The following is a 227,178-nucleotide window of genomic DNA, read 5'->3' on the forward strand; positions in this document are numbered from 1 at the left end:
ATGCTGCGGATCGAGCTTGATCCGGCGGACGTGGCGGGGCGCAACTGGCTGGAGGCGACGGTGAAGGCGGGGGCGCCCGCGCCGCTCGACCGGATCGCCCAGCGCGCGGCGCTACAGGTGCTCTCGGCCCTGCGGCGCGGGGACCGCAAGACGGCGCAGCTGCTGGCGGACCGGCAATTGCCCTTCGGGTGGTTCAAGGGGTGACGGCGGCGCGGTAACGCCGTTTCCGATCCAGGCGACGCCGCGACCACGGCTTCAGCCCACCTCGCTCTTGCGCCGGACACGCCGTATGCGTGGCTCGCGTTCCAGCGCGGCTTTGCGGCGGATCGTCTGGCGCATCTCGTCGCGCTTCTCGTGGATCGAGGCGATCACCGGACCCATCGCCACGCCCAGGTCAACCAACACCGCTTCCGACAATTGCAGCGAGCTTTCCAGCGTCTCGGGCACCGCGTCGGTCACCCCGGCGCGATAGAGTTCGGCGGCATGGGCGGCATCGCGCGCGCGCGCTACGATCGGCAGATCGGGCGCGGTGGCGCGGATGCGGCGGGTCAGCCGCACGGTGAGGACCGGATCGTCCATCGTCAGCACCAGGGCCCGCGCTTGGGGCAACGCCAGCCGGTCGACCAATTCCGCCCGCGCGACATCGCCGAACAGCACCGCATAGCCGTTGCGGCGACCCTCGGTCACCGCGTCGATATCGGCCTCGACCGCGATATAGGCGTGGCCATGCACCGCGAGCAGATCGGCCACCATCTGCCCGACCCGGCCGAAACCGATGATGACAGTGCGCGGGCCGTCCTCGTCCCGGGCCATGTCGCCGGGCAGGTCGCGCGTCTCGATCCGGCGGGAGATGGTGCGGCCGGCGAGCGCGAGCAGCGGCGTTATCGTCAGGCCGATCGCGGTCACCGTCTGCCAGAACGCGGCCGTCGAGGGCTGGATGATCTGCGCCTGCGCGGCGGTGGCGAGCACGATCAGCGTCGTCTCGCTGGGGCTGCCCATCAACAGGCCGGTTTCCGCCGCGACGCCGCGCCGCGCCTGCGAGACGCGCAGCAGCAGATAGGTGACGATGGTCTTCACCGCGACCACGCCCACCACCGCGGCCAATAGCGACGGCCAGTTGGCGGCGATCAGCCGCAGGTCGAGGCTCATGCCCACCGTGATCAGGAACACGCCCAGCGCCAGACCCTTGAACGGCGCCGTGATCACCTCGACCTCGCTATGATATTCGGTCTCGGCGATCAGCAGGCCGGCGAGCAGCGCGCCGACGATCGGCGACAGGCCGGCGGCGGTGGTCGCGACGCTGGCGACAATCACGACCAGCAGCGACGCGGCCAGGAACAGCTCCGGGCTCTTGGTCCGCGCAGCTTGCGCAAACAGGCGCGGCAGCACGAAGCGGCCGCCCAGATACATGACCGCGACGGTGATGCCGCCGCGTAAAGCGACTCCGGCGATGCCGGCCCAGCCCTGGTCGGAGGCAGTCGGGGCCATGGCGCCCAGCGCGAAGATGATCGGCACCAGCGCCAAATCCTCGAACAGCAGCATCGCGAAGGCGCCGCGCCCGACCGGGCTGGTGGTGCCGACCAGCGGCAGGACCAAGGCGGTGGAGGACAGGGCCACCGCCAGGCCGAGGCCGATCGCGCCCGCCCAGGGCTGGCCCATGACGTGGAGCGCGATGCCGATCAGCGCCGCCGATCCGATCAATTCCGCCGCGCCGATCACGAACACCTGTCGCCGAAGCGCCCAGAGGCGTCGGAACGACAGTTCCAGCCCGATCGAAAAGAGCAGCAGCACGATGCCGAACTCGGCGAAGGGCGCGATCGACTCCGGGTCGGAGATGGTGATGTAATAGAGCCAGGGGATGTGCGGCACCAGCGAACCCAGGCCGGCCGGCCCAACCAGCATCCCGACCAGGATGAAGCCGATGACCGGGCTGACCCGGAAGCGCGCGAAGGCGGGGATGACCAGTCCGGCCGCCCCCAGGATGACCAGCGCATCGCTGAACGCGGCATTGTCGATTGCGATCGCCATGGTCGTTACCTGCCCGATCCGATCGCGCTTGTCAGCCGCGTCGCGGCCTTTCCGCTGCTCCGGCGGGTTGCGACCGCGGAACGGCGGGTGTCGGCACGCGTACTGTGCCGATGCACGATACTGATCCATCCAAGCCCGTCCTGCTATGGTTGCGGCAGGACCTGCGGTTGCGCGATCACCCTGCGCTCCTGGCGGCGGTGGACGAGGGTGCGGTCATCCCGGTCTATATCCTGGACGACGACGCGCCCGGCGCATGGCGGATCGGCGGGGCTCAGCGCTGGTGGCTGCATCACAGCCTGGCGCGGCTGGGCGAGGCGTTGGCGGAGAAGGGCAGCCGGCTGATCCTGCGTCGGGGCGATGCGCTTGGCCAATTGCGGTCACTGATGCACGAGACGGGCGCGGCGCGGATCCATGCCAGCACCCAGTACGAGCCCTGGTGGCGGCGGGTCGACACCGCGCTGGGCGATGCGCTCCATCTCCATGAGGGCAATCACCTCTGCCGGGTCGAGGATGTCCGCACCGGCAGCGGCGCGCCGTTCCGCATCTATTCGTCCTTCTGGAAGGCCTTGCAGGCGCATCTGCCGCCGCCCCGGCCTCTGCCCGCGCCCGACGCGATCCCCGCGCCCGGCCAATGGCCGACGACCGAGACGCTGTCGGACTGGGCGCTGCTGCCGACCACGCCCGACTGGTCGACCGGCTTCGATGCCGACTGGACGCCGGGCGAGGCGGAGGCGCAGCGCAAGGTCGAGGCGCTGGGCGCGCTGCTGTCCGGCTATGACGTGCAGCGCAACCTGCCGGCGGAGGACGGCACGACCCGCCTGTCACCGCACCTGCATTTCGGCGAGGTGTCGGCGCGCAGCGTCTGGCACGCGACCGATCGTCACGCCGATGCCACCGGCTTCCGCAAGGAACTGGCCTGGCGGGATTTCACCGACGGCGTGGTGATGGCGCTGCCCGACTATGCGACGGTCAACGGGCGCTCCCGCTATGACGACCTGCCCTGGCGCACGGGACGGGCGGCGAAGGGCGACCTGCAAGCCTGGCAGCGTGGCCGCACCGGCTATCCGATCGTCGATGCCGGGATGCGTCAGCTCTGGCATAGCGGCTGGATGCACAATCGCGTGCGCATGATTACCGCCAGTTTCCTGGTCAAGCACCTGTTGATCGACTGGCGCGAGGGCGAGCGCTGGTTCTGGGACTGCCTGGTCGACGCCGATTACGGCAACAATGCCGTCAACTGGCAATGGGTGGCGGGCACCGGGGTTGACGCCAACATGTTCGGCCGGATCATGGCCCCGCTCGGCCAGTCGGAAAAGTTCGCGGCGGGCGATTACATCCGGCGCTGGGTGCCGGAACTGGCGGATCTCCCCGACCCGGCGATCCACGATCCGGAGGCGGCCGGGTGCCGGCCGGGCGATTATCCGGCCAAGATCATCGGGCACCGCGAGGCCAGGGAGCGCGCACTCGCCGCGGCGGCGACGTTGCGCTAGCGTTGTAGGCCAGACAGAGGATCGTTGCAGAACCCGGCGCACCATCCCGAGGGAGGTTCTGGGTTCGGGGACGTTGGTGTTCGGCCCCGTCATTCCGGGCCGAAACCTCCATCGGTCGTGGGCCGTCGAGGGAGCGCGATGATCGATCGCGCGATGTTGCCGACACCACCAGGGGAGATCGGCCCGCTCAGCTGACCCGCTCGAAATGCCCGACGACGAATCCGTCCACCGCCAGCGTCGCGATCCGTGTCGCCACCGTCTCGGGTGGCTTGACCGAAGCGGGGTCTTCGCCGGGATAGGCCCGCTCGCGCATCTTGGTCCGCGTCGCGCCGGGGTCAACGATGGCGACGCGCACCCGGCTGATCTCCGCCAATTCGTCGCCATAGGCGCCCAGCAGCGTCTCGAACGCCGCCTTCGACGCGCCATAGGCTCCCCAATAGGCGCGCGGGGAACGGCCGACGCTGGAAGTCAGGCCGATCACCTTGCCGGCCTTGGCGCGCCGGAGCAGCGGGTCGAAGGCAGTCAACAGGGCGGCCTGGGCACTGACGTTGAGCGTCAGCACCGCGGCGAGTTCCTTGGGATCGATCGCCGGCACCGCCGCCAGGCTGCCCAAAGTCGCCGCGTTCAGCACCAGGAGGTCGAGCGAGGTCCAGCGCTCGCCGATCGCCTGCGCCAGCCGCGCGATCGAGTCGGTCTGGGTCAGGTCGAGCGGCGCGATCGTGGCCGAACCGCCGGCGTCGAAGATCGCCTGCTCGACCTGCTCCAGCGGCCCGGCCGACCGGGCCGTGAGAACGACGTGCGCGCCCAGTCGCGCCAGCTCGCGCGCGGTCGCCGCGCCGATGCCGCGACTGGCGCCGGTGACCAGCGCCAGTTGCCCGTCCAGCGGACGCCCGTCGGTCGCCGCCTCGCTCAATTCAGCCGCTCGGCCAGCATTGCGAACTGGTCGACATCGGCGCTGTCGTCCTGGTCGGTCAGCGTCGTCGGATAGTCGCCGGTGAAGCAGGCGTCGCAATAGCGCGGCTTGCTGTCGCGCTTCGCCTCGCCCAAGGCCTTGTACAGGCCGTCGATCGAAACGAAGGCCAGGCTGTCGGCATGGATGAAATCGGTCATGCCGCCGAGATCGAGTTTCGCCGCCAGCAGCTTGGCGCGCTCGGGCGTGTCGACGCCGTAGAAGCAGCTATGCCGCGTCGGCGGACTGGCGATGCGCATATGCACCTCCGCCGCGCCGGCATCGCGCATCATCTGCACGATCTTGAGCGACGTGGTGCCGCGCACGATCGAATCGTCGACCAGCACCACGCGCTTGCCCGCGATCAGCGCGCGATTGGCGTTGTGCTTCAGCTTGACGCCCAGATGGCGGACCTTGTCGCCCGGCTGGATGAACGTGCGGCCGACATAATGCGAGCGGATGATGCCCAACTCGAACGGGATGCCCGACGCTTGGGCATAGCCGATCGCCGCCGGCACGCCTGAATCGGGCACGGGTATGACCAGGTCGGCCTCGACCGGCGCCTCGGCGGCCAGCTGCGCGCCGATCTCCTTGCGCACCGAATAGATGCTGTGGTCGCCCGAGATCGAATCGGGCCGGGAGAAATAGACCCATTCGAAGATGCAGGGCCGCGCCGCCACCGCCTCGAACGGTCGGATCGAGCGAATCTCGCCATTCTGGACGATGACCAGCTCGCCGGGTTCCAGCGAGCGCTCGAAGGTCGCCCCGCATACGTCGAGCGCCACCGTCTCCGAGGCGAAGATCACCGCCTTGTCGAGCCGGCCCATGACCAGCGGCCGGATGCCGAGCGGGTCGCGGCAGGCGATCATGCCCTCCGGCGTCATCACGATCAGCGAATAGGCGCCTTCGATCTGCTTCAACGCGTCGATGAAGCGGTCGAGCAGGGTGCGATAGCTGGAGGTGGCGACCAGATGGATGATCGTTTCCGTGTCGGAGGTCGACTGGAAGATCGAACCCCGCCGCACCAGCTCGCGCCGCAGCTTCATCGCGTTGGAGATGTTGCCGTTATGCGCGATCGCGAAGCCGCCCGATTGCAACTCGGCATAAAGTGGTTGCACGTTGCGCAGCGCCGTCTCGCCGGTGGTCGAGTAGCGGACATGACCCGCGGCCGTCCCGCCGGGCAGCGCACGGATCACGTCGTCCCGGTCGAAATTGCCGGCGACATGGCCCATCGCGCGGTGGGTGTGGAAGTGAAGCCCGTCAAAGGAGGTGATCCCCGCCGCTTCCTGCCCGCGATGCTGCAGGGCGTGAAGCCCCAGCGCCGTGAGCGCGGCAGCGCTGTCGCTACCCGAAACGCCAAAGATGCCGCACTCCTCGCGCAGCTTGTCATCGTCAAATGGATTGGTGGTCAGCATCGGGCCCGCTCATGTCGTGCGGCTGCGCATATAGGGGGGGCGGAACGCTTTGTCGCCTGTTTGTCATGCGCGACGGAGCATAAGTTCGAAATGGGTGTTGTGGCGGCCGGATAGGGAGGACGCTCATGGCCCGCGATCACGGACCGCAGATCAAGGACGACGCGTTGTTCGAGGCGCTGGTGGCGCAAGGAAATTCCACGGAGAAGGCAGCACGGATCGCCAATGCCAAGGCCAGGGGTTCGCTGTCGCACAATAGCGTCCATCTCGAAGATCGCACCAAGCCCGCGCTATTGGAACAGGCGAGGCGCATCGGCATCGCCGGCCGGTCGCGGATGACGAAGGCGGAACTCGTCGCGGCGATCCGCGATCATGGCTGAGATGGCGGAAATGCGGCATGATGCGGCGACTTCAAGGCCAATCGGACCGCTTGCCCCGGTCTTGCCGCAGTTGGTTCATTTTCGTGACAGGAAGCGTGGCAAAATCGTCACAGCCCGATGGTTCCGACGATAAAGAGCAGAATGCGCTGCAACAAAGCGGTGGTTCGCGGCTTCTGCTGGACCTGGAACGGGCTCGCCCGATGCCAAAGGTTCAACTTCAAGGTACAATGCCATGCGTAAGCTTCTCCTCGCCACCGTCGCCGCCGCCGCGGCCGTCACCGCCGCCGCGCCGGCTTTCGCGCAGGACGCGGTCGCGCAGGATACGGTCGACACCACCGCCAACGAGGGGCCGCGCGCGCCCGACGGCACGAAGGCGTTCGGCATCGAGCCCTATGTCGGCGTGATGGGCGGCTGGGAGGAATTCGACCGCCAAGCCGGTCACGGCATCCCCAACACGCCGATCGGCACCGGCAAGCTGAATGGCGGCCTGGTGCAGGGCGTGGTCGGCGTGAACGTGCCGCTGGGCCCGGTGTTCGTCGGTGCCGAGGGCAACGCGACCAAGGGCTTCAAGGGCGATATCGACTGGGAATATGGCGTCGCCGGCCGCTTCGGCTTCCGCGCGGGTGACAGCGGCCTGTTCTATGGCAAGGTCGGCTACCAGTGGGTGAACTTCGACAAGTTCGGCGACAACAGCCCGGACTATGGCGCCGTCAGCTACGGCATCGGCGCCGAGGTCGGCCCGAAGGACATCGGCCTGTCGGGCATCACCGGCAATGCGGGCGTGCGCCTGCGCGTCGAGGCGTCGACCTTCGGCAGCGCGAAGAGCTTCCGTCCGATGGCGGGCGTGATCGCGCACTTCTGATCCTGGCGATCACCGGCGTGAAAAGCGGGGCGGGGGCGACAATGGTCGCCTCCGCCCTTCTTTTTTGCGTGGGCGTTCAGGCCCATATGCCGTGAATGACGGGTCGGGTGAAACGACAGGCGGGCCTGGCGGAGGCGGCGGCGCTGGCCGAGCGACGCGATGCGCCGCCGCCCGCCTGCGTGTTATGCGGCCGGCCGTTGGGCCGCCGTATCGAATGGCATCATCTCGTACCCAAGAGCGAAGGTGGCCGGATCACCGCGCCGATCCACCCGATCTGCCACCGGACCATCCATGCCAGCTTCGGCAATACGGACCTGGCCCGGCGCTTTGCCGATCCGGAGGTGCTGCGCGTGCAGCCGGCGATCGCGCGGTTCCTGCGCTGGATCGCCGACAAGCCGGCCGATTTTCACGCGCCGGTGCGGACGCGGCGATGACCGACCTGGGGAGCGATCTGCGCCCCCGCGCGAACAGGCTATAGCGCCCGGCCGCCCTTCCACAGGCGCAGCGCCTTGCCTTCCACCGGCAAGCCGTCGAACGGCGTGTTGCCAGCCGAGGCGAAGGCGTCGCCGGCGATCCGCACCGGCGCGCGGTCGTCGAACAGCAGCAGGTCGGCGGGCAGGCCGACCGCGAGTCGGCCCGTGTCCAGCCCCAGGGCGCGGGCCGGGTTGACGGCGAGCAGCTGGAACAAGCGGTCCAGCGAGCAATGGCCGTCGCGCACCAGCATCAGCGCCAGTGGCAGCAACGTTTCCGCCCCCGCCATGCCGGCCGACGAATCAGCGAAGGGCAGGCGCTTTTCCTCCGGTCCATGCGGATCATGGCCCGACGACAGGATGTCGATCGTGCCGTCGGCGATGGCGGCCAGACAGGCCCGTCGATCGGCGTCGTCGCGAAGCGGCGGCGAGAGATGCGCGAAGGTGCGGAAATCGCTTACCGCGATGTCCGACAGGTGGAGATGCGCGGGCGTGATCCCGCAGGTGACCGCGACGCCGCGCCGCTTCGCCGCCCGCACCAGGTCGAGCGCCGCGGCGGTGGTGACCTGGCGCAGATGCAACCGCGCGCCGCTGGCCTCCGCCAGTTGCAGGTCGCGCGCTACCGCCAGCGCCTCGGCGACGGCCGGGGCGGAAGGCAGGCCGAGTCGCGTCGCCGTCTCGCCATCGGTCGCGACCGCCCCGTGGGTCAGGCCGTCATCCTCGGCATGGGTGACGACGGTCAGGCCCAGGTCGCCGGCATAGGCGAACAGCTTGGCCATCACGCCCGAATCGGCGATCCAGCGGCGGCCGGTGCCGACCGCGCGCGCGCCCGCCTCGACGCAGAAGGCCATCTCCGCCAGGTCCTGACCCATCAGTCCGCGCGTCGCGGCGGCGATGGGGTGGATCCACAGATCGGGCCGGCCGACCAGCGCCGCGCGCTGCACCACGCCGGGATCGTCCAGCACCGGTCGCTGGTCGGGCATCAACGCGACCCGTACGATGCCACCGCGCCGGCACGCCTCGCGGTCGACCGAGAAGACGCCGAAATCGACGATGCCGGGGGCGAGCAGCTTGCCGCCGCAATCGAACCTATCCGCGTCGGCCGGCACATCGACCGCGCCCACGCCAGCGATGACGCCGTCGCGGACCAGCAGCGCGCCCGGCTCGACACGGTCGGCGAGCACCAGGCGGGCGTTGGTGAAGGCGATGTTCTGTGCCTGGCTCATGCCCAGCCCTCCACGCCGCGCGCGCGTCGGGTCAGGACATCCAGACACGCCATCCGCACCGCCACCCCCATCGCCACCTGCTCGGTGATCGCCGATTGCGGTCCGTCCGCGACTGCCGAGTCGATCTCGATGCCCCGGTTCATCGGGCCGGGGTGCATGACCAGCGCATCGGCCTTGGCGCGCTTCAGCCGCTCGGGCGTCAGGCCGTAGCGCAGTCGGAATTCGCGCGGCGAGGGGACATAGCCGCCGTCCATCCGCTCGTTCTGCAAGCGCAGCATCATCACCACGTCCGCCCCCTCCAGCGCCGCGTCGAAATCGGTGAAGCGGGTCACGCCCATCCGCTCGACCGCCGGCGGCATCAGCGTGGACGGCGCGCAGACCCGCACCTCGGCCGCCAGCGCGGTCAGCGCCAGGATGTTGGAGCGCGCGACCCGGCTGTGCAGCAGGTCGCCGCAGATCACCACGCGCTGCCCCTCGATCCGCCCGCGCCGCCGGCGGATGGTCAGCGCGTCGAGCAGCGCCTGGGTCGGATGCTCGTGCCGGCCGTCGCCGGCGTTCAGCACGGCGCAATCGACCTTGTCGGCGATTAGCTTCACCGCGCCCGAACTCATATGGCGGATGACCAATATGTCGGCGCGCATCGCGTTCAGCGTCTGCGCGGTGTCGATCAGCGTCTCGCCCTTCTTCACCGAGCTTTGCGCGGCATGCATGTTGACCACGTCCGCGCCCAGGCGCTTGCCTGCGATCTCGAAGCTCAAGAGCGTGCGCGTGCTGTTCTCGAAGAAAGCGTTGATCTGGGTGAGGCCGGCCAGCCGCGCCCAGTCGCGATCCTGTCCGCGATCATGCTGGCGGTTCGCCTCCACCCAGTGCTCGGCCTCGTCGAGCAGGAAGGCGATCTCGTGCGGCTCCAGTCCCTCGATCCCGGTCAGGTGGCGATGGGGGAACACGGCCCCCCCGGCGATCATGGCGGATGGGCGGTGGTTCGAGCGTGACATCGGCTGCCGCGGTTAGCGCCCGGACCCGAGTCGGGCAAGCCGGGGATACGGCCGGCATCGGAGCAAGAGCCCGCCAGAGCGAGGCGGATTGATGGTTAAAACGGCCAGCGGAGGCCATGTGACGTTGTAACCTTCTATTGGTGCGCCTATAAAGGCAGGCGAAATGACCGTTGCGACGCAAACTTCCTGGTGGCCCAAGCTGGATCGGTTCGCGATCGGGCTATCGGGGCTATGCGCGGTGCATTGCGTCGCCACGACCGCGCTGCTTGCCCTGGCGTCGACGGCGGGCGGGATGCTGCTCGACCCGCTGATCCACGAGGTCGGGCTCACGATGGCGATCCTGCTCGGGGCGCTCGCCTTGGGCAAGGGCATCCTGCATCATGGCCAGGCGCTGCCGGCGGCCGTCGGCGCATTCGGCCTGGGCGTGATGGCCGGGGCGATGACGCTGCCGCACGACAGCGGCAGTCACGAGGCCTTGTGGACGATCGTCGGCGTCTCGCTGCTTGCGCTGGGGCATGAGCTCAATCGTCGCGCACATCGCTGGTCGCCCCTGACCCATTAGGGTCCCGACCGAAGCGCTCGCTTGCTGGAGAGGGCGGCATTCCCTATCTCGCGGCGATGGCGACCGGGCACAATCATCACGAACCAGAGGGCGACGCCCTGAACGACGCGGCGCGTACGGCGCTGGAGCAGGCGGGCGAGCAATGGACGGTGATGCGCGCAACGGTGTTCGACGTGCTCGCCGGCTTCGACAAGCCCGCTTCCGCCTATGACATCGCCGAGGCAGTGTCGCAGCGCGAGGGGCGGCGGGTGGCGGCCAACAGCGTCTACCGGATTCTCGACCTGTTCGTCGGCGCCAATCTGGCCCGGCGGGTCGAAAGCGCGAACGCCTATGTCGCCAACACCCATCCCGGCTGCCTTCACGATTGTATCTTCCTCGTGTGCGATTCGTGTGGACAAACGACGCATCTCGACGACGACCGGATCACGCGTGGCTTGCGCGACGCGGCGCAAGTTTCTGGTTTTAAACCGGAAAGATCGGTTATCGAGCTGCGCGGCCGGTGTTCGTCCTGCGAAGCCGCGGCGTAATCCTCCTCGCGCCGTAGCAATCGACACCATCGGTCCGACAGGGTAAGCCCCGGACATGGTTGATCTTCCCGCCACCCCTTTGCTCGACACCGTCCGCACGCCAGAAGAGCTGCGTCGGCTCAAGCCCGAACAGCTCCGCCAGCTGGCCGACGAACTGCGCGCCGAGACGATCTCCGCGGTCGGGTCGACCGGTGGTCATCTCGGTTCCGGTCTGGGCGTCGTCGAACTGACCACCGCGCTCCATTATGTCTTCGACACGCCGCGCGACCGGCTGGTCTGGGACGTTGGCCACCAATGCTATCCGCACAAAATCCTGACCGGCCGGCGTGATCGCATCCGCACGCTACGCCAGGGCGGCGGACTGAGCGGCTTCACCAAGCGATCGGAGAGCGAATACGACCCGTTCGGCGCGGCGCATTCCTCCACCTCCATCTCGGCGGCGCTCGGCTTTGCGGTGGCCAACAAGCTGGCGGGGACGCCGGGGCGGGGCATCGCGGTGATCGGCGACGGTTCGATGTCGGCGGGCATGGCCTATGAGGCGATGAACAACGCGGAACAGGCGGGCAACCGGCTGGTCGTGATCCTGAACGATAACGACATGTCGATCGCGCCGCCGGTCGGCGGCCTGTCCGCCTATCTGTCACGCATGGTGTCGAGTCAGAAGTTCCTGGGTGCGCGCGACATCCTGAAGCGCGTCGCGCGTCGCCTGCCGCGCCCGATCCACGCCGCCGCGCGCAAGACGGACGAATTCGCGCGCGGCATGACGATGGGCGGCACCCTGTTCGAGGAACTGGGCTTCTATTATGTCGGGCCGATCGACGGTCATAATCTCGACCATCTGATCCCGGTGCTGGAGAATGTTCGCGACGCCGAGGAGGGGCCGATCCTGGTCCATGTCGTCACCAAGAAGGGCAAGGGCTATGCACCCGCCGAGGCGGCGGCGGACAAATATCACGGCGTCCAGAAGTTCGACGTGATCACCGGCGCCCAGGCCAAGGCGCCGCCCGGACCGCCGCAATATCAGAACGTCTTCGGCGACCAGCTGGTCAAGGAGGGCGAGCGCGATCCGACCATCGTCGCGATCACCGCCGCCATGCCGTCGGGCACCGGCGTCGACCGCTTCGCCAAGGCGTTCCCGGATCGCAGTTTCGATGTCGGCATCGCGGAGCAGCATGCCGTTACGTTCGCGGCCGGGCTGGCGGCGCAGGGCATGCGGCCGTTCTGCGCGATCTATTCCACCTTCCTCCAGCGCGCCTATGACCAGGTCGTGCATGACGTCGCGATCCAGAACCTGCCGGTCCGCTTCGCTATCGACCGCGCCGGGCTGGTCGGTGCCGACGGCGCGACCCATGCCGGATCGTTCGACGTCGCCTATCTGGCGACGCTGCCCAACATGGTGGTGATGGCCGCCGCCGACGAGGCGGAGCTGGTGCACATGACCCATACCTGCGCCGTGCACGACAGCGGCCCGATCGCGGTCCGCTATCCGCGGGGCAGCGGCACCGGCGTGCCCCTGCCCGCGGTGGCGGAGCGGCTGGAGATCGGCAAGGGCCGGGTGGTGCGCGAGGGCAAGACCGTCGCGATCCTGTCGCTCGGCACCCGCCTGACCGAGGCGCTGAAGGCGGCCGAGGTGCTGGAGGCCAAGGGTCTGTCGACCACGGTCGCCGATCTGCGTTTCGCCAAGCCGCTGGACGAGGCGCTGATCCGCCGCCTGCTGTCCAGCCACGAGGTCGCGGTGACGATCGAGGAGGGCGCGGTCGGCGGCTTCGGCGCGCATGTGCTGACGCTGGCGTCGGACGCCGGGCTGATCGACCACGGCCTGAAGCTGCGGACGATGCGCCTGCCCGACCTCTTCCAGGACCAGGACAAGCCCGAGGCGCAGTACGCCGCCGCCGGCCTGGATGCGGAGGGGATCGTCACCACCGTGCTGACCGCGCTGCGCCACAACAGCACGGGGATCGCCGAAGCCCGCGCATGACCGGCCTGACCAAGGCGATGCTGATCATCGCCATCGTCTTCGCGGGCGTGATCTGGCTGAACGTGGTCATGTGGCGACGCATGCGCCGGGCGCTCCATGCACTGGAGGCGCGTACGGAGAGGGAGGACCTGGCGGATGATGGCTCCACTGGGGGTGGAGAGGGATCACCAGTCGACCGATCGCCTTCCACGCCGTCGGTCTTCCACCCCGGCGAGGGCCGGGGGCCGGTCACGGAGCGATAAGGGTCTATCGTGAGCGTCCCGCGATTCGATCCCCGACTGCGCCGGGATGGTGTGAGGGGGTTGATGCGGGGATGCGGGCACCGGCTAGGATTGTCTTGGGCCCAGGGATCGCAGTAGGGCCTCGGCGGGTTCTGCGCTGACGCAACGCCCGGAGGGGACACGGCAACCATGGCGCGACCGCCGCAACGGGATCTCACCACTGGGCCGATCGGGCGCACGCTCCTGCTGTTCGCGCTGCCGACTTTGGGCTCCAGCATCCTCCAGTCGCTCAACGGGTCGATCAACGCGATCTGGATCGGCCAGTTCCTGGGCGAGCGGGCGCTGGCGGCGACGACCAACGCCAATATCATCATGTTCCTGCTGATCGCGGCCGTGTTTGGCTTCGGCATGGCGGCGACGATCCTGATCGGGCAGGCGATGGGCCGGCGCGACGTGGAGGCGGTGCGGCGGACCTTGGGCACGGCGCTGGGTCTGTTCAGCGGGCTATCGGTCGCGACGGTGATCGTCGGATTGCTGGCCGCGCCGGCCATATTGCGCCTGCTGGCGACGCCGGTCGAGGTCTATCCGCTGGCGCTCGACTATCTGCGGATCATCTTCATTGCGATGGTGCCGGGTTTCCTCACCGTGCTGCTGACCATGGCGCTCCGCGGCACCGGCGACTCGATCACGCCGCTGAAGTTCATGGCGCTGGGGTCGGTGGTCGATGTCGGCCTGAACCCGCTGCTGATCCGCGGCGTCGGGCCGATCCCGGCCATGGGCATCGGCGGCTCGGCGACCGCGACGCTGATCGCCAACCTCGTGTCGCTGATCGCGCTGCTGATCTATATCTACAGGCGCGACCTGCCCATCCGGCTGCGCGGGGCGGAGCTCGGCTACGTCCGACCCGACCGCACGCTGTTGCGGACCATCCTGGTCAAGGGCGTGCCGATGGGCTTGCAGATGCTGGTCGTCTCCACCTCGGCCCTGGCGATGATCGGGCTGGTCAATCGCTACGGCACCTCGACCACGGCGGCGTACGGCGCGGCGAACCAGCTCTGGACCTATATCCAGATGCCGGCGATGGCCGTCGGCGCGGCGGTCAGCGCGATGGCGGCGCAGAATATCGGCGCGGGCGCCTGGGAGCGGGTCGGGCGGATCACCCGGGTCGGCATCCTCACCAACCTGGCGCTGACCGGCGGACTGGTCGTGCTGCTGACCCTGCTCGACCGGCATGTGCTGTGGCTGTTCCTGGGCCGCGATCCCGGCGCGATCGACATCGCCGTCCGGATCAACTGGATCGCAGGATGGAGCTTCATGCTCTTTGGAGTCTCGATGGTGCTGTCGGCGACGGTGCGCGCCAACGGCGCGGTGGTCGGCCCGCTGGTGATCCTGGCGGTGGCGATGTTCCCGCTGCGGCTTGGCCTGGCGATGGGGCTGGAGGGCCGGTTCGGGTCGGATGCGATCTGGTGGAGCTTCCCGGCCGGCTCGGTGGGGTCGATGCTGATGATGATCGGCTTCTACCTGCATGGCGGCTGGCGCCGCACCCGGATGCCGGCAGCGCCCCAGGCCTGCGAGGAGACGGCGCTGGCCGAGGGGCAGCCGACCGGCAAGGCGATGCCGGTCGGATAGGATCCGGGGTTACGCCGCTGGCGGCGTTGGCGCCGGCGGGGCCATGACCTCGATGACGCCGGCGGCGATCTTCGCGGTCACCGGCGTTTCCGCCAGAAGCTCCCCGTCGATCGAGATCGGCAGGCGCGGCTCGGTATCGATGCGGATCGCCTTGCCGGAGAAGCTGATGGTGTCGTGATGCCGTTCCTTCATGCCCAGGAAGCTGGTCGCCCAGTTGCGGATCAGCGTCCGCTTGTAATGGCCGCGCACCGCCTGCACGACGATCTCGCCCGAATTGACCGAGGCTTCGTCGACCAGCCAGGTGCCGCCATGATAGGGGCCGTTGGAGATACGCACCTCGACCACCCGCATCTTGCGCTTGGTGGTGCCGTCGTCGACGTGGAGCGTGAACGGCTTGAACCGGGTAAACTGGAAGCCGGCCCAGCCGAGATAGCCGATCCGCCCGAACAGCTTCTTCAGCCCGTGCGGCACCGTCTCCGCGATCTGCGGGCTGAGGCCCATCGCCGCGCAATTGGCGAAATAATCGCCGTCGATCATGCCCAGGTCGATGCGACGGCGATGGCCGGCGCGGATCACCTCCACCGCGCCCTCGACGGTCAACGGGATGCCGAGCGTGCGCGCGAAGCTGTTGGCGGTGCCGAGCGGCAGCACCCCCAGCACCACGTCACGCCCGACCAGCAGGTCGACCAGCCCGCTGATCGTACCGTCGCCGCCGCCCAGGATGACCAGGTCCGGATCGCCGCGCAACACGTCGCGGACGACCGCCTCGAGCTTGTCGGGATCCTCAACTGCGCGCGCGTCGACCTGATAGGGCAAGCCCGCCATGGCCTTGCAGGCCCGTTTGAAAAGCTTCTGTCCTTTCCGGGACTTGGCATTGATGACCATGGCGGCGGAGCGGATGTCCCGCATATCGATACACCCTCGCAATGAACGCGCCTAACGCTTGCCGGGGCGGTCGCGATCCCCCAAAGCGACAATATGTCCGCCTATCCCGCGCTCCGCCTCCGCCGCACCCGCGCCACCGCCTGGAGTCGCCGCCTCCATGCAGAGACGGTGCTGACGCCCGCCGACCTGATCTGGCCGCTGTTCATCGCGGAAGGGGACGGGGTGGAGGAGCCGATCGCAGCGCTGCCCGGCGTGTCGCGCTGGTCGGTGGCGGGCATCGTGGCGCGCGGGCGCGAGGCGCGCGACCTGGGCATCCCCTGCGTGGCCCTGTTCCCCAACACGCCGCATCACCTGCGCAGCGACGACGGGGCCGAGGCGCTGAACCCCGACAATCTGATGTGCCGCGCGATCCGGGCGCTGAAGGATGCAGTGCCGGAGGTCGGGGTGCTGACCGATGTCGCGCTCGATCCCTATACGACGCATGGCCATGACGGGCTGGTCGACGCGGCGGGCTATGTGGTCAACGACCGGACCGCCGACGCGCTGGTGCGGCAGGCGCTGAACCAGGCGCGTGCCGGGTCGGACATCGTCGCCCCTTCCGACATGATGGACGGTCGCATCGGCCTGATCCGGACCGCGCTGGAGGGAGAGGGGCATGTCAACGTGCAGATCATGAGCTATGCCGCCAAATATGCCTCCGCCTTCTACGGCCCGTTCCGCGACGCGGTCGGCAGCCGCGGGCTGCTGAAGGGCGACAAGAAGAGCTACCAGATGGACAGCGCCAATGCCGAGGAGGCGCTGCGCGAGGTGGCGCTCGACTTGGACGAGGGGGCGGACACGGTGATGGTGAAGCCGGGCCTGCCCTATCTCGACATCATCCAGCGGGTGAAGGCGCGGTTCGGGGTGCCGGTGTTCGCCTATCAGGTGTCGGGCGAATATGCGATGATCGAGGCAGCGGTGGCGGCCGGGGCCGGGGAGCGCGACGCGCTGGTGCTGGAGACACTGATGGCGTTCAAGCGCGCCGGCTGTTCGGGCGTGCTGACCTATCACGCCGCCCATGCCGCGCGGCTGCTGGGCGCGTGATCGAAACCGAACGGCTGCTGCTGCGCGGCTGGCGCGAGGCGGATCTCGCGCCCTTCCACGCCATGGGTCAGGATGCGGAGGCGATGCGCTATCTGGGCCCGCCGACCAGCCGCGACGAGACGCGCTGGACGCTTAACCGCGCGCAGGCCTGCCAGGCCGAGCATGGCCATTGCCAATGGGCGATCGAGCGCAAGTCCGATGGCGCGTTCCTGGGGTATTGCGGGTTGAAGCCGGGTGACGCGCCGATGCGCGGCGAGATCGAGATCGGTTGGCAGCTCGACCGGCGGGTCTGGGGTCACGGCTATGCGCGCGAGGCGGCGGCAGCGAGCATCGCCTGGGGTTGGCGCAACCTGGCGGTGCCGAGCATCGCCGCCGTCACCGTGCCCGCGAACCGGCGGAGCTGGGGGCTGATGGAGCGGCTAGGCATGATCCGCTTTCCCGAGGAGGATTTCCGCTATCCCGACCTGACGCCGGGCGAGCCGCCGCGCGCGCACATCCTCTATCGCATCGCCCGGCCCGGCCTGTGGAAACGCGCCGCATGACGACGGAGCCGCGCGGCCGACTGGGTCGCTGGCTGTTCGTGCTGACGATCCTGACCGGATCGTTCCTGCTGTTCCTGGTCCAGCCGATGGTCGCGCGCATGGCGCTGCCCCGGCTGGGCGGCGCGCCGGCGGTGTGGAACTCGGCGATGCTGGTCTATCAGGCGCTGCTGCTCGGCGGCTATGCCTATGCCCATGCGCTGGCCCATGCGCGGCCGCGGATGCAGGCGGCGATCCATCTGGGGCTGTTGCTGGTCGCCGCTTTGTGGCTGCCGATCGGCCTCGCCGCGATCCAGATCCCGGCGGACGGGCAGCCGGCGCTCTGGGCGCCCTGGCTGCTGCTCGCCTCGATCGGGCCGCTGTTCTTCGCGGTCGCCGCGCAAGCGCCGCTGGTGCAGCGCTGGTTCAGCCTGGCGAGCGGCGGGCGCGACCCCTATGCGCTTTATGCGGCGTCCAATCTCGGCAGCTTCGCCGGGCTGATCGCCTATCCGCTGCTGGTCGAGCCGCTGATGGCGGTGCACCGGCAGAGTCTGTTGTGGAGCGCGGGCTATGCGCTCCTGATCCTGCTGGTCGCGGCCTGCGCGACGCTGCTGCCGCGCAGGGCGGGTGCAGGTCCGGGTTCGGGGGCGGGGGGCGCGACGGTGCAGCCGGTCGGCCGGCCCGCCGCCGGCCGGACGATCGCCTGTTGGATCGCGCTCAGCTTCGTGCCGTCGGGGCTGATGCTGGCGACCTCCACTTATATCACGACCGACATCGTCGCGATGCCGCTGCTCTGGGTGCTGCCGCTCGGCCTCTATCTGCTCAGCTTCAGCGTCGCCTTCGCCACCGACCGGTCGGCCGCGGACCTGCTCACCCGCATCGCGCCGATGACGATCCTGGTGTTCGGCGGCGTGATGATGGGCGGCTACCAGGCGCGCGCCGGCGTCAACCTGCTGGTCGCGCTGGTGCTGCTGTTCATGGCCTCGGTGGCGTTGCACACTGCGCTCTACCGTGCCCGGCCCGCGCCCGACCGGTTGACCGGCTTCTATCTGGCGATGGCGTTCGGCGGCGCGCTGGGTGGCGTATTCGCCGGTTTGGTCGCGCCCGTGCTGTTCGACTGGACCTATGAATATCCGCTGCTGATCCTTGCGGCCGGCGCGCTGGCCCCCTCGCTCTACCTGACCGGGTCGCTGCGCGGCATCTGGACCGGGCCGGCGCGGATCGCCGCCTATGCCACGGTCGTGGCGGCGATGCTGCTGCTGGTCCTGCTCCACGCCTATGGTCCGGACGGGCTGGTCGACCAGGAGCATCGCGGCGTCACCTTCGTCGTGATCGCGGCGGTGGGGCTCGCGGCGATGGGGCGGCGGCTGGCGTACGGCGTCGTGCTGGCGACCGCATTGATGCTGTTCGGCGGCTTCCGCTCGCTCGAACTCTCGGCGCAGCTGGGCGCGCGCACGCGCAGCTATTTCGGCGTGTATACGGTGCGCGGCACGCCCCGCATCCGCGAACTGGACCATGGCACCACCGTCCATGGCATCCAGCTGATTGGCACCGCGGCGCGCGAACGGACGCCGACCACCTATTACGCGCCCGGCTCCGGGGTGGGACAGGCGATGACCGCGCTGCCTGACCTTTATGGCCCGCACGCACGGGTGGGGGTGGTCGGGCTCGGCACCGGCACGCTCGCCTGCTATGCGCGGGCCGGGCAGGACTGGCGCTTCTACGAGATCGATCCCGCCGTGGTCCGGATCGCGCGCGACACCGGGCAGTTCACCTATCTGCGCCGTTGCCTGCCAGCGCCCGACATCCGCCTGGGCGATGCCCGCATCGCCATCGCGCGCGAGGGCAGCGCCGCGCTCGACCTGCTGGCGCTCGACGCCTTCTCGTCGGACTCGGTGCCGGCGCATCTGATGACGCGGGAGGCGTTCGCCAGCTATGCCCGCGTGCTCGCCCCGCGCGGTCTGCTGCTGGTCCACATCTCTAACCGCTATCTCGACCTGGAGCCGGTGGTCGCGGCGGTCGCGGATGCCGGCGGCTGGCGCGGCGCGGTGATGGACTATCATCCGTCGCCACTCGATCCGGAAGCCAGCGCCTCGCTGTGGGTGGCGCTGTCACGCGATCCGGCGACGCTGGCGGCGCTGCGGACCCGCCATTCCGAGTGGCGACCGCTGCGCCGGCGGGCGGGCTTGTCTGCCTGGACCGACGATTATTCGACGATCCTGCCGCTGCTCAAGGGTTTCTGACCGCCTCGGTTACCGGTCTTCGTGGACCATGTGGAGCGCCACCAGCCGGGCGAGCAGGGTCGCCGGGAAGAGCTGTCCGATCACCGCCTCCAGATTGGCAAGGCTGCGCGTCAGCGGCTCGGCCGGCACGATGTCGCCATAGCCGGTCGTGGTCAGCGTCGTCAGGCTGAAATAGGTGAAGGCGGCGGATAGGCCGTCGCCGCCATGATGGTGCAGGTCGGTGCCGGTGAAGGCGCCGGGCGCATACATGGCGATCGCACCATAGGCGATGGCGAACAGCGCCGCGATGTTGAGGTAGAGCAGCACCGCGCCGCGGATACGATGCATGGTGACCCGCCGCCCCGCCGCGAAGACGTGATGCGCCACCACGCCGGTCACCGCGCCGTTGAACACGAAGGAGACGAGCGCGATCGCCTCATGCTGCTGCACGGAGTCGAGCCGCAGCGAGGCGGAGACCAGATGCCCGGCCAGCGGCCAGGCGGTGAGCAGCGCCAGGCAGAGGAGCGTCACCATCTGCAGGAGCCGGTGGCGGGTCAGCACCGTCACGCACAGGATGGCGAAGGCGAGATGGCAGATGTCGAGCAACGTCCGCCCCAACCCGCCGCGCTGCGCCAGCGGGATCACCAGGAACAGCGTCAGGCATTGCAAAACGAGCAGGGCGGAGAGGCAATGGTCGACGCGCTGGTCGCGATCCATGATCCAATGCATGAATATCGGTCCGCTGACGATGAGGTCGGGCCCCTAGGCCCGACTTGCTGAACGATCAATGACCGACAAGAGAAAGGGCCGGCCTCGCGGCCGACCCTTTCGATCTTCGTCGATGACGCGCAATGCGCGTCAGAAGCGACCGCGGATGCCGACCAGCAGGGTGCGGCCCGGCTGATACTGGTTGAAGGTCGCATTCGGGAACTGGAAGTAGCTCGACTGCGCTTCCTTGGTGATGTTGATCACGTTGACGACCAGCGTCGGCATGTAGCTGTTGCCGAACACCTTGCCGAGATCGAGATTGCCCGAGAAGTCCAGCTGGCCATAGTCGCGGCCGAAGATCGCGGCATTGGGGATGCCGTTCTGGTTGAGGCCCGACGCCTGCGACCCCTCGTTGAACGTATAGGTCAGGCGCGCCGACAGGCCGTGCCCTTCATAATAGCCGGTCGCGGTATAGGTCGTCGGCGCGACGCCGAGCGCGATGGCCGGCGCACCGGTGCCTTCGCCCTTTTGATCGATCAGCGTCAGATTGCCCTGCACGCCGAAGCCGGTGACGCCGATATACTGGGTCAGGAAGTCGAGCGGCTGGGTGACTTGGAATTCTAGGCCGTTGACCTTGAGCTTGCCATTGGCGTTCACCTGCTGCTGCACCTGGACGAGCACCTGTTCCGGCGGGGTGCCGGCGGGCGCACGCGAGGCGAGGGCGAGCTGCTGCGCCTGGGTCAGCGTGGCGAACGTGATGCCATATTGCTCCAACGTCGAGAAGGGCACGGTGGTCAGGCCGTTGACAGTGAAGCCGGTGATCGACTTGCGGAACGCCGCGAACGCGATCACGCCCTCGCCGCCGGTGTAATATTCGAAGCCCAGGTCGATATTGTTCGAGATATAGGGGTTCAGCGCGTTGTTGCCGAGATTGCCGACATCCGCCGAGGGCGAGGTGAAGGACGCGCCGGGCAGCAGCTGGTTCGGGTCGGGCCGGGTCATGGTGCGCGAGATCGAACCGCGCGCCACCGCCTTGTTGCCGAAGCTATAGGCCAGGCTCGCCGAGGGCAGGAAGTTGGAATAGAGCCGGTTGGTCTCGGCAAAGGCGACGGTCACGGGATAGCAGGAGCCGTCCAGCGCGAAGTTGTTGGCGGTGGAGCCCGGGCAGGTCACGCCGTTCCGGGTGTTGCGCGGGTCGGGGATGCTGGTGCGGCCGCCGACGATCTGCTGCGTGCGGACGTAGCGGACGCCCGCATTCAGACGCAGCGTGTCCGTGTCGTTGACCTCGATGATGCCGTTGCCCTCGATGAAGGTGCCGGTCACCTTCTCGCGGATCAGGCCGCCATTGGCGCCGCTGGTCCCCGAGCCGGTCTCGGTCGCGCCGGCGAGCAATGTGTCATAGCCGGTCGCCGCCTTCACCTTGTTCCAGTCGACGGTGATGAAGCCATTGTCGCCGGGCAACAGGAAGGAGGGGACGAGCGCAGTCGGGATGATCGAGCCGGCATAGACGATCGGCTGGCCGCCAACCGTATAGCCGGTGCCATAGGCCGGGTAGGTCGGATAGCCGGCGGGCGGCACCGTGCCGGGCTGGTTGGCGCCGTCGCACAGCGGCTGGCGGTTCGGGCCAGGCAGCAGGACATTGGGGTTGTTGCCGCAGATCGCCGCGGACCAGGCATTGCTGTTGTCGAACGGGCTGATCCGGCGCGACGTGTCGTCATAGGCCGCGCCGACGCGGATGCTGAACCGCTTCTCGTCGCCGAACAACAGGCTGCCGCGTACGCCCTTGGTCTCGGTCCGGCGCTCCTCGCCCGACAGCTGGACGCGGCCGCCGCCCGCCCAGCCGAAATTGGCCGGGTTGTTCAGGTCGACATTGCTGGTGATCGTCGGGATGCCGCCATTGTTCTGGTAGGTGACGGTGGTGCCGCTGCTGGTCGGGGTAATGACCAGGAAGGTCGGGCTCTCGCGGCGGAAGTTGCTGCGCGTGTAATTGGCCTGCAGGTCGCCCTTGATATGGTCGTTGATGATGAACTCGGCGCCGGGATTGACGCCCCAATAGTCCTGGGTGTCCTTGTACGGCCGATATTCTAGGAAGAACTGCGAATTGGCATAGGTGCCGCCAGTGACGGTGCAGCCCGACGAGCAATCCGTCTTGTCATAGGTGGTGTTGAGCGGGATGGCCGCGCCGTTGCGCACCGCCCAGTTCATCGCGTTGCGCGAGAATTCGGTGTCGCGCTTGGCGTACATGCCGTCGATGTAGAAGTGGAACGCGTCGCTTGGCCGCCATTCGGCCGAGACCAGCCCGTTATAGCGGGTACGCTCGCCGATCTCGGTGCGTGGGCGTCCCAGGCGTGGCAGCAGGCCATTGTCGATCTGCTCGATCGTCGCGCCCGGATTGTTGCGCAGCAGGAAGGCCTGGTCGATGACCGTGCCCGGCGTCAGGCCGTTGCCGGCATTGACGGGCACCGTGCCGGGGATGGTGAAGTTGCCACCGCCGGTCGAGTTGCGGGTCGATGCGCTGTTCTGCGAGGCGGTCAGGTTCGGATTGGTCCAGCCGATCGTCTCGAAGCCGTCGACGCGGAAGCGGTTCTTGACCGCCGCCCCGCCGACGAGCAGGCCGAAATCGCCCGAGGTGATGCTGGCAAGCGCATAGCCGCGATATCCCCATTTGTCGGCGCTGCTGACCTTCGACCCCTGCAGGCCATAGCTGATATAGGGCTTCGGATTGTCGAACGGGCGGGCCGAGCGGAGGTTGACGGTGCCGGCCGCGCCGCCCTCGATCTGGCTGGCGGTGGGCGACTTGCTGACGGTCAGCTGGGTGAACAGCTCGGTCGGGATCAGGTCGAGATCGACTTCGCGGTTGGTGCTCTGCGCGTCGAAACGGACCGAGGCGATCGCGACCGGCGCGCCGTTCAGCAGGACGCGGGTGAAGTTGGTGCCCAGGCCGCGGATCGCGACGTTGGACCCTTCGCCCGTCACTTCGCGGCTGATCGTCACGCCCGGGATGCGGTTGACCGATTCGGCGATGTTGGTGTCAGGGAACTTGCCGATATCCTCGGCGAAGATCGTGTCGGTGAAGCCGATCGAATTCTTCTTGGCGTTGGTCTGGCTTTGCAGCGATGCGCGGTAGCCGGTGACGATGATGTCTTGGTTGCCGGTCGCGGAGGGATCGGCCGGCGCCTGGTCGGTCGAATCGATCTGGGTCGGCTGGGTGTTGCCGGCGCCGTCCTGGGTCTGCGCATTGGGCTCGGTCGTCGCGCTGCTGTTCGAGGAGGCGGTCGGGGCACCGGGCGTCGGCGCGACCTGCGCCAGGGCGGGCCAGGCCGATGTGCACAGCAACAGCGCCAGCGGCGTGTTGAGGCGACGCATTGGTGACGCGAGCTTCATGTCATTCCCCTCCTGAAGGCGGCCGTTCCATCCGACCTGCCATTTCTTCGATGACGATCATGTTAGCGATAACTGGCCTGACAGGTCAATCACTGTTGCCCGGCCAATATCTTTTATGAGACACACAGCACCGCAGCGACCGGGACGACCATGGCGCTTTACGGGCAGGAGAGGCGGACGACATGACTCGCAAGGTGACGACGACACTGGCCCTGATCGCCCTGGCGACGACGGGCGCGCTGGCCGCGCCGCCCGAGCTTCGGCGGCAGGGCGATGCGACGCAATTGGTCGTGCAGGGCCGGCCGATGCTGATCCTGGGCGGCGAGCTGGGCAACAGCTCGGCCTCCAGCGCCGCCTATATGGCCCCGCATTGGGCGCGGTTGCGGGCGATGCACCTCAATACGGTGTTGGCCCCCGTCGCCTGGGAGGCGATCGAGCCGCGCGAGGGGGTCTATGACTGGTCTTCGGTCGATGCGCTGCTGCGCGATGCGCGCGCGCACGACCTCAAGCTGGTCGTGCTGTGGTTCGGGGCGTGGAAGAACAGCATGTCCACCTATGCGCCCGCCTGGGTGAAGCGCGACCCGGCCCGCTTCCCACGCGCGCAGTTGCCGGACGGGCGCGGGGTCGACATCCTATCGGCCTTCGCGCCGGAGACGCTGGCGGCTGACTCCCGCGCCTATTCAGCGCTGCTCGCGCATCTGCGCGCGGTCGATGCGCGGCAGGAGACCGTGGTGATGGTGCAGGTCGAGAATGAGATCGGCATGTTGCCGGTCGCGCGCGACCATGGCCCGCTGGCGGACGCCGCGTTCCGTGCGCCGGTGCCGGCAGAACTCCTGTCTTATCTGACCGCGCATCGCACCACCCTGGTTCCCGAGATGCAGCATATGTGGGTCGAGCGCGGCGCGAAGACGGCGGGAAGCTGGGAGGAGGTGTTCGGGCGCGGCGATGCAGCAGCCGAGGTCTTCACCGCCTGGCACTATGCCCGCTTCGCCGATCGCCTCGCGGCGGCGGGCAAAGCCCGGTATCCCCTGCCCATGTATGTCAATGTCGCGCTCAACCGGCCGGGACGCGCGCCGGGCGAATATCCCAGCGGCGGCCCGCTCCCGCATCTGATCGACGTGTGGAAGGCAGGGGCGCCGACGCTCGACCTGCTGGCGCCCGACATCTATTTCGCCAACTTCGTCGAATTGGTCGACCGCTACAAACGGCCCGACAACCCGTTGTTCATCCCCGAGGCGAACAATGCCGACAGCCCCAGCGGGCCGGCAAATGCATTCTACGCGATCGGCGCCCATGACGCGATCGGCTACAGTCCCTTTTCGATCGAGTCGATCGACGAAGCGCCAGGCGCGCTGGCGCAAGCCTATGACGTGCTGTCGCAACTCACGCCGCATATCCTGGCGGCGCAGGGATCGGGACGGATGGCGGGGTTCAAGCCGGCCGAACTCTATGACGGCACGATCCTCTACGCGCCGCAGACCCGCGACATCGGCGGCTATCGCTTCACCATCGCCTATGCGGATGTGCAGCGCCCGGTGCTGGCCCCGACCACGGCGGCGGCGGGCGGACTGATCATCCAGATCGCGCCGGAGGAGTATCTGGTCGCGGGCCAGGGGATCACCGTCACCATGGCCCCGATGGGGCCGGGGCCGGGTCAGGCGGGGCTGGACAGCGTGTGGGAGGGGCGGTTCGATGCCGCCGGCCGCTGGCAGCCGGGCCGGCAGCTGAACGGCGACCAGACCCATCAGGGCCGCCACGTCCGGCTGGCGGCCGGCGAATGGCAGATCCAGCGGGTGAAGCTTTACCGCTACGACTGATCCGCGGCCAGGCGCGCCGGGTCGACCGGCGCGTAGTCCGGCACGAGCAGGTGGATGACGCCGAGCGCAAGGAAATAGGCGCAGCCGGCGACCGCGAAGATCGGGCCATAGCCGCCGATGCCAGCCAGGATCGTGCCGGCGAACTTCGCCATCGCCATGCCGCCGACTGCGCCGGCCAGCCCGCCCAGACCGATCACCGACCCGCCCATGCCGCGCGGGAACAGGTCGCCGGGGATGGCGAAGACGTTGGCGGAGAAGCCCTGGTGGCAGGCGCAGGCCAGGCCGATCGCCAGCACCGCCCACCACATGGAGGGGGCTTGGGCGGCGACGATGATCGGCAGTGCGAACAGCGCGCAGGTCGCCATTGCGGTCTTGCGCGCGCGATTGGCGCTCCAGCCGCGCCCCAGCAGCCGCGACGAATACCAGCCGCCCGCGATCGAGCCGATATCCGCCAGCACATAGACCGCGACCAGCGGCGGCCCGAAATCCAGCATCTTCACGCCATATTGCCGATTGAAGAAATCGGGCAGCCAGAACAGGAAGGTCCACCAGATCGGATCGATCAGGAAACGGCCGGCCATATAGGCCCAGGTCTGGCGCAGCCGCAGCAGCGTCCGCCAGCGCACCGGCCGGGCAGGCGGCGTCGGGTCCGCCTCGATCCAGGCCAGTTCCGCCGCCGACACGCGGGGGTGCCGGCGCGGGCTGCGGTAGAAGCCGAGCCAGGCGACCAGCCACAGCAATGTCAGCGCGCCGGTCGCGATGAACGCCATTCGCCAGCCGAACGCGATCGCGATCGCCGGCACGACCAGCGGCGTCAGGATCGCGCCGACATTGGAGCCGGCGTTGAAGATGCCGATCGCCAGCGCCCGCTCGCGCTGCGGAAACCATTCGGACGTGGCGGCGAGCGCGGCGGGAAAGGCGCCCGCCTCGCCGGCCGCCAGCGGCAGCCGCGCCCAGATCATCCCGCCCGCGCTGGTGAACAGCGCATGGGCGACATGGCCGATCGTCCACAGCGTGACCGCGACCGCATAGCCGATCCGTGCGCCGACCCGGTCGACGAACCGCCCGAACAGCACATAGGCGATGCCATAGGCGGCCTGGAAGGCGATGGCGAGATCGGCATAGCCCTGCTCGCTCCAGCCATAGCGCGCCTGAAGCTCGGGCTTCAGCGTCGGCAGCACCAGCCGGTCGATATAACTGAGCGCCACTGCCGCGAAGAGCAGGGCGCAGACGATCCAGCGCACCCGTCCGCGCGGTTTCTCGACCGGGGCGGGGGCAGGGGGCACGGTCTCGGTCATCCTGTCACCAGCTCCACAGCGTGCCGTCTTCCAGGCGGTTCACCGGCAGATAGGCGCGCTTGTATTCGTAGCCGGCGGCCAGGTCCTCGTCGATGTCGACGCCCAGACCCGGTGCCTCGCCCGGATGCATCGTGCCGCGGTCGAAGGAATAGGCGTGGGGGAAAACCGCGTCGGTCTCGGGCGTATGGCGCATATATTCCTGGATGCCGAAATTGGGCACCGACAGGTCGAAATGCAGCGCCGCCGCCATCGCCACCGGCGACAGGTCGGTCGCGCCGTGGCAGCCGGTGCGGACCTGGTAGAGGTCGGCGAGCGCGGCGATCCGCCGCAAATGGGTGATGCCGCCGGCATGGGTCACGGTGGCGCGGACATAATCGATCAACTGGTTCTCGATCAGCGCCTTCGCGTCCCAGATCGAATTAAAGATTTCGCCTACCGCCAGCGGCGCGGTGGTATGCTGCCGGATCAGGCGGAACGCGTCCTGGTTCTCGGCGGGCGTCGCATCCTCCAGCCAGAACGGGCGATAGGGCTCCAGGTCGCGGCCCAGCCGTCCCGCCTCGATCGGGGTCAGGCGGTGGTGGATATCGTGGAGCAGATGCACGTCCCAGCCCAGCGCCTGCCGTGCGGCGGCGAACAGTTCGGGCACGATGCGGAGATATTTGCTGGTCGACCAGACCGCCTCGGTCGGCAGGTCCGAGTCGGCTGGTTCGTAGAATTCCGGGTCCTTGCTGACGCCGTAGGTCGCGGCCATGCCGGGCACGCCGCATTGCAGGCGGATCGCCTTGTATCCCTCGTCTCGGTAGCGGATCGCGGCCGCGATCGTGTCCTCGATCGAAACGCCGTTGGCATGGCCATAGACCATCACGCTGTCGCGCGCCGCGCCGCCCAGCAACTGATAGACGGGCAGGCCGGCGATCTTCCCCTTGATGTCCCAGAGCGCCATATCGACCGCCGCGATCGCCGTCATCGTCACCGGGCCGCGCCGCCAATAGGCGCCCTTGTAGAGATACTGCCAGAGATCCTCGATCCGGTGCGCGTCGCGGCCGATCAGGCAGGGGACGACATGCTCGGATAGATAGCTGGCGACACTGAGTTCCCGGCCGTTCAGCGTCGCGTCGCCGACGCCGCTCGTGCCGTCGTCGCAGACGATCTTGAGCGTGACGAAATTGCGCCCCGGACAAGTGATGATGACGCGGGCATCGACGATCTTGGGCATGGCGCTTCGGTCCTGGCGGCAGGGATGACGGTGCGCCGCCACGAGGCGAGCGACGCAGGCAATGATTTTCGGGGAGACAGGCCGCGACCATGCGCCGGCCGCCGGCATGGCGGTCGCATCCTCTCCCTCGAATGCTGTCATACAGCGCGTTCGGCATTGGCCTGTCAACATGGACTCGACAGATTCCGCGCGGCCAGCGATGCTGGACCATTGCGCGACCCCACGCCTGGGATACAGATCGATCATGGAAAAGTCCGACAAGCTCTACCGACGCGTGACCGACGGCATCCTCCAGCGGCTCGCCGGCGGCGAGTTCCCGGTCGGCAGCCGCCTGCCGACCGAACGCGAACTGGCGGAGACTTATACGATCAGCCGCACCACGGTGCGCGAGGCGATGGTCGCGCTGGAGATGATGGGCGTCGTCGAGATGCGCAAGGGATCGGGCATCTATGTCGCCTCGCTGCGGATGCCGGGCGAGGGGGCGGAGACGCTGGATGTCGGCGCATTCGAATTGCTGGAGGCGCGGCGCAGCGTCGAGGCGGAGGTGGCGGCGCTCGCGGCCCTGCGTATCGACGACGAACGGCTGGGCGAACTCGACGCGCTGGTCGCGACCATGGCCGATGCGGATGCCGATATCGTGGCGAGCGAGCGGGCTGACCGCGACTTCCACCTCGCCATCGCCGGCGCGACCGGCAATGGCGCGTTCGTCGCGGTGGTGACCGACCTGTGGGCGATGCGCGACCGCTGCGATCTGGCGCGGACGATCCATCAGCGCGCGCGGGGCGGCGGCGAGATGCTGCGCGTCGCCGAGCATCGCGCGATCATCGCGGCGCTTCGCGCCCGCGACGCGGAGGCGGCGAGGCTGGCGATGCGCCAGCACCTGGACGCGGTGCTCGAGCATCTGCTCGCCCGCACCGAGAGTGAGGAGATCGAGGCGGTGCGCCAGCGCAACGCCAATCTGCGCGAGCGGATCTTCGCGCGCACCCATGCCGCCTGACAATTGTTGTTTCGGTTAGTCTGACAAGGGTTCAACGGACTGGACGAGCCCATTAAGGCGACAGGGATAGGCAAGTGATCCTAAAGCGTTGCTTGCCGATGCCTGGCTGAGGAAGCAGTGCGACGATGACGGTGGTGGATCAGGAACGGCAAGGCGCCAACCAGGCAGACCGCGAGCCGCCGACCGATCCCGCCCGATGGATCGCCGACCATGACTGGGCGGCCACGCCGTTGGGGCCGATGGTGCACTGGCCGGCAGCGCTGCGGTCGCTGGTCGATATGATGCTGCGCTCGCCCACCCCGATGGTCCTGCTGTGGGGCGAGGACGGCATCATGCTCTACAACCGGCCCTATGCGGAGTTCGCGGGTGGGCGGCACCCGCATCTGCTGGGCAACAAGGTGCGCGAGGGTTGGCCCGAGGTCGCCGACTTCAACGACCATGTGATGCGCACCGTGCTGGCCGGGCATGTCTTGTCCTATCGCGACCAAGAACTGACGTTGCACCGCAACGGTCGACCCGAACAGGTCTGGATGAACCTCGACTATTCGCCGATCGTCGACGATGCCGGCCGGCCGGTCGGCGTGATCTGCATCCTGGGCGAGACGACGGAGGGCATCGCTGCGGATCGCAAGCGTCGCCAGGTGGAGGAACAGGTCCGCGCCAGCGAGGAACGCTTCCGCCTGATGGCCGACGCGGTGCCGCAGATCGTCTGGATCACCGATGCCGAGGGGCGGGCGGAGTTCTTCAACCGGCAATGGTCGAATTATACCGGCGAGCCCTATCGCCCGACCACCGCGGCCGAGATCGCCGCCGATCACGTCCATCCCGACGATCGCGCCGAGACGATGACGGCGTTCGACGCGGCGCGCGCCAGCGGCGGCACCTTCCTGGTCGAGCATCGCATCCGCTCCGCCCGTGGGGAGTATCGCTGGTTCCTGGTGCGCGGCGAGCCGTATCGCGATCCGCTAACCGGCCGGATCGTGCGCTGGTTCGGCGCGTCGGTCGACATTCACGATCGCCGCATGGCGGAGGCATCGCTGCAGGAGAGCGAGGCCCTGCTCCGCCGATTCAACGACTCGCTGGAACGACTGGTCGACGAACGCACCGCCGAGCGCGACCGTATGTGGGAGGCGTCGCCCGACCTGTTGCTGGTGATCGATTTCGACGGCGTGTTCCGTCGCGTCAATCCGGCCTGGACGACGCTGCTCGGCTACACCGCCGACGAGCTGGTCGGGCATCACGCCAACGAGTTCGTGATCGAAGAGGATCACCGCGCCACGATCGACGCCTATCAGGCCACCGCGGCCGGCCGGCCAGCGCAGGTGGAGAACAGCATTCGCCACAAGGACGGCTCGCTGCGCCGCATCTCCTGGGTGGGGGTGCCAGCGGGCGAGATGACCTATGCCTCGGGCCGCGACATCACGGCGGAACGGGCGATGGCGGCCAAGCTTCGCGACGAACAGGATTTCGCCCGGCTCGCTTTGTCGGCGGTGGGGGGCGTCGGCGTCTGGACCTATGACATGGCCGCCGATCGCTATGTCTGCGACGCGGCGATCGTGGCGCTCTATGCCCTCGATCCCGCGCAGGTCGGTCAGGCGATCACGCGCGAGCAGTTCTTCGCCAATGTCCATCCCGACGACCGGGCGGCGCTGGCGCAGATCCTGGCGGAGGGGCGGGTCCGCGCCGGCGAGCTGGAGATCGAATATCGGCTGGTCCATCCCGACGGCTCGATCCGCTGGGTGCTGTCGCGCGGCCACACCTATGTCGATGCCGAGGGTCGGCCGGTTCGCCGCACGGGCATCGGCGTCGACCTGACCAGCCAGCGCCAGGTCGAGGAGCAGCTTCGCCAGTCGCAAAAGATGGAGGCGCTGGGGCAATTGACCGGCGGCATCGCGCACGACTTCAACAACCTGCTGACCGTGATTCGCGGCTCGGCCGAGCTGCTGCGCCGCCCTGACCTGTCGAGTGAACGACGCGAACGCTATGCCAAGGCGATCGCCGACACCGCCGATCGCGCGACCAAGCTGACGCATCAGTTGCTGTCCTTTGCACGGCGTCAGGCGCTGACCCCGGAGGTGTTCGATGTCGCCGCCAGCGTGCGGGGCATCGGCGACATGCTGGCGACGCTGACCGGATCGCGGATCGCCATCGACCTGGATCTGGGCGATTGCCCCTGCCATGTGAACGCCGACCGCACCCAGTTCGACACCGCGATCGTCAACATGACCGTCAATGCGCGCGATGCGATGGAAGGCGAGGGGCGGCTGTCGATCGCGGTTCGCGCCGCCGATCACATCCCGGCGGTGCGCGCGCATCCGATGATCCCCGGCGCGTTCGTGGCCGTGACCCTGACCGATACCGGCCCCGGCATCGCCGCGGACCGGCTGGACCAGATCTTCGAGCCCTTCTTCACCACCAAGGACGTCGGCCATGGCACGGGCCTCGGCCTGTCCCAGGTCTTCGGTTTTGCCAAACAGTCGGGCGGCGAGGTGGTGGCCGGCAACGCGCCGGCCGGCGGCGCGCAGATCACGCTCTACCTGCCGCTGGTCGAGACGGCGGCGACGCCGCGCGACGCTCGCGGGGACCCGACTGCACCGATCCCCTCGGGCGACGATCTGTATGTGCTGGTCGTCGAAGACAATCTGGAGGTGGGCGAGTTCGCGATCCAGGCGCTGGCCGAGCTCGGCTATCGCACGCGCTGGGTGGTGAGCGGCCGCGAGGCGCTCGCCGAACTGGCGGCCGGCGAAGCGGTCGACCTGGTGTTCACCGATGTGGTGATGCCCGGCATGAGCGGCATCGAGCTGGGCCGCGAGATTGCGCGCCTCTATCCCGGCCTGCCCGTGGTCCTGACCAGCGGCTATAGCGACGCGATCGTCCATTCGGGGGCCAGCGGCTTTCCGCTGTTGCAGAAGCCCTATTCGATCGGCGGTCTCGCCCGCATCCTCCAGCAGGGGATACGCAGCAGTGCCTGACGGGGGCACCCCCGCCTGGTTGCCGCAGGACAGTCCGATGGCGCGCTGGGTCTGCGAGCGGGACTGGACGGAAACGCCGCTCGGGCCGATCGAGCGCTGGTCCGCCAGCCTGCGCGGGGCGGTGTCGATGCTGCTCGACCAGGTGCGTCCCGCCTTGCTGCTGGTCGGGGCGGAGCGCACCGCGTTGTGCAACGATGCGTGGCACGACTGGCGCATCGGCGCGGCGGGGCGATGGAGCGAGCGCCCGCCCGCCGGCTTGGTCGCCGGCCTGGCGCCGGCCTGGGCCGGCGAGCCGCTTCGCGTCGTCGTGGACGGGACGGCGTGGAGCGGCGCGCCGATCCGCGATGCCGACGGGGCGGTGGTCGCGGTGCTGGCGACGGCGATGATCGCCGCGCGGGACGACGCCGATGCGGCGCGCGACGGCGAGGACCGGTTGCACCTAAAGCGGCAGATCCGTGACCGGACCGCCGAGCTGAAGCAGAGCCGCGACTTGCTTCAGGCGACGATGGATTGCTCGCAGGACATGATCCAGGTCTTCAACGCGATCCGCGACGACCAGGGGCGGATCGTCGATTTCTGCTGGGTGCTCAACAACCACACGTCCGAATATCATTATGGCGAGGTCCGGGGAGAAAGCCTTCTCCAGCGCAATCCCGGCGTGGTCGAAGCCGGCATCTTCGACACCTTTTGCCGCGTCACCGAGACGGGCGTGCCTGAACAGACCGAACGCCACTACGTCCATGAGCAGTTCGACGGCTGGTTCTACCAGTCGGTGGTGAAGCTGGGCGACGGCATCGCCACCACCACCAAGGACATCACCGCTTGGAAGGAGGCGCAGGCCGAGGTGCAGCGATTGCGCGACGCGATGGCGCAGGCGCGGATCGACGAGAGCAACGCCCGGTTGGCGGCGGTGTTCGAGGCTCTGCCGATGGGCGTACTGGTCACGGATGCCGCGGGACGGACCGTGATGACGAATGCCGAGCTCTCCCGCTTCCTGCCGAACGGGCTGATCCCGTCGCGCGATCCCGACGCCGCGCGGCGCTGGCGCGCCTGGGATGCGGATGGCCGGCCGGTGGCGGTGGCCGATTATCCGGGAGCAAGAGCGTTGCGCGGCGAGCGGGTGACGCCGGGTGTCGAGATGCTTCACACCGACGAGTCCGGACGCGAAATCTGGACGCAAGTAACGTCCGTGCCGATACGGGGCAAGGATGGCGAGGTAACCGGCCAAGCCGGCGTCATAACGGATATCGATACGCTCAAGCGCAATACCGAGGCGCTGCGTGCCAGCGAGGAACGCCTGCGACAGTTCGGCGACGCCTCGCAGGACATATTGTCAATTCGCGACGCGGTTTCGCTGAAGTGGCAGTATCTGACCCCCGCCTTCGAAACGATCCATGGCCTGTCGCGGGAGCGGGCGCTCGGCGGCGGCCATTTCCGTACTTGGCTGGCGCTGGTCCTCTCCGAGGATCGCCGAGCCGTGATTGCGGCGCTGCGCCGGGTGCGCGCCGGCGAGCAGGCGAGCTTCGACTATCGCGTGCGCCGGCCGGCTGACGGCGCGGTCCGCTGGCTGCGCGAAACTGGTTTCCCGATTCGCGGCGGTGACGGCGGTGTCGCGATGATCGGCGGGATCGGCAAGGACGTCACCCAGGCCAAGGCCGCGCAACAAGCCCTGGAGAAGCACGAGGCGTTCCTGACCAGCGCGATCGAGGTGGGCCGGCTGGGGCTGTGGGACTGGGACATGCGATCCGACCGAGTGCTGTGGTCCGACGAGCATTTTCGCCTGGAGGGTTACAGGGTCGGGGAGGTGCAGCCGAGCTACCAGGCCTGGGCCGCTCGGCTTCATCCCGAGGATCGCGACGGGGCGGAGGCGGACCTGCGCGCCGCGATGGCTGAGAAGCGCGAGTATATCCGCGAGTTCCGCGTCGTCCATCCCGATGGCAGCGTCCACTGGTTGCATGGCCGTGGGCGCTTCTTCTACGACGAACATGGTACGGCGACCCGGATGATCGGCGCGGTGGTTGACGTCACCGGGCGGCGCGAATGGGAGGAGCGGCAAAAGGCGCTGGTCAACGAGCTGCAGCATCGCACCCGCAACCTGATCGGCGTGGTCCGCTCCGTATCTGACAAGACGGCGCGCGCCAGTCGCGACCTGGCCGACTTCCGCTTGCGCTATCGCGACAGGCTCGACGCCCTCGCTCGGGTCCAGACGCTCCTGTCCCGCCTGGAGGATCAGGATCGGGTGACGTTTGACACCCTGATCGCGACTGAATTGGCGGCGATGACCGACCATCCCGACCGCGTGACTCTGGACGGGCCGGAGGGGATCAGGCTGCGATCCTCGACCGTGCAGACTCTGGCCATGGCGATTCACGAACTGGCGACCAACGCCGTCAAATATGGCGCGCTGGCGCAGGCAGACGGTCGGTTGACGATACGCTGGCGGTTTGAGCCCGCTCAGGGCGCTGGCCAGCCCTGGCTGCATGTCGACTGGCGCGAGTCGAATGTTACGATGCCAAATCCCACCGGAGCAGGCCATGGCGGGGGGACGCCCATCGGGACCGGGCAGGGCCGCGAGCTGATCGAGCGCGCCTTGCCGTACCAGCTTCGCGCCAGAACCTCATTCAGGTTGGAGCCGGACGGCGTGCATTGCACTATCTCCCTGCCGGTGTCGGCAAGCACGGGGGAAATGCGACATCATGGTGGACCGAACGCTTAGCGCCTGCCGCATCTTGGTTGTCGAGGATGAGTTCATGCTCGCCGACGAGCTGCACATGGTGCTGGAGGCGGCGGGGGCACTGGTGCTGGGGCCGGCGGGATCCGTGGCGGAGGCGATGCGCTGCATCGCGACGGCGACCACGATCGATGGCGCGATCCTAGATGTGAACCTGGCCGGCGAGCTGGTCTTTCCAGTCGCCGATCACCTGGCGGCGCTGGGCGTGCCGTTCCTGTTCACCACCGGTTATGACCGCTCGATCTTCCCCGCCCGCTTCATGGCGGCGCCGCATTGCGAGAAGCCGGTGCCTATTCATCAGGTGACGCGCGCGATCGGGCGGGTCATCCACGCCTGACGCGGGCGGGGGGTCACGCGACGACCCGGCCGAGTTCCTCCACGATCCGCGCCATCAGCCGGTCCGGCGTACCGAGCAGCACGGCCTTGTCGAGCACCGGAATATCGGCATAGATGTCGGGGATGGCGCTGTGGCTGTATCCGGTCAGAAAGGCGATTGGTACCGTGGCCGCGCGCAATCGTGCGACCAGGTCGAAGATCAGGCTGCCGCCCAGATTGATGTCGAGCAGGGCGAAATCAACCGCTGCGCCTCGGTCCAGCCATTCCGCCGCGTGCGCGACCGCCGCGAACGGCCCCGCCACGCGTGCGCCCGCCTGGCTCAGCATGGCGCGCAAATCATCGGCGAGCAGATATTCGTCCTCCACCACCAGGATGTCTAAGCCCGACAAGGCGGGGTCAATCATGGTTCAGCTCCACCTGCACGTCGATCATCTCCATCGAAAGGCCGCAAGATATGAAAGCGGTGTTAAAAAGCAATTCATTTACAGTTGTTTAGTCCGTTCGATATATCAGGGTTGACGGCGGCTCGAACGGAAGGCGTGGAGACGATGAAGTCGATGACGGCCGACCACGGACCCGACCAGCAGGCGGGGGACACGGCTGCAGCGGCGCCGGCCGATGCCGCCGGGGCGTCGAACCAAGACGGCTATACGCGTCACCGGTTGATGAACCTGATCGCGATTATTCGGTCGATCTTGCGGCGCACGCACGACAACAGCCATTCGGTCGACGATTTCGCCGCGCATTTCGAAGGCCGTTTCGCCGCGATCGCCCGCTACCAAGGCGTGATGTCGCATGGCGGCGAGCGATTGGTCGACTTGGAGGAGATCGTCCGCGACGAACTGGTCACCAGCCAGTGCCTCGACACCAGCCGCTGCGTCATCACCGGGCCGCTCTGCTATATCCGCGACGACAGTATCGAGGTGGTGGCGCTGGCGGTGCACGAGCTGGCGACCAACGCGATCAAATATGGCGCGCTTAGTCAATCGCGCGGATCGCTCCGACTCGTCTGGTCGCTGGCAGGGGACGGTGCGCTCCACTTCGCCTGGAGCGAAGGGGGCGTGTCGATGGTGGCCGGCGCGCAGCAGCTCCGCGGCTTCGGCCGCCAATATGTCGAGGAGGCGCTCCCCTATCAGCTCGGCGCGTCTACCAAATTTGCCTATCGGCCGGGCGGCATCCTCTGCGAGATGCGTCTGCCCACGCCCTGTTTCCGAATCGGGCAGGGTGCCGAGCCTGGGGACGATGATCCGGACTGAGGCGGACCGACCACGGGGCACCACCAAGCGTCCGGACGAATCCGCCGGAAAACCGCCGCCGGGTGTTGGCTTCCGCGCCGCGCTTTGATAGCGGAGAAGCCATGCCGGTTTAGCTCAGTTGGTAGAGCAATGCTTTTGTAAAGCGGAGGTCGCGGGTTCGAGTCCTGCAACCGGCACCAGCAACGCTCAGTCCGGCCTGCCTATCCCGTCGTTGACCTCGGCCCCGCGGCGGCGCAACGGGGGCGGGGAGGGGTGTCATGACCATATCGACTTCGCCGTCGCACCGCCGCGTGCTCGCCGCCAGTTTCGTCGGCACCACCATCGAATTCTACGACTTCTACGTCTATGCCACCGCCGCCGCCCTGGTGTTCGGCGAGCTGTTCTTCCCTAAAGGCGCACCTGGTACGCAGCAACTTGCCGCCTTCGCCACCCTGGCCGTCGCCTTTTTCGCGCGGCCGATCGGCAGCCTGGTGTTCGGTCATTTCGGCGACCGGGTGGGGCGCAAGTCCACGCTCGTCGCCTCGCTCTTGACGATGGGCGTCTCGACCACGTTGGTCGCGCTCCTGCCGACCTATGCGACCGCCGGCTGGCTCGCGCCGCTGGCGCTGTGCATGCTGCGCTTCGGGCAGGGCTTCGGTCTTGGCGGCGAGTGGGGCGGCGCGGCGCTGCTTGCGGTGGAACATGCGCCGCCGGGCTGGCGCGCCCGCTATGGCAGCGCGCCGCAGCTCGGGGCGCCGGCTGGCTTCATCGCCGCCAACGGCCTGTTCCTCCTGATAGGGCTGTGGCTTACCCCGACGGAGTTTCGCGACTGGGGCTGGCGCATCCCCTTCGTCATCAGCGCCGCGCTGGTCGCGGTCGGCTTGTGGATCCGGCTGAAACTGACCGAGACGCCGGAATTCGCCGCCTCGCTGGAGGCCGCGCCGCCGCCGGCGGTGCCGATCGCGGAACTGCTGCGACGCCATGGCGGGGCGACGCTGGCGGGCACCGTAGGGGCGATCGCCTGTTTCGCCGCCTATTATGTCGGCACCGCCTTCCTGTTGGGCTATGGCACCAAAACGCTCGGCTTTCCGATGCAGCAATTCCTGCTGATGCAGCTTGGCGCGATCCTGTTCATGGCTGCCGGCATCTACCTGGCGGCCTGGCTGGCCGACAATAAATGGGACGAGCGGCGGGTGCTGGCCGGCGGGTGCGTCGCGACGGTGCTGATCGGCTTCACCATCCAGCCGCTGATGGACGGATCGGCGGCGGGGGCCTTCGCCTTCCTGGCGCTGACCTTGTTCGCGATGGGCTTCGTCTATGGTCCGCTCGGCGCGTGGCTGCCCGGCCTGTTCCCAGCGCGGGTGCGCTATACGGGCGCGTCGATGGCGTTCAACGTCGCTGGGGTGATCGGCGGCGGGCTGACTCCGCTGGTGGCGCAGGGTTTGGCGATGGAGCGCGGCCTGTGGGCGGTCGGCCTGTATCTCAGCGCGGCGGCGGGGCTGAGCCTGATCGCGCTGGTCGCGATCCGGCCCGCCCCGGTTCCTCCCCGCGCCGGGCGGCGCCGTCAGGCCTGACGCAGGAGGGTCAGCCGGGCCTTGCCATGGACCCGGCTGGCATCGACCGCGAAGCCGCCGACCTCGACCACTTCGTCGCGCGCGGTTTCGATGCTGACCCAGGTGGCGGGGCCGACCCAGCCGAGCCGCGCCAGTTTGTCGAGCGCGACGCTGCCCGCGCCGGTGCCATAGGGCGGGTCCATCATCATAAGGTCGAGCGGCGCGCGCGCCGGTCCCAGCGACATCACCGATCCGGCCCGCACGTCGCCGCGGGCACCAAGCTTCTGGAGATTGGCCTTGAGCGTGTCGAGCGCCGTTCGATCCTGCTCGACGAACAGGCAGGTAGCGGCGCCGCGCGACAGCGCCTCGATGCCGAGCGCACCCGAGCCGGCGAACAGGTCGGCGACGGCCAGCCCCTCGAAACTGCCCAAACGACTGGTCAGCATCGAGAACAAGGCCTCGCGCGTGCGGTCGGCGGTGGGCCGCGTCGCCTCACCCTGAGGCGCGGCGAGCGGGCGGCCGCGCCAGTGTCCGGCAATGACCCGCATGGCTCAGCGCTTTCCCTTGGGCGCGCGCGGCGGATGGCCGCGTCCGCCGGACGGGCCCTTGCCGGGGCGCGACGCGTCTCCGGACGAGCCTCTGCCGGGGCGCGGCGCGCCGTCGGACGAGCCCTTGCCGAGGCGCCGCGGGTTGGTGGCACCGGGCGTGCGCGCGGCGGCGCTGGGCGCGCGTGTGCCGGGGGCGTTGGGGGAGAATCTGCCACGCGAGGGCGATCGCCCCTGCGCCGGACCCGCGTCGCGACCCTCGCCGCGTGGCGCGGCGCGGTCGGTCGCGAAGCGGTCGCGACCGCGTTCGCCGTCGCCACGCGGGGGACGAGCGGCGGCATCCGACCGGTGGGAGGCGGCGCGATCGCCCTCGTCGCGGCGCGGCCGGCGATCGTGGGCGAAGCGATCGGTGCCGGTGCGACGGCCTTGCGCGCCGCGCTCGGTCCGGGCCGGACGCTCGCTTCCATCCCGGGCGGTGCGACGATCGCCGGGGCGTTCGCTGCCGAAGCGCTGGTTGCCGCCGGTCCGGTCCTCCCGCGCCGGCCGCTGGCCCTCGCCGGAGCGCGTGGTGCGCGGCCGCTCCGCGCCAAGACCGAAGGTGCGGGCGGAGCGGTCGTCACGCTCGCGCTGCGGCTCGGCCGGTCGGCTTGGCCGCGCGCGCGATCCCCAGCCGCCGCTCCCCGCCTGCGCGCGCGGGGCGGGCGAGATGCGGCGGCGCCCCTCCGGCTCGCGCCGGGGGGCGGGGGGTGCCTCGGGTTCCGGCTCCACGGGCGGGGCGATCTTGGGCGCGGGCCGCGCCTCGACCGTGACCAGCGTCGCCAGGTCGGCGCCCTTGCCGCGCCGGGGGCCGTTCAGCGTCTTGGTGAAGGCGACCAGGTCATGCTGCTTGACCTCGCCGACCGCGCCTGGTGGCAGGTCGCCGAGCACGAAGGGGCCGTAGCGGGTGCGGATCAGTCGCCCGACCTGGAGGCCGAGATGCTCCAGCACGCGCCGCACCTCGCGGTTCTTGCCCTCGGTCAGCGTCATCTCGATCCAGACGTTCGCGCCCGTGCGCCGCTCCAGATTGGCGTCGATCGAGCCATAGCGGACGCCGTCGATTTCGATGCCGTGGATCAGTTCTTCCAGCATGGCCTGGGTCACGTCGCCGTACGCGCGCGCGCGATAGGTGCGCTCGACCCCGGTCGCGGGCAGTTCCAGCAGCCGCTTCAACCCGCCGTCGGTGGTCAGCAGCAGCAGCCCTTCGGTATTGAGGTCGAGTCGCCCGACCGGCATGGTGCGCGGCAGGTCGCCGGGCAGCTTGTCATAGATGGTCGGCCGGCCGACCGGGTCCCATTCGGTCACCAACAGCCCGACCGGCTTGTGATAGAGGAACAGCCGCGCCGCCTCGGGCGGGGCGACGGGCTCGCCGTCCACGGTCACGCCCTTCAGGCTGGTCAGGATGGTGGCGGGCGTGTCGAGCAGCGTGCCGTTCAGGGCGATCCGCCCCTCGGCGATCATCTTCTCGATATCGCGGCGCGAGGCGATGCCGGCGCGGGCGAGCAGCTTGGCGATGCGGTCGCCCTTGGGGCGATCGCCGCCGGACGTCGTGTCTTCGGTCATGCCGCGCCGAATACATGCGAATGACGGTCGGCGCGAAAAAAACTTTGCGACTTGGACGCCACGGACGCGTTATGATCCCGAAGCGAAACGAATGGGCGACCTGATGCTGTTCGGGAGGAAGAAAAGGCAGATCGTCAAGCTGTTGGTCGTCGAGGACGAACCGCTGGTAGCGTTCGATGCCGAGCATGTGCTGTCGGAAGCCGATTACGAGATCGTCGCCACCGTCGACCGCGTCGCGGATGCGGTTGCGGTGCTGTCGGATGGAGTCGAGATCGATCTGGTCCTGGTCGACGTCAACCTCGCGGACGGGTCGGGCGTCGATGTCGCCCGCGCCGCACAGGCGCGCGAGGTGCCGGTGCTGTTCGTTACCGGGGCCTGCCCGCCGGAGGCGATCGAGCTTGCCGCCGGTTGCCTGTCCAAACCCTATGCCCAACGCGACCTCTTGGGCGCGATCACCGCGATCGAGGATGGGATGCAGGGCAAGCCGCCGCGTCGTCTGCCGCCCGGATTTCGCCTGTTCGTGCAGGCCGCCTGATCTTCCTTCCGCCCGATTAGCCTCTATGATCACGCGCTTTCATATGGCCCGGCGCGTCGGGGCCGGGGAGCGTGGATGACGGATCGGGTGCAGGATCGCGTAGGGGGCGGCTGGTGGCAGGGCATACGCCCCTATTGTGAGCGGGAGCCGATCGCCGCTTTCGCGCTCGGCATATCCTCCGGCTTTCCCTACGCAATGATCGGCGCGACGCTGACGACGCGACTGGCGCAGGACGGGATCGACAAGGCGACGATCACCGCTTTCACGCTCGGCTTCCTAGTCTACAACCTCAAGCCCTTCTGGGCGTGGGTGGTGGACGGTGTGCGGTTGCCGCTGATCGGCGGGCTCGGCCAGCGCGTCTCGTGGCTGGTGTTCGCGGGCGTGCTGGTGATGGCGGCGGTCGCCAATCTCGCCTTTGTCGATCCCCGACAGTCGGTCGGCGCGACGGTGGTCGCGGCGGTGCTGGTCGGTTTCGCCGGCGCCACCTTCGACATCGTGATCGACGCGTACCGGATCGAGACGCTGAAGCCCTACCAGCTCGGCGTCGGATCGGGGATGACGCAATATGGCTGGCGGATCGGATCGGTGCTGGCGGGATCGCTGGCGCTGGTGCTGGCGGCGCGGATCGGGTGGAGCGGGGCTTATCTGGCCTGTGCGGTCTTCGCGCTGCCGGCGATGCTGACCGGGCTGCTGCTGGGCGAGCCGGAGCGGCACCGCGAGCCGACCGCCCGGCGCGGGATGGGCGAGGTCGTCGCCTCGATCGTCGGACCGTTCGCGGAGTTCTTCCGCCGCCAAGGGGCGGTGGTGATCCTGGCCTTCATCCTGATCCACAAGATCGGCGACACGCTGGGGCAGCTGGTGCTGCGGCTGCTGCTGAACGACCTGGGCTTCTCGAACGACGAGATCGCGATCTACGATATCGGCGTCGGCTTCTGGGCGTATCTGATCGGCATCTTCATCGGCGGAGCCATGTATGCGCGGCTCGGCCTCAAGCGCTCGGTGCTGATCAGCCTCGTGCTGATGGCGGTATCGAACGCCAGCTTCGCGCTGCTCGCCGCCAGTGGACATAGCAACTGGGGCCTGGCTGGCGCGATCGGGTTCGAGAACATCGCCAGCGGCATCGGTGGCGTGACCGTGATCGCCTATTTCTCGGCATTGTGCGACCTGCGCTTCACCGCTTCGCAATATGCGCTGATCTCGGCCGCGGCGAGCATTGTCGGGCGGTTGCTTACCGCCACCACGGCGGGCGGGCTGGTCGAGCGGATCGGCTATGTCGACTTCTACCTGCTGACCACCGTCATCGCGCTGCCCGGCGTCGCGTTGTTCTGGTGGATGAGCCGCAGCGGCCTGATCGACCGGTCGATCGGGTCCGCCGGCACCGCCGGGCCGGGCGATGCGCGGCGCGAGGGCAAGGGCGACGTCATCGACGTGTGATGGAGAGAGGCGTCGTGTTCCGGCGAATGGCGGAACCCAGGGTCGAGCAGGGTGACGATCCGTCGGATGATCTCACCCTGGGGTGCGGCTTCCGCCGAAGCCCGGAAGGAGGTTCACCCCAACCGTAACCGCGCCCGCGCCGCGTCATATTCGCGCTTCAGCCGGGCGATGCGGTCGCCCGCCGGCTCGACCCGGTCGACCGCGCCGATGCCCTGGCCCGAGCCCCAGATGTCCTTCCACGCCTTGGCCTTGGCGCCGTCGCCGCCGCCGAAGTTCATGGTCTTGAAGTCGCCTTCCGGCAGCGCATCCGGGTCCAGCCCGGCGGCGACGATCGACTGGCGCAGGTAGTTGCCGTGCACCCCGGTGAACAGGTTCGAATAGACGATGTCGCGCGCCCGGCCGTCGACGATGCCCTGCTTGTAGGCGGGATCGGCGTTCGCCTCGGTGGTGGCGATGAAGGGCGAGCCGATATAGCCGAAATCGGCGCCCATCGCCTGCGCCGCCAGCACCGCGCCGCCGGTGGCGATCGCGCCCGACAGGGCGAGCGGCCCGTCGAACCACTGACGGATCTCGGCGATCAGGGCGAACGGGGACAGGCGCCCGGCATGGCCACCGGCGCCCGTGGCCACCGCGATCAGCCCGTCCGCGCCCTTGTCGACCGCCTTGTGCGCGAAGGTGTCGTCGATCACGTCATGCAGCGTGATCCCGCCCCAGCCATGGACCGCGGTATTCAGGTCCTCGCGCGCGCCGAGCGAGGTGATGACGATCGGCACCTTCCATTTGGCGCAGGTCTCCAGATCCGCCTCCAGCCGGTCGTTGGAACGGTGGACGATCTGGTTGACCGCGAAGGGCGCGGACGGCGCATCGGGATGGTCGCGGTCATGCGCGGCCAGCTCCTCGGTGATGCGGTGCAGCCATTCGTCCAGCATCGCCTGCGGCCGGGCGTTCAATGCCGGAAAGGAGCCGACGATCCCCGCCTTGCACTGGGCGATGACCAGTTCGGGTCCGGAAATGATGAACATGGGCGAGGCGATCACCGGCAGCCGCAGCCGGTCGAAGAGGGCGGGATGGGTCATGGGGCGGGAGCCTAACGACGCCAAGGCGGCTGTCCAGCGCTTGCGAAGCCCGGTTCGTCGCCGCATAGGTCAGCCGTCCTGTCGTCCGGAGTTCCCGATGAAGCTTGCCGTAGCGTTGCTGCTGTCCCTGACCGTCTCCGCGCCCGCCATGGCGGCGGGACAATTGTCCAAGAATGTCGTGCCCTTGCTCTATGACATCGACGTTCGGCCCGATGCGAAGGCGATGACCTTCTCGGGCAGCGAATCGGTGACGGTCGATGTGAAGGAGGCGACCAGGACGCTGACCCTCAACGCCGCCGAGATCCAGGTGACCCGTGCGACGTTCGACGGCAAGCCGGTGACGGTCGCCGCCGACCCCCAGGCGCAGACGCTCACCATCACGCTGCCCCAGGCCGCCAGCGTTGGCCAGCACCGGCTGACCTTCGCCTGGACCGGCAAGATCAACAGCTCGGCCGCCGGCCTTTTCGCGATCGATTACAGCAACCCGGACGGCAGCCAGTCGCGGATGCTGGCGACCCAGTTCGAGGCGCCCGACGCGCGCCGCTTCGCGCCGATGTGGGATGAGCCGGCGTTCAAGGCCAAGTTCCGCCTGACCACCAGCGCGCCGGCGGGACAGACCGCCTTCTCCAACATGCCCGCCGCGTCGGTGACCAAGCAGGCGGACGGCAGCCAGCTCTATCGCTTCGGCGAGACGCCGGTGATGTCCAGTTACCTGCTATTTCTGGGTTTGGGCGACGTCGAACGCAAGACGGTCCAGTCGGGCAATACCCAGATCGGCGTGATCACCCGTCGCGGCGTCGTCGACCAGGGCGATTACGCGCTGGCCTCCGCCACCCGGCTGCTGACCTATTACAACGATTATTTCGGCCAGCTCTATCCGCTCCCGAAGATGGACATGATCGCAGGGCCGGGCTCCAGCCAGTTCTTCGGCGCGATGGAGAATTGGGGCGCGATCTTCTATTTCGAGCCCGAACTGCTGTTCGACCCGGCGCGCACCACGGAGAGCGGCCGCCAGCGCATCCACACCGTCGTCGCGCACGAGATGGCGCACCAATGGTTCGGCGACCTCGTCACCATGGCCTGGTGGGACGATCTGTGGCTGAACGAGGGCTTCGCCTCCTGGATGGAGGGCAAGGCGACCAACGACCTCAACCCGAGCTGGAAGGCGGCGGACGCGGCCATCGCCTTCGACCGGGAGAGCGCGATGGCGATCGACGCCACCCAGGCGACGCATCCTATCATCCGCCATGTCGAGACGGTCGACCAGATCAGCGACGCGTTCGACGGCATCACCTATGCCAAGGGGCAGGCGGTGATCGGGATGCTGGAAAGCTGGCTGGGCGAGGGGCCTTTCCGCGACGGCATCCGCCGCTACATGGCCAAGTACAAATATGGCAACACCGTCACCGACCAGCTCTGGGCCGAGCTGTCGGCCGCGACCGGCAAGAATGTCGCCGAAGTGGCGCGCGACTTCACGCTGCAGGGGGGCGTGCCGCTGGTGACGATGACCGGCGCGCGTTGCACCGGCGGCGACACGGTGGTCACGCTGGCGCAGACGCGCTTCGGCCTGGACGAGGCGTCGCGCAAACCGCAGACCTGGCACGTGCCGATCAAGCTCGCGACGCTGGGCGGCGGCGCGAGCGACGCGATCGTGACCGGCGCAGCGCCGACCTCGGTGACGGTCAAGGGCTGCGGCACGCTGGTGCTGAACCAGGGCAAGGGCTCCTATACCCGCGTCCAATATGACGATGCCGGCCATGCCGCGATCGTGCGCGACTATACCCGCCTGGCGCTCGGCGATCGACTGGGCACGCTGGGCGACGATTATGCCCTAGCGGCCGGCGGTTATCAGGACCTGTCGCGCTATTTCGCGGTGCAGGACCGGGTGGGCGTGACCGCCGATCCGCTCGAATGGTCGATGGTCGCGGCGAAGCTCGGCGCGCTGACCGGCCTCTATCAGGACACGCCGCTCGAGGCGAAGCTGCGGACCCGCCAGGCCGCGCTGTTCGCGCCGGTGCTGGCGCGGATCGGATTCGAGGCCAAGCCCGGCGAGTCGGCGCTGGTGACCAACCTGCGCGAGACGCTGATCGGCCGGTTGGGCTATCTGGGCGATGCGCAGGTCGCGGCGCGCGCGCGGGCCTATGTCGGGCAGCTCGCCGCCAATCCGACCGCGATCCCGCCCGCGATCCGCAATCCGATCCTCTCGACCTACGCCACCAATGCGACGCCGGCCGAGTGGGACCAGCTGTTCGCGCTGATGCAGGCCGAGCGCTCGCCCGTCGCCAAGAACCGCTTCGTGTCGCTGCTCGGCGCGGCGCGGGACGAGGCGCTCGCCAAGCGCGCACTGGAACTGCTGAAGGGCAAGGACCTTACCGATCCACAAAAGGCCAGCCTGCTGCGCGCGATCGCTGGCGCGCACCCCGACCTGGCGTTCGACTGGGCGGTGGCGAACCGCGACCTGGTCAACGGCTTTGTCGAGCAGAGCTCGCAGGCGCGCTACATCCCTTCGCTGGGCGGCGGGTCGAACGACCCGGCGATGCCAGGCAAGATCAGGGCCTATGCCTCGCAATTCCTGCCCGAGTCCGCGCGCAACGTGGCGGACCAGACCGTGTCGCTGATCGCGGTGCGCAAGGCGGTGGCCGACCGCCTGCGCCCGGCGACCGAGCGCTGGCTGGCAGGCCGCTGATCCCGCCGCGAGCCGCTGGTCCGGGTCAGTCGATCCGGACCAGCGCCTCGGCATAGTGGCGCCCGCGCGCCGCATAATGTTCGGCGGAGCGGCGCAGCCCCGCCAGCGCGGCATCGTCCAGCGTCCGCACGGCGCGCGCCGGGCTGCCGATGATCAGGCTGCGCGGCGGAAAGCTCTTGCCCTCCGTCACCAGCGCACCCGCGCCGACCAGGCAATCCTCGCCGATCGCGGCATGGTTCAGGATCGTCGCGCCCATGCCGACCAGCACCCGCGCGCCGATCGTGCAGCCATGCAGAATGGCGTGGTGGCCGATCGTGCAGTCCTCCGCGACGGTCAGCGGCGCGCCGGGATCGGAATGGAGCATCGCCCCGTCCTGCACATTGCTGCGCGCGCCGATCGCGATCGTGGTGTTGTCGGCACGGATGACTGCGCCGAACCAGACGCTAGCCGCCTCGCCGAGCACCACGTCGCCGATCAGATCGGCGGAGGGCGCGATCCAGGCGGTCGGCGAAAGGACGGGGCGACGATCGCCAAGGGCATAGAGGGGCATGACGCCAGCGTGACATGGCGGCGACCGGCCTGTCGAGCGCCATGTGCGGCCGGTCGTCGCGTCTCCTGTTTTCCGTCGGGAAAGGCGCGATAACGCCTTGCCGCCTCGGGCGCCTGCGATCAGGCTGCGGCGATGGCCTTTGTCAGCATCACCCGCCTGCGCATCCGGCGCTATCGATTCATGCCGGGCTTCGCGATGCACACGCTGCGGTCGCTGCATCAGGTGCGGCGTGCGGAGGGGCTGGTCGGCGGGGCGGTGCTGGCCGATGCGCGCTTGGCGTTCTGGACCATGACCGTCTGGTCCGACCAGGCTGCGATGCGCCGCTACATGATGGACGGCGCTCACCGGAAGGCGATGCCGCACCTGCTCCACTGGTGCGACGAAGCGAGTATCGTCCATTGGACGGCAGACGGCCCCGGCATCCCTTCGTGGACCGAGGCCGAGCGGCGGATGCGGAGTGACGGTCGTCCCTCCCGCGTTCGGCATCCCAGTGCCGATCACTCCGATCTCCGCTTCGCTCCGCCCCGGCAGCGTGCGGGCGGACCGATCCGTCCGGTTCGGGGCTGAATGCCGGGAGGGCGCATGCCCCCGGACGCCGTGCGGCCGCGGCGGAGCGACCGTACGGGCCCGGGTCGCGTGATCAGGCGGCCGGGGGCAGCGTCGCCATGTCGATGACGAAGCGGTACTTCACGTCACTCTTCACCATCCGGTCATAGGCGGTGTTGATGTCGGCCATGTCGATCATCTCGACATCGGCGGTCAGGCCATGCTCGAGGCAGAAATCGAGCATCTCCTGCGTCTCGGCGATGCCGCCGATCAGCGAGCCGGCGATGGCGCGGCGCTTGAATACCAGGTCGCCGACCGATGGCGAGGGGTGGGGCGTCTCCGGCACGCCAACCAGCGTCATGGTGCCGTCGCGCTTCAGCAAGCGCAGGAACTGGTCGAGATCGTGCGCGGCGGCGACCGTGTTGAGGATGAAGTCGAAGCTGTTGGCATGAGTCGCCATCGCATCGGCATCCTTCGACACGATCAGGTCGGTGGCGCCCAGCCGCTTGGCGTCGTCGCGCTTGTTCGGCGAGGTGGAGAAAACATGGACCTCCGCGCCCATCGCCGCCGCGATCTTGACACCCATATGGCCCAGACCACCCAGGCCGACGATGCCGACCTTCTGGCCCGGCCCGACCTTCCAATGCTTGAGCGGCGAATAGGTGGTGATGCCGGCGCACAGCAGCGGCGCGACCGCGGCCAGGTCTGACTCGGCATGGCCGATCCGCAGCACGAAATCCTGGTCGACGACGATATGGTCGGAATAGCCGCCGAAGGTATGGCCGCCCATCACCGGCTCGGGTCCGTTATAGGTGCCGACGAAGCCGGTCGTCTCGCAATATTGCTCCTCACCCTCGCGGCAGGACGGGCACTCACCACAGCTGTCGACCATGCAGCCGACGCCGACCGTGTCGCCAACCTGGAAGCGGGTGACGTCGGCGCCGACCGCCGTCACCGTGCCGACGATCTCATGGCCAGGTACGCAAGGGTAGAGCGTGCCGGCCCATTCGCCGCGCGCGGTGTGCAGGTCGGAATGGCAGACGCCGCAATAGCGGATGGCGATCGCCACGTCGTTCGGCTGCGGGTCGCGCCGTTCGAACGAGAAGGGGGCAAGGGGCGTGTCGCCGGACTGGGCGGCATAGCCATGGGCAGGGCTGGTCATCACAAACCTCGGTCAACGAATAGAAAAGGGGCGGCGCCCGCAACCGGGTGCCGCCCCTTCATGAACGCGCGAATGTCAGGCGAGGGTCAGGCCGACATCGACATTATCGCGGGTCGCGTTGGAATAGGGGCAGATCTGATGCGCTGCCTCGACCAGCTTTTCCGCCTGGTCGCGGTCGACGCCCGGCAGATCGACGCGCAGGTCGGCGGTGATGCCGAAGCCGCCGGCCGCGCGCGGGCCGATGCCAACGGTCGCGGTCACGCTGGTGTCGTCAGGCACCTTCACCTTCAACTGCTGGCCAGCGACCTTCAGCGCGCCGATGAAGCAGGCCGAATAGCCGGCGGCGAACAGCTGTTCCGGATTGGTGCCGTCGCCGCCCGCGCCGCCCAGTTCCTTGGGCGTCGACAGCCGGGCCTCGAACCGGCCATCCTCGCTCCGAGCTGAGCCCTCGCGGCCGCCCGTGGCCGTGGCCGTGGTGCTGTATTTTACATCGATCGACGACATCGTCGTTCCTTTTTGCTGCAACAATTATCGCGATATAGGTACAGGAACGGCAATCGTCCAGACGCATTTGAGTATCATCGGCAAAAAGGTGTAACACACTCGGATGACCGCTCGATTGTCGCACCCCGTGCCGCTGGACGACCAGCTCTGCTTCGCGCTTTACGGCGCTTCGATGGCGATGACGCGGGCGTACAAGCCTCTGCTCGACAAGCTGGGCATCACCTATCCGCAATATCTGGTGCTGCATGCGCTGTGGGAGGAAGATGGCCGGACCATCGGGCAGCTTGCCGAGCGACTGGCGCTCGAATCGAGCACGATCACGCCGCTGGTCAAGCGGCTGGAGGCGGCCGGCATCGTCACCCGGTCGCGCGACCCCAAGGACGAGCGACACGTGCATGTCCTGCTCGCGCCACCGGGCGAGGCGCTGAAGGCGGACGCCGAATGCCTGGCGGAAACGATCTTCGCACGCACCGGCCTGTCGCTGGAGGAGATGCAGGGGCTCAATCGTCAGATCCAGATCCTGCAACGCGCCCTGTCCACGCCGGAGCAGGCCGACGCCTGACGTATGGTCCACTGGTGCTCCGCGGCAGCTTCGCTGGATCAGGCTCTAGCGGAAATTGTCCGCATAGCTTTGCAGCAGCAGCTTGCGCGGCGGCTCGGCCTGGACGACGAAGGTGAAGCCCTGGCGCTCGCAATAGTCGATCGCCGTCTCCAGGCTAGGAAAGCGCATCTGGACATAGGCCTGCGGGTCGCTGCCGCCAGCCCAGCCGGTCAGCGGATCGGCATGGGGCGGCCGGTCCGACGCCCATTCGACCACCCAGCCGGGCCGGCCTTTTTGCAGCACCGGGCTGCCCAGGCCCGGATTGCGGAAGATTCGCGCGGTCGCCATGTCAGCGGTCGACCTCGCCAAACACGATGTCGATCGATCCCAGGATCGCGGTGACATCGGCGAGCATATGACCCCGGCTCATGAAGTCCATTGCCTGGAGGTGGCTGAACCCGGTCGGACGGATCTTGCAGCGATAGGCGCGGTTGCCGCCCTCCGACACCAGGAACACGCCGAATTCGCCCTTGGGGCTCTCGGTCGCGACATAGACCTGGCCGGCGGGGACGTGGAAGCCTTCGGTATAGAGCTTGAAGTGGTGGATCAGCGCCTCCATCGACAGTTTCATCTCGGCGCGGGCGGGTGGCTTCACCTTGGGATCATCGGTGGCGACCGCGCCCTCCGGCATGTCGCGCAGGCATTGCTTCATGATCCGGGCGGACTGGCGCACCTCCTCGACCCGCACCATGAACCGGTCGTAGCAGTCGCCGCTGGTGCCGACCGGCACGTCAAAGTCCATCTCCGCATAGACGTCGTAGGGTTGCGACTTGCGCAGGTCCCAAGGAATGCCGGACCCGCGCAACACCGGGCCCGAAAAGCCCCAAGCGATCGCATCCTCGCGGCTAACGACGCCGATGTCGACGTTGCGTTGCTTGAAGATCGGGTTCTCGGCGACCAGCGCGACCGCATCCTCGAACAGGCGCGGCAGGCGCGTGTCGAGCCAGTCGCCGATATCGGCGAGCAGCTTCAGCGGCACGTCCTGCCGGACGCCGCCGGGCCGGAAATAATTGGCATGCATCCGCGAGCCCGACGCCCGCTCGTAGAAGTTGAACGTATCCTCGCGCAACTCGAAGAACCACAGATTGGGCGTCATCGCGCCGACGTCCATCACATGGCTGCCCAGGTTGAGCAGGTGGTTCATGATCCGCGTCAGTTCGGCGAAGAAGACTCGAAGATATTGCGCGCGACGCGGCACCTCCAGGTCGAGCAGCTTCTCGATCGCCAGGACGTAGCTGTGCTCCATGCACATGGGCGAACAATAGTCGAGCCGGTCGAAATAGGGGATGGTCTGGAGATAGGGCTTGTGCTCGATGAACTTCTCGGTTCCGCGGTGCAGGAAGCCGACATGGGGGTCGACGCGCTCGATGACCTCGCCGTCCAGTTCCAGCACCAGACGCAGCACGCCATGCGCGGCCGGATGCTGGGGCCCGAAATTGACCGTATAGTTATGGATCGCCACCTCCTTGTCCGGCATCGGCGCGGGGGCGCCCGCGACGTCGCCGGGACGGGGATCGTCGGCCGGCGTCCGGCCGACGGGTGCGGCGGGGAAGACGGATGAAGTCACGCGGTCGATCTCCTGCACTGGCCCGGGGATGGCATCATGCATGATGGGCGCTTGATCCGTGGGCTTCCCTGATCTGCGACAGCGAAATGGGCGTTTTGGGTCGAGAATGTACTGGTATGGGACAGTCAACCGGATCAGCGATCCCCATCAACCCTGCCGAAAACCCCAGAAGCTGATGCTATTGTAGATGATGATCGCCAAGATGATGAAGGTGAGCAGGCCCAGTCCGAATTTCAGGGCGCCGCGATTGCGTTCGGACGGCTTCGACATGATCATGATCCTCTAAAAGTCGATTGACCGGCCGAGGACGCTCCGGCGAACGATTGGATGCAAGTATCGTTGCCGTCCTGATCTGCTTAAGGAAAGCTATAGACCCTGGCGACGATCGGCATCAACTGCATCAAGATGGCGGAACGGCGGCCGTGGAGCCACCGTTGCCGGGCGATCGACACCTGGGAGGATCGTTTGTCCGAGATCATGTTTGCCGAGCCGGTCCGGCGCGCGATGCAAGCCGCGCCCTGGTACGACCAGGCCCGCCGCGCCGCCTTGTCCGAGCTGCTCGCCCGACTGGCGGCGGAGGGCTATGACTTCGTCGCGCCGACTCCCGCCACGCAGCGGCGCGTGCTGGCGCGGCCCGGCTGGAGCGAAGGGCGGACGCTGCGCGACCTGCTCGGGTGGAGCCTGCCGGTCGCGAGCGGCCTGCTCGCCCCCGACATGGAAGCCGCGCTGGTCGCGGCGGGGGCGGTGTCGGTCGCGGCGGACGGGACGCTGCGACCGCAACTGCGCGCGTCGCGGGTGGAGGATGTGCTGTTCTGGCATTCCGCCTATCCGACAACCGCCGAGGATTCGGTGTTCCTGGGGCCGGACAGCCATCGCTTCGCCGGCTGGATCCTGGCCCGGATGGACTCGGGCGCCCGGACGATCCTGGATTACGGCGCGGGCGCGGGAGTCGGCGGGATCATCGCCGCGCGCCGCGCCCGGTCCGCGCACCTGACCATCGCCGATCTCAACCCCAAGGCGCTGTTCCTGGCGTCGATCAATGCCGAGCGGGCCGGAGTCGCGCACGACGTCGCGCGCGTGGAGCGGCCGAGCGACCTGGCCGGGCCCTTCGACCTGATCGTCACCCACCCGCCCTTCATGATCGACGCGCAGGCGCGCGCCTATCGCGACGGCGGCGACCTGTATGGCGCACGGCTGTCGCTTGACTGGATGGTGCAGGGGGTGGACCTGCTGGCCCCTGGCGGGCGGCTGATCCTGCATACCGGCGTATCGATCGTCGACGGGCGCGACGTGCTCCGCGCCGCGCTGGAGCCGGCGCTCCCGGCCCAGGGCGTCGCGCTGACCTATCGCGAGCTGGATACCGACATCTTCGGCGAGGACCTGTCCGAGCCCGGCTACCGGGCGGTCGAGCGGATCGCCGCGATCGGCACGGTGCTGGAGCGGACCGGCTGAGCCCTCACCCCTCGGCGAGCAGGCGGTAGCCGACCCCCAATTCGTTGGCGATCAGCGAGCCGACCGGACCGGGCGCCTCCAGCTTCTGGCGCAGGTTGCGCACGACGATGCGGAGATATTCGATCCGCGCTTCCTCCTCGCCCCGCCATGCGGCGGCGAGGATGCGGTCGTGCATCACGACCCGGCCCGCATGATGGGCGAGCAGCGCCAGAACGTCATATTCCTTGCGGGTCAGGTGCACCTCCGCGCCGTCGCGGGTGACGATGCGGCGGTCGAGATCGATCGTCACCGCGCCGCAGCGCACCAGCTTCGCGGCGACGGGATCGCGGTGGCGCAACGCGACGCGGAGCCGGGCGAGCAGTTCCTCGCTGTCGAACGGCTTGGTGACATAGTCGGCCGCGCCCAGATCGAGCGCGGCGACCTTCTGGTCGGTCGCGTCGCGGGCGGAGACGACCAGGACCGCCGCCTCGCCCGACCGGCGCAGCAGCGGCACCAGTTCCAGACCGTCGCGATCGGGCAGGCCGAGGTCGAGCAGCACCGCGCCGGGCATCTCGCCACGGAACAGGTCGAGCGCCTCGCGCCCGTTGCGCGCCTCGACCACGCGGTAGCCGGCGCGTTCCAGCGTGTTGCGGAGCAGGCGGCGGATCGGCTGGTCGTCATCGACCACGAGGATGGTGGCAGGCATATCGGCTTTCAGATGGCGGTGGGCGGCGTCCGCACCACCAGGGTGGGCGGGAACGACAGGCTGAACCGCGCGCCGCCGCCGTCCGTGCGGTTGGCGGCCTCTATGCCGATCCCCATCGCCTCGGCAAAGGCCTTGACGATCGCCAGTCCCAAGCCCGTGCCGCCGATCGCGCGGTCGCCGCCCTCGAAGCGGCGGAACGTCTCGAACACCTCCGCCTCGCGGCCGGGCGGCAGGCCGGGACCCTGGTCGAGGATCGACAGGCAGAGCCGACCGAACCGGTGCGTCCCTTCGATCACGATCGGCGTGCCGGGGTCGCCATAGCGGCCGGCATTGTCGAGCAGGTTGAGCAGGCAATGATGGAGCAGATGCGGGTCGGCGCGGACCAGCGGCAGGTCGGGCGGCACGTCGAGCCGCAGGGCATGGCCCTCCAGCGCGCGGCGGGCGTCATGGGCCGCGCCCGCCACCGCGTCGCCGAGGTCGATCGCGTCGATCTGGAGCTTCAGCGCACCCGCCTCCACCCGCGCCATGTCGAGCAGGTTGGCGACGAACCGGTTGAGGCGCAGCGCCTCGCTCTCGACGGTCGCGAGCAGGGGATCGTCATGGCGGTGGCGCAGTTCGGCGGTGGCGGCCAGCACCGCGGTGAGCGGCGTGCGCAGATCGTGGCTGACCGAGGAGAGCAGCGCGCCGCGCAGCCGGTCGCGGGTACGGATCGCCTCCAGCTCCCGCATCTCGCCCTCCAGCCTGTAACGTTCGAGGACCAGGGCGGCCTGGTCGAGCAGGCTGACCAGAAGCGGCATCCGGTCCGGCCGGACGGGCACGCCCGCCTGCGGGTCGGACAGCCCCAGCACCGCCAGCACCCGTTCGCCCGCGACCAGGGGCAGGAACAGCCATTCGGAGGCGGCGAGCGTGCCCGATCCCTTGCCGGCGGCGGCGCGCGTGTCATGCGCCCAGGTGGCGGCGGCCAGGTCCATCGTGTCGAGCCGGTAGTCGCTGTCGCTCGCGGCCTGCACGACCATGCCGCGTCCGTCGGCCGGCGCGAGCAGCACGGTGCGCCCGTCGAAGAGCCGCGCGATTTCCGCGCAGATCGCCCGCCGCACCGGCTCGACCGCGCCGAGCGCGGTCAGCTCGCGCAGGAAGCCGGCCAGTGTCGCATTGGCGTTGGCGCTGGCGGCGGCCAGATCGGCCTGGGCGCGAACGCGCGCGGTCAACTGGCTGGTGACGATGGCGACGCCCATCAGCACCAGCACGGAGACGACATTCTCCGGATTGCTGATCGACAGCGTGCCGGTCGGGGGCAGGAAGAAGAAGTTGTAGGCCAGGCACGAGGCGAGCCCGGCATATAGGCCGGTGCGCAAACCGAACAGGCTCGCCGCCGCCATCACCGGCAGCAGGTAGAGCAGGGCGATGTTGCCGAGCGCCAGCACCTGGAACAGCAGCGTGCCCAGCGCGGTGACGGCGGCCACCATCAGCGTCGCCCAGCCATAGCCTGCGCGCGAGCCCCATGACCCGGTCCACCCGCCCCGCACCGGACGGGGCCCGCGCGGCGTCTCGGGAAGCGGCAGCACATGGACGGCCACGCCGGGCAGCTCCCGCACGAGCCGGTCGACCACCGATCCGTGCAGCAGCTCGAACCAGCGGCTGCGCACCGACTTGCCGACGATCAATTGGGTGGCGTGCGCCTCGACCAGATGCGCCTTCAACCCCTCCACGACCTGCACGGCCGGCACGGTGGCGATCCGCCCGCCCAGGCGGGTGGCGAGATTGAGCGTCGCGGCGAGGCGGCGGTGATCCTCCGCGCTGAACGCCTGCTGGCGCGGCGTTTCGATGAACAGGGCGGTCCAGGGCGCGTGGAGCGCATCGGCAAGCCGCTTGGCGGAGCGGACCAGCCCTTCGGCTCCGGGCAGCTCGTTGATCGCCGCCACGATCCGCTCGCTGCCGGCCCAGGTGCCGCCGACGCCAAGCGCGCGGACATGGTCCAGCATCTGCGCGTCGACCGCCTGCGCGGCGCGGCGCAGCGCCAGTTCGCGCAAGGCCGACAGGTTGGACTTGGAGAAGAAATGGCCGAGTGCGCGGGTCGCCTCTTCGGGCAGATAGACCTTGCCGGCCTTCAGCCGCTCGATCAGTTCGTCGGGCGGGATGTCGACCACCTCGATCTCGGCCGCCTCCAGCACCCGGTCGGGCACCGTCTCGCGGACGCGGACGCGGGTGAAGCTGGCGACGACGTCGTTGAGGCTCTCGACATGCTGGATGTTGACGGTCGAATAGACGTCGATCCCGGCGGCCAGCATTTCCTCGACATCCTGGTAGCGTTTGGGATGGCGGCTGCCGGGCGCATTGGTGTGCGCCAGCTCGTCGACCAGCACCAGCCGGGGATGGCGAGCAAGGATTGCGTCCAGGTCCATCTCGTGCAGCATGTGCGCATCATGCGCGACCGCGCGGCGGGGCACGATCTCCTGGCCCCGGGTCAGCGCCTCGGTCTCGGCGCGGCCATGCGTCTCGACGACGCCGATCACCACGTCGACGCCGTCGCGCCGCCGGGCCGCGCCTTCCGACAGCATCTCAAACGTCTTGCCGACGCCGGGGGCCGCGCCCAGGAAAATCTTCAGCCGGCCGCGCCCCTCCGCCTGGGCCTGGCGGAGGAGCGCGTCGGGATCGGGGCGGGCGGGGGCGCCGTCCGGCATCCGCTCAGCGGCGGCCCGTGGCGTCGAGCGCGCGGTTGAGCGCCAGCACGTTGACGCGCGGATCGCCGAGTAGCGGCCGCACCGTGATCGACGCCACCAGCGCCTGGACTCGGTCGAGCGGCAATCCGCGCAGGCGCGCGATACGCGGCGCCTGGGCCAGCGCCGCCGTCGGCGACAGATCGGGGTCAAGGCCGGAGCCGCTCGCCGTCACCAGGTCGGCGGGCAGGGGCCCGCTGATCCCGGCGGCGCGAGCGGCGGCGACATCCGCCGTCACCCGGTCCGCCAGGACCCGCGAGGTCGGGCCCAGATTGGAGCCGGACGAGGCCATGCCGTCATAGCCCTTGCCCGCCGCCGAGGGGCGGGTGCGGAAGTAGCGTTCGCCGGTGAAAGCCTGTCCGACCACGGTCGAGCCGATCGCCTGGCCGGACGCATCGCGCACCAGGCTGCCATTGGCCTGGACGGGGAACAGCAGTTGGCCGAGGCCCGTCATCGCCAGCGGATAGGCGATGCCGAGCAAAGCGGCGAACAGCAGCGCCAGCACGATCGCCGGCCGGAGTGCGGAGGTGAAATCCTTGCCCATCAGATGTGTCCTTACGCGAGGCCGAGGCCGCCGACCACGAGGTCGATGAGTTTGATGCCGACGAACGGCGCGATCAGCCCACCCAGGCCATAGACCGCCAGGTTGCGGGCGAGCAGCGGCCCCGCCGCCATCGGCCGATAGGTGACGCCCTTCAAGGCCAGCGGCACGAGCAGCGGGATGATCAGCGCGTTGAAGATGATCGCGGACAGGATCGCCGATTGCGGCGTCGCCAGACCCATGACGTTGAGCACGCCTAGTCCCGGATAGAGCGCGACGAACATCGCCGGGATGATCGCGAAATATTTCGCCACGTCGTTGGCGACCGAGAAGGTGGTGAGGGCCCCGCGCGTCATCAGCAACTGCTTGCCGAGGCCGACGACCTCGATCAGCTTGGTCGGGTCGCTGTCCAGGTCGACCATGTTGCCGGCCTCGCGCGCGGCCTGGGTGCCGGTGTTCATCGCCACGCCGACATCGGCCTGGGCGAGCGCGGGCGCGTCGTTGGTGCCGTCGCCGCACATCGCGACGAGCCGGCCGCCGGTCTGTTCCTGGCGGATCAGCGCCAGCTTGTCCTCCGGCGTCGCCTGCGCCAGGAAATCGTCGACCCCGGCCTCGGCGGCGATGGCGGCAGCGGTCAGCGGATTGTCGCCGGTGATCATCACCGTGCGGATGCCCATCTGGCGCAGCTCGCCGAAGCGTTCGCGGATGCCGGCCTTCACCACGTCCTTCAGGAAAATCGCGCCGAGCAGCCGGCCGTCCTGCGCCACCGCCAGCGGCGTGCCGCCGGCCCGTGCGATCGCGTCGGTGATGCGGCGCAGCTCGGTGGCGGCCGCCGTTTCACCCAGGCCAGGATGCGCACGCAGGATCGAATCGACCGCGCCCTTCTGGATCAGCGTGTCGCCGATCCGGACGCCGGAGGTGCGGGTCTGCGCGGTGAAGGGGATGACTTCCGCCCCCGCCGGCAGCGTGGTGGTGGTGACGCCGAAATCCTGTCGGGCGAGGGTGACGATCGAGCGGCCCTCGGGCGTTTCGTCGGCCAGGCTGGCGAGCAGCGCCGCCTCCGCCAGGTCCTGCGCTGCGGTGCCGCCGACCGTGCGGAACTCGCTCGCCTGACGGTCGCCGATGGTGATCGTGCCGGTCTTGTCGAGCAGCAGCACGTCGACATCGCCCGCCGCCTCGACCGCCCGGCCGGATTTGGCGAGCACGTTGAAGCGGACCAGCCGGTCCATGCCGGCGATGCCGATCGCCGACAGCAAGGCGGCGATCGTGGTCGGGATCAGCGTGATCAGCAGCGCCGCCAGGATCGCCACCGGGATCGATCCGCCGGCATAGGTGGCGAAGCCCGGAATGGTGCCGACCGCGATCAGGAAGATGATGGTCAGCCCGACCAGCAGCAGCGTCAGCGCGATCTCGTTCGGCGTCTTCTGCCGCTCGGCGCCCTCGACCAGCGCGATCATCCGGTCGAGAAAGCCCTTGCCCGGCTCCACCGTCACCTTGACCCGGATCTCGTCGGAGATGACGCGGGTGCCCGCCGTCACCGCCGACCGGTCGCCGCCCGCCTCGCGGATCACGGGCGCGCTCTCGCCGGTGATCGCCGCCTCGTTGACCGAGGCGACGCCGGCGACGACCTCGCCGTCCGAGGGGATCAGGTCGTTCGTCTCGACCAGCACCACGTCGCCGATGCGCAGCTGGCTGGCGGGGACATCGTCCCAGACGCGGCCATCGCCCTTCAGCCGCTTGGCGGTCAGCTCGGCCTTCGCGGCGCGCAAGCTGGCCGCCTGCGCCTTGCCGCGCCCTTCGGCCAAAGCCTCGGCGAAGGTGCCGAACAGCACGGTCAGCCACAGCCAGACGACCAGTTGCAGCTTGAAGCCGAGGGTCAGTCCGTCATGGCCGATGACCAGCAGCACGGTCATGAGGGCCGCGACCACGGCGGTCACGAACATGACCGGATTGCGGATCAGGTCGCGGGGAGAGAGTTTCAGGAACGACGCCTGGAGCGCGGGCACGACGAGGTCGGCCGTGAACAGGCTCTTTGCTTGGGATTTCGCCACTTTGGGCCCCCTGGTCAGAAGATATGCCCGCCGAGCATCGCGAGATGGTCGGCGATGGGACCGAGCGCGAGGCTCGGCAGGAAGGTGAGGCCGCCCAGGATCAGGATGATCCCGACCAGCAAGCCCACCCACAGCCCGCCCGTGGTCGGGAAGGAGCCGGCGCTTTCCGGCACCTGACGCTTGGCGGCGAGCGACCCGGCGATCGCCAGCATCGGCACGATCACGAAGAAGCGGCCGATCCACATCGCCACCCCCAGCAGCCCGTCGTAGAAGGGCGTGCTCGCGGTCAGCCCGGCGAATGCGGAACCGTTGTTGGCCACCGCCGAGGTGAAGGCATAGAGGATTTCCGAGAACCCGTGCGGCCCCTTGTTGAGCGGCCCGGCCAACCCGGCGGGCAGGACCGAGGCGAGAGCGGTCATACCCAGGATGACGAGCGGCAGCACGGCGATCGCCAGCACCGCCAGCTTCACCTCGCGCGCCTCGATCTTCTTGCCGACATATTCGGGCGTGCGGCCGACCATCAGCCCGGCGACGAACACCGCAAGGATCGCGAACAGCAGGAAGCCGTAGATGCCGGCTCCCACGCCGCCGATCACGACCTCGCCGAGTTGCATGTTGAACAGCGGGACCAGGCCGCCCAGCGCGGTGAAGCTGTCGTGCATCGCATTGACCGCGCCGCAGGAGGCGGCGGTGGTGACGGCGGCGAACAGCGCCGACCCGGCGATGCCGAAGCGGACCTCCTTGCCCTCCATATTGCCGCCCGCGACGCCGAGCTGGTGCAGGATCGGATTGCCAGCGGCTTCCGCCCCGTAGGCGACGGCCGTGCCGACCAGGAACAGGATCAGCATCGCCGCCAGGATCGCCCAGCCCTGGCGCGGATTGCCCACCGCCTTGCCGAAGGTCCAGGTCAGGCCGGTGCCGATCAGGAAGATCGACAGCATCTGCAGCAGGTTGGTCAGCGCGGTCGGGTTCTCGAACGGGTGCGCGCTGTTGGCGTTGAAGAAGCCGCCACCATTGGTGCCGAGCATCTTGATGGCCTCCTGGCTGGCGACCGGGCCGAGCGCCAGCGTCTGGCGCGCGCCCTCCAGCGTCTGCACCGACACGCTGCCGGCCAGCGTCTGCGGCACGCCCTGCGCGATCAGCACCAGCGTGTAGACGATGCAGATCGGCAGCAGCAGATAGAGGGTGATGCGGGTAATGTCGGCCCAGAAATTGCCGACCGTCTTCGCCTGCGCCCGGCCGAAGCCGCGGAACAGCGCGAAGGCGAGGGCGATGCCGGTCGCCGCCGACAGGAAGTTGTGGATGGTCAACGCCAGCATCTGGCTGAGGTTCGACATGGTCGACTCGCCGGCATAGCTTTGCCAGTTGGTGTTGGCGGTGAAGCTGATCGCGGTGTTGAAGGCCAGATGCTCGCCCACCGCCGGCAGGCCGGTCGGGTTGAGCGGCAGCACCGCCTGCAATCGCAGCAGCGCATAGGTCAGGATCATCAGCACCGCGTTGAAGATCAGCATATGCACCGCATAGCGGCGCCAGCCCTGCTCCTTCGCGGGATCGATGCCGGCGGCGGCATAGAAGCCGCGTTCTACCGGCGCGAGGATCAGGTGGAGCGGCGTACGCCGCCCCTCGTAGAGCGCGAAGAGCCACAGGCCCATCGGCTTGGCGGTCGCGACCAGGATCGCGACGAAGGCCAGGATCAGGAACCAGCCCTGCATGGTCATGGGAACCGCTCCCTTCAGAAGCGTTCGGGGCGGATCAGCACCGCCACCAGATAGAGGAGGAGGCCGAGCGCGGTCAGCGCCGCCAGCCAGAGGTCGAGGGTCATGGCCGCATCGCTCCTCAGGCGTGATCGCACAGGCGGACATAGGCGAGCGTCAGCGCCGCCAGCCCCGCCATGATCGCGACCCAGATCAGGTCCTGCATGGTTGCTCTCCCTTTGAGGTCAGAAGGCGGCGGTCAGCGTGGCGAGCAACGTGCCGCCGGCGATGTTGCCGGTGCCGTCCTGCCCCTTGCTGAAGCTCGGCCGCAGATAGGCCGCGTCCCGGTTCGAGATGTCGGTGCCGACATAGGCGAGACCCAGCGTCAGCCGCCGGACCGCGATGTCCGCGCCCAGCGACCAGTCCCAATAGCGGCCCGTCGGCGAAACGGCGGTGGCATTCGGCCCCAGGCCGTCCTGGCCCCGACTGTGACCGATATGCGCCTTGGCGGTGATCGGCGTGCCGGCGATTGCGACCGCGCCGTCGCCCCAGAGATAGAGATTGTCGGCCTTCGCGCCCGGTCGGCTATAGGTGCCGGCGGCGGCCTCCGCGCCGTTCGCATACCATTTGCCGATCGCCTGCTGGCGCGGCGCATAGGCGACCCCGGCGGTCAGGGTGGCAGGACCGGTGGTGCCAGTCAGCCTGACATAGGGTTCGGCGAAGTCAGTCTTCGGAGCGCCGCCCGGATACATGTACCAAGTCAGGCCGACGTCGAGCGTCGCGTTGCTGGCCAGCGCGGTCTTGAAGCCGCCGATCAGGTCCAGCTCCATGTTCGCGCCGCCGAACGTGCCCCAACCGGCGAGGTTCGATGCCCAGGTGCCGACATAGAGGCCGCTGTCGTGCGTGATCGTCAGCCCCGCCTGCACCGCCATCTGCCGGTCGCTCTGCGATACGCCCCGAAAGCGATAGTCGGACACGATCGCCGCCGACCCGCTGACGCTGATCGCGGGGGGCGGGGCGGTAGTGGGAGCGTCGGTGGTGGTCTGCGCCCCCGCAGCCGTCGCCAGGGTCGCCGCGGCGATCGCCACCGCGCAAGAAAGTCGTTTCATGACAGGCCCCAAAGGGCGACGCGCGGTGCGCCGCCTTCATCAAGGCCGGGCAATTAGGCCCGCTGGGCGTAGCAATGCGAGAGCGATTCCGGGGAAGCGCATAGTGCTGGCATATAGTGCCCGCTTGGTCAGGCGGCGGGCAGCGACGCCGACAAGCGGCGTATCAGCGCGTCCTGCCGCGCCGCCTCCGCCGCCGCGTCGCGCTGCAATCCGGTGAGGGCCGGATAGTCGGGGGCGAGCGTCGCGGCGCGGTCCGCGCCCTGCACCTCCGCCGCGCTGGCGATGGCGGTGGCCTGCGCGCGCCAGTCGTCGAGCTGCGCCAGCGCCGTCTGCGCGTCCAGCCACGCCTCGCTGCCCACGGGGGCCCCGCGCGCGGCGGCGGCGGCGCGCTCGGCCTTCGCGGCGTCGCGATCGAAGCCGGCGCGCACCGTCTGCAACTGCGCCGTCTGGGTCGCGATCATCCGGTCGAGCGCCGGGTCGGCTTGCATCGGCGCGGGCGGCGGCGTGGCCGGCTCCTCGAACCCACGCGTCTCCACCGCGCGCCTGGCGAGCGACGGATAGCCGGCGTCGCGATCGCCAGCGCAGGCGGCGAGCGCCAGGGGCAGGAGGACAGCGGGCAGGGCGGCGGCGCGGGCGAGCGGGTTCATGTCCCAGCCGTAGAAGCGCTGATTTTTTGACGCAACGCCCTTGCGCGCCCGACGAACCCTGCTAAGAGCGCAACTCCAATGCGCGCCCGTAGCTCAGCTGGATAGAGCATCAGACTACGAATCTGAGGGTCGGACGTTCGAATCGTTCCGGGCGCGCCACTTTACCACATCGTTGCAGATCATTTGCTGGTCCGGGTTCGCCGGTCAGCCAGCCACTGGTCGATCGCTGCCGCCAGCGCCACCGCGACGGCATAGGTCAGCACATCCCAGACCGAGAATACCCGGCCGAGCAGCAATGCGCCCAGGCCGGTTCGCCGCGCCGCATCCAGGACGGGTGCGTGATAGAGTTGCGACAGTTCGGTCGCGGTCGTCACGATGGCGGCGACGATACCGCCGCGAACCGGTTTCCACGTCGGAAGCCCGGTGGACACGATCCAGTAGATCATCATCGCCCACAGGACCGAGCCGCCATGTTTCACGATGGCGGGCGGCAAGCCGAGTGGTAGCTTGCGAATGGCGAGACCGGCCGCCAGCGTCCCCGCGACCAGCAGGGCAGACCGCGCCCGCGAACGAGGATGCCGCCTAGCCACAGCGCGACACCGGCAGCGCGATCCGGAAGGTCGCCCCGCCGCCGGCATTGGGCGCGAGCGCGATGGTGCCGCCCTGCGCCTCCAGCAGCGAGCGCGCGATCGGCAGGCCCAGGCCGGTCCCGCCCTCGGTGCGGCGGCTGGTGAAAAAGGGATCGAACACGCGCGCCCGGTCGCCCGGCGGGATGCCCGGGCCGTCGTCGCCGACGGTCAGGATCACCACGTCCCGATTGTCCTCGCCCGTGATCCGCATCCGGGTCGCGCCGGCCTGACGGCTGTTGTCGACCAAGCTCGACAGCACCGCCTCGACCGCTCCCTGCGGCAGTGCGACGCGCGGCAGGTGGTCGGGCATGTCGCTTTCGATGACGATGCCGGCCTGCGCGTCCGCGATCCGCCGCACGGCGTCGTGCAGGTCGGCCGTCACCCCCTCGGCGCTCTCCTCCATATCGGCGCGGGCGAGATCGAGCAGCCGGCTGACCAGCTGTGTCAGTCGCGCGCCATCGGCGGCGATGTTGGCGAGAAAGCGGTCGCGGTCGGCCGGAGGCATGTCGGGATGGTCCTGCAACAGCTCGACCGCGCCACGGATGCCGGCCAGTGGCGTCTTGAACTCGTGGCTCACGGCATGGGCGAAGTCGCGCAGGTAGCGCGAGCGACGCGCGATCGCGGCGGCCATGCTGCCGAAGTCGCGGTAGAGCGCCTGGATCTCGATCGCGGCGGTGGTCGGCGCGTCGGGCACGGTGCCGCCGCCACCGGCGACCGCGCGCGTGGCGACGCCGAGCGCCTCGACCGGCCGGACGATGCCACGCGACAGCAGGCCGCTCAGCACCACCAGCGTGCTGAAGATCAGGACGATACCGAACGCGATCTTGCCCCGGTCGTCGTAGAGCCCCGCGAGCAGCGTGCGAGGGGGATGCGAAAGGAGCAGCGCCCCCACCACCCGGCCATCGGCCACGATCGGGACGGCTAGATCGATGCGCAGGCCGGCGGACCGGCTCAGCCATGCGAAGCCGCTCAGATGTCGATAGGCCGGATCGCGGCGCAGGACGATGCCGGGCTGCCCGCCAAGGGCCGTGCGCACCTCCGCCAGGTCACCGGTCCGGCGCCCCGCCTGCCGCCCGGTGAGCAGCATCCCCTGGCGATCGAGCAGCAGCAGATCGGCTCCGGTCGCGGCGGCGGTGACGCGCAGGATGGGCGCGAGGCGCTTGGCCCAGTCGCGCGTGCCCGCGTCCGGCCGGTGGGCGGTCGCGATGGGGGCGGGGCGAACCGGCAGGATCGGCGTCGCGCGGAGGTCGATCGAGGGTGAACGGACGCGCGGCGCGACGATCGCGCCGCCCTGGTGCCAGGCCAGCGCGGCGGCCCCCGACAGGGCGGCGCCCTGCGCGATCAACTCGGCCTCGGTCTGCCGCACCAGCGCATTCTCGTAGACGCGCAGGAACAGCGCGCCGAATCCCGGCAGCGCGGCGACGAAGGTGAAAGTCAGGAGCAGGATTGTGCGCAGGCGCAACCGGGGCCAGTGCCGCCGGACGACGCGCTTGAACGATTCGATCATGTCGCGCCGCAGGCGCCCAGGCGATAGCCGATGCCGGCGCGCGTCTCGATCACGTCCGCCGCGCCGAGGCGGGCGAACTTGGCGCGCAGGTTGCGGACATGGCTGTCGATCGTGCGGTCGGTGATCGCGAAGCCGGGCCCGTGCAGCCGGTCGATGATCGCATCGCGGCTGAACACCTTGGCCGGCATCGTCGCCAGCGTGCGCAAGATGCCGAACTCGGTCACGGTCAGCGCCACCGGCTGGCCCGCCCAATGCGCCTGCCATCCTTCGGTATCGAGCGACAATCGCCCGCAACGCAACGGGCCGGTGGCGGCCTCCGCGACCAGTGGCGGCCGACCCGCGACGCGGCGCAGGATCGCCATCACCCGCGCCACCACCTCGCGCGGGGAGAAGGGTTTGGTGACATAATCGTCCGCGCCCAATTCGATGCCGAGCACGCGGTCGAGTTCGTCGTCGCGGCTCGACAGGAACAGGATCGGCACGTCGCTGGTCGCGCGCAACCGGCGGCAGACCGCGATCCCGTCCATGCGCGGCATGTTGATGTCGAGGATGATCAGGTCGGGCGCGGACGCCGCCGCCGCCAGCGTCGCCTCGCCATCGCCGGCTTCGATCGTATCGAGCCCGGCCTTAGCGAGCGCGAAGACCAGTAGCTGGCGGATATGGGGGTCGTCATCGGCGACCAGGATCGTGCGCGGCATGGGGCAGGGGATCATCATCCTATCGTGTCCGGTCAAGGCCGTGTCGCGCCAGCGGGCAGGGCGATGGTGCGCCCGATGAGGATCGACCCGCACGCCATGCTCCTTCTGTCGGGAGCCACTCGTCTAGGCGGCCGGCTTGTGCGTGTCGGCTGGCCGGCAGGGCCGTTCGATGGAGTTGCTGTGCAGATCCTGTGCATCGACCGCCATCAGGAAATTTCCCGGAAAAGGTTCGCACTGGAAATCCTTCTTTGGCGGCAGTTGGGGCGGCGGGAGATGCGTCTTCGATCGCTTCCCCGACAGAGATGTTACGAAGACCACAACCCGCGGCAGGAGACATGGCCGTCGATTATCGATAGCAGCGTGATTGCTAAGCGCCTGCACGGTTAGGATGTTTTGGTATGACTCCGCTGTCGCGACCGAGTTTTGGTAACGTGCGTCGACGATGGTTTCCGGCCGGCCTTGCCGCAGTCGCGATGCTTGGCGGCAGTTGTTCGCCCCGGCCGGTGTCCGCTCCCAAGAGCCCGGATCCGGCCCGCGCAATGGCCCGGACCATTGCAATATTGCGATCAGCGACCCCGGAGCATCCACAGGTGCTCAAGATCTTGTTCTATGGTCAGTCGATCAGCACGCCGGATTGGACCGACCGGGCGATGGCGACCTTGCGGGCCGCCTATCCGAATGTCCGCTTCGATTACCGCAATCTGGCCCTTGGCGGGTGGAACGCGGTCATATTGGAGCGAGCGGCGGCGCGGGACGTCGAGGACGTCTATCCCGATCTCATCGTCTTTCACGTCTATGGCGACCACCGGGCCTATGGGCGGATCATACAGACGTTCCGGCGGAAGACCGCAGCGGATATCATCGTCCAGACCGACCATGTCGTGAACCCGGTCGAGCCGCTCTGCGACACGGGCCTGCATCTGCGCTGGTCGCCGCTTCCTGGATGCAAGGGCCATGTATGGTTCAAGCAGAACCAATGGGACGACTATATGTCGGGCCGGCGCCTGCCGGAACTGGCCACCCGGTATAACCTGGCGGTGGAGCCGCGACGGGCGCGGTGGAACGCCTATCTGAGCGCCCATCATCTTGCGCCGCGAGCCTTGCTGGCGGATCAGATCCATCCCAACGAGCGGGGCTGGTCGCTAATGGCCTCGTTGTTCGCGACGTGGTTCGAGAAGATCGTTTCGACCCCCACCTTCGCGAAGCCCGATCCCGTGCAGGTGCGCAGCCTTGCTCCACCTCGACCCGGCATCCCGACCAGCTATGCCTTTGACGGCAACCGGATCGAGCTGCTGGCCGATGGGCCGCTTGACGGACGGATGACGGTGACGGTGGATGGCCGGCCGCCCGAGGCATGGGATGGCTGCTGGCAGAACAGCCGCGTATCCCCGCTGCCCAACATGCCGGACTGGCCGGCGTTGAAGCAGGTCACCGTCGATCCATCCGTTCGCCGGGTCAACCGGTGGCGTCTGCGGGTCAGCGGGTTGAGCCCCGATCAAACCCAATTCGCTTTCGCCCTCACTGACGCGAACGGCCCGGAAGGGACCGGGCGCTCGGATGCGCTGTTCACATCAAACGGCGGCGATGTTCGGATCGATCCGCAGGACTGGATGATCGGCCTTGCTCGACGCATCTTCGGCACCTCGGTTCCGGACGGTGCGACCTTCACCTTCGAACGCCGCTTCGTCTGCGGCGACCAGCCACCCGTTCCGCTGTCCGCCGAATCCGTGGAACAGCGCCACGTGATCACGACCGGGCTGGCCAATGCGCATCATGTGGCGACCATCACCCTTGCCGACGACGCCCCGCCGGTTCGCGAGGTGCGCGCCTATCGCCCATCGCTGTGACGCCCATCCGGAAGCAGGCTGGCCATGGTTGGCGGTGGCCCACCGGCAGGGCGGCGTCCGATCGACATCCGGAGCATATGACCGGCCTTGATACCGCCCGAATGCCGCACGGCGTTTCGAGGCCGGCGACCGCGTCGTCGCGAATTTCCGGTGAAGTGGCTCAAAGGGGAGTTGGCGCTTGACGCGCGACTGGCATCGCCGATCCGACAGTGCGTGGAAGACAGGATGGTGGACGCACTTGGGCTCGAACCAAGGACCCGCTGATTAAGAGTCAGCTGCTCTACCAACTGAGCTATGCGTCCATGCCCTGACGAAGGTCTCGCCGGCGGCGCACCCTGGAAAGGGTGGAGATGGTGGACGCACTTGGGCTCGAACCAAGGACCCGCTGATTAAGAGTCAGCTGCTCTACCAACTGAGCTATGCGTCCATTCCGTAGCGGCTGAGCGGGCGTTGGTGCGCCCCCGCGTCGGGAGTGGCGCTGTTACCATCCGCGCCGCGAAGCGCAAGCCCCTTTTTCGATCAGAAACCGCTTTTCTTGCGGGTCTGGCGATCGATCGACATCAGGATGCCCAAGCACAGGAGCACCGTGAGCTGCGCCGAACTGCCGAAGCTGACCAGCGGCAGGGGGATGCCGACGACCGGGGCCAGTCCCATCACCATCATCAGGTTGATCGCGACATAGAAGAAGATCGTCGTCGCCAGCCCCGCCGCGGTCAGTCGGGCGAAGCGACCCTCCGCGCGCTGCCCGACCTCGATCCCCCAGCGGATCACCAGCAGGAAGGCCAGGATCAGCAGGCAGCCGCCGACCAGCCCCCATTCCTCCGCCATCGTCGCGAAGACGAAGTCGGTATGTCCCTCGGGCAGATAGTCGAGATGGCTCTGCGTGCCCTGGAGGAAGCCCTTGCCCCAGATGCCGCCCGACCCGATCGCGATCTTCGACTGGCTGATATGATAACCGGTGCCCAGCGGATCGCTTTCGGGGTTGAGGAAGATCAGGATGCGGTTGCGCTGGTAGTCGTGGAGCAGGAAGTTGATCGCCAGCGGGATCGTCACCACGGCCGCCAGTCCGCCGCCGACGAACAGGCGGACCGGGATGCCGGACAGGAACATCACCGTCACCCCGCCCATGCAGATCATCAGCCCGGTGCCGAGATCGGGTTGCAGCATGACGAAGGCGGCGGGCAGGCCGATCAGCAGCGCCGCCGGCCAGATCGCGCCGAAGCGCCGGATCTCCGAGGGCGGCAAGATGTCATAGAAGCGCGCGCAGGCCAGTACGATCGCCGGTTTCATGAATTCGGAAGGCTGGAGGCGGATGAAGCCCAGGTCGAGCCAGCGCCGGCTGCCGCCGCTGACCTCGCCCAGCGCCTCGACCGCGATCAGCGCGAGCAGGATGATGCCGTAGGCGGGCAGCGCCGCCGCCTTCCACATCCGCTCGGGGACGCGCGACAACGCCAGCGCGCCGGCCAGCAGTACGAAAAATCGGATGCCCTGCGACCAGGCCCAGGGGCGCAGCGACCCGCCGGCCGCCGAATAGAGCACGACCTGGCCGAACAGGCCGATCGCCACGACCAGCCCCAGGACGCCCCAGGGGACATGGGCCAGCGGCTCGGGAAGCCGGCGCGCGCTCATTCGTCGGTACTCCGTTCGGTGGTGCCGTCCTCGGCGACGCTGGGGCCGGGCGTGTCGGGGGACAAAGCGGCCTGGGTCCGGTTGGCGAGCGCGGTCGCTTCCTCGACCGCCGGCGCGTCGGATGGGACGACCGCATCGGTCTTGGTCGCGGCGGCGGCCGGCGGCGGGCTGTGCGCCGTTCGATACGCGGCTTCCTCGGCGGCCATCCGCGTCGCGATGTCGCCGCCCCATGTCGGCTCCACCTCCGCCAGGGTCGCGAGCGCGCGGTCGCGGTCGAGCAAATAGGTCAGGATGTCTCGACCGATATAAGGGGTGTCGAGCGTGCGGACGGTATGGCCATTATGCTCCAGGACCACGGCGGCGGCATAGCGCGGATTCTCGACCGGCGCGAAGCAGACCAAAAGGGCATGGTCGCGCAGCTTGAAGGGAAGCTGCGCGTTCTTGAGCACGCCGACGCGGCGCTCGGCCATGGTGATGCGGCGGACCTGGGCGGTGCCGGTCTTGCCGGCGAGCGACAGGCCGGGCACCAGCAGCCGCGCCGCCGCGCCGGTGCCGCCGCCATTCACCACCTTCCACATCGCCTCGCGCGCGACCTGGAGATTCTCGGACTGGAAGGGCAGGGCAGGGGCGTCGCGATGGACATGATCGGCCAGGATGCTCGGCACCAGTGCCCGGCCCGACGCGATGCGCGCGACCATCACCGCCAGTTGCAGCGGGTTGGTGAGCACATAGCCCTGTCCGATCGAGGCATTGAGCGAATCGGCGACAGTCCAGGGACGCTTGTACTTGCCCAGCTTCCACGCCGAATCCGGCACGGTGCCGTAGCGCTGGGTGGTGAAGGGCAGTTCGAACTTCTGCCCCAGGCCCAGGTCGCGTGCGATCGGCGCCACCTTGTCATAGCCCAGCCGGCGGATCATCTCGTAGAAATAGATGTCGCAGGACTGGGCGACAGCGTTGCGCATGTCGAGTGGGCCATGGCCGCCGCGCTTGTGACAGTGGAATACGCCGGTGCCGACGCGCAGCGCGCCCGAGCAGAAGACGCGTTCGTCCGGGCTGACGCCATTTTCCATCAAGGCCAGCGCGTGCATCGGCTTGACCGTCGAGCCGGGCGGATAGAGTCCCTGCGTCACCTTGTTCATCAGGGGGACGTGGTCGTTCTTCGACAACATCTCCCACTCCAGATGGCTGATGCCGTCGGAGAAGCTGTTGGGGTCATAAGCCGGCATCGACACCATGCACAGCATCTCGCCCGTGCGGCAGTCGATCACCACCGCCGACCCGCTGTTGGTGCCCAGCCGGCGCGCGGCATATTCCTGCAGGCCGACGTCGATCGTCAGCCGGGCGTTGCGGCCGGGCACGTCGGGCTTGGTGGCAAGCTCGGCGACCAGCTTGCCGCGCGCGGTGACTTCCGCCCGGCGCGCGCCGGGCTTGCCGCGCAGCATCGGCTCCAGCGTCTTCTCCAGCCCGTCCTTGCCCAGCTTGAAGCCGGGGGTGACGAGCAGGGCGTCATGGGTGGCGCGATATTGTTCGGCGGTCGGCGCGCCGACATAGCCGGTCAGATGCGCCACCGCCGCGCCGGCCGGATAATGGCGCGCGAACCCCCGCGTCGGCTGGACCCCCGGCAGTTCGGGCAACCGGACGCTGACCGCCGCGAACCGGTCCCAGTCCAGCTTCTCGGCGATCTGCACCGGCTGGAAGCCGGCGGCGCGGTCCAGATCGATGCGGATCCGCTCCAGATCCTCCGGCGTCAGCTGCAGGAGCTTGGTCAGCAGGGCCAGCACCCTCTCGCGCTCCGGCTTGGGCAGGCGGTCGGGCAGGATGTCGACGCGGAAATCGGTGCGGTTGTTGGCGATCGGCAGGCCGTGCCGGTCGATGATCCAGCCGCGGCGGGGCGGCACCAAGGTGGCGTTGACCCGGTTCGATTCGGACAGGAGGTTGTACTTGGCGTTCTGCGCGACCGACAGCCAGGCCATACGCCCGGCGAGCAGCAGGCCGACCCCCGCCTGCGCGCCGCCGAGCAGCCATGCGCGGCGCGAGAAGCTATAGGCCTGGGTGGCCTCGGTGACGATGCGGCCGGTGCGCTTCATGGCGCGTCCCCTATACCATGCCGCGCTTGCGATCGATCCAGGCGACCAGGCGCGTGGCGATCGGGAACAGCAGCATCGTCGCCGCCGCCTGCGCCATCATCGCGCCATCGACCTGCGCGCCGATCGGCAGCGCCAGCACCCGGCCGATCGCCAGCGCGAACAGGATGGCGCCCCCCGCGATCAGCCAGTCCTGCCAGAAGTCGCGAAACACCAAGCGGCTTTCGATCAGGTCGATCGCCAGGAAGATCGCCGACCAGATCAGCACCGCCGATCCCAGCGGCTGGCCGCTGACCAGGTCGTCGAACAGCCCGAGCGGCGCCGCCGCCCAGGGCCGGAGCGCGAAGCGCGCGAGCAGCCGCCATGCCAGCAGCATCACCAGCCCCAGGGGCGGCAGGATCGGCACCGTCGCGATCAGCGGCAGCGTGGTGCAGGCTGACCCGCCGACGACCGTCAGCCACGGGATCATCCGCGCGCGGCCCGGGGTCAGCTTCGGTTCGAAGGGATTGGCGTCCGCCTGGCTCATCGCGAACGGCTCCATGGCGGCTGCTGCATGAACGAGGGCTTATGGCTGGGGCAGGGCGGCCTGCGCCGGCGGCGCGGGCGGCAACGGCAGGAAGACCCGACTGACGATCGCGAAGTCGAGCCGGTCGGGCTGCGCGAACGGCTGCGCCAGCACCGTGTCCATCCCCGCCCGGGCGACGCGCGCGACCGGGATGCCGGGGACATAGAGCCCGCCGGTGCCCGAGGTGACGAACAGGTCGCCTGCGTGGAAGCGGACGTTGGTGGCGTTGACCGAGCGGATGTCGAGCGCTCCATCGCCGCGCCCGACCGCCAGCGCCGGCAGGCCGTCGCGGGTGCGGCGCACCGGCACGATGCTGGCGGCATCCGCCAGCAGCAGCACGCGCGCGGCATTGGGCCCGGTCTCGACGACGCGGCCGACCAGTCCGTCGGGTGCCCGCACCGGCATTCCCGGACGCACGCCCGAGAGCCGCCCGGCGTCGAGTAGCGCGAAGCGGCGACCGCTGGAGGCCGAGGAGCTGACCAGCCGCGCGGCGGTCACCACCTGCTCGTCGCGGTCGCGCAGCTCCAGCAGGCGGCGCAGTCGGCGATTGTCATAGGCAATGGTGCGCGCACGCATCAGCAGCGGGCGCGCGACCGCCAGCTCCGCCTTCATCCGCTCGTTCTCGGCATGGGCGAAGACCCAGCCGTTGATCGCATCGGGCACGATCGCGACCGCCTCGCGGATCGACATCATCGCCGAGGATGCGGGCACGGTGACGGTCGCCACGCCCATGCGCAGGCCCGCGAACAGCGGCGGGGCGAACTGGCTGGCGACCAGCAGGACGGCGCCCACGACCAATCCGGCCACGGCAAGGACGTAGCCCAGGAATTGGCCATATTGGCGTCGCCGCGAAAATCCCGCGCGGCGATCGCGGACGGGCGCCACCATGCGCCGCTACTCCCCAGGCAGGTCAGTCGGTCGGATTAGCTGTTCTGCAGCACGCCGCGGAACATCGGGTCTTCCAGCGCGCGGCCGGTGCCGAGCGCCACGCAGGTCAACGGGTCCTCGGCCACGGTGACGGGCAGGCCGGTCTCATCGCGCAGCACCTCGTCCAGCCCCTGGAGCAGTGCGCCGCCGCCAGTCAGCACGATGCCCTGGTCGACGATATCCGCCGCCAGCTCGGGCGCGGTGTTTTCCAGCGCGACCCGCACGCCCTCGACGATCGTCGCGACCGGTTCAGACAGCGCTTCGGCGATCTGGCCCTGGTTGATCTGGATCTCCTTGGGCACACCATTGACCAGATCGCGGCCCTTGATGTGGATGATCGTGCCGATGCCGTCGACCGGCGGCTTGGCGCAACCGACCTCCTGCTTGATCCGCTCGGCGGTGGCTTCGCCGATCAGCAGGTTGTGGTTGCGACGAACATAGCTGACGATCGCCTCGTCCATCTTGTCGCCGCCGACCCGAACCGACGTGGTATAGGCCAGGCCGCGCAAGGACAGCACCGCGACCTCGGTCGTGCCGCCGCCGATATCAACGACCATCGAGCCGATCGGCTCGGTCACCGGCATCCCGGCGCCGATCGCGGCGGCCATCGGCTCCTCGATCAGGAAGACCTGGCTGGCTCCGGCATTGGAGGCGGCGTCGCGGATCGCTCGGCGCTCCACCTTGGTCGAACCCGACGGCACGCAGATCACGATCTCCGGCCAGCGCAGCGGTCCGCGGCGGCCCCCATGCACCTTGCGGATGAAATGCTTGATCATCTCCTCGGCCACGTCGATGTCGGCGATCACGCCGTCGCGCAGGGGCCGGATCGCCTCGATCGTGCCAGGGGTCTTGCCCATCATCAGCTTGGCGTCGTCGCCAACCGCCTTTACCTTCTTCACGCCGTTCAGCGTCTCGACCGCCACCACCGACGGCTCGTTCAGCACGATGCCGCGGCCCCGGACATAGACCAGCGTGTTCGCGGTGCCGAGGTCGATGGCCATATCGTGCGACATGAACTTGAAGAGGCGGGGCAAGGGCATCGGGCAAGGTTTCCAGGTCAAACGCGGATATGGTCGTTGGGGCGAACCATCCCGGGCCGCCCCCCATCCCGGACCGCCCATCGCGCCTGACCTAAGGCGAAGGTTCGTCACGTCGTGCGGGGTCGCGGGATGCCGTCGCTTGGGCTACAGCCTTGCGCGTGTCAATACGCCGTCTCCCCTCGCATCTGGTCAATCGTATCGCCGCCGGTGAAGTGGTCGAAAGACCCGCCAGCGCGTTGAAGGAACTCGTCGAGAATGCACTCGACGCGGGCGCGAATCGTATCGCGGTCCGGCTGGGCGAGGGCGGCCTTTCGCGCATCGAGGTGGTTGATGACGGCTGTGGCATGGCTCCCGACGCCATGGCGCTGGCGCTGGAGCGGCACTGCACCTCCAAGCTGCCCGACGAGCGGATCGAGGCGGTCGAGACGCTGGGCTTCCGGGGCGAGGCGCTGCCCTCGATCGCCAGCGTCGCGCGCCTGACGCTGGAGAGCCGGCCCTTGGGCGCGGACGGGTGGCGTCGCGTCATCGACAATGGCGCGCTGGCTGAGGAGGGGCTGGCGGCGCTGCCGCCCGGCACGCGCGTGCTGGTCGAGCAGTTGTTCGCCCGCGTGCCCGCCCGGCGCAAGTTCCTGCGCTCCAGCCGCGCCGAATATGCCGCCTGCCTGGACGTGGTCCGGCGCCTGGCGATGGCGCGGCCGGAGGTCGGCTTCTCGGTCGAGCATGACGGCCGCCGCGTGCTGACCGTCGCCCCGGCCGAGGATCGCCCGACGCGGGTTGCGGCGCTGACCGACCGGCAGCTCGCCGACAATGCGGTGACGATCGACTGGGTGCGCGAGGATCTGGTGCTGGGCGGGGTCGCCGGCCTGCCGACCTTCCACCGGGGCGTCGCCGACCACCAATATCTCTTCGTCAACGGACGCCCGGTGCGCGACCGGCTGCTGATTGGCGCGATCCGCGGCGCCTATGCGGAGATGATGCCGCGCGACCGCCACGCGGTCGTCGCCCTGTTCCTCGACCTGCCGACCGACCAAGTCGATGTGAACGTCCATCCCGCAAAGACCGAGGTGCGGTTCCGCGACCCGGCACTGGTGCGCGGCCTGATCGTGTCGGGCCTGCGCCGGGCGCTAGACGAAGCCGGGCATCGCAGCGTCCAGCGCCCGGCCGAGGCGGCGCTGGGACTGTGGCGGTCCGAACCTGCGCCGTCGCCGATGGTGGCCGAGCATGGCAGCTTCTTCGCGCCCGGCTCCGCCACGGCCCTGCCGATCCCGCTGGGGGTGCGCGATCGCCCCGCCACGTTCAACGCGCCGCCCCAGGCGCGGGCCGAGCCCGCCTGGTCGCCGCCCCCCCAGACCGTGTCGCACCCGCTGGGCGTCGCGCGCGGGCAGATCGCGAAGACCTATGTGGTGGCGGAGGCCGAGGACGGGCTGGTGCTGGTCGACCAGCATGCCGCGCACGAACGACTGGTGCTGGAGCGGATGCGCGCGGCGCTCGCCGGCGGGCGCATCGTCGCCCAGGCCTTGTTGCTGCCGGAGGTGGTGGAGCTGGAGGAGCCGGCCTGTGACCGGCTGGAGGCGCGGATCGACGAACTGGCCGAATTGGGGCTGGAGCTGGAGCGGTTTGGGGCACGGGCGATGCTGGTCCGGGCGACGCCGGCGCTGCTCGGCCAGGCCGACCCGGCCGGACTGATCGCCGACCTGGCCGATGAACTCGCCGCCTATGACGAGGCGCTGTCGCTGCGCGAGCGGCTCGACCATGTCGCGGCGACCATGGCGTGCCACGGATCGGTCCGCGCCGGGCGGATGCTGTCGGTTGCGGAGATGAACGCGCTGCTTCGCGAAATGGAGGCGACGCCGCATAGCGGCCAGTGCAACCATGGCCGCCCGACTTGGGTGAAGCTGCAAATGGCCGATGTCGAAAAGCTCTTCGGGCGAAAGTGAGGCGCGGCCCATCGAGTTGCGGTCCCGTCTTTCCAAGTAGTTGGCGGACACGGGCCGGCTCCGCGCAGCATGATGAAATATTTGTCATGGTTCTGGCCGGCGGCCGGCGAGTGGCGCTAAAAGGGGCAAGGGTGCGTCATCCCATCCAGCCGTCCGGCGGGCTTGGAGGGGCGTCGGTCACCATTGGCCTGGATCGCGCATGACCTTCACCACGACCGATTCTGAAGTCCTGCTGCTGCTTGGCGAACATGCGGGCGTCGGGCTGTGGGACTGCATCATCGCCGATGGCGATCCCTATGCCGCCGCGACGCGGTGGTGCTGGTCTCCGGAGTTCCGCCGCTTGCTGGGCTTCGCCGACCCGCGCGACTTCCCGAACGTGCTGGATGCGCTGCTGCAGCGCTTCCATCCTGACGAGCTTGCCATGGTCCTCGAGGTGTTCGACAGCACCATCGCTGATGCGGCGCCGGTCGCCCATTACGACATGAAGTTCCGCCTTCGCTGCGCCGACGACGGCTATCGCTGGTTTCGCTCGATCGGCAACATCAAGCATGACGCTGAGGGGCGGGCGACCCGCGCCTGCGGCTCGCTGATCGACATCCATGACGGCGAGATGGCCGTCGCCGCGCTGAAACAGCAGTCCGAGCGGGACTATTCGCGCATGGCGGATGCGCATGCCGCCGCACAGCAGCGCTTCTACCAGATCGCCGCCACCTCGGTCGACAGCATCGTCTGCACGGACGAAGACGGCATCGTCACCTTCTGGAACCAGCGCTCCGCCGAGTGGCTCGGCATTCCAGCCGAAGCGATCATCGGCCGCCATCTCGACATGGTCATGCCGGCGCGGTTCCGGGGCCGGGATGATTTCTGCCGCCGTCATCTCTCCTTGGTCGGCAACGTCCGGGAATTCGAGTGCATCGACGCGGCCGGCCGGACGATCCCCGTCGAAGTGTCCGTGTCGACCTGGCTGGAGGGCGGACGCCATTGTTTCGGGCTGATCTCCCGCGACCTTACGAAGCGCAAGGCGCAGGAGGCGATGCTGGTCGAGATGGCGCTGCACGATTCGTTGACGGGCCTGCCGAACCGGCTTGCCTTTGGCGAACGGATGACTGCGCTACTGGCGGAGACCCGGTCCTTCTCGGTCCTGATGATCGACCTGGACGGCTTCAAATCGGTGAATGACAATTTTGGCCATGAGGCCGGCGACCTGGTGCTGCGACAGGCCGCCGCGCGGCTCAGCCAAGCCTTGCCAGAGGGCGGCTTCGTTGCGCGACTGGGCGGGGATGAATTCGCCCTGATCCTCGCCGCCGGGGAGACCGCCGAGACGGTGCGCGCCTTTGGTACGTCCCTGATCGCGATCCTCGAACAGCCGACGCCGCTGGACGGGGGCGTGGTGGCGCGGGTCAGCGCGACTGTCGGCGTGGCCTTCGCACCGCAGGCCGCGGACGATCCGGTGACCCTGCTGCGCCTCGCCGACCTGGCGCTTTATCGTGGCAAGCGGCAGGGGCGGGGGCGGGTCTGCGTCCACGAATAGCGGCGGCGTCGCCGCGCGACGGGCCGCTGCACACTGGCCGGGCGGGCACCGGGCGGCATGGCCCTGCTGGCCCCGGGGGCCTGGCCGTCGGCGACACGTTCAGCGTAGCGCAACTTTTGCGCCATGCGCCGCGTTTCGCCGGCAAGTGCTTATCCTGACGTGGAAGATATCATGAAGATGATCATGCCCCTGGTGCTTGCCCTGGTTCCGCTGGCGGCGGTGATCAGTGCCTGCGTCTCCTGCCCCTGATGCGATCGTCGCCTCGCCGGACATGAAAAAAGGCCGCCCGGAGCTGTTCCGGGCGGCCTTTTCTCTTCAGCCGTGGCGGCAGGGGCCGGATCAGCCCTCGGCCTGCTCCGACTGGACTTCGGCGGTTGCGCCCGGCTCGGCGTTGGGATCGTAATCCTCGGTGAAGCCGGCCTCGTCACGCTCGAACATCGACGCCATGACGTCGACGCCCTGCGCCTGCATCTCCGCCTCTTCGGGCGAACGGGCGACGTTGACCTTGACGGTCACCGACACTTCCGGGTGCAGCGCGACGCGAACCTCGTACAGGCCGATCGCCTTGATCGGCTTGTCGAGCACGACCTGGCTCTTCGACACCTTGTGGCCGTCCGCGTTCAGCGAATCGACCAGGTCGCGCACCGCGACCGAGCCGTAGAGCTGGCCGGTGTTCGAGGCCTGGCGGATCAGCGTGATCTGCGCGTCCTTGAAAGAACCGGCGTCCTTCTCGGCCTCGCCGCGGCGGGCGGCGTTGTCGGATTCGATGCGGGCGCGATTGGCTTCGAAGACCTTGCGGTTGGCTTCGTTGGCGCGCAGCGCCTTCTTGCGCGGCAGCAGGAAGTTACGGGCGAAGCCGTCCTTGACCTTGACCACGTCGCCGATGGCGCCGAGCTTCTCGACGCGTTCCAGCAGAATAACGTCCATGTGGCGGACTCCTTACTTCACGACGTAGGGCAGCAGGCCCAGATGGCGCGCGCGCTTGATCGCCTGGGCGAGTTCGCGCTGCTTCTTGGCGCTCACCGAGGTGATGCGCGACGGGACGATCTTGCCACGCTCGGACACGAAGCCCTGGAGCAGACGGACATCCTTATAGTCGATCCGCGGCGCGTCCTTCGCGGAGAAGGGGCAGCTCTTGCGGCGACGGAAAAACGGGCGAGCCATTATGCGGCCTCCTCTTCACGGTCACGACGGGGACGATCGCCACGATCGCCACGCTCGGCGCGGCGCTCACGGTCGCGCTCCTGCTTGCGCATCATCACCGACGGACCCTGCTCCGCCTCGTCGACCTTGACGGTCATGTAGCGGATGATGTCCTCGTTGATCTGGGTCTGGCGCTCCAGCTCGGCCACGACATGGCCGGGGGCGTCGATCTCGAGCATCACGTAATGCGCCTTGCGGTTCTTGGCGATGCGATACGCCAGGCTGCGCAGGCCCCAGGTCTCGGTCTTGGTGACCTTGCCCTGATTGTCCTCGATGATCTTGGTGGCGGTTTCCGCCAGCGCGTCCACTTGCGCCTGCGCCAGATCCTGGCGCGCAAGGAACACGTGCTCGTACAGAGCCATGTCACTTCCTTTGTTGACCGATCGCTGACGCCGCCCCATGCGGACGCCCCTCCGGCTGTCTTCCAATGCGTATTCGGGCAGCAAGGCCGCGCCTTCCGCCTGAAGCGATCGCGCCTATGACCGAAATACGGGCGCTTGTCGAGAGGGGCCGGCTCGCCTAACCGGCGCGGCTTGCGATCAGCATGAAGAGGTTACGATGCGCGCGTTCATCTTTCCCGGTCAGGGCAGCCAGTCGGTCGGCATGGGCCAGGCGCTCCGCGATGCGAGCCCCGCCGCGCGCGAGGTCTTCGGCGAAGTCGACGAGGCGCTGGGCCAGCATCTGTTCCGCCTGATGGCCGAGGGGCCTTCGGACGAGCTGACGCTGACCGAGAATGCGCAGCCCGCGATCATGACCAACGCCATCGCCACGCTGCGCGTCCTGCAAAAGGAGGGAAATGTCCGCCTGGCCGACAAGGCCGCCTATGTGGCCGGCCATTCGCTCGGCGAATATAGCGCCTTGTGCGCGGCCGAGGCGTTCGACCTCGCCACCACTGCCCGGCTGCTGAAGTTGCGCGGTCAGGCGATGCAGGCGGCGGTGCCGGTGGGCGAGGGGGCGATGGCGGCGCTGCTCGGCGCCGACCTCGACAAGGCGCGCACCATCGCCGGCGCGGCGGTCGATTCGATCCTGGCGGAGGGCGGGCCGACCTATGTCTGCACCGTCGCCAACGACAATGATCCGTCGCAGGTCGTCATCTCCGGCCATCGCCCCGCGATCGAGCGCGCGGTGGCGCTGGCCAAGGAACTGGGCGCCAAGCGGGGCGTGCTGCTGCCGGTGTCCGCTCCCTTCCACTGCCCGCTGATGCAGCCCGCCGCCGAGGCGATGGACGCCGCGTTGGCGGAGGCGCGGATCGCGGCGCCGCTGGTCCCGGTCTTCGCCAATGTCGATGCCGCGGCGATCGCCGATCCCGGCCAGATCCGCGTCGCCCTGGTCGAGCAGGTGACCGGCATGGTGCGCTGGCGCGAATCGGTGCTGGCGATGGTCGCGGCGGGCGTGACTGAGTTCGTCGAGTTCGGCGGCAAGGTGCTCGCCCCCATGGTCAAGCGCATCGCGCCGGATGCGATGGCGGTCAGCGTGGTGACGATGGACGATATCGAAGGCTTGCTGAAGACGCTTTAACGGGTTCACGCGGAGGCGCGGAGACGCGGAGGAAAGATGAGGGATATCGACGCTCTCAGCGGTGACGTTCTGGATCTTGCCCTGCGTATTCACCGCCAGCTTGGGCCTGGGTCGCTGGAAAGCGTGTGTACGAGACGGTGTTGGCTGGTCGCCTGGGTGCGATGGGCTATTTGGTCTGCCGCCAGCATCCCGTGGATATCCGGTTCGACGGGCAGGTCTTTACGGCGGCATTCCGAATCGACCTTCTGGTTGATGGACGGCTCGTGGTGGAAATGAAGTCCGTCGAAAAGCTCTTACCCGTCCACGGCAAGCAGTTGCTGACCTATTTGCGACTTGTCGACCAGCCCGTGGGGCTGCTCATCAATGTCGGGGCCGAGATCTTGAAGGAAGGAGTGCGTCGTGTCGTCAACAACTATCGCACCTCCGCGTCTCCGCGCCTCCGCGTGAACCATATAATGGAGTAGCGAATGTTCGATTTGACAGGCATGACCGCGCTGGTGACCGGCGCTTCGGGGGGGATCGGATCGGCGATCGCGCGGGGGCTGGCGGCGCAGGGCGCGCGGCTGGCCGTGTCCGGGTCGAATGCCGACAAGCTGGAGGCGTTCCGCGCGTCGCTGGGCGGCGATCACCTCGCCTTGCCCTGCGACCTGTCGGACGCCGCCGGTGTCGATGCGCTGGTGCCGCAGGCGGTCGCCGCGCTTGGCAGACTGGACATCCTGGTGAACAATGCCGGCGTCACCCGCGACAATCTGGCGATGCGGATGAAGGACGAGGAATGGGATCAGGTGATCCGCGTCAACCTGGAGGCCGCGTTCCGCCTGATCCGCGCCGCCGCCAAGCCGATGATGAAGGCGCGCTTCGGCCGCGTCGTGTCGATCACCTCGGTCGTCGGGCAGACCGGCAATCCGGGGCAGGCCAACTACGCCGCGTCCAAGGCCGGGCTGGTCGGCATGTCCAAGGCGCTGGCCCAGGAACTGGCCAGCCGCAATATCACGGTCAACTGCGTCGCCCCGGGCTTCATCCGCTCGGCGATGACCGACGGCTTGCCCGAGGCGCAGAAGGCGGCGCTGACCCAGCGCATTCCGGCCGGCGACCTGGGCACCGGGGATGACATCGCCGCCGCGGTCGTCTATCTCGCCAGCCGCGAGGCCGGTTACGTCACCGGCCAGACCCTCCATGTGAATGGCGGTATGGCCATGATCTGACTTGGGTCATGGTCTGACCTGGGCGACGGCGTGAACCGAGATGAATGCACGGCGGACGGGGCCTTGCCACGGCTCCCCCTGCGTTCTACGTGCGTTCAGGAATTCTAAACCCCGTAATCGAAGAGGGACTACCATGAGCGAGACCGCCGACCGCGTGAAGAAGATCGTCGTCGAGCATCTCGGCGTCGAAGCCGACAAGGTGACCGAGCAGGCGAGCTTCATCGACGATCTCGGCGCCGACAGCCTCGACATTGTCGAGCTCGTCATGGCGTTCGAGGAGGAGTTCGGCGTCGAGATCCCGGACGATGCCGCCGAGAAGATCACGACCGTGCAGGACGCGATCACCTATATCGACGAGCACAAGTCCTAATCGGACGCGCCTTTTTCGGCCGGAATTGAGCGGCTCCCCGCACCGGGCTAAGGAGCGGGGAGCCGTTTTCGTCATCACGTGCCGAAAACATCGGGATTAGCAGTGTGGAGAGTGGGATGCGGCGTGTCGTCGTAACCGGATTGGGCCTTGTGACGCCGCTGGGCGGCGATGTCGAAACGACCTGGGCCAACATCATCGCGGGCAAGTCGGGCGCGGGCCCGATCACGATCTTCGATGCTTCGAACCAGAAATGCCGCATCGCCTGCGAGGTGAAGCCGGCCGACCATCCCTACGGCTTCGACCCGAACAAGCGTGTCGACCACAAGGTGCAGCGGCAGGTCGATCCGTTCATCGTCTATGGCATCGACGCCGCCGGCCAGGCGCTGGAGGATGCCGGCCTGCTCGAAATGACCGAGGCGGAGCGGTTCCGCGCCGGCTGTTCGATCGGGTCGGGCATCGGTGGCCTGCCGGGCATCGCCAGCGAATCGCTGGTCTGCGAGAACAAGGGGCCTTCGCGCGTCTCGCCGCACTTCGTGCATGGCCGGCTGATCAACCTCATCTCGGGTCAGGTATCGATCAAATACGGGCTGATGGGTCCCAACCATGCCGTGGTCACGGCGTGTTCGACGGGCGCGCACTCGATCGGCGACGCCGCGCGGATGATCGCGATGGACGATGCCGATGTCATGCTGGCCGGCGGTGCGGAAAGCGCGATCTGCCCGCTTGGCATCGCTGGCTTCGCCCAGGCGCGCGCGCTGTCGATGGGCTTCAACGACACGCCGGAAAAGGCGAGCCGTCCCTACGACGTCGACCGCGACGGCTTCGTGATGGGCGAGGGCGCGGGCGTCGTGGTGCTCGAGGAATATGAGCGGGCCAAGGCGCGCGGCGCGAAGATCTATGCCGAGGTGATCGGCTACGGCCTGTCGGGCGACGCCTATCACGTCACCGCGCCGCATCCCGAAGGTTCGGGCGCGTTCCGCTCGATGGAGATGGCGATGCGCAAGAGCGGTCTGGCGCTGTCGGACATCGACTACATCAACGCGCACGGCACCTCGACCCCGCTCGGCGACGAACTGGAGCTGGGCGCGGTGCGGCGGCTGTTCGGCGACGCGATCGGCGACCTGTCCATGTCGTCGACCAAGTCGGCGATCGGCCATCTGCTGGGTGGCGCGGGCGCCGTCGAGTCGATCTTCTGCATTCTGGCGATGCGCGACCAGATCGTGCCGCCGACGCTCAACCTCGACAATCCCAGCGCGGGTTGCGAGGGCGTCGACCTGGTGCCGCATGTCGCCAAGAAGCGCCCGGTCAAGGCGGTGCTGAACAATTCGTTTGGCTTCGGTGGCACCAACGCATCGCTGGTGATGCGCGCGCTCTAAGCGATCGGGCGGCGGGCCGAGGCCCCTGGGGGAAGTGATGCGGAAACTGGGGTGCCTCGTCCTGCTGGTCGCCGGGCTGGTGATCGGCGCGATTGTCGCGGCGAACATGTGGGCAGGCGCGGGGCCGGCGGCGAAGCCGGTCAGCGTCGTGGTGCCGGCCGGGGCCAGCCTGGCGCGCGCCGCGATCGCGCTGGAGCAGGCCGGTGCGATCCGCTCCGCCCATCGTTTCCGCCTGCTCGCCCGCGTCTTCGGCGGCGGCGGCTCGGTCAAGGCGGGCGAATATGAGATTCCCGCCCATGCCAGCGCCGGGCAGATCCTCGACCTGCTGAAGGAGGGCAAGGTCCGCCAGCGCTTCGTCGTGGTGCCGGAGGGGCTGCCCTCGGTCATGGTCCATGACGCGCTGATGAAGGCGGACGGACTGGCCGGATCGGTGCCGGTCCCCGCGGAAGGCTCGGTCCTGCCCGACGGCTATGCCTATCAGCGCGGCGATACGCGCGCGGCGGTGCTGGCGCGGATGCAGGCGGCGATGCGCGACTATCTCGCGACGGCCTGGGCGAAGCGCTCCAAGGCCAGTGCGGTGACCAGCCCGGAGCAGGCGATCATCCTCGCCTCGATTGTCGAGAAGGAAACGGGCAAGCCGTCCGAGCGGCGCACGGTCGCGGCGGTCTATGGCAACCGGCTGCGGCTGCATATGCCGCTCCAGGCCGATCCGACCGTCATCTACCCGATCACCAAGGGGCGGCCGCTCGGCCGGCGGATCAAGCAGTCGGAGCTACATGCGCGCAACGGCTACAACACCTATGCCAGCGCCGGCCTGCCGATCGGTCCGATCGCCAATCCGGGTCGCGCCTCGATCGATGCAGTGCTCGACCCGGCGGACAGCCAGGCGCTGTATTTCGTCGCCGACGGGACGGGTGGCCACGTCTTCGCCGACACGCTGCCCGAGCATAATGCCAATGTCCGCAAATGGTATGCGATCCGCAAGGTGCGCGGCGAGATGTAGTCACGGTCGACCGCGCCGATTAAAAGCCATTCGATCCATGGCTTGGATGATGGGAATGCGCGATTGGGCAGAGGTGGCGGCGGCCGGGCTGGCCTTGCCGGGCGTGGTTGAGGGGGCGAGCTATGGCCAGCCGGCGCTGCGTTTCCGCGGCGCGACGCTGGCCGGCACCACCGCACCCGATCCGGGCAGCTTCGTTCTTCACGTCTCGCTGGCCGACAAGCCGGTGCTGATCGCCACCGACCCAGACAGCTTCTGGGAGACCGATCACTACCGCAAATGGCCGGCGGTGCTGGTGCGCTACGGCACCGGGGCAGGGGAGCGGATCGCCCGGCTTCTGGCCCGCGCCTGGTGGGATCGCGCCACGGTTGCGCAGCGGCGTGAATATGGCGCGCGGCCATGACGGTCGGCTGAACCGCCGACTCTCTGAGAGCGGGCGAGGTCACCTTGCCGCCCGCACCGCCACCGCCTATCTGCGGCGTATGGCCACGCTCGTTTCCGAGGTCGCATTGACCCCTGCCGCCGCCGCCCGTGTGGCGGCCATCGCCACGCGCCAGAACAAGCCGGCCCTGCTCCGCCTGTCGGTCGAGGGGGGTGGTTGTTCGGGCTTCCAGTACAAGTTCGGGCTGGCCGACGCGCCCGAGGCGGACGACAGCGTCGCCGAGACCGACGGCGTCCGTCTGCTGGTCGACAGCGTCAGCCTGGATCTCGTGCGCGGCTGCACCGTCGATTATGTCGAGTCGCTCGGCGGCGCGGCGTTTCGAGTCGATAATCCGGTGGCGGCGTCGGGATGTGGTTGCGGAACCAGCTTCGCCGTCTAAGACGGGTGGCGTGAAGATCGTCACCTACAACGTCAACGGCATCAAGGCGCGACTGCCGCGCGTGCTGGAATATCTGACCGAAGATCAACCGGATGTGGTCTGCCTCCAAGAGCTGAAATCGGCCGATGAGGGGTTTCCCGCCGCTGAGATCGCGGCGGCAGGATATGGTGCCCTCTGGCACGGGCAGAAGGCGTGGAACGGCGTCGCGGTGCTGGCGCGCGGACAGGAACCGATCCTGCGCCAGCGCGGGCTGGATGGGGAGCCGGAGGACGAGCAGAGCCGCTATCTGGAATGCGACGTCGGCGGGATCGTCATCGCCTCGCTCTATCTGCCCAACGGCAACCCGCAGCCCGGCGCGAAGTTTGACTACAAGCTGCGCTGGATGGAACGGCTGGCGGCGCGCGCCCGCACGCTGCTGGCGGAGGAGCGGCCGGCGGTGCTGGCGGGCGACTATAATGTCATCCCGAACGACGACGATACCTATTCCGTGCCAGCCATGGCCAGCGACGCGCTGATGCAGCCCGAAAGCCGCGCCGCCTATCGCCGCCTGCTGGCGCAGGGCTGGACCGACTCGCTGCGCAGCCGCGCCCCCAAGGGCGGGGTCTGGACCTTCTGGGACTATCAGGCCGGATCGTGGCAGCGCGACGCCGGCTTCCGCATCGATCACCTGCTGCTCAGTCCGCAGGCGGCCGACCGGCTGGTCGATGCGGGCGTCGACAAAAGCTATCGCGGGCGCGACAAGGCGAGCGACCACGCGCCGACCTGGGTACGACTCCGCTGACGCGCCGGCTTTCCGCGCTGGGCGTGGCGCTGATGGCGCTGCCGGCCGCCGCCTGGGGACAGGACGCGCCGCGGTTCTGCCCGACCCGGCCGTCGCTGGAGGGGTCGGCTTGCACGACCGAGCCGGGGCGGGTGCATGTCGAGTTCTCGGTCGCCGACTGGGAGCGGGACGACCAGCCCGACAGCCGCACCGATACCTGGCTGGGGGCGGACTTCATCGCCCGGCTGGGCGTCGGGCCCTCGACCGAGGTGCAACTCGGCTGGTCGCCGGTCGGCTATGTGCGCGAGCGCGACAAGGCCGACGACCGCGTGACGAAACAGGCGCGAGTGGGCGATATCCGGCTGGCGGTGCGGCAGAATCTGCGCAACCCGGACGGCCAAGGCCTGTCCTTCGGCCTGGAGCCGTTCGTGACCCTGCCGGTCGGGCGCTCGCCGGTCGGGGCCGGCACCTGGGGCGCCGGGCTGGTGCTGCCGGTCACCTACGATCTGACTGATACGCTCAATATCGGTGTGACCGGCGAGGCGGATGCACGGCCGGACGAGGAGGGTGGTGGCCGGCATTTCCGGGCCAGCGGCGTCGTCGCGGCCTCGATCGCGGTAACCGAGCGGCTGAATGCGACGATCGAGGCGGAATGGTTGCGCGACCGTGATCCGGCCGATCCCTCGACCCAGGCGCTGGCTGGTCTCGGCCTGCAATGGGAGGTGACGCCGACCCGCGCGCTTTATGGCGAGGCCGTGGCTGGGTTGAACCACCAGTCGCCCGACCTGCATCTCTATATGGGCATGGCCGCGCTGTTTTGACCCGATGGCGGGACGCGCCGACACTTGGCGCGTCCTGCGGTGAAGATGTGGCGGATTGTACGGGCGACCCGATGAAAATGGCGGAAATCCGCCACTCCAGTGTTTGGCATAGGTAATGCACTAACACAGTTGCCGCCGGAAAATGGTCCAGGCGGCAGGGAGACGATACCATGTTCAGCCTGATCCTCGCCGCCGCTGTTGCCGCCGCCGCACCGGCCCCCGCCGCCGCTTTGGCAGAGCCCATGCCCGACATCGCCAATGCCCGCATGTCAGCCCCGGTGCTGCCCGCCTCGAAATGGGCGCAGCCGCGTGACCGCGAAATGGTCGTCAATGCCCTGCGCAAGCCGGTTAGCCAGCAGATGACCGGCGCCAAGGGGCCTTATTATTGCTTCATCGACGATATCAGCAAGAAGGGCGAGACCCGTCGCGTCTGCCGTAAGCGCGCCGACTGGAATCGCCTCGGCCTCGAACCGGTGCTGTGAGGAACCCCGGTGGCGGTCGGCCGGTCCCGACCGCCACGCCGTTTTCAGATGTCAGAGCGTCCGGCCATAGACGTTGTAGACCTTGTTGACGCGGCTCTGGATGGTCTCGGCGATCGAGCGCATCCCCTGATTGTCCTCCAGGATCCACCCGATCTCGCCCCGGCTCGCGCCATAGTGCGTCACCGAGGCGCGGCGGATATATTCGATCATCATGAAGGCGAGCTGGCTCGCCATGCGCGACGATTGCAATTCCTTGACCACGCCCATCAGCGGCACGCGCATCGTCCGTACCTGGGGTTTGCGCAGCCATAGCAGCAGCTTGGCCCAGCCGAACGGCAGCAGCGAGCCGTTCAGCGGCGCGATCGCCTCGTTCAGGTCGGGCAGGGTGATCATGAACGCGACCGGCTTGCCGTCGAGCTCGGCGATGCGGATCAGGTCGTTGAACACGATCGGCTTCAGCTTGACGCCGACATCCTTGATCTCGGGCGGGGTGAGGGGGACGAAGCCCCAATTGTCCGACCATGCATCGTTCAGGATGCCGAGGATGATCGCCGCTTCCTCGTCGAACCTTGACTTGTCGACCTCGCGCACGCGGATGCGGGGATTGGCCTCGCCCGACTTGATGATCCGCTGGACGATCTTCGGAAAGTCCTGGGTGATGTCGAGCTCATAGGTCATGAGCTGCTTGACCAGGGCGTATCCGGCCGCCTCGATCCACTCGCGATATTCGGGGCGGGCATGGCCCATCATGATCGTTGGCGGATGGTCGAACCCTTCGACCAGCAGGCCGGGCTCCTCCCAGATCGATTGCGAGATCGGACCCAGCGCGCGGGTGATGCCCTGGCCGCGCAGCCAGTCCTCCGCCCGGACGATGAGCGCCTGGAAGATGTCCTGGCGCTCCGCCTCCATCAGCCCCCATTGGCCGGTGCCGGGGCCGAAGCCTTGGTCGGCGGGCATGGTCAGCGCCAGCGTGTCGATATGCGCGGAGATGCGGCCGACCACCCGTCCGTTTTCCTCCGCCAGGAACAGCTGCGCCTTGGCGTGGCTGTACCAGCCGTTCTTCGCCGGCGTGATCAGGCCGAGCGCCTCGCCCCTCAGCGGCGGCACCCAGTTGGGGTCGTCGCGATAAAGGCGGAACGGCAGGTCCACGAAGGTCTTGCGGTCGCGCTTGGTCTCGACGGGTCTGATCGTGATCGTCATCAATGGTCCTCCGGCAGCCTGGGCCCGTAAACGGCGGAGCCGATCATGGCGAGTGAGGATTCCGTAATATGCCGTGGCTGGGAAAGCCACGCTGTCGCCATTATCTGAAGCCAATGGATCATGTCATGAACAGCATCACGCTCGATCGTGCCGGCATGCCGAGCCGCGCGAAGACCATCCGCGTCGCCGATGACAAGGCGATGCTGCGCGCCGCCGCTGAGCTGACCCGCACCCATTCGCAGGCGAGGCCCGGCATCTACTGGGCGGACCTGATCGCGTCGGTGGTGATCGGCTATGGCGCGCTGGCGGTGGCGATTCTGACACCCTCGACCGGCGTGACCATCGCGGCGAGTGTGGTGGCCATGCTGGGCCTCTACCGGGCGATGAGCTTCATTCACGAGGTTTCGCACATGAAGCACAGCGCGCTGCCGGGCTTTCGCGCCGGGTGGAATGCGCTGGTCGGCGTGCCGATGCTGATCCCGTCCTTCATGTATGAAGGCGTGCACAACCTCCACCACGCCAAGACCCGCTATGGCACGGTCGAGGACCCCGAATATCTGCCTTTGGCGCTGATGAAGCCGTGGACGCTGCCGCTCTTCATCATCGTCTCGGCGCTGGCCCCGGTCGCCCTGCTGGTGCGGTTCGCCATCCTCTCGCCGCTGTCGATGCTATCGCCGACGCTGCGTCGGATCGTGGTCGAGCGGTACTCGGCGCTGGCGATCAACCCGCAATTCCGCCGCCGCATGCCGGAGGGCGACGCGCTGCGGCTGTGGAACCGGATCGAGAGCGTCGCCAGCCTGTGGGCGATCGGCCTGATCGCGCTGGCGGCGACCGGCGTGCTGTCGCTGCGCAGCTTCGCGATCATCCTGGCGGTGGCGTCCGCGGTCGCGGTCCTCAATCAGGTCCGAACGCTGGTGGCCCACCTCTGGGAAAATGAGGGCGAGCCGATGAGCGTGACCGCGCAATATCTGGACAGCGTCAACGTGCCGCCGCCGGCGTTGCTGCCCGCGCTGTGGGCGCCGGTGGGCCTGCGCTACCATGCGCTGCACCACCTGCTGCCCAGCGTGCCCTATCATGCGCTGGGCGCGGCGCACCGTCAGCTGACCGCGATGGTCGATGCGGACTCGCCCTATCACAAGGCCAGCTACAAGGGCTTGCCGGGGCTGGTGGCCAAGATCGGCCGCAGCACCATGGTCCGCCGCTAGGCCGGACGATGCGCTACCCGGCGTAGCGCGCCTTCAGCACCTGGTAGCAGGCGCGCAGGCCGAAGGCGTCGCCGCCCTTGGGCCGGCCGGGCTTGGACGCCGGCCGCCAGGCGAATACGTCCAGATGCGCCCAGGCCGTGCCCTTCGGCACGAAGCGGCGCAGGAACAGGGCGGCGGTGACCGCGCCGGCAAAGCCGCCATCGGGCGCGTTGACCATGTCGGCCACCTCCGATTTCAGCATCTCGTCATAGCCATCCCATAGCGGCAGCCGCCATAGCGGATCGCCGAGCGCGGTGCCCGCAGCCAGCAGATCGGTTGCCAGCGCCTCGTCATCGCTGAACAGGGGCGGCAGGTCCGGGCCCAGCGCCACTCGCGCCGCGCCAGTCAAAGTCGCGAAGTCGAGGATCAACTCGGGATTCTCCTCGCCGGCGCGGGTCAGGGCGTCCCCCAGGATCAGCCGGCCCTCGGCATCCGTGTTGGTGTTCTCCACCGTCAGCCCGGCGCGGCTGCGCAGCACGTCACCGGGCCGGAAGGCGTCGCCGGACACCGCATTCTCCACCGCCGGGATCAGCAGGTGCAGCCGGACGGGCATGGCGGCAGCCATTATCAGCTCGGCGAGCGCCAGCGCATGGGCCGCCCCGCCCATGTCCTTCTTCATCAGCCGCATCGCCGCCGAGGGCTTGAGGTCCAGGCCGCCGGTGTCGAAGCAGACACCCTTGCCGACGATCGCCAGCCGCGGCGCGTCGGGATCTCCCCATCGTAGCTCGATTAGGCGGGGGGCGCGCTCGCGCGGGGCAGCGCGGCCGACCGCATGGATCATCGGGTAGGCCTGCGTCAGTTCGTCGCCGCGTCGCACCGTCACCGCCGCGCCGTGCCGTTTGCCCAGCGCCTCCGCCTCTGCCTCCAGCTCCGCCGGGCCAAGATCACCGGCCGGCGTGTTGACGAGGTCGCGGACCCAGGCGGTGGCGCTGGCGATGCGCAGCGTTTCCTCAAGCCGGGCCACGTCCCCGGTCAGCAGGACGCGCGGACCCTCGCCCTCGGCCTTGCGATACCGGTCGAAGCGATATTGCCCCAGCAGCCATCCGAGCGGATCGCCCCCGCCCCCGGTCACGCGATAGGTGCCGGCGGGCAGGGTTTCCGCCAGCCGCGCCAGCACCCAAGGGCCACTTTCAGCCGGGGGCACCGCGACCACGCGCCAGGCATCGCTGCCATCGGTAAGGATAGCATGGCTGCCGGGCTTGCCGGCGAAGCGCTGCGCGGCAAGCTGCGCGCGGGCGACGCCGGTCTGGCCACGCAGCCATGCCTCGTTGTCCGTCGCGGCGATCCATTCGATGGCATGCGCGGGTTGGCCTCGGTCAGGCAGGAGCAGGGGGGCGAAGCGGGTCATCCCACCTACCAATCAGAAGCGGCACGATCGCGCAACCGCACGTTCCACCTCCGGAACGTCTCCGCGGTCACATACGTTACCGCATAACTGGGAGTTTCCAACACTTTAGGAGCTAAGCGCCATGTTGTGGACGATTGTCGTCATTCTTGTGATCCTGTGGCTGCTCGGCTTCAGTCTCCATGTCGCCGGTGGGTTGATCCACATCCTGCTGGTCATCGCGCTGGTCGTCGGCCTGATCCAGCTGTTCACCGGCCGTCGCGTCTAGGACCCTTGCGCTGATGGAGCCCCACGCTCCATCAGCATACGGCCGATCAGCATCGCCTGCTCGGCCCCGGAGGCCGGGACGATCTTGGCCGTGCGGTCGGTGATCCGGTCCCAGGCCGCGGCGACACCTTCGGGCGACAACGAATCACCGTGCAGCGCCACGCCGGGGGTCAGCGTGATATGGGCGCTCTGCACCACGCCCGCTCCCGCCCCGACGATCTGATTGGTCGGCGCGTCGCCCGATACGAGAAACAGCGCGGCCGGCACGATCTTTTCCGGTGCGAAGAGGTCGAACAGATCGGCCGGGAACAGGCCTTCGGTCATCCGCGTCCCGGCGGTCGGCGCGATGGTGTTGACACGGATGTCGTGCTTGGCCCCCTCGATCGCCAGCGTGCGCGTTAGCCCGGCGATGCCGAGCTTCGCCGCACCGTAATTGGCCTGACCGAAATTGCCGAACAACCCGCTGGACGACGAGGTCATCAGTACGCGCCCGTAATTCTGTGCGCGGAACAGGTCCCAGCACGCCTTGGTGACGAAGGCGGAGCCGAGGAGGTGAACGCGCACCACGAACTCAAAATCGTCGGTCGTCATCTTGGCGAAGCTCTTGTCGCGCAGCACGCCGGCATTGTTGATGAGGATATGGACGCCGCCCCAGCGCTCGCGGGCGTGATCGACCATCGCGGCCATCTGCTCGGGATCGGCGACGCTGCCGCCATTCGCCATCGCTTCGCCACCCGCTGCGACGATCTCGGCCACCACCGCGGCCGCCGCATCCGATCGGCCGGTGCCATCGGCTTCGCCGCCCAGGTCGTTGACCACCACCTTCGCTCCGCGCCGCGCCAGTTCGAGCGCATAGGCGCGACCGAGGCCTCCGCCGGCCCCCGTGACGATGGCGACCTGATCGTCGAACCGGATGGACATGAAAAAGGGCGCTCCCGCTAGGTGGAGCGCCCTCTCTAGAGATCGGACAACGACGGTGGCAACCGCCGCGCGTCACGCAGTATTAGGTCTTACTTGCCGCCGCGCTGGCGGCACTTGTCGTACTGACCCTTTTTGCAGATCGGATAGCTGGCAAGCGGGGCTGGCGGCGGGAAGGCCTGGGACGGCGATACCGACGGCACGACGCCGCCATTGACCGTCGCACCCGCCGGGGCTGCGGGACCAGTCGGCTGGTAGCCACCGACCGGGTCGCCCGTGCTCATGCCACCGGGCGCGGCGGTCGGCGCGGCGGGGGGCGTCGCGCCCGGATCGGCCGGGGGCGGGGTCTGCTGCTGCATCGCCGGATCGGCGGGCGTGGCCGGGTCGGCCGGCGTCGCCGGCGCGGCGGGGTCCTGCATCGGCGTCTGCGTTTGCGGAGCGGCCTGCATGTCCTGCGCCATCACCGGCGCGGCGATCATCGCCGTGGCGGCGAGAAGAAAGAACTTCATCGGGATTTCTCCTGCGATTGCGAGCGCGGAAAGCGTTCACGCCGCCCCCTAACGTCCCGCTTTGGACTTTGTTTCGCAGGTGAATTTGGAGGGGCGACCGGACATATTGCCGGCCACCCGCCCCGGAACTCAATCGTAGCGGCGCAAGATTCCCGCGAGCTTACCCTGGATACGCACCTGTTGCGGCGCATAGCGCTGAGGATCATAGGCACGGTTGGCGGGGTCGAGCCGCACCATCGCGCCTTCCCGCCGGAAATATTTAAGCGTCGCCTCCGCCTCCTCGATCAGCGCGACGACGATCTCGCCGTCGCGGGCGATCTCCTGCCGGCGGACCAGCGCATAGTCGCCGTCGAGGATGCCAGCCTCGACCATCGAGTCACCCGCCACCTCCAGCGCATAATGGTCCCCGGTGCCGAGCAGCGCCGCCGGCACCGACAACATGGTCGATCCCTCGAATGCCTCGATCGGAACGCCGGCGGCGATCCGGCCGTGCAGCGGGATCTCGACCACGTCGTTGGCGGGCGCGGCGGGCGCCGCCTTGGCGGCGGGGGGAGCGGAGACGACGGGCGCATCGGTCTTTTCGGGCCGCTCCGGCATCCGCAGCACCTCCAGCGCCCGCGCGCGATTGGGAAGGCGCCGGATGAAGTTGCGCTCCTCCAATGCCGAGATCAGCCGGTGGACGCCGGACTTCGACTTGAGGTCGAGGGCATCCTTCATCTCCTCGAACGACGGCGAAACGCCCGTCTCCGCAAGGCGATCGTTGATGAAACAGATCAGTTCGTGCTGCTTGCGCGTGAGCATGGCTCTCTCCGTCCGGAACAGACACGGAACCGATACGGAACAATTTGCTTGCGGTCAAGCGATGACGAGGATTTCCGCCGATTCGCCCGCTTTGGCTGCCGGAGCACCCGCCGGCCGCAGGATCAGGCAGGTCGATCGCGCCAGCGTGAGCAGCATCGAGCTGTCCTGAATGGTCGAGGCATAGGCGCGGCCATCCTCCAGCCGCGCGCGCAGATAATCGGTGCGGCCGCCATTGGCGGGCAGATCCTCGCCGAGCAGGGCGTGCGTGGTCACCGGCAGCGGATCGCGCGCCCCCGCCAGGTGCGCAACCACGGGTCGGACGAACAAAGTCGCGGTGACAAAGGCGGATACGGGGTTGCCCGGCAGCCCCAGCACCAGCGCGCCGCCCAGCCGGCCCGCCATCATCGGCTTGCCGGGGCGAAGCGCGATGCGCCAGAAATCGATCGCGCCCCCGGCCGCCAGCAGCGCCGGCCGCACCAAGTCGTGGTCACCGACCGACGCGCCGCCGGTGGTCACCAGCAGGTCGGCCTCGACCGTCCGGAACGCCTCGGTCAGGACGTCGAGCCGGTCGGGCAGGATGCCAAGGTCGACGATCGCGACCGGCAGGTCGGCGAGCATCGCCGCCAGCATGACGCCGTTCGACTCGGGCAGTTGCGCGCCGCTCACCGGTCCTCCGGCCGGCACCAGCTCGTCGCCGGTCGCCGCCAACGCGACTCGGACGGAGCGGCGGACCGGCAGGGCGCCATGCCCGCCGGTCGCCGCCACCGCGATCCGCGCCGGGGTCAGCCGCTCGCCCGCCGCGATCAGCCGGCTGCCCGCATGGAAGTCCAGCCCGCGCGCGCGGACGTTGCGGCCGCGATGCGCCGGGCCCTCGCCATCGAGCATCAGCCGCTCGGAGTCGCGCGCCGCCTCTTCCTGCACCAGCACGGTGTCAGCGCCAGTCGGCAGGGCGGCGCCGGTGAAGATGCGGACCGCCTCGCCGGCTGCGACCGTTCCGGCAAAGGGACGGCCGGCCGCGCTTTCGCCAATCACCCGCCAGGGGCCGGGCAGGTCGGCGAAGCGGATCGCATAGCCGTCCATCGCCGACAGGTCGGCGACCGGCTGAGTCCGAAGCGCCGTGATGTCGTCGGCGGCCCATCGGCCGGCGGCCTGCCGGATCGGTAGCCTCTCCGTCGCGACCGGCGCGGCCAAGGCGAAGAGACGCGCCTGCGCCTCGGCGACGGGGACCAGCGTCATGCAATCGTCCAGTCGCCGGACTTGCCGCCCGACTTGGCGACAACGCGCAGATCCTCGATGATCATCGCCTTGTCCACCGCCTTCACCATATCATAAACGGTGAGGAGCGCGACCGAAGCGGCGGTCAGCGCCTCCATCTCCACGCCGGTCGGCCCGTGCGTGCGACACGTGGCGCGCACGGTCACGCCGTGGTCGGTCACCGCCAGGTCGATCGCGACACGGCTGAGCGGCAGGGGATGGCAAAGCGGGATCAGATCGGCCGTGCGCTTCGCCGCCATGATCCCGGCGATCCGCGCCACCGCCAGCACGTCGCCCTTCTTCGCCGATGCGTTGCGGACCAGCGCCAGCGCCTCGGGCGACAGGCGGATGCGCCCCGCCGCCACCGCCTCGCGCGCGGTCGCCGGCTTGTCGCCGACATCGACCATGCGCGCGGCGCCCTGGTCGTCGAGATGGGTCAGCCCGGTCATCCGACCAGCGCGCGGGTCGCGGTCTCGACATCGTCCTGCCGCATCAGCGATTCGCCGATCAGGAAGCAGTGGACGCCATGCGCCGCCATCGCGTCGAGGTCGGCGCGGCTGTTCAGGCCGCTCTCGGCGACGAAGGTGCAATCGGCAGGCGCCAGCGCCTTCAGCCGGTAGGATCGGGACACATCGACGGAAAAGTCGCGCAGGTCGCGATTGTTGCAGCCGATCAGCCGCGAGCGGAGGCGCAGCGCGCGCTCCAGTCCAGCCTCGTCATGCACCTCGACCAGGCAGTCCATGCCCAGTTCCAGCGCCGCGGCCTCGATCTCGGCAAGCGGTCCGTCGTCGAGCGCGGCGACGATCAGCAGGATCGCATCCGCGCCGATCGCCCGCGATTCGGCGGCCTGCCAGGGGTCGGCCATGAAGTCCTTGCGGATCACCGGCAACGTCACCGCCGCGCGCGCCGCGACCAGATAGTCGTCGGCGCCTTGGAAAAAATGTTCGTCGGTCAGCACCGACAGGCAGGCGGCGCCTCCCGCCTGATAGGCGCGGGCATGGGCCGGCGGGTCGAAGTCCGGGCGGATCAGTCCCTTGGACGGACTGGCTTTCTTCACCTCGGCGATCAGCGCATGGCCGGCCCTGGCGTCGAGCGCGGCGCGGAAGCCGCGCGGCGCGCCGGCGGCGGCGATGCGAGCGGCGAGGTCGGCATCGCTGGTGCGCGCCTTGCGGGCGGCGACCTCGCCCCGCTTATGGGTCATGATCGTGTCGAGGATGGTCATGAATAGGCGATCCAGGCGGTCAGGAGACGATGCGCCGCGCCGTTGTCGAGCGCTTCGGCGGCGATGGGCACGGCCTCGGCCAGGGTGGCGGCGCGTCCGGCGAGCACCAGGGCGGCGGCGGCGTTGAGCAGCACCGCGTCGCGGTAGGCGCCGACTTCACCTTTCAGAAGGGCGTGCAGCGCCTGCGCATTGCGGCGCGCGTCGCCGCCCCGGATCGAGTCGATCGGATGGCGGGCGAGGCCGGCATCCTCCGGCGTGACCCGGCCGGGCAGGGCCACGCGCCCCACCGGCACGACGATGCTGGCCCCCGCGCCGGACAGTTCGTCCAGCCCCTCCTCGCCCGAGACGACCAGCGCCGCTTCGGTGCCGAGCTGGTTCAGCGCTTCGGCGTAGAGGGTGGCATAGTCGGGCCGGGCGATGCCGATCAGCTGCCGCGCGACATGCGCCGGATTGGCGAGCGGCCCCATCAGGTTGAAGATGGTGCGCCGGCCGATGCGGCGGCGGATCGGGGTGATCCGCGCCATTGCCGGATGATGGTTGGCGGCGAAGAGGAAGCAGATGCCCAAGTCGGCGAGGCTGCGCTCGGCGGTCGCGCCGGCGACGGCCATGTCGAGCCCCAGCGCCTCCAGCGTGTCCGCCGCGCCCGCCTTGGACGAGGCGGCGCGGTTGCCATGCTTGGCGACCGGCACGCCGCACGCCGCCACGACCAGCGCCACCGCCGTCGAGACGTTGAGCGTATGATGGCCGTCGCCGCCGGTGCCGCAGACATCGATCGCGCCGGCGGGCGCGTCGATCGGGATCAGCCGCTGGCGCAGCGCGCGCGCCGCCTCGGCAATCTCGATCGACGTTTCGCCGCGTTCGGCGAGGGCGGTGAGGAAACGGGCGATCGACTCGTCGTCGGCGCGGCCGTCGAGCACATCGGCAAAGGCCAACGCCGCGCTCTCGCGGGCCAGCGGGCTGGCGGGATCGGGCAGCAGGGCGGTGGTGGTCATGCCGTCTTGACCCGATCCTCGTCGACCGCGATTCCGGCGTCGCGCAGGAAATTGGCCAGCATCGCATGACCATGTTCGGTGGCGATGCTCTCGGGATGGAACTGCACGCCGTGGATCGGCAGGTCGCGGTGGCGGAAGCCCATCACCACGCCGTCCTCGGCCCGCGCATTGACCAGCAGCGAATCGGGGATGTCGTTGACGATCAACGAGTGATAGCGCGTGGCCGTGAAGGGGGAGGGGAGCCCCGCGAACAGTCCGCTGCCGTCGTGCAGCACCGGCGAGGTCTTGCCGTGCATCAGCCCGCCGCGCTCCACCCGACCGCCGAAATGCTGGCCGATCGCCTGATGGCCCAGGCAGACGCCCAGCAGCGGCCGGCCCTCGGCGGCGCAGGCCTCGACCAGGTCGAGCGATACGCCTGCCTCGTTGGGCGTGCAGGGGCCGGGCGAGATCAGGAACGCATCCGCTCCCGAGGACAGCGCCTGGCCTGCGGAGATGGCGTCGTTGCGCACCACCTCCACCACCGTCCCCAGCTCTTGGAGATAATGGACCAGGTTCCAGGTGAAGCTGTCGTAATTGTCGACGACGAGGATCATGGCGGCTGCCATAGCGGCCATACACATTCCCGCAAACCCATGGGAGCTATGCGCGCCGGCAATCGTTCTATTCCGGTCTAAAGGAGCCGCGTCGATGTCCCGCCTGAACCCCAGCCTGTTCCTCTCCCTCGCGGCCGGTGCGCTGACGCTGCTACCCGCCGCCGCGCAGGCGCAGGCCGCCCAGGGCAAGCCGCCGCAGCGCGTGCGCAGCGTCACGCTACAGGGCAACCAGGCCTGCCCGACGTCGACCGGGGACGAGATCGTCGTCTGCACGCGCAACGACGAGCCCTATCGTATCCCGAAGAGCCTGCGCGACAGCGGCCCGATCGCCGCACAGAACCAGAGCTGGGTCAACCGCGCCGCGCAGATCGACGAGGTCAGCCGCGTCGCCGGCGGCCTGCCCGATACCTGCTCGCCGGTCGGCACCGGCGGCCAGACCGGCTGCTCGATGATGTGGAACCGGAATTGGGCCGCCGAGCGGCGCGCGATCCAGCAGCAGGAGCAGGCTGGTCGCTGAGAACGGGACGGCCTCGTGACCGTCCTGCCCGGTAAGCCGCGGGGGACGGTGGCGGGAGCGTGAGGGTTGTCGCGTTGACGGTCGGCAGCCCCGGACACCGGACCTCTACAAGCCTTTTTTTCGTCACCTCGCCTGGCCGAGGAGGCGTGCCCGGAGCGTCGCTCACGTGGGCAGGCGCGCTGCCACGAAATCGGTCAACGCGCCGAACGTCTCCAGCATGTCGCCGTCGACCTCGTCATCCTCGATCAGGATGCCGAGCCGGTCCTCCAGTTCGGTCAGCACGCCGGCCACCGCCATCGAGTCGAGTTCGGGCAGTGCGCCGAACAGTGGCGTGTCGGCATCGAACGCGGCCACCCGCTCCGCCGACAGGCCGAGCACCTCGCCCAGCACCTGCCGTACCGCCTGATCGGCCGTCTGCTTCGTCGCCACGCCGCCATTCTCCCCTTCGCAAGCCTCTATGGATGCGGTCGCATTAGGCGGCAGGGGTGAAATCGGCAACGGGCCCGCGCTATGAGGGACCTTGTGACCGACCTCGATCCAATCGCCCGCCCGCTCGACCATCTGCCGGTTCGCGGCGCACCCGATGCGCCTGCCGTGATCGACCGCTTGGGGGCGATGAGTTTCGCCGCGTTGGAGCATGCGGTGGGCGCGCTCGCCGGGTGGCTGGCGGAACGCGCCCGGCATGGCGACCGGGTGGCGAGCTGGCTGCCCAAGACGCGGGTCGCCTGCATCCTGCCGCTGGCGGCGGCGCGGGCGGGGCTGGTGCATGTGCCGGTCAACCCGGCTCTTCGCCGGGCGCAGGTGGCGCATATCCTGGCGGACAGCGGCGCTTCGCTGCTCGTCAGCCAGCCGGCGCGGCTGGCGACCCTGGCCCCCGGCGACCTGGCCCCGGCGATGCGGGTGGCGGTGGAGGCGGACTGCCGGCTGGACGGCCCCGGCCTGCCGGCCTCCCCCGCGGACCCGGCAGCGCTGGCCGCGATCCTCTATACGTCCGGTTCGACTGGTCGGCCAAAGGGCGTGATGCTGTCGCACGCCAATCTGTGGCTGGGCGCGATCTCCGTGGCGCATTATCTGCGCCTGACCCCGGCGGACCGGGTGCTCGCCGTGTTGCCCCTGTCGTTCGATTATGGCCAAAACCAATTGCTGTCGAGCTGGGCGGCGGGTGCAGCGGTCGCGCCGATCGACTATCTGGCGGCGCGCGACGTGGTGAAGGCGGTCGCCCGGTTTGACGCGACGACCCTGGCCGGGGTGCCGCCGCTGTGGGTGCAGCTGCTGGAGGCGGACTGGCCGGCGGCGACGGCGGCCGGGCTGCGGCGACTGACCAATTCGGGTGGGGCGCTAACCCCGCGCATGGTGCGGATGCTGCGCCAGCGTTTTCCCCGGGCCGACCTCTATCCGATGTACGGGCTGACCGAGGCATTCCGATCGACCTATCTCGATCCGGCGCTGGTCGATGCCAATCCCGATTCGATCGGTCGCGCCATTCCCTTCGCCGCGGTGGCCCCGGTACGGGCGGACGGCGGTCGCGCCGCCCCCGGCGAGCCGGGCGAGCTGGTCCATGCCGGCCCCCTGGTCGCGCAGGGCTATTGGCAGGATGCGGCGCGCAGCGCGCAGCGGTTCCGCCCCGCGCCGCCCTGGCTGGGCGAGGGGATGGCGGTCTGGTCCGGCGATACGGTGGTCGAGGATGCGGGCGGCCTGCTGCGCTTCGTCGGCCGCGACGACGAGATGATCAAGGTCGCCGGCAACCGCGTCAGCCCGCAGGAGGTGGAGGAGGCGATCCTGTCCGGCGGCGAGGCCGTGGAGGCGGTGGCAGTCGGCGTCCCCGACGAGCGGCTGGGCCAGGCGATCGTCGCGATGGTGGCGGGCGAGGCGGATCGCGAAGCGGGGTTGCGCGCCCGGCTGCGCGCGGAGCTGCCCAGTTTCCTTCAGCCGCAGCAGTATCGCTGGTTCGCGGAGCTGCCGCGCAACGCCAATGGCAAGCTCGATCGCGCCGCCCTCCGCCGGCTGGCGGTGCAGGCACCGATGGAATCCCCGTCGTGACGACGGGCCGTCGAGGTTCGAAAATCATCGTGGCGAACCGGAATGGACGTGGCATGGGCGCTCCGTCACGCGACCACGGGGCTTTCATGACGCGATCATCCCGATCGCTGAGGGATCGGATATGACCGCCACTACCGCAAAGCCGACCGGGCCGATCCCCGCTGCGTTCGTCGGCCAGACGCCCGAACTCCACATTGCCGGTCGGCGCGCGGCGGATTGGGCGGCGGCGGGCACGCCGGTCTTCGTCTATGATCCCGCGATCGTCGCCGGCCGGGTCGCGCGGTTTCGGACGGCGTTTCCGGACATCGACCTTCATTATGCGATCAAGGCCAATCCGCTGCCCGACTGGCTGGCGGCGATCGCGCCGATGATGGACGGGTTGGACGTCGCCTCCGCCGGGGAGCTCGCCTGCGCTTTGGCGGTCAAGCCGGCCGCCGCGATCAGCTTCGCCGGCCCCGGCAAGCGCGACGACGAGCTCCTGGTGGCGATCGTGGGCGGCGTGACGCTGAATCTGGAGTCGGAGGGCGAGGCCGATCGCGCACTCGCCATCGCCGACACACAGGGGGTGCGCCCGCGCCTGGCGGTGCGGGTCAATCCCGATATCGAGCTGCGCGGATCGGGGATGCGGATGGGCGGTCGTCCGTCCCCCTTCGGCATCGATGCGGCGCGGGTGCCGGCGCTGGTGCGGCGGCTGGTCGCGGCGGGGGCGGACTGGCGCGGCTTCCACGTCTATGCGGGCAGCCAAGCCCTGTCGGCGGAGGCGGTGGCGGAGACGCAGGGCGCGACCGTGGCGCTCGCCGCGCGGCTGGCGGAGGCCGCTGGGGCCGCGCCGCCGCTGGTCAATCTGGGCGGCGGCTTTGGTGTGCCCTATTTCGCCGGGGACGCGCCGCTCGACATCGACGCGGTCGGTGCGCGGCTGGCAGACGCGCTGGCGGCGCGGCCGGCGATCCTGGCCGACAGCCGATTCGCGATCGAACTCGGTCGCTGGCTGGTCGCCGAGGCGGGTGTCTATCTGGCGCGGGTCGTCGACCGTAAGGAAAGCGGTGGCGAGACCTTCCTCATCGTCGACGGCGGCCTCCACCACCAGCTCGCCGCCTCGGGCAATTTCGGCACGGTCGTCCGCCGCAACTATCCGCTGGCGGTCGCCGACCGGGTTGGCGCGGCGGCGGAGGAAGTGGTCAGCGTCGTTGGCCCGCTCTGCACGCCGCTCGACCGACTGGGCGACCGGGTGACGCTGCCCCGCGCCGAGATCGGCGACCTGGTCGCGATCTTCCTCGCCGGGGCTTATGGCGCAACCGCCAGCCCGGCGGCGTTCCTCGGTCATCCGCCGGCCCGCGAAGTCGTGGCGCGCTGAAAAGGACCGGATCGAGCATGAACCCGCTTGCGTCGACCATCATATCGCGCTGAGATGCTGCCAAGACCCCGCAGCGGGGCGATGTTCAACATAGGGGGGATGCCAGATGATCCGTATTGCCGTCGCCAGTGCTATGGCCGGCCTGTGCTTCGCCACGCCCGTGCTGGCGCAGAGCGCGCCGGCTGGGGGCGGGTTGCTCGACAAGGCCGTGAACCAGCCGGGCACGAGCTGGAACTTCTATGGCGAGAAGTACAAGGCCAAGGCGACTCAGGCCCCCGGCATCCCGGGCGACGAGGCCGTGCATGTCGCGGTCGCGGCGAAGGGCGCGAACCCCTGGGACATCGGGGCGACCAGCGCGACGGTGAAGCCGGTCCAGGCGAACGACACGATGCTGCTCGCCGTCTATCTTCGGGCGCCCGATGCCGCCGAGGGGCAGACGATCGACCTGCCGATCGGTATCGGCGAGGCCGCCGCGCCCTACGGCGTCTTGGCGCAGGACGTGGCGAAGGTCGGACCGAGCTGGAAGCTCTATTATGCTGCCGGCCGCGCGGGCAGGGCCTATGCGCCGGGCGCGATCCGCGCCACCGTGCAACTGGCCGGCGCGAAGCAGGTGGTGGAGCTCGGCCCCGTCTTCCTCCTCGACATGGGCGCGGCCCAGGATCCGGCCAAGCTGCCGCACAACTGACAAGCGGGTGGCGTCCCCCTCGCGCTTCGCCTAGTCTCGGCCGCAGGTACGAAGGCGAGGGTGATGGACGATCAGCATTGGGGCCTGACGGCGCGGCCGTTCCAACTCACGCCCGACGCGCGTTTCTGGTTCGAGACCGCGACGCATCGCAAGGCGATGGCCTATCTGGGTTATGGTCTGGCGCAGGGCGAGGGGTTCATCGTCGTGACCGGTGAGGTGGGCGCGGGCAAGACCACGCTGATCGGGCATCTGCTCGGCACGATCGACGAATCGCGGCTCAATCCCATCCACATCGTCTCCACCGCCGTCGCACCCGAGGACCTGCTGCGCACCGTCGCGCTCCACCTCGATGCCGATCCGGTCGGCCTGACCAAGGCGGAGCTGCTGGCGGTGATCGAGCGCGGGCTGCATGCGGTGGCGCGCAGCGGCCGGCGGACCCTGCTGGTCGTCGACGAGGCGCAGGCGCTGCCGATCGAAACGCTGGAGGAGCTGCGCATGCTCTCCAACTTCCAGGCGGGCGGCTATGCGCTGCTCCAAATCCTGCTGCTCGGTCAGCCCGAGTTCCGCGACCGGCTGAACGAGGGCGCCGGGCTGGAGCAACTACGCCAGCGGATCATCGCCAGCCATCATCTGGAGCCGATGGCCCCGCACGAGGTGGCCAGCTATATCGCCCACCGGCTGACCGTGGTCGGGTGGACGGGTCGGCCCGATTTCTCCGAGGACAGTTTCGACGCGCTGCACGCGGCGTCCGACGGCATCCCGCGCCGGCTGAACCAGATCGCGTCGCGGGTGATGCTCCATGCCGCGCTGACCGGCGAGGAGGTGATCGACGCCCATATCGTCGAGACGGTGCTTGCCGACTTGGCGGAGGATCTGCCGGGCGTGGTCCGCTCCGCCATCGCGCGCGTCGGGCAGGCCGCGCCGACCGACCCCACCGCGCGCCTCGCCGCGCTGGAGGCGCGGGTCGAGGAGCAGGAGACGGTGCTGCGCCGGGTGCTGACCATGTTGATCGATTGGGTGGAATCCGATCCGCCCCGCGCGGCCGCACCGGGCGGGACACGCGGCTGGCGCGCCTCCAACGACGCGGCCTGACCGGTCGGTCGAAGTCCGGTGGAGCGTCGGCCCTGACCATGATAACGGCGGCCGGGCATGACCGATCCGACGCTTTGCCCTGTCCCGTTCCGCTCCACCCCTGAGCCGCGATCGCAGCGGGAGCGGCGCTGATGGGCGGCATCGCGGGTCTGTTCCATCCCGCCACGCCCAAGCCGGTCGATCCCGCCCGATTGCGCCGGATGCTTGCCACCCAGGCGCATCGCGGGCCGGGCGGCGAGGGGGTGTGGACCGCACCGGGCGTGGCGCTCGGCAGCAACCGGCCAGCGGGCGTCGCGGCCTTGCGCACCGAGGCGTCGCTGACCGTCGTCCATGACGGCGCGATCCTGAATGCCGCGGCGCTCAGACGCGCCCTGGAGGCGGACGGGGTCGGGTTCGAGAGCGAGGACGATGCCGAACTGCTGCTCGCGGGCTGGCGACGCTGGGGTCCGGCGCTGCCGGAGCATATCGATGGCGAGGTGGCGCTGGCGCTGTACGACGCAGGGCGCGGGCTGCTGTTCCTGTCGCGCGACCGGATCGGCGCGAAGCCGCTCCACCTCGCCGAGCTGTCCGACGGCTCGATCGCCTTCGCCTCCGAGCTGAAGGGCTTGTTGGCGCATCCACTGCTCCGTCGCATGCCGGACATCACCGCGGTCGAGGATTATCTGGCCTATGGCTATGTGCCGGACGACGCCTGCCTGGTGGCGGGCGTGGCCAAGCTGCCGGCCGCGCACCGGCTGACGATCGCGCGCGGGCGGCCGATCGTCGGGCCGGAACGCTGGTGGCGCTGGGAGGGCGGCGCGCGGCTCAAGGGCCCGGCGGCGGAGGTGGCGGGGCAGTGGGGCGACCTGCTGCGGCGCGCGGTGCGCAGCCGGATGATCGGCGCGGACGGCGCGCTGCTGTCCGGCGACGCCGACAGCGCGGCGGTGGTCGCGCTGATGGCGGAGGCCAGTCCGCGGGCGATCCGGACGCTCGGGCTCGGACCGGCGGCGGCGCCGATCGCGCGCCGCTTCGCCACCGACCACAGCGATGCGCCGCGCTTCGACCCGGGGCCCGACGATGCCGAGCTGCTGGCGGTGCTGTTCGACGAACCCTTCGCCGATCCGCGCGCCGTCGCCGATTTCGCCGGCGCCGATGCGGCGCGCGACACGATGGCGGTCGCCCTGCTCGGCACGGGCGGGGCGCTGACGATGGCGGAGGGCGAGCGCCATCGCCGGCTGGTGCGCGGTGAGCGGCTGCGCGCGCTGCTGCATATCCGCGTCCGCCAGCCGCTGTTCACCCGGCTGGGCGCGATCTGGCCCGATGCGGGCGGCCGGTCGCGGCTGGAGGCGCTGGCGCTGGAAGGGGCGGAGGCTTATGCCCGGCATCTGGCGATCACCCCGCGTCTCTGGCGCGAACGGCTGTTCACCCCGGCGGCCCGCCAGGCGCTGAACGGCCACCGGGCCGAGCAACGCTATGTCGATGCGATGGCGGCCGCCCCCGCCAGCCATCCGCTCGACCGCGCGCTTCATGCCGACCTCGCCATCGCGCTGCCCGCCCAGTGGCTGACGCGCGCCGACCGCAGCGCGATGGCGGCGGGGCTGGAGGCGCGGCTGCCGCTGCTCGATCATCGCCTGCTGCAATGTTCGGCGCGGCTGCCGCTGGCGTTGCGGCGCGGTGGCGCGGCCGGGAGCGATGTCATGGGCCGCGCGCTCGCATCCTATCTGCCGGCCGAGGCGTTGCGGCGGCCGGCGGATGATGGCTGGCGCGCGCCGGCCGGTGACCTGGCGGCGGCGCTGGGCGGCGCGACGCTGCTGGCCGAGACGGGTTGGTTCGACCCGGTCGCGCTCACCATGATGGTGGAGGCGCATCGCGGCGGTGCGGCCGATCATGGCGCGACCCTGTGGCAGCTCTTGGTGCTGGAACAGGCGCTGCGCCGGCTGTTCCCATGACGGCATCCGCTTGTGTCGCCCCCGCCGCTCGCATAGGACGGCGGGCAATGGCGGCCAGACCCTTTTCAATCCTGGCTTTTCCGAACTGCGAGATCCGGTAGCCCGATGACCAAGGCCCCTTCCGACCTGCGGGTCACCGCCGTGCTGGTCAATTACCGCACACCCGACCTGACGCTGGAGTGCCTGCGCGCCCTGTCGCGCGAACGCGGCGCCCTGGGCGCGCTCGATGCGATCGTGGTCGATGGCGGCTCGGGCGACGGCTCGGCCGAGGTGCTGGCCGGCGCGCTGTCCGCCCCCGCCTTCGCCAATTGGGTGACGCTCCTGCCGATGGCGTTCAACGGCGGCTTCGGCTGGGCGAACAACCAGGCGATCCGCCATGCGCTCGCCCGGCCGGATGCCCCCGACTTCCTCTATATCGTCAATCCGGACGCGGTGCCGGAGCCGGGCGCGCTGGTCCGGCTGGTGCAGGCGCTGGTCGATGCGCCGGCGGCGGCCGCCGCCGGCAGCCTGCTGGTCGACGAGGAGGGCCGGGCGCTCGGCTCGGCCTTCCGCTTCCCGACCGTGAAGGGCGAGTTCCTGCGCGGAGCGGGGACGCCCGCGCTCGGCCGCCTGTTGCGCGCGCCGATCCCGCTGGTCACGTCGCCCGACGACCGGCCGGTCGAGGCCGATTGGGTGACGGGGGCGAGCGTGTTGATGCGGGCCGAGGCGCTCCGTGCGGTCGGCCTGTTCGACGAAGGGTTCTTCCTCTATTTCGAGGAGGTGGAGCTGATGCATCGCTTCCACCGCGCCGGCTGGCGCGCGTTGCACGTGCCGGCCAGCCGCGTCGTCCATGCCGGCGGCGCATCGACCGGGGTCAAGAACGGCGCCAGCGCCCAACGCGCTCTGCCCGACTACTGGTTCCGTTCGCGCCGCCGCTTCTTCGCGCGCGCCTACGGCCCGACCGCCGCACGGGCGTCCGGACTGGCCTGGATCGCCGGCAAGGCGATTTGGGATTTCCGCTGCCGGATCGGGCTGGGCCGTGCCCATGCGCATGCGCCGGGCGAACGGGAAGCCCTGATCCGCAACGGCCTGTCCGCCGCCGACAGCGATCGACGCTCGGCGGTGGCCGCGTGGGACAGCGCGCCCGGCCGCCTGCCCGCCTGGAAGGAATGGGAATGACCCGCCCGTCCACCGCGCGCTCCGGCGCGCCTTCGATCGCGATCGTCGCAATCGGCCGCAACGAGGGCGAGCGGCTGAAGGCCTGTCTCCGCTCGCTGCCCGCGGATGCGCATCGCATTTATGTCGATTCCGGTTCGACCGATGGCAGCGTCGCCTTTGCCGAAGGGCAGGGCGTCACCGTGGTGACCCTGCCGCCGATGACGCGCTTCACCGCCGCGCTGGCGCGCAATGCCGGGCTGGCCGAGGCGGGCGAGCCGGAGTTCGTGCAGTTCCTGGACGGCGACTGCGCGCTCGATCCCGACTGGCTGGACCAGGCGGTGGCGGCGCTGCGGGCCGACCCGCGACTGGCGGTGGTGTTCGGTCGGCGGCGCGAACGTCATCCGGAGCGCAGCGTCTACAACCGTATGTGCGACGACGAGTGGAACGTGCCGGTCGGCGAGGCGGCGGCCTGTGGCGGCGACGCGCTGTTCCGTCGCGAAGCCATCGCCGGGGTCGGCGGCTACAATCCCGATCTGATCGCCGGCGAGGAGCCGGACCTGTGCCTCCGAATGCGGCAACAGGGATGGCGGGTACGGCGCATCGATGCGGAGATGACGCTGCACGACGCGGCGATGACCCATATCCGCCAATGGTGGCGACGCAGCGAGCGATCCGGCCATGCCTTTGCCGAACATGTCCAGCGGCATGGACCTACGTCGGATCCGGTCTGGCGCCAGCAGGTGCGCAGCATCCTGGCCTGGGGCGTGGCATTGCCGCTGGTGGTCGTGGCGGCGGGACTGGCGATCGGCTGGTGGGCGGCGGGGCTGGTGGCGCTGCTCTACCCGCTCCAGGTGCTGCGCATCGCGCGCCGGATGCAGCGCGGCCGTGGCTATGGGCTTGGCTTCGCGCTGCGCTATGCGCATTTCCTGGTGCTCGGCAAGTTCGCTCAGGCCAAGGGTGTGCTCGGCTATCATCTCAAGCGGCTGACCGGTCGGCAGAGCACACTGATCGAATATAAGGGTGCGGAGCCGGTGGCATGAGCTTGGCCGCGCTGCGCCGCCAGATCGCGGCCGACTGGCGCGCGCATGGGCGCGACTGGACGCGACCGGGATTTCGCACGATCGCGGTCTATCGCTTCGGCGTCTGGCGGATGGGGGTGGGGGCCAGGTTGCTGCGCCTGCCGCTCTCGATGCTCTACAATGCGGCCTTCCGCTATTGCCGCAACATCTACGGCATCGAACTTCCCTATACCGCGACGGTCGGGCAGGGCGTGGTGATCGAGCATCAGGGCGGCATCGTCATCCATGGTTCGACCGTGATCGGCGACCGCTGCATCATTCGCCAGAACTGCACCTTGGGCGTCCGCACGCTCGAGCGGTTGAGCGACGCGCCGATCCTGGGCGACGACGTCCATCTTGGCGCGGGCGCGGTGATATTGGGCCGGGTGCGGATCGGCGCGGGGGCGGCTATCGGCGCTAACGCCGTGGTGCTGAAGGACGTGCCGCCCGGCGCGCTGGCGATCGGCGTGCCGGCGGAGATCCGGCTGCGGGGTTAGGTCCCTTGCAACCAGACGCGTCCGATGCTCCTCAGTCCAGCCGCTCCGCGTGCCAGCGGAGATGGTCGGCCATGAAGCTGCTGATGAAGTAATAGCTGTGGTCGTAGCCGGGTTGCAAGCGCAGCGTCAGGTCAATTCCGGCGTCCGCGCAGGCCTTGGCCAGCCGCTCGGGCTGCAATTGTTCGACCAGGAACTGGTCCGCCGCGCCTTGGTCGACCAACAGCGCCGGGACGCGCGCGCCATCCTCGATCAGCGCCACCGCGTCGTGCCGGCGCCAGGCCGCTGCGTCGTCGCCCAGATAACCGCCCAAGGCCTTCCGACCCCAGGGCACCTGCGATGGCGCGACGATCGGGGCGAAGGCGCTGACCGCGCGGAAGCGATCGGGATGCCGCAGTCCGATGGTCAGCGCGCCGTGGCCGCCCATCGAATGACCCATGATCCCCTGACGGGCCATGTCGACCGGGAAGCGGTCGGCGACCAGCGCCGGCAGTTCCTCGGTCACATAGGTCCACATCCGGTAATGCTGGTCGAACGGGGCGCGCGTCGCGTCGACATAGAAGCCTGCGCCCAGGCCGAAATCATAGGACCCCTCCGGATCGTCGGGCACGCCGTCGCCGCGCGGACTGGTGTCCGGCGCAACCAGCATCAGGCCCAGCTCGGTGCAGGCGCGGCGATACTCGCCCTTGTCGGTGACGTTGGCATGGGTGCAGGTCAGCCCGGACAGATACCAGACGACCGGCAGCTTCGCGCCAGGCTCATGCGGCGGCACAAAGACCGAGAAGGTCATGTCGGTGCCGGTCGCCGTTGAGGCGTGGCTGTACACGCCCTGCGTGCCGCCAAAGGCGCGATTGGTGGAGAGCGTGTCCATGCCGGGTTCCTGTCCTATCCGGGGCCGGGTCAGGCCTGCTTGGGCAGGCGATGGCCGCCGCACAGCTTGTTGCCGTCCGGGTCGCGCAGATAGGCGAGGTAGAGCGCACCGAAAGGCGACGGGCGGACGCCCGGCGGGTTTTCGATCGCGGTGCCGCCATGGGCGACGCCGGCTTCATGCCAGGCATCGACCTGCTCGGGTCCGGTCAGGCCGAATCCGATCGTTCCGCCATTGGCGCCGCACGCCGCCTCGCCGTCGATCGGCGTCGTCACCATGAACATCGCGCCGTTGTGGCGATAGGCCAGCCGGCCCCGGTCGTCGACCATCGCCGGTCCCGCGCCCATCGCCGCGAACAGCGCGTCGTAGAAGACCTTGGACCGGGCGATATCGTTCGATCCGACCATCACATGCGAGAACATCGTCTTTTCCTCCCCTTGTCGTTCAATAGACCACGACGCTGCGGATGCTCTCGCCCGCATGCATCAGGTCGAACCCCTTGTTGATGTCCTCCAGCGACAGGACATGGGTGATCATCGGGTCGATCTCGATCTTGCCGTTCATGTACCAGTCGACGATCTTGGGCACGTCGGTGCGACCCTTGGCCCCCCCGAACGCAGTGCCGCGCCAGTTGCGCCCCGTGACGAGCTGGAAGGGGCGGGTGCTGATCTCCTTGCCCGCCTCGGCCACGCCGATGATGATGCTGGTGCCCCAGCCACGATGGCATGCCTCCAGCGCCTGGCGCATGACGTCGGTGTTGCCGGTGCAGTCGAACGTATAGTCCGCGCCGCCATCGGTCAGCGCAACCAGGTGCTGAACCAGGTCGCCGGACACGTCCCTGGGGTTGACGAAATGGGTCATGCCGAAGCGGCGGCCCCATTCCTCGCGGTCCGGATTGATGTCGACGCCGACGATCATGCCCGCGCCGGCCAGCCGCGCGCCCTGCAGCACGTTGAGGCCGATCCCGCCCAGGCCGAAGACGATGATCGTGTCGCCGACCGCGACCTTGGCGGTGTTGACCACCGCGCCGACGCCCGTGGTGACCCCGCAGCCGACATAGCAGCTGGTCTGGAACGGCGCGTCCTCGCGGATCTTGGCGACCGCGATTTCGGGCAGCACCGTGAAGTTGGAGAAGGTCGAGCAGCCCATATAGTGGAAGATCGGCTGGCCCTTGTAGCTGAAGCGGGTGGTGCCGTCGGGCATCAGCCCCTTGCCCTGGGTGGCGCGGATCGCCGTGCACAGATTGGTCTTGCCCGACAGGCACGACTTACACTGGCGGCATTCGGGCGTGTACAGCGGGATGACATGGTCGCCCGGCGCCACGCTGGTCACGCCGGGTCCGACCTCGCGGACGATGCCGGCGCCCTCATGCCCCAGCACCGAGGGGAACAGCCCCTCCGAGTCCAGCCCGTCGAGCGTATAGGCGTCGGTATGGCAGATGCCGGTCGCCATGATCTCGACCAGCACCTCGCCGGCCCTGGGCCCTTCGAGGTCGAGCTCGACGATCTCGAGCGGTTGCTTGGCGGCGAATGCCACCGCGGCGCGGGTTCTCATACGGGCCTCTCAAGGATTGGGGGCGGGGTCGTGCGGCCCTGTCTAGCGAGGGGGGCTGGCATTTCAACGCCCGCGCGCGGCATCATGCGGCATGAGCCTGCACTATCGCCATCATGATTCGCCGATCGGGCGGCTGACGCTGGTCGCGAGCGACGCGGGGCTGGTGGCGATCCTGTGGCCCGAGGAGCGGCCGGACCGGGTGCGGCTGGGCGAGGTGGCGGCGGCGGCGTCGCACCCGCATCTCGATCGTGCGGCGGCCGAGCTGTCCGCCTATTTCGCCGGGCAGTTGCGGGCGTTCACCGTGCCGCTCGACCCGCGCGGCACCGCATTCCAGCGCGCGGTGTGGCAGGCTCTGGCGACCATCCCCTATGGCGAGACCCGCAGCTATGCCGCGATCGCCAGGCAGATCGGCCGGCCGGCCGCGACCCGCGCGGTGGGGGCGGCGAATGGCCGCAATCCGCTGTCGATCGTCGCACCCTGCCACCGGGTGATCGGCAGCAACGGGGCGCTGACGGGCTTCGCCGGCGGCCTGTCGATCAAGACCTTCCTGCTCGACCATGAGCGGCGCCACGCGGGCTGACGCTCGGGTCAGCTTCGCAGGAGGGCAGCGCCGAGCGCCAGCATCCCCGCCATCGCCACCAGCAGGCAGGCAAGCGCGATCCGGATGATCCAGCGGACGAGGGGACGGTTCTCCATCCCACCGTCCTACACGGGTGGTTGCGGCAGGGACATAGCGAAGGGCAGCGGCCCACGCCGCCGGGCGAGATTGCCTAACCTGCCCAAGGGACCAGGAACGGCGTCGCAGCTGTTCGCATTTCCCTTGCATCATAAGGAGATGGATCATGGCGCAGAAAGGTGCGGGCGGAAATCCCGGCGCGATCACAACCAAGGGCGGCGACGGTGCGCGTGGCAGCCTGGGCACGGGGCGCGGCGGCGGCACGGGCACAGGCGCGAAGAAGACCGCGACCGGCAAGTCCCCCGACAAGACCGACCATTCCGGCGGCGGCGACCAGGAATAGAGAACCGGCGGCGGCCGCCGTGCCATGCGTCCGGCAAGGGGGCGTTGACGACGACGCGGAATTGGGTTGAGGCGGTCCGCTCCGGCCCATCCGTCCCGTCGAAGAGAAACGCATGAGCGACCCCGTTTCCATCCCGCTGCACGTTCTCGCCGTATCCTGTCCCGACCAGCCGGGCATCGTGGCCCGAGTGACCGGCCTGTTGTTCGAGGCGGGTGCGAACATCCGCGAGGCTGCGCAGTTCGAGGATGCGGAGACAGAGCGCTTCTTCATGCGCGTGGTCTTCACCCTGGCCACCAGCCCCGCCGCCGCGCTGCCCGAACAATTCGCCGCGCTGGCCGATGCGTGCGGCATGACCTGGTCGATCCGCCTCGCGGAGTCGCGGCGCAAGGTGCTGCTCCTGGTATCGAGATTCGACCACTGCCTCGCCGACCTGCTCTATCGCTGGCGGATCGGCGAGTTGCCGATGGCGGTGGTGGGGATCGTGTCCAACCATCCCCGCGCGACCTTCGACGGGCTGGACCTGGGCGGCGTGCCCTTCCACCATCTGCCCGTCACCCCGCTGACCAGGGCGGCGCAAGAGGCGCGGATCAAGGCCGTGGTGACGGAGACGGGGGCGGAGCTGGTCGTGCTTGCCCGTTACATGCAAATCCTGTCGGACGACCTGACCGCCTTCCTGTCGGGGCGGTGCATCAACATCCACCACAGCTTCCTGCCTGGTTTCAAGGGCGCCAAGCCGTACCATCAGGCCCATGCGCGCGGCGTGAAGATGATCGGCGCGACCGCGCATTACGTCACCGCCGACCTGGATGAGGGGCCGATCATCGCCCAAGACGTGGAGCCTGTCACCCACGCGGATTCGCCCGAGACGCTGGTGCGCAAGGGCCGGGACATCGAGCGGCGCGTGCTGGCGCGCGCCGTGCGCCAGCATCTGGCGGACCGCGTGCTGCTGAACGGGGAGAAGACGGTCGTCTTCACCGACTGATGCGATAGAAGTTGATTTGCATTTGCAACAACGATAGTCGGCCGCCCTTCGCATCGGGGGGCAGGGGACATGGCGGCACGGGATCGGCGAACGGGCCGCATGGGGCGCTGCCTGGCGGCGATGCTGGCCGGCCTGGCAGCGCCGGCGACGGCCGCGACGCCGGATACGCCGCCCGCCGAGGGCGACGAGATCGTCGTGACCGGACGCGACGCCAATGCCAGCATCATCGGCAGCGACGTATCGCTGCTCCGCTATCCGCAATCGGTGCGCGTGCTGGACCGCGTCGCGCTGGACACCGTAAACGCAAATCGGCTGGGCGACGTACTCGACATGGCCGGGGGCGTGTCGCGGCAGAACGACTTTGGCGGCTTGTGGGACAAGTTCGCGATCCGCGGCTTCGCTGGCGACGAGAATGCCGGACCGGACATCCAGATCAACCGGTTCAGCAGCAATTACGGCTTCAACGCGCCCTATGACCTGGCGACGATTGAACGGGTCGAGGTTCTGAAGGGCGCGACGGCGGCCCTGTCCGGCCGGGGCGAGCCGGGCGGCGCGATCAACCTGGTCACCAAGGCGCCGCTCGACACCGCATCCTTCCGCGCCGATGCCAGCTATGGCAGCTGGAGCTTTCGGCGGCTGACGGCGGACGCGACCGGGCCGGTCGCCAGGGGCCTGAGCCTGCGCCTGATCGGCGTGGTGGAGGATCGCGACAGTTTCCGCGACCATGTCGGCGGATCGCGCCGACTGATCGCCCCGTCGATCGCTTGGGCGCCGCTGTCGACGCTGCGCCTGCTCTACCAGGCGGAATATATGCGCAACGCCACGGTGCTGGACCGCGGCGTGGTCGGCGTGGACGGCGATGCGCGAGCGATGGACCGCCGCACCTTCCTGGGCGAGCCGGGCGACGGCCGCATCCGCCAGACCAGCTTCTGGCAACAGGCGAGCCTGTTCGCCGATCTGGGCGGCGGGATCGGCCTGGAACTGGGCGGCAGCCAGCGCGACGGATCGTTGCGTGGATTCGGCACCATGGTCGATTTCGGCGCGCGCGGGCTGCAGAAGGATGGCCGCACCGCTGGGCGCGATCGCCGCTACCATGATTTCCGCTGGAATGATCTGTCGCTTCGCGGAGAATTGACTGCCAGTGTGGCCTGGCTGGGTCTCGACCATGATCTGCGCCTCGGCGTCGATCGGGTTCGCCACGGCCAGACCTTCATCCTCGACCGAGCGCGGGGCTCCGCCGGTAGGCCGCTCCTGCCCATCGACCTGTTCGATCCCGTCTATGCCAGCCAGCCTTTGCCGGTGCCGCCGCGCTTTGCTGACCGGCGCGCCAATTTCCGTAGCGACAGCCTCTACGCGCAGGACGTGATCCGGTGGAACGCCGTGACGCTGCTGGTCGGCGCGCGGCTGAACCGCTTCGACGAACGCGTAATCAACCGCCGCGCCAACAACCGGTTGCTGGAGACGGTCGACAAGGGGCTGACGCCGCGCCTGGCCCTGAGCTGGCAGGCCGCGCGCGGCTGGTCGCTCTATACCAGCTACGGCCAGTCGCTCCGCCTCAATCCGTCCGACGGCACATCCACCTTCGATGCCGAGCGCAGCCGCTCGTTCGAGGTCGGGACCAAGTTCGGCCTGCTGGACGGCCGGCTGACCGGGCAGGCGGCGCTGTTTGACATGGTCAAGCGCAACGTGCTCAACCCCAACGCCACCGATCCCTTCGTCAAGACCCAGATCGGCCGCCAGCGGTCGCGCGGGGCGGAGTTGGACGCGACGTTGCGCATCCGCCGCGGCCTGTTCGCCAGCGCCACCTATACCTATGTCGACGCGACGGTGGTGAAGGATGTCGACCCGACGCTGATCGGACGGCCGCTCAGCAACGTGCCGCGTCATCAGGCGAACCTGGTTGTGCAGAAGCGGTTCGGTCGCGCGCAGCTTGGCGGCGGCGTCACCTATGTCGGCCATCGGGCGGGCGATCCCTATGGCAGCAGCTATCGCCTGCCTGCCTATACGATCGCGCGCGTCGACCTGGGCTATGCACTGACCGATCATCTGAGCGTCCGGGTCGACGTCGATAATCTGTTCGATACCTACTATATCGCCAGCTCCTATGCGTCGGTGTGGACGATGCCGGGCGCGCCGCGATCGGGCCGGATCACCGCCGCGCTGCGCTTCTGACGCGGATCAGCCCACCAGCGGCAGCGTGATCGTGACGCGCAGGCCCGGCGCGGCATCGCCGAGCGCCAGCGTGCCGCGATGCAGCCGCGCGATCGCCTCGACCAGCGGCAGGCCCAGGCCATGGCCGCGCCGCCCACGGCTGGCATCGAGCCGGCCGAAGCGGCGCAGCGCCAGCGGCCGGTCAGCGGCGGCGATGCCCGGCCCGGTATCGGTCACCTCCAGCCGGGCGAGCGTGTCGCGTCCGGCGGCCAGGCGGATGACGCAGCCGGCGGGCGTGTGCCGCCGGGCGTTCTCGACCAGGTTGATGATCGCCTGTGTCAGCAACTGCCGGTCGCCACTGATCGGCACCGGTCCCCGCGCCTCGACGAGCAGCCGGTGCCCGCTATCCTCGGCCGCCGGGATCATCATCAGCCCCACCGCCTCGGCCAATTCGGCCAGGTCGAGCGGAGCGAAGCCCGCCCGCCGCGCGCCGCCCTCCACCTCGGTGATGCGCAGGATCGCGGCGAACAGCGCGAGCAGCGAGTCGCTGTCGTGGATCGCGGCTTCCAGCCCGGCGCGCATCCCCGCATCATCGGCGTCGGCCGCGAGCAGTGCCAGCCGTCCGCGCAGCCGGGAAAGGGGGGTGCGCAGATCGTGCGCGATATCCGCCGACACCTCCGACAAGCCGCGCATCAGCTCGCCGATCCGGTCGAGCATCTGGTTGAGCGTCGCCGCCTGCGCATCGAACACGCCGCCATCCCCGGCCAGCGGCAGGCGGCGGCGCAGGTCGCCATCGATGATCGCCGCCGCCGCGCTGCGCGTCGCCGCGATGCGCCGTGCGACGATCCAGCCGAACGCCGCCATGCCTGCCGCCACCACCAGCACGATCGATCCGAACCCGAACAGGTAGATGTGCCGGCGCGGACCCCGGAAATGATCGAACGGCTCTGTCTCCGCCACCGCGACCAGCGATCCGCCGCCGGGCAGGTGGCGGACAAGCGCACGGCCGGCGGTCAGGCCGACGATGCCGTCGCGTCGGTGCAGGGTCGACAGCCCCTCGGCCGGAATTGATGGGATGGCGAGATTGCCGGCCAGTCGCTGGCCCGACCGGTCGAGCAGCAACAGGCCGATATCGCCGGTGTCGCGTCGCCGGTTGAGCAGCGCGATCCGCCTGGCCATGAGGGCCGCGTCGGCGCGGCCGTCGTCATCGGTCACCGCATCGGCCGCCGCCTCGATCCGGCGGTCCACCAGCCCCGCGATCGTCGCGCGCGTGGCCGAATGGATGGCGAAGCCGGTTCCCGTCACCGCCACCAGGAATACGGCGAGGAAGATCAGCGTCAGCCCCCGCAGCGACGGCGGCAGGCGAGGAGTTCGCCTCATCCGCCCTTCAGCATGTAGCCGACGCCGCGCATCGTCACGATCGGGTCGCCGCGGCCATCGGCGGTCAGCTTGATGCGCAGGCGGCGGATATAGACGTCGACCAGATTGGTCTCCGGCTCGAAATCATAGCCCCACACTTTCTCGACCAGCATCGCGCGCGTCATCACCGTGTCGGCGTGGCGGACCAGTTCGAGCAGCAATCGCAATTCGAGCTTGACCAAATCGACCGGCTGACCGGCGCGCCAGGCGCGGAAGCGGCTGGGACTGACGGTGATGTCTCCGGCGGTGAGGGTGTCGTCGCCGCCTTGCGCGAAGGCGCGGCCGCGCAGCAGCGCGTGGAGCCGGGCGTTGAGTTCGGCGGCATCCACCGGCTTGACGACATAATCGTCGGCACCCGCCACCAGCCCGCCGACCTTGTCGTCGCTCTGTCCCCGCGCGCTCAGCATGATGACGGGCAGCGTCGCCCGCGCGGCGCGCAGCCGCTCCAGCACCGAGATGCCGTCGACATGCGGCAGCATCCGGTCGAGGATCATCGCGTCAAACGACTCGCACTCCACTGCGGACAGCGCCGCGCGGCCGTCCGGGGCGATCGTCACCCGGTGGTCGAACCGGCGCAGGCCCGTCGCGGTGGCGGCGGCATATTCGGCATCGTCTTCGACCAGCAGCAGGTTCATCGCATCCGTTCCGGCGGGGTGGTGCTTGCCCTATATCAATCGCGTGGCGAGCGGAACCATCGGCGGCGTCCGTCGGGTCCGATCGGCACGACAATGCGAGACGCGCTTTGGCTTTGGCGAACAAGGGTGCTAACGGCCTGTCGCTTCTCCTCTAGCGATCGATAGACCGTGGCCACCGACCTTCAGCGCATCCGAAATTTCTCGATCATCGCCCATATCGACCATGGCAAGTCGACGCTGGCCGATCGTCTCATCCAGCAGACCGGCGGCCTCTCCGAACGCGAGATGTCCGAACAGGTGCTCGACAACATGGAGATCGAGAAGGAACGCGGCATCACCATCAAGGCGCAGACCGTGCGCCTGGCCTACAAGGCGCAGGACGGCGAGACCTATACGCTGAACCTGATGGACACGCCGGGCCATGTCGACTTCGCCTATGAGGTCAGCCGGTCGCTGGCGGCGTGCGAGGGCGCGTTGCTGGTGGTCGACGCGGCGCAGGGCGTCGAGGCGCAGACGCTGGCGAACGTCTATCAGTCGATCGAACACGACCATGAGATCGTGCCCGTCATCAACAAGATCGACCTGCCCGCCGCCGAACCCGAAAAGGTCCGCGCCGAGATCGAGGACGTGATCGGCATCGACGCCTCGGGCGCGGTGCTCGCCAGCGCCAAGTCGGGCATCGGCATCGCCGACATTCTCGAGGCAATCGTCCAGAAGATCCCCGCGCCCAAGGGCGATGCGGACGCGCCGCTGAAGGCGATGCTGGTCGACAGCTGGTACGACCCTTATCTGGGCGTCGTCATCCTCGTTCGCGTGATGGAGGGGGTGCTGAAGAAGGGCCAGCAGATCAAGTTCATGCAGGCCGGAACCACGCACCTGATCGACCGCGTCGGCTGTTTCCGCCCCAAGATCGAGCAGCTGCCCGACCTGGGGCCGGGCGAGATCGGCTTCATCACCGCGCAGATCAAGGACGTGGCGCAGGCGCGCGTCGGCGACACGCTGACCGACGCCAAGCGCCCCGCGGCCGAGCCGCTGGCGGGCTTCAAGGAAGTCCAGCCGGTCGTGTTCTGCGGCCTGTTCCCCGTCGACGCCAACGACTTCGAGAAGCTGCGCGAGAGCATCTCGAAGCTGCGGCTCAACGACGCGTCGTTCAGCTTCGAGATGGAGACGTCGGCGGCGCTGGGCTTCGGCTTCCGCTGCGGGTTCCTGGGCCTCCTCCACCTGGAGATCATCCAGGAGCGGCTGACCCGCGAATATGATCTCGACCTCATCACCACCGCGCCGTCGGTCGTCTATGAGATCGACCTGACGCATGACGGCGGCACGATCGAACTGCACAACCCCGCCGACATGCCCGATCCCAACAAGATCGCGAGCATCTCCGAGCCGTGGATCGAGGCGACCATCTATGTCCCCGACGAATATCTCGGCAGCATCCTGAAGCTCTGCCAGGACCGGCGCGGCATTCAGAAGAACCTGACTTATGTCGGCGGCCGCGCCCAGGCGACCTATGAACTGCCGCTCAACGAAGTCGTGTTCGATTTCTACGACCGGCTAAAGTCGCTGTCCAAGGGTTATGCCAGCTTCGATTATCACCAGATCGGCTATCGCGAGGGCGACCTGGTGAAGATGAGCATTCTGGTCAACGAGGAACCGGTGGATGCGCTGTCGATGATCGTCCATCGCGGCACCGCCGAGGTGCGCGGGCGCGGCATGTGCGAGCGGCTGAAGGAACTGATCCCGCGCCACCTGTTCAAGATCCCGATCCAGGCGGCGATCGGCGGCAAGGTGATCGCGCGCGAGACGATCAGCGCGATGCGCAAGGACGTGACCGCCAAATGCTATGGCGGCGACGCCAGCCGCAAGCGCAAGCTGCTCGACAAGCAGAAGAAGGGCAAGGCGAAGATGCGCGAGTACGGCAGCGTCAGCATCCCGCAGGAAGCCTTCATCGCGGCGCTGCGCATGGGGGACGAGGGCTGAGTGATCCTCCGTTGAAAGCCGGAAGTCGACGCTAACCAGGCATCCCCTTTAACATCCATCCCGGCGACGGTCGGGATCCAGTCGGGGGACACCGTTTCTCTACAACAATGGTTCGTGACTGGACCCCGGCCTGCGCCGGGGTGGAAGGTGAGAGGAGGGGCGCGCCGTTCCGCCGCCCCCCCAATCCGTCAAGCCGCCACGGCTTCGCCGCTCACCGGCAGGCGAATTAGATGGTCGAAGGCTGACAGCGACGCCTTCGAGCCTTCGCCCATCGCGACGATGATCTGCTTGTAGGGCACCGTCGTCACGTCACCCGCCGCGAACACGCCCGCGACCGAGGTTTCGCAGCGGTCGGTGATCTCGATCTCGCCGCGCTGGCTCAGCGCCACCGTGTCGCGCAGCCACTCGGTGTTGGGCACCAGGCCGATCTGCACGAAGATACCCTCCAGCGGCAGCTCGTGGTCGCTGCCATGGTTGCGGTCCTTATAGCGCAGGCCGGTCACCCGCTCGCCGTCGCCGGTCACCTCCGTGGTCAGGGCCGAGGTGACGATGTCGACATTGGGCAGGCTTGCGAGCTTGCGCTGCAGCACCGCGTCGGCGCGCAGGTCAGCCGCATATTCGATCAGGGTGACATGGCCGACCACGCCGGCCAGGTCGATCGCCGCCTCGACACCGGAGTTGCCGCCGCCGATGACCGCCACGCGCTTGCCGCGGAACAGCGGGCCGTCGCAATGCGGACAATAGGTCACGCCCTTGTTGCGATAGGCATCCTCGCCCGGAACGTTCATCTGCCGCCAGCGCGCGCCGGTCGACAGGATCAGCGTGCGGGCGCGCAGCGTCGCGCCGCTTTCCAGATGCAGCTCGTGCAGCCCGCCGGGGCTCTTCGCCGCGACCAGCTTGTCCGCGCGTTGCAGGGTCATCACGTCGACGCCGTACTGGTCGACATGCGCCTCCATCTGCTGGACCATGCGCGGCCCCTCGGTATGCTGGACCGAGATGAAGTTCTCGATCGACATGGTGTCCAGCACCTGTCCGCCGAACCGCTCGGCGACCAGGCCGGTGCGGATGCCCTTGCGCGCGGCATAGATCGCCGCTGCGGCGCCAGCCGGACCGCCGCCGACGACCAGCACGTCGAACGGGTCTTTCGCGTCGATCTTCGCCGCCGCACGCGCGACGCTGCCGGTGTCGAGCTTGGCGAGGATCTGCTCCACGTCCATGCGACCCTGCGCGAACAGCTCGCCGTTCAGGAAGATCGACGGCACTGACAGGATGTTGCGCGCTGACACCTCGTCCTGGAACAGGCCGCCCTCGATCGCGGTGTGGCGGATGCGCGGATTGAGCACGCTCATCAGGTTCAGGGCCTGCACCACGTCGGGGCAGTTCTGGCAGGTCAGCGAGAAATAGGTTTCGAATACATAGTCGCCGTCGAGATCACGGATCTGCGCGATCGTCTCGTCGGACAGCTTGGGCGGATGGCCGCCGACCTGGAGGAGCGCCAGCACCAGCGATGTGAATTCATGGCCGAGCGGGATGCCGGCGAAGCGCACGCCGATCATGGTGCCGGCGCGGCGGATCAGGAAGCTGGGGCGGCGCGCATCGTCGTCGGCGCGGATGACGGAGACCTGCGGATGCAGGTCGGCGATCTCGTTCAGCAACTCCAGCATCTGCGCGGACTTGGCCCCGTCGTCGAGCGAGGCGACGAGTTCCACCGGCTGGCGGAGATGACCGAGATAGGTCTTGAGCTGGGTCTTGAGATTGGCGTCGAGCACGGATGGCCTCCGTTGGATGGTGGTTCGGTTTCATCTCCCGGTGGCGGGAGGAGGGCGGTGGCGATCACCGCCCCGCGTCGGACCGGTCGGACCGGTCGGAAGGCCGGCGGGCGATGCATCACAGGCACCGCCCGCCGGGCTGAAGAAATCCACCACCTCCAGCACCGGGGCGGTCGCCGGGCGCCGGAGGCGAGATCGGGCGTTCAGCCGGTCAGATCTTGCCGACGAGGTCGAGCGACGGAGCGAGCGTCTCTTCGCCCTCTTCCCACTTGGCGGGGCAGACCTCACCCGGATGCGCGGCGATATACTGGGCTGCCTTGATCTTGCGCAGCAGTTCCATCGCGTTGCGGCCGACGCCCTCGGAGGTGACCTCCATGAGCTGGATCGTGCCCTCGGGGTCGACGACGAAGGTGCCGCGATCGGCCAGGCCCTGGCCCTCGCGCATCACGCCGAAGTTGTTGGTCACGACGCCGGCCGGATCCCCCAGCATGGTGAAGCGGATCTTGCCGATCGCCGGCGAGCTGTCGTGCCATGCCTTGTGGCTGAAATGCGTGTCGGTCGAGACGCTGTACACCTCGACGCCCATCTTCGCGAAGGTGTCGTGATTGTCGGCCAGATCCTCCAGCTCCGTCGGGCATACGAAAGTGAAGTCGGCGGGGTAGAAGAAGAACACCGCCCACTTGCCCAGCACGTCGGTGTCCGACACGGTGAGGAACTTGCCCTCCTTATAGGCCTGCGTCGTGAACGGCTTCAGCTTGGTGCCGATGATCGACATGGTGCATCTCCATATGCGTTGCGTATGGTAGGCCTCTACCCTTTTGCAGCGCAGCAGGGAAATCGGTTTCCCCGGTCACCGGCATTGGCGGAATCGATCAGCCTCACGAGGCAGCCGTAGCGTCCAGCCAGTCGGACGGCGGTCGTCGATCGCTCGGGCTGGTGTCCGCATTCATGCTGCTCCGCATGATTTCCAGTGCCCATTCCGTACGTTGTGGGTCTTCGCTGGCCACCGCGTCGGCCGGAATCCAGAGGTCGTAGTCGCGCATATGGGCATCCGCCGCCGTGAACAGCACGCAAATGTCCGCGGCCACGCCGGTCACGATCAGCCGACCGACGCCCAGTTGCGGCAGGATCACGGGCAGGTTGGTGGCGTAGAAGCCCGAGAATTGCGGCTTGATGACGAACAGGTCCCGGTCCCGCGGACGCAGCGATTCGGCGATGGTGCGACCGGCGCAGTCCGGCTCCAGGCAGCGCGCGATCAGGTCCTCGCGGCTGTCGTGCCAGTCGCCATGATTGTCGTTGACGTAGAGGACCGGCACCTCCGCCGCGTCCGCCTGGTCGCGCAAGGACCGGATCGCCCGCGCGGCCGCCTCGGCCGCCGGGCGCAGTCGCTCCGCCCCCGGAAAGGCGAGCGTGTTCATCATGTCGAGGATCAGCAGCGCAGTGCCGCCGGAGACGGAGGGGTCAGCCATGGCCGACGCTTAGGAAGCGCCGGCCGGACTGTCGTTGATGAGCATCATGGCCGCCCCGACGGACGATCAGGCGGGAAGCGGCACCCCGTACAGATCATGCTCGTCCGCATCCTCGATCGCGACCGGCACGATGTCGCCGACCGCGAGATGGCCGGCGTCGCGCAGGAATACCTCGCCATCGATCTCGGGCGCATCGGCTTGCGACCGGCCGGTCGCGCCACCCTCCGAGTCCACCGCGTCGATGATGACGGGCAAGGTGCGGCCGACCTTGGCGGCGAGCTTGGCGGCGGAGATGGCGGCCGTCTTCTCCATGATCCGGGCGTAGCGCTCTTCCTTCACCGCCTCCGGCACCGGATCGGACAGGTCGTTGGCCGCCGCGCCCTCCACGGGCTCGAACCGGAAAGCGCCGACGCGGTCGAGCTGCGCCTCGTCCAGCCAGTCGAGCAGATACTGGAAATCCGCCTCCGTCTCGCCGGGAAAGCCGACCACGAAGGTCGAGCGGATCGCGATATCGGGGCAGATTTCGCGCCAGCGATGGATGCGGCTCAGCACCTTGGCGTCGTTGGCCGGCCGCTTCATCCGCTTCAGCACCGCCGGGGCGGCGTGCTGGAAGGGGATGTCGAGATAGGGCAGCACCAGCCCCTCGGCCATCAGCGGAATGATTTGATCGACATGGGGATAGGGATAGACATAGTGGAGCCGCACCCAAGGCGCGATCCGGCCCAGTTCGCGCGCCAGATCGGTCATGTGCGCGCGCACCTCGCCTCCCGACTTCAGCGGCCAGCTCGCATGGCGCAGGTCGACGCCGTATGCCGAGGTGTCCTGGCTGATGACCAGCAGTTCCTTGGTGCCGGCCGCGACCAGCTTCTCCGCCTCACGCAGGATCGCGTCGGGCCGCCGGCTGGCGAGGTCGCCGCGCAGGCTGGGGATGATGCAGAAGGAGCAACGGTGGTTGCAGCCCTCAGAGATCTTCAGATAGCTGTAATGGCGCGGCGTCAGCTTCAGCCCGGCATCGGGGATCAGGTCGATATAGGGCGACAGGTTGGCGGGCGCGGCCTCGTGCACCGCCTCGACCACCTGCTCATATTGGTGCGCGCCGGTGACGGCTAGCACCTGGGGAAAGCGGGCGCGGATCACCTCCGCCTCCTTGCCCATGCAGCCGGTGACGATCACCCTGCCATTCTCGGCGATCGCCTCGCCAATCGCCTCCAGACTCTCCTCCTTGGCGGAGTCGAGAAAGCCGCAGGTATTGACCAGCACGACGTCCGCGCCGGCATAGTCGGCGGACATCTGATAGCCATCGGCGCGCAGTTGCGTGAGGATGCGCTCGCTGTCGACGAGATTCTTCGGACAGCCAAGCGACACCATGCCGACACGCGGCGGGGAGGGGAGTTTCGTTGCCATGGGACGGTCCGCACATAATGGAGGATGGACGGATTTGCCAGTGGCGCGCATTCATGCGAGCCGGTGCGTCGGCAAGGGGGGATGAAACGATCCATGTTGGCCATCGGACTGATGTCGGGCACCTCGCTCGACGGCATCGACGCGGCGCTGATCGAGACGGATGGCGAGGCGCTGGTCCGGCCGGTCGCGTTTCGCGGCGAGCCCTATTCGGATGCGGCGCGCGCCCAGCTCGCGGCGGCGACCCGCACCGCTCTGACCTATGATCGGCCGCGCGCCAGTCCCGAGCTGGTGGCGGCGGGCGAGTTGATCACGCGGACCCATGCGCTGGCGGTCCACAAGCTGCTGCGCGAGGCGGGCGTGGCGGCGGCCGATGTCGGCGTCATCGGCTTTCACGGCCAGACGGTGGCGCATCGCCCCGATCGCGGCTGGACCTGGCAGATCGGCGACGGCGCGGCGTTGGCGGCGGCCTGCGGCATCGACACGGTGGCCGATTTCCGCTCCGCCGATGTCGCGGCGGGCGGGCAGGGGGCGCCGCTGATCCCGGTCTATCACGCGGCGCTGGTCGCCGGCCTGCACAAGCCGCTCGCCGTCCTCAATCTGGGCGGGGTCGCCAACATCACCTTTGTCGGAGCGGACGGCGCGCTGGTCGCCTTCGACACCGGACCCGCCAATGGCCTGATCGACGATTGGGTGGGCGAGACGATCGGCGCGCGCTTCGATGCCGGCGGGACCTTGGCCGCCGCCGGCCGCGTCGACGAGACGGTGCTGGGCGCGATGCTCGACCACCCATTCTTCGATGCGCCTCCGCCCAAATCGCTGGACCGCAGCGACTTCACCGTCCAGCCCGCGCGCGGCCTGACCGCCGCCGATGGCGCCGCGACGTTGACCGCCTTCACCGCCGAGACGGTGGCGCTGGCCCTGTCGCATCTGCCCGCGCGGCCCGGACGACTGATCGTGGTCGGTGGCGGTCGGCACAACGCGACCATGCTCGCCATGCTGGCGGAGCGCACCGGCCTCGCCGTCGAGCCGGGCGACTCGATCGGTTGGAACGGCGACGGGATCGAGGCGGAGGGGTTCGCCTATATGGCGGTGCGGACCCTGACGGGGCGACCGATCAGTTTCCCCGGCACGACCGGGGTCGCGCAGCCGACCGGCGGCGGTGTCGTTCACCGTGCTCCGGTCACGGACGGTCGATAAATTTGTGTTAACGCTGGACGGATAAGCCCAACCCAAGCAAAGCGAATCCCGTCGAAGCGGAAGGGGTGGCCCCGTGGAATCCGACCTGCGTTACTATGTCCGTCGCCTGACCATGGAGCGTGCCGCCGCCCAGCGCGCGCTGACCGCGGAGGCGCGCGACCGTCGAATGCAACTGGTCGAAAGCTACACGCGCAAGATCGCCGAACTGCGCGGCTGAATCCTCAGCGTTTGCGCGTCAGCTCGCGCATCGCCGCGTCCAGCCCCTCCAGCGTCAGCGGGAACATCCGGTCGTTCATGATCCGCCGGATCATCGCGACCGACTGGCCATAATCCCAATGCTCGCGCGGCAGCGGATTGAGCCAGATGCTCGCCGGATAAGTGGTCGTTAGCCGGTTCAGCCAGACCGCGCCGGCCTCGTCATTATGATGCTCCACCGAGCCGCCGACCTGGCTGATCTCATAGGGGCTCATCGACGCATCGCCGACGAACACGCACTTATAGTCGTGGCCATAGCGGTGCAGCACGTCCCAGGTTGGCGTGCGTTCCTGGAATCGGCGGCGATTGTCCTTCCACACGCCCTCATAGGGGCAGTTGTGGAAGTAGAAGAATTCGAGGTTCTTGAACTCGGCGGTCGCCGCGGAGAAGAGCTCCTCGCATAGCGTGACGAATGGGTCCATCGATCCGCCCACGTCGAGAAAGAGCAGCAGCTTGACCGCATTGCGCCGTTCGGGACGCATCCGCACGTCGAGCCAGCCCTGGCGCGCGGTGCCGTCGATCGTGCCGTCGATATCGAGTTCGCTCGCCGTCCCCTCGCGCGCGAAGCGACGCAGGCGGCGGAGCGCGACCTTGATGTTGCGCGTGCCCAGCTCGCGGCTGTTGTCCAGATTGCGGAAGGCGCGCTGGTCCCAGACCTTGATCGCGCGGCTATGCCGACCTTCCCCGCCGATGCGCACGCCTTCGGGATTGTAGCCGCCGTTGCCGAACGGGCTGGTGCCGCCGGTGCCGATCCATTTGCTGCCGCCCTCGTGACGGCCATGCTGTTCCGCCAGCCGTTGCTTGAGCGCGTCCATGATCGCGTCCCAGCTTCCCAGCGACTCGATGGCCGCGCGCTCCTCGGGCGTCAGGTACTTCTCCGCCACAGCCTTCAGCCAGTCGGCGGGGATGTCGGCATGCTGTTCGGCCGCTGGACTGGTCAGGCCGCGAAACACCTGTCCGAAAACCTGGTCGAACCGGTCGAGCAGCGCCTCGTCCTTCACATAGACGGCGCGCGCGAGATAGTAGAATTGCTCGGGGCTCTGTTCGATCACATCGGCGTCCAGTGCTTCCAGCAGCAGCAGATGCTCCTTCAGCCCGGCCGGAATACCGGCGGCGCGCAAGCTGTCGAGGAAGTGGAGGAACATGCCTGCGTTCCTGCCAGATCGTCGCCTCGGCCCCAAGACGAAAAAGGGCGGCTCCGTTGCCGGAACCGCCCTTCGCAGCCGGGAAGGCCGAGAGACTTAGCGCTTCGAGAACTGGAAGCTGCGACGCGCCTTGGCGCGGCCATACTTCTTGCGCTCGACCGAGCGGCTGTCGCGGGTCAGGAAGCCCGCCGCCTTGACGGGCGCGCGCAGCGCCGGCTCGTACTTGGTGATCGCCTGGCTGATGCCATGCTTCACCGCGCCGGCCTGGCCGGACAGGCCACCACCCTTGACGGTGCAAACGACGTCATACTGGCCCTCGCGCTCGGCGACGCCGAACACCTGGTTGATGACGAGGCGCAGCGTCGGACGCGCGAAATACACTTCCTGATCACGGCCGTTGATCGTGATCTTGCCGGTGCCGGGCTTCAGCCAGACGCGGGCGACGGCATCCTTGCGGCGGCCGGTGGCATAGGCGCGACCCAGCGAATCGATTTCCTGCTCGCGCAGCGGCGCGCGCTGCACTGGCACGTCCTGACCGGCCAGATAGGCGTCGGTCTGGCCGTCCTGCGGAGCGGCGGCGGCGTCCCGCTGCTGCTGGTTCAGCGCGGCGCCGAGATCGGCGAGGGACTGGCGGTTGTCGGACATTATGCGCCCACCTTGTTCTTGCGGCTCATGCCGGCGATGTCGAGGACCTCGGGGTTCTGCGCGGCGTGCGGATGCTCGGTGCCGGCGAAGATGCGCAGGTTGCGCATCTGCTCGCGACCCAGCGGACCGCGCGGGATCATGCGCTCCACGGCCTTTTCCAGGACGCGCTCGGGAAAGCGGCCTTCCAGGACCTTGGCGGCGGTGATGCCCTTGATGCCGCCGGCATAGCCGGTGTGCTTGTAATAGACCTTCTTCGCCGCCTTGTTCGACGTGAAGCGGATCTTGTCGGCGTTGATCACGATGACATTGTCACCGCAGTCGACATGCGGGGTGAACGACGTCTTGTGCTTGCCGCGCAGGACGTTGGCGATGACTACCGCGGCGCGACCGACCACCAGGTCGGTGGCGTCGACGATGTGCCACTTCTTCTCCACCTCGTGCGGCTTGGCCGACTTGGTGGTCTTCATGAGCGCCTTCATGGGCGTGGACCTTTCGAACGAATATCGCGCCACCCCCGGGGGAGCGGCGCGTTGTGCCGGCTCAATGCGCGAAAGGGGGCGGAACGTCAAGCATTCCGCCACTTTGCTGACGGGTATCTAAATACCAGCAACCGTTTGACGCCCGGATCGGGCCGTGCCGACGGCGTGGGCGGCGGCAACGGTGCAGATCAGCAGCAGGGCGGCATTGGCCTGGTGCATCACGGCGACGCCGATCTGCACGCCGGTCAGGAGCGTGGCCACGCCCAGAAAGATCTGGAGCGTCACCAGCCCGGTGACGAGGAAGCCGGCGCGCGATCCGGTGCGCGTCGCGCGCACCGCCAGCCACAGGAGGGCGATGGCGGCGGCGAAGGCGAACCAGCGATGGATGAACTGGACGACGATCGGATTGTCGATCGCATTGGTCCAACCGGGGCTGAGCATCGGCACGCCCTGTGGGAAGACGGCGTCGCCCATCAGCGGCCAGCCGGAAAAGGCATAGCCCGCGTCCAGTCCGGCGGTGAACGCGCCGAACACGATCTGGACGAACAGCATCAGCAGCGCGACCGCGCCGACTCCGGTCAGCCGCGCCGGTGCGGCGAACGGGTCGCGGGCCAGCGCCCCCAGGTCCAGCGCGGTCCACACCGTGCCCGCCAGGATGACGAGCGCGGTGACCAGATGCACCGCCAGGCGGATATGGCTGACATCGGTTCGCACCGAAAGGCCCGACGCGACCATCCACCAGCCGATCGCGCCCTGCAGTCCGCCGAGCGCCAGGATGGCGGCGAGGCGCGGTCCATAGCCCTTGGGGATTTGCCGTCGCAGCGTGAAGACGATCAGCGGCACCGCAAAGGCGAGGCCGATCACCCGACCGAGCAGCCGGTGCAGATACTCCCAGAAGAAAATCGCCTTGAAACCGGCCAGCGTCATGTCGCGGTTGAACGCCTGATACTCCGGGATTTTGCGATAGTTGGCGAATTCGGCCTGCCACTCTGCCTGGGTCAGCGGGGGAATGATGCCGCTGATCGGCTTCCACTGGGTGATAGACAGACCCGACTCGGTCAGCCGGGTGATGCCGCCGATCACGACCATCGCCACGATCAGTGCGGCGACCAGCCACAGCCAGCGGGCGACGGCCCGGGGGCGGGCTTGCGAAAGAAAGGCGGCGCTGGGCTGAAGCATGCATCGCATGTAGCGCTGCGGAGCGGGTGCGCCAAGCGGCGGGCGGTTGGTGGGGGCTGGTTACATCGCCGCCTGGGCGACCGCGGGCATCCGCCGGTCGAGCAGGTCCAGCGCCATCGACAGATGTGCGGCGACGAGATGCTCGTCGAGCGAGTCCAGCAGTTCCAGCGCGTCGGCGATCTTGGCCCGCGCCTCCTTATATGCGTTCATGTTCTTGCCCATTACGTGAGGCCGAACCCCCTACACGATCGCGCGGGCCGCGCAACGAAACCACCTGCCTCGCATCGGGACGGTTGGGACAGGCTGTCCGGTCACGCCAAGTCGACTGCCCGCGACCAAAAAAGGGGGGCGCTAAATAGCGCCCCCCTCTCAGGCGGTTCGTGGATCAGGCGAAGGTCGCCTTCGCCGAACGGCGGCGGTAGCGGGCGGTCGCGCCGACCATCGCGAAGCCGACCAGCATCAGCGCCCAGGTGGCGGGTTCGGGAACGGCGGCGACAGTGCCCGAGTCCTGGGTGAAGAAGCCGACGGTGTGGTTGTCGGACTCGTAACCGCCGACCTGCGGCTTCTCGAAGAAGGTGATCGCATCGAACGTGCCGTCCTGGTCGAAGAAGTTCAGGAAGGCGTAGGGCTGGGTGTTGTTCTTGCCCTTGTACGCGTCGTTCGGGTTGCCGTTATAGGCTGGCATGCTGGCGAACACCTTCGCGATGTCCTCAGCCGAGTAGGTGAAGACGGTCTGGCCGTTCTTCAGGAAAGTGAGCTGGTTGCCATTGTCCAACGCCGACAGCCAGAAGCCGAAATAGTTGATGCCGCGCGCGTCGGTGGTCGCCAGGTTCAGCGTGTAGCCGGTGCCGTTGCTGGTCACGGCATAATTGCCAGTGCCGCCCGCGCCGCCGAACTGATCGGCCTTCGTGACATTCACGCCCGAATAGCTGCCGGTGATCACGCCGTTGGTGCCAAAGTCGGTGGAGAAGGACTGGCTGCCGGTGGGACGGTTGTCGAACGTCTCGACACCCTTGGTCGCGAAGACGGCGGTCGAGTTCTGGACGCCTGCGGCCTCGTACGTCACTTTGAAGTTGGCGGCATTCGCAGCCGTCGGAGCAGCGATCGCGGCAACAGCCGTAGCGATGACAAAGATCGAATTCTTCAAGAGTCTTTCCCCGTTTTGAATGGCGCGTTTCTGTTCGTCGTCCAATTCGGGAGACTTATCTGTGAGCGTCTTCCGATCGGATCGCCGGGGTCGATAGGTTTAACGCCAAATAAACGCATTATAGGACCACGACAGCGTTTGTCTCGAAACGGGACGGTGATGAATAAAATGATGTAAAGTGGGGAAAGATATTCTTAAGAAACGTTGCCAACGTTTTAAAGAAACTTGCTCCAATGTGGAGGCATGTGCCGCGCTATTTGGTGGGTTCTCAACGATAAGTTATTGATTGGGAGGGAAAGTGTGGCGCAACGGGCGCTCCCGTTCGAAGCAGGAGCGCCAAGGCTGAACATCCGCTGCCGGGGCAGCAAGCGTCGCGGCCGAGCGCACTCGGCCTGGTCGCTGATTCGGATGCGCGCCGGTCAGGCGGCGCGGCCGAGTGCGATATAGCGTTGCAGATGCTGGTCCTGATCGCCCATCTGATGGTCGATCATCGTGATCCGCTTGGCATAATGCGACAGCGGCAATTCCCAGGTCATGCCAATGCCGCCATGCAGTTGGATCGCTTCTTCCGCGACGAGCTGCCCCGTAGCGCCGACGGTGTATTTCGCCGCCGACAAGCGCCGGTCGCGGTCCGCGCCCTGGTCGTGATCGAAGGCATCGGCGGCGTTGATGACGGCGGAGCGCGCCTGTTCCACCTCCAGCAGCACGGTGGCGATGCGATGCTGCAGCGCCTGGAACTTGCCGATCGGCACGCCGAACTGCTTGCGGGTGCGCAGATACTCGATCGTCATCGCCTTGGCGACCTCCATCGCCCCCAGTGCCTCCGCCGACAAGGCGAGCAGCGCGGCGGCCTCGGCGGCGGCAAGGGCGGCGCGACCGTCCGCCGCGACGCGGGCGTCAGCGGTCAGCGTGACGCCGGACAGGCGCACCTCGCCGGACCGTCCGCCATCGACATTGGCATAACCCTGGATGGAGACGCCCGCGGCGTCGCTCGGCACCAGGAACAGCGATGCGCCGTCCACGGTCTGCGCCGACACCAGCAGCAGCGCGGCCGCCTCCGCCTGAGCGACGACCGCCTTGGCCCCGTCGATCCGCCAGCCATCGCCATCCGGCGTGGCCCGCGTGGCATAGGGCGCATCGGGACCGCGATCCTGCGGCTCGGCATCGGCCAGCGCCACGATCGACGTCCCGGCGATGATCGGCTCGAGCAGGTCGGCGCGCCGTCCGGCGGCCAGCGCATGGCCGACCGTCAATGCACCGAGGAACGGCTCGACTGAAAGCGCGCGGCCAATCTCTTCGAACACCACCATGATGTCGAAGCCCGATCCGCCGAACCCGCCAGCCGCCTCCGGGAACAGCGCGCCGATCACGCCGAGTTCCGCCAGTCCCTGCCACACCGCCGGGCTGTAGCCGCTGTCGCCGTAGGCGGCGGCGTTGCGGCGGTCGACCGGCGCCTGCTCGGCCAGGAAACGACGGAGCGTGTCGGCGAGCATCCGCCGGTCTTCGCTATGCTGGAAATCCATCAGAGCCCCACGATCATCTTGGAAATGATGTTCTTCTGTACTTCGTTCGATCCGCCGAAGATCGACAGCTTGCGCATGTTGAAATAGGTCGGCGCGGCGGTGTTCGCGTCCTCGGGTCCGACCGGCGCGCCATTATAGCCTTCCTCCAGCGCTTCGGGCACGAAGGGCTGGGCATAGATGCCGAAGGCGCGGCGTTGCAGCGCGGTGATCGCCTGGCGGATCTCGGTGCCCTTGATCTTGAGCATCGAGCTTTCCGCCCCCGGCGCGCCGCCATGCGCCGCCGCCGCGACGACGCGCAGATTGGTGGTGGCCATGTTGGCCAGATCGATCTCGATCCGCGCCAGCCGCGCCGCGAACAGCGGATCGTCGGCCAGGGGGCGGCCGCCGCGGGTCAGCGACGAGGCCGTCGCCCGCAATCGGTCGAACGCCGCCGCGGACGCGCCGACCCCGGCGATGTTGGTGCGCTCATAGGTCAGCAGATATTTGGCGTAGGTCCAGCCCTTGTTCTCCTCGCCGACCAGGTTCTCGACCGGCACACGGACATCGGTGAAGAAGACCTCGTTCACCTCGGCGTCGCCGTCGAGCAGCACGATCGGCCGCACCTCGACGCCGGGGCTCTTCATGTCGATCAGGAGGAAGGAGATGCCTTCCTGCGCCTTGGCGGTCGGATCGGTGCGGACCAGGCAGAAGATCCAGTCGGCATATTGGCCCAGCGTCGTCCAGGTCTTCTGACCATTGACGACATAATGGTTGCCGTCGCGAACCGCGCTGGTCTTGAGGCTGGCGAGGTCGGAGCCCGCGCCCGGCTCCGAATAGCCCTGGCACCACCAGTCGGTGCCGTCGAGGATGCGCGGCAGGTAGTGGCGTCGCTGTTCCTCCGAGCCATATTTGATCAGGACGGGGGCGAGCATCGACAGGCCGAAGGGGACAAGGCGCGGCGCGAAGGCGCGTGCCGCCTCGTCGTCGAAGATCGCGCGCTGGACCACGGACCAACCGGGGCCGCCGTAGCGCTCGGGCCAGTGATTGGCGAGCCAGCCACGCGCATTGAGGATGGCGTGCCATTCCTCCATGTCCGCCTTGGTCAGATGGAGGCCGCGCCGGACCTTGTCGGACAGGCGGGTGGGCAGTTTCTCGACGAGGAACTGGCGTACCTCGTCACGGAAAGCCTCTTCCTCCGGAGTGAAGCGCAGGTCCATCGATCCTCTCCCATACCAGCCGGCGAAGGCTTAGCATGGGTTCGGATTCTAGCAAGCGCAAAACATACCCGATCTTCGATAATCGTCCGCGCTACTCCGCCGCGACGGCCAGGGGCAGGGTCGCGCCCAATTCGCGCGCGAACCAGCGCGCCGTCTGGGGCAGGCCGTCGTCCAGCGCGACCCGGGGCTCCCAGCCGAGCAGGCTCCGGGCGCGGGCGATATCGGGGCGGCGGCGGCGAGGATCGTCCTGCGGCAGGTCGTGGTGCGTCACCCCGCCGTCGCTCGGCACGATCGCGAGCACCTTGGAGAGCAGCTCACCGATCGTGAACTCCTGCGGATTGCCCAGATTGACCGGCTCGGTGCCGTCGATGTCGCTTTCCATCAGGCGGATCAGCCCTTCCACCATGTCGCTGACATAACAGAAGCTGCGCGTCTGGCTGCCGTCGCCATAGATGGTGATCGGCTCGCCGCGAAGGGCCTGGCAGACCAGGTTCGACACGACCCGGCCATCGTCCGGATGCATGTGCGGGCCATAGGTGTTGAAGATGCGCGCCACCCGCACCTCGGCGCGCTTCATCCGCGCATAGTCGAAGGTCATCGCCTCGGCCGCCCGCTTGCCTTCGTCGTAACAGGCGCGTGGGCCGGTGCAGCTCACCCAGCCGCGATAGCCCTCGACCTGCGGATGCACCTCCGGATCGCCATAGACCTCGCTGGTCGAGGTAAGGAGGAAACGGGCGCCGGTCTGTTCGGCAAGGCGCAGCAGGTGATGCGTCCCGACGACGTTGGTGAGCATCGTATGCTCGGGATCGGCCTGATATTGCGGCGGCGAGGCTGCGCAGGCGCAATTGTAGATGCGGGTGATACGGTCCGCCTTGTCCAGCACCGCCTGGGGCAGGGGCGCGACGATGTCCGCCTCGACGAAGCTGTAGCGGGGCAGGTCGGCCAGCGAATCGAGGTTGGAGACGCGTGACGTCTGGAGATTGTCGAGGCAGATCACCTCGAATCCCCGCTCGCTGAGCGCCCGGCACAGATGCGAGCCGATGAAGCCCGCCCCACCGGCGACGAGGGCGATATCCATGGTCATGCCATTCTCTCCTTAGACAAGGGACGCGACCGGCGCGGCGAGGCGCAGGGCGGCGGTCAGGTGGCGTTCGAGCTCCTCGGCCCGGTGCGCGGCGGTATGTTCGGCGAGGATGCGGGCGCGGCCGGCGCGGCCGATCGAGTCGAGGTCGGCGTCGGCCAGCATCGCGGCGACATCGTCCGGTCCATCAGCGAGCAGGATCTCGGCGCCGGGCGCGAGCAGCGCGTCCAGCCCGTCCCAGCGGTCGGAGATGATCGCGGTGCCGCAGGCGCCGGCCTCGAACAAGCGGACCGAGGGCGACCAGCCCGCCGCGATCATGTCGGCGCGGGTCACGTTCAGCGTCGCGCGGCTCGCGGAATAGAAACCGGGATGGTCGGCGGGCGGCAGATGCTCGATCCGCTCGACATTGGCGGGCCAGTCGATGTCGGCGGGATATTGCGGTCCGGCGACGACGAAGCGGCGCTCGGGCGCGGCGCGGGCCGGCTCGATCAGCAGCCGCTCCAGCGTCGGCTGGCGATCGGGGCTGTAGGTGCCGAGATAGGAGAGGTCCCAGCGCTTGCCCGTGTCCAGCGGGCGATAGCGTTCGGCATCGACCGAGCAATAGAGCGGCCGCGCGGCGGGAGAGCCGTAGTGCCGCTCCAGCCGCTCCAGCGTCGGCCCGCCGGTGAACGACAGATAGACGGCATAACCGGGGATCAGCGCCGCCGACAGATAGTCGTACGCGCCGCGGTCCAGGGCGGCGAGCGTCACCGGCGTGTCGATATCGTAGAAGCCGACCGGCCCGCTCGCCCAGCTTTGCGCGAGGTGGCCGACCGCGATGCCGTCGGGCACATAGGAGCCGACGATCACCGCATCGGCCGTGGCGATCTCGTGCCGCCAGCGGCTCAGGTCGTCGAGCCCGTCATAGAATTCGAGCCGGCAGTAGCCGGGCGACGGTTCGTCGCGGTGCTCGGCATACCAGGGCTTGTCCCGTTCCAGAAACAGGATGTCATGCCCGCGCGCAGCGAAGGCGGCGAGCAGCGCGCGGAAGGTGGTGGCATGGCCATTCCCCCAGGAGGAGGAGAGGGTGAGGCCCAGAACAACGAGCTTCATGCCGCCACCCGCCGGGCCAAGACGCGGTCGCGCAGCAGCGCGTCGAGCCGGTCGCCGCGCTGGTCATAGGTATGCTCCGCCAGCACCCGCGCCAGCGCCGCCCGGCCGATCGCCTGGGCACGCTCGGCGTCCAGCATGGCGAGATGCTCGGCCACGTCCTGCCCGTCGCGGGCGACCAGCACCTCCTCGCTCGGCTTCAGGAACAGTTCGATCCCTTCCCAGGCGTCGGTGATCAGGCAGGCGGCGGCGCCGGCCGCCTCGAACACGCGGGTGGCGGGCGAGAAGCCGATATGCGCCATCGAGTCGCGCGCGACGTTCAGCACCGCCCGCGGCGTGCAGTTGAACGCATTGTGCTCGGCGGTGAAGACATGGCCGCGATGGCGGACATTTTCGGGCATTGCCTTGCTGTCCCAGCCATTGCCGCCGATCAGGAACCGGCGATCGGCCAGCAACGCGGCAGGACGCAGGAAGAATTCCTCTACCCGCGCCTCGCGGTCGGGCAGCCGGTTGCCGAGGAATGCCAGGTCGCAGGCGAAGCGCGGGTCGGGCGGCACCGGATGATGGGTGCTGGGATCGAGCGCGTTGTAAACCGGCACGCATTCGGCCGCGCCGAAGCCGCGATAGGCGTCGACCACCGGATCGCCACCGCCATAGGTCAGCACCAGGTCGAGATCGGGCAGCGCGGCGCGCACCGGATGGCCGGGATCGGCGCGCATTTCGTCCAGCGTCGCGGCGGCATCGACGTCCCAGAAGATCTTGAGCGCCTGGCGGTTCGCATGGGCGACGATACCCTCCAGCAGTTCCCGGTCGAACACGCCGACGCCATTGGCCTTGACAACGATATCGGCGTCGCGCGCCTCGGCCAGCACGCCCTGCACCGCCTCGATCGTCGCGGGATAGACGACCGAGCGCGCCCAGGAGGGCGGATCGATGTCGCGATGCTGCTGCCGGTCGAATGCATCGGGTTCGTAGAAGCTGATCTCGTGCCCACGCTCGGCGAGCGCGCGCAGGATGCCGCGATAATAGGTGGCGGCCCCGTTCCAGTAAGACGAGAGCAGGCTGGAGCCGTAAAAGGCGATCTTCACGCGGCGTTCCTTCGATTGGGCAGGGCGTCCAGCGTGGCGAGGATCGCCATCAGCTCGTCGACGCGGTGGGCGCAGGTGTGGCGGGCCAGGATCGTCTCCAGCCCGGCGGCGGCGAGCGACCGGCGCAGATCGGCATCCTCGCGCAAGGCCCGCAGGGTCCGCGTCATCGCGTCGCCGTCGGCGGCGAAGAGGAAGTCGGTGCCTGGGCGGAACAGATGCTCGGCATCCTCCCATGGCGCGGAGGCGAGCGGGATGCCGCAGGCCAGCGCCTCGAACACCCGGATCGTCGGGATGCCGGGCAACAGGCTGGTGTAATAGCGACGCGGCACGTGGACGGTCGCCAGCGCCCGCGCGAAGATCGCGGGTGCCGCCGCATTGGGGGCCCAGCCATGATAGGTCGCGCCCGCCGCCGCCAGCATCGCCCTGGCCTCGTCCGGATAGCGGACGCCGTAGATGTCGAGCGGCAAGCCAGCGGCGCGGGCGGGTTCGAGCAGATAGTCCGCGATCTCTCGCGTGCGCTCGCCATCGCCCCAATTGCCGATCCAGACCAGGCCCGCGCGCACGCCGTCCTCGGCCGGCGGGTGGAAGCGGCGGGGATCGGCGGCCTCGTGCCAGGTCCAGACCCGCTCGCCCCAGCCCCAGCCGCGATAGACGCGGGCAAGCGTCTCGCCGAACGCCAGCACGCCGTCATAGCCGCTGAGGTCGTAGGCGCGCATCTCGTCGGGCGCGCTGACCGCGCGGTGATGCGTGTCGTGGAAGAGCAGCGTGAAGCGCGCGCCCCGCTTGCGTAGCGTGCCGAGCGTCGCGACCAGGTCATGGTCGTTCCATTCATGGACGATGACGAGGTCGGCATCCTCCGCCTGCGCGGCGACGGCCTCGGCGAGCGGCACGCTGCGATCGGCGAGTTCGGGATAGGCGCTGCGATAGGGAGCGAGCGCCGTCTCGCCATGGTCGGCGAGCAGGTTGGTCAGACTCCAGGGCGCGGGCGGCGCGATCGCGGTGACGTCGTGCCCGCGTGCGACCAGCTCGCTCAGCACGCCGCGCACGAAATGCGCATTGCCATGGTTCCAGCAGGATTCGAGGCTGTGGGTGAAGTAGACGATCTTCATGCCGCCACCTGTCCGGCCGCTGGCACCGGTCCGGCGGCCCGGTCGAGCAGCCGGTCGTAGATTGCAATCATCCCCGCCGCCATCGCCGCTGGGGCATAGGAGGCGGCCCGCGCCCGCGCCTGGGCGCCGTTGGCGAGGCGGAGCGGCGCGTCGGCGGCCAGCGTGCCGATCGCGTCGGCGAAGCCATCGACATCGTCCGGATCGACGAACAGCGCCGCGCCGTCCCAGAGTTCGCGAAACGTCGGAATATCGGACAGCACCAGCGCACAGCCGGCCAGCGCCGCCTCCAGCACCGCCAGTCCGAACGGCTCGTAGCGCGTGGCGGAGGCGAACACCGGTCGGGCCGACAGGATGTCGGCGATGGCCCGCTCGCCCAGCGACCCGAGCGGCACCACATGCTCGAACACCACCGTCTCGCCATGCGGGCCGGTGCAGGGGCCGGCCGCCTTGAACGGCACCGCCAGCCGCGCGGCGGCCCGGTCGAGCGTCGCGGCATTCTTGCCCCGGTCCCAGAGCCGGCCGGCGGTGAAGGCGAAGTCCTGGGGCGGGGCGCTGCGTGGGCGCAGGTTGCGGCCGTTATGCACCACCGTCATCCGGCCCGGGGCCAAGCCATGCGCGTGCGCGGTCGCGGCGGCGAAGGCGGCGCTGGGCGCGACCACGGCATCGGCCGCCGCCAGGCCGCGCGCGGTCAGCGCCGCCTGCCAGGCGAGGTCGTCGGGCAGGGGGCCGATCCCGGCCGCCGCCCACCAGGTGGCGACGCAGCTATGCGCCACCGCCACCACCGGCATCGCGAAGGGCGCGGCGGCAAAGGCGGGCTGGTTGAGCTGCACCAGATCGGCCCCGCGCTGTTGGGCCAGCCGGGCAATGGCGGCGCCGGTCGCCGCGACCATGGCCGCATCGCCGGACAGCCAGTCGAGCGCCAGGCCCGTGTCGATCAGCGTCGCACCCACCGCTTGCGCCCGCCGTCGCTGGCCCGCATCGGGGGGCGGCCCGATCACCGCCAGTTCGACCTGATAGCCGCTGCCCGCCAGTCCGGCGGCGAGTTCGGTCGCATATTGCCAGACGCCGCCGACCGTATCGACGGTCATCAGCAGTCGAGCGGTCACGCCGCGACCTCGACGCGGGTCCGCGCGGCGGTGCCCTCGCGGCGCAGCCAGTCGGCCAGGTCGGCGACGCCGTCGCGCCAGCCAATCCGCTCGCCCAGCTCCAGCGCCTGGGTCGCGGCGCGCGTGTCGGCGACGAAATAGCGCTGGTCGCCCGCGCGCCATTCGGCGTGGCGCACCGCGACCGGCCGACCGATCAGGTCGCCGATATGGTCGAGCAACTGACGCAGGCTGACCGCATTGTCCGGCCCGCCGCCCAGGTTGAAGGCGCGGCCCGCCACCCGGTCGATATCGCGCCACGCGGTCAGATAGGCGTCGACCGCATCGCGCACGTCGAGGATGTCGCGCACCTGATGTCCGTCGCCATAGAGGGTAATCGGCTCGCCGCGCAGCGCCCGGATCAGGAAATGCGCGACCCAGCCCTGGTCCTCGGTTCCCATCTGGCGCTGACCATAGATGCAGCTCATCCGCATCACCGCGGTGCGCAGGCCGAAGCTGCGGGCGTAATCCAGCACATATTGGTCGGCCGCCCCCTTGGAACAGCCATAGGGCGTGTGGAAGTCGAGCGGCCGCGCCTCGCCGATGCCATGCGCACGCACGTCGGCGTCGACGGGCCGATAGGCGCCGTCCTCCAGCACGAAGTCGAGATCGGCCAGGTCGCCGTAAACCTTATTGGTAGAGGCGAAGACCATGGGCACGTGCGGCGCGCGGATGCGCAGCGCCTCCAGCAGGTGCATCGTCCCCTGGATGTTGATGCCGAAGTCGGCGACCGGATCGACCAGGCTGGTCGTCACCGCCACCTGCGCGGCGAAGTGGAAGACCGCGCTGGACCCCGCGACCGCGTCGGCCAGCCGGTCGCCGTTGCGGATGTCCGCCTGGTCGAAGCGGATGCGGTCGCCATGCCGATCACGCAGCCAGGCCAGGTTGCGCTCGGTGCCCGGCCGGGCGAGCGAGTCGTAGACCCGTACCGTCTTCCCTTCGCTGGCCAGTCGATCGGCCAGATTGGCGCCGATGAACCCCGCGCCGCCGGTGATCAGGACCGGCAGGTTCATGCCACCAGCCCGCGCTTCTCGAGTTCGGCGCGCGCGGTCGCCACCCGGTCCTCGGCGGTCTGCTCGGCGACCCATTCGGCGAGTTCGGCCAGCCCCTGGCCGAAATCCTGTCGCGCCTCGAAGTCCAGCGTCTCGCGGGCCAGCGTCGCGTCGCAGAAACAATGGCGAATGTCGCCGATCCGCGCCTTGCCGACAATCTCGGGCGCGATGTCGTTCTTGCCCATGGCGCGCGCCAACTCGGTCGCCACCTCGGTGACCGAGCGGTCATGGCCGGACCCGATGTTGAACGTACCGCCCGCCGCCTGGGGCAGCACCAGCGCATCGGCGAAGGCGCGCGCCACGTCGGAGACATGGACGAAGTCGCGCCGCTGCTCGCCATCCTCGAAGATCATCGGCTGCTGCCCGTTGAGCAGGCGCGAGGCGAAGATGGCGAGGACGCCCGTATACGGGTTGGACAGTGCCTGGCCGGGGCCATAGACGTTGAACAGGCGCAGGCACACGCCCTCCATGCCGTAAGGCGCGGCCATGATGTGGGTGGTGCGCTCCTGCACATATTTGTTGAGTGCGTAGATGGAGGACAGCGCCGGTCGCTTCCATTCGGGCGTCGCCACCGGGGTCAACGGGCGGCCCTGCGCATCGACCGGCTCCCAGTTGGAGAGGCCGTCGCGCAGGTTGTGCCGCTCGGCATCCTGCACGATCGCGCCGTCCGCGTCGCGGTACAGCCCCTCGCCATAGATCGACATGGAGGAGGCGGTGACCACGCGGCGCACCGGCCGGTCGATCAGCTTCTCGAACAGCACGGCGGTGCCGACATCGTTGGTCGAGGTGTAGCGCTCCACCTCGTACATCGACTGGCCGACGCCGACCTCGGCCGCCAGATGGATGACGCTGTCCACGCCCTGCAACGCCTTGGCGACGACATCGCCGTTGCGCACGTCCCCCCGGACCAGTTCGACCGCGTCGTTGAGGAGCGGGGGCCGTTCGACATCGCCATGGACCTGTTCGATCAGGCTGTCGAGCACACGCACGCGGTCGCCGCGGCGCAGCAGTTCATCCGCGACGAAGCGGCCAATGAAGCCGGCCCCGCCGGTGATCAGGACCGTCTCACTCACCGCGCCACCTCATTGATCGAGGTCAACGACAAGCGGCAGTCCCTCGTGAAACATGCTGGCACCATCGGTTCCTCCCCATCCGCCCAAAAAATCGCTACGGGGATGAAACAAAGCATCTTCTTCTTTGTTCCTAATGGCTTGAGGTACAAACCTCATGATCCGTATCAAGTCGGTCCGACGGTTCCGCGGGCCCTGGCAAAGGGGAATCCAGCGTTTTGACGGCGACGTTGCTGCTGATCCGCCATGCCGCGCATGGCCATCTCGACCGCCGGCTGTCGGGGCGGATGCCGGGCGTGCCCTTGAGCGCGGCGGGGCGCGACCAGGCGGCGGCGCTGGCGCAGCGTCTCGCGGGCACGCGGATCGACTGGATCGACGCCTCACCGCTCGAGCGCACGCGCGACACGGCGGCGGCTGTCGCCGGACCGCACGGCCTGGTGCCGGCGGAAGCGCCCGACCTGATCGAGATCGACATGGGCGACTGGACCGGCCGCGCCTTCGACACGCTGACCGACGACCCCGACTGGGGGCGCTGGAACCAGGAGCGGGGCGCCGCGCGCATCCCCGGCGGCGAGACGATGGCGGAGGCGCAGGCGCGGATCCTGGCGCATCTCCGCCGCGTCGCGGCCGAGCGGCCGGGCACCACCGGCGCGCTGGTGACGCATAGCGACATGATCCGGGGCGCGGTGGCGGGGGTGCTCGGCCTGTCGCTGGACCATGTGCTACGCTTCGACATCGATCCCGCCTCGGTCACGCGGGTGGTGATGGGTGATTGGGGCGCACGGCTGCTCGCTCTGAACGAGACGGCTGGCTGAGCCGCTCCGGACCACGACGAAATCCCTGAAAGGTTGCACGATGATCGAAGCCGCGATGTTCTGGAACGAACCGAACAACAAGTCGCACTGGGACCCGGAGCTCGATCCCGACTGGTCGATCTTCGCCGACACCGTGACGCGGGCCGGGCAGGCGGTGGCGGCGATCAATCCGGCGATCACCCGCGTGCTGGGCGGCATGTCGCCGATCGACCCGCAATGGGTGCGGCGGATCGAGGCGCATGGCGGGCTGGACGCGGTGGACGTGATCGCGGTGCACGGCTTCCCGCTCGACTGGAACCTGTGGTCGATCCACGACTGGCCGGCCAAGGTCGCCGAGATCGAGGCGGTGACGACCAAGCCGGTCTGGGTGACCGAGGTCGGCGTCGGTTCGTTCGGCGCGGAGGAGGTGCAGGTGTTCGGCGTCAAGCGCACCGCCGAGCTGCTGGTCGGCCGCGTGCCGCGCATCTTCTGGTATTCGCTGTTCGACCTGCCGATGGAATGGGGGGCCACCACCCGCCATCGCGAGGCGGAGGGGTCGAGCTATTACCGCCATTTCTACATGGGACTGATCCGGCCGGACGGCACGCCCAAGCCGGCGCTCGACGAATATGCCAAGGTCGCCGCCGAGATGGGGCTGATGCAGTGGTTCCACTACCAGGACCCGCGGCTGGACGATGCCGTCGCCTGGCTGAAGCGGCTGGGCACGAAGAAGCTGCGCACCGGCTTGTCCTGGGCCGACAGTTTCCGCCCCAACGCGATCGACTGGTTCGACCGGCAGATGGAGGCGCTGCAGGATTTCGACCTGACGGTCACCTTCTGCTTCACGCCCGAGCATCTGGGCGTCCAGCCGCACCACACCAGCCCGGCGCGCGAGCCGCAGGCCTTCGCGGATTTCTGTGCCTGGATGATCGATCGCTATGCACCCGCCCGCGTGGTGGCGCCGCAGCCGCTCGGCGTCCTGGCCTGACTGAGATGAAGGCGCACCGCCGGGACCCGCGCTAGCCGGATGCATGGCACGCGACACAACCGGCAGGACCGGCTTTTTCCGAACGATCGGCACCGGCATCATCACCGGCGCGGCGGACGACGATCCGTCGGCGATCGGCACCTATGCGGCGGCGGGGGCGCGGTTCGGCTTCGGCTTCCTGTGGATCGCGCCGGTGCTGCTGCCGATGATGTTCGTCGTCACCTATCTGTCGGCGAAGCTGGGGCGGGTGTATGGCAAGGGCCTGTTCGCGGCGGTGCGCGACCGTTATCCGCGCTGGTTGCTCTGGCCGCTGATGCTGGGGGCCTTCGCCGGCAACGTCATCGAGGCGGCGGCCAATCTGGGCGGCGTCGGCGCGGCGCTCAACCTGCTCGTGCCGTTGCCGGTGCCGGCGCTGGTGGTGATCGTCGCCCTGCTGGTGATCGGCTTCCAGCTGTTCGGCAGCTACCGTCTGCTCCGGCGCATCTTCCGCTGGCTGACGCTGGCGCTGTTCAGCTACGTCGCCGCCGCGATCCTGGCGCATCCGGACTGGCTGGCGGTGGCGCGGGCGACGCTGGTGCCGCGCGTGCAGTTCGATGCCGCCTTCCTGTCGATGATCGTCGCGTGCATCGGCACGTCGCTGTCCGCCTATGTCTATACCTGGCAGTCGAACCAGGAGGTCGAGGAGCAGATCGACCAGGGGAGGACGACCGCGGCCGCGCGGCGGGGCGCGAGCTCGGCCGAGCTGGCCCGGTCGCGTCGCGACGTGTTCGTCGGCATGATCTTCGCCAACCTCATTCTCTATTTCATCATCCTGTCGACCGCCACGACGCTGCATCCCCAGGGGATACTGCACGTCGACAGCGCGGCGCAGGCGGCGCAGGCGCTCGAACCCCTGGCGGGGTCGGCGGCGAAGCTGCTGTTCGTTCTGGGCGTGGTCGGCGTCGGCTTCCTGGCGGTGCCGGTGATGACGACGGGCGCGGCCTACGATCTGGTGCAGGGGGTGGGGGCCAAGGGCGACCTTCACGCCCGCATCGGCGAGGCCAAGCTGTTCTACGGCGTCATCGCGCTGGTCACCACGGTCGCGGTCGGGCTCAACTTCCTTGGGTTCAACCCGATGAAGGCGCTGGTCTGGTCGGGGATCGTGCAGGGCTTTTCGGTACCGCCGCTCCTCTGCGTCATGCTGCTGATGTGCAACGATCGTGGCATGATGGGCGACCGGGTCAACCGGCGCACCACCAACATCCTGGGCGGGGTGACGACGGCGGCGACCTTCGCCGCGACCGGCAGCCTCGTCTACACATGGTTCAGCTGATCAAGGAACAGGCATGAAAGCAGCGATACTGGTCGGTCCGGCGCGGTTCGAGATCGCCGAGGTCGACCGCCCCGAGCCCGGCCCCGGCGAGGTCCGGGTGCGGCTGGAGGGAACGGGCGTCTGCGCCTCCAATGTCGAGCCATATGAGGGCCAGCCCTGGTCGAGCTTCCCCGGCGCGCCGGGCGGCCTGGGCCATGAAGGTTGGGGCGTGGTCGACGCGCTGGGCGAGGGGGTGACCGCGCCCGCGATCGGCGCGCGCGTCGCCTTGCTGTCGGAACGGGCCTTTGCCGAATATGACGTCGCACCCGCCGAAGCACTGGTCGAATTGCCCGAGGCGCTGGCGGGCCGACCCTTTCCGGGTGAACCGGTGGCCTGCGCGATGAACATCTTCCGCCGCAGCGACATTCACGCCGGCCAGACGGTGGCGATCGTCGGCATCGGCTTCCTGGGCGCGATCCTGACCCGGCTGGCGACGGACGCCGGCGCGCGCGTCATCGCCATCTCGCGCCGGCCGGAGTCGCTGGCGCTGGCGCAGGCGTTCGGCGCGGCGGAGACGATCGCGATGGACGATCACTGGGCGATCATCGAACAGGTGAAGCAACTGACAGGCGAACGCTTCTGCGAGCGGGTCATAGAGGCGGTCGGCAAGCAATGGCCGCTCGACCTCGCCTCCGCCTTGGTCGGCATGGGCGGCAAGCTGGTCGTCGCCGGCTATCACCAAGACGGCCCGCGCCAGGTGAATATGCAGGACTGGAACTGGAAGGGGATCGACGTGGTCAACGCGCACGAGCGTGACCCCGCCGTCCACCGCCAGGGCCTGCGCGAGGCGGTGGCGGCGGTGGCGAGCGGACGGATCGACCTCGACCGGCTGCTCACCCATGTCTATCCGCTCGACCGGCTGGGTGAGGCGATCACCGCGACGCGCGACAAGCCGGACGGGTTCGTCAAGGCGCTGGTGACCTATGCATAAGCCGCGCCTGGGGTTCCTCGGCACCGGCTGGATCGGCCGGCATCGCCTGGGCGCGATCCATGCGGCCGATTGCGCGACGATCGTCGCGGTCGCCGATTCTTCGCCCGAGATGGCGCGGGCGGCGGCGGAGGCGGTCCCCGGCGGGGTGGTGGTCGCCGATCTCGACGCAATGCTGGCGCAAGGATTGGACGGTCTGGTCATTGCCACGCCCAGCGCGCTGCATGCCGGCCAGGCGATCCGCGCGCTGGAGGCTGGCGTCGCGGTGTTCTGCCAGAAGCCGCTGGGTCGCGACGCGGCGGAGACGGCGAGGGTCGTCGCGGCGGCGGAAACGGCGAACCGGCTGCTCGGCGTCGATCTGTCCTATCGCTTCACCCAGGGTATGACGGCGATCGCCGATCTGGTCCGGCGCGGCGAACTGGGCCGGGTGTTCGCGATCGACCTGGTGTTCCACAACGCCTATGGCCCGGACAAGCCGTGGTTCTACGACCGGGCGCAATCGGGCGGCGGCTGCGTCATGGACCTGGGGATCCATCTGGTCGATCTGGCCTTGTGGGCGACCGGGTTCCCGGCGGTGACCCGGACCCAGGCCAGCCTGTTCGCCGGCGGCGCACCGCTGCACGGGCGCGACGCGGTCGAGGATTATGCCGTCGCCACGCTCGACCTGGCGGACGGCGCGGTGGTGCGGCTGGCCTGTTCGTGGCGCGTCCATGCCGGGCGCGACGCGGTGATCGAGGCGAGCTTCTATGGCAGCCAGGGCGGGGCGACGCTCCGCAACGTCGATGGCTCCTTCTACGATTTCGTCGCGGAGCGGCATCGCGGCACCGCGCGCGAGACGTTGGCCGAGCCGCCGGAGGATTGGGGGGGGCGCGCCGCCGTCGACTGGGCCAGGCGCCTGGCGGCGGGCGCGCGTTTCGATCCCGAGGCGCGGCACTTCGTCGCGGCGGCCGAGGCGCTCGACCGGATCTACGCCGCTGCCGGGGCGTGACGCGGTGCCGCTTCCCCGTCAATGGATCGGACTCTAAGGACGGGCAGGGACGAGGGGATAGGGAACGGGCGGCCGATGATGCAAGAATTCGACGTGGTGATCGTGGGCGGCGGCCATGCCGGCGCGCAGGCCGCGATTGCGCTGCGGCAGGAAAAGTTCGGCGGCTCGGTCGCGTTGCTGACTGCCGAGGCCGACGCGCCTTATGAACGGCCGCCTTTGTCCAAGGACTATCTGTCGGGCAACCGGTCGTTCGACCGCATCCTGATCCGCCCCGAAGCCTTTTGGCGCGAACGATCGATCGCGCTGCGCACCGGCACCCGTGTGGCCGCGGTCGACCCGGCGATGCGGTGTGTGCGGACCGAGACGGGCGAGGCTATCGGCTATGGCGAGCTGATCTGGGCGGCGGGCGGCGATGCCCGTCGGATCGCCTGTCCCGGCCACGACCTGGCCGGCGTCCATTCGGTGCGCAGCCGCGCCGATGTCGACCGCTTGGTCGCCGAACTGCCCGCCGTGCGCGAGGTGGTGGTGATCGGCGGCGGCTATATCGGGCTGGAGGCGGCGGCCGTCCTGGCCAAGGCCGGCAAGGCGGTGACGCTGGTCGAGGCGCAGGACCGGGTGCTCGCCCGCGTCGCCGGGCGCGACCTGTCGCGCTTCTACGAGGACGAGCACCGGGCGCACGGCGTCACCGTGCGCCTGAACGAGCGCGTGTCCTGCCTGGAGGGCGAGACCCGGGTCGGCGGCGTGCGGCTGCACGACGGCACGCTGTTGCCGGCGCAGATGGTGATCGTCGGTATCGGCATCGTGCCGGCGGTCGCGCCGTTGCTGGCGGCGGGTGTCGCGGGTGGCCCGGCCGGGGTGGGTGGCGTTCTCGTCGATGCGCAGTGCCGCACCGATGTCGCCGGCATCCGCGCGATCGGGGATTGCGCCGCCCATGCCAATGCCTTTGCCGATGGCGCCGTGATCCGGTTGGAGTCGGTGCAGAACGCCACCGACCAGGCGGCGGTCGCGGCGCGGGCGATCGTCGGGCGCGACGTCGCCTATCATGCCGTGCCGTGGTTCTGGTCGGACCAGTATGACCTGAAGCTGCAAACGGTCGGCCTGTCGGCGGGACATGACGAGACCGTGCGGCGCGGCGATCCGGCGAGCCGCAGCTTTGCCCTTGTCTATCTGCGCCAGGGACGGGTCATCGCGCTCGACTGCGTCAATGCGATGAAGGACTTCGTGCAGGGCCGCGCGCTGGTGACGGCAGGAGCGATCGTCCCGCCCGACGCCCTGGCCGATCCGTCCCTCCCGCTCAAAACCCTCCTGATCTGAGCCAGTCGACCGGGCACCGATGCCGTCGCCATGCGTAGGTGCGGCGCACCGTAACAGGAGGCGGGATGTGAATAGTCCGCAATTATTCCAAGGCCTTGATGTGGGTCCGCTGCGGCTGGACAATCGCATCGTCATCGCACCCATGTGCCAGTATTCGGCCGAGAATGGCTGCATGACCGACTGGCATCTGATCCATCTCGGCCATCTCGCCTTGTCCGGCGCGGCGCTGCTGACGATCGAGGCGACCGCGGTCGTGCCCGAGGGGCGGATCACCTATGCCGATGTCGGGCTGTGGGACGATGCGACCGAGGCGGCGCTGGCGCGAGTGGTGGCGGCGGTGCGGCGGCATTCGCCGATGCCGATCGCGATCCAGCTCGCCCATGCCGGACGCAAGGCGTCGACCGACCTGCCCTGGCGCGGTGGCCGCCAGATTTCCCCAGACGCTCCGAATGGCTGGCAAACGGTCGCGCCCTCCGCCTTGGCGTTCGAAGCGGGGGAGGCTGCGCCCACCGCGCTCGATCGGGACGGCATCGCACGGCTGCGCGACGCTTTTGTCGAGTCCGCCAGGCGCGCGGTGCGGATCGGCATCGATGCGATCCAGCTTCACGGCGCGCATGGCTATCTACTCCACCAGTTCCTGTCGCCGCTCTCCAACCGGCGCGACGACGACTATGGCGGATCGCTGGAGAACCGGATGCGTCTGCCGCTCGAGATCTTCGACGCGGTGCGCGCCGCCGTTCCAGACCGCGTGCCGGTGACGATGCGCGTGTCGGGCACCGACTGGGTCGAGGGCGGTTGGGACATCGAGCAGACCATCGCCTTCGCACAGGCGGTGGAGGCGCGCGGCTGTGCCGCCATGCATGTGTCGAGCGGCGGGCTGGACCCGCGTCAGCAGATACCGGTCGGCCCCAGCTATCAGGTTCCGCTCGCCCGCGCGCTGAAGCAGGCGGTCGCCATTCCCATCGTCGCGGTGGGCCTGATCACAGACTACGAGCAGGCGGAGGCGATCGTCGCGACCGGCGATGCTGACCTGATCGGGCTGGCGCGCACCATTCTCTACGATCCGCGCTGGCCCTGGCATGCCGCGGCGCATCTGGGCGGACGGGTCCGCGCGCCGGACCAGTATCTCCGCTCGCAACCGCACCGGTTCAAGGATCTCTTCGACGTGCCGACCAGCGATACGGGCATGTAGCGAGAGGTTCGCTGAACCCAAACGGCGTCCCGACGAAAAGCGGAACCATCGCGAAGGTCGAGGTTCCAAGTTCACTGCCCTTCACTCCGCCCCGCGCGAGAGCGGTGTGGTGGGCAGTGCAGACAATGGCACTACGGAAAGGGGCGCCCGCTCGCCGCGAACGCCCCTGCCTGTCTCGCCAATCGGCCGGGTCAGATCTTGTCGCCGAGCGCGCCCTTGACCGAACCCTTGACGTCCTGACCGGTGCCCTTGAGCTGCTGGGCTTCACCCTCGGCGCGCAGATGATCGTTATCGGTGGCCTTGCCGACGGCTTCCTTGACCGACCCTGCGATCTTGTTGCCAGCCGCCGCAATCTTGTCGGACATCTCGCCCATCCATCTATCCTTTGTCATGCCGGTCGATACGAACCGGATGCAAGTTAAACGAGATCAAGCAACGACGGTTCCTTACCGGACCGTGCAGCGGCCCGACGGCGCCCCGGACTTTACCTGTCCCCGCACGCTGCTAATAACCCGCCGACCTTCCCGACACAGGGGGCAGGCGAGTGGAGTAGGGCGTGGCGATCATCGAACAATCCCCTGGCGACGACGGCATCACCGCGCCTTCGCCCGGCGAGCTCCAGTATCGCCTGCACCAGCAATCCGTTCTCGCCGACTTTGGGATCGAGGCGCTGCGGGCGCGCGAGCTCGACCCGATGTTGCGCCGCGCCGTCGAACTTTGCGCGCGAGGCATGCGCTCCTCTTTCGCCAAGCTGCTGGAGTACCAGCCCGACAAGGGCACGCTGCTGGTGCGCGAGGGCGTCGGCTGGCGCGACGGCGTGGTCGGCACGGTGGAGATGGCCAGCGATGCGCAATCACCCGCCGGCTTCGCCTATCATTCGGGTGAGGCGGTGATCTCCAACCATCTCGAAAATGAGGAACGCTTCCGCACCCCCGCCTTCATGGCCGAGCACGGCATCTGCCGCGCGATCAACGTCCTGGTCGAGGCGGGCGGGCAGAAATATGGCGTGCTGGAGGTCGACAGCGCCGAGCAGGGCCAGTTCGAGGCCGCCGACCTCGCCTTCATGCAAGGCTTCGCCAATCTGATCGGCGTCGCGATCGAGCGGCAACATGCCGAACACCGGCTTGCCGCCGCGATCGAGCATCAGGAACTGCTGACCCGCGAGGCGAGCCACCGGGTCAAGAACAGCCTGGCGCTGGTGTCGGCCATGCTCAACCTCCAGATGCAGGAGGATGAGGATCCGCGCATCGCCCGGCTGCTCGGCGACGCACAGGCGCGGATCACCGCCATCGCCCAGGCGCACGACCGGCTGTGGCGCGGGCAGCAGGTCGGCATCGTCGCGCTCGACGAACTGGTCTGCGGCATCGTCGCCAATCTGGCCGAGCAGGCCCGTCTCGACACGGTGGCGTGCGACATCTGCGCGGCGGACCTGAACGCCGACATCGCCATCCCGGTCGGCCTGGCGGTGACCGAGCTGGTCACCAACGCGATCAAATATGCTGCCGATGCCGGTCCGATCGCCGTTAAGCTGAAGCAGGAGGCGGCGGAGTTCGTGCTGACCGTCACCGACCGGGGGCCGGGACTGCCGGCGGATTTCGACTTGAAGGCGATGTCGCGCGAGAGCCTGGGGATGCGGATGATCGCCAGCTTGGCGCGGCAGCTGCGTGGGGCCCTCGACTTCGCGGATGCCGGGCCGGGGACGCGCGTGACGTTGCGCTTCCCCGACCCGCGCCACTAAGCGTTCAGGCGGCGGCGGCGCCCAGCTCGCCGCTCGCCCGCGCCCGGCGGCCATAGACCCATTCGAACAAGGGGCTGGCCATCATCGTCGTGACGATCGCCATGAGCACCAGCATCGAGAAGAGCGTCGGGCCGATGATCCCCTTGCTCAGGCCGATATTGATGATGATCAGCTCCATCAGCCCGCGCGAATTCATCAGCGCGCCGATGCCGAGCGCGGTGCGATTGTCCTCGCCGCACGCGCGCGCCGCGAGGTAGCAGGCGCCGAACTTGGCGGCGATCGATGCGGCCAGGATGCCGAGCGCGATCAACAGCAGCGACGCCGAATTGACCATGTCCATCCGCGTGTTCAGCCCCGAATAGGTGAAGAACATCGGCAGCAGCAGCACCACCGCCAGCGGCTCGACCTTGCGCTTCAGCTCGGCGACGAACAGCCCCCGTGGCATGAACACGCCTAGGATGAAGCCGCCGAAGATGCCGTGCACTCCGATCGCGTCCATGATGAAGGACGAGAAGCAGAACAGCATCAGCGTGATCGCCAGCACGTTCATGCTCATCTCGCCCCGCGCCTCGACCGCGCGGCCGAGCGGGGCGAGCAGTCGGCGTCCGAAGGCGAGCAGGAAGCCGACATAAAGGATCGCCCCGCCGATCGCCAGGATCGCGACGCCGCTTCCGCCCCCGAAGGTTGCGAGCACCACCGCCAGCACGCACCAGGAGGCGGCGTCGTCGAACGCGCCCGCGGTCAGCGACAAGGTGCCGAGCGGGCTGTCGGCCAGCCCGCGCTCATTGATGATCCGCGCCAGCATCGGGAAGGCGGTGAGCGCGATGCACGCGCCCAGGAACAGCGTCGCGCTGCCGGTGCCGATATTGGGCGCGAACAGGCCTGGCACGGTCAGCAGCATCGGCGTGATCAGCGCCGCGATCAGGAAAGGCGCGGCGATGCCGGAGGCGGACACCGCCATCGCGCTCTTCGCCTTGGACTGGAAATGATCGAGCCGCAGCGTCAGCCCGACCAGGAACATGTAGATCGCCACGCCGAGCTGCGCGCCGGCATAGAGGATATTCTTGGTTTCCTTGGGAAAGATCGCCGCCTGTAGGTCGGGCGCGAACAGGCCGAGCAAGGACGGGCCGAGCAGCACGCCTGCGATCATCTCGCCCACCACTGGCGGCTGCGCCAGCACGCGCTGCGCGAACCAGCTCACCAGCCGGCAGGTCAGGATGATGATCGCGAGCTGGAGGAAGAAGTGGATGCTGTAGTCGCCGGGCACATAGCTGCTGGCGCTCGCCGGCACCGCCGGCCCGTGCGCGGACAGCATCCCCCCGGCGACGTGCCGGAAACTGTCGATCATGTCGTTCATCGCTCTCCCCGGTCCCCCGGTTTCCGGTGTTCGGTCGGGTTGAAGGCCAAGCGGCTGGCGAGCGCAAGCCATGTTCCCCCACGTTTGCGACGATTTCCGGGAGCGCTACCGGGATTGTGGCTTGGCGGAAACAGCGTAGGTACGTACCTACAGGAAAATCCCCGGACAGGTGCGCGATGAAGATGCTGAGCAGCCGTGCGTTCAACCAGGATGTCAGCCTCGCCAAGCGACTCGCGCGGCTCGAACCGGTGTTCATCACCGATCGCGGTCGGCCGACCCACGTGTTGATCGGCATCGAGGCGTTCCGGCAGATGGCCGGGCAGGGGGACAGCATCGTCGACCTGCTGGCGGCCGAAGGCGAGGCGCTGTCCGAACCACCCCCGGCCGCGCGCTGGATGCGCGGCGGCAGCCGGACGCGCTGATGTACCTGCTCGACACCGTGATCGTCGGCGCGCTGAAACAGGCGCGCAGCGGCGGGGCTGATCCCGGGCTGGCGCTCTGGGCGGGGGGCGTGCCGCGCCAGGAGCTGTTCCTGTCGGTAGTGACCCTGCTCGAGTTGCAGGCCGCAGCGGAGACCGGCTCCCGACGCAAGCCGGGCGGGGAGGGCGGCATGACGCTGGCCGCCTGGATCCGCGACCGGGTGCTGCCGGCGTTCGAGGGGCGCGTCCTGCCGGTCGACCTGGCCGTGGCGAAGCGCGCCGGCGCGCTGGCCTATGCGGAAATGCGGGACGCCCTGCTGGTCGCGACCGCCCTGGAGCACGGCCTGACCCTCGTCACCGCCGATCCGGCCGCCTATAAGGTCGGGCGGCCCAAGCTGTTCTGCCCGCTCGGCTATACGCCGCAGGAGCCGGAGGAGGATTGGCGCGAGGCGGCGCGCGGCGGATCGCAGTGGTTCCGCAACCTGTTCGTGAGGATGTGAGGGGATGACGGACGGGCGCTCGATCCTGATCGTCGGCGGCGGCACCGCCGGCTGGCTGACCGCCGCCTATCTCGCCCGGCATCTGGCGGCGGCGCGGCCGTCCGTTTCGATCGCCCTGCTCGACGCACCGGAGATCGGCCCGATCGGCGTGGGCGAGGGCGCCTTTCCGACGATCCGGGCGACGCTGCGCTATCTGGGGATCGAGGAGGGCGCGTTCCTGCGCGCGGCCGGAGCCAGCTTCAAACAAGGCATCCGCTTCGACGACTGGCTCCATGCACCCGCGGATGGCCGGCGGCATCGCTACGTCCACCCCTTCGAGCCGCCCTATCGATCGGAGGAGGTCGATCTGGTCGCGCACTGGCTGGCGCAGGACCCGGCGACGCGCCCGCCCTTTGCGGAGGCGGTGACGATCCAGCACCGGGTGGCCTCGGCGGGGCGGGGCCCGAAGCAGGCGGCCGAGACGGGCTATGACGGACCGCTCAGCTATGCTTATCATTTCGACGCCATCCGGCTCGGGCGGCTGCTCGCCGAGCGGGCCGGGGCGCTGGGCGTGCGGCGGCTCGACGGGCGGCTGGTGCGCGCGGAGCGGACGGCGGATGGCGCCATTGCTCATCTGGAGACGGAGCCGCACGGGGCTCTGTCCGCCGACCTCTATATCGACTGCACCGGGCAACGGGCCGCCATAATCGGCGAGGGGCTAGGCGAGCCGTTCCTGTCGGTGCGCGACCGGCTGTTCACCAATCGCGCGCTGGTCTGCCGCCTGCCCTATGAACGTGAAGACGCGCCGTTGCCCACGATGACGATCGCCACCGCACATGAGGCGGGTTGGACATGGGACATCGGCACCGCCGAGGCGCGCGGGATCGGCGCGGTCTATTCGGACGATCATATGAGCGGCGACCAGGCCATGATGGTGCTGGCGGCCTATACCGGCGTGGCGCCGGATCGGCTGGACGTCCGCACCCTCGGCTTCGAGCCCGGCTATCGGCGGCGGCCCTGGGTTGGCAATTGCGTCGCGGTCGGCCTGTCGGGTGGTTTCCTGGAGCCGCTGGAATCGACCGGCATCCTGCTGATCGAGGCGGCGGTGGCGATGATCGCCGAACTCTTCCCCCATCATGGTCCGGTGCCAGCTCCCGCCGCGCGGTTCAACGCGCTGATGACCGCGCGCTACGAGGCGATCGCCGATTTCCTGAAGCTGCATTATTGCCTCAGCCGGCGGACCGAGGCGTTCTGGCGGGACAATCGCGCGGTCGGCTCACGTTCCGATCGGCTGTCCGGCCTGCTCGACCAGTGGCGCCACCGGCCGCCCAACCGCTTCGACTTCACGCTGGATGTCGAGAGCTTCGCCTTCTTCAACTACCAATATGTGCTCTACGGCATGGACTGGGCCGGCGACGCCGCGTCGCTGCCGCAAGAGGGTGGCGCGCAGATCCTGCGCAAGCTGCGCCAGTTCGGCGATCACGCCGCCGCTGACCTGCCGGGCCACCGCGAGCTGGTCGCGGCGCTGCGGCGGTGAGGGCGGGCTATCCCTTGTACAGCGCGTCCAGCCGCTCGCCATAGACCTGGCGCAGGATGTGGCGGCGGATCTTCAGGCTGGGGGTGAGCTGCTCGTTCTCGATCGCGAAGGGTGCGTCGGCCAGGATGAAGCGGCGAATCCGCTCGGTCACCGACAGGTCCTGGTTCACCCGCTCCACCGCCTGGCCCAACGCGGTGCGATATTCGCTATTCTCCGCCAATCTGTCGAAGCGGCAGCTGTCGCCGTTCCTGGCGCACCATTCCTGCGTCCATTCCGGATCGGGCACGATCACCGCAACCATGTAGGGACGGCGGTCGCCATGGATCATCGCCTGGGCGATCTCGGGCTGCAGGGTTAGCATCCCCTCGACCTTCTGGGGTGCGACATTCTCGCCCTTGTCGTTGATGATCAGGTCCTTCTTGCGGTCGGTGATGCGGATACGGCCCGCCGCGTCGAACTCGCCGATGTCGCCGGTGTGCAGCCAGCCGTCTTTCAGCACGCGGGCGGTTTCGGCGTCGTTGCGCCAATAGCCGTGCATCACCAGTTCGCCGTGCACCAGGATCTCCCCATCGGCGGCGATCCGCACCTCGGTATTGGCGAGCGGCGGCCCGACGGAATCCATCGTCACCCCCGCCGAGGGGCGGTTGCACGAAATGACCGGCGCCGCCTCGGTCTGGCCATAGCCTTGCAGGAAGGTGACGCCCAACGACTGGAAGAACTCGCCCACCTCCGGCGTCAGCGGCGCGCCGCCGGAGATCATCGCCTTGATCCGGCCGCCGAACTTCTTCGCGATCTTCGGCTTGAACACGGCATCGACCAGCAGCGCCTTGGGACGGTCGACCAGCCGCAGCCCGCCCGTCTTGCGCCGTGCGCCGATCTCCAGAGCGGCGGCGAACAGCCGGGCGGACAGGCCGCCCTGCCTCTCGATCGCTTTGGTGATGCGGGTGCGCAGCACCTCGAACAGGCGGGGGACGACGAACATGATCGTCGGCCTGACCTCCTCGATATTGGCGGCGAGCTTGTCGAGCCCCTCGGAATAGTAGATCTGCCCGCCCATGCCGATCGGGAAATGCTGCCCGCCGGTATGTTCATAGGCGTGGCTGAGCGGCAGGAAGGACAGGAACACCTCGTCGCCCCAGCCGAAATCCTCCGCCACCACCGCGCTGCAGCCGGCGACATTGTGCAGTATCGCACCATGATGCTGCATCACCCCGCGCGGCGCGCCGCCGGTGCCGCTGGTGTAGATGATGCAGGCCAGGTCGTCGCGGCCGAAATCGGCGCGCCGGGCGGCGGTGGCGGGATCGGTCGGATGGTCAGCGATCAGCTTGCGCCAGTCGTGAAAGTCCAGCCCGGCGGCGGGCGCGCGCATCTCGTCGATGCCGATCACGATCTGGCCTTGGTTGGACTTGAGCACCGCCGGCATCAGCACCTTGGCAAGCTTGGCGGTCGATACGATGATCGCGCAGGCGCCGCTATTCTCCAGGATGTGAAGATGGTCGCGTTCGGTATTGGTGACATAGGTCGGCACCGTGACACAGCCGGCCGCCATGATTGCTAGGTCCGACAGGCACCATTCGGGCCGGTTCTCCGCCACTAGCATCACCCGGTCGCCGCGTTTCAGCCCCAGCGCCTGGAGCGCGGTGGCGAGGCTGGCGACTTGGCGCGCCGCCTCGGCCCAGCTGGTCGGCTGCCACGCGCCATCGGCCTTGCGCCAGAGGAAGGGGGCATCGCCCTTCTCCGCGGCGCGGGCGAAGAACATCGCGACCAGATTGGGGAAATGCTCCAGCGTCCGCATCGTCTCTCCTTTCGCGCGTTCGTTGCGAACGTCGCGCGTGCCTTGTCGTGCCGTGATCGTTATTCGGGCAGCGCGGTGCCGACGCTGCGCGGGTCGGCCGCGCCCACCCAGCCGCGCGGCGTCCACTCGACCGCGTTGGCCTTGAGGCCGAGCTTGCCGATCGTCACCCGGTGGCCGAGCTTCTCCAGCGCGGGCTTCATCGCGGCGAGCCAGGTGCCCTGCTCCAGCACCAGACCGTCGGCATTGAAGAAGATCAACGGCGTGCCCAGCGCCTCGCGCGCCGGCATGCCCCAGTCGAGATGCGCGATCAGCGCCTTGGCGACCTGCATGATGATCGTCCGCCCGCCCGCCGCGCCGACCGAGAAGATCGCCTTGCCGCTGCGGTCGTAGACGATGGTCGGGGCCATGGACGACAGCGGCCGCTTGCCTCCCTCCGGCCGGTTGGCGACGGGGGCGCCGTCCTTTTCCGGCGCGAAGGTGAAGTCGGTGAGCTCGTTGTTGAGGACATAGCCATTGGCGATCAACTGGCTGCCGAACGGACCCTCGACGGTCGACGTCATGGTCGCGATGTCGCCGCGTTTGTCGACGGCGATGAAGTGGGTGGTGGCCGGCACCTCCGACGACAGCGCCGCCGTCATCCGGCCCGCTCCCGCCGGATGGCCGGGCGCATAGGTGCCGAGTGCATGGTCGGGCGCGATCAGTGCGGACCGTTGCCGCAGATAGGCGGGCGCAAGCATGCCAGCGATCGGATTGTTCACAAAGGCGGGGTCGCCCAGATAGGTGTCGCGATCGGCATAGGCGAGTTGCATGGCCTCCGCGATCAGGTGCCAGGCGACGGGCGAGTCCTTGCCCAGCTTGCGCAGGTCGAACCGCTCCAGCATCCCGAGGATCTCGAGGACGGTGACGCCGCCCGAGGAGGGCGGGGCCATGCTGCAGATGCGGTATCGGCGATAGGTGCCGCAGACGGGCGCGCGCTCGATCGCGCGATAGCCGGCGAGATCGGCGGCGGTCATGCTGCTCGGCGCGACCCGGCTCTGCGTCGCGACGCGCAGCAGCTCGGTGGCATTGTCGCCGGTGTAGAAGGCGTCCGGTCCCTGTTCGGACAGGGTACGCAGCAAGGCGGCGAGGCGGGGGTTCTTGATCGTCTCGCCGACCTTGGCGTCGCCATAGAGCGCGCGGGCATCGTCGAAATTGGTGTTGGCCCAGATCGGCGAGACGATGCGGACGCCGTTCACCAGCGGCGGCGTCGCGGCATATCCCTGTTCGGCCAGCCGGATCGCGGGCTGGAACAGCGCCTTCCATGGCAGCTTGCCCCAACGCTTGTGCGCCTGCGCCAGCAGCCGGACATTGCCGGGCACGCCGACCGAGCGCCCGCCGGGAAAGGCCTGGGCGAAGGGCAGGGGCTGGCCGTCCGGCCCCAGGAACAGGCGCGCGGTGTCCGCGGCGGGGGCGGTCTCGCGACCGTCGATCGTCTCGACCTTGCCCGTCCGGCCGTCATTATGGACCAGGAAGCCGCCGCCGCCGATGCCGGAGGATTGCGGCTCGACCACGGTCAGCGCCAGCATCATCGCCATCGCCGCGTCGGTCGCGGTCCCGCCCTGGCGCAGGATCGCCTGGCCCGCCTCGGTCGCGCGCGGATCGGCGGAGGTGACGACGCCGCGCGCCGGGGCGACGGATTGTGCGGCGGGCGCCGCCTGAACGGCGGGGGTGGCAAGCGGCGCGGTGAGCGCGGCGGCGAGCAACAGGGTCTTCATTGCATCAAACCCTAGCGTCCGCGTCGGCCCGCGCAACCCGTCAGCCCGCCGCCACGGCGTCTGCCAGCACGGCGAAGCCGTCGCGGGCGAGCAGCGCGTCCAGCTCGCGTGCGATGCGGCCGGGCAGACCGGGGCCTTCGTAGACCATCGCCGAATAGAGCTGGATCAGGCTGGCTCCGGCACGGATACGGGCATAGGCCTCCGCGCCGCTGTCGATCCCACCGACCGAAATCAGCGGAATCGCGCCGCCGCTCGCCGAGCGTGCCTCCGCCAGCTTCGCGCGGGCGAGAGGGGCCAGCGGCGCGCCAGACAGGCCGCCCGTCTCCGTTGCATTGGGCGAGCGCAGCGACGCCGGGCGCGAGACGGTGGTGTTGGACACGATCAGTGCATCGATCCGCCCGTCGATCGCGGCCCGTACGATCGCGTCCAGGTCGGCGCGGTCGAGATCGGGCGCGATCTTCAGGAACAGCGGCCGCTGGCCCGACGCCGCACGCGTCGCGGTCAGCAATTCGCCGAGCAGCGGTTGCGCCTGCAGGTCGCGCAGGCCCGGCGTGTTGGGCGAGCTGATGTTGATGGTCAGGTAATCCGCCAGCGGCGCGGCGGCGGCGACGCCCTTGGCATAGTCGGCGATGCGATCGGTCGAATCCTTGTTCGCGCCGACATTGATGCCGAGCAGCCCGCGTCGCTTGCCGTTCATCGCGGCGACCCGCGCCAGCCCCGCGTCCAGCCCGCCATTGTTGAAGCCGTAGCGGTTCACCACCGCCCGATCCTCGGGCAGGCGGAACAGGCGGGGTTTCGCATTGCCGGGCTGCGGGCGCGGCGTCAGCGTCCCGATCTCCACCGCGCCAAAGCCCAGCCCCAGGAAGCCGGCGATCGCCTCGCCATCCTTGTCGACCCCGGCGGCGAGGCCGACCGGATTGGCGAAGTCAAGGCCGGCGACGGTCGTGCGCAGCCGGGGGAAGCGGTCGGGCGCGGTGCCGAACGGCGTTCCCGCCTTGCCCCAAGCGGCAAGCGAACGGACGGTAAGCATATGTGCGCGCTCGGCGTCGATCGCGAAGAGAGCGGGGTGGTACCAGGCCATGCCGGCCCTTTCGCATTCCCCGCCGCAGCGGTCAAAGCGCCAGCCGGTTTTTCTCCGCGTCCGGCGAGCGCTCCTACCCATATGGGCAGGAAAGCATTGGCCCCGGCCATCGCAACGGGGTAAGGGCGGTGGCCATGGCGTCCTTGTCACGCGCGTTCCGCGTCTCCGTCCTTTCCCTCCTCGTCACCACGGCACCGCTGGTCGCCCAGACCAGCCGGACCAAGGCACGCCCTCCGGCCGCTGCGCCCGCCGCCGCGCCGGCGACCCCGGCGGTCCCGGTCGACACCTCCGCCTGGCTGTACAAGGGCAGCGACATCACACCCGATCCGGCCTGGCGGTTCGGCACCTTGCCCAACGGCCTGCGCTACGCGGTGCGCAAGAACGGCGTGCCGCCTGGCCAGGTGTCGGTGCGCGTCGCGATGGACGTCGGTTCGCTCTACGAGCGCGAGAACGAGCGCGGTTTCGCGCATTTCATCGAGCACCTGTCATTCCGCTCCAGCGCCTATGTCCCCGATGGCGAGGCGAAGCGGGTGTGGCAGCGGCTGGGCGCGACCTTCGGCTCGGACTCGAATGCGCAGACCACGCCGACCCAGACGCTCTACAAGCTCGACCTGCCTTCCGCGTCCGAGGCGGGGCTGGACGAGAGCCTGCACATCCTGTCGGGAATGATGGCCAAGCCGATCCTGTCCGATGCCTCGGTCAATGCCGAGCGACCGATCGTGCTGGCCGAACGGCGCGAGCAGCCGGGCCCGCAGGTCAAGTTCCAAGACGCGCTGCGCGAGACCTTCTTCGCGGGCCAGCCGCTCGCCGACCGCTCGCCGATCGGGACGGAGAAGACGCTGCTGGCGGCCGACGGCGCGAGCGTGAAGGCGTTCCATGACCGCTGGTATCGGCCGTCGCGCGCGGTGGTGATCATCTCGGGCGACATGGACCCCGCGATCTTCTCGCGGCTGATCGTCAAGAATTTCGCCGGCTGGCAGGCGAACGGCCCCGACGTGCCCGCGCCGGATTTCGGCAAGCCCGATCCCGGCAAGCCAGCCACCGCGACGCTGAGCGAGCCCGGCCTGCCGGCGATCGTCGCCACCGCCGTGCTGCGCCCCTGGCAGTTCAACGCGGACACGGTCCTGTTCAACCAGAAGAGGATGGTCGACACCGTCGCCGCGCGGCTGGTCAGCCGCCGGCTGGAACAGCGCGCGCGCGGCGGTGGCAGCTATCTTCAGGCGCAGGTGTCGGTCGATGACGAGTCGCGCTCGGCCAACGGCACCTTCACCACCATCCTGCCGGTCGGCAACCAGTGGGAGGCGGCACTGAAGGATGTGCGCGCGGTGGTGGCCGACGCGATGAAGACGCCGCCCACCCAGGCCGAGATCGACCGTGAGCTGGCCGATTACGACACGATCATGCGGACCATGGTCGAGACGTCGCGCGTCGAGGCCGGGGCCAAGCAGGCCGACGACATGGCCGGCGCGCTCGACATCCGCGAGACGACGACCTCGCCCGAAACCTCCTATCAGATCTTCAAGGATGCGCGCGCCAAGGGGATGTTCACGCCGGACACGGTGCTGGCCTCGACGCGCAAGATATTCGCCGGCCACGCCACCCGCGCGCTGGTCAACACGCCGACCCAGGAGGCGAACGTGCCCACGCGCCTGGCGGCGGCCCTCAAGGCCGATGTCAGCGGGCTGGCCGGCGCACGGCGCGTCCAGGCCGCCGTCGATTTCTCCAAGCTGCCGTCGCTCGGCGCGCCGGGCAAGGTGGTGCAGCGCGAGGCGATGCCCGATATCGGACTGGAAAAAGTGGTCTTCGCCAATGGCGTGCGGCTGCTGGTCTTCTCGAACCCGGCGGAGACGGGCCGCGTCTATGTCCGCGCGCGCTTCGGCGGCGGCTATGGCGAACTGCCGGCGAAGACGAGCACGGCGACCTGGGCGGCGGATACCGCACTGGTCGCCAGCGGCATCGGGACGCTCGACCAGGGCGACCTGGAGTCGCTGTCGGCGGGTCGGCGGATCGGGCTGGATTTCGGCATCGACGAGGATGCGTTCGTGCTGGCGGCGATGACCTCGCCGGCGGATTACCATGACCAGTTGCGGCTGATGGCGGCGAAGCTCGCCGCGCCCGGCTGGGACCCCGCTCCGATCGCCCGCGCCAAGGCGGCGGCGCAGGCGGCGCAATCGGGGATGCGCGCCTCGCCGACCGCAGTGCTGAGCCGCGACCTGGAGGGGCTGCTGCGCGACGGCGACCCGCGCTGGGCCGCCCCAACCAGCCAGGAGATCGCGGCGCTGACCCCCAAGCGCTTCCGCAAGACCTGGGAGCCGGTGCTCGCCTCCGGTCCGGTCGAGGTGATGGTGTTCGGCGACGTCAAGACCGACGAGGCGATCGCCGCTGTCACCGACACGTTCGGCGCGATGGCGCCGCGCCGCAACGAGGCCGGACCACCGCTGACCGTGCGGTTTCCGGCGCATGTCGCGACGCCGGTCGTGCGCACCCATGACGGGCCGGACAGCCAGGCGGCGGCGGTGATCGCCTGGCCGACCGGCGGCGGCATCGCCGAGATCCGCACCAGCCGCCAGCTCGACATCCTGGCGCAGATCTTCTCCGACCGGCTGTTCGAGCGGCTGCGCCAGGAATCGGGCGCGAGCTACAGCCCCTCGGTCACCAGCCAGTGGCCGGTCGGCAGCACCAGCGGCGGCAAGATCGTCGCGATCGGGCAGGTGTCGCCCGAGAATGTGCCGCTGTTCTTCCGCCTGTCGCGCGAGATCGCGGCGGACCTGGCGAAGAACCCAATCGGCGCGGACGAGCTGGAACGCACGATCAAGCCGATGGGCCAGCAATTGCTGCGTGCCTCCACCTCCAGCCAGTTCTGGCTGGGGCAGATGGGCGGCGGCACCTATGACCCGCGCCGCTTGGCGGCGGTGCGGTCGCTCGGCTCGGACCTGATGACGACGACGCCGGCCGAACTGCAGGCGCTGGCGGCGCGGTACCTGCGCCCCGACGCCGACTGGACGATGGAGGTCTTGCCCAAGGCCAAGGCGCCCGCCGCACGGTGATCCGGCGAGCGCGGTTCCACGGGAAACGCGCGAGTCGTTCGCAAAGATAGTGGTTGATTCCGGCGGTGCGCTGCACCATCTGGCTAATCGGAACAAGATGGTCCGATTAGCTTTCCATGCGCCTTTCGTCTCTCTCTGACTATGCCGTCGTGATGATGTCGGCCGCCGCGCGCCATTGCGGCGGCGTGCGGCTGAACGCGACGCTCCTCGCCGAGGAGACCGGTGTGCCGCTGCCGACCGCGCAGAAGCTGGTCAGCCGGCTGTCCTCGGCCGGGCTGCTGGAGAGCACGCGCGGCACCGGCGGTGGTTTCCGCCTGTCGCGTCCGCCAGCGGCGATCAGCCTGGCCGATGTGATCGAGGCGGTCGAAGGGCCGATCGCGCTGACGGCCTGTGTCGAGGAAAGCCGGCATGACTGCGCGATCGAGGGCAGTTGCCGCGTCCGTCCGCACTGGACGGTGGTCAACACCGCCGTTCGCGGTGCGCTGGCCGGCGTGTCGCTCGCCCAGCTTTCCGTCGAACCCGTATCCCAGTCCGCCCCCCATAACGCGATCAGCCGCGCGCCGGCCCTGGCCGGGGCTCAGGAGTAATCATGGCGACCAAGAACGCAGAGGCCCATGCGGCCGTATCCAAGAAGTATGAGTGGGGCTTCGCCACCGATATCGAGCAGGACTTCGCGCCCAAGGGGCTGAGCGAGGACACCGTGCGCTATATCTCCGCCAAGAAGGGCGAGCCCGAATGGATGCTCGACTGGCGGCTGAAGGCGTTCCGCCTGTGGCAGACGATGGAGGCGCCGGACTGGTCGAAGCTCAACGTCCCGCCGATCGACTATCAGGATGCCTATTATTACGCCGAGCCCAAGGCCAAGGCGACGATCAAGTCGCTCGACGATCTCGATCCCGAGATCCGGCGGACCTATGAGAAGCTGGGCATCCCGATCGAGGAGCAGAAGCTGCTCGCCAATGTCGAGGGCGCGGAGCCGCCGCGGCGCGTGGCGGTCGACGCGGTGTTCGACAGCGTGTCGGTCGCGACCACCTTCCGCAAGGAGCTGGAAGCGGCGGGCGTCATCTTCCGCTCGATCAGCGAGGCGATCCGCGAATATCCCGACCTCGTTCGCAAGTGGCTGGGCAAGGTCGTTCCGCAGCGCGACAACTACTTCGCGACGCTCAACAGCGCGGTCTTTTCCGACGGCACCTTCGTCTATGTGCCCGAAGGCGTGCGCTGTCCGATGGAGCTGTCGACCTATTTCCGCATCAATGCGGAGAATACGGGCCAGTTCGAACGCACGCTGATCGTCGCCGACAAGGGGGCGTACGTTTCCTATCTGGAGGGCTGCACCGCGCCGATGCGCGACGAGAACCAGCTCCATGCGGCGGTGGTCGAACTGGTCGCGCTGGACGATGCCGAGATCAAGTACTCGACCGTCCAGAACTGGTATCCGGGCGACGAGAACGGCGTCGGCGGCATCTATAACTTCGTCACCAAGCGCGCGCTGTGCCAGGGCAGGAACAGCAAGGTGTCGTGGACCCAGGTGGAGACCGGATCGGCGATCACCTGGAAATACCCGTCCTGCGTACTGGCCGGGGACGGCTCGGTTGGCGAATTCTATTCAGTGGCGGTGACCAACAATCGCCAGCAGGCCGATACCGGCACCAAGATGATCCACCTAGGCAAGAATACCCGCTCGACCATCGTGTCGAAGGGGATCAGCGCGGGGCGGTCGGACAACACCTATCGCGGGCTGGTCCGGGTCGGGCCGACCGCGGAGAATGTCCGCAACTTCACCCAGTGCGACAGCCTGTTGCTGTCGGACCAGTGCGGCGCACATACCGTGCCTTATATCGAGGTGCGGAATCCCAGCGCGCAGATCGAGCATGAGGCGACGACCAGCAAGATCAGCGAGGACCAGCTCTTCTACGCCATGTCGCGCGGGCTGGACCAGGAAGCGGCGGTGGCGCTGATCGTCAACGGTTTCGCCCGCGAGGTGCTGAAGCAGTTGCCGATGGAATTCGCCGTTGAGGCGCAGAAGCTGCTGGGAATTTCGCTCGAAGGTTCGGTCGGTTGATATTCGCTCCTCCCCGGCGGGGAGGGGCTTGAAGGATGAATGATGCTGAAGATTGAAAACCTCCACGCCGAGATCGACGGCAAGCCGATCCTCAAGGGCCTGACCCTGACCGTCAACGCGGGCGAGGTCCATGCGATCATGGGCCCGAACGGCGCGGGCAAGTCGACGCTCGGCTATGTGCTGGGTGGCCGGCCCGGATATGAGGTGACCAAGGGCTCGATCAGCTTCGATGGCGAGGACCTGCTCGAGATGGAACCGCACGAGCGCGCCGCCGCCGGCGTGTTCCTGGGCTTCCAATATCCGGTCGAGATCCCCGGTGTGTCGAACGTGCAGTTCCTGCGCGAGAGCCTGAACGCGCAGCGCGCGACGCGTGGGGAAGCGCCGCTGTCGGGCGCGGAGTTCCTGAAGGTCGCGCGCGCGCAGGCCGATGCACTGGGCCTCGACCAGGAGATGCTGAAGCGACCGGTCAATGTCGGCTTTTCCGGCGGCGAGAAGAAGCGCAACGAGATGGTGCAGATGGGCATCATCGACCCCAAGTTCGCGATCCTCGACGAGACCGATAGCGGCCTCGACATCGACGCGCTGCGCATCGTCGGCGACGGCATCAACCGGATCATGCGCAAGGCCGACAAGGCGGTGCTGCTCATCACCCATTACCAGCGGCTGCTCGACTATGTCCGGCCCGACGTGGTGCATGTGCTGGCGGACGGCCGCATCGTCCGCACCGGCGGCCCCGAGCTCGCGCATGAGCTGGAGCGCGAGGGCTATGGTCAGGTGGCGGCGTGAGCGTGCTGGAACTTCCCTCTGTCCGCGAGGAGGGCTGGCGCTGGTCCGATCCTGAGGCGATCGCGGCGGCCGCCGCGATGTCCTGGTCGGATGCGCCGGTCGATCCGGCCGACTATTTTCTCGACCTGCCCGGCGCCCGCATCGTGGTGCGCGACGGCGAGGTCGATCAGGCGGCAAGCGACCTGCACCGGGTGACGCTGGGCCATGTTGAGGCGGCGGAGCACGCACTCGGCCGCCGCACCGCCGGCCCCGGCTGGGTGCTGGAGCTGGCGGAGGACGCCGCCGCGCACCCGGTGCAGATCGTCCATGTCTCGACCGGTGGCAGCAACCACTTCGCGGGTGCGATCCGGCTGGCCGACGATGCCGCCGCGCAGGTGGTGGAGACCTATGTCGGTGCCGGCTGGGCCAATCGCGGCCTGTCCGTGACGCTTGGCAAGGCAGCGCGGCTGATGCGCGCGGTGCGGCTGATCCAGGCGGGCGGCTTCACCTCGCTGCGGGAAGATGCGACGCTGGGCCAGGGGGCGAGCCTCGTCACCAGCTTCCTGGGTGCGGGCGCGGCCGGCACGCGCATCGACGCGACGATCGTCGCGGGCGAGGGGGCGTTCGCCGAATATGGCGGCGCGCTGCTGAGCGCGGGCGAGCAGCGGCAGGAATGCGCCGTTGCCGTCCGCCATGCCGAGCCGAACGGCCAGTCGCACCAGCTCTGGCGCGCGGTCGCGGCCGATCGCTCGACCGCTAGCCTGGCGGCGCGGGTCGAGGTGGCGCGCCATGCGCAGAAGGCCGACGGCGAACAGTCGCTGCGCGGCCTGCTCCTCAAGCGCACCGCCACCGTCAACCTCAAGCCCGAGCTAGAAATCTTTGCCGACGACGTGAAGTGCGCGCACGGTGCGACGGTCGGCGAGCTGGATGCGCGCGCGCTGTTCTATATGCAAAGCCGTGGCATTCCGCGCGCACGCGCGCAGGCACTGCTGACCCGCGCCTTCGTCGCCGATGCGCTCGACCGGATCGGCAGCGTGGTGGTGCGGGAGGCGTTCGTCGCGGATGCCGACGCCTGGCTGGCGGCAGCGCTGTGAGCGTTTTGACCGCCCCCGCAGCCAGCGCGCCGCTCGACACGGTTGCCGATTTCCCGGCGATCCCGGACGGCTGGGCCTATCTCGACACCGCCGCCACCGCGCAGAAGCCGCAGGCGGTGGTCGACGCGATCACTGCCGCTTATGGCGAGACCTATGCCACGGTGCATCGCGGCGTGTACCAGCGTTCGGCGGACATGACGCTGGCCTATGAGGCGGCGCGGCGGCGGGTGGCAGGCTTCATCGGCGCCGGCTCGCCGGACGAATGCGTGTTCGTGCGCGGCGCGACCGAGGGGATCAACCTGGTCGCGCAATGCTGGGCGGGAACGCAGCTCAAGGCCGGGGACCGGATCCTGCTGTCGATGCTGGAGCATCACAGCAACATCGTGCCGTGGCAGATGGCGGCGGAGCGGGTCGGCGCGGCGATCGACGTGGTGCCGCTGACGACGGATGGCCGCATCGACCTGGATGCAGCGGCGGCGATGCTGACGCCCGCGCACAAGCTGGTCGCCTTCGCCCATGTCTCCAACGTGCTGGGTTCGGTGCTCGACGTGGAGCGGGCGGTCGCGCTGGCGCATGGCGTCGGCGCCAAGATCCTGATCGACGGGTGCCAGGCGGTGCCGCGCGTGCCGGTCGACGTGACCGCGCTGGGCTGCGACTTCTACGTCTTTTCCGGCCACAAACTCTATGGGCCGACCGGCATCGGCGTGCTGTGGGGCAAACCGGACCTGCTCGACGCCATGCCGCCGTGGCAGGGGGGCGGGTCGATGATCGACAAGGTCAGCTTCCAGCGCACGACCTATGCCGCGCCGCCCGGCCGGTTCGAGGCGGGGACGCCGCATATCGTCGGTGCGTTGGGGCTGCACGCCGCGATCGATTATGTCGAATCGATCGGCCTGGAGCGCATCCATGCGCATGAGACGGCGCTGGTGGCCCAGGCGCGTGACGCGCTGGCGACGATCCCCGGCGTGCGGCTATTCGGGCCGGCGGACAGCGCCGGCATCGTCAGTTTCGCGATGGAGGAGGTGCATCCGCACGACATCGGCACCATCTTGGACGAGGCGCGGGTCGCGATCCGGGCCGGCCATCATTGCGCGCAGCCGCTGATGGAGGCGTTGGGTGTGGCGGCGACGGCGCGGGCCAGCTTCGGCGTCTATAACGGCCCGCGCGACGTCGAGGCGCTGATCGCGGGCATGGCGCGCGTGGCGCGGATCTTTGGGTAGGACATGGGCATGAGCGACTTTTCGGTCGAAGAGGTGGACGGCGTGGCGTCGCCGCCCAAGGCGCGGGTCGAGGATGCGCCGCGCGAGCGCGACTATCTCGCCGGCTTTCTGGCGCAGAAGCCGCAGGGCGATGCGCCGGGCGAGCCGGGCGGCGCGCTCTATGAGGGTGTGATCGATGCGCTGAAGGAGATTTTCGACCCTGAGATTCCCGTCAACATCTATGACCTGGGGCTGATCTACGGCGTCGAGGTGACGGATGGCGGCCACGCGGTGGTGACGATGACGCTGACCACGCCGCATTGTCCGGTGGCGGAGTCGATGCCGGCGGAGGTGGAACTGCGTGTCTCGGCCGTGCCTGGGATCGCCACTGCCGACGTCAACCTGGTCTGGGACCCGCCCTGGGACCCGCAGAAGATGTCGGACGACGCCAAGCTCGAACTGGGGATGCTGTGATGACCACGACGCTCCGCCCGCGCCCCGCCGCCCTGACCCTGACCGCTACCGCGGAGGCGCGCATCGCCGCGTTGATGGCTAAGGCGCCCGAAGGGGCGATCGGCGTCAAGCTGTCGACGCCGCGTCGCGGCTGTTCGGGCCTGGCCTATTCCGTGGACTACGTCACCGAGGGCAAGCCGTTCGACGAGCGGATCGACACGCCCGGCGGTACCCTGTTCGTCGATGGCGGCTCGATCCTCTACCTGATCGGCTCGACCATGGACTGGGTGGAGGACGACTTCACCGCCGGCTTCGTCTTCGCCAATCCGAACGCCAAGGGCGCGTGCGGATGCGGGGAGAGCTTCACCGTCTGACGGTGAAGGTGGTTGATCTCGGTCAGGGGCTGCGCGGCGTCAGGCATCCAAGCCCCGGCCCATGCGTATGGCCTCCATGACCGAGAAGAATGTCCCGCCCGGCCGCCCGCGTCGCCTGTTGCGTGTCTTCCTGATCGCCGCGACGGTGTTCGCGCTCGCCTGGATCATCGCCGTCACCGCCGAGGTGATCAGCGGTCGAACCAAGCTGAAGCAGCACCCCGTGCCCGCGCAACAGACACCCGGGCCGGAGGGGCAGCCGCCGCTGCAACCCCGCGCGTGAAGCATAGGGCGTCTTGAAGCGGAGGATGGGAGCGACGCGCCCCCATCCCCGACCGGTCAGAAGTTGACGGCCGCCCGTGCGTACAGAAACCGTCCGTTGAACCCGAAGGGCGAGAAGTTGCTGTAGGGCAGGAACTGGTAGGTAGCGGGATAGACGCCGCCGACGTTGGCCGGACGCGGACCGAAGGGCCGGCGATCCGGGTAGACGTCGAACGCGTTATCGACGCCCAGGGTCAGTTGCACGCCGTGCAGTTCATAGCTCAGCGAGAAGTCGGTGATCCATTTGGGGCTCAGCCGCTGATCGTCGGGACCCAGCGCCGTCAGGCTCGTGGCCTCGGCGCCGAGCGGCGCGGTCGTCTCGGGCGAAATCACCGAACCATAGCGGGTCGTCCGGGCCGACAGTCCGATGCCGGCGATCTTGCCGTCGGTGGCGAACACCGCCTTGGTGCGCGGCTGGCCCCGTTCGAAGCGGATACCTTCGACCCGGCCGAACAGCACCAGCCCCGGGATTTGCGCGAGCGGACCCAGGTTGTTGAGCCGGCGATCGATCTTGTTCTGCGTATAGTTGTACGCGGCCGACAGGTTCCACACGCCCAGTCCGCCCAGATTGGCGCGATAGGTCGCGACCGCATCCACGCCCTGCGTCGTCGTATCCAGACCATTGATGAAGAATCGCGCCGCGCCGACATTGCTGAAGCCGTTGGCGGTGAGGATCGCCTGCACCGCGGCATTCTGCGCCCCGCTGCCGACACCGGCCGCGCCGAGATTCTCCGACAGCACGATGCGGTCGCTGATCTTGATCCGGAAATAATCCACCGTCAGGTTGAAGCCCCGGAACGGATTGAGGGTCGCGCCACCCGAGAGGTTGAACGACTTTTCGGGAGCGAGCGGTTGTGATCCCAGCGCGCGGGCGACCGGACTGCTGACCGGCACCGTCGATACGTCGACCGGCACGCCGGCCAGGAAGTTGGTCGAGGTGGTGGTGAAGAACTGCTGGTGTAGCGATGGCGCGCGGAAGCCGTTCGACACCGAACCGCGCAGCGCGAAGCCCCGTGCGAGTTCGTACCGCAGCGCCAGCTTGCCGTTCAGCGTATCGCCGAAATCGCTGTAATGCTCGTACCGGCCGGCGGCCGTGGCGGTGAGGCCGGTGAACAGGTCGGCATCGAATTCCAGATAGCCGGCGAAGCTGTCGCGGTTGACATCGGTGCGGGCGGAGGCGGGCAGGCCGCCAAAGCCCTGGGCGCCCGCGGCTGCCGCCCGACCCGGGAAGGTGCAGATGCCGTTGGCGAAGACGCCGCCGAGCACGCCGCACTCCGCCGCGCTGCTCGCACGCGCCGGCGTGAAGAACGGACCGGTCTGATAGGATTGCGGATCGCCGGGCCGGATCTGGTAGATCTCGTGGCGATATTCACCGCCAAAGGCGAAGGACAGCGGCCCGGCCAGGCCAAGGTCGAACTGCCGCGCGAGATCGGCATTGGCCAGGATCTGCGAGAAGGCGAGGTGGCCGGCATCGAAGGACCGCTGGCTCTGCGGCCCGAACGACACGTTGATGCTGTCCTCGGTCCGGTAGCTCAATTCGTTGCGGCCGAAGCCCAGCGAGAAATCGCCCTTGAAGCCGGCGATGTCGGCGCGGATGCCACTGGTCGCCGACACGTCATCGATGTTCGATTGGATTTTGGGCAGATAGCCGTCCGGGGTCAGCCCGACGAAATTGGCGTTGCCGGGTACCGTCGCGGGCGTCAGCGTCGAGAAATCGCGATTGGTCGCGGCCGATTGCTGGCGGAAATTGGCGGCTGACAGCCCGTCCCGATGGCCATAGGTGAAGAAGCCGTAGAATTCGGCCGCGCCCAACGGCACGCTGGTGTTGATCAGGAAGTTGAAGTCTTCCGTCTTCGCGTCGCCATAGCGGAAATTCAGACGATCGAACGTCGTCTCGCGCGGGTCGAAGGTGGTCGAGGACGGTCGGATATAGTTGGGCCGCAGGTCATAGCCCTGCCGGTTGGTGAAGTTCCGGTCGCGATATTCGCCCGTGAAGTTGAAGAAGCCACCGTCGCCGACGGGCAGGCCCACGTTCACGCCGAAGGTGGTGTAGCCGCCGTCACGGGCCTTGCGCTCGCCCGAGCTGTTGGCCTGCAGGTAGCGCGTGTCCGCCGTGCCCAGCACCGGCTGGCCCCCCGAGGTGACGAGACCGTCGAAGTCCGACACGCCGTCGAGCGTGGTGACATATTGGCCGTAGCTCACCTGGGCCCGGCCCCCTGAACTGGCGGTCTTGAGCTGGACGTTGATCACGCCGGCGATCGCATCCGATCCATATTGCGACGACGCGCCGTCGCGCAGCACCTCGATCCGCTGGATCGCGAGCGCCGGGATCATGTTCATGTCGACCGCCGCCGCGCCGCGCCCAACCGTGCCGTTGATGTTGAGGAGCGCGGACACATGGCGGCGCTTGCCGTTCAGCAGGACCAGGGTCTGATCCGGATTGAGACCGCGCAGCGTCGCGGGACGGGTGACATCGGACCCGTCGGCGATCGACGGCTGCGGGAAGTTGAAGGACGGGACGAGCTGGTTCAGCGTCTTGTTGAGTTCGCCCGTGCCCGATGCCTGGAGCGCGCTGTCCGTGATGACGTCGATGGGCACCGGGCTGTCGGACACGGTCCGGTTGGAAACCCGGCTGCCGATCACGACGATCTGGTTGCCGCCCTCCGCGTCCGCCGGGCTCTGCGCGTCGGCTGCGGCTTCCTGGCTGGGTGCCGATTGCACGGTCTGGCCCATAGCCGGAGATGTCAGCGCCACGCACGACACGGACAGCGACAGGCCCGCGAACAGCTTCCCGTTTTTCATATTTCCCCCTGTTTCGAACGCCTTCCCAAGCATTCGATCGCGGGAGAGTGCATGAGGATCGGGAAGCCCGGCAAGTCGTGGGCCGGTGCGTCGCCGTCTTTTGACGCCAAGCTGTGTCGTCATGGCAACACGGGGCGCCGGCAGCGCCGGGTCGCAGCCACCCCGATCGCGACGGCCGAAACGCCGGTCGATCGGGGTGGCCCGCAGTGATCAGGCGCGCTGGCCGTCGAGCAGGCGCGGAGCGCCGGTGGCGCCGTCGCGCAGATCCTCGGGCAACAGGACGGGGGCCAGGTTCTGATAGCTGACCGGGCGCACGAAACGATCGATCGCCATGCTGCCGACCGAGGTGGTGCGGCCGTCCGAGGTGGCGGGGAAGGGGCCGCCATGCACCATCGCATGGGCGACCTCGACACCGGTCGGCCAGCCATTGGCCAGGATGCGGCCGGCCTTGCGCTCCAGAAGCGGGACGAGCTTGGCGGCGAAGTCCATATCGGCCTCGTCCATGTGCAGCGTCGCGGTCAGCTGACCCTCCGCGGCGCGCAGCACTGCCATCACCTCGACCTCGTCGCGGCAGCGGACCAGCAGCGACGACGCGCCGAACACCTCATGCCCCAGCGCTGCATCGGCCAGGAACGCATCCGCCGTGGTGGCGAAGAAGTTCGCCTGGCCCTGCGCCACGCCCTCGCCGACCTTGCCCCGCGCGATAGTTTCGACGGCGTTGTGGCCGGCCAGCGCCTCGGCGCCCCGCGAATAGGCGGCGTGGATGCCCTGGGTCAGCATGGTCGCGGCCGGCGCGTCGGTCAGCGCGGTGCGCGCCGCCTCGACGAAGGCGTCCAGCCCCTCGCCCTCGATCGCGAGCAGCAAGCCGGGATTGGTGCAGAACTGGCCCGCGCCCATGGTCAGCGAGCCGACAAAGGCGGTGCCCAGCGCCGCGCCGCGCGCCGCCAGCGCGTGCGGCAGCAGCACGACCGGATTGATGCTCGACATTTCGGCATAGACCGGGATCGGCACCTCGCGCGCCTGCGCCAGGTTCAGGAGCGCCAGGCCGCCCCCGCGCGACCCGGTGAAACCGACCGCCTGGATGCGCGGATCGCGCACCAGCGCCGCGCCCAGATCGTTGCCGGGGCCGACCAGATGGCCGAACACGCCGGCCGGCAGGCCCGACGCTTCGACCGCGCGCGCAATCGCGCCAGCGACCAGCGCGCCGGTATGCGGATGGGCGGGGTGACCTTTCACCACCACCGGGCAACCGGCGGCGAGCGCCGAGGCGGTGTCGCCGCCCGCGGTCGAGAAGGCGAGCGGGAAGTTGGACGCGCCGAACACCGCGACCGGCCCCACCGGCACCTTGCGCAGGCGCAGGTCGGGGCGGGGCAGGGGTTGGCGATCGGGCAACGCCGGATCGATGCGCAGGTCGAGATAGGCGCCGTCGCGCAGCACGGTCGCGAACAGCTTGAGCTGGCCGACGGTGCGGCCTCGCTCGCCCTCCAGCCTGGCGCGGGGCAGGCCGCTCTCGCGCATCGCCGTCTCGATCAGCACGTCGCCCAGCGCGATGATCTCCTCACCGATCCGGTCTAGAAAGGCGGCGCGATCCTCGCGGCTGGTGGCGCGGTAGGTGTCGAATGCACCCTCGGCGGCGGCGCAGGCCGATTCGACGTCGGCGAGGCCATGAACCGCGATCGGATCGCCGACGGTCGCGCCGGTGGTGGCATCGATGGAGTGGAAGGGGGTGGCGGAATCGCTCATGGGAATCTCCAATAACTCCGACTGATGTCGGGCCGGCACGGGCCGGGACGACCGGCATGTCGTCTCGGGACCTGTGCGCTCTACGAAACCGGATTGCGACCGTAAACCGGCTTGTCTGTCATATAATTGTCGGACTATAGATTGCATCATCTTCCACGCCTTCGGGCGAATAATGGACCTTAGAGGCTTATGACCGAGACGCCCGCTCCCCGGCTCCGCTCCCGTGCGTGGTTCGACAATCCCGCCAATATCGACATGACGGCGCTGTATCTGGAGCGGTACCTGAATTTCGGCCTGTCGCTGGACGAGCTGCGCTCGGGCAAGCCGATCATCGGCATCGCCCAGACCGGCAGCGACCTGAGCCCCTGCAACCGCCACCATCTTGTGCTGGCCGAGCGGGTGCGCGAGGGCGTGCGCGAGGCTGGCGGCATCGTGCTGGAATTTCCGGTCCATCCGATCCAGGAGACGGGCAAGCGCCCGACCGCCGGGCTGGACCGCAACCTGGCCTATCTGGGCCTGGTCGAGACGCTCTACGGCTATCCGCTGGACGGCGTGGTGCTGACGATCGGCTGCGACAAGACGACGCCGGCCTGCCTGATGGCGGCGGCGACGGTCAACATCCCCACCATCGCGCTGTCCGTCGGCCCGATGCTGAATGGCTGGCACAAGGGCGAGCGCACCGGCTCGGGCACGATCGTGTGGAAGGCGCGCCAGATGCTGGCGGCGGGCGAGATCGACGATGCGGAGTTCATCCGCCTGGTCGCCAGCTCCGCGCCGTCGACCGGTTACTGCAACACCATGGGCACCGCCACGACGATGAACTCGCTGGCCGAGGCGCTGGGCATGCAGCTGCCCGGCTCGGCCGCGATCCCCGCGCCGTATCGCGACCGCCAGGAAATTTCGTATCTTACTGGCAAGCGCATCGTCGAGATGGTCGCGGAGGACCTGAAGCCGTCCGACATCCTGACCAAGCCCGCGTTCCACAACGCGATCCGGGTCAATTCGGCGATCGGCGGCTCGACCAACGCCCCGATCCACCTGGCCGCGATCGCCCGCCATATCGGCGTCGACCTGCCGATCAAGGACTGGGAGACCGAGGGGCACAAGGTGCCGCTGCTGGTCAACCTGCAGCCGGCCGGCGAATATCTGGGCGAGGATTTCTACCGGGCGGGCGGCGTGCCGGCGGTGGTCAGCCAGCTGATGCAGCACGGGCTGATCCATGAGGACGCGCTGACCGTCAACGGCCGCACCATGGGCGACAATTGCCGCGGCGTCGCCATCGAGGACGAGAAGGTCATCCGCCCCTATAACGCACCGCTGAAGGAGGATGCCGGCTTCATCGTGCTGTCGGGCAATCTGTTCGACGCGGCGGTGATGAAGACCAGCGTGATCGGCCCCGAGTTCCGCGACCGTTATCTGAGCGACCCCAACGACCCCGATGCGTTCGAGGGCCCGGCGGTCGTGTTCGACGGGCCGGAGGATTATCATGCGCGGATCGACGATCCCTCGGTCGGCATCACGCCCGAGACGCTGATGTTCATGCGCGGCGCCGGCCCGATCGGCTATCCCGGCGCGGCCGAGGTCGTGAACATGCGCCCGCCCGCCTATCTCATCACCGAAGGCGTCCATGCGCTGCCCTGTATCGGCGACGGCCGCCAGTCGGGCACCAGCGGTTCGCCCTCGATCCTCAACGCGTCGCCGGAAGCGGCGGCGATGGGCGGCCTGGCGCTGCTCAAGACCGGCGATCGGGTGCGCATCGACCTGCGCGCCGGCACCGCCAACGTGCTGATCTCCGACGCGGAGCTGGCCGAGCGCCGGGCGGCGCTGGAGGCGGCGGGCGGCTATGCCTATCCGGCTTCGCAGACCCCGTGGCAGGAGATCCAACGCTCGGTGGTCGGCCAGATGAACACCGGCGCGATTCTGGAGGGGGCGGAGAAGTACCAGCGGATCGCCCAGACCATGGGCCTGCCGCGCGACAACCACTGAGGCGGCGGTCAGGAGGGGAGGACGAGGATGACGGTGCGCAATGTCTGGTCGCTCGGCGCGACGCTGGGCGAGGGGCCGGTATGGGACGCGCGCGACGGCGCGCTCTGGTTCGTCGATATCAAGCAGCACCGGGTCCATCGCTTCGACCCGGACGGCGGCGAGACGCGCAGCTTCCAGGCGCCCGCCCAGATCGGCTGGGTGCTGCCGGCTGAGGATGGCGCCTTCCTGGCGGGCCTCCAGACCGGGCTGCACCGCTTCGATCCCGACAGCGGCGCGTTCACGCTGCTGACCACGGTGGAGCCGGACCGGCCGGGCAATCGCTTGAACGACGCCACCGTGGCGGCGGACGGCGCGGTGTGGTTCGGATCGATGGACGATGGCGAGACCGCCGTGACCGGGCAGGTGCACCGCTTCCACGCCGGTACGCTGACGACCAGCGCGATCCCGCCCGTCGTCATCACCAATGGCCCGGCGGTGTCGCCGGACGGCGCGACGCTCTATCATGTCGATACGCTCGGCCGCACGATCCATGCGGTGCCGCTGGATGGTGCCGAGGCCGGCGTCCCTCGGCTGTTCGCGACGATCGCGGACGCAGACGGCTATCCGGACGGCGTCAGCGTCGATGCGGAGGGCGGTGTCTGGGTTGGTCTCTGGGGCGGCTGGTCGGCGCGCCGCTACGCGCCGGACAGTACGTTGGACCGGGTGGTGCGCTTCCCGGTCGCCAATATCACCAAGGTCGCGTTCGGTGGGCCGGACCTGCGCACCGGCTTCGCGACCAGCGCCGGCAAGGGGCTGAGTGAGGCGGAACGGGCCGCGCAGCCGGAGGCGGGCAGCCTGTTCGCCTTCGACGTCGACGTTCCCGGCCGCGTCTTGCCGCTGGCGAAGGTCTCTGCCTGACCGGGGGATCGCGTGGCGCGGGCCGGGGGGTCGCCGGGCGCGTCACGCGATCACCGGGTGTTCGCTGCTTACTTGGGCAGTTTGATCGTTGGGGTGAGCCGTTCGATCACCGTCTGCGCATCATAGGAATGCGGCGTGCTGGCGGTGACCGGCGTGTTCGACATCTTGATGACGGCGGTTGCCTGATAATTGTCGACGCTGTTGATGTCGACCTGGTCTCCCCAGAACGGGCCATCCTGCCATGGCGCCCAGGTGCGCCAGCCGAACGGGCCATGATAGCGCCAGCTCGGCGCCCAATAGCCGCCCCAGCCATTCCAGCCGAAGCCGGGGCCGGCGGGCTCGACATTTGCATAGATCGTATCATCCAGCGCGGTGTCGCCCTTCATCATGGTGAAGGTGCGGAATCCCTTTTGGATGGTCAACTGCGCCGCACGGTAGAACAGGTAGCGATCGACGGTATCCCGCGAAGTGACGGTATTGCCGGTGAAGTTGACTTCATAGGTGTTCGTCGACAGTTGCTTGTCGCTATAGCCTGGACTGTTCGCGCTGACATCGGCGGCGGGATGATAGGTGGTCGGGGTGGTGCATCCCGCCAATGCCAGGGAGGCGAGCAGGGCCGATGCGAGCAATCCGCGACGAGCAGTTCCGATTTTGACCATGATGATCACTCCTTGTTGGGGCTGGGAGAAGTGGTCCATGGGCATGCGTGCGGATGGGCGGCGGCCGAACACTGGCCGCGCTTCGCAAACCCTGGATGAGCGAAATCGATACGGATCAGACCTGTGCGCCGCCGCGCGACGGCTATGAAGAATCGGTGCTGCCTGGCTTATCGCGTTGAGAAGAAAGGCAGCAACAAGGCGCGAAAGGGCGACATCGGCCTGTATGGTCTTGGTCCGGCGGGAATTCCGCGACGGGCCGGCATTAAGGTGGCAGGGGATAGGGCATGGCCGACTCGCTGCAGCATTGAGACATGATCTTGGATCATGCGAAGGAACGACGATCTCCCGACATGTTTCCTATCATGGATTATTGTTCATGTTTGAGGCGGCACGCCGCTCGGCGGATCGTGGGCGGTGCTGCCGATGGGCCCGGTGCCGGGGTTTCGGGTTGGATCGAACCGGGGTTGCGGGCTATGCGCCGAATTCCCCGAACAGGAGATGACAAGCCTATGATCAGCGGACCGTTCATCGCCGTCGACTGGGGGACGACCAACCGTCGGGCGTGGCGGATCGAGGGGGGCGTCGTTACCGCCGAGGAGCGCGATGGCCGCGGCGTCACGTCGGTGCCGGCGAACGGCTGGGACGCGGAAGTGGCGGGGCTGCGCGATCGGCTGGGCGATCACCCGATGCTGCTGGCGGGGATGGTCGGCTCGACGATCGGCTGGCGCGCGGCGCCCTATGTGCCCGCACCGGCCGGACTCGCCGATCTCGCCGCGCATTGGCTGGCGGTCGACGGGCGCACCGTGATCGTACCCGGGCTGTCGACCCTGGCCGGGGGGCGAGGCGACGTGATGCGGGGCGAGGAGGTGCAACTGCTCGGCGCTGCGGCGGCCGGCCTGACGCCGGGCGACGCGCTGCTCTGCCAGCCCGGGACGCACTGCAAATGGGCGACGATGCAAGATGGCCGCGTCGCCGGCTTCGTCACCGCCATGACCGGTGAGCTGTTCGCGCTGCTGCGCGGGGGCGGGATTCTGGCCGCGCAACTGGCGGGCGAAGTGAATGCCGGCGCGGCCTTCGAAGCGGGCGTGGCGGAGGGGCGCCGGCGCGACCTGCCCGCCGCGCTGTTCGGCATTCGCACGGCCAAGCTGCTCGGTCTGCGCGACGATGCCGATGCGTCCTCCTATGCCAGCGGGCTGCTGATCGGCGCGGACGTCGCCGCGCGGCTGGCCGAGACGCCCGGCGCGACCGTCCATGTGCTGGCCGATCCGGTGCTGGGCGGTCTCTATGCCACCGCCATCCATCTCTGTGGCGGCACCGCGGTCGCGGTCGACAGCCATGCCGCCTTCATCGCGGGGATCACCCGCCTCGGGAGTTTCCTGCCATGAGTGATTTCGCTTCCTATTTTGCGCGCTGCCCGCTGGTCGCGATCCTGCGCGGGGTCAGCCCCGACGAGGTCGAGCCGATCGGCGAGGTCCTGGTCGCCGCTGGCTTCACGCTGATCGAAGTGCCGATGAATTCGCCCGAAGCGCTGGAGAGCGTCGCGCGGCTTGCCCGGCGGTTCGGCGAGGTGGCGATGATCGGCGCGGGCACCGTGCTGGATGTCGCGACGGTCGGCCGGGTGCGCGACGCGGGCGGGCGGATGGTGATCTCGCCCAACACCGATGTCGCGGTGATCGCGGCGACGGCGGCGGCCGGGATGGCGTCGCTGCCCGGCTATTTCACCCCGTCCGAGGCGTTCGCCGCGCTGGGGGCGGGGGCGAGCGCGCTCAAGCTGTTCCCGGCCGAGGCCGCCACGCCATCGGTGTTGAAGGCGCAGCGCGCAGTGTTGCCGCGATCGGTCCCGGTACTGGTGGTGGGCGGCGTCGCACCGGATACCATGGCGCCGTGGCGCGCGGTCGGGGCGGACGGCTTCGGTCTGGGATCGGCACTGTACAAGCCAGGCATGACGGCGGCCGAGGTCGGCGCGGCGGCGCGCGCCTTCGTCGCGGCGCTCGGCTGACCAGGGTGGCGCGACCGGGCGACCGGGTGAAGATCTTCTTCGACGGCGGCCTGCGCCCGGCGGGGATGGAATATGCGCTGGTCTGTCGTGGCGAGCGTCGCGTGCGGCAGGATCTGGGGCCGGGCACCAGCATGACCGCCGAGTGGCTGGCGCTGCTCGCCGCCACGCGCTGGGCGCTGGCGCTTGGCGGACCGGTGGTGCTGGTTGGCGACTCGGCGGCGGTGATCGCCCAGGCGCGTGGTCTGGTCCCTGCGCGCGGCGATCATGCGGCGCACTGGGCGGAGTGGCAGGCGCTGGTGGCGAGCGGGCCGCCGCCCACGCTGCGCCAGGTCAAGCGCGCGCAGAACCTGGCGGGCATCGCGCTCGATCGCTTGCCCGGACGGTGAGCGTCGCGACGGCGCGCGATTTTCGATGTTCCGCGAACAGGATCGGCTCATGTAGACGCGCATGCGTGTGTTTGTCGTCGGAGCGGGTCATGCGCCGTCGCACGGAGCCTTGGGCGTTCAGCGCCGGCGCGCGGCGCATCTCGCGACGTCGCGGCTCGCCGCGATCAGGGCCAGGCGTTGGCGAGCACCGCCAGATCGGCGGCATCGACCGGCGCGCCCGACCCGTCCGCCGCGATCCGATGGCCCCTGTCCTGTCCGCCTCCGGATGTCGAGCCGGCGACGTCGACCGCCGTCCAGATGATCCCCGCCGCCCATAGCAAGGCGAACCAGCGGCTGCGAAAGATGCGAGGCGAGGGGATCATGATCCCCTCATGCGCCCGCGATCCTTGCCAAGCCGTTGATCCGCGGGACCGAACGCGCGGCAACCGATCTGCCGCGCGCTCGGTCACTGGATGTCACTCCGCCGCGACGCCGGCCGTGCCGAACATGTCGGTCATCTCGCCCGCGCCGGCATCCTCATTGGCCGGCTTGCCGCTCTTGGCCTTCTGGCGCGTGTCGAACGCGTCCCACACGTCGTTCCACTGGCCGCGCGTCGCCGCCTTCGAATATTCCGTCGCCCGGGTCTCGAAGAAATTGGCATGCTCCACGCCGTTCAGCAGCGGGGTCAGCCAGGGCAGGGGATGTTCGTCGATCATGTAGATCGGCTTCAGGCCCAGTTGGCCCAGCCGCCAGTCGGCGATGTAGCGGATATACTTCTTGATCTCCTTGGGCGTCATGCCGTTGACTGGGCCCATCTCGAAGGCGAGATCGATGAAATTGTCCTCCAGCCGGATCGTCGTCTGGCAGACGTCAGCGATGTCGTCCTTCACCGCCCGGGTCAGGCACTGGCGCTCCTTGGTGAAGGCGTGGAAGAGCTGGATGATCCCCTCGCAATGCAGGCTTTCGTCGCGCACTGACCAGGTGACGATCTGGCCCATGCCCTTCATCTTGTTGAAGCGCGGGAAGTTCATCAGCATCGCGAAGCTGGCGAAGAGCTGCACGCCCTCGGTGAAGCCGCCGAACATCGCCAGCGTGCGCGCGATATCCTCGTCGCTGTCGACGCCGAAGCGCTGCAGATAGTCGTGCTTGTCCTTCATTTCCGAATATTCGAGGAAGGCGCCATATTCGCTCTCGGGCATGCCGATCGTGTCGAGCAAATGGCTATAGGCGGCGATGTGCACCGTCTCCATGTTGCTGAACGCGGTCAGCATCATCTTGATCTCGGTGGGCTTGAACACTCGTCCATATTTCTCGTGGTAACAGTCCTGCACCTCGACGTCCGCCTGGGTGAAGAAGCGGAAGATCTGGGTCAGCAGGTTGCGCTCGTGATCCGACAGCTTCTGCGCCCAATCGCGGCAGTCCTCGCCCAGCGGCACCTCTTCGGGCAGCCAGTGGAGCTGTTGCTGACGCTTCCAGAACTCGAACGCCCAGGGGTATTCGAACGGCTTGTACTGTTTCGACGCGGCGAGCAGGGACATGATAATTTCCTTAATGAAATCAAATGTGTGAAATGGGGACAGTGACGCCGCACCGGGTGCTCTTGCTGAAAGTGCTGCGCAGTTTATAGACTTGTCTTATGGAAATGCATCTGGGGGAGCAGCCGGCCCTTCGCGTCGTTAACGTCGCGGATCTGTCGCCGGTGGGGGAGCCGTTCGTCGAGCTGTTGTCCGTGGACGACCGGCCGTTGGAATGGGCGCGATATTCGGGACTTCCGGCCAACGCGCTGGAGCGGGCGCTGCCTCGTCCGCGCGTGTCGCGATACCGCGCCGCCTGGCAGGCGACGAACGCGGCGCGCGGCGCGACGGTGCTGGTGTCGCACCTGCCCCGGATGAGCGCGGCGGTGGCCGATGCGGCGCGGTTGCGCCGGATCACCACGCCGCATCTGGCCTTCTCGTTCAACTTCACCCAGTTGCCGGCGGCAGCCGCGCGATCGCGCTTCCGCCGCAGCTTGGCGAGCATCGACCAGTTCTGCACATATACCGGCTTCGAAGCCGACCTGTATGCCGATGTCTTCGCAATCCCCCGCGCCCGGTTCCGGCCCGTGCGCTGGACGCAGGACGCGCCGGTGCCGGGCGCGGTGCACCCGATGCTGCTGCCGTCCGGCCCGTTCGTGGCGGCGGTGGGCGGCGAGGGCCGCGACTTCGCGATGCTGATCGCGGCGGCGCGGGCGTTGCCCGACGTACCGTTTGTGGTGATCGCGCGGCAGACGCCGCTGCTGATGGATCCGCCGGCGAACATGACGGTCCACTTCAATCTGCCATATGCGACCTGCTGGGGGATCGCTGCACGGGCGGCGGCGCTGCTGGTGCCGCTGCGCGATGCCAATACCTGTTGCGGGCACATCACGCTGGTCAGCGCGCGGATGCTGGGCCTGCCAATCGTCACCACGATGTCGCGCGGCACCGACGAATATACGCAAGGGTTCGCCGGCACGACCCTAGTGCCCGCCGGCTCGGTGGAGGGCTGGGTAGCGGCGATCCGGACCATCATCGCCGATCCCGATGCGGCCCGCGCCGCCGCCGCGACCGACCGGGTCGAGGCGGCGACGCTGTACGACCGGGCGCATTGGGGCGCATATGTCGGCGATTTCGTCGCCCAGGCGCGGGCATAGGTCATGACGCGACCGTCCACCGCCACAGCGCGGTGGCGGACGCGCCGAGCATGATCGCGGCAGCCGTCGCCATCACGCCGCTCATCCGAAAGACGTAGCGCTTCGCTTCCGACAGCGGCGTGCGCAGCCGGAGCAGCAATCCCACGCCGATCCCACCGGACAGCGCGGCGACCGCATACATGATGGCGATGCTCCATGTCATCGGCCCATCATCCGGATCGCGCCGCCACCGACCAGACCGATGACTAGCAGCGAGTAGGCCGCGATCATCGCCGTCCGGCCGTGCGCGGGCGTGTACCAGCCGTCTCGCCGCGCCATCACCTGCCGGTCGATCACGAACCAGCTCGCGATCGCCACCGCGAGCGAGGCGAGAAAGGTCAGCGCGAGGACCGGGCCACGCCCCAGGTCACCGATCTGATGCAGCAGGACGTTGGTGGCGAAACCGCCGATCCACTGGTTGAGATAAAGCGGATAGGAAATAGCGCCGGCGAATACCGCGATCGCCAGCCGTCGGCCGGGCATGGCGAGTGCCAGGACCACGAGTACGGCGAAGATGGCATGAAGCGCCATCACGTCCCAGCGCCACATCAGCGCCAGCACGATGCAGGCTCCCGCCGCCAGCGTCAGGTGACGCGGCCAGCGGCCGGTCACCAGCGGCCGGCGCTGATGCACCACGGCCGCCAGCACGCCCAGCGCGATCGGGGCGAAGCGCGAGGGCAGCGCCATAAGTACGGCGGCGACGACCAGCCAGGGCCACGCCTTACGGCCGAACGGAAGCAGGATCATGAGCAGTGGCGCCGCGAGATAGAACTGCTCCTCGACGGAGATGCTCCAGAAGTGATTGCCGGTGCCGCCCAGCGGCATCTCCGTCAGCGCCTGGGGGAAGCGGGTGAAGGTGTAATGGGTGAAGGTGGCATCGTAGAAAAGGTACTTCAGCCAATCGAGCGAGAAGCCCTCTTTCGCCAGCGCGAGCGCATAGAGCAGCGCGGCACAGGCGAAATACGGCGCCCAAATCCGCGTAGACCGATTGTAGAAGAAGCGGGGCAGGTCAGACCGGGGGGTCTTCAGCAGGATGCCGCCGATCAGCCAGCCCGAGAGCGCCAGGAACACGTCCACCGCCAGACCGCCCCCCAATGGGCCGGGAAAGTGAACGCCCGAATGGTCGAGCAGCACGATCGAAGCCAACACGAAGCGCAACCAGTCGAAGGCCGGATATTGCGCAACCTTTCGCATCTCAGGATTGGTTCGTGCCGCTTGCGCCGGATTCAGCACGTCGAGCGTCGAGGCCGGTATGGTGGCGCCAGGAATATCGATGCTCATGCCACCATCTCGCATTCAGTGCGTTTGGCCACCGAACCCCACACAGGAGATTGCAGATGGTCGACGCCACCCAGATCAAGGAACATGCCGAAGTCATCGGTGCCGACGGCGTGCATATCGGCACCGTCGACCATGTCGAAGGCGACCGGATCAAGCTGACCAAGAACGACTCGCCCTCGACCGAGGATGGGCAGGGTGCCAAGCATCATTATCTGCCGATCGGTCTGGTCGCCGAGGTCGAAGGCGACACGGTCCGCCTGTCGGCGACTGCGCAGAACGCGCAGGACATGTTCGAAACCGCCGAGTGACGCGGCGTCGTCCCGGCGCATCACGCCGGGACGAGCATAGGACGCAGCAGGGGCGATGCCGGGCGACCGGCGTCGCCCTTCGCCTTTTGCGTTCCGGCGATCATCCTGGCGCTGCTCGTTGCCCATGCTGCTGCCCCGCTCGTCGGCCCAAGGGCCGGGTCGCCGGAGCATGCCACTCCGCGGCCCGACCCGCATTTCCCGTCCCTATGCCGTCACTGGCAAGCCAGGCACTCGTCGTAATCGGTGGTCTCGCCGAGCGAGAACTTCGGCGTGTCGATGGTATTGTCCGCCTCGACCCCGCCCTGGCCTTCGGACCCGGCGAAACCGGCGCGCTGCACCGACTTGGAGCGGAGATAATAGAGCGACTTGATGCCCAGCTCCCAAGCGCGGAAATGGAGCATCAGCAGGTCCCACTTCTCCACGTCCGCCGGGATGAACAAATTCAGCGATTGCGCCTGATCGATATAGGGCGTGCGGTCACCGGCCAGTTCGAGCAACCAGCGCTGGTCGATCTCGAAGCTGGTCTTGTAGCAATCCTTTTCCTCTTGCGAGAGGAAGTCGAGATGCTGGACCGAGCCGCCATGTTCCAGGATCGAGTTCCACACCGCATCGGTGTTCTTCGACTTTTCGTTGAACAGCTTCTCCAGATAGGGATTCTTGATCGAGAAGCTGCCCGACAGCGTCTTATGCGTGTAGATATTGGCGGGGATCGGCTCGATGCAGGCGCTGGTGCCGCCGCAGATGATCGAGATCGACGCGGTCGGCGCGATCGCCATCTTGCACGAGAAGCGCTCCATCACGCCGGCATCCGCCGCATCGGGGCAGGGCCCGCGCTCGGCCGCCAACGTCATCGACGCCTGGTTCACCTGCGCGTTGATGTGCTTGAAGATCTTCAGGTTCCACGACTTGGCCATTGCCCCTTCGAAGGGCAGGCCGCGGGCCTGGAGGAAGGAGTGGAAGCCCATCACGCCCAGGCCCACCGACCGCTCGCGGCCCGCCGAATAGGCGGCGCGCTCCATGCCGGGCTCGTGCCGGTCGATATAGTCCTGCAGCACGTTGTCGAGGAAGCGCATCACATCCTCGATGAACTGCTTGTCGTCCTTCCACTGGTCCCAGGTTTCCAGGTTGAGCGACGACAGGCAGCAGACCGCGGTGCGGTCGTTGCCCAGATGGTCGCGACCGGTGGGCAGCGTGATTTCCGAACAGAGATTGGATGTCGACACCTTCAGGCCCAGGTCGCGATGATGCTTGGGCATGGTCGAGTTCACATGGTCGGCGAAGACGATATAGGGCTCGCCAGTCTGGAGCCGGGTCTCGACCAGCTTCTGGAACAGCGAGCGCGCATCGACCGTGGCGCGCACCTCGCCGGTCTTGGGGCTCTTCAACTCCCATTCGCGACCGTCGCGCACCGCCTCCATGAAGGCGTCGGGGATCAGCACGCCGTGATGCAGGTTGAGCGCCTTGCGATTGAAGTCGCCCGAGGGCTTGCGGATCTCCAGGAACTCCTCGATCTCCGGGTGCGACACGTCGAGATAGCAGGCCGCCGAGCCGCGCCGCAGCGAGCCCTGGCTGATCGCCAGCGTCAGCGAGTCCATCACCCGGACGAAGGGGATGATGCCGCTGGTCTTGCCGTTCAGGCCGACCGGCTCGCCGATGCCGCGCACCTGCCCCCAATAGGTGCCGATGCCGCCGCCGCGCGAGGCGAGCCAGACATTCTCGTTCCAGGTGTCGACGATGCCGTTCAGGCTGTCGGGCACCGAGTTGAGATAGCAGGAGATGGGCAGGCCGCGCCCGGTGCCGCCATTGGACAGCACCGGCGTCGCCGGCATGAACCATAGCCGCGAGATATAGTCGTAGATGCGCTGCGCATGGGCGGCGTCATCGGCGTAGGCGGAGGCGACGCGGACGAACAGGTCCTGATAGCTTTCGCCCGGCAGCAGGTAACGGTCGTTCAGCGTCTCCTTGCCGAAGTCGGTCAGGAGCGAGTCGCGGCTGTGATCGACATCCAGCGCATAGGGCTGGGGCGCGATCGACTTGCTGTCGAGCGCCGCCGGGGCCTTCGCACCCGCGCCAGTCGGCTCGGCGGTGGGCGTCGCGGCCAGCTCTGCGGTGGAGGTGGCCGCAGCCTTGGCGGTGGCCAGGGCGACGGCTTCGAGCAAATCCATGGTGTCGGTGGTCATATCGCTGTCCCGGCCATCCCTATAATCCATCGCACGCCTCTTCCACCTTTTGTTCCCGGTCCGTTCGAATCGGCGCACGCCATTCGTCTACCACCTCCGCTAAGTCGCGGGGAGAACAAAAGAAGTCCATCGGTAGCGGAGCTACCGGCTGATCCGGTTTGCGTGGACAACGCGGACACCATCTCTTGGGTCCATCGATCGTCTGCGCCCCAACTGATTGTGGCAAAGCGGTGTGGGAGGCAAGCGTATAATCGTCTTGACAGGCGGTGCCGCCGAGCGGTCCGCAGCGCCCGGCCTGCCGCGACGCGTGGTTCTCCGCCGCTTCCATCATGCGCAAGAGGAATTAGCCGAAAGACAAATATTTTTCGGGGGTGGCGGTCGTCGAGATGGCATCGGCGGCGAGGGGCGTCGGCATCCCGACTCGTCAGGCCGCGGCGGGGTGGTCGCGCCGGGGCAGGAATTTGCCGGTGGTCCGGTCCAGCCCGCGCGCGGTGACGATATCGATCAGCGTGACCGCCCCGACAAAGGCGAGCGCCCCCCAGATCCGGCCGTTGCGCGGCGACCGCCGCGCCGCCAGGCCGAGCGTCCCCAGATCCATGGCGTCGCCCGCCACCCGGTTCCAGACATTGGCCGACGCGGCCGGCGCGGCGATCAGGCTGGCCCCGGCCAGCAGCTCGCGCGCGCCGAAACCCTTGATCAAGCCCTCATGCCCCTCGGCATCCAGCGCACGCGCGATCCGGCGCGCGCCAAACAGTTCGGCCGCGCCCAGCGCCAGCGAGAACATGCCAAGCCCCGCGCCCAGTGTCTTGTAGATCATCGTCTTTCTCCGTTGCGATCGCTTCGGCAACGGCACGGTTCAAGGCGCGTTCCAATGGAACATCGGTGCCTTATCGTGGCTCAGTTACATCGCGCGACGCAGCGGGCGGGCGGGCGTGGAGAGCAGGCGCTGTAGGTCGAGGGGCTGCGCGAACTGGAGCCCGGCGCGGCCGTCCGCCGCCCAGCAGATCCGCGCGGCGAACATCTGGTTCTCGACCAGCTCGATCAGCAGCTCGACTCCGATCGGCGCCTGGTCGACTGTCAGCCCGTCGATCATCGCCCCGCCAGGCGAGATGTCGCGGATGCGCACGTCGCGCTCGACCCCGTCCAGTGAAACGCGCGAGGGACGGAACACCTTGGTCCGTTCCGCGCGGGTGACGCGGACGCCGGTCGCCACCGCCTGGCCCGCGCGGGCGGTGAGCATCGCCACCGCCTCGGTGCAGCGCATTGGCCGGCCATAGACATAGCCCTGGATATGGCTGCATCCTAGGTCGCGGATCATCAGCACCTCGTCCTGTGCCTCGACCCCTTCCGCGGTGGTCTCCATGCCCAGCGTTTACGCCAGGGTGACGATGGCGCGGATGATCGCGATGTTGCGGCTGCCGGGCTGGGCCGCGCCGCGCACGAAGCTTTGATCGATCTTGATCTTGTCGAACGGAGCCGAGCGCAGATAGCCCAGCGACGAATAGCCGGTGCCGAAATCGTCGAGCGACAGCCGCACGCCCAGCGCCTTTAGCGAGCGGAACATCGCGTCCGACGAGCGCGTGTCGTCGAGGAACACGCCCTCGGTGATCTCCAGCTCCAGCCGGCCGGGGACGAGGCCGGAGCGGGCCAGCGCGCTCGTGACGATGGTCGGCAGCTGCGGGTTGGCGAACTGCACCGGCGAGACGTTGACCGCGACGCAGACATCCTCCGGCCAGGTCGCCGCTTCCAGGCAGGCGGTGCGCAGCACCCATTCGCCCAGCGCTTCGATCAGCCCGCATTCCTCGGCCACTGGGATGAAGTCGGCGGGTGACACGGGCCCGCGCGTGGGATGGTCCCAGCGGACCAGCGCCTCATAGCCGACGATCCGTTCGTCCAGCGCCGAGACCACCGGCTGGTAGCAGAGGTGGAACGCGCCGTTGGCCAGCGCCTGGCGCAGATCCTCCTCCAACGCCTGGCGGTTGCGCGCGCCCTCCAGCATCTGCTCGGCATAGAAGCGGTGGACGCCGCGGCCATCGGCCTTGGCAGCATAGAGGGCAAGATCGGCGTTGCGGATCAGCGTCTCCGAATCGCTGCCGTCATAGGGGGCGATGGCGACGCCGATCGAACAGCCGATGGTGACCGAGGTGCCGCCCAACCGATAGGGCATGGACAGGGCCCCGATCAGCTCGGTCGCCAGCGTCGCCAGCGTGTCGCGGCACTGGGTGCCGGGCAGCAGCACCTGGAACTCGTCGCCGCCCAGCCGCCCGACCAGCCCGGCATCGCCAACCCCGCGCGACAGACGCTGCGCCACCTGCTTCAGCAGATCGTCGCCGGCCTGGTGGCCGAGCGTGTCGTTGACCGCCTTGAACCGGTCGAGATCCATCAGGAACAGTGCGTTGGGGCGACCGCCGCCCTGTGCCTGGGCCAGGGTCTTGTCGATTGACAGCCGCATCCGCTGGCGGTTCGCCAGGCCGGTCAACCCGTCAAACAGGGCCAGCCGGGTGATCTCGGCTTCCGAGCGACGGCGCTCGGTCAGGTCGGTGCCCGAGCCGATGAACCCCTGAAAGCGGCCCAGTTCGTCGATCACCGGTCGGCCCGACATCGACCACCAGCGTTCGCCAGCGTCATCCTGCGCCGCGCGCACCGAATAGTCGGAAAAGGAGGTGCGCGACGACAAGTGGAAGGCGAGGGTGCGCTCGGTCGCCGGGGTCGCGCTGTCCATGTGGAAGACCTCGGTCAGCGCTCGGCCGAGCGGCGCGGGGCCGAAACCGGCGATCGCATCCGCCACCCGCGCCGAAATGTAGACGATCCGCCCGTCGCGATCGACTTCCCAGAACCAGCCGGTGCCCTGATCCTCGAACTCGGCGATCATCTTGGCGGCGAACGCTCCCTCCATCGCGCGCACCGTGTCGGCGCGGGTGGTCGCCCGGTCCAGCCGCACGAGGCGCAGCGTGCCGGTGAACAGGATCAGCAGCACGGTCGCGATGCCGGCCACGGTGCTGACCAGCCCCATATGCGGGGCCATCGCCAGCACCATGCCGGCGGCATAGCCGATCATCGCCGGCCGGATCGGATAGAGCGCCAGTGCCGACAGCGCGAGCGCGCCGGTGGCCAAGACGATCGCGGTCTGCGAGATCATGCCGTCGCTGTCATGCACCACCATCCATTGCAGCGTGACCAGCGCTCCGCCGATCACCGACGCCAACAGCGTCGCGCCTCGCGCGCGCAGATGCGATCGCCAGGCGGACGCCGGCATCTGGACGATGGCGAAGGCATAGAGCGAGGTGACGACCAGCAGCGCCGACAGGCCGAGCACGGCGAGCGATCCCATCAGCGCGACGCTGGCGGTGACGGCGGACAGCCCCTGGAACGCCATGGCGAGCGGCCACAGCGCCGCGACCTGCGCCAGCCGGCGGACCTGACGGCCGCCATGTTCCATCTCATCCTCGGCCAGCCCGAGCAGAACGGCCAATGACGGACGATCGTCATCGGGGACGAGGGCATTGGCGCGGTTCCGCATGGGACACGCCTAGAAGGCCGCTGGTTATCGCCCGCGCAACGGGGATGGTTGACGGCGCATTAGGATGGAGCCGGTTCGGATCGATCGGATCGGGGCGCCCCGCGTTGCGTTATGGCGCGCCTTGTCGCACAAGCGCGACCATGACGACCATCATCCGCGACACCGACCTGATCGAGAGCGTGGCCGACGCGCTTCAGTTCATCAGCTACTACCATCCGATGGATTATATCCGCGCGCTGGGCGAGGCCTATCAGGCCGAGCAGTCGCCCGCCGCCAAGGACGCCATCGCGCAGATCCTGACCAACAGCCGCATGTGCGCGGAGGGGCATCGCCCGATCTGCCAGGACACGGGCATCGTCACCGTCTTCGTCAAATGGGGCCAGGATTGCCGCCTGTCCGGCGACCGCAGCCTGCAGGAGGTCGTCGACGAGGGGGTCCGCCGCGCCTATCTCCACCCGGAGAACAAGCTGCGCGCCTCGATCCTGGCGGACCCGGCCTTCACCCGCCGCAACACCCGCGACAACACGCCCAGCGTCCTGCATGTCGAGATGGTGCCCGGCGGCACGGTGTCGATCGATGTCGCGGCCAAGGGCGGCGGATCGGAGAACAAGTCCAAGTTCAAGATGATGAACCCCAGCGACTCGATCGTCGACTGGGTGCTGGAGATGATCCCGCAAATGGGCGCCGGCTGGTGCCCGCCGGGGATGCTGGGCATCGGCATCGGCGGCACCGCCGAGAAGGCGATGCTGCTCGCCAAGGAATCGCTGATGGGCGCGATCGACATGGGCCAGTTGCGCGCGCGCGGTCCCCGCAACGACATCGAGGCGCTGCGCATCGAGATCATGGACAAGGTCAATGCGCTTGGCATCGGCGCGCAGGGGCTGGGCGGCCTGTCGACCATCCTCGACGTGAAGATCCTGGACTGGCCGACCCATGCCGCGTCCAAGCCGGTGGCGATGATCCCCAATTGCGCCGCCACCCGCCACGCGCACTTCACGCTCGACGGCAGCGGTCCGGCCTATCTGGAGACGCCGAACCTGGCCGACTGGCCGCAGGTCGACTGGAAGCCGGATGCCGCCGCCAAGCGGGTCGATCTCGACACGCTGACGCCCGAGGTGGTGCAAAGCTGGAAGCATGGCGACCGACTGCTCCTGAACGGCAAGATGCTGACCGGGCGCGACGCTGCGCACAAGCGGATCGCCGACATGCTGGCGCGCGGCGAGACGCTGCCGGTCGAGTTCCGGGGCCGGGTGATCTATTATGTCGGCCCGGTCGATCCGGTGGGCGAGGAAGTGGTCGGGCCCGCCGGTCCGACCACCGCGACGCGCATGGACAAGTTCACGCGCATGATGCTGGAGCAGGGCCTGCTGGCGATGGTCGGCAAGGCGGAACGCGGACCTGCGGCGGTCGAGGCGATCCGCGATCACCAAAGCGCCTATCTGATGGCGGTCGGCGGTGCCGCCTATCTGGTCGCGCGCGCGATCAAGGGCAGCAAGGTCGTCGGCTTCGAGGATTTGGGGATGGAGGCGATCTACGAATTCGAAGTCAGCGACTTCCCGGTCACCGTGGCGGTCGATGCCGAGGGGCAGAATGTCCACCACCTCGCCCCGCTGGTATGGCGCGAGAAGATCGCGCGCGAGGGGCTGCTCACCCCGGGATGACCGGACGACGCCGGGGGCGACGGCGTCGTCCCCGGTCCGCCGCGCAGATCGAGCGGCTCCGCTAGCCTTGCTGCGCCTGATCGGTAATCTGCTATAGTTTTATCGTGGCATTTGCGCCATCACGCCCGCCGTGACGCTTCCGAACGCCATCGAATCATCCCCCCAGGGCGGGCGCGACGCCCTGAAATACTCGGGCGCAGTGGCGCTGTCGCTGGCCGCCGCCTGGATTCGCTTCAGCATCGATTGGGCATTGCCGCCGGGTTATCCGTTCCTCACCTTCTTCCCCGCGATCATCATCAGCACCTTTCTGTTCGGGCGTGGTCCCGGCATCGTCGCGGCGATGCTGTGCGGGCTGATCGCCTGGTATGCTTTTGTACCACCGGTCAACAGCTTCGTGATTGACGGGCGTTCGGCGCTGGCCATCAGCTTCTATGCGGTGGTGGTCGCGGTGGACGTGGTCCTGATCGACCGGATGAAGCGCGCCAATGTCCGGCTCGCCGAAGAACGCGAGCGATCGGCGCGGATCGCACGCGAACGGGGCGAGCTCGCCGAACGCACCGAGATGCTGTTCCACGAGCTCCAGCATCGCGTGTCGAACAATCTGCAGATGGTCGGCGCCATGCTGTCGCTTCAGCAATCCAAGGTCAGCGACGCGGCTGCGCAACATGCCCTGGCCGAGGCGGGATCCCGCGTGCAGATGATCGGCCGCATCCAGCGCCGGCTCTACGCGACCAGCGGCGAACAGGTCCCGCTTGATTCGTTCCTGACGGAGCTGACCAGCGACCTGCTCGCCGCCAGCGGCAAGCCCGAGCTCCGCCATGCCATGGCGATCGAACCCGGCCTGTTCCTGGAACCGCAGGACGCCATCCCGGTGGCGCTGATCCTGGCGGAGGCGGTGGCGAACGCGATCGAACATGGCTTCGCCGACCGGCCGGGCGGGCTGATCACCATCACCTTGCAGCAGGCGGACGGACGTCTGTCGCTGACCGTCGGCGACGACGGCGTTGGTCTGCCGCCCGACTTCGACCTGCAACAGGTGACCAGTCTCGGCCTGGAAGTGTCGCGGAACCTAGCCCGGCAAATGGGCGGACAGATGCAGCTGACCCGTGCGGATCCGGGAACGGTGATGCGGTTGGACCTGCCGCTCGGCTGATCGACGGCACGCTGGTCAGGGCGTCTCGCCGGCCGGCCTGGCGTGACGCGAACGGCCCGGAGACCGAGAGCCCGGAAATGAGAAGAGGTTGCCGAGGAGTCTCCCGACGACCCGACAACCCCCAAACATGGTCAGCGGCCGGAGAGCTCCAGCCCGGGAAACCATGTGACCTCCGAACCTTTGGGCGATGCCGTTGCTTGGGGGAGAATACCCCCCGGCGTCACCCGGCGGTGCTTAGAGGCCAGTCCCCCGAACGAACTGAACCGACCCCACTGCTGAACCATGAGACATCGGATCACCTCCTTTCGCTTGTTGAGAGCCAATGCGACCGTTGCCGATCGCGAGAGCAATGTGTGCCGGGCGGCGTCCCGATACAAGCCTTGTTCTCGTTTCTATTTTAGACGATCCTCCCGCGCCCGGTCGCGAATCCCGTACGGAAATGTCAGCTCCGGCAATCCTCGATGACGCGGCCGATCTCGGCATAGGCGGGCACCACCAGCGGCGGCCGTCCCGCCTGGGCGATGGTGAACCGGCCCCGGCTGAACGCCATCGCATCCAGCAACGGGTCGGTCGAGGCCAACCGGGCCTCCAGCGACACGGGCGGCCACTCGTCGGCCCTGCTCAGCGCCGTCGCGGCGATCGCGCGGCTGGTGCTCGTGGTGCGGACCTCCAGGCTGGCGACGCCGGTCGCGCCGGGCAGGGTGATCGCGACCTGGCGGGCGCTGCGGTCGCAGGACAGGCGCAGGCGCGGCAATCCCTGCGCATCGCCGAACGTGGCGACGGTGAGGCCGGGACTGGCCGGCGCGTAGCGCCAGGTGCCCGGCGTCAGCGGCCAGTCGCGCCAGTCGGCGCCCAGCGCCGGTTGCACGGGCGGCGGCGGCGCGGCCGTCTCCGGGCGCGACGTGGTGGTGGGCGGGGCCTGAACGGCAGGCGCGACGCAGCCGGCGACCGTCAGCGCCAACAGCACGGGCAGCGCCATCGCGGGGGAGCGGTTGGCGCACGCGCGGGCGCCGGATCGGTGGGAAACAGGCATCGCATCGGCGCTTAGGCGGCGGGGCGCGGCGGCTCAACCCGCTGGCGTCAGGGAACCGCCAAGCCGCGCCGCCGGTTCGACCGACGGTTTAACAGGAGTTGTATAATGTCGACCACCGAACAGGCGCCCACCCAGCTGCTGCTGCAATCCAATGTCGCCCACAGCGTCAAGGTCGAGAGCCGCGACGGCGACGTGGTCGGCTCGGTCTATTCGTTCATGGTGCACAAGGGGTCGGGCCGGGTCACCCATGCGGTGCTGTCGCTCGGCGGCTTCCTGGGCATGGGCAAGAGCTTCTATCCGGTGCCGTTCGCGCTGCTCCAGTTCGATCCGGTGCGCGACCTCTATGTCATCACCGTCGACCGGCGGCTGCTGGAGGGTGGACCGAGCTGGTCCAACAACGCGCCGGTCTTTGACCAGGCCTATGCCGATCGCGTCGCCAGCTATTACGGCACCGCCGCGGACAATCTCAACGCTGGTTGAAGGGCTTAGGCCAATCGCATCGGCGAACAGGGAGCCGGAGCGCCCGCCCGGACGTTGGGCGGGCTTTCACGGAGAAGAATAGCATGAGCATCTTCGGCAAGATCAAGACCGCCATCTTCGGCGACCATGGCCCGCTCGGCGGCCAGTTCGGCGGCGGCAAGAAAGAGGCCAGCCCGGTCGCGCCCGCACCCGCGCCGCAGCATCAGCCGGCCCCGCAGGCGGGGGTTCCGCCGCAGACCCCCTCGCAGCAGCCCGCGCCCAACCAGGCACCGGCCGCCCAAGCTCCGGTCGATGTCGAGGCGGTGCTGACCGGCATCGCCCAGCGCAAGGGCAATCCGAACCTCAACTGGCGCACCTCGATCGTCGATCTGATGAAGCTGCTCGATCTCGACTCGTCGCTCGACAATCGCAAGGAGCTGGCGACCGAACTCGGCTATAGCGGCGCCAAGGACGGTTCGGCGGAGATGAACATCTGGCTGCACAAGGCGGTGATGCGCGAGCTGGAGAAGAATGGCGGCACCGTGCCCGCCGGGTTAAAGGACTGATCGTCCGGGCGGCGTGCCTAGCCGGGGCGCGCCGCCACCTCTGCCTCAACCGCGCGCCTTGCGGCCGGAGGCGAATTTCTGCGACTTGCCGAACCGGGTCTTGCGCGTGCCTGGCTTGCCTTCGTTGCTGCGGCCCATGATCGGGGCCTTCTGCTCGTGGACGGGCAGCCCGAGTTCCTCGCCTTCCAGCTGCCGGATCTCGTCACGCAGCCGGCCGGCCTCCTCGAACTCCAGATCGGCCGCCGCCTTGCGCATCTTCTTCTCGAGTTCCTCGATATAGGCGCGCAGGTTATGGCCGACCATGTGCGGCCGTTCCTCGTCGATCGGCACCGTCACCTGATCGCCCTGCGAGACATGCGCAATGATGTCGCCGATGTTGCGGCGGATCGTCGTCGGCGTGATGCCGTGTTCCTCGTTATACGCCTTCTGCTTCTCGCGCCGCCGCTCGGTCTCGTTCATCGCCCGTTCCATCGAGCCGGTGATGCGATCGGCATAGAGGATCACCCGCCCGTCGACGTTGCGCGCGGCGCGGCCGATCGTCTGGATCAGCGAGGTCTCCGAACGCAGGAACCCTTCCTTGTCGGCGTCGAGGATCGCGACCAGCCCGCATTCGGGGATATCCAGCCCCTCGCGCAGCAGGTTGATGCCGATCAGCACGTCGTACACCCCCAGCCGCAGGTCGCGAATCAATTCGATCCGCTCCAGCGTCTCGACGTCGGAGTGCATGTAGCGGACCTTGATCCCCGCCTCATGCATATACTCGGTCAGGTCTTCCGCCATCCGCTTGGTCAGCGTGGTGACCAGCGTGCGATAGCCAAGTTCGGTGGTCTTCTTGCACTCCTGGATCAGGTCCTGGACCTGTTCCTCAACTGGCTTGATCTCAATCGGCGGGTCGATCAGCCCGGTCGGGCGGATGACCTGTTCGGCAAAGACGCCGCCGGCCTGTTCCATCTCCCAGCTGCCCGGCGTCGCCGACACGCAGACGGTCTGCGGGCGCATCGCATCCCATTCATTGAAGCGCAGCGGCCGGTTGTCGATCGCCGAGGGCAGGCGAAAGCCATATTCGGCCAGCGTGATCTTGCGGCGATGATCACCGCGCGACATGCCATTGATCTGCCCGATCGTCTGGTGACTCTCGTCGACGAAGAGCAGCGCGTTCTCCGGCAGATATTCGAACAGGGTCGGCGGCGGCTCGCCCGGCAAACGTCCGGTCAGGAAGCGGCTGTAATTCTCGATGCCGTTGCAGCTTCCCGTCGCCGCGATCATCTCCAAGTCGAAATTGGTCCGCTGCTCCAGCCGCTGATGCTCGATCAGCTTGCCTTCCGCCTCGAGCTCCTTGAGGCGCTCGGTCAGCTCGTGGCGGATCGCTTGGGTCGCCTGCTTCATCGTCGGCCCGGGGGTGACATAGTGCGAATTGGCGTAGATGCGCACGGAGTTGAGGCTGGCGACCTTCTGTCCGGTCAGCGGATCGAACTCGACGATCTCCTCGATATCGTCGCCAAAGAACGAAATGCGCCAGGCGCTGTCCTCATAGTGGGACGGGAAGATCTCCAGATTGTCGCCGCGCACGCGGAAATTGCCGCGCTGGAACGCGGCGTCGTTTCGCTTGTACTGGAGCGCGACGAGCTTGCGCACCACCTCGCGCTGGTCGGCGCTCTGCCCCTTCTTCAGATCGAAGATCATCGCCGAATAGGTCTCGACCGAGCCGATGCCGTACAGGCAAGACACCGAGGCGACGATGATCACGTCGTCGCGCTCCAGCAGCGACCGGGTCGCCGAGTGGCGCATCCGGTCAATCGACTCGTTGATCGACGATTCCTTCTCGATATAGGTATCCGAACGCGGCACATACGCTTCGGGCTGGTAATAGTCGTAATAGCTGACGAAATATTCGACCGCATTGTTCGGGAAGAACGACTTGAACTCGCCATAAAGCTGCGCGGCGAGGATCTTGTTGGGGGCGAGGATCAGCGCGGGCCGCTGCATCTCCTCGATGACCTTGGCCATGGTGAAGGTCTTGCCCGAACCGGTGACGCCGAGCAGCACCTGGTCCTTCTCGCCCGCACGTGCGGTCTGCACCAGCTCGGCGATCGCGGTCGGCTGGTCGCCCGACGGCGTATATTCGCTGATCAACTCGAAGCGCTTCCCGCCCTCCACCTTCTCGGGCCGCTGGGGCCGGTGGGGGACGAACTCTTCGCCGGTTTCGGGTTCGGCGAGGCTGGTGCGGATCTGAATGGCCATCGCCCGTGAATATGGGGGCGATGGCCGCTGGGGGGAAGGGACTGATCCCGCTTTGTTCAGGCGATGGCGAACAGGGTCTCGATGTCCTCAAGGGCCAAGTCGATGCCGAACATCAGGCTGAGGCGCATCCGATAGACGCGCATGTCGGTGATCGTCGCTTCCGTCTCCTTGTCGGCGGCGCGACGGCGATAGTGATGATCGGTCAACGCCGCGAAGCCGTGCGGCAGGACGAGGCTGACGATCCGGTGCGTGGTGAAGCGGGTGTTCGGCGCGGTCGAGGTCCAGTGGTTGCTGAGCACTAGGTCGGCCGGGGCGACCTCCGCCAGCGTGAAGCCGTATTGCGGCTGGTAGCCGGAGCCGCCGCCGCGCCCGTCGGTGGTCGCCGTCGGCCCGTCGCGCAGCAGCAGCCAGCCGCCGTCCGGCTCCTGCCGCAGATGGAAGTGGGCGCCGTCGGGCGCCTCGGCGGTCGCGCCATCGCGCAGCGTCATCGGCGGGGCATAGCTGCCGCCGAAGCCGGCATCGGCGATCCAGTGCTCGCCATCGATCGTCACCAGGCTGAGCGTATGGGTGAGGGGCGGCGTCTCGGTCGCGCCCAGCCAGACGCGTGCCAGCAGCGGGCGGTGCGCGAAGCCCAGCGCCTCGAGCGCATCGCCGAACAGCCGGTTCTGCTCGAAGCAATAGCCGCCGCGCCGTGCCGTCACCAGCTTGGCGAAGACCGAGGCGCTGTCGATCGCGATGCCCCGTCCCAGGATCACGTCGAGATTCTCGAACGGGATGGCGAGGCGATGGGCATGCTGCAAGCGGGCGAGGCCGGCGGGGTCGAGCGTCGGGCGGGCCGGCAGGTCGATGCGGGCGAGATAGGCGGTCAGATCGAACATGGTCCGGCTATAGCGAGGCTTGGTCGCGAGCAGAACCGCTTCGTCGATGGCCGGCGGGGACTGGCGCGCGGGAAAAGGTGCGATAGGATGCGGTAAAAAGGGGAAATCGCCATGCGTCTGCTCACGCCGTTCTCGCTCATCGCCCTGGTCGTGCTGCCGACCGCGCCCGCCGCGGCGCAGGCGCCGGACTGGGCCCCGGCGGTGCAAGCGGATTACGACCGCGATTTGGGCCAATTGTGGGACTGGTTCCATCGCAATCCCGAGCTCTCCTTCCGCGAGGAGAAGACGGCGGCACGGATGGCGACCGCCCTGCGCGCGGTGCCCGGCATGGCGGTGACCGAGAAGGTCGGGCGGACCGGCGTGGTCGGCGTGCTGCGCAACGGCGAGGGCCCGGTGGTGCTGGTCCGCGCCGACATGGATGGCCTGCCGGTCGAGGAGAAGTCAGGCTTGGCCAATGCCTCCAAGGCGCGGCAGATCGGGCTGGACGGCGTCGAGTCGCCGGTCATGCACGCCTGTGGCCACGACACGCACATCACCGCGATGGTCGCGACCGCGCGCCGGCTGGCGGCGCTGAAGGACCGATGGAAAGGGACGGTGGTGTTCGTCGTCCAGCCCGCCGAGGAACGTGTCGGCGGCGCGGCGGCCCTGCTGAAGGACGGGCTCTACACCCGCTTCCCCAAGCCGCGATACGCGCTCGCCTTCCATGTCGATGCCGAGCGGGCGGCGGGCACCGTCTCCGCCTCCGAGGGCATCCAATATTCCTCCTCCGACTCGGTCGACATCATCGTGCCCGGCATCGGCGCGCATGGGGCCAGCCCGCATATGGGCAAGGATCCGGTCTATATGGCGTCGCAGATCGTCATCGGCCTCCAGGGCATCATCAGCCGCGACCGCCAGCCGCTCGATCCCGGCGTCATCACCGTCGGCTCCTTCCATGCCGGGGCCAAGCACAACATCATCTCCGATCAGGCGGTGCTGCAGGTCACGGTGCGCGCCAATAACGAAGGCGAGCGCAAGGCGCTGCTCGACGGCATCCGCCGCGTCGCGCGCGGCGTCGGCGTGATGAACGGCATGGCCGAGGACAAGATGCCCGTCGTCACGGTCACTGAGGGCACGCCGACCACGATCAACGATGCCGCGTTGGCGCGTCGTCTGAACGCGGTGATGGCGCGGACGCTAGGCCCGGACCATGTCGCGCCCTTCGCGCAGAAGGGGATGGGGGCGGAGGATTTTGCCTACTATGTTCAGCCCGAGACGGGCGTGAAAGGCTATTATTTCTCGGTCGGCGGCACGCCCCCGGCGGCGATCGACGCGGCGCGCGCGGGCGGCGCGCCGATCGCCTCGCACCATTCGCCCCAGTTCAAGATCGCGCCCGAACCGGCGATCGTCACCGGCGCCGTGGCGATGACGGCGGCGGTGCTCGACCTGCTCGGGCCGACAAGCGCGGGTTGAGGCGGGGCAACAAGCGGTTCGGTTGAGCCGGGCGGCGGCATGGGGTAACGGGGCGCGACGCGGTTGACGTGCCCCGTGCATGGGAATAGCCGCGAACCGTTCGCAATTACTAAGGTCCCGCCATGGAAACCGCCGTTCGCGCGCCCGCGACGATTCCCGATCATGCCGCTTTTCAGACCGTCGCCGTCCGCTGGGTGAAGCATTGGAACGAGCATCTCTTTTCGTTCGCAGTCGAACGGCCGGAGTCGTTCCGCTTCCGCTCGGGCGAGTTCGTGATGATCGGCCTGCCGGGCGATGGCGGCAAGCCGCTGATGCGCGCCTATTCGGTCGCTAGCCCGGCCTGGGCGGAGGAGCTGGAGTTCCTGTCGATCAAGGTCGAGGACGGCCCGCTGACCTCGCGCCTCCAGCTGATCGAGGTGGGCGACCAGCTCTATCTCGGCAAGAAGCCGACCGGCACCCTGGTCTGCGATGCCCTGCTCGGCGGCAAGCGGCTGTTCATGCTGTCGACCGGCACCGGCCTGGCGCCCTTTCTCAGCTTGGCGCGCGATCCGGAGGTCTATCAGCGCTTTGAGCAGGTGGTGGCGGTGCATAGCGTCCGTCGGGTCAGCGACCTTGCCTATCATGACGAACTGACCGCGCAGCTCGCCGACGATCCGCTGGTCGCCGACGAGGCCAAGGCACAGTTCCACTACATCCCGACGGTGACGCGCGAACCGTTCCGCAATCAGGGCCGGATCGACGCGCTGATCGCCGACGGCCGCCTGTTCCACCCGCCGCTGGAAGGTCCGGCGCATCTCGATCCGGAGAATGACCGGGTGATGCTGTGCGGCTCGACCGACATGATCCGTCAGACGGCGGCGATGCTGGAGGGGCTGGGCTTCGTCGAAGGATCGAACGCCAATCCCGGCAGTTTCGTGATCGAGCGCGCCTTCGTCGGCTGACGGCTTAGCGGGCGGCCTCGACGGCGCGGCGCACCGCGTCGTCGAGCGCGGCCTGGTGATGATCGACATAATGGCCGCCGGGTAGCGCGACGATCCGCGCATTGGCCCGGCGCAGGTCGCGGCAGGCGCTGTCGTCTTCCTCGCGGCCATAGATGCAGGTGAGCGGCGTCCAGTCGAGCCTGGGCAGCGTGTCCGCAGCCAGACTGTCCGGCCTCGTCTGGTAGAGCAGGCCTGTCGGGTCGGCGCGGAAATAGACGGTCGCGCCCGGCACGATCAGCACCACCCCGGCGACATGGGCGCGCAGGTCGGCGGGCAGGGCGACCAGCCCGGTCTGGAGCATGTCCGCGCCATAGCTTTGCCCGATGAGGACGATGCGGTCGGTGCCGGCCAGCGCCAGCGCCCGCCGCACCAGTCGCGTGACGATCGCTTCCACCTCCGACCGGCTGCGACGGAAGCGGAACAGCACGGGCGAACGCACCGCCACCACCTCGATCCCCTGCGCAGCCAGACTCTCCGCGACCGCGGGCCCTGCGCCGAAATGCAGACCCATGTCGCCGGACATGAGCAGGGCCGCGACCGGCCGCTTCGTCCCCTCCGCCGGATAAATGCGGATCGGATCGCGGAGCGCGTAGCCACCGGCGGCGAACCAACCCCCGAGACCGATCAGAACCGCCAGCACCACGACAAGGACGGCAAGCCAGCGCCGGCGCGTGCGGGAGGGACGGGGTGGTGGCATGATGAGCGACTTTCCGATCGGTGGACGGCCGGTTCTGGCGGGGCGAAGCCGTCCGGGGGCCATCCGCCAGATGACGCTTTGGTCAGGAATGGCCGATATCAAGCCCCTAGCGTCAGCCTGGCCGCCAGCCCGGGATGATTGTCCGCGAGTTCCAGGCGGCCGTCATGGAGGTGCGCCACCGCCGCCGCGAGCGTCAGGCCCAATCCGGCGCCGCTCTCGCTGCGCGCGGCGTCCAGGCGGCCGAACCGCTTCATCGCCTCCGGCCGACGGTCGGCGGGGATGCCGGGGCCGTCATCGGCGACGCTGACCTCGACGCCGCCGGCGACGCGAGCCGCCGTCACCTCGACCTGTCCGTCGCCATATTTCAGCGCGTTGTCGACCAGATTGGCCAGCGCCTGACCCAATATCTCGCGATGCGCGACGATCGGCAGGGTCGGCGGCACCGACGCCACAATGGTCATACCGCGATCCTCGGCCAGCGGCTCGAACATTTCGACCAGCTCGCGGACCATCGCCGCCAGGTCGATCGCGACGAACGCCTCGCGACCCAGGCCCGCCTCTGCGCGGGTGATGCGCAAGGCGGTGTCGAGCATCGCCAGCAACCGGTCGCCCTCGTCCAGCGCGCGCAGCACCGCAGAGCGCGCGGCCTCGTCGTGACTCGCGGCGAGCGCCCGCTCCAGCGTCGCGCGCAAACGGGTGAGGGGGGAGCGCAGGTCGTGCGCCAGCCCGTCGGTCGCGACCTTCAGCTCGGTCATGAGCGCCGCGATTCGGTCGAGCATCGCGTTGACCGAGACGGCGAGCGCTTCGAACGCGTCCTGGCTGCCGTCGAGCGCGACGCGGCGGCCCAGGTCGCCGGCCGCCACCGCTTCAGCGGTCGCGACGGTGCGGCCCAGCCGCGCCTCGACCATCCGCGCCGCCAGTGCGGCCCCAAGTCCCGCCAGCGCGACGGCCATGGCCATCGCCACCGCCATCGCATCCTCCATCACCCGCGCGAAGCGCAGCTCTCGCTCGATGACATGGCCGGTCAGCAGCCGCTCGCCGCCCGACAGCCGGGTGGCGACGACACGCATCCGCTCCGGCGTGTCATGGCCGATGCGGAAGATCTCGATGGTCTCGTGATCCTGCGCCGGCGAGACGGTGGGCGGCCAGTCGGCGACGTTGCCGGCGATGCGGCGGCCCGCCGCATCGGTCAGCAGCACGACGCCCTGCGGCACGCCGACCGTCGCCATCCGCACCTCGATCGCCCGCCGTAACGCGTCGCGGCCGCCACGCGCATAATGGGCACCCAGCTGCCGCTCCATTTTTTCGGCGATGGCCTGCGCATCGTCGGCGATCTGCGCCTGGGTGAGGAAGCGGATGGTCGCGATCGTCGTCGCCGCGCCGATCAGCTGGCAGGCGAAGACCAGCGCGGCGAAGCGGAGCGTCGTCGACCGGGCCAGCCGTCGTCTTATCGCTCGGTCCCCAGCTTATAGCCCGAACCGCGCACCGTATGGAGCAGCGGCCGCGCGAACCCCTCGTCGATCTTCTTGCGCAACCGGCTGACATGCACGTCGGTGACGTTGGTGCCGGGATCGAAATGGTAATCCCACACCCCCTCCAGCAACATGGTGCGGGTGACGACCTGGTCGACATGCTGGAGCATGAATTCGAGCAGCCGATATTCGCGTGGCTGCAGGTCGATCGGCTTGCCCGCGCGCTTCACCCGATGGGCGAGGAGGTCCATCTCCAGATCGTCGCAGACCAGCCGGGTCTCGACCGCCGGGCCGGCCACGCCGCGTCGGATCAGCAGCCGCACGCGCGCGAGGAGTTCGGCGAAGACGAAGGGTTTGGTGAGGTAGTCGTCGGAGCCGGAGGTAAGGCCGGACACGCGATCCTCGGGCGAGCTCATCGCCGACAGGATCAGCACCGGCGTCGCGATGCTGGCGGCGCGGATCGCGGCGAGCACGGCCATGCCGTCCATCCCAGGCAGCATCCGGTCGAGGATGATGCAGTCATAGCTGCCGTCGGTGGCATGGAACAGCCCATCGCGGCCATTGGCGGCGCGATCGACCAGGAACCCCTTCTCGCGAAGGCCATTGGCGATGTAGTCGGCGGTGGAGCTATCGTCCTCCACCAGCAGGATTCGATGTGCCACGCTGTTCTCCCGCCAGCGGCGATAGCAGGTGGATCGGCAGTTCGTCACCCCCGCGTCGTATACGCAGGTCGATCGGGCCCGGATCGGCCAGATGGTGGCGCAGGGTGCGCAGCGACGGATGGTCGAGCCCGTCGACCGCCACCACGGCATCGCCGACCCGCATCCCCGCACGCTGCTCGACGCCGCCGGTGCGCAGGCTGGTCACGACCGGTTCGGGGCCGTCGGGTTCGTCGAGCATGGCGAAGGTCGCATCCTGCTGGTTGGTCCGCATCGGCAGGTCGAGCGGCCCGGACAGGACGAGCGCGGCGGTGATCGTGGCGCCCGCCAGGCCGGTGAGCGAGGCCAGCGCCCAGGGCGGCCGGATCACGATCGTTGCTCCACCGCCGCGATCAGCCGGTCGAGCCGCTCGGCGATCGCCACGTCCAGCTTTTCGTGCAGGCGCAGGATCTCCAGTTCGGTGCGCAGATTGACCTCGTAATCCAGGCTGGCGGCCAGTCGGTCCTTGGCCGCCTGGCGGTTCTGGCTCATCATGATGACGGGCGCCTGGATCGCCGCCAGCGTCGAGAGCATCAAGTTGAGGAAGATATAGGGATAGGGGTCGAAGCTGAGCCCCCAATGCGACAGCACGTCGCTGTTCAGCAGCATCCAGCCGAGCAGCACCACCGTGAAGCCGATGATGAACGCCCAGCTGCCGCCGATCGCCGCCACCCGGTCGGCCAGCCGATCGCCGAAGGTCGCGCGCTCGTCCGCGACGTCGGCCGCATCGCGCGAGATCGGCAGGCGCTCCTGCATCCGGTCGAGCACATGCTCTTCCTCCGGGTCCAGCGGGCGGCTGTTCCGGCTGAGCAGGTGCAGAAAGCCCGAGGGGCGGGCGGCGGGCGGATGAGCGGGCATTCGGCGGTCCTCATGGTCCTTTCGTGTCGCGCTTGTGCCGCATTCCGGCTGGTAGGCGGGTGGAAGCGGAATGACCGATCGGTCATATTGCGCAAGCGCGCACGCCGCCGCCTTGCGCCAGATTACGTAAAATTCAGTTTCCCCCCAGCCGGCCGCCACTGGCCCGCGCCTAGTCCAGCCGGATGACGAGGGCGGGGCGACCGAGATGATCAGGCGAATGGCGGGGATGGCGGCGATGATGGCGATGTCCGCCGCGCCGGTGGCGGCGCAATCCCGGACGGCGAGCGGCGTGGTCGAGGGGCTGTGGATCAACCCCGCCAGCAGCGTCGCGGTCCGCACCGGCGCCTGCAACGACCATCTGTGCGGCTGGATCGTCTGGGCCGATCGGGCGGCGGCGGCGGATGCCCGGAGCGGCGGCGTCGCCGCGCTGGTCGGCACCGAGCTGCTGGTCGACTATGCCGCGCGCGGTGATGGCAGCTGGACCGGCATGGTCTTCGTGCCCGACATGGGCCGCCGCTTCGCCTCGACGCTGGTTCCGCTGGGCCGGAACGCGATACGGGTGAAGGGCTGCCTCGTCGGCGGCCTGCTCTGCAAGGCGCAGGTGTGGCAGCGGATCGAGCATCTGCCCCATGAGTGACGCGACCCGCGCTCGCCTGGTCGAATGGATCAGCCGGCACCGCCGCTACGGATCGGTGCTGGTCGTCATGCTGCTGGTCGGACTGGGGCTGGCGGCGCTGCATCACTTGACCCGCTCGATCCGGCTGGCGGACGTGACCGCCGCCTTCCACGCGATCGATCGCGGGCAGGTGGCGATCGCGCTGGCGCTGACCATCGCCAGCTATCTGGCGCTGACCGTCTATGACGTGCTGGCGCTCCGCATCGTCGGCCGGCCGCTGCCCTGGCGGACGGCGGCGATGGCCTCGTTCACCAGCTATACGCTCAGCCATAATCTGGGACTGGCGCTGCTGACCGGCGGGTCGGCGCGGTATCGCATCTATACACGGGCCGGGCTGGACGGCCCGGACGTGGCGCGCATCGTCGCGATCGCCGGCGCGACCTTCTGGATGGGGGTGATGGCGGTCACCGGGGCGGCCCTGGTCCTGCATCGCGGCGCCCTGGTGCTGGGCGACGTGACGCTCGGCGCGACGATGGCGCAACTGGCCGGCCTCGCCATCCTGATCGGCATCGTCCTGCTCATCCTTCTGTGTTCGTTCGGGCCGCGCCGCATCGGCTGGCGCGGGTGGAGCGTGCCGCTGCCCAGTGGCGGGCAGGCGCTGGCGCAAATCGGAGTCGCCACGATCGACCTGGCCGCCGCCAGCGCCGCCTTGTTCGTGCTGATCCCCGGCGCCGATCGGGCGCTGCTGCCGCTGTTCATCCTGGCCTATGCGCTGGCGATCGTCGCGGCGCTGATCAGCCATGTGCCCGGCGGCATCGGCGTGTTCGAGGCGGTGGTGCTGGCGGCGGTGCCGGTCGACCGCACCGCGCTCTTCGCGGCACTGATCGCGTACCGCGTCCTCTATTACCTGGTGCCGCTCGCCCTGGGCATCGTCCTGCTGGTGTTGCACGAGGGCCAGCGCCGCCATCCCAATACCTTCCGCGGCGCACAGCAGGTCGCGACCGGGATCGCGCCGCTGCTGATGAGCGCGGCGACCTTCGGGGGCGGCGCGGTGCTCCTGCTGTCGAGCGCCTTGCCTGCCATTCCGGCGCGATTGCACGACCTGTCGCGGGTCGTGCCGCTGCCCTTCATCGAGGCGTCGCACTTCGCCTCCAGCCTGGTCGGCACCGGGCTGCTGCTGCTGGCGCCCGGCCTCTATCGCCGGCTCGACGGCGCGTTGGTCGCGACGCGTGCGCTGCTGGTGGCGGGCGCGGCGTTCAGCCTGTTCAAGGGCATCGACTATGAGGAGGCGATCGTCTGCCTGACCATCGCCGGACTGCTCCACTACACCCGCGACGCCTTCTACCGCCGCACCGCCCTGGTCGCGCGGCCGCTGTCGCCGGCGTGGCTCGCCAGCATCGCAGTGGTGGTCGCGGTTTCGATCTGGGTCGGCTTCTTCTCCTACAAGCGGGTGGGCTATAGCGACCAGCTCTGGTGGGAGTTCGGCACGCGCGACGATCCGTCGCGCTTTCTGCGCGCCAGCCTGGGCGCAGGGGTGGTGCTGGCGGCGGCGGCGTGCTGGCGGCTGTTCCTGCCCGCGCCCGCCCGGCCCGGCGACCGGGCGCGCGAGGAGGAGGTGCTCGCCGTCCTGACCCAGGCGGAGCGGACCGACGCGATGCTGGCGCTGACCGGCGACAAGCGTTTCCTCTTCTCGCCCGACGGCAGTGCCTTCGTCATGTACCAGGTGCGTGGGTCGAGCTGGATCGTGATGGCGGATCCGGTCGGCGCGCGCGAGGCCTGGGCCGACCTGCTCTGGCAGTTGCGCGCCCTGGCCGACGCGGCGCAGGGGCGGCTGCTCCTCTACCAGATCAGCGCCGAGGTGCTGGAGATCGCGATCGAGATGGGCCTCCAGATCATCAAATATGGCGAGGAGGCGATCGTCGACCTGCACCGCTTCACGATCGAAACCGGGGTGAAGCGCTCGCTACGCCACGCAGTGCGCAAGCTGGGGCGCGAAGGCGCGGTGTTCGCGCTGGTGCCCGCTGCCGAGGTTTCCGCGCTGATGCCGGAACTCGCCCACGTCTCCGACCAATGGGTGACGGCGAAGCGGCATCGCGAGAAGGGGTTCAGCCTCGGCCGGTTCGACGCGCATTATCTGTCGCACTTCGATTGCGCGGTGGTGCGGGTCGAGGGTCACATCGTCGCTTTCGCCAACGTCTGGCGCACCGCCGATCGGGGGGAGTTATCGGTCGACCTGATGCGCCACGCCAATGACGCGCCGTCGGGAGTGATGGACTTCCTGTTCGTCGAACTGATGCAATGGGGCAAGGCGCAGGGCTATGCCCGGTTCAACCTGGGGCTGGCACCCCTGTCGGGCATCGAGGGGCGGCGGCTGGCCCCCGCCTGGGCCAAGGCGGCGGCGCTGCTGTTCCGGCACGGCGAGCGTTTCTATGGTTTCCGGGGCCTGCGAGCGTACAAGGAGAAATATGCGCCGGACTGGGCCCCGCGCTACATCGCCGGACCCGGCGGTCTGTCGCTGCTGCGGGCGCTGCGCGACCTCAACCTGCTGATCGGCCGGCCCCGGTTGATGCCGGGTTGGGGCGGGGAGACCCAGCGGAGGGCCGACGGGGTGGCCGCCGAGTGAGCGCGGTGGCCGATCTAGTGGATTTCTGCTGGCCACCATTGGCGTTGCGAGTTTCCGCTGATTGCGGGTTAAGCGGCTATCCCGTCGGTGCCGGTTCCTGCTTCGACTGTTTGCCAGACCATTCGGCTACTCTCCCGGCGAATGCCGGGATCTAGTTGGGGGCATTCGAAAGATGTCCAACACGCTTTCAACTGGGCCCCGGTTTCCGCCGGGATGGTGCAGGGTGAAAGGGGGCCGATCAACTTTCGCAGATGTCCTCCTTTTTTCAACCTGTAGGCTTCGCTCGGGCGCAATAGCCGGCTGGCAGGCTGATCGTTGCCAACCAGACACGAAAAAGGGGCGACCCCGCATGGGAGTCGCCCCTTTTCTGCTGAACGCCGGTCGCCAAGCTTCGCCCCGCGACCGGTTTTCACCGAACGGCGGCGGGCCGGAGCCCGCGCGCCCTGTCGGATTACTTCAGCTCGACGGTCGCGCCGGCTTCCTCGAGCTGCTTCTTCAGCTTCTCGGCCTCGTCCTTGGCGATGCCTTCCTTGACGGGCTTCGGAGCGCCCTCGACCAGCGCCTTGGCTTCGGTCAGGCCCAGGCCGGTGATCGCGCGGACTTCCTTGATGACGTTGATCTTCTTGCCACCGTCGCCGGTCAGGATCACGTCGAACTCGGTCTTCTCTTCGGCGGCCGGAGCAGCCGCGCCGGCGCCACCGGCGGCCGGAGCTGCAACCGCCGCAGCGGCCGAGACGCCCCACTTCTCTTCGAGCAGCTTCGAGAGCTCGGCGGCCTCGAGGACGGTCAGCTCGCTCAGCTGGTCAACCAGCGCGTTCAGGTCTGCCATGTGTAATCTCCATGTCGGGGCGATTTGGCCCCAGATGTCGTGAAATCAAAAACCAGGAATGCCCGAAATTCAGGCCGCTTCCTTCTCCGCGTAGGCGGACAGCACGCGGGCGATCTGCGCCGCGGGAGCCTGGGTGATGGTCGCGAGCTTCGTCGCCGGAGCGACGATGAGGCCCACGATCTTCGCGCGCAGTTCATCCAGCGAGGGCAGGGTCGCCAGCGCCTGAACGCCAGCCACGTCGAGAGCGGTCGAACCCATCGCGCCGCCCACGATTTCGAACTTGTCGTTCGTCTTCGCGAAGTCGACGGCCACCTTGGCGGCCGCGACCGGGTCGGTCGAGGTGGCGAGGCCGACCGGGCCGGTCAGCATGTCGCCGATCGATCCATAGTCGGTCCCGTCGAGCGCGATCCTGGCAAGCTTGTTCTTCGAGACCTTATAGGCCGCGCCGGCTGCCCGCATCTTGTTGCGCAAGTCCGTCGACTGCGCGACGGTCATGCCGAGGTTGCGGGTGACGACCACCACGCCGACCTCGGAGAAGGTGCGGTTCAGTTCGGCGACGGCTGCGGCCTTTTGAGCACGATCCATGCCATTCTCCACGTTCATGGACAGGCCCCGCGAAGGGCATGTCCGGTTACAGCCGGCAGGGCGATGGCCCGGCCGGTTTGTCCATCGATGGGGAATGGGTGCAGACCGGACGCGCCCCAGGGGCGATGCCGGTAAAATCCGTTTCCCCGTCTCGGCAGGATATTAAGATCGGCCGGATCGCCGATCGCCTGCTGTCTAGGACGAGTGTCTGCCAGGCGGGCCCGGCGGACGCGGGGCTCCCTTAGCGGATCGCGCGGCCAAGTCAACCATGTCCGCATAGGGCTTGATCGACGTTGACCGCGCCGCGCGGCGCGGTATGCGGTGCGGGCAAACGGAGGGATGCGATGCGGAAGCTGTATGCGGATGCGGGCGCGGCGCTGGACGGGCTGCTGTTCGACGGGATGACGATCTGCGCGGGCGGGTTCGGCCTGTGCGGCATTCCGGAGCGGTTGATCGACGCGATCCAGGCCTCGGGTGTCACGGGGCTGACCATCGCCAGCAACAATGCCGGCATCGACAATGAGGGGCTGGGCAAGCTGCTCCGTTCGCGCCAGGTCGCTAAGATGATCTCCTCCTATGTCGGCGAGAACAAGGAGTTCGAGCGGCAGTATCTGGCGGGCGAGCTCGCGGTGGAGTTCTGCCCGCAGGGGACGCTGGCGGAACGCTGCCGCGCCGGGGGCGCGGGCATCCCGGGCTTCTATACGAAGACCGGCGTCGGCACCCAGGTGGCCGAGGGCAAGGAGGTCAAGCTCTTCGACGGCGAGGAATATATCCTGGAGCGCGGCATCCGTGCCGACCTGTCGATCATCAAGGGGTGGAAAGCCGACGAGAGCGGCAACCTGATCTTCCGCAAGACCGCGCGCAACTTCAACCAGCCGATGGCGACCGCCGGCAAGGTCTGTGTCGCCGAAGTGGAGGAGGTGGTGCCGGTCGGCAGCCTGGACCCCGACCATATCCACTTGCCCGGCATATATGTGAAGCGGATGATCGTCGGAGCGCCCTACGACAAGAAGATCGAGTTCCGCATGACCCGACCCCGGCAGACTCCGGGCGAGACGGCGGAGGCATGATCCGCATTCGGCTGCTGCTCGCGGCAACGGCGCTGCCGGCCCTGTCCGGCTGCGTCGTCGCGCCGGTCAGCGTCTCCTCGCCGACGTCCACCCCGCGGGCGTTGACCGCGCCCGCTACGGTCGATGGCGTGCCGGCGGGCATGCAATATCTCTACGGCTCGGGGGAGTCGGCGGCGATCAGCCTGCAGATGTGGCGCGGGCTGACCGACTATGTCGCGCGGCAGGTCCGCGCCCGGCCGCGCGATTCGGTCGTGCTGGCGCCGGGCGCCACGCTGGCCGTGCCGCGCTATCAGGCCTGCGGGGCCAAGCCCTTTGCCGCCGTGTTCGATGTGGACGAGACGGTCGTGCTCAACCTGGGGTTCGAGCGCGATGCGGTTGGCGGACGCCCCTATGAGGAGGCGCGGTGGAAGGCGTACGAGCGGACCGGCGGCACCACCGCACGCGCCGTACCAGGTGCGGTCGCCGGGGTGCGTGCGTTGCGGGCAATGGGGGTCGCGGTGATCTTCAACACGAACCGTTCGACCGACAACGCCGCCGCAACCCAGGCGATGATCGAGCGGCTGGGGCTCGGGCCGGCGGTGCCGGGCGACACGCTCTATTTGGCCGATGCGGCCACGGGCTCACGCAAGGACAGCCGCCGCGCCGCTATCGCCGCGCGCTATTGCGTGGTGGCGATGGGCGGCGACCAGCTTGGCGACTTCAGCGACCTGTTCAATCGGGGCCAGACCCCGGCCGAGCGTCGCGCCGCGACCGAGGCACCGGCGATCGCCGCACGCTGGGGCGCCGGTTGGTTCGTGCTGCCCAATCCCGTCTATGGCTCGGCGCTGAAGGGCCGGCTGGACGAGGTGTTCCCGGCGGACTCGGCCTGGACGCCGGAGCCGTGAAGCGATCGATCCGAAACATGCGGAAGGAAATGTGATGGCGACCAAGGGGTGGGACCGCAATCAGATGGCGGTGCGGGCCGCGCAGGAGCTGAAGGACGGCTTTTATGTCAATCTCGGGATCGGCATCCCGACCTTGGTCGCGAACAACATCCCGGCGGGCATGACGGTGACGCTGCAGTCGGAGAACGGGATGCTCGGCATCGGGCCGTTTCCCTATGAGGACGAGGTCGATCCCGACCTGATCAACGCCGGCAAGCAGACGATCAGCGAGCTGCCGCAATCCGCCTATTTCAGCAGCGCCGACAGTTTCGCGATGATCCGGGGCGGGCATATCGACTTGACCGTGCTGGGCGCGATGGAGGTCAGCGAAGGCGGCGACATCGCCAACTGGATGATCCCCGGCAAGATGATCAAGGGCATGGGCGGCGCGATGGACCTGGTCGCTGGCGTCAAGAAGATCATCGTGGTGATGGAGCATGTCGCCAAGAACGGCGATCCCAAGTTCATCCCGAGCTGCACCCTGCCGCTGACCGGCCGCAACGTCGTCGACATGATCGTCACCGACCTGGCGGTGTTCCAGCGGCCCGACCATCAGTCGCGCTTCCGCCTGATCGAGTGCGCCCCCGGCGTCACGGCCGAGGAGGTGCGCGCCAAGACGACGGCCGCGTACGACGCATGAGCTACACGCTGGTCACCGCCAATCGCAACTATTCCAGCTGGTCGCTCAGGCCCTGGCTGTTGATGCGCGCGCTCGATATTCCGTTCGAGGATCGGGTGGAGCCGTTCGCGGCGGTGTCCAATCACGACGCCTTTCGCGCCTTCTCGCCGACCGGGCAGGTGCCGGTGCTGATCGATGGCGAGCGGACGATCTGGGATTCGCTCGGCATCACTCTGTATCTCGCCGAGCGGCATTCGGGCGTGTGGCCGGCGGACGCGGCAGCGAGAGCTTGGGCGATGAGCGCCGTGGCCGAGATGCATGGCGGCTTCGTGGCCGTTCGCGCCGAGCGTACGATGAACATCGGTGTCCGCGTCGCCCCGGTCGCCGCCTCGCCCGCGCTGTCGCGGGACGAGGCCCGGCTCGGCGAGCTCTGGGCCGAGGGCCTGACCCGGTTCGGCGGTCCCTGGCTGGCGGGGCCGGAATTCAGCGCGGCGGACGCCTTTTATGCGCCGGTGGCTTACCGAGTGCGGACCTATGGCATGGCGCTGGAGGCCGTCGCGGCGGCATGGGTCGAGCAGGTTCTGGCGCATCCCGCAGCGCGCGCATGGGAGAAGATGGCGCTGGCCGAGACCTGGCGCGAGCCGGGCCATGAAGCGGAGCTTCGCGACTGCGGCACGATCCTGGCCGATTACCGCGCGACCATCGAAGTCGCGTAATTTATCGCCTGCCGCTGGCGCTTTCGTCGCAACATCAGTAAAGGCCGCGCCATCATGGCCAGTCGTCCACTCACCCTGTACGAGAAGATCTGGGCCGCCCATGTCGTGGAGCGCCGCGACGATGGGACATGCCTGATCTATATCGATCGTCACCTCGTCCACGAAGTCACCAGCCCGCAGGCGTTCGAGGGGCTTCGCGCCGCCGGCCGACGGGTGCGCCGGCCCGAGCTGACGCTGGCGGTGCCGGACCACAACCTGCCAACGACGCCGCGCGTCGATGCCACCGGCCGGCTGCTGCCGATCGCCGATCCGGAAAGCGCGCAGCAGCTCGACGCGCTGCGGCGCAACACCGCCGAGTTCGGCATCGACTATATCGACGCCACCGCCGCCGAACAGGGCATCGTCCACGTGGTTGGGCCCGAGCTCGGCTTCACCCTGCCGGGCACGACCCTGGTGTGCGGCGACAGCCATACCTCGGCGCATGGCGCGCTTGGCGCGCTGGCGTTCGGCATCGGCACGTCCGAGGTGGAGCATGTGCTCGCCACCCAGACGCTCCTGCTCCAGCCGTCCAGGACGATGGAGATCCGTGTCGACGGCACGCTGGGCTACGGCGTCAGTCCCAAGGACGTGATCCTGGCGATCATCGGCCGGATCGGCGCGGCGGGTGGCACCGGCTATGTCGTGGAATATACGGGCGAGGTGCTGCGCGCCATGTCGATCGAGGGGCGACTGACCGTCGCCAACATGTCGATCGAGGGCGGTGCGCGGGCCGGGCTGGTCGCGCCCGACCAGACCACGATCGATTATGTCCGCGGCCGGCCGATGGCGCCGACCGGTGAGGCCTGGGCGAAGGCGGAGGCGTGGTGGCGGACTCTGCCGAGCGATCCGGGCGCGGTCTACGACCGTAGCGTGCTCCTTCATGCCAGCGACATCGCGCCTTCGCTGACCTGGGGCACCAGTCCCGAGGATGTTGTGCCGATCACCGGTCATGTGCCCGATCCCGACAGCTTCGCCGATCCCGCCAAGCGGGCGGCGGCGCGCAAGTCGCTCGACTATATGGGCCTGACTCCCGGCACCGCGATGCAGGACGTGGGCGTCCAGCATGTCTTCATCGGATCCTGCACCAACAGCCGGATCGAGGATCTGCGCGCCGCCGCCGCCGTCGCCAATGGCCGCAAGGTCGCGGATGGCGTGCGCGCGATGGTGGTGCCCGGATCGGGACTGGTGAAGCGCCAGGCCGAGGCCGAGGGCCTTGACCGCGTTTTCACCGGTGCGGGTTTCGAATGGCGCGAACCGGGCTGTTCGATGTGTCTGGCGATGAATCCGGATAAAGTCCCGCCCGGCGAGCGTTGCGCCTCGACGAGCAATCGGAATTTCGTTGGTCGTCAAGGACCTGGCGCGCGAACTCACCTCGTTTCGCCCGCCATGGCGGCGGCGGCGGCGGTAACCGGACGGCTCGCCGACGTACGTGAATTGATGGGAGACAGGTGATGAAAAGGGTATTGATCCTGCTGGTCGCAGGTGCGCTGGTGAGTGGTATCGCCGCCTACAGCGCCAGTGTCGCTCGCCCCGCCGCGCAGCAGGGGACGCCGTCCGGGCGCTGAGTGGCCCGGTCCGTCCCGCACCCGACCAACAAGGAATGCCTGTTTCGTGAACCCCGTGACCATCGTCAGCGGCACCGCCTATCCCTGGGGCGCCAAGAACATCGACACCGACGTCATCATCCCGGCGCATTGGTTGAAGACGATCAGCCGCACCGGATTGGGACGCGGCGCGTTCGAGACGGTACGCGCGGCGCCGGGCAACATCTTCGACGATCCGCGCTATGCCGGCGCGCCGATCCTGATCGCGGGCGACAATTTCGGCTGTGGGTCCAGCCGCGAACATGCCGCCTGGGCACTGGTCGACATGGGCGTGCGGGCCGTCATCGCGCCGTCCTTTTCCGACATTTTCTCTGGTAACGCGTTCAAGAACGGCATCATCCCGGTGGTGCTGCCGCAGGAGGCGATCGACCGGCTGGTGGACGCGGCGGCGGATGCGCCGGTCACCGTCGACCTGGAGACGATGACCGTCACCACCGGCTATCAGGACCGCTTTCCCTTCACCCTCGATCCGTTCCGCAGGCGGTGTCTGATGGAGGGGCTGGACGAGATCGGCTTGACCTTGGCGCAGGATACCGCGATTTCGAAATTCGAGGGCGAGCTTGCCGAGCATCGCCCCTGGATCGAGGAGAGACGCGGCTATGAAGGCATTGCTGTCCAAAGCGCCGGGCGGACCTGAAACTCTGGAATTGACGGAGGCGGCCGATCCGGTCCCCGGAACGGGACAGGTGGTGGTGCGGGTCCGGGCCTGTGCGATCAACTATCCCGACGTGCTGATCATCGAGGATCGCTACCAGTTCAAGCCGCCGCGCCCCTTCGCACCGGGCGGCGAGATCGCCGGGATCGTGGAAAGCGTCGGCGCAGGCGTGACCGCTGTCCGGCCCGGCGACCGGGTGATCGCGATGGTCGGCCATAATGGCCTGGCCGAGCGGGTGGCGGTGGATGCGGCGCGGCTCTACCCACTGCCCGACGGGCGCAGCTTCGCCGAGGGCGCGGCGCTGCTCCTAACCTATGCCACCACCATCCATGCGCTGCTCGACCGGGGACGGCTCGCCGCCGGGCAGCGGCTGCTGGTGCTGGGCGCGGCGGGCGGCGTCGGGCTGGCAGCGATCGAATTGGGCAAGGCATTCGGCGCGACGGTGGTCGCGGCCGTCTCGTCCGAGGCGAAGGCGGCCGCCGCGCGGGACGCCGGGGCCGACGAGACGATCGTCTATGATCGTGCGCCGTTCGACAAGGATCAGTCCAAGGCGCTGGCGGAACGCTTCAAGGCGGCCGGCGGCAAGACCGGGTTCGACGTGATCTACGATCCGGTCGGCGGTGACTATGCCGAGCCGGCGCTGCGCGCGATCGGCTGGGAAGGGCGCTATCTGGTGGTCGGCTTTCCGGCCGGCATACCCAAGCTGCGGCTCAACCTGACGCTGCTGAAGAGCTGCGACGTATGCGGCGTCTTCTGGGGGGCGTTCGCCGCGCGCGATCCGAAAGGGAACGCGGCGCACGTCGATCATCTCTTCCGCCTGTGGGAGGAAGGGCGGATCGCACCGCGCGTCACCGAGACCTATCCCCTGGCACGCGGCGGCGAGGCGATCGCCAAGGTGTCCGCGCGCGCCGCGATCGGCAAGCTGGTGGTCGAGATCGACAGCTGACGGGACGAGGCGGCGCGACGATCAGCGCGCCGCCTTGGCCAGACCCTTGGACAATTGCAGCGCCCCGTGCAGACGCGACTTGGCGTCCGGCCAGGCGCGGTTGAGCACCAGCTTGCCGTCCGGGCGGAGCTTCGCCACCTCCTTCAATCGCTCGACATAGGCGAGCAGCCCCTCGACATTGGGTGGCCGGTCGTCGTGGAAGCTGACCAGCACGCCGCGCACCCCGACATCCATCTTGGCGATGCACGCCTTGCGCGCGTTGAGCTTGATCTCGATGACGCGGATCAGATTGTCGGTCGGGTCGGGCAAGGGGCCGAACCGGTCGATCATCTCGGCGGCGAAGGCTTCGATCTCCTCGCGCTTCTCCAACTCGTTCAGGCGGCGGTACAGCCCCATGCGCAGGTCGAGGTCCGGGACATAATCCTCGGGGATCAGGATCGGCGCATCGACCGTGATCTGCGGCGAGAAGTCGCGCGGCCGCTCGAACGCGCCACCGGACTTCGCCTCCAGGATCGCCTCCTCCAGCATCGACTGGTAGAGTTCGTAGCCGACCTCCTTGATATGGCCCGACTGTTCGTCGCCGAGCAGGTTGCCGGCGCCGCGAATGTCGAGATCGTGGCTGGCGAGCTGGAAACCGGCGCCGAGCGAGTCGAGATCGGACAACACCTTCATCCGCTTCTCCGCCGCATCGGTCATCTGCCGCTCGGGTGGGGTCACCAGATAGGCATAGGCGCGCGTCTTCGACCGGCCGACCCGCCCGCGCAGCTGGTAAAGCTGGGCCAGGCCGAACCGGTCGGCGCGATTGACGATCATCGTGTTCGCCGAGGGGATGTCGATGCCGCTCTCGATGATGGTGGTCGATACCAGCACCTCGAACTTGCGGTCGTAGAAGGCGGACATGCGCTCCTCGACCTCGGTCGCCGACATCTGGCCGTGCGCGACGACATAGCGGATCTCGGGCACCTGCTCGCGCAGATAATCTTCGATATCGGGCAGGTCAGCGACGCGCGGCGTGACGATGAAGCTCTGGCCGCCGCGATAATGTTCGCGCAGCAGCGCCTCGCGCAGCACCACCGGATCCCAAGGCATGACATAGGTGCGCACCGCGAGCCGGTCGACCGGCGGGGTCTGGATCACCGACAGCTCGCGCAGGCCCGACATCGCCATCTGAAGCGTGCGCGGGATCGGCGTCGCGGTCAGCGTCAGCATATGGACATCGGCCTTGAGGGCCTTGAGCCGCTCCTTGTGCGTGACGCCGAACCGCTGCTCCTCGTCGACGATGACCAGGCCCAGCCGCTTGAAACCGATGCCCCTGGCGAGCAGCGCATGGGTGCCGACGACGATGTCGAGATCGCCCGAGGCCACGCCCTCCTTCACCGCCTTGGCCTCGGCAGTGCCGACCAGGCGCGACAATCGGCCGATCTTGATCGGGAAGCCCTCGAACCGCTGGACGAAGTTGTTGTAATGCTGGCGGGCGAGCAGGGTCGTCGGGCAGACCACCGCGACCTGCAAGCCCGACATGGCGGCGACGAAGGCGGCGCGCAGCGCCACCTCGGTCTTGCCGAAGCCGACATCGCCGACGATCAGCCGGTCCATCGGCCGGCCCGCGCCGAGATCGTTCAGCACGTCGTCGATCGCGCGGTCCTGGTCGTCCGTCTCATCATAGGGGAAACGGTCGACGAAGCTCGGATAACCGGCGCTGTCCGGCTCCGCCACCTCGCCCGCGCGGAGCGCCCGCTCGGCCGCCGTGGCGATCAGCTCGCCGGCGATCTCGCGGATACGCTCCTTCATCTTCGACTTGCGGCGCTGCCACGCCTCGCCGCCCAGCCGGTCGAGCGCCGCGCCATCCTCGCCCGAGCCGTAGCGGGTCAGGACCTCGAGATTCTCGACCGGCACGTAAAGCTTGTCGCCGCCGGCATATTCCAGCGCGACGCAGTCGTGCGGGCTCTTGCCGACCGGGATCGATGTCAGTCCCTCATACCGGCCGATGCCATGGTCGGAATGGACGACCAGATCGCCCGGCGACAGCGTGGCGAGTTCCGCCAGGAAGGCGTCCGCCGACTTCTTGCGCTTCTGCCGGCGGACCAGCCGGTCGCCCAGCATGTCCTGCTCGGTCAGCACCGCGACGCCCGGCGCGGTGAAGCCATGGTCAAGCGGCAGCACGACCAGAGCCACGCCAAAGCTCTTGGCGAGATCGGCAACGCCCAGCGCGTCTTGCCACGTCTCGGCGACCTTGCCGCCCTTCAGGCCATGGTCCTTGAGCAGGTTGCCCAGCCGCTCGCGCGCGCCGTTCGAATAGCTGGCCAGGATCGGCTTGCGGCCCTGCTTGCGCAGCGTCTGGACGTGTTCGACCACGGCTTCGTAGACATTGGCCTGGTTGGCGCGCTCCGGTGCGAAGTCGCGCGGGCCGTCCACCTCGAAATCGATCACGGACGGCGAAGGCGGCTCGTGGAACGGCGTGGCGACATGCGCGGTGGCGGCGTCCAGCGCGCGCCGCCATTCCTCGGCGTCGACGTAGAGCGCCTTGGCGGGCAGGGGGCGATAGCTGCCGGGTTGCGCCGCCTCGGCGCGCTTGCGGTTCTCGTAATAGTCGGCGATCGCCTCGAACCGCTGCTCGCCGGCGGCCCCGCTCGCCTGGTCGCGGATCAGCACCGTGTCGCCGGACAGATGGTCGAACAGCGTCGCCAGCTTCTCCTCGAACAGCGGCAGCCAATGCTCCATGCCCGCCATGCGCCGCCCGTCGGATACCGCCTGGTAGAGCGGGTCGCCGGTCGCGGTCGCGCCGAAGGTGTCGCGATAGCGGGTACGGAAGCGCTTGACGGAATCGGCGTCGAGCAGCGCCTCCGAGGCGGGCAGCAGGGTGAAGCCGTCGATCCGGCCCGTCGTGCGCTGGTCGGCGGGGTCGAAGGTGCGGACCGACTCGATCTCGTCGCCGAAAAAGTCGAGGCGCAGCGCCTGTTCCTCGCCGCTCGGGAACAGGTCGACGATGCCGCCGCGCACGGCATAGTCGCCCTGGTCGTGGACCGTCTCGGTCCGCATATAGCCGTTCGCTTGGAGCAGTTGCGCCAGGCTTTCGCGATCGATCCGCTCGCCGGGGGCGAGCTTGGCGACGAGCTGACGGATGCGGAACGGGGTGAGGACGCGCTGCGTCGCGGCGTTGACCGTGGTCAGCAGCAGTTGCGGCCCCTTCGCCTTGACCTGGAGCCGGTGAAGCGCGGCGATCCGTTCGGCCATGACCCGCAGCGACGGCGAGGCGCGGTCATAAGGCAGGCAGTCCCAGGCGGGAAACTGCACCACTTCCAGCTCGGGCGCGAAATAGGGGGCGGTAGCGGCGATCGCGCGCATCGCCTGTTCGTCCGACGCGATGAAGACCGCCCGCGCCGGCGCCGCCCGCGCCAGGTCGGCGAGCAGCGACGGCAGGAACCCGCCGGGCACGCCGGCGAGCGTCAGCGGCTGGCGGGCGGCAAGGATGTGCGTCAGATCGGGCATTCAGGTCTCGCTACGCGCTCCGCTGGGGGAGCGATGGGACGGGAAGATGGGCAACGCGCGGCATCGCCAAATCGCCTGCCGGCAAGGGGAGGCATTGCGAAGCTTGCCCTACCATCCCGGCGAAGGCCGGGGTCCAGTTACGGAACGACCGTGGTAACTCATCGGTGTCTCCCAACTGGACCCCGGCCTTCGCCGGGCTGGTATGGGGTCTTGGGCAAGATGTAGAGCTTTGCAATAATTGTCCTTCAGAGAAGGAATACAGCGGCCTAGCGCGACACCGGCACGAAGTTCAGCGCACGCATCGTCTGCATCATCGGGCTTTCCCATTGCGGCGGGCAGGGGATGGAGCCGATCGCCCAGCCCATGATGTCGACATCCTGTTCCTCCAGCAGGGCCTCGAACCAGTCGAGCTGGTCGGGCGTCCAGTCCAGATGATGCGCGTCGAAATAGCCGCCGATCATCAGATCGGCCTCGCGCGTGCCGCGATGCCAGGCGCGGAAGCGCAGGCGTTTCAGCCGGATTTCGTGGTCCACATTCGTTCCCGTCAATCGAAAGCCGGCATGTCGGACCGGAAAGCCGCCGGGTCAACTGGAAGATGCACACGATCGCTGGCATGAGGCGGCCCGTCATGCGTCCCGAAATCCTCAATCCCCTGTTCGCCGAAGTCACTGCGCTGAAAGGCGTAGGAGCCGCGCTCGCCAAGCCGCTCGACCGGCTGGGCCTGGTGCGCGTCGTCGATGTCGCTTTCCATTTGCCGACCGGTCATGTCGACCGGCTGCCGCGCACCGAGCTGATGAGCGCGGATGCGGGGCGGATCATCGCGATCACGCTGACCCCGATGTCCTATCGCGACGGCAATGGCCGCTCGCCGACGCGGGTGATGGCGAGCGACCGCGAGGGCAATGTCGTCGCTCTGGTCTATTTCGGTGGCCACCCCGGCTGGGCGAAGAAGCTGTTGCCGCTGGGCGAGCCGAAACAGGTGTCCGGCCGCCTCGACCAGTATGGCCAGGACCTGCAGATCGTCCATCCTGAGCTGGCCGATCAGGGTGAGCCGATGCGCGAACGCGAGTCCGTTTATCCGCTGTCCGAGGGGTTGACCTCGCGCCGGCTGGCCGGATTCGTCGAGCAGGCGCTAGCGCGCGCGCCCGAGCTGCCGGAATGGATCGACGCCGGGCTGAAGGCGAAGCGCGAATGGCCCGACTGGCGCGAGGCACTGGTCCGCATCCATGCCGACCCGACGGACGCCAAGGCGCGCGAGCGGCTGGCCTATGACGAGGTGTTCGCCAACCAGCTGGCGATGACGCTGGTCCGCGCCGATACGCGCAAGCGGCGCGGTCGGGCGCTGCTGGGCGACGGTCGGCTGCGCGACCAGCTGCGGCTGCCGTACACGCCCACCGGTGCGCAAAGCCGCGCGGTGGCGGAGATCGAGGGCGATCTCCGCCAGCAGGCGCCGATGCTCCGCCTGCTCCAGGGCGATGTCGGCTCGGGCAAGACGCTGGTCGCGGCGATGGCGCTGCTCATCGCGGTGGAGGCGGGCGCGCAGGGCGCGATGCTGGCCCCGACCGAGATCCTGGCGCGGCAGCATTACGAATCGCTGCGGCGATTGCTCGCCGGCTTGCCGATCACCATCGCCGTGCTGACCGGCCGGGACAAGGGCCGCGCGCGCGAGGCGACGTTGATGGGCCTGGCGGACGGATCGATCGATATCCTTGTCGGCACCCACGCCATCTTCCAGGAGGCGGTCGCCTATCGTGACCTGGCGCTGGTGGTGGTGGACGAGCAGCATCGGTTCGGCGTGGCGCAGCGGCTGCTGCTTCAAGAAAAGGGCCGCAGCCCGCATCTCCTGGCGATGACCGCGACGCCGATCCCGCGCACGCTGACCCTGGCGCAATATGGCGAGATGGACGTCAGCCGGCTCGACGAGATGCCGCCCGGCCGCGAGCCGATCGAGACGCGGGTCGTGTCCGAGGACCGGCTGGACGAGGTCGTCGATGCGATCGGTCGCCACATCGCCGATGGCGGCCAGGCCTATTGGGTGTGCCCACTGGTCGAGGAAAGCGAGAAATCCGACCTCGCTGCCGCCGAGGCGCGCGCGGAGTCGCTGTCGGCGCGGTTCGGCGAGCGGATCGGCGTGGTCCATGGCCGCATGAAGCCCGCCGAAAAGGATGCGGTGATGGAGGCCTTCTCCGCCAACCGCCTGTCGGTGCTGGTCGCGACGACGGTGATCGAGGTCGGCGTCGACGTGCCCAATGCGACGCTGATCGTGATCGAACATGCCGACCGTTTCGGCCTGGCGCAGCTCCACCAGCTCCGGGGCCGCGTCGGGCGGGGCGGGGGGCTGTCGCGTTGCCTGTTGCTGCGCGGCAGTTCGCTGTCGGAAACGTCGCGCGCGCGTCTCGCCTTGATGCGCGAGACGAATGACGGCTTCCGCATCGCCGAGGAGGACCTGCGGCTGCGCGGCGGCGGCGAGATGCTCGGTACGCGCCAGTCGGGCGACGCCGCTTTCCGCCTCGCACCGCCCGAGTTGCTGCCGGACCTGCTGCAATGCGCGCAGGACGATGCCCGGCTGCTGATCGATCGCGACGGCGGCCTGCAAGGTGGTCGCGGCCAGGCGGCGCGGATCGCGCTCTATCTGTTCGAGCGCGAGGCGGGGGTGGCGCTGCTGCGATCCGGCTGAGTTTCGCAGGCAACGGTGACGGAAGATGCGCGACCATGCATCTGGGCTGGTCAGGGGGAACCTGTGATCGCGAATCAGCTTGTCGCCTGGGTCGGTAGCCACATCCTGCCGCATGAGCGGCGGTTGCGGACATGGCTGCGCGCGGCCTTTCCAGCGGTGGATGTGGATGACGTGGTGCAGGAGACCTATTGCAGGATCGCGGGGTTGGATCGCTACGATCATATCGCCGACCCCCGGCGCTATCTGTTCCGCACCGCGCGCAACGTGGTGCTGGAGCAGATCCGGCGCGACCGGGTGGTGAGCATCGAGGCGGCGAGCGGGCTGGCGGAATTGGAACTCGCGCCCGAGGAGGGGCAGTCGCCCGAAGAGATCGTCGCCAGTCGTCATGCGTTGCGACGGATCGAAGCATTGATCGACGCGCTGCCCGACCGCGCGCGCCAGGTGTTCCGGCTGCGCAAGATAGAGGGCGTGGCGCAACGCGAGATCGCGGCGCGGTTGCGCATTCCTGAGACAGCGGTGGAGAATGACGTGGCGCGGGGACTGCGCCGCATCCTTGACCAGCTGACCGAGGAGGAGAAGGCGGAATTGCCGATCCGGCGGCGGCCTTCGCGTCCCGGGATGCGTCTGGGGCTGCGGCCGGGAGGTTGGCGATGATCGACGAGCTTGCCTGCCGCTGGGCCGCCGCGATCGATCGCGGCCTGGTCGATGACGAACCGGCGAACCTGGACGCATGGCTGGGGGAGGACCGTCGCCATCGCGGGGCGCTGCTGCGTGCGCAAGCGGCCCTCAGCTTGCTTGATCGCGCGCGCGCCCTGTCGGGGCCTTCGGACGACGGCATGCAATGGCGCGCGCGCGCGCCTGCCAGGGCCTGGCGGATCACCGGCACGGCGGCAGCGGCGCTGCTGGTGGCTGGGGCGGGTATTGCGCTCTGGCCCAGCCCAGCCGCCCGGATCGAGACTTCGGTCGGCGAAGTGCGCCGGACGCCCCTGTCCGACGGGTCGATCGCGGTGGTCAACAGCGGCACCCGGTTGCGGGTCACCTTCACGCCTGGGCGCCGCGATGTCGAGGTGCAGGAGGGCGAGGCCTGGTTTCAGGTCGCACATAATCCGGCACGTCCCTTCGTCGTGGCGAGCGGACCAGTGCGGGTTCAAGCGATCGGCACCGCCTTCGACGTGCGCCGCTTGGCAGGCCGTTCCGACATCGTCGTGACGCGCGGCGTGGTGAAGCTGTGGTCGGTGAACAGCCCGGATCATGCGATCCGCGTGGCCGCAGGAGAAGGGGCGGTGATCGATGCCGACGGAGCTGCAAGGCTGCGCCGGGTGTCGGCGGAGACAACCGACCAGAAGCTCGCCTGGCGCGAGGGGCGGATCGTGCTGGACGACATGACCATGGGTGAGGCGGTGGCGGCGTTCAACCGCTATAATGGCGATCGGCTGGCGGTCGCGCCGTCGCTGGCGGGGCGGCGCGTCGTCGGCTGGTTCCGCACCGACGATGTCGACGGATTTGCGACCGCCAGCGCAGCGATGGTCGGCGGCCGCGTCGAACGGCGCAACGTGGCGGGGCAGGGCGAGGTGACGGTGATCCTGCCCTGAAACAGGATCCGGTATAAAAAGACCGCATCGGCACCGACGGATTCCCCGCCACGGTTCATCCTTGGATGAGCGCCATACGAAGCGCAGACAATGATCGTTCAGGGAGGGGTGTGATGCGGACCAGCCGCTATTCCATTATGTCCATGATATCGATGCCGATGGTTTCGGCGATGGCGATCGGCGTGGGGCTCGCTCCCGCGGCCGCGGCCGCGGCCGCCCAGTCGACGGTGCGGCGGTTCGACGTGGCACGCCAGCCCGCCTCGGCCGGCATCGTCCGCTTCGCGCAGCAGGCGGGCATCCAGATCTTGGCCCCGAGCAACGCGACGCGCGGCGAAACGGTCGCCGCCGTGCGCGGCCAGTTCAGGGTCGAGGATGCGCTGCGCCGCCTGATCGCGCCCAGCCGGTTGCGCCTCGTATCGTTCGACGGGCGGACCGCGGTGATCACCGCGGCCACGGCCGCGCCCCTGGCGCGACCGATCGCCTTCGCGCCGGGGCCGCAGTCCGGCACCGCCAGTCCGGCCGACCCGTCGACGCCCGCCACGCCGCCCGGTGCCGAGCCTGCGGCATCAGACGACAGCCAGGCTGAGATCATCGTCACCGGCAACACCTCCGACCGACGCACCTTGTTCAACTCCTCCTCCAACGTCACGCTGGCGAGCGCCGCGGATCTGCTGCGCAAGGCGCCGCGCTCGACGGCCGAGACGCTGGAGCTGGTGCCCGGCGTGTTCGTCGAGGGAACAGCGGGGCCGATCTCGAACAACTATTCGGTGCGCGGCCTGCGCGGCGGCGGCCAGACCTTCATCACGCTGGAAGAGGATGGCATGCCCATCCTCTACAATGGCGCGAGCGCGGATTTTTACTTCCAGAACGATATCACCATCAACCGGCTGGAAGCGGTGGAGGGCGGCACCTCGGGCATCCTCGCACCGAACGGCGCGGGCGCGACGATCAACTTCATCTCGCTGAAGCCCGATCACGAACGCGCGACCGCGATGGTGCGCTATACCGGCACCACCTATGGCGACCTTCGCGCCGACGGCTATTTCTCCGCGCCGATCGCCGATGGCTGGGCGTTCAACGTCGGCGGCTATGTCACGTCGCAGAAAGGCGTGCGGCGGACGCCCTTCACTTTCAACGCCTATGACGTGAAGGCGATGCTGGAGAAGAAGTTCGACAATGGCGGCTACCTGCGCCTGACGCTGAAACATGGCGACAAACATTTCCCCTATTATGCGGGAATGCCGTTCCGCGTCACCGCTGGTGGCGAGATCGACAGCGTCCCGGGCTTGAACCTGAAGCGTGATGATGTCGGCGGACGATCCTTCACCCAATTTCTCGTCCCCAATGCGCCGGCCACGGGTGAGCCGCTACGCCGGTTCAGTTCGGTCGACGGGATCCATGTCAAGGCTACGACCTATCGGCTCGACCTGGAAGTGCCGGTCAGCGAGAGCCTTCGCCTGTTCGGCCGGGCGCGCTATCTGGACGGCTCCTACGACTTCAACGGAATCTTTCCCGGCAGCGGATCGGGCACGGCGGGCCTGACTTCCGCGATCACCTATCTGACGCCGGCCAGCTCGCCGCTCGCGGGACTGACCCCGCTCCAGGGATCGTCATCGACCTACTTCCAGGTCGCGGCGCAGCGCTTCCCCGGCGTCGCCCAATACGGGTTGCGCGACATGCGCACCGGCCAGGTGATCGCGCGGTCGGATGCCGCGACGCTCAATGCGCTGAACGGCAACGGCCTGCTCCAACAGACGGTGCTGAACCACCAGACGCTGGCGACGAGGGATTTCGGCAGCGACTTCGGGGTCAAATGGGATGCCGGCGGCAGCGGCATCGACAATTCGCTGACCGTGGGTGGGATGGTCTACAATGTCCGGCGGCGCAACAACCAGTCGGCGGTGGCGACCGTACTGAACGATGTCGGCAACAATTCCTCGGTCTACGACATGGTGGCGTTGAACGCGGCGGGCGGGGTGCTGGGGTCGCTGACCAACAACGGCATGGTCAATTACGGCAATTGGGGCCAGGGCCTGTTCAACGACGAGGTCACGTCGCTCTCCGCCTATTTCAACGACGAACTGACGATCGGCGAGCGCCTGCACGTCGACTTCGGTGCGCGCTACGAGCATCAGCACGTCCGCGTCGATATCGGCCAGAGCGCCGCGGTCAACGCGGCGGTGCCGGCGGGTACGCCCGGCCTGTATGATAATGTCGGCAGCACCTTCAACGGCCGCTACGATCGCCAAACCGCGACCTACCAGGACTGGGCCTATACGCTCGGCGTCAATTACGAGTTGACCGACCATGTCGCGCTCTATGCACGCGGGGCCCATGGCTTCCAGACCAATGGCGGCGACACGGGCGGCACTCACGCGCCGACCGGCCTCACGCTCTACGAGGGCGGCGTGCGGTTGCGGACGACCGGGTTCAACGCCTCGTTGATCGGCTTCCGCACCGAATTCCGCGACCAGTCCTATCAGTTCATCGATCCCGCCAACCCGGCACAGGCAAGCAACGCGCTGGCCGACAACACCACCAACGGCGTGCAGGCGGACGCGACGCTGCGACCGCTGTCCTTCTTCAGCGTCGATGCGCAAGGCGTTTATCAGAGACCCAAGCTCGGCAACCTGCGGTTCAATGGCGTCGCGCAACCGCAATATGACGGCAACACACCGGAACGCACGCCGAAAATGCTGCTGACGGTCACCCCCGCCTTCATCCTGCCGGACGGGTTGGGCGAGATTTACGGACGCTGGAAATATATCGGCAAGATTTTCGCCGACAGCGGCAACGGCATCGCCCTGCCAGCGTACAGCGTGTTCTCGGTCGGCGCGAGCGTCGATGTCTCGCCCCGGCTCAACCTGTCGGTCAGCGTCGACAATCTGACCAACGCCAAGGGCTTCACCGAGGGCAATCCGCGCCAGGGTCAGACCCAGTCGATCGTCGACGGCTATTTCTACGGCAGGGCGATCGTCGGGCGCAACGCGCTCGTCTCCGCGACGCTGAAGCTGTGAGAGGCCGGGCGCTGCGCCTGGCACTGGGTGCGTTCGCGACGGCCGCGCTGACCGGCGCGGCGCCTGTCCGCCAGCATTATGCGGTGCAGGAGGGACTGAACCTCAACAGCTTCCTGCGGGCGGGGCCGGTCGCCGCCCATATCGTGCTGCGGTCGGGAAAGGATCCGCGCCTGCTCGTCGCCTTCCCGGCGGGCAATAGCGGCGCGGCCCTGTGGTTCGAGCCGCTGACCCAGCCGGCGACATGGCGGATGGTCGGCGAGCCGCAGCCGGTGACGCAGGCCGACTCGCATGGGCGACCGCTGCGCGGCGTGCGCTTCGCGGTGGCGATCGACGCGCCCCGGCTGGTGCCGCGCCAGGCCGTGGTGTCGAGCATCCGGGTCATCCGCGACTATCAGGCGCTTGGCACCGCGCCGACCGAGGTGCTGGTGCCCGTTCGGGCCGATCGCGATGGCCTGCACTGGGCGCGCGATCGGCTGGACGGCGCCGCCGGCTATGTGCTGGCGATGACCGTGACACGGGGGCGTATCGCCGATGGAGCGATCGAGGCCGGGCCGGGTGGCCGGATTCGCCTGGAGGTGACCGCGCTGACCGGCGAGGCCCCGCTGGAGCCGCTGGGCGGCGCGGCCTTGCTCAATGCCGGGGCGCACGACGATCCGGGCGCGCGCGACGCCCTTAACTTTCTAAGCTATCGTGAGAAGTTGCTAGCGGGATCGTGGCGATTCCTGACCTATTTCGGACGCGACACGCTGATGTCGGTTCGCCTGTTGATGCCGGTGCTGCAACCCGATGCGGTGGAAACGGGACTGACGTCGGTCCTGACGCGTCTGTCCCCAACGGGCGAGGTCGCGCATGAGGAGGATATCGGCGAGTTCGCGATCCTCGACCACCGCAAGGCGGACGGCAGCCTGTCGGCCGCACCCGTCTATAACTACAACATGGTCGACAGCGATTTCATGCTGGCCCCGGTGGCGCGGGACTGGCTGCTCGACGATCCGCGCGGGCGGGTCCGGGCCCGGGCATTGCTGGCGAGACGGGTCGGAGGCGAGGCACTGGGCGCACGACTGGTGCGCAACCTGCGCTTCGTCCTGCGGCAGGCGGCTCCCTTCGCGCGCGACCCCGTGGCGGCGCGGCTGATCGCGCTGAAGCCAGGGTTGGATGTGGGCGAATGGCGCGACAGCAACGCCGGATTGGGGGGCGGGCGCATCCCCTATGATGTGAACGCCGTGCTGGTGCCCGCCGCCCTGGAGGCCGCCGCCGCCTTGCAGGGCAGCGGCCTGCTGCGCCCCTATCTGGCGGCCGGCGACCGCGCCATCCTCTCCGACGCGGCAAGGCTGGCGGAGACATGGCGCACGAAGGCACCGCCCTTCTTCGCGGTCGCCCTGTCGGCAGAGTCGGCGCGCCAGGCGGTGACGCGCTATGCCGCGGCGATCGACGTGCCGGCGACTCCTGCGCTGCGATCGATCGGCGCGAGCGGCCTTCGTTTCGCCGCGATCGCGCTGGACGCCGGCGGGCGGCCGATCCCGGTGCAGAACAGCGATCCGGGCTTCGCGCTGCTCTTCGGCCAACCGCCCGCGGAGGAGTTGCAGACGACCGCGCAGACCATCGCCCGTCCGTTCCCGGCGGGATTGCGCACCGGTGCCGGGATGCTGGTGGCCAATCCGGCCTTCGCCGACGCCGCTATCCAAAAACGCTTCTCGACCAATGCCTATCACGGCACGGTGGTGTGGAGTTGGCAACAGGCGCTGGTCGCTGCGGGGCTGGCGCGGCAGCTTGAACGGCGCGACCTGTCCACAGGGGTGCGCGCCGAGCTGAGGCGCGCTCAAGCCTGTTTGTGGGACGGGATCGAAGCGACGCGGGCGGTGCAGAGTTCGGAACTCTGGTCGTGGCGCTATGCGGATGGTCGCTATCAGGTCGTGCCGTTCGGCGCGACGGGCGCGGATGTCGACGAGTCCAATGCCGCGCAGCTTTGGAGCACGGTCTATCTCGCGCTGCGGCGCCCGACGGACGCAGGTCATTGCCCGCCCGATTGAGCCGCGCGCGCGATCGGTTAGGATGGCCGGCATGAGCACCGCACGCATCCGGTCGATCGTCATCCTGGGTGGCGGCACCGCCGGCTGGATGACGGCGGCGGCGCTGTCGCGGGCGCTGGCTGGCCAGACGGTGGCGATCACGCTGGTCGAATCCGACACGATTGGCACGGTCGGCGTCGGCGAGGCGACCATCCCCACCATCCACTGGTTCAACCAGATCACCGGCCTGGACGAACGCCAGTTCATGGCCGAGACCAGCGCGACGTTGAAGTTGGGAATCGAATTCGTCGGCTGGAACGGCCCCGACAGCCGTTATTTCCACCCTTTCGGCACGTTCGGCCCGCCGGGGGACGGCGCGATGTTCCTCCACCGCCTGTTACGCGGCCGGGCCGATGGGGATCGCACACCGACCGAAGCCTATTCGCTGACCGCCCAGTCGGCGCGGGCGAACCGCTTCGCCAGGCCGGTTTCCGATCGTCGCTCGCTGCTCTCGACGCTCGGCTATGCCTATCATTTCGATGCAGGCCTCTATGCCCGGTATCTGCGTGGCGCGGCTGAACGGGCCGGCGTGGTGCGCGTCGAGGGCACGGCGGCGGAGGTCCTGCAAATCAGCGACACGGGCGATGTCCAGGCGTTGGTGCTGGAGGATGGCCGCCGCGTCGCGGGCGATTTCTTCATCGACTGTTCGGGCCTGCGCGGCCGGCTGATCGGGCAGGCGCTGGGGGTCGCCTATGACGACTGGTCCCACTGGCTGCCCTGCGACCGGGCCTGGGCAGCGCCCGGACAGGCCGAGGACATTGTCACGCCCTATACCCGCGCCACCGCCGCCGAGGCAGGATGGCGCTGGCGTATCCCGCTTCGGCGCCGGGTCGGCAACGGCTATGTCTTCAGCAGTCGCTTCCAGACCGAGGAGGCGGCACGCCAGTCGCTGCTCGCGGGGATGGAGGGACCGCCATCGGCCGAGCCGCGTTTGATCCGCTTCCTGCCGGGGATGCGCAACGCATGCTGGGAGCGGAACGTGATCGCCATCGGCCTGTCGAGCGGCTTCCTAGAACCGCTGGAGTCGACCAGCATCCATCTGATCCAGAGCGGCATCGCGAAGTTGCTGTCGCTCTTCCCCGCCGGGGACGGATCACCGCTGCCCGCGCGGCAGTTCAATCGCGTGTTCGGACAGGAGATGCGCGACATCCGCGACTTCCTGATCCTCCACTATCACGCGACCCAGGGCCGGACCGAGCCGTTCTGGCGTGAGCGACAGGCGATGACGATCCCGGACACGCTGGCGGAGCGGCTGGCGCATTTCCGGGCGTCGGGCCGGATCGTGCTGTCGACGGATGAATTGTTCCGCGACGCCAGTTGGTTCGCGGTGCTGGACGGGCAGGGCGAGCGACCCAGCGACCATCATCCGCTGGTCGAGGCGATCGGGCGGGACGACAATCTCCGCCAGCTCGCCGCGCTGCGCCAGGCGATCGCGGCGGCGGCGGCGGCAATGCCGGTCCTGAGCGACCGCAAGCCCGGATGGTGACCCTGCTCTATGGCAGTCGCCGACCCATGCCCGCCTGGAGCACCGCATACCAGTCCGCCCGCGTCCATTCGACCTGGTAAGCCCCGGCCGCGGCGCGGATGCGGGCGGGGGTCTGCGACCCGACGATCGGGACGATCCCCGCCGGATGGGCCATCACCCATGCCAGCGCCGCCGTCGCCGCATCGACGCCGAAGCGTGCGCCCTGCTCGGCGAGCAGGCGGCCGGCGGGATTGTCGTCCGTCAGCAGCCGTCCGCCGGCCAGGGGCGACCAGGCGAGCACCGCCACGCCGCGAACCATCGCCTGGTCGAGCGTGCCGTCGAACAGCGGCGCGGTGTGGAGCGGCGAGAATTCCGGCTGGGTGCTGAGGATCGGCTGGTCGAGAAACGCCTGCAGCACGTCCAGCTCCGCCGGGCTGTGATTGGAGACGCCGATCCCGCGCACCTTGCCGGCGGCAACCATCGCCGACAGCGCCCCGGCCACTTCCTGGGGGTGGGCGAGCAGGTCGCGGCGATGGATCTGGTACAGGTCGACCCGGTCCACGCCCATGCGGGCGAGCGATGCCTCCAGCGCCTCGGTCAGATAGGCGGCGGTGGAGTTGTAGGGGATGCCGGGCCGGATGCCGCCCTTGGTCGCGATGATCAGGCGATCGCGCAGGGCGGGGGAGTCGGCGAGGACGCGGCCGAACAGCGCTTCGGCCGAACCAAAGCCGCCCGGGCTGCCCGCGCCATAGATGTCGGCGGTGTCGAACAGGGTGATGCCGGATTCTAGGGCCGCCTCCACCCGGTCGCGGCCCGCCCGGCGGTCGTCGCCCGTGAAGCGCCACATGCCCCAGGCGATCGGGGATACCAGGATATCGCTGCGGCCCAGCGGGCGCGGCGCGGCGGACAGGCGGATCGTCGTCATAAGCCGCCGGCATCGCACAGGAAGCGCAGCCGTGGAAGCAGGGGCGCGGGCCGCTCGCACGACCCGCGCCGGGGGATCAGCTCACCGCCATCAGGCTCGCGTTGCCGCCCGCCGCCGTGGTGTTGACCGAGGTGGAGACTTCCTCGACCAGCCAGTCGAGCCGATAGCCGGCCGAGGCCGCCTGCGGCAGCACGATCGGTCCCGGCAGGTCGGCGAGCGCGCCGAGCGCCGTCGACGCGGCCGCCGCATCCCCCTCGATCAGCGCGCCGGCATACGGACCTGCCCGACGCCAGTCGTCGGTGCATTCGATCCGTGCGGCGATCGCGGGCGGCAGGATCGCCAGCGCCTGTCGCAACGCGCCTGCGTCGCCGATCACCAGTTGGTTGCCGGCGGCAAGGGCCACACCGATCTGCTCGATCAGCCCATCGCGCGTGGTCGGTAGCGCCAGGATGCGGCCGCGCGGGTGCAGCGCATAGAGGTTGCGCTCGCCGACCGGCCCGGCCAGCTCCACCGCGCCGCCCAGCATCGACGCCTCGATCGCGGCGCGCACCCGGGTGGCGAGCGCGCGTTCGCCGCGCGCCTCCAGCAGGATCGCCAATTCGCGCGCGGCGGGATCGGCTTGGTCGGAGACGACCGGCGGGGGCAGGTCGCCGCCCGACACCAGCCGGCCCAGATAGAGCGGCCCGCCCGCCTTGGGCCCGGTGCCCGACAGGCCCCGACCGCCGAACGGCTGCACCCCGACCACCGCGCCGATGACATTGCGGTTGATGTAGAGATTGCCCGCCTTCACCCGCGCGGTGACATGGGCGATCGTCTCGTCCAGCCGGGTGTGCAGACCGAAAGTCAGGCCATAGCCGGTATCATTGATCCGGTCGATCAGGCGGTCGAGATCGGCGCGGCGGAAACGGACGACGTGCAGCACCGGGCCGAACACCTCGCGGTCCAGCCGGGCGATGTCGTCGATCTCGATGATCGTCGGCGCCACGAAGGTGCCGTGCGCGGTCGCATCGGTCATCGCCACCTGCTCGACGCGGTGCCCGGCCGCCGTCATTCGCTCGATATGGGCCTCGATATTCGCCTGCGCCTCGGCGGTGATGACCGGGCCGATATCGACCGCCAGCCGGTCGGTGCGGCCGATCGACAATTCGTGCAGCGCGCCCCGGATCATCGCCAGCGTACGATCCGCCACCTCCTCCTGAAGGCAGAGGATGCGCAGCGCCGAGCAACGCTGACCGGCGCTATCGAAGGCGGAGGCGATCACATCGGCCACCACCTGCTCGGCGAGCGCGGAGGAGTCGACGATCATGGCGTTCTGCCCGCCCGTCTCGGCGATGAAGGGGATCGGCGCGCCGCCAGGGAGCAGCCGCTTGGCCAGTTCCTTCTGGATCAGCCGCGCGACCTCGGTCGAACCGGTGAACATCACCGCTTGCGTCTCGGGCGCGCCGACCAGCGCCGCGCCGAT

Annotated in this window: 210 protein-coding genes and 4 tRNA genes (2 of these 214 only partly in view); 108 read left to right on the forward strand and 106 right to left on the reverse strand. The window is 68.6% G+C overall.

The window, feature by feature from the left end:
- On the forward strand, positions 1-204 hold the end of the coding sequence (locus GGQ96_RS05360) for a hypothetical protein (RefSeq protein ID WP_184112399.1). It extends 471 nt beyond the left edge of the window; 204 of the gene's 675 nt are visible here — the last part of the coding sequence; its start codon lies beyond the left edge, outside the window; its stop codon occupies positions 202-204.
- Positions 205-255: 51 nt separating this feature from the next.
- On the opposite strand, the gene GGQ96_RS05365 is transcribed toward GGQ96_RS05360, so the two are convergent.
- Entirely contained in the window at positions 256-2,028 is a 1,773-nt protein-coding gene (locus GGQ96_RS05365; protein WP_184112401.1) for a cation:proton antiporter domain-containing protein, read from the reverse strand.
- A gap of 110 nt (positions 2,029-2,138) precedes the next feature.
- Here GGQ96_RS05365 and GGQ96_RS05370 point away from each other — a divergent pair, with 110 nt between their 5' ends.
- Entirely contained in the window at positions 2,139-3,518 is a 1,380-nt protein-coding gene (locus GGQ96_RS05370) for a cryptochrome/photolyase family protein (RefSeq protein ID WP_184112403.1), read from the forward strand.
- Between the two features lie 187 nt (positions 3,519-3,705).
- Here GGQ96_RS05370 and GGQ96_RS05375 read toward each other — a convergent pair whose 3' ends face one another.
- Both GGQ96_RS05375 and purF read right to left on the reverse strand, forming a co-directional pair.
- Positions 3,706-4,431, reverse strand: a complete 726-nt coding sequence (locus tag GGQ96_RS05375) for an SDR family NAD(P)-dependent oxidoreductase (RefSeq protein ID WP_184112405.1) — start codon at positions 4,429-4,431, stop codon at positions 3,706-3,708.
- Positions 4,428-5,882 (reverse strand): amidophosphoribosyltransferase, encoded by a 1,455-nt coding sequence (gene purF, locus GGQ96_RS05380; protein ID WP_184112407.1) that lies wholly within the window; start codon positions 5,880-5,882, stop codon positions 4,428-4,430. The genes GGQ96_RS05375 and purF overlap by 4 nt, the downstream gene beginning before the upstream one ends.
- A gap of 125 nt (positions 5,883-6,007) precedes the next feature.
- On the opposite strand from purF, the gene GGQ96_RS05385 reads away from it, so the two are divergent.
- The 3 genes from GGQ96_RS05385 (at position 6,008) to GGQ96_RS05395 (ending at position 7,555) form a co-directional block, all read left to right on the forward strand.
- Positions 6,008-6,259, forward strand: coding sequence for a Rho termination factor N-terminal domain-containing protein (locus GGQ96_RS05385; RefSeq protein WP_184112409.1), 252 nt, complete (start codon positions 6,008-6,010; stop codon positions 6,257-6,259).
- A 232-nt stretch (positions 6,260-6,491) separates the two neighbouring features.
- Positions 6,492-7,121: an opacity protein gene (locus GGQ96_RS05390; protein WP_184112411.1), complete on the forward strand. Its 630-nt coding sequence runs from the start codon at positions 6,492-6,494 to the stop codon at positions 7,119-7,121.
- 107 nt (positions 7,122-7,228) lie between these two features.
- On the forward strand, positions 7,229-7,555 hold the full coding sequence (locus GGQ96_RS05395; RefSeq protein WP_343058930.1) for an HNH endonuclease family protein: 327 nt from the start codon (positions 7,229-7,231) through the stop codon (positions 7,553-7,555).
- 38 nt (positions 7,556-7,593) lie between these two features.
- Here the strand turns inward: GGQ96_RS05395 and GGQ96_RS05400 are convergent, their stop codons facing one another.
- A complete protein-coding gene (locus GGQ96_RS05400; protein WP_184112413.1) occupies positions 7,594-8,817 on the reverse strand; it encodes a dihydroorotase in 1,224 nt (407 codons plus the stop codon).
- Complete coding sequence (locus tag GGQ96_RS05405) at positions 8,814-9,812, reverse strand: aspartate carbamoyltransferase catalytic subunit (RefSeq protein WP_184112415.1); 999 nt, start codon at positions 9,810-9,812, stop codon at positions 8,814-8,816. The genes GGQ96_RS05400 and GGQ96_RS05405 overlap by 4 nt, the downstream gene beginning before the upstream one ends.
- Positions 9,813-9,975: 163 nt before the next feature.
- Here GGQ96_RS05405 and GGQ96_RS05410 point away from each other — a divergent pair, with 163 nt between their 5' ends.
- The 5 genes from GGQ96_RS05410 (at position 9,976) to GGQ96_RS05430 (ending at position 14,729) form a co-directional block, all read left to right on the forward strand.
- A complete protein-coding gene (locus GGQ96_RS05410; RefSeq protein ID WP_184112417.1) occupies positions 9,976-10,374 on the forward strand; it encodes a MerC domain-containing protein in 399 nt (132 codons plus the stop codon).
- Positions 10,375-10,430: 56 nt separating this feature from the next.
- Positions 10,431-10,901: a Fur family transcriptional regulator gene (locus GGQ96_RS05415; RefSeq protein ID WP_184112433.1), complete on the forward strand. Its 471-nt coding sequence runs from the start codon at positions 10,431-10,433 to the stop codon at positions 10,899-10,901.
- Positions 10,902-10,956: 55 nt separating this feature from the next.
- A complete protein-coding gene (gene dxs, locus GGQ96_RS05420; protein ID WP_184112435.1) occupies positions 10,957-12,879 on the forward strand; it encodes a 1-deoxy-D-xylulose-5-phosphate synthase in 1,923 nt (640 codons plus the stop codon).
- The gene (locus GGQ96_RS05425) at positions 12,876-13,121 is read left to right on the forward strand and encodes a hypothetical protein (RefSeq protein ID WP_184112437.1); all 246 of its coding nucleotides are present in this window, start codon (positions 12,876-12,878) and stop codon (positions 13,119-13,121) included. The genes dxs and GGQ96_RS05425 overlap by 4 nt, the downstream gene beginning before the upstream one ends.
- 168 nt (positions 13,122-13,289) lie before the next feature.
- Positions 13,290-14,729 (forward strand): MATE family efflux transporter, encoded by a 1,440-nt coding sequence (locus GGQ96_RS05430; RefSeq protein WP_184112439.1) that lies wholly within the window; start codon positions 13,290-13,292, stop codon positions 14,727-14,729.
- Between the two features lie 9 nt (positions 14,730-14,738).
- Here GGQ96_RS05430 and GGQ96_RS05435 read toward each other — a convergent pair whose 3' ends face one another.
- Positions 14,739-15,638, reverse strand: coding sequence for a diacylglycerol/lipid kinase family protein (locus GGQ96_RS05435; protein ID WP_184112441.1), 900 nt, complete (start codon positions 15,636-15,638; stop codon positions 14,739-14,741).
- Between the two features lie 69 nt (positions 15,639-15,707).
- On the opposite strand from GGQ96_RS05435, the gene hemB reads away from it, so the two are divergent.
- Genes hemB through GGQ96_RS05450 form a run of 3 tightly spaced genes read left to right on the forward strand, consistent with a single transcriptional unit; the run spans position 15,708 to position 19,458 of the window.
- On the forward strand, positions 15,708-16,697 hold the full coding sequence (gene hemB / locus GGQ96_RS05440) for a porphobilinogen synthase (protein ID WP_184112443.1): 990 nt from the start codon (positions 15,708-15,710) through the stop codon (positions 16,695-16,697).
- On the forward strand, positions 16,694-17,239 hold the full coding sequence (locus tag GGQ96_RS05445) for a GNAT family N-acetyltransferase (RefSeq protein WP_184112445.1): 546 nt from the start codon (positions 16,694-16,696) through the stop codon (positions 17,237-17,239). The genes hemB and GGQ96_RS05445 overlap by 4 nt, the downstream gene beginning before the upstream one ends.
- Positions 17,236-19,458 (forward strand): polyamine aminopropyltransferase, encoded by a 2,223-nt coding sequence (locus GGQ96_RS05450; RefSeq protein WP_184112447.1) that lies wholly within the window; start codon positions 17,236-17,238, stop codon positions 19,456-19,458. Before GGQ96_RS05445 ends, GGQ96_RS05450 begins: the two co-directional genes overlap by 4 nt.
- Before the next feature lie 9 nt (positions 19,459-19,467).
- On the opposite strand, the gene GGQ96_RS05455 is transcribed toward GGQ96_RS05450, so the two are convergent.
- Positions 19,468-20,166, reverse strand: a complete 699-nt coding sequence (locus GGQ96_RS05455; protein WP_184112449.1) for an ion channel — start codon at positions 20,164-20,166, stop codon at positions 19,468-19,470.
- 129 nt (positions 20,167-20,295) lie between these two features.
- Positions 20,296-23,529: a TonB-dependent receptor gene (locus tag GGQ96_RS05460; RefSeq protein WP_246360185.1), complete on the reverse strand. Its 3,234-nt coding sequence runs from the start codon at positions 23,527-23,529 to the stop codon at positions 20,296-20,298.
- 182 nt (positions 23,530-23,711) lie between these two features.
- Between GGQ96_RS05460 and GGQ96_RS05465 the strand changes: the two genes are divergently transcribed.
- Positions 23,712-25,346, forward strand: a complete 1,635-nt coding sequence (locus GGQ96_RS05465) for a GH35 family beta-galactosidase (RefSeq protein ID WP_184112451.1) — start codon at positions 23,712-23,714, stop codon at positions 25,344-25,346.
- Here GGQ96_RS05465 and GGQ96_RS05470 read toward each other — a convergent pair.
- Complete coding sequence (locus GGQ96_RS05470; RefSeq protein WP_184112453.1) at positions 25,337-26,644, reverse strand: MFS transporter; 1,308 nt, start codon at positions 26,642-26,644, stop codon at positions 25,337-25,339. The genes GGQ96_RS05465 and GGQ96_RS05470 overlap by 10 nt on opposite strands.
- A 4-nt stretch (positions 26,645-26,648) precedes the next feature.
- The gene (gene manD, locus GGQ96_RS05475) at positions 26,649-27,860 is read right to left on the reverse strand and encodes a D-mannonate dehydratase ManD (protein ID WP_184112455.1); all 1,212 of its coding nucleotides are present in this window, start codon (positions 27,858-27,860) and stop codon (positions 26,649-26,651) included.
- A gap of 244 nt (positions 27,861-28,104) precedes the next feature.
- Here manD and GGQ96_RS05480 point away from each other — a divergent pair, with 244 nt between their 5' ends.
- The 4 genes from GGQ96_RS05480 (at position 28,105) to GGQ96_RS05495 (ending at position 34,897) form a co-directional block, all read left to right on the forward strand.
- Positions 28,105-28,857, forward strand: a complete 753-nt coding sequence (locus GGQ96_RS05480; protein WP_184112457.1) for a FadR/GntR family transcriptional regulator — start codon at positions 28,105-28,107, stop codon at positions 28,855-28,857.
- 125 nt (positions 28,858-28,982) lie between these two features.
- Positions 28,983-31,829, forward strand: coding sequence for a PAS domain-containing hybrid sensor histidine kinase/response regulator (locus GGQ96_RS21325; RefSeq protein WP_184112459.1), 2,847 nt, complete (start codon positions 28,983-28,985; stop codon positions 31,827-31,829).
- 37 nt (positions 31,830-31,866) lie between these two features.
- The gene (locus tag GGQ96_RS21140; protein ID WP_221239832.1) at positions 31,867-34,545 is read left to right on the forward strand and encodes a PAS domain-containing sensor histidine kinase; all 2,679 of its coding nucleotides are present in this window, start codon (positions 31,867-31,869) and stop codon (positions 34,543-34,545) included.
- A 34-nt stretch (positions 34,546-34,579) separates the two neighbouring features.
- Entirely contained in the window at positions 34,580-34,897 is a 318-nt protein-coding gene (locus GGQ96_RS05495) for a response regulator (RefSeq protein WP_246360186.1), read from the forward strand.
- A gap of 13 nt (positions 34,898-34,910) precedes the next feature.
- On the opposite strand, the gene GGQ96_RS05500 is transcribed toward GGQ96_RS05495, so the two are convergent.
- Entirely contained in the window at positions 34,911-35,300 is a 390-nt protein-coding gene (locus GGQ96_RS05500; protein WP_184112463.1) for a response regulator, read from the reverse strand.
- 144 nt (positions 35,301-35,444) lie between these two features.
- Between GGQ96_RS05500 and GGQ96_RS05505 the strand changes: the two genes are divergently transcribed.
- From GGQ96_RS05505 to GGQ96_RS05515, 3 genes are all read left to right on the forward strand, one after another.
- Positions 35,445-36,152, forward strand: a complete 708-nt coding sequence (locus GGQ96_RS05505; protein ID WP_184112465.1) for a sensor histidine kinase — start codon at positions 35,445-35,447, stop codon at positions 36,150-36,152.
- Positions 36,153-36,255: 103 nt separating this feature from the next.
- Positions 36,256-36,331 (forward strand) — tRNA-Thr (locus tag GGQ96_RS05510).
- A gap of 78 nt (positions 36,332-36,409) precedes the next feature.
- Positions 36,410-37,705 (forward strand): MFS transporter, encoded by a 1,296-nt coding sequence (locus GGQ96_RS05515; RefSeq protein WP_184112467.1) that lies wholly within the window; start codon positions 36,410-36,412, stop codon positions 37,703-37,705.
- On the opposite strand, the gene rsmD is transcribed toward GGQ96_RS05515, so the two are convergent.
- Positions 37,696-38,232, reverse strand: a complete 537-nt coding sequence (gene rsmD / locus GGQ96_RS05520) for a 16S rRNA (guanine(966)-N(2))-methyltransferase RsmD (RefSeq protein ID WP_184112469.1) — start codon at positions 38,230-38,232, stop codon at positions 37,696-37,698. The two genes, GGQ96_RS05515 and rsmD, sit on opposite strands and share 10 nt — an antisense overlap.
- A 3-nt stretch (positions 38,233-38,235) precedes the next feature.
- Positions 38,236-39,828: a pseudouridine synthase gene (locus GGQ96_RS05525; RefSeq protein WP_184112471.1), complete on the reverse strand. Its 1,593-nt coding sequence runs from the start codon at positions 39,826-39,828 to the stop codon at positions 38,236-38,238.
- A gap of 103 nt (positions 39,829-39,931) precedes the next feature.
- On the opposite strand from GGQ96_RS05525, the gene GGQ96_RS05530 reads away from it, so the two are divergent.
- Together GGQ96_RS05530 and GGQ96_RS05535 are read left to right on the forward strand one after the other, a co-directional pair.
- Positions 39,932-40,363, forward strand: a complete 432-nt coding sequence (locus GGQ96_RS05530) for a response regulator (RefSeq protein WP_184113172.1) — start codon at positions 39,932-39,934, stop codon at positions 40,361-40,363.
- A 75-nt stretch (positions 40,364-40,438) separates the two neighbouring features.
- Entirely contained in the window at positions 40,439-41,797 is a 1,359-nt protein-coding gene (locus tag GGQ96_RS05535; protein ID WP_184112473.1) for an AmpG family muropeptide MFS transporter, read from the forward strand.
- 113 nt (positions 41,798-41,910) lie between these two features.
- On the opposite strand, the gene GGQ96_RS05540 is transcribed toward GGQ96_RS05535, so the two are convergent.
- A complete protein-coding gene (locus GGQ96_RS05540; RefSeq protein WP_184112475.1) occupies positions 41,911-42,873 on the reverse strand; it encodes an NAD(P)H-dependent flavin oxidoreductase in 963 nt (320 codons plus the stop codon).
- A 97-nt stretch (positions 42,874-42,970) separates the two neighbouring features.
- Between GGQ96_RS05540 and GGQ96_RS05545 the strand changes: the two genes are divergently transcribed.
- Positions 42,971-45,559: a M1 family metallopeptidase gene (locus GGQ96_RS05545; protein ID WP_184112477.1), complete on the forward strand. Its 2,589-nt coding sequence runs from the start codon at positions 42,971-42,973 to the stop codon at positions 45,557-45,559.
- Between the two features lie 25 nt (positions 45,560-45,584).
- Here GGQ96_RS05545 and GGQ96_RS05550 read toward each other — a convergent pair whose 3' ends face one another.
- Positions 45,585-46,109 (reverse strand): gamma carbonic anhydrase family protein, encoded by a 525-nt coding sequence (locus tag GGQ96_RS05550; RefSeq protein WP_184112479.1) that lies wholly within the window; start codon positions 46,107-46,109, stop codon positions 45,585-45,587.
- Between the two features lie 132 nt (positions 46,110-46,241).
- Here GGQ96_RS05550 and GGQ96_RS05555 point away from each other — a divergent pair, with 132 nt between their 5' ends.
- Positions 46,242-46,676, forward strand: a complete 435-nt coding sequence (locus tag GGQ96_RS05555; protein WP_184112481.1) for a DUF3291 domain-containing protein — start codon at positions 46,242-46,244, stop codon at positions 46,674-46,676.
- Positions 46,677-46,749: 73 nt separating this feature from the next.
- On the opposite strand, the gene GGQ96_RS05560 is transcribed toward GGQ96_RS05555, so the two are convergent.
- On the reverse strand, positions 46,750-47,817 hold the full coding sequence (locus tag GGQ96_RS05560) for an NAD(P)-dependent alcohol dehydrogenase (RefSeq protein ID WP_184112483.1): 1,068 nt from the start codon (positions 47,815-47,817) through the stop codon (positions 46,750-46,752).
- 75 nt (positions 47,818-47,892) lie between these two features.
- Positions 47,893-48,321, reverse strand: coding sequence for an organic hydroperoxide resistance protein (locus tag GGQ96_RS05565; protein WP_184112485.1), 429 nt, complete (start codon positions 48,319-48,321; stop codon positions 47,893-47,895).
- Positions 48,322-48,424: 103 nt separating this feature from the next.
- On the opposite strand from GGQ96_RS05565, the gene GGQ96_RS05570 reads away from it, so the two are divergent.
- Positions 48,425-48,883, forward strand: a complete 459-nt coding sequence (locus tag GGQ96_RS05570; RefSeq protein ID WP_246360188.1) for a MarR family winged helix-turn-helix transcriptional regulator — start codon at positions 48,425-48,427, stop codon at positions 48,881-48,883.
- A gap of 45 nt (positions 48,884-48,928) precedes the next feature.
- Here GGQ96_RS05570 and GGQ96_RS05575 read toward each other — a convergent pair whose 3' ends face one another.
- From GGQ96_RS05575 to GGQ96_RS21645, 3 genes are all read right to left on the reverse strand, one after another.
- A complete protein-coding gene (locus GGQ96_RS05575; RefSeq protein WP_184112487.1) occupies positions 48,929-49,210 on the reverse strand; it encodes an NADH dehydrogenase ubiquinone Fe-S protein 4 in 282 nt (93 codons plus the stop codon).
- Position 49,211: 1 nt separating this feature from the next.
- A complete protein-coding gene (locus GGQ96_RS05580; protein WP_184113174.1) occupies positions 49,212-50,399 on the reverse strand; it encodes an NADH-quinone oxidoreductase subunit D in 1,188 nt (395 codons plus the stop codon).
- Between the two features lie 237 nt (positions 50,400-50,636).
- On the reverse strand, positions 50,637-50,759 hold the full coding sequence (locus tag GGQ96_RS21645; protein WP_281392620.1) for a hypothetical protein: 123 nt from the start codon (positions 50,757-50,759) through the stop codon (positions 50,637-50,639).
- A gap of 195 nt (positions 50,760-50,954) precedes the next feature.
- Between GGQ96_RS21645 and GGQ96_RS05585 the strand changes: the two genes are divergently transcribed.
- Entirely contained in the window at positions 50,955-51,941 is a 987-nt protein-coding gene (locus GGQ96_RS05585) for a methyltransferase (protein ID WP_184112489.1), read from the forward strand.
- A gap of 4 nt (positions 51,942-51,945) precedes the next feature.
- Here GGQ96_RS05585 and GGQ96_RS05590 read toward each other — a convergent pair whose 3' ends face one another.
- The 8 genes from GGQ96_RS05590 to GGQ96_RS05625 form a co-directional block, all read right to left on the reverse strand.
- On the reverse strand, positions 51,946-52,626 hold the full coding sequence (locus GGQ96_RS05590; RefSeq protein WP_184112491.1) for a response regulator transcription factor: 681 nt from the start codon (positions 52,624-52,626) through the stop codon (positions 51,946-51,948).
- Between the two features lie 8 nt (positions 52,627-52,634).
- Positions 52,635-55,307 carry a sensor histidine kinase gene (locus tag GGQ96_RS05595; protein WP_184112493.1) on the reverse strand — a complete coding sequence of 891 codons (2,673 nt, stop codon included), beginning with the start codon at positions 55,305-55,307 and terminating at the stop codon, positions 52,635-52,637.
- A gap of 4 nt (positions 55,308-55,311) precedes the next feature.
- A complete protein-coding gene (gene kdpC / locus GGQ96_RS05600; protein ID WP_184112495.1) occupies positions 55,312-55,887 on the reverse strand; it encodes a potassium-transporting ATPase subunit KdpC in 576 nt (191 codons plus the stop codon).
- 11 nt (positions 55,888-55,898) lie between these two features.
- Entirely contained in the window at positions 55,899-57,935 is a 2,037-nt protein-coding gene (gene kdpB, locus GGQ96_RS05605; RefSeq protein WP_184112497.1) for a potassium-transporting ATPase subunit KdpB, read from the reverse strand.
- 14 nt (positions 57,936-57,949) lie between these two features.
- The gene (gene kdpA, locus GGQ96_RS05610; protein ID WP_184112499.1) at positions 57,950-59,653 is read right to left on the reverse strand and encodes a potassium-transporting ATPase subunit KdpA; all 1,704 of its coding nucleotides are present in this window, start codon (positions 59,651-59,653) and stop codon (positions 57,950-57,952) included.
- Positions 59,654-59,667: 14 nt separating this feature from the next.
- The gene (gene kdpF / locus GGQ96_RS05615; RefSeq protein WP_038665721.1) at positions 59,668-59,757 is read right to left on the reverse strand and encodes a K(+)-transporting ATPase subunit F; all 90 of its coding nucleotides are present in this window, start codon (positions 59,755-59,757) and stop codon (positions 59,668-59,670) included.
- A gap of 117 nt (positions 59,758-59,874) precedes the next feature.
- Positions 59,875-60,738 (reverse strand): TorF family putative porin, encoded by an 864-nt coding sequence (locus tag GGQ96_RS05620; RefSeq protein WP_184112501.1) that lies wholly within the window; start codon positions 60,736-60,738, stop codon positions 59,875-59,877.
- Between the two features lie 128 nt (positions 60,739-60,866).
- On the reverse strand, positions 60,867-61,385 hold the full coding sequence (locus tag GGQ96_RS05625; RefSeq protein WP_184112503.1) for a hypothetical protein: 519 nt from the start codon (positions 61,383-61,385) through the stop codon (positions 60,867-60,869).
- Between the two features lie 82 nt (positions 61,386-61,467).
- Between GGQ96_RS05625 and GGQ96_RS05630 the strand changes: the two genes are divergently transcribed.
- Positions 61,468-61,544: transfer RNA gene (locus GGQ96_RS05630), tRNA-Arg, on the forward strand.
- A gap of 20 nt (positions 61,545-61,564) precedes the next feature.
- On the opposite strand, the gene GGQ96_RS21650 is transcribed toward GGQ96_RS05630, so the two are convergent.
- From GGQ96_RS21650 to GGQ96_RS05645, 3 genes are read right to left on the reverse strand one after another with little or no spacing between them, the layout of a single operon-like run.
- Positions 61,565-61,975, reverse strand: coding sequence for a DUF2809 domain-containing protein (locus tag GGQ96_RS21650; RefSeq protein WP_221239833.1), 411 nt, complete (start codon positions 61,973-61,975; stop codon positions 61,565-61,567).
- Complete coding sequence (locus tag GGQ96_RS05640; RefSeq protein ID WP_184112507.1) at positions 61,968-63,521, reverse strand: sensor histidine kinase; 1,554 nt, start codon at positions 63,519-63,521, stop codon at positions 61,968-61,970. Before GGQ96_RS05640 ends, GGQ96_RS21650 begins: the two co-directional genes overlap by 8 nt.
- Positions 63,518-64,219: a response regulator transcription factor gene (locus tag GGQ96_RS05645; protein WP_184112509.1), complete on the reverse strand. Its 702-nt coding sequence runs from the start codon at positions 64,217-64,219 to the stop codon at positions 63,518-63,520. Before GGQ96_RS05645 ends, GGQ96_RS05640 begins: the two co-directional genes overlap by 4 nt.
- A gap of 590 nt (positions 64,220-64,809) precedes the next feature.
- On the opposite strand from GGQ96_RS05645, the gene GGQ96_RS05650 reads away from it, so the two are divergent.
- Positions 64,810-66,066, forward strand: a complete 1,257-nt coding sequence (locus tag GGQ96_RS05650; protein WP_184112511.1) for an SGNH/GDSL hydrolase family protein — start codon at positions 64,810-64,812, stop codon at positions 66,064-66,066.
- 226 nt (positions 66,067-66,292) lie between these two features.
- On the opposite strand, the gene GGQ96_RS05655 is transcribed toward GGQ96_RS05650, so the two are convergent.
- The 7 genes from GGQ96_RS05655 to GGQ96_RS05685 form a co-directional block, all read right to left on the reverse strand.
- Positions 66,293-66,368: transfer RNA gene (locus GGQ96_RS05655), tRNA-Lys, on the reverse strand.
- Between the two features lie 49 nt (positions 66,369-66,417).
- Positions 66,418-66,493, reverse strand: a tRNA-Lys gene (locus GGQ96_RS05660).
- A 92-nt stretch (positions 66,494-66,585) separates the two neighbouring features.
- A complete protein-coding gene (rodA, locus tag GGQ96_RS05665) occupies positions 66,586-67,695 on the reverse strand; it encodes a rod shape-determining protein RodA (RefSeq protein WP_184112513.1) in 1,110 nt (369 codons plus the stop codon).
- Positions 67,692-69,782 carry a penicillin-binding protein 2 gene (mrdA, locus tag GGQ96_RS05670; RefSeq protein WP_184112515.1) on the reverse strand — a complete coding sequence of 697 codons (2,091 nt, stop codon included), beginning with the start codon at positions 69,780-69,782 and terminating at the stop codon, positions 67,692-67,694. Before mrdA ends, rodA begins: the two co-directional genes overlap by 4 nt.
- A 10-nt stretch (positions 69,783-69,792) precedes the next feature.
- Positions 69,793-70,305, reverse strand: coding sequence for a rod shape-determining protein MreD (locus GGQ96_RS05675; protein WP_184112517.1), 513 nt, complete (start codon positions 70,303-70,305; stop codon positions 69,793-69,795).
- Between the two features lie 39 nt (positions 70,306-70,344).
- Entirely contained in the window at positions 70,345-71,232 is an 888-nt protein-coding gene (locus GGQ96_RS05680) for a rod shape-determining protein MreC (protein WP_221239835.1), read from the reverse strand.
- A gap of 35 nt (positions 71,233-71,267) precedes the next feature.
- Positions 71,268-72,311, reverse strand: coding sequence for a rod shape-determining protein (locus GGQ96_RS05685; protein WP_184112519.1), 1,044 nt, complete (start codon positions 72,309-72,311; stop codon positions 71,268-71,270).
- Between the two features lie 158 nt (positions 72,312-72,469).
- Here GGQ96_RS05685 and mutL point away from each other — a divergent pair, with 158 nt between their 5' ends.
- Complete coding sequence (gene mutL / locus GGQ96_RS05690; RefSeq protein WP_184112521.1) at positions 72,470-74,248, forward strand: DNA mismatch repair endonuclease MutL; 1,779 nt, start codon at positions 72,470-72,472, stop codon at positions 74,246-74,248.
- 199 nt (positions 74,249-74,447) lie between these two features.
- Positions 74,448-75,779, forward strand: a complete 1,332-nt coding sequence (locus GGQ96_RS05695) for a sensor domain-containing diguanylate cyclase (protein ID WP_184112523.1) — start codon at positions 74,448-74,450, stop codon at positions 75,777-75,779.
- A 339-nt stretch (positions 75,780-76,118) separates the two neighbouring features.
- Here the strand turns inward: GGQ96_RS05695 and rplI are convergent, their stop codons facing one another.
- From rplI to rpsF, 3 genes are read right to left on the reverse strand one after another with little or no spacing between them, the layout of a single operon-like run.
- Positions 76,119-76,706, reverse strand: coding sequence for a 50S ribosomal protein L9 (gene rplI / locus GGQ96_RS05700; protein WP_184112525.1), 588 nt, complete (start codon positions 76,704-76,706; stop codon positions 76,119-76,121).
- A 12-nt stretch (positions 76,707-76,718) separates the two neighbouring features.
- Entirely contained in the window at positions 76,719-76,943 is a 225-nt protein-coding gene (gene rpsR, locus GGQ96_RS05705; RefSeq protein WP_007403456.1) for a 30S ribosomal protein S18, read from the reverse strand.
- Positions 76,943-77,344 carry a 30S ribosomal protein S6 gene (rpsF, locus tag GGQ96_RS05710; RefSeq protein ID WP_125995404.1) on the reverse strand — a complete coding sequence of 134 codons (402 nt, stop codon included), beginning with the start codon at positions 77,342-77,344 and terminating at the stop codon, positions 76,943-76,945. Before rpsF ends, rpsR begins: the two co-directional genes overlap by 1 nt.
- 196 nt (positions 77,345-77,540) lie before the next feature.
- Here rpsF and fabD point away from each other — a divergent pair, with 196 nt between their 5' ends.
- The 11 genes from fabD to GGQ96_RS05765 all read left to right on the forward strand — a co-directional run bounded on the left by fabD (position 77,541) and on the right by GGQ96_RS05765 (position 85,335).
- Positions 77,541-78,500: an ACP S-malonyltransferase gene (gene fabD / locus GGQ96_RS05715; protein ID WP_184112527.1), complete on the forward strand. Its 960-nt coding sequence runs from the start codon at positions 77,541-77,543 to the stop codon at positions 78,498-78,500.
- A gap of 125 nt (positions 78,501-78,625) precedes the next feature.
- Positions 78,626-78,964: a GxxExxY protein gene (locus tag GGQ96_RS05720; RefSeq protein ID WP_343058932.1), complete on the forward strand. Its 339-nt coding sequence runs from the start codon at positions 78,626-78,628 to the stop codon at positions 78,962-78,964.
- A 3-nt stretch (positions 78,965-78,967) separates the two neighbouring features.
- Positions 78,968-79,705, forward strand: coding sequence for a 3-oxoacyl-[acyl-carrier-protein] reductase (fabG, locus tag GGQ96_RS05725; protein ID WP_184112529.1), 738 nt, complete (start codon positions 78,968-78,970; stop codon positions 79,703-79,705).
- 133 nt (positions 79,706-79,838) lie between these two features.
- A complete protein-coding gene (locus tag GGQ96_RS05730; protein ID WP_125995309.1) occupies positions 79,839-80,075 on the forward strand; it encodes an acyl carrier protein in 237 nt (78 codons plus the stop codon).
- Positions 80,076-80,191: 116 nt separating this feature from the next.
- Positions 80,192-81,451, forward strand: a complete 1,260-nt coding sequence (gene fabF / locus GGQ96_RS05735) for a beta-ketoacyl-ACP synthase II (RefSeq protein ID WP_184112531.1) — start codon at positions 80,192-80,194, stop codon at positions 81,449-81,451.
- Between the two features lie 37 nt (positions 81,452-81,488).
- On the forward strand, positions 81,489-82,454 hold the full coding sequence (mltG, locus tag GGQ96_RS05740; RefSeq protein ID WP_184112533.1) for an endolytic transglycosylase MltG: 966 nt from the start codon (positions 81,489-81,491) through the stop codon (positions 82,452-82,454).
- Positions 82,455-82,509: 55 nt separating this feature from the next.
- A complete protein-coding gene (locus tag GGQ96_RS05745; RefSeq protein ID WP_184112535.1) occupies positions 82,510-82,854 on the forward strand; it encodes a hypothetical protein in 345 nt (114 codons plus the stop codon).
- A gap of 79 nt (positions 82,855-82,933) precedes the next feature.
- On the forward strand, positions 82,934-83,272 hold the full coding sequence (locus tag GGQ96_RS05750; protein WP_184113178.1) for a HesB/IscA family protein: 339 nt from the start codon (positions 82,934-82,936) through the stop codon (positions 83,270-83,272).
- 10 nt (positions 83,273-83,282) lie between these two features.
- Positions 83,283-84,053 (forward strand): exodeoxyribonuclease III, encoded by a 771-nt coding sequence (xth, locus tag GGQ96_RS05755; protein WP_184112537.1) that lies wholly within the window; start codon positions 83,283-83,285, stop codon positions 84,051-84,053.
- A gap of 32 nt (positions 84,054-84,085) precedes the next feature.
- Positions 84,086-84,853, forward strand: coding sequence for a transporter (locus tag GGQ96_RS05760; protein ID WP_184112545.1), 768 nt, complete (start codon positions 84,086-84,088; stop codon positions 84,851-84,853).
- A 170-nt stretch (positions 84,854-85,023) separates the two neighbouring features.
- Positions 85,024-85,335 (forward strand): hypothetical protein, encoded by a 312-nt coding sequence (locus GGQ96_RS05765; protein ID WP_184112547.1) that lies wholly within the window; start codon positions 85,024-85,026, stop codon positions 85,333-85,335.
- A 51-nt stretch (positions 85,336-85,386) separates the two neighbouring features.
- Here the strand turns inward: GGQ96_RS05765 and GGQ96_RS05770 are convergent, their stop codons facing one another.
- Positions 85,387-86,535 carry an N-acetyltransferase gene (locus GGQ96_RS05770; protein ID WP_184112549.1) on the reverse strand — a complete coding sequence of 383 codons (1,149 nt, stop codon included), beginning with the start codon at positions 86,533-86,535 and terminating at the stop codon, positions 85,387-85,389.
- 125 nt (positions 86,536-86,660) lie between these two features.
- Here GGQ96_RS05770 and GGQ96_RS05775 point away from each other — a divergent pair, with 125 nt between their 5' ends.
- Positions 86,661-87,740, forward strand: coding sequence for a fatty acid desaturase family protein (locus GGQ96_RS05775; RefSeq protein ID WP_184112550.1), 1,080 nt, complete (start codon positions 86,661-86,663; stop codon positions 87,738-87,740).
- Positions 87,741-87,753: 13 nt separating this feature from the next.
- On the opposite strand, the gene GGQ96_RS05780 is transcribed toward GGQ96_RS05775, so the two are convergent.
- Positions 87,754-89,127 (reverse strand): leucyl aminopeptidase family protein, encoded by a 1,374-nt coding sequence (locus GGQ96_RS05780; RefSeq protein ID WP_184112551.1) that lies wholly within the window; start codon positions 89,125-89,127, stop codon positions 87,754-87,756.
- A 121-nt stretch (positions 89,128-89,248) separates the two neighbouring features.
- On the opposite strand from GGQ96_RS05780, the gene GGQ96_RS05785 reads away from it, so the two are divergent.
- Positions 89,249-89,392 (forward strand): lmo0937 family membrane protein, encoded by a 144-nt coding sequence (locus GGQ96_RS05785; RefSeq protein WP_184112552.1) that lies wholly within the window; start codon positions 89,249-89,251, stop codon positions 89,390-89,392.
- On the opposite strand, the gene GGQ96_RS05790 is transcribed toward GGQ96_RS05785, so the two are convergent.
- The 8 genes from GGQ96_RS05790 to GGQ96_RS05825 form a co-directional block, all read right to left on the reverse strand.
- The gene (locus GGQ96_RS05790; protein WP_184112553.1) at positions 89,389-90,312 is read right to left on the reverse strand and encodes an SDR family NAD(P)-dependent oxidoreductase; all 924 of its coding nucleotides are present in this window, start codon (positions 90,310-90,312) and stop codon (positions 89,389-89,391) included. The genes GGQ96_RS05785 and GGQ96_RS05790 overlap by 4 nt on opposite strands.
- 89 nt (positions 90,313-90,401) lie before the next feature.
- Positions 90,402-90,818, reverse strand: a complete 417-nt coding sequence (locus GGQ96_RS05795; protein ID WP_184112554.1) for a hypothetical protein — start codon at positions 90,816-90,818, stop codon at positions 90,402-90,404.
- A gap of 129 nt (positions 90,819-90,947) precedes the next feature.
- On the reverse strand, positions 90,948-91,619 hold the full coding sequence (gene lexA, locus GGQ96_RS05800) for a transcriptional repressor LexA (RefSeq protein WP_184112555.1): 672 nt from the start codon (positions 91,617-91,619) through the stop codon (positions 90,948-90,950).
- A 54-nt stretch (positions 91,620-91,673) separates the two neighbouring features.
- Positions 91,674-92,855, reverse strand: a complete 1,182-nt coding sequence (locus GGQ96_RS05805; RefSeq protein ID WP_184112556.1) for a molybdopterin molybdotransferase MoeA — start codon at positions 92,853-92,855, stop codon at positions 91,674-91,676.
- Positions 92,852-93,322 carry a cyclic pyranopterin monophosphate synthase MoaC gene (moaC, locus tag GGQ96_RS05810; protein WP_184112557.1) on the reverse strand — a complete coding sequence of 157 codons (471 nt, stop codon included), beginning with the start codon at positions 93,320-93,322 and terminating at the stop codon, positions 92,852-92,854. The genes GGQ96_RS05805 and moaC overlap by 4 nt, the downstream gene beginning before the upstream one ends.
- Positions 93,319-94,095 carry an indole-3-glycerol phosphate synthase TrpC gene (gene trpC, locus GGQ96_RS05815; RefSeq protein WP_184112558.1) on the reverse strand — a complete coding sequence of 259 codons (777 nt, stop codon included), beginning with the start codon at positions 94,093-94,095 and terminating at the stop codon, positions 93,319-93,321. Before trpC ends, moaC begins: the two co-directional genes overlap by 4 nt.
- Positions 94,092-95,087: an anthranilate phosphoribosyltransferase gene (gene trpD / locus GGQ96_RS05820; RefSeq protein WP_184112559.1), complete on the reverse strand. Its 996-nt coding sequence runs from the start codon at positions 95,085-95,087 to the stop codon at positions 94,092-94,094. Before trpD ends, trpC begins: the two co-directional genes overlap by 4 nt.
- Entirely contained in the window at positions 95,084-95,680 is a 597-nt protein-coding gene (locus GGQ96_RS05825) for an anthranilate synthase component II (protein WP_184112560.1), read from the reverse strand. Before GGQ96_RS05825 ends, trpD begins: the two co-directional genes overlap by 4 nt.
- Before the next feature lie 94 nt (positions 95,681-95,774).
- Here GGQ96_RS05825 and GGQ96_RS05830 point away from each other — a divergent pair, with 94 nt between their 5' ends.
- Positions 95,775-96,197: a hypothetical protein gene (locus GGQ96_RS05830; RefSeq protein ID WP_184112561.1), complete on the forward strand. Its 423-nt coding sequence runs from the start codon at positions 95,775-95,777 to the stop codon at positions 96,195-96,197.
- Between the two features lie 162 nt (positions 96,198-96,359).
- Here GGQ96_RS05830 and GGQ96_RS21335 read toward each other — a convergent pair whose 3' ends face one another.
- Positions 96,360-96,626, reverse strand: coding sequence for an acyl carrier protein (locus GGQ96_RS21335; protein ID WP_343058933.1), 267 nt, complete (start codon positions 96,624-96,626; stop codon positions 96,360-96,362).
- Between the two features lie 93 nt (positions 96,627-96,719).
- Between GGQ96_RS21335 and GGQ96_RS05840 the strand changes: the two genes are divergently transcribed.
- The 8 genes from GGQ96_RS05840 to GGQ96_RS05875 all read left to right on the forward strand — a co-directional run bounded on the left by GGQ96_RS05840 (position 96,720) and on the right by GGQ96_RS05875 (position 105,988).
- Positions 96,720-98,237, forward strand: a complete 1,518-nt coding sequence (locus tag GGQ96_RS05840) for an AMP-binding protein (RefSeq protein WP_343058934.1) — start codon at positions 96,720-96,722, stop codon at positions 98,235-98,237.
- Between the two features lie 121 nt (positions 98,238-98,358).
- Positions 98,359-99,591: a pyridoxal-dependent decarboxylase, exosortase A system-associated gene (locus GGQ96_RS05845; RefSeq protein ID WP_184112564.1), complete on the forward strand. Its 1,233-nt coding sequence runs from the start codon at positions 98,359-98,361 to the stop codon at positions 99,589-99,591.
- 106 nt (positions 99,592-99,697) lie between these two features.
- Complete coding sequence (locus GGQ96_RS05850) at positions 99,698-100,276, forward strand: hypothetical protein (protein ID WP_246360190.1); 579 nt, start codon at positions 99,698-99,700, stop codon at positions 100,274-100,276.
- A gap of 63 nt (positions 100,277-100,339) precedes the next feature.
- Entirely contained in the window at positions 100,340-101,368 is a 1,029-nt protein-coding gene (locus tag GGQ96_RS05855) for an ExeA family protein (protein ID WP_184112566.1), read from the forward strand.
- A 131-nt stretch (positions 101,369-101,499) separates the two neighbouring features.
- Positions 101,500-103,296 (forward strand): asparagine synthetase B family protein, encoded by a 1,797-nt coding sequence (locus tag GGQ96_RS05860; protein WP_184112568.1) that lies wholly within the window; start codon positions 101,500-101,502, stop codon positions 103,294-103,296.
- 105 nt (positions 103,297-103,401) lie between these two features.
- Positions 103,402-104,454 carry a glycosyltransferase family 2 protein gene (locus tag GGQ96_RS05865; protein ID WP_184112570.1) on the forward strand — a complete coding sequence of 351 codons (1,053 nt, stop codon included), beginning with the start codon at positions 103,402-103,404 and terminating at the stop codon, positions 104,452-104,454.
- The gene (locus GGQ96_RS05870) at positions 104,451-105,473 is read left to right on the forward strand and encodes a glycosyltransferase family 2 protein (RefSeq protein WP_184112572.1); all 1,023 of its coding nucleotides are present in this window, start codon (positions 104,451-104,453) and stop codon (positions 105,471-105,473) included. Before GGQ96_RS05865 ends, GGQ96_RS05870 begins: the two co-directional genes overlap by 4 nt.
- Positions 105,470-105,988 carry a serine O-acetyltransferase gene (locus tag GGQ96_RS05875; protein ID WP_184112574.1) on the forward strand — a complete coding sequence of 173 codons (519 nt, stop codon included), beginning with the start codon at positions 105,470-105,472 and terminating at the stop codon, positions 105,986-105,988. The genes GGQ96_RS05870 and GGQ96_RS05875 overlap by 4 nt, the downstream gene beginning before the upstream one ends.
- Positions 105,989-106,019: 31 nt before the next feature.
- On the opposite strand, the gene fghA is transcribed toward GGQ96_RS05875, so the two are convergent.
- The 3 genes from fghA to GGQ96_RS05890 are packed head-to-tail and all read right to left on the reverse strand — an operon-like array spanning position 106,020 to position 108,407.
- Positions 106,020-106,856 carry an S-formylglutathione hydrolase gene (gene fghA / locus GGQ96_RS05880; protein WP_184112576.1) on the reverse strand — a complete coding sequence of 279 codons (837 nt, stop codon included), beginning with the start codon at positions 106,854-106,856 and terminating at the stop codon, positions 106,020-106,022.
- Positions 106,857-106,885: 29 nt separating this feature from the next.
- A complete protein-coding gene (locus GGQ96_RS05885; RefSeq protein WP_184112577.1) occupies positions 106,886-107,275 on the reverse strand; it encodes a VOC family protein in 390 nt (129 codons plus the stop codon).
- A 22-nt stretch (positions 107,276-107,297) separates the two neighbouring features.
- Complete coding sequence (locus GGQ96_RS05890; RefSeq protein WP_184112579.1) at positions 107,298-108,407, reverse strand: S-(hydroxymethyl)glutathione dehydrogenase/class III alcohol dehydrogenase; 1,110 nt, start codon at positions 108,405-108,407, stop codon at positions 107,298-107,300.
- A gap of 91 nt (positions 108,408-108,498) precedes the next feature.
- Between GGQ96_RS05890 and GGQ96_RS05895 the strand changes: the two genes are divergently transcribed.
- The 4 genes from GGQ96_RS05895 to GGQ96_RS05910 all read left to right on the forward strand — a co-directional run bounded on the left by GGQ96_RS05895 (position 108,499) and on the right by GGQ96_RS05910 (position 112,580).
- Entirely contained in the window at positions 108,499-108,987 is a 489-nt protein-coding gene (locus GGQ96_RS05895) for a methylated-DNA--[protein]-cysteine S-methyltransferase (RefSeq protein ID WP_184112581.1), read from the forward strand.
- A gap of 262 nt (positions 108,988-109,249) precedes the next feature.
- Positions 109,250-109,426, forward strand: a complete 177-nt coding sequence (locus tag GGQ96_RS05900) for a hypothetical protein (protein WP_184112583.1) — start codon at positions 109,250-109,252, stop codon at positions 109,424-109,426.
- 112 nt (positions 109,427-109,538) lie between these two features.
- A complete protein-coding gene (gene purU / locus GGQ96_RS05905) occupies positions 109,539-110,408 on the forward strand; it encodes a formyltetrahydrofolate deformylase (protein ID WP_184112584.1) in 870 nt (289 codons plus the stop codon).
- Positions 110,409-110,477: 69 nt separating this feature from the next.
- Positions 110,478-112,580, forward strand: a complete 2,103-nt coding sequence (locus GGQ96_RS05910) for a TonB-dependent siderophore receptor (protein WP_246360192.1) — start codon at positions 110,478-110,480, stop codon at positions 112,578-112,580.
- A gap of 6 nt (positions 112,581-112,586) precedes the next feature.
- Here the strand turns inward: GGQ96_RS05910 and GGQ96_RS05915 are convergent, their stop codons facing one another.
- Together GGQ96_RS05915 and GGQ96_RS05920 are read right to left on the reverse strand one after the other, a co-directional pair.
- Positions 112,587-113,939 (reverse strand): sensor histidine kinase, encoded by a 1,353-nt coding sequence (locus tag GGQ96_RS05915; RefSeq protein WP_184112586.1) that lies wholly within the window; start codon positions 113,937-113,939, stop codon positions 112,587-112,589.
- Positions 113,936-114,613 (reverse strand): response regulator transcription factor, encoded by a 678-nt coding sequence (locus tag GGQ96_RS05920; protein WP_184112588.1) that lies wholly within the window; start codon positions 114,611-114,613, stop codon positions 113,936-113,938. Before GGQ96_RS05920 ends, GGQ96_RS05915 begins: the two co-directional genes overlap by 4 nt.
- A 168-nt stretch (positions 114,614-114,781) precedes the next feature.
- Between GGQ96_RS05920 and lepA the strand changes: the two genes are divergently transcribed.
- A complete protein-coding gene (lepA, locus tag GGQ96_RS05925; RefSeq protein ID WP_184112589.1) occupies positions 114,782-116,593 on the forward strand; it encodes a translation elongation factor 4 in 1,812 nt (603 codons plus the stop codon).
- Between the two features lie 188 nt (positions 116,594-116,781).
- Here the strand turns inward: lepA and ahpF are convergent, their stop codons facing one another.
- The 4 genes from ahpF to rimO all read right to left on the reverse strand — a co-directional run bounded on the left by ahpF (position 116,782) and on the right by rimO (position 121,235).
- Positions 116,782-118,362 (reverse strand): alkyl hydroperoxide reductase subunit F, encoded by a 1,581-nt coding sequence (ahpF, locus tag GGQ96_RS05930; RefSeq protein WP_184112591.1) that lies wholly within the window; start codon positions 118,360-118,362, stop codon positions 116,782-116,784.
- A 211-nt stretch (positions 118,363-118,573) separates the two neighbouring features.
- Positions 118,574-119,137 (reverse strand): alkyl hydroperoxide reductase subunit C, encoded by a 564-nt coding sequence (ahpC, locus tag GGQ96_RS05935; protein ID WP_184112593.1) that lies wholly within the window; start codon positions 119,135-119,137, stop codon positions 118,574-118,576.
- Positions 119,138-119,240: 103 nt separating this feature from the next.
- On the reverse strand, positions 119,241-119,831 hold the full coding sequence (locus GGQ96_RS05940; RefSeq protein WP_184112595.1) for a cysteine hydrolase family protein: 591 nt from the start codon (positions 119,829-119,831) through the stop codon (positions 119,241-119,243).
- 66 nt (positions 119,832-119,897) lie between these two features.
- Positions 119,898-121,235 (reverse strand): 30S ribosomal protein S12 methylthiotransferase RimO, encoded by a 1,338-nt coding sequence (gene rimO / locus GGQ96_RS05945; protein WP_184112596.1) that lies wholly within the window; start codon positions 121,233-121,235, stop codon positions 119,898-119,900.
- A 93-nt stretch (positions 121,236-121,328) separates the two neighbouring features.
- On the opposite strand from rimO, the gene GGQ96_RS05950 reads away from it, so the two are divergent.
- Positions 121,329-122,432 carry an anhydro-N-acetylmuramic acid kinase gene (locus GGQ96_RS05950; RefSeq protein WP_184112598.1) on the forward strand — a complete coding sequence of 368 codons (1,104 nt, stop codon included), beginning with the start codon at positions 121,329-121,331 and terminating at the stop codon, positions 122,430-122,432.
- Between the two features lie 73 nt (positions 122,433-122,505).
- Positions 122,506-122,649 (forward strand): hypothetical protein, encoded by a 144-nt coding sequence (locus GGQ96_RS05955; RefSeq protein WP_164523598.1) that lies wholly within the window; start codon positions 122,506-122,508, stop codon positions 122,647-122,649.
- A 4-nt stretch (positions 122,650-122,653) separates the two neighbouring features.
- Here the strand turns inward: GGQ96_RS05955 and GGQ96_RS05960 are convergent, their stop codons facing one another.
- The 15 genes from GGQ96_RS05960 to GGQ96_RS06030 all read right to left on the reverse strand — a co-directional run bounded on the left by GGQ96_RS05960 (position 122,654) and on the right by GGQ96_RS06030 (position 137,635).
- On the reverse strand, positions 122,654-123,832 hold the full coding sequence (locus tag GGQ96_RS05960) for a vWA domain-containing protein (RefSeq protein ID WP_184112600.1): 1,179 nt from the start codon (positions 123,830-123,832) through the stop codon (positions 122,654-122,656).
- A 96-nt stretch (positions 123,833-123,928) separates the two neighbouring features.
- Positions 123,929-124,477, reverse strand: coding sequence for a 30S ribosomal protein S9 (gene rpsI, locus GGQ96_RS05965; protein WP_184112602.1), 549 nt, complete (start codon positions 124,475-124,477; stop codon positions 123,929-123,931).
- A complete protein-coding gene (rplM, locus tag GGQ96_RS05970; protein ID WP_184112603.1) occupies positions 124,477-124,956 on the reverse strand; it encodes a 50S ribosomal protein L13 in 480 nt (159 codons plus the stop codon). Before rplM ends, rpsI begins: the two co-directional genes overlap by 1 nt.
- A gap of 117 nt (positions 124,957-125,073) precedes the next feature.
- Positions 125,074-126,135, reverse strand: a complete 1,062-nt coding sequence (locus tag GGQ96_RS05975) for a COX15/CtaA family protein (RefSeq protein ID WP_184112604.1) — start codon at positions 126,133-126,135, stop codon at positions 125,074-125,076.
- Positions 126,136-126,195: 60 nt separating this feature from the next.
- Positions 126,196-126,345: a hypothetical protein gene (locus GGQ96_RS05980; protein WP_184112605.1), complete on the reverse strand. Its 150-nt coding sequence runs from the start codon at positions 126,343-126,345 to the stop codon at positions 126,196-126,198.
- A 175-nt stretch (positions 126,346-126,520) separates the two neighbouring features.
- Positions 126,521-127,282: an Npun_F0296 family exosortase-dependent surface protein gene (locus GGQ96_RS21340; RefSeq protein WP_246360194.1), complete on the reverse strand. Its 762-nt coding sequence runs from the start codon at positions 127,280-127,282 to the stop codon at positions 126,521-126,523.
- A gap of 419 nt (positions 127,283-127,701) precedes the next feature.
- Positions 127,702-128,805, reverse strand: coding sequence for an acyl-CoA dehydrogenase family protein (locus GGQ96_RS05990; protein WP_184112606.1), 1,104 nt, complete (start codon positions 128,803-128,805; stop codon positions 127,702-127,704).
- Positions 128,805-130,001, reverse strand: a complete 1,197-nt coding sequence (locus GGQ96_RS05995; RefSeq protein ID WP_184112607.1) for an acyl-CoA dehydrogenase family protein — start codon at positions 129,999-130,001, stop codon at positions 128,805-128,807. The genes GGQ96_RS05990 and GGQ96_RS05995 overlap by 1 nt, the downstream gene beginning before the upstream one ends.
- Before the next feature lie 91 nt (positions 130,002-130,092).
- Complete coding sequence (locus tag GGQ96_RS06000) at positions 130,093-131,079, reverse strand: UDP-glucuronic acid decarboxylase family protein (protein WP_184113186.1); 987 nt, start codon at positions 131,077-131,079, stop codon at positions 130,093-130,095.
- 18 nt (positions 131,080-131,097) lie between these two features.
- The gene (locus tag GGQ96_RS06005; RefSeq protein ID WP_184112608.1) at positions 131,098-132,174 is read right to left on the reverse strand and encodes a CgeB family protein; all 1,077 of its coding nucleotides are present in this window, start codon (positions 132,172-132,174) and stop codon (positions 131,098-131,100) included.
- Entirely contained in the window at positions 132,171-133,259 is a 1,089-nt protein-coding gene (locus GGQ96_RS06010; protein ID WP_184112610.1) for a glycosyltransferase family protein, read from the reverse strand. The genes GGQ96_RS06005 and GGQ96_RS06010 overlap by 4 nt, the downstream gene beginning before the upstream one ends.
- Positions 133,256-134,368, reverse strand: a complete 1,113-nt coding sequence (locus GGQ96_RS06015) for a CgeB family protein (RefSeq protein WP_184112612.1) — start codon at positions 134,366-134,368, stop codon at positions 133,256-133,258. The genes GGQ96_RS06010 and GGQ96_RS06015 overlap by 4 nt, the downstream gene beginning before the upstream one ends.
- On the reverse strand, positions 134,365-135,474 hold the full coding sequence (locus GGQ96_RS06020; RefSeq protein WP_343058937.1) for a glycosyltransferase family 4 protein: 1,110 nt from the start codon (positions 135,472-135,474) through the stop codon (positions 134,365-134,367). Before GGQ96_RS06020 ends, GGQ96_RS06015 begins: the two co-directional genes overlap by 4 nt.
- Positions 135,471-136,523 (reverse strand): NAD-dependent epimerase/dehydratase family protein, encoded by a 1,053-nt coding sequence (locus tag GGQ96_RS06025; protein WP_221239838.1) that lies wholly within the window; start codon positions 136,521-136,523, stop codon positions 135,471-135,473. Before GGQ96_RS06025 ends, GGQ96_RS06020 begins: the two co-directional genes overlap by 4 nt.
- Positions 136,520-137,635, reverse strand: a complete 1,116-nt coding sequence (locus GGQ96_RS06030) for an NAD-dependent epimerase/dehydratase family protein (protein ID WP_184112616.1) — start codon at positions 137,633-137,635, stop codon at positions 136,520-136,522. Before GGQ96_RS06030 ends, GGQ96_RS06025 begins: the two co-directional genes overlap by 4 nt.
- Before the next feature lie 215 nt (positions 137,636-137,850).
- On the opposite strand from GGQ96_RS06030, the gene GGQ96_RS06035 reads away from it, so the two are divergent.
- From GGQ96_RS06035 to GGQ96_RS06065, 7 genes are all read left to right on the forward strand, one after another.
- Complete coding sequence (locus GGQ96_RS06035) at positions 137,851-138,447, forward strand: histidine phosphatase family protein (protein ID WP_184112618.1); 597 nt, start codon at positions 137,851-137,853, stop codon at positions 138,445-138,447.
- A gap of 40 nt (positions 138,448-138,487) precedes the next feature.
- The gene (locus tag GGQ96_RS06040; RefSeq protein ID WP_184112620.1) at positions 138,488-139,414 is read left to right on the forward strand and encodes a glycosyl hydrolase; all 927 of its coding nucleotides are present in this window, start codon (positions 138,488-138,490) and stop codon (positions 139,412-139,414) included.
- Positions 139,415-139,457: 43 nt separating this feature from the next.
- A complete protein-coding gene (locus GGQ96_RS06045; protein WP_184112622.1) occupies positions 139,458-140,726 on the forward strand; it encodes an Nramp family divalent metal transporter in 1,269 nt (422 codons plus the stop codon).
- Positions 140,727-140,739: 13 nt separating this feature from the next.
- Positions 140,740-141,696 (forward strand): MDR/zinc-dependent alcohol dehydrogenase-like family protein, encoded by a 957-nt coding sequence (locus GGQ96_RS06050; protein WP_184112624.1) that lies wholly within the window; start codon positions 140,740-140,742, stop codon positions 141,694-141,696.
- Positions 141,689-142,681, forward strand: coding sequence for a Gfo/Idh/MocA family protein (locus tag GGQ96_RS06055; RefSeq protein WP_184112625.1), 993 nt, complete (start codon positions 141,689-141,691; stop codon positions 142,679-142,681). The genes GGQ96_RS06050 and GGQ96_RS06055 overlap by 8 nt, the downstream gene beginning before the upstream one ends.
- A 78-nt stretch (positions 142,682-142,759) precedes the next feature.
- The gene (locus GGQ96_RS06060) at positions 142,760-143,995 is read left to right on the forward strand and encodes an NAD(P)/FAD-dependent oxidoreductase (protein WP_184113190.1); all 1,236 of its coding nucleotides are present in this window, start codon (positions 142,760-142,762) and stop codon (positions 143,993-143,995) included.
- 67 nt (positions 143,996-144,062) lie between these two features.
- A complete protein-coding gene (locus tag GGQ96_RS06065; RefSeq protein WP_184112627.1) occupies positions 144,063-145,187 on the forward strand; it encodes an oxidoreductase in 1,125 nt (374 codons plus the stop codon).
- Between the two features lie 191 nt (positions 145,188-145,378).
- Here the strand turns inward: GGQ96_RS06065 and GGQ96_RS06070 are convergent, their stop codons facing one another.
- On the reverse strand, positions 145,379-145,561 hold the full coding sequence (locus GGQ96_RS06070; protein ID WP_184112629.1) for a CsbD family protein: 183 nt from the start codon (positions 145,559-145,561) through the stop codon (positions 145,379-145,381).
- Between the two features lie 182 nt (positions 145,562-145,743).
- Between GGQ96_RS06070 and GGQ96_RS06075 the strand changes: the two genes are divergently transcribed.
- On the forward strand, positions 145,744-146,925 hold the full coding sequence (locus GGQ96_RS06075) for a sensor histidine kinase (protein ID WP_343058939.1): 1,182 nt from the start codon (positions 145,744-145,746) through the stop codon (positions 146,923-146,925).
- Positions 146,926-146,929: 4 nt separating this feature from the next.
- Here the strand turns inward: GGQ96_RS06075 and GGQ96_RS06080 are convergent, their stop codons facing one another.
- Positions 146,930-148,282 carry a cation:proton antiporter gene (locus GGQ96_RS06080; protein WP_184112632.1) on the reverse strand — a complete coding sequence of 451 codons (1,353 nt, stop codon included), beginning with the start codon at positions 148,280-148,282 and terminating at the stop codon, positions 146,930-146,932.
- A 176-nt stretch (positions 148,283-148,458) separates the two neighbouring features.
- Between GGQ96_RS06080 and GGQ96_RS06085 the strand changes: the two genes are divergently transcribed.
- The 3 genes from GGQ96_RS06085 to GGQ96_RS06095 are packed head-to-tail and all read left to right on the forward strand — an operon-like array spanning position 148,459 to position 150,717.
- Positions 148,459-148,704 (forward strand): type II toxin-antitoxin system Phd/YefM family antitoxin, encoded by a 246-nt coding sequence (locus GGQ96_RS06085; RefSeq protein ID WP_246360195.1) that lies wholly within the window; start codon positions 148,459-148,461, stop codon positions 148,702-148,704.
- Positions 148,704-149,201, forward strand: coding sequence for a PIN domain-containing protein (locus tag GGQ96_RS06090; RefSeq protein ID WP_184112640.1), 498 nt, complete (start codon positions 148,704-148,706; stop codon positions 149,199-149,201). The genes GGQ96_RS06085 and GGQ96_RS06090 overlap by 1 nt, the downstream gene beginning before the upstream one ends.
- A gap of 4 nt (positions 149,202-149,205) precedes the next feature.
- Positions 149,206-150,717 (forward strand): tryptophan halogenase family protein, encoded by a 1,512-nt coding sequence (locus tag GGQ96_RS06095; protein WP_184112642.1) that lies wholly within the window; start codon positions 149,206-149,208, stop codon positions 150,715-150,717.
- A gap of 7 nt (positions 150,718-150,724) precedes the next feature.
- Here the strand turns inward: GGQ96_RS06095 and GGQ96_RS06100 are convergent, their stop codons facing one another.
- Genes GGQ96_RS06100 through GGQ96_RS06110 form a run of 3 tightly spaced genes read right to left on the reverse strand, consistent with a single transcriptional unit; the run spans position 150,725 to position 155,347 of the window.
- Entirely contained in the window at positions 150,725-152,512 is a 1,788-nt protein-coding gene (locus GGQ96_RS06100) for an AMP-dependent synthetase/ligase (protein ID WP_184112644.1), read from the reverse strand.
- A gap of 59 nt (positions 152,513-152,571) precedes the next feature.
- Positions 152,572-154,266, reverse strand: a complete 1,695-nt coding sequence (gene ggt, locus GGQ96_RS06105; protein WP_184112646.1) for a gamma-glutamyltransferase — start codon at positions 154,264-154,266, stop codon at positions 152,572-152,574.
- A gap of 40 nt (positions 154,267-154,306) precedes the next feature.
- Positions 154,307-155,347 carry a quinone-dependent dihydroorotate dehydrogenase gene (locus GGQ96_RS06110; protein WP_184112648.1) on the reverse strand — a complete coding sequence of 347 codons (1,041 nt, stop codon included), beginning with the start codon at positions 155,345-155,347 and terminating at the stop codon, positions 154,307-154,309.
- 134 nt (positions 155,348-155,481) lie between these two features.
- On the opposite strand from GGQ96_RS06110, the gene GGQ96_RS06115 reads away from it, so the two are divergent.
- The 9 genes from GGQ96_RS06115 to GGQ96_RS06155 all read left to right on the forward strand — a co-directional run bounded on the left by GGQ96_RS06115 (position 155,482) and on the right by GGQ96_RS06155 (position 164,621).
- Positions 155,482-158,394 (forward strand): M16 family metallopeptidase, encoded by a 2,913-nt coding sequence (locus GGQ96_RS06115; protein ID WP_184112650.1) that lies wholly within the window; start codon positions 155,482-155,484, stop codon positions 158,392-158,394.
- A gap of 116 nt (positions 158,395-158,510) precedes the next feature.
- Positions 158,511-158,981: an SUF system Fe-S cluster assembly regulator gene (locus GGQ96_RS06120; protein WP_184112652.1), complete on the forward strand. Its 471-nt coding sequence runs from the start codon at positions 158,511-158,513 to the stop codon at positions 158,979-158,981.
- 2 nt (positions 158,982-158,983) lie between these two features.
- On the forward strand, positions 158,984-160,456 hold the full coding sequence (gene sufB, locus GGQ96_RS06125; protein ID WP_184112654.1) for a Fe-S cluster assembly protein SufB: 1,473 nt from the start codon (positions 158,984-158,986) through the stop codon (positions 160,454-160,456).
- 42 nt (positions 160,457-160,498) lie between these two features.
- Entirely contained in the window at positions 160,499-161,242 is a 744-nt protein-coding gene (gene sufC / locus GGQ96_RS06130) for a Fe-S cluster assembly ATPase SufC (RefSeq protein WP_184112656.1), read from the forward strand.
- Positions 161,239-162,315, forward strand: a complete 1,077-nt coding sequence (locus GGQ96_RS06135) for a SufD family Fe-S cluster assembly protein (RefSeq protein ID WP_343058940.1) — start codon at positions 161,239-161,241, stop codon at positions 162,313-162,315. Before sufC ends, GGQ96_RS06135 begins: the two co-directional genes overlap by 4 nt.
- Positions 162,312-163,535: a SufS family cysteine desulfurase gene (locus GGQ96_RS06140; RefSeq protein WP_184112658.1), complete on the forward strand. Its 1,224-nt coding sequence runs from the start codon at positions 162,312-162,314 to the stop codon at positions 163,533-163,535. The genes GGQ96_RS06135 and GGQ96_RS06140 overlap by 4 nt, the downstream gene beginning before the upstream one ends.
- 9 nt (positions 163,536-163,544) lie before the next feature.
- Positions 163,545-163,988 (forward strand): SUF system Fe-S cluster assembly protein, encoded by a 444-nt coding sequence (locus GGQ96_RS06145; RefSeq protein ID WP_184112660.1) that lies wholly within the window; start codon positions 163,545-163,547, stop codon positions 163,986-163,988.
- Positions 163,988-164,341, forward strand: a complete 354-nt coding sequence (locus tag GGQ96_RS06150) for a HesB/IscA family protein (protein WP_184112662.1) — start codon at positions 163,988-163,990, stop codon at positions 164,339-164,341. Before GGQ96_RS06145 ends, GGQ96_RS06150 begins: the two co-directional genes overlap by 1 nt.
- Before the next feature lie 61 nt (positions 164,342-164,402).
- The gene (locus GGQ96_RS06155; protein WP_184112664.1) at positions 164,403-164,621 is read left to right on the forward strand and encodes a hypothetical protein; all 219 of its coding nucleotides are present in this window, start codon (positions 164,403-164,405) and stop codon (positions 164,619-164,621) included.
- A 56-nt stretch (positions 164,622-164,677) separates the two neighbouring features.
- On the opposite strand, the gene GGQ96_RS06160 is transcribed toward GGQ96_RS06155, so the two are convergent.
- Together GGQ96_RS06160 and GGQ96_RS06165 are read right to left on the reverse strand one after the other, a co-directional pair.
- The gene (locus GGQ96_RS06160) at positions 164,678-167,461 is read right to left on the reverse strand and encodes a TonB-dependent receptor plug domain-containing protein (RefSeq protein ID WP_184112666.1); all 2,784 of its coding nucleotides are present in this window, start codon (positions 167,459-167,461) and stop codon (positions 164,678-164,680) included.
- 210 nt (positions 167,462-167,671) lie between these two features.
- Positions 167,672-169,204 carry an aldehyde dehydrogenase (NADP(+)) gene (locus GGQ96_RS06165; protein ID WP_184112668.1) on the reverse strand — a complete coding sequence of 511 codons (1,533 nt, stop codon included), beginning with the start codon at positions 169,202-169,204 and terminating at the stop codon, positions 167,672-167,674.
- A 189-nt stretch (positions 169,205-169,393) separates the two neighbouring features.
- On the opposite strand from GGQ96_RS06165, the gene GGQ96_RS06170 reads away from it, so the two are divergent.
- On the forward strand, positions 169,394-171,190 hold the full coding sequence (locus tag GGQ96_RS06170; protein ID WP_184112670.1) for an IlvD/Edd family dehydratase: 1,797 nt from the start codon (positions 169,394-169,396) through the stop codon (positions 171,188-171,190).
- 27 nt (positions 171,191-171,217) lie between these two features.
- A complete protein-coding gene (locus GGQ96_RS06175) occupies positions 171,218-172,087 on the forward strand; it encodes an SMP-30/gluconolactonase/LRE family protein (RefSeq protein WP_184112672.1) in 870 nt (289 codons plus the stop codon).
- 68 nt (positions 172,088-172,155) lie between these two features.
- On the opposite strand, the gene GGQ96_RS06180 is transcribed toward GGQ96_RS06175, so the two are convergent.
- The gene (locus tag GGQ96_RS06180; RefSeq protein ID WP_184112674.1) at positions 172,156-172,746 is read right to left on the reverse strand and encodes a CC0125/CC1285 family lipoprotein; all 591 of its coding nucleotides are present in this window, start codon (positions 172,744-172,746) and stop codon (positions 172,156-172,158) included.
- Positions 172,747-173,255: 509 nt separating this feature from the next.
- Here GGQ96_RS06180 and GGQ96_RS06185 point away from each other — a divergent pair.
- The 3 genes from GGQ96_RS06185 to GGQ96_RS06195 are packed head-to-tail and all read left to right on the forward strand — an operon-like array spanning position 173,256 to position 175,131.
- A complete protein-coding gene (locus GGQ96_RS06185; protein WP_184112676.1) occupies positions 173,256-174,131 on the forward strand; it encodes a 2-dehydro-3-deoxygalactonokinase in 876 nt (291 codons plus the stop codon).
- Positions 174,128-174,745, forward strand: coding sequence for a 2-dehydro-3-deoxy-6-phosphogalactonate aldolase (locus GGQ96_RS06190; RefSeq protein ID WP_184112678.1), 618 nt, complete (start codon positions 174,128-174,130; stop codon positions 174,743-174,745). Before GGQ96_RS06185 ends, GGQ96_RS06190 begins: the two co-directional genes overlap by 4 nt.
- Before the next feature lie 26 nt (positions 174,746-174,771).
- Positions 174,772-175,131 (forward strand): ribonuclease H family protein, encoded by a 360-nt coding sequence (locus GGQ96_RS06195; RefSeq protein ID WP_343058941.1) that lies wholly within the window; start codon positions 174,772-174,774, stop codon positions 175,129-175,131.
- A 164-nt stretch (positions 175,132-175,295) separates the two neighbouring features.
- Here the strand turns inward: GGQ96_RS06195 and GGQ96_RS06200 are convergent, their stop codons facing one another.
- Positions 175,296-175,493, reverse strand: a complete 198-nt coding sequence (locus GGQ96_RS06200) for a hypothetical protein (RefSeq protein ID WP_184112680.1) — start codon at positions 175,491-175,493, stop codon at positions 175,296-175,298.
- A 93-nt stretch (positions 175,494-175,586) separates the two neighbouring features.
- On the reverse strand, positions 175,587-176,648 hold the full coding sequence (locus tag GGQ96_RS06205) for a ribonucleotide-diphosphate reductase subunit beta (protein ID WP_184112682.1): 1,062 nt from the start codon (positions 176,646-176,648) through the stop codon (positions 175,587-175,589).
- 98 nt (positions 176,649-176,746) lie between these two features.
- Here GGQ96_RS06205 and GGQ96_RS06210 point away from each other — a divergent pair, with 98 nt between their 5' ends.
- Positions 176,747-177,781 carry a glycosyltransferase gene (locus GGQ96_RS06210; protein WP_184112684.1) on the forward strand — a complete coding sequence of 345 codons (1,035 nt, stop codon included), beginning with the start codon at positions 176,747-176,749 and terminating at the stop codon, positions 177,779-177,781.
- A gap of 1 nt (position 177,782) precedes the next feature.
- Here the strand turns inward: GGQ96_RS06210 and GGQ96_RS06215 are convergent, their stop codons facing one another.
- Positions 177,783-177,983, reverse strand: coding sequence for a hypothetical protein (locus tag GGQ96_RS06215; RefSeq protein ID WP_184112686.1), 201 nt, complete (start codon positions 177,981-177,983; stop codon positions 177,783-177,785).
- Positions 177,980-179,101 (reverse strand): acyltransferase family protein, encoded by a 1,122-nt coding sequence (locus GGQ96_RS06220; protein ID WP_184112688.1) that lies wholly within the window; start codon positions 179,099-179,101, stop codon positions 177,980-177,982. Before GGQ96_RS06220 ends, GGQ96_RS06215 begins: the two co-directional genes overlap by 4 nt.
- Positions 179,102-179,157: 56 nt before the next feature.
- On the opposite strand from GGQ96_RS06220, the gene GGQ96_RS06225 reads away from it, so the two are divergent.
- Positions 179,158-179,409 carry a DUF2171 domain-containing protein gene (locus GGQ96_RS06225; RefSeq protein ID WP_125995175.1) on the forward strand — a complete coding sequence of 84 codons (252 nt, stop codon included), beginning with the start codon at positions 179,158-179,160 and terminating at the stop codon, positions 179,407-179,409.
- Between the two features lie 212 nt (positions 179,410-179,621).
- On the opposite strand, the gene GGQ96_RS06230 is transcribed toward GGQ96_RS06225, so the two are convergent.
- The 4 genes from GGQ96_RS06230 to GGQ96_RS06240 form a co-directional block, all read right to left on the reverse strand.
- Positions 179,622-181,619, reverse strand: coding sequence for a ribonucleoside-diphosphate reductase subunit alpha (locus GGQ96_RS06230; protein ID WP_184112690.1), 1,998 nt, complete (start codon positions 181,617-181,619; stop codon positions 179,622-179,624).
- Between the two features lie 394 nt (positions 181,620-182,013).
- A complete protein-coding gene (locus tag GGQ96_RS06235) occupies positions 182,014-182,406 on the reverse strand; it encodes a hypothetical protein (RefSeq protein WP_184112691.1) in 393 nt (130 codons plus the stop codon).
- Between the two features lie 84 nt (positions 182,407-182,490).
- On the reverse strand, positions 182,491-182,952 hold the full coding sequence (locus GGQ96_RS21345; RefSeq protein WP_246360203.1) for a PilZ domain-containing protein: 462 nt from the start codon (positions 182,950-182,952) through the stop codon (positions 182,491-182,493).
- Between the two features lie 9 nt (positions 182,953-182,961).
- Positions 182,962-185,109 carry a putative bifunctional diguanylate cyclase/phosphodiesterase gene (locus GGQ96_RS06240; protein ID WP_246360205.1) on the reverse strand — a complete coding sequence of 716 codons (2,148 nt, stop codon included), beginning with the start codon at positions 185,107-185,109 and terminating at the stop codon, positions 182,962-182,964.
- Between the two features lie 140 nt (positions 185,110-185,249).
- Here GGQ96_RS06240 and GGQ96_RS06245 point away from each other — a divergent pair, with 140 nt between their 5' ends.
- Both GGQ96_RS06245 and GGQ96_RS06250 read left to right on the forward strand, forming a co-directional pair.
- Positions 185,250-186,770 carry a fumarate hydratase gene (locus GGQ96_RS06245; protein ID WP_184112693.1) on the forward strand — a complete coding sequence of 507 codons (1,521 nt, stop codon included), beginning with the start codon at positions 185,250-185,252 and terminating at the stop codon, positions 186,768-186,770.
- A 130-nt stretch (positions 186,771-186,900) separates the two neighbouring features.
- Positions 186,901-187,923 carry a sensor histidine kinase gene (locus GGQ96_RS06250; protein WP_343058943.1) on the forward strand — a complete coding sequence of 341 codons (1,023 nt, stop codon included), beginning with the start codon at positions 186,901-186,903 and terminating at the stop codon, positions 187,921-187,923.
- A gap of 442 nt (positions 187,924-188,365) precedes the next feature.
- Here GGQ96_RS06250 and GGQ96_RS06255 read toward each other — a convergent pair whose 3' ends face one another.
- Positions 188,366-188,956 (reverse strand): hypothetical protein, encoded by a 591-nt coding sequence (locus GGQ96_RS06255; RefSeq protein WP_246360207.1) that lies wholly within the window; start codon positions 188,954-188,956, stop codon positions 188,366-188,368.
- 105 nt (positions 188,957-189,061) lie between these two features.
- Between GGQ96_RS06255 and GGQ96_RS06260 the strand changes: the two genes are divergently transcribed.
- Entirely contained in the window at positions 189,062-189,436 is a 375-nt protein-coding gene (locus GGQ96_RS06260; protein WP_125995186.1) for a PRC-barrel domain-containing protein, read from the forward strand.
- 83 nt (positions 189,437-189,519) lie between these two features.
- Positions 189,520-189,981: a DUF3597 domain-containing protein gene (locus tag GGQ96_RS06265; protein ID WP_184112695.1), complete on the forward strand. Its 462-nt coding sequence runs from the start codon at positions 189,520-189,522 to the stop codon at positions 189,979-189,981.
- A gap of 45 nt (positions 189,982-190,026) precedes the next feature.
- Here the strand turns inward: GGQ96_RS06265 and uvrB are convergent, their stop codons facing one another.
- Positions 190,027-192,222, reverse strand: a complete 2,196-nt coding sequence (gene uvrB / locus GGQ96_RS06270; RefSeq protein ID WP_184112697.1) for an excinuclease ABC subunit UvrB — start codon at positions 192,220-192,222, stop codon at positions 190,027-190,029.
- A 56-nt stretch (positions 192,223-192,278) separates the two neighbouring features.
- The gene (locus GGQ96_RS06275) at positions 192,279-193,100 is read right to left on the reverse strand and encodes an arylamine N-acetyltransferase family protein (RefSeq protein WP_184112699.1); all 822 of its coding nucleotides are present in this window, start codon (positions 193,098-193,100) and stop codon (positions 192,279-192,281) included.
- Positions 193,101-193,211: 111 nt separating this feature from the next.
- On the opposite strand from GGQ96_RS06275, the gene GGQ96_RS06280 reads away from it, so the two are divergent.
- Both GGQ96_RS06280 and GGQ96_RS06285 read left to right on the forward strand, forming a co-directional pair.
- On the forward strand, positions 193,212-194,552 hold the full coding sequence (locus tag GGQ96_RS06280; RefSeq protein ID WP_184112701.1) for an amidohydrolase: 1,341 nt from the start codon (positions 193,212-193,214) through the stop codon (positions 194,550-194,552).
- A gap of 122 nt (positions 194,553-194,674) precedes the next feature.
- The gene (locus GGQ96_RS06285) at positions 194,675-195,493 is read left to right on the forward strand and encodes a ferredoxin--NADP reductase (protein ID WP_184112703.1); all 819 of its coding nucleotides are present in this window, start codon (positions 194,675-194,677) and stop codon (positions 195,491-195,493) included.
- A 4-nt stretch (positions 195,494-195,497) separates the two neighbouring features.
- Here GGQ96_RS06285 and GGQ96_RS06290 read toward each other — a convergent pair whose 3' ends face one another.
- From GGQ96_RS06290 to GGQ96_RS06310, 5 genes are all read right to left on the reverse strand, one after another.
- Positions 195,498-196,229, reverse strand: coding sequence for an AcvB/VirJ family lysyl-phosphatidylglycerol hydrolase (locus GGQ96_RS06290; protein WP_184112705.1), 732 nt, complete (start codon positions 196,227-196,229; stop codon positions 195,498-195,500).
- A 98-nt stretch (positions 196,230-196,327) separates the two neighbouring features.
- Positions 196,328-197,530 (reverse strand): ATP-binding protein, encoded by a 1,203-nt coding sequence (locus GGQ96_RS06295; protein WP_184112707.1) that lies wholly within the window; start codon positions 197,528-197,530, stop codon positions 196,328-196,330.
- A gap of 146 nt (positions 197,531-197,676) precedes the next feature.
- Positions 197,677-198,363 carry a winged helix-turn-helix domain-containing protein gene (locus tag GGQ96_RS06300; protein WP_184112709.1) on the reverse strand — a complete coding sequence of 229 codons (687 nt, stop codon included), beginning with the start codon at positions 198,361-198,363 and terminating at the stop codon, positions 197,677-197,679.
- A complete protein-coding gene (locus GGQ96_RS21355; RefSeq protein ID WP_184112711.1) occupies positions 198,329-198,730 on the reverse strand; it encodes a PDZ domain-containing protein in 402 nt (133 codons plus the stop codon). The genes GGQ96_RS06300 and GGQ96_RS21355 overlap by 35 nt, the downstream gene beginning before the upstream one ends.
- On the reverse strand, positions 198,727-199,257 hold the full coding sequence (locus tag GGQ96_RS06310; RefSeq protein ID WP_184112713.1) for a DUF1003 domain-containing protein: 531 nt from the start codon (positions 199,255-199,257) through the stop codon (positions 198,727-198,729). Before GGQ96_RS06310 ends, GGQ96_RS21355 begins: the two co-directional genes overlap by 4 nt.
- A 205-nt stretch (positions 199,258-199,462) precedes the next feature.
- Between GGQ96_RS06310 and GGQ96_RS06315 the strand changes: the two genes are divergently transcribed.
- A complete protein-coding gene (locus tag GGQ96_RS06315) occupies positions 199,463-199,894 on the forward strand; it encodes a DUF2147 domain-containing protein (protein ID WP_184112715.1) in 432 nt (143 codons plus the stop codon).
- Positions 199,887-202,496, forward strand: a complete 2,610-nt coding sequence (gene mprF, locus GGQ96_RS06320) for a bifunctional lysylphosphatidylglycerol flippase/synthetase MprF (protein WP_184112717.1) — start codon at positions 199,887-199,889, stop codon at positions 202,494-202,496. Before GGQ96_RS06315 ends, mprF begins: the two co-directional genes overlap by 8 nt.
- A 451-nt stretch (positions 202,497-202,947) precedes the next feature.
- On the opposite strand, the gene rplL is transcribed toward mprF, so the two are convergent.
- On the reverse strand, positions 202,948-203,325 hold the full coding sequence (gene rplL, locus GGQ96_RS06325) for a 50S ribosomal protein L7/L12 (RefSeq protein WP_184112719.1): 378 nt from the start codon (positions 203,323-203,325) through the stop codon (positions 202,948-202,950).
- 69 nt (positions 203,326-203,394) lie between these two features.
- A complete protein-coding gene (gene rplJ / locus GGQ96_RS06330; RefSeq protein WP_125995244.1) occupies positions 203,395-203,910 on the reverse strand; it encodes a 50S ribosomal protein L10 in 516 nt (171 codons plus the stop codon).
- Between the two features lie 344 nt (positions 203,911-204,254).
- Between rplJ and GGQ96_RS06335 the strand changes: the two genes are divergently transcribed.
- The 7 genes from GGQ96_RS06335 to GGQ96_RS06365 all read left to right on the forward strand — a co-directional run bounded on the left by GGQ96_RS06335 (position 204,255) and on the right by GGQ96_RS06365 (position 210,482).
- The gene (locus GGQ96_RS06335) at positions 204,255-204,980 is read left to right on the forward strand and encodes a CoA transferase subunit A (protein WP_184112721.1); all 726 of its coding nucleotides are present in this window, start codon (positions 204,255-204,257) and stop codon (positions 204,978-204,980) included.
- A complete protein-coding gene (locus tag GGQ96_RS06340) occupies positions 204,977-205,864 on the forward strand; it encodes an HAD family acid phosphatase (protein ID WP_184112723.1) in 888 nt (295 codons plus the stop codon). The genes GGQ96_RS06335 and GGQ96_RS06340 overlap by 4 nt, the downstream gene beginning before the upstream one ends.
- Positions 205,865-205,898: 34 nt before the next feature.
- Positions 205,899-206,543, forward strand: a complete 645-nt coding sequence (locus tag GGQ96_RS06345; RefSeq protein ID WP_184112724.1) for a CoA transferase subunit B — start codon at positions 205,899-205,901, stop codon at positions 206,541-206,543.
- The gene (locus GGQ96_RS06350; RefSeq protein WP_184112727.1) at positions 206,540-207,238 is read left to right on the forward strand and encodes a glutathione S-transferase family protein; all 699 of its coding nucleotides are present in this window, start codon (positions 206,540-206,542) and stop codon (positions 207,236-207,238) included. The genes GGQ96_RS06345 and GGQ96_RS06350 overlap by 4 nt, the downstream gene beginning before the upstream one ends.
- A gap of 54 nt (positions 207,239-207,292) precedes the next feature.
- Positions 207,293-208,729 carry a 3-isopropylmalate dehydratase large subunit gene (gene leuC, locus GGQ96_RS06355; RefSeq protein WP_184112729.1) on the forward strand — a complete coding sequence of 479 codons (1,437 nt, stop codon included), beginning with the start codon at positions 207,293-207,295 and terminating at the stop codon, positions 208,727-208,729.
- Positions 208,730-208,888: 159 nt separating this feature from the next.
- Complete coding sequence (leuD, locus tag GGQ96_RS06360) at positions 208,889-209,518, forward strand: 3-isopropylmalate dehydratase small subunit (RefSeq protein ID WP_184112730.1); 630 nt, start codon at positions 208,889-208,891, stop codon at positions 209,516-209,518.
- Positions 209,481-210,482 (forward strand): NADPH:quinone oxidoreductase family protein, encoded by a 1,002-nt coding sequence (locus tag GGQ96_RS06365; RefSeq protein WP_184112732.1) that lies wholly within the window; start codon positions 209,481-209,483, stop codon positions 210,480-210,482. The genes leuD and GGQ96_RS06365 overlap by 38 nt, the downstream gene beginning before the upstream one ends.
- Before the next feature lie 21 nt (positions 210,483-210,503).
- Here GGQ96_RS06365 and mfd read toward each other — a convergent pair whose 3' ends face one another.
- Together mfd and GGQ96_RS06375 are read right to left on the reverse strand one after the other, a co-directional pair.
- Positions 210,504-213,971 carry a transcription-repair coupling factor gene (gene mfd, locus GGQ96_RS06370; RefSeq protein WP_184112734.1) on the reverse strand — a complete coding sequence of 1,156 codons (3,468 nt, stop codon included), beginning with the start codon at positions 213,969-213,971 and terminating at the stop codon, positions 210,504-210,506.
- A gap of 266 nt (positions 213,972-214,237) precedes the next feature.
- Positions 214,238-214,504 carry a succinate dehydrogenase assembly factor 2 gene (locus GGQ96_RS06375; protein ID WP_184112736.1) on the reverse strand — a complete coding sequence of 89 codons (267 nt, stop codon included), beginning with the start codon at positions 214,502-214,504 and terminating at the stop codon, positions 214,238-214,240.
- Between the two features lie 95 nt (positions 214,505-214,599).
- Here GGQ96_RS06375 and recG point away from each other — a divergent pair, with 95 nt between their 5' ends.
- From recG to GGQ96_RS06405, 6 genes are all read left to right on the forward strand, one after another.
- Positions 214,600-216,648 carry an ATP-dependent DNA helicase RecG gene (recG, locus tag GGQ96_RS06380; RefSeq protein WP_184112738.1) on the forward strand — a complete coding sequence of 683 codons (2,049 nt, stop codon included), beginning with the start codon at positions 214,600-214,602 and terminating at the stop codon, positions 216,646-216,648.
- Between the two features lie 63 nt (positions 216,649-216,711).
- Entirely contained in the window at positions 216,712-217,302 is a 591-nt protein-coding gene (locus GGQ96_RS06385) for an RNA polymerase sigma factor (protein WP_343058945.1), read from the forward strand.
- On the forward strand, positions 217,299-218,240 hold the full coding sequence (locus tag GGQ96_RS06390; RefSeq protein ID WP_184112740.1) for a FecR family protein: 942 nt from the start codon (positions 217,299-217,301) through the stop codon (positions 218,238-218,240). Before GGQ96_RS06385 ends, GGQ96_RS06390 begins: the two co-directional genes overlap by 4 nt.
- A 152-nt stretch (positions 218,241-218,392) precedes the next feature.
- Positions 218,393-221,257 carry a TonB-dependent receptor gene (locus tag GGQ96_RS06395; RefSeq protein WP_246360209.1) on the forward strand — a complete coding sequence of 955 codons (2,865 nt, stop codon included), beginning with the start codon at positions 218,393-218,395 and terminating at the stop codon, positions 221,255-221,257.
- Positions 221,254-223,287 (forward strand): hypothetical protein, encoded by a 2,034-nt coding sequence (locus tag GGQ96_RS06400; RefSeq protein WP_184112742.1) that lies wholly within the window; start codon positions 221,254-221,256, stop codon positions 223,285-223,287. The genes GGQ96_RS06395 and GGQ96_RS06400 overlap by 4 nt, the downstream gene beginning before the upstream one ends.
- Positions 223,288-223,318: 31 nt before the next feature.
- A complete protein-coding gene (locus GGQ96_RS06405; RefSeq protein ID WP_184112744.1) occupies positions 223,319-224,812 on the forward strand; it encodes a tryptophan halogenase family protein in 1,494 nt (497 codons plus the stop codon).
- Between the two features lie 7 nt (positions 224,813-224,819).
- On the opposite strand, the gene GGQ96_RS06410 is transcribed toward GGQ96_RS06405, so the two are convergent.
- Together GGQ96_RS06410 and putA are read right to left on the reverse strand one after the other, a co-directional pair.
- A complete protein-coding gene (locus tag GGQ96_RS06410) occupies positions 224,820-225,716 on the reverse strand; it encodes an aldo/keto reductase (protein ID WP_184112746.1) in 897 nt (298 codons plus the stop codon).
- Positions 225,717-225,792: 76 nt separating this feature from the next.
- A protein-coding gene (gene putA, locus GGQ96_RS06415; RefSeq protein WP_184112754.1) for a trifunctional transcriptional regulator/proline dehydrogenase/L-glutamate gamma-semialdehyde dehydrogenase crosses the window boundary here: on the reverse strand, positions 225,793-227,178 show its 3' end. The gene runs 2,235 nt beyond the window's last position; the window shows 1,386 of its 3,621 coding nt (coding positions 2,236-3,621); the start codon falls outside the window, past its right edge; it ends in the stop codon at positions 225,793-225,795.

This window comes from Sphingomonas abaci, assembly GCF_014199625.1.
In the GTDB taxonomy this organism is placed as follows: domain Bacteria; phylum Pseudomonadota; class Alphaproteobacteria; order Sphingomonadales; family Sphingomonadaceae; genus Sphingomonas; species Sphingomonas abaci.

Coding starts and splice junctions, on each gene's coding strand:
- GGQ96_RS05730 (WP_125995309.1), top strand. CDS start 79,839: ATGAGCGAGACCGCCGACCGCGTGAAGAAGATCGTCGTCGAGCATCTC.
- mfd (WP_184112734.1), bottom strand. CDS start 213,971: ATGCCCGATCTGACGCACATCCTTGCCGCCCGCCAGCCGCTGACGCTC.
- GGQ96_RS06285 (WP_184112703.1), top strand. CDS start 194,675: ATGGAAACCGCCGTTCGCGCGCCCGCGACGATTCCCGATCATGCCGCT.
- GGQ96_RS05775 (WP_184112550.1), top strand. CDS start 86,661: ATGAACAGCATCACGCTCGATCGTGCCGGCATGCCGAGCCGCGCGAAG.
- hemB (WP_184112443.1), top strand. CDS start 15,708: ATGTCCGCCTATCCCGCGCTCCGCCTCCGCCGCACCCGCGCCACCGCC.
- GGQ96_RS21645 (WP_281392620.1), bottom strand. CDS start 50,759: ATGTCGAAGCCGTCCGAACGCAATCGCGGCGCCCTGAAATTCGGACTG.
- purF (WP_184112407.1), bottom strand. CDS start 5,882: ATGCTGACCACCAATCCATTTGACGATGACAAGCTGCGCGAGGAGTGC.
- GGQ96_RS05980 (WP_184112605.1), bottom strand. CDS start 126,345: ATGAACGCATATAAGGAGGCGCGGGCCAAGATCGCCGACGCGCTGGAA.
- GGQ96_RS06225 (WP_125995175.1), top strand. CDS start 179,158: ATGGTCGACGCCACCCAGATCAAGGAACATGCCGAAGTCATCGGTGCC.
- GGQ96_RS05760 (WP_184112545.1), top strand. CDS start 84,086: ATGGCGCTGCCGGCCGCCGCCTGGGGACAGGACGCGCCGCGGTTCTGC.
- GGQ96_RS06040 (WP_184112620.1), top strand. CDS start 138,488: ATGATCGAAGCCGCGATGTTCTGGAACGAACCGAACAACAAGTCGCAC.
- GGQ96_RS05790 (WP_184112553.1), bottom strand. CDS start 90,312: ATGTCCATCCGGTTCGACGATCAGGTCGCCATCGTCACGGGGGCCGGC.
- GGQ96_RS05565 (WP_184112485.1), bottom strand. CDS start 48,321: ATGTCGTCGATCGATGTAAAATACAGCACCACGGCCACGGCCACGGGC.
- GGQ96_RS05575 (WP_184112487.1), bottom strand. CDS start 49,210: ATGGCGACCGCGCGAATCTTCCGCAATCCGGGCCTGGGCAGCCCGGTG.
- GGQ96_RS05370 (WP_184112403.1), top strand. CDS start 2,139: ATGCACGATACTGATCCATCCAAGCCCGTCCTGCTATGGTTGCGGCAG.
- rplI (WP_184112525.1), bottom strand. CDS start 76,706: ATGGACGTTATTCTGCTGGAACGCGTCGAGAAGCTCGGCGCCATCGGC.
- GGQ96_RS05580 (WP_184113174.1), bottom strand. CDS start 50,399: ATGCCGGACAAGGAGGTGGCGATCCATAACTATACGGTCAATTTCGGG.
- GGQ96_RS06005 (WP_184112608.1), bottom strand. CDS start 132,174: ATGAAGCTCGTTGTTCTGGGCCTCACCCTCTCCTCCTCCTGGGGGAAT.
- GGQ96_RS06245 (WP_184112693.1), top strand. CDS start 185,250: ATGACGACCATCATCCGCGACACCGACCTGATCGAGAGCGTGGCCGAC.
- GGQ96_RS21345 (WP_246360203.1), bottom strand. CDS start 182,952: ATGGAGACCACCGCGGAAGGGGTCGAGGCACAGGACGAGGTGCTGATG.
- GGQ96_RS06175 (WP_184112672.1), top strand. CDS start 171,218: ATGACGGTGCGCAATGTCTGGTCGCTCGGCGCGACGCTGGGCGAGGGG.
- GGQ96_RS05765 (WP_184112547.1), top strand. CDS start 85,024: ATGTTCAGCCTGATCCTCGCCGCCGCTGTTGCCGCCGCCGCACCGGCC.
- GGQ96_RS05845 (WP_184112564.1), top strand. CDS start 98,359: ATGACCGCCACTACCGCAAAGCCGACCGGGCCGATCCCCGCTGCGTTC.
- rplL (WP_184112719.1), bottom strand. CDS start 203,325: ATGGCAGACCTGAACGCGCTGGTTGACCAGCTGAGCGAGCTGACCGTC.
- GGQ96_RS05850 (WP_246360190.1), top strand. CDS start 99,698: ATGATCCGTATTGCCGTCGCCAGTGCTATGGCCGGCCTGTGCTTCGCC.
- GGQ96_RS05545 (WP_184112477.1), top strand. CDS start 42,971: ATGAAGCTTGCCGTAGCGTTGCTGCTGTCCCTGACCGTCTCCGCGCCC.
- kdpA (WP_184112499.1), bottom strand. CDS start 59,653: ATGACCATGCAGGGCTGGTTCCTGATCCTGGCCTTCGTCGCGATCCTG.
- GGQ96_RS06025 (WP_221239838.1), bottom strand. CDS start 136,523: ATGAACCTGCCGGTCCTGATCACCGGCGGCGCGGGGTTCATCGGCGCC.
- lexA (WP_184112555.1), bottom strand. CDS start 91,619: ATGCTCACGCGCAAGCAGCACGAACTGATCTGTTTCATCAACGATCGC.
- fabD (WP_184112527.1), top strand. CDS start 77,541: ATGCGCGCGTTCATCTTTCCCGGTCAGGGCAGCCAGTCGGTCGGCATG.
- GGQ96_RS06160 (WP_184112666.1), bottom strand. CDS start 167,461: ATGAAAAACGGGAAGCTGTTCGCGGGCCTGTCGCTGTCCGTGTCGTGC.
- GGQ96_RS05465 (WP_184112451.1), top strand. CDS start 23,712: ATGACTCGCAAGGTGACGACGACACTGGCCCTGATCGCCCTGGCGACG.
- GGQ96_RS06090 (WP_184112640.1), top strand. CDS start 148,704: ATGTACCTGCTCGACACCGTGATCGTCGGCGCGCTGAAACAGGCGCGC.
- GGQ96_RS06350 (WP_184112727.1), top strand. CDS start 206,540: ATGAGCTACACGCTGGTCACCGCCAATCGCAACTATTCCAGCTGGTCG.
- GGQ96_RS05885 (WP_184112577.1), bottom strand. CDS start 107,275: ATGTTCTCGCATGTGATGGTCGGATCGAACGATATCGCCCGGTCCAAG.
- GGQ96_RS06365 (WP_184112732.1), top strand. CDS start 209,481: ATGAAGGCATTGCTGTCCAAAGCGCCGGGCGGACCTGAAACTCTGGAA.
- GGQ96_RS05595 (WP_184112493.1), bottom strand. CDS start 55,307: ATGCCGGACGGCGCCCCCGCCCGCCCCGATCCCGACGCGCTCCTCCGC.
- GGQ96_RS05500 (WP_184112463.1), bottom strand. CDS start 35,300: ATGATTGACCCCGCCTTGTCGGGCTTAGACATCCTGGTGGTGGAGGAC.
- GGQ96_RS06255 (WP_246360207.1), bottom strand. CDS start 188,956: ATGCCTGTTTCCCACCGATCCGGCGCCCGCGCGTGCGCCAACCGCTCC.
- GGQ96_RS05785 (WP_184112552.1), top strand. CDS start 89,249: ATGTTGTGGACGATTGTCGTCATTCTTGTGATCCTGTGGCTGCTCGGC.
- GGQ96_RS05405 (WP_184112415.1), bottom strand. CDS start 9,812: ATGTCACGCTCGAACCACCGCCCATCCGCCATGATCGCCGGGGGGGCC.
- GGQ96_RS06200 (WP_184112680.1), bottom strand. CDS start 175,493: ATGATCCCCTCGCCTCGCATCTTTCGCAGCCGCTGGTTCGCCTTGCTA.
- GGQ96_RS05470 (WP_184112453.1), bottom strand. CDS start 26,644: ATGACCGAGACCGTGCCCCCTGCCCCCGCCCCGGTCGAGAAACCGCGC.
- GGQ96_RS05675 (WP_184112517.1), bottom strand. CDS start 70,305: ATGAGCCAGGCGGACGCCAATCCCTTCGAACCGAAGCTGACCCCGGGC.
- rimO (WP_184112596.1), bottom strand. CDS start 121,235: ATGGCAACGAAACTCCCCTCCCCGCCGCGTGTCGGCATGGTGTCGCTT.
- purU (WP_184112584.1), top strand. CDS start 109,539: ATGAGCGACCCCGTTTCCATCCCGCTGCACGTTCTCGCCGTATCCTGT.
- GGQ96_RS05430 (WP_184112439.1), top strand. CDS start 13,290: ATGGCGCGACCGCCGCAACGGGATCTCACCACTGGGCCGATCGGGCGC.
- GGQ96_RS05795 (WP_184112554.1), bottom strand. CDS start 90,818: ATGAAGTTCTTTCTTCTCGCCGCCACGGCGATGATCGCCGCGCCGGTG.
- GGQ96_RS21325 (WP_184112459.1), top strand. CDS start 28,983: ATGACGGTGGTGGATCAGGAACGGCAAGGCGCCAACCAGGCAGACCGC.
- GGQ96_RS05940 (WP_184112595.1), bottom strand. CDS start 119,831: ATGGCTGACCCCTCCGTCTCCGGCGGCACTGCGCTGCTGATCCTCGAC.
- rplJ (WP_125995244.1), bottom strand. CDS start 203,910: ATGGATCGTGCTCAAAAGGCCGCAGCCGTCGCCGAACTGAACCGCACC.
- moaC (WP_184112557.1), bottom strand. CDS start 93,322: ATGACCGGGCTGACCCATCTCGACGACCAGGGCGCCGCGCGCATGGTC.
- fghA (WP_184112576.1), bottom strand. CDS start 106,856: ATGGACACGCTCTCCACCAATCGCGCCTTTGGCGGCACGCAGGGCGTG.
- GGQ96_RS05920 (WP_184112588.1), bottom strand. CDS start 114,613: ATGAACCTGCTGCTGGTCGAAGACGATGCCGAATATGCCGCCGCCACC.
- GGQ96_RS06230 (WP_184112690.1), bottom strand. CDS start 181,619: ATGGATTATAGGGATGGCCGGGACAGCGATATGACCACCGACACCATG.
- GGQ96_RS05590 (WP_184112491.1), bottom strand. CDS start 52,626: ATGCCTGCCACCATCCTCGTGGTCGATGACGACCAGCCGATCCGCCGC.
- GGQ96_RS05365 (WP_184112401.1), bottom strand. CDS start 2,028: ATGGCGATCGCAATCGACAATGCCGCGTTCAGCGATGCGCTGGTCATC.
- uvrB (WP_184112697.1), bottom strand. CDS start 192,222: ATGGCCATTCAGATCCGCACCAGCCTCGCCGAACCCGAAACCGGCGAA.
- GGQ96_RS06210 (WP_184112684.1), top strand. CDS start 176,747: ATGGAAATGCATCTGGGGGAGCAGCCGGCCCTTCGCGTCGTTAACGTC.
- GGQ96_RS05745 (WP_184112535.1), top strand. CDS start 82,510: ATGCGCGATTGGGCAGAGGTGGCGGCGGCCGGGCTGGCCTTGCCGGGC.
- GGQ96_RS06095 (WP_184112642.1), top strand. CDS start 149,206: ATGACGGACGGGCGCTCGATCCTGATCGTCGGCGGCGGCACCGCCGGC.
- ggt (WP_184112646.1), bottom strand. CDS start 154,266: ATGAAGACCCTGTTGCTCGCCGCCGCGCTCACCGCGCCGCTTGCCACC.
- GGQ96_RS05915 (WP_184112586.1), bottom strand. CDS start 113,939: ATGAGGCGAACTCCTCGCCTGCCGCCGTCGCTGCGGGGGCTGACGCTG.
- GGQ96_RS06345 (WP_184112724.1), top strand. CDS start 205,899: ATGGCGACCAAGGGGTGGGACCGCAATCAGATGGCGGTGCGGGCCGCG.
- GGQ96_RS05975 (WP_184112604.1), bottom strand. CDS start 126,135: ATGCTTCAGCCCAGCGCCGCCTTTCTTTCGCAAGCCCGCCCCCGGGCC.
- GGQ96_RS06060 (WP_184113190.1), top strand. CDS start 142,760: ATGCAAGAATTCGACGTGGTGATCGTGGGCGGCGGCCATGCCGGCGCG.
- GGQ96_RS05435 (WP_184112441.1), bottom strand. CDS start 15,638: ATGCGGGACATCCGCTCCGCCGCCATGGTCATCAATGCCAAGTCCCGG.
- GGQ96_RS06180 (WP_184112674.1), bottom strand. CDS start 172,746: ATGGTCAAAATCGGAACTGCTCGTCGCGGATTGCTCGCATCGGCCCTG.
- fabG (WP_184112529.1), top strand. CDS start 78,968: ATGTTCGATTTGACAGGCATGACCGCGCTGGTGACCGGCGCTTCGGGG.
- GGQ96_RS06205 (WP_184112682.1), bottom strand. CDS start 176,648: ATGTCCCTGCTCGCCGCGTCGAAACAGTACAAGCCGTTCGAATACCCC.
- GGQ96_RS05990 (WP_184112606.1), bottom strand. CDS start 128,805: ATGGATTTCCAGCATAGCGAAGACCGGCGGATGCTCGCCGACACGCTC.
- GGQ96_RS06050 (WP_184112624.1), top strand. CDS start 140,740: ATGAAAGCAGCGATACTGGTCGGTCCGGCGCGGTTCGAGATCGCCGAG.
- mprF (WP_184112717.1), top strand. CDS start 199,887: ATGAGTGACGCGACCCGCGCTCGCCTGGTCGAATGGATCAGCCGGCAC.
- GGQ96_RS06260 (WP_125995186.1), top strand. CDS start 189,062: ATGTCGACCACCGAACAGGCGCCCACCCAGCTGCTGCTGCAATCCAAT.
- GGQ96_RS06070 (WP_184112629.1), bottom strand. CDS start 145,561: ATGGGCGAGATGTCCGACAAGATTGCGGCGGCTGGCAACAAGATCGCA.
- GGQ96_RS06080 (WP_184112632.1), bottom strand. CDS start 148,282: ATGAACGACATGATCGACAGTTTCCGGCACGTCGCCGGGGGGATGCTG.
- GGQ96_RS05770 (WP_184112549.1), bottom strand. CDS start 86,535: ATGACGATCACGATCAGACCCGTCGAGACCAAGCGCGACCGCAAGACC.
- GGQ96_RS05870 (WP_184112572.1), top strand. CDS start 104,451: ATGACCCGCCCGTCCACCGCGCGCTCCGGCGCGCCTTCGATCGCGATC.
- GGQ96_RS05550 (WP_184112479.1), bottom strand. CDS start 46,109: ATGCCCCTCTATGCCCTTGGCGATCGTCGCCCCGTCCTTTCGCCGACC.
- leuC (WP_184112729.1), top strand. CDS start 207,293: ATGGCCAGTCGTCCACTCACCCTGTACGAGAAGATCTGGGCCGCCCAT.
- GGQ96_RS06115 (WP_184112650.1), top strand. CDS start 155,482: ATGGCGTCCTTGTCACGCGCGTTCCGCGTCTCCGTCCTTTCCCTCCTC.
- GGQ96_RS06100 (WP_184112644.1), bottom strand. CDS start 152,512: ATGCGGACGCTGGAGCATTTCCCCAATCTGGTCGCGATGTTCTTCGCC.
- GGQ96_RS05640 (WP_184112507.1), bottom strand. CDS start 63,521: ATGATCGAATCGTTCAAGCGCGTCGTCCGGCGGCACTGGCCCCGGTTG.
- GGQ96_RS06405 (WP_184112744.1), top strand. CDS start 223,319: ATGAGCACCGCACGCATCCGGTCGATCGTCATCCTGGGTGGCGGCACC.
- GGQ96_RS05390 (WP_184112411.1), top strand. CDS start 6,492: ATGCGTAAGCTTCTCCTCGCCACCGTCGCCGCCGCCGCGGCCGTCACC.
- GGQ96_RS05530 (WP_184113172.1), top strand. CDS start 39,932: ATGCTGTTCGGGAGGAAGAAAAGGCAGATCGTCAAGCTGTTGGTCGTC.
- GGQ96_RS05645 (WP_184112509.1), bottom strand. CDS start 64,219: ATGCCGCGCACGATCCTGGTCGCCGATGACGACCCCCATATCCGCCAG.
- fabF (WP_184112531.1), top strand. CDS start 80,192: ATGCGGCGTGTCGTCGTAACCGGATTGGGCCTTGTGACGCCGCTGGGC.
- GGQ96_RS05515 (WP_184112467.1), top strand. CDS start 36,410: ATGACCATATCGACTTCGCCGTCGCACCGCCGCGTGCTCGCCGCCAGT.
- GGQ96_RS05460 (WP_246360185.1), bottom strand. CDS start 23,529: ATGAAGCTCGCGTCACCAATGCGTCGCCTCAACACGCCGCTGGCGCTG.
- GGQ96_RS06000 (WP_184113186.1), bottom strand. CDS start 131,079: ATGGATATCGCCCTCGTCGCCGGTGGGGCGGGCTTCATCGGCTCGCAT.
- GGQ96_RS06165 (WP_184112668.1), bottom strand. CDS start 169,204: ATGAGCGATTCCGCCACCCCCTTCCACTCCATCGATGCCACCACCGGC.
- GGQ96_RS05895 (WP_184112581.1), top strand. CDS start 108,499: ATGAGCCTGCACTATCGCCATCATGATTCGCCGATCGGGCGGCTGACG.
- GGQ96_RS05865 (WP_184112570.1), top strand. CDS start 103,402: ATGACCAAGGCCCCTTCCGACCTGCGGGTCACCGCCGTGCTGGTCAAT.
- GGQ96_RS05995 (WP_184112607.1), bottom strand. CDS start 130,001: ATGGACCTGCGCTTCACTCCGGAGGAAGAGGCTTTCCGTGACGAGGTA.
- GGQ96_RS05855 (WP_184112566.1), top strand. CDS start 100,340: ATGGACGATCAGCATTGGGGCCTGACGGCGCGGCCGTTCCAACTCACG.
- rpsR (WP_007403456.1), bottom strand. CDS start 76,943: ATGGCTCGCCCGTTTTTCCGTCGCCGCAAGAGCTGCCCCTTCTCCGCG.
- GGQ96_RS05860 (WP_184112568.1), top strand. CDS start 101,500: ATGGGCGGCATCGCGGGTCTGTTCCATCCCGCCACGCCCAAGCCGGTC.
- GGQ96_RS05825 (WP_184112560.1), bottom strand. CDS start 95,680: ATGATCCTCGTCGTCGACAATTACGACAGCTTCACCTGGAACCTGGTC.
- GGQ96_RS05535 (WP_184112473.1), top strand. CDS start 40,439: ATGACGGATCGGGTGCAGGATCGCGTAGGGGGCGGCTGGTGGCAGGGC.
- GGQ96_RS06150 (WP_184112662.1), top strand. CDS start 163,988: ATGACCACGACGCTCCGCCCGCGCCCCGCCGCCCTGACCCTGACCGCT.
- GGQ96_RS06120 (WP_184112652.1), top strand. CDS start 158,511: ATGCGCCTTTCGTCTCTCTCTGACTATGCCGTCGTGATGATGTCGGCC.
- GGQ96_RS05875 (WP_184112574.1), top strand. CDS start 105,470: ATGAGCTTGGCCGCGCTGCGCCGCCAGATCGCGGCCGACTGGCGCGCG.
- GGQ96_RS06265 (WP_184112695.1), top strand. CDS start 189,520: ATGAGCATCTTCGGCAAGATCAAGACCGCCATCTTCGGCGACCATGGC.
- GGQ96_RS05960 (WP_184112600.1), bottom strand. CDS start 123,832: ATGTTCCTCCACTTCCTCGACAGCTTGCGCGCCGCCGGTATTCCGGCC.
- GGQ96_RS06240 (WP_246360205.1), bottom strand. CDS start 185,109: ATGCGGAACCGCGCCAATGCCCTCGTCCCCGATGACGATCGTCCGTCA.
- kdpC (WP_184112495.1), bottom strand. CDS start 55,887: ATGGGCAAGGATTTCACCTCCGCACTCCGGCCGGCGATCGTGCTGGCG.
- ahpC (WP_184112593.1), bottom strand. CDS start 119,137: ATGTCGATCATCGGCACCAAGCTGAAGCCGTTCACGACGCAGGCCTAT.
- GGQ96_RS06110 (WP_184112648.1), bottom strand. CDS start 155,347: ATGGCCTGGTACCACCCCGCTCTCTTCGCGATCGACGCCGAGCGCGCA.
- GGQ96_RS05400 (WP_184112413.1), bottom strand. CDS start 8,817: ATGAGCCAGGCACAGAACATCGCCTTCACCAACGCCCGCCTGGTGCTC.
- GGQ96_RS05505 (WP_184112465.1), top strand. CDS start 35,445: ATGAAGTCGATGACGGCCGACCACGGACCCGACCAGCAGGCGGGGGAC.
- GGQ96_RS06145 (WP_184112660.1), top strand. CDS start 163,545: ATGAGCGACTTTTCGGTCGAAGAGGTGGACGGCGTGGCGTCGCCGCCC.
- GGQ96_RS06085 (WP_246360195.1), top strand. CDS start 148,459: ATGAAGATGCTGAGCAGCCGTGCGTTCAACCAGGATGTCAGCCTCGCC.
- GGQ96_RS05750 (WP_184113178.1), top strand. CDS start 82,934: ATGGCCACGCTCGTTTCCGAGGTCGCATTGACCCCTGCCGCCGCCGCC.
- GGQ96_RS06055 (WP_184112625.1), top strand. CDS start 141,689: ATGCATAAGCCGCGCCTGGGGTTCCTCGGCACCGGCTGGATCGGCCGG.
- GGQ96_RS05555 (WP_184112481.1), top strand. CDS start 46,242: ATGGCCTTTGTCAGCATCACCCGCCTGCGCATCCGGCGCTATCGATTC.
- GGQ96_RS06215 (WP_184112686.1), bottom strand. CDS start 177,983: ATGACATGGAGCATCGCCATCATGTATGCGGTCGCCGCGCTGTCCGGT.
- GGQ96_RS06280 (WP_184112701.1), top strand. CDS start 193,212: ATGCGTCTGCTCACGCCGTTCTCGCTCATCGCCCTGGTCGTGCTGCCG.
- GGQ96_RS06410 (WP_184112746.1), bottom strand. CDS start 225,716: ATGACGACGATCCGCCTGTCCGCCGCGCCGCGCCCGCTGGGCCGCAGC.
- GGQ96_RS06340 (WP_184112723.1), top strand. CDS start 204,977: ATGATCCGCATTCGGCTGCTGCTCGCGGCAACGGCGCTGCCGGCCCTG.
- GGQ96_RS05625 (WP_184112503.1), bottom strand. CDS start 61,385: ATGAACCCGCTCGCCCGCGCCGCCGCCCTGCCCGCTGTCCTCCTGCCC.
- GGQ96_RS06220 (WP_184112688.1), bottom strand. CDS start 179,101: ATGAGCATCGATATTCCTGGCGCCACCATACCGGCCTCGACGCTCGAC.
- GGQ96_RS06335 (WP_184112721.1), top strand. CDS start 204,255: ATGCGGAAGCTGTATGCGGATGCGGGCGCGGCGCTGGACGGGCTGCTG.
- GGQ96_RS06015 (WP_184112612.1), bottom strand. CDS start 134,368: ATGAAGATCGTCTACTTCACCCACAGCCTCGAATCCTGCTGGAACCAT.
- GGQ96_RS05455 (WP_184112449.1), bottom strand. CDS start 20,166: ATGCATTGGATCATGGATCGCGACCAGCGCGTCGACCATTGCCTCTCC.
- GGQ96_RS05425 (WP_184112437.1), top strand. CDS start 12,876: ATGACCGGCCTGACCAAGGCGATGCTGATCATCGCCATCGTCTTCGCG.
- GGQ96_RS05480 (WP_184112457.1), top strand. CDS start 28,105: ATGGAAAAGTCCGACAAGCTCTACCGACGCGTGACCGACGGCATCCTC.
- GGQ96_RS05450 (WP_184112447.1), top strand. CDS start 17,236: ATGACGACGGAGCCGCGCGGCCGACTGGGTCGCTGGCTGTTCGTGCTG.
- sufB (WP_184112654.1), top strand. CDS start 158,984: ATGGCGACCAAGAACGCAGAGGCCCATGCGGCCGTATCCAAGAAGTAT.
- GGQ96_RS06315 (WP_184112715.1), top strand. CDS start 199,463: ATGATCAGGCGAATGGCGGGGATGGCGGCGATGATGGCGATGTCCGCC.
- trpD (WP_184112559.1), bottom strand. CDS start 95,087: ATGACCACCACCGCCCTGCTGCCCGATCCCGCCAGCCCGCTGGCCCGC.
- rsmD (WP_184112469.1), bottom strand. CDS start 38,232: ATGCGGGTCATTGCCGGACACTGGCGCGGCCGCCCGCTCGCCGCGCCT.
- GGQ96_RS05540 (WP_184112475.1), bottom strand. CDS start 42,873: ATGACCCATCCCGCCCTCTTCGACCGGCTGCGGCTGCCGGTGATCGCC.
- GGQ96_RS05525 (WP_184112471.1), bottom strand. CDS start 39,828: ATGACCGAAGACACGACGTCCGGCGGCGATCGCCCCAAGGGCGACCGC.
- dxs (WP_184112435.1), top strand. CDS start 10,957: ATGGTTGATCTTCCCGCCACCCCTTTGCTCGACACCGTCCGCACGCCA.
- recG (WP_184112738.1), top strand. CDS start 214,600: ATGCGTCCCGAAATCCTCAATCCCCTGTTCGCCGAAGTCACTGCGCTG.
- mltG (WP_184112533.1), top strand. CDS start 81,489: ATGCGGAAACTGGGGTGCCTCGTCCTGCTGGTCGCCGGGCTGGTGATC.
- rplM (WP_184112603.1), bottom strand. CDS start 124,956: ATGAAGGCGCTCATGAAGACCACCAAGTCGGCCAAGCCGCACGAGGTG.
- GGQ96_RS05900 (WP_184112583.1), top strand. CDS start 109,250: ATGGCGCAGAAAGGTGCGGGCGGAAATCCCGGCGCGATCACAACCAAG.
- mrdA (WP_184112515.1), bottom strand. CDS start 69,782: ATGAAGCGCACCGGCCGCATCGTCACCGAGGCCACCCAGGCCTATAGC.
- GGQ96_RS06185 (WP_184112676.1), top strand. CDS start 173,256: ATGATCAGCGGACCGTTCATCGCCGTCGACTGGGGGACGACCAACCGT.
- GGQ96_RS05495 (WP_246360186.1), top strand. CDS start 34,580: ATGCTCGCCGACGAGCTGCACATGGTGCTGGAGGCGGCGGGGGCACTG.
- GGQ96_RS06155 (WP_184112664.1), top strand. CDS start 164,403: ATGCGTATGGCCTCCATGACCGAGAAGAATGTCCCGCCCGGCCGCCCG.
- rodA (WP_184112513.1), bottom strand. CDS start 67,695: ATGAGCGCGCGCCGGCTTCCCGAGCCGCTGGCCCATGTCCCCTGGGGC.
- GGQ96_RS05570 (WP_246360188.1), top strand. CDS start 48,425: ATGACCGCTCGATTGTCGCACCCCGTGCCGCTGGACGACCAGCTCTGC.
- GGQ96_RS06290 (WP_184112705.1), bottom strand. CDS start 196,229: ATGCCACCACCCCGTCCCTCCCGCACGCGCCGGCGCTGGCTTGCCGTC.
- GGQ96_RS06170 (WP_184112670.1), top strand. CDS start 169,394: ATGACCGAGACGCCCGCTCCCCGGCTCCGCTCCCGTGCGTGGTTCGAC.
- GGQ96_RS05890 (WP_184112579.1), bottom strand. CDS start 108,407: ATGAGAACCCGCGCCGCGGTGGCATTCGCCGCCAAGCAACCGCTCGAG.
- GGQ96_RS05780 (WP_184112551.1), bottom strand. CDS start 89,127: ATGACCCGCTTCGCCCCCCTGCTCCTGCCTGACCGAGGCCAACCCGCG.
- GGQ96_RS05685 (WP_184112519.1), bottom strand. CDS start 72,311: ATGCCCTTGCCCCGCCTCTTCAAGTTCATGTCGCACGATATGGCCATC.
- kdpF (WP_038665721.1), bottom strand. CDS start 59,757: ATGACCCTCGACCTCTGGCTGGCGGCGCTGACCGCGCTCGGCCTCCTC.
- GGQ96_RS05680 (WP_221239835.1), bottom strand. CDS start 71,232: ATGGTGGCGCCCGTCCGCGATCGCCGCGCGGGATTTTCGCGGCGACGC.
- GGQ96_RS05830 (WP_184112561.1), top strand. CDS start 95,775: ATGTCCCGCCTGAACCCCAGCCTGTTCCTCTCCCTCGCGGCCGGTGCG.
- GGQ96_RS05805 (WP_184112556.1), bottom strand. CDS start 92,855: ATGACGCTGGTCCCCGTCGCCGAGGCGCAGGCGCGTCTCTTCGCCTTG.
- GGQ96_RS05410 (WP_184112417.1), top strand. CDS start 9,976: ATGACCGTTGCGACGCAAACTTCCTGGTGGCCCAAGCTGGATCGGTTC.
- GGQ96_RS06295 (WP_184112707.1), bottom strand. CDS start 197,530: ATGGAGCGGCAGCTGGGTGCCCATTATGCGCGTGGCGGCCGCGACGCG.
- GGQ96_RS05620 (WP_184112501.1), bottom strand. CDS start 60,738: ATGAAACGACTTTCTTGCGCGGTGGCGATCGCCGCGGCGACCCTGGCG.
- GGQ96_RS06045 (WP_184112622.1), top strand. CDS start 139,458: ATGGCACGCGACACAACCGGCAGGACCGGCTTTTTCCGAACGATCGGC.
- GGQ96_RS05560 (WP_184112483.1), bottom strand. CDS start 47,817: ATGACCAGCCCTGCCCATGGCTATGCCGCCCAGTCCGGCGACACGCCC.
- GGQ96_RS06395 (WP_246360209.1), top strand. CDS start 218,393: ATGCCGATGGTTTCGGCGATGGCGATCGGCGTGGGGCTCGCTCCCGCG.
- GGQ96_RS21140 (WP_221239832.1), top strand. CDS start 31,867: ATGGCGCGCTGGGTCTGCGAGCGGGACTGGACGGAAACGCCGCTCGGG.
- trpC (WP_184112558.1), bottom strand. CDS start 94,095: ATGACCATCCTCGACACGATCATGACCCATAAGCGGGGCGAGGTCGCC.
- sufC (WP_184112656.1), top strand. CDS start 160,499: ATGCTGAAGATTGAAAACCTCCACGCCGAGATCGACGGCAAGCCGATC.
- GGQ96_RS06190 (WP_184112678.1), top strand. CDS start 174,128: ATGAGTGATTTCGCTTCCTATTTTGCGCGCTGCCCGCTGGTCGCGATC.
- GGQ96_RS05385 (WP_184112409.1), top strand. CDS start 6,008: ATGGCCCGCGATCACGGACCGCAGATCAAGGACGACGCGTTGTTCGAG.
- GGQ96_RS05910 (WP_246360192.1), top strand. CDS start 110,478: ATGGCGGCACGGGATCGGCGAACGGGCCGCATGGGGCGCTGCCTGGCG.
- GGQ96_RS06310 (WP_184112713.1), bottom strand. CDS start 199,257: ATGCCCGCTCATCCGCCCGCCGCCCGCCCCTCGGGCTTTCTGCACCTG.
- manD (WP_184112455.1), bottom strand. CDS start 27,860: ATGCCCAAGATCGTCGATGCCCGCGTCATCATCACTTGTCCGGGGCGC.
- GGQ96_RS05950 (WP_184112598.1), top strand. CDS start 121,329: ATGTTGGCCATCGGACTGATGTCGGGCACCTCGCTCGACGGCATCGAC.
- GGQ96_RS06235 (WP_184112691.1), bottom strand. CDS start 182,406: ATGATCTACAAGACACTGGGCGCGGGGCTTGGCATGTTCTCGCTGGCG.
- GGQ96_RS06275 (WP_184112699.1), bottom strand. CDS start 193,100: ATGTTCGATCTGACCGCCTATCTCGCCCGCATCGACCTGCCGGCCCGC.
- GGQ96_RS05415 (WP_184112433.1), top strand. CDS start 10,431: ATGGCGACCGGGCACAATCATCACGAACCAGAGGGCGACGCCCTGAAC.
- rpsI (WP_184112602.1), bottom strand. CDS start 124,477: ATGTCCGACAACCGCCAGTCCCTCGCCGATCTCGGCGCCGCGCTGAAC.
- GGQ96_RS06390 (WP_184112740.1), top strand. CDS start 217,299: ATGATCGACGAGCTTGCCTGCCGCTGGGCCGCCGCGATCGATCGCGGC.
- rpsF (WP_125995404.1), bottom strand. CDS start 77,344: ATGGCTCTGTACGAGCACGTGTTCCTTGCGCGCCAGGATCTGGCGCAG.
- GGQ96_RS05695 (WP_184112523.1), top strand. CDS start 74,448: ATGACCTTCACCACGACCGATTCTGAAGTCCTGCTGCTGCTTGGCGAA.